Genomic DNA, 228,558 nt, shown 5'->3' with positions numbered 1-228,558 from the left:
GAGGGCGTGCCGGCCTGCGGCAGGATCAGCCGGACGATGTTGTGCGGGTCGGCGGATTCCAGATGGAGCAGCCCGTCGGGGCGGACCACCACGTCGTACGGCGGGGAGGTCACGGCGGAGAGGCTGCCGACGCGTTCCGGGTTGTAGCGCAGGCCCCGGAAGGGCGTCAGATCAAGGCCCATGTGCGCGGGTGCGTCCCCGGGACCTGCAGAGTTCATCCGAGCATCGTAAGTGCGCCGGTGAGGCTGTCAGTGCCGTGGGGGATGATCGGGGGAGGCGAGTGAACGAGGAGCGATGCGGAATGAGCCGGAGTGCGGTCAGGACGCGGCCCGAGGGCAGCGCACGGCCCCTGAGCGAGGCGTACGACACGGCGCTGCTCGACCTCGACGGGGTCGTGTACGCGGGCGGTGTCGCGATCGACCACGCGGTGGAGTCGCTCGGCACGGCCCGGGACGGGGGGATGCGGCTGGCGTACGTCACCAACAACGCGCTGCGGACCCCGGACGCGGTGGCCGCGCATCTGACGGAGCTGGGGATAGCGGCCGAGGCGTCCGACGTGGTGACCTCCGCGCAGGCGGTGGCCCGGCTCATCAGCGACCAGGTGCCGGCGGGTGCGCGGGTGCTGGTGATCGGCGGCGAGGGGCTGCGGGTGGCGCTGCGCGAGCGCGGGCTGACGCCGGTGGAGTCGGCGGACGACGAACCGGTGGCGGTGGTGCAGGGGTTCGGCGGCCCCGACCTGGCGTGGGGGCGGTTCGCGGAGGCGAGTTACGCGATCGCGCGGGGGGTGCCGTGGTTCGCGTCGAACACGGATCTGACGATTCCCAGTGCGCGGGGGATCGCGCCGGGGAACGGGGCGGCGGTGGAGGTCGTGCGGATCGCGACGGGGGCGACGCCGCAGGTGGCGGGGAAGCCGTTGCCGCCGATGCACCGGGAGACGATCCTGCGCACCGGGGCCGAGCGGCCGTTGGTGGTGGGGGACCGGCTGGACACGGACATCGAGGGGGCGTTCAACGGGGGCGTCGACTCGTTGCTGGTGCTCACGGGGGTGACGGACGGGGCGCAGTTGCTGGCGGCGCCGGCGCGGCATCGGCCGACGTATGTCGACGTCGATCTGCGGGGGTTGCTGACGGGGCAGCCGGAGGTGGCGGACGTGGGGGACGGCCGCTTCCGGTGCGGGGGGTGGACGGCTGCGGCGAGTGGGGGAGAGCTGCGGTTGGAGGGGGACGGGGAGCCGGTGGACGGGTTGCGGGCGTTGTGCGCGGTGGCGTGGACGGTGGCGGGGGACGGGGCCTGTGAGCTGGACGGGGGGAAGGGGTTGGCGCGGCTGGGGGTGTGACGGTGGGTGGGGTGACGGCGGGTTTTTTCGCCTCCGCCGCCCTTACCCTTTCCGCCTCTTCAAAGGGCTTCGCCCGTTGGCCCCCCGGTTCGCCCTTCGGGCGGGTGCGCTCGAGAGCTGGAGTGGGTGGGTTGTGTGGTGGGTGCGGGTGCGGGTGCGGGTGCGGGTGCGGGTGCGGGTGCGGGTGCGTCGTGGTTGCTCGCGCGGTTCCCCGCGCCCCTTACGGGGTCGCTCCCTGAGCCCCTCGCCGGGGCTCGCAGGAGAGGTTAGGTTAACCTAAGCTCTGTGTTGGTCGACAGTGTTCCTGAAACGCGTGCGGTGAGCGCTTCCGCGCCCCCGGGGCGGCGGGCGGCGGCGCGTGCCGTCGGGTTGCTCCTGTCCCTGGTGGTGCTGGCGGGGGTCGCGCTCGCGAGTATCGCGATCGGGGCCAAGGAGCTGCCCCTGGACCAGGTCTGGCACGGGCTGTTCCACGACACGGGCACGTACGCCGACGTGGTCGTCGACGAGCGGGTGTGGCGCACGCTGCTCGGGCTGCTCGCCGGGGCCGCGCTCGGGCTCGCCGGGGCCGTGCTGCAGGCGCTCACCCGGAACCCGCTCGCCGACCCCGGCATCCTCGGCATCAACGCGGGCGCCTCCGCGGCGGTCGTCACCGCCATCACCTATTTCGGCGTCACCTCGCTGAACGGCTACGTGTGGTTCGCCTTCTTCGGGGCCGCCGCGGTCGGCGCCCTGGTGTGGTTCCTCGGCGGCAGCCGGGGCGCCACCCCCGTACGGCTCGCGCTGGCCGGCACCGCGATCAGCGCGGCCCTCTACGGCTACCTCCAGGCCGTCATGATCATGGACGACGCGGCGCTGGGCAGGATGCGGTTCTGGACGGTCGGCTCGCTGGCCTCCGCGACGCATTCCACGATCGTCCAGGTCGCCCCGTTCATGGTGGTGGGCAGCCTGCTCGCGCTGGGGCTGGCCCGGCCGCTGAACGCGGTGGCCATGGGCGACGACACCGCCCGCGCGCTCGGCGCCCACCTCAACCGCACCCGCGCGCTGTCCATGCTCGCCGCCACCATGCTGTGCGGCGCGGCCACCGCCGCCTGCGGCCCCATCGTGTTCGTCGGGCTGATGGTCCCGCACCTCGTACGGTCCTTCACCGGCCCGGATCTGCGCTGGATCCTGCCGTACGCGACCGTGCTGTCCCCGGTGCTGCTCCTCGGCGCCGACGTGATCGGGCGGATGGTCGCCCGGCCCGCCGAACTGCAGGTCGGCATCGTCACCGCGATCCTCGGCGGTCCGGTGTTCATCTTCCTCGTCCGGCGCAGGAGGACGACACAACTGTGAAGGCCACACACATCCGGGCGGTGCGCACCCGCGGCGGGCTCTCCCTCAGGGTGGACGCCCGCGCGGTCACCGTCGTCGTCCTGCTGGTGCTCGTCGCGCTCGCCGCGAGCGTCGCGCTGATCGGCACCGGCGATTTCCCGGTCTCCGCCACCGACGTGGTCCGGACGCTGACCGGCCACGGGACGCGGATCCAGGAGTACATCGTCCGCGACCTGCGGCTGCCGCGCGTCCTCGTCGGCCTCCTCGTGGGGGCCGCGCTGGGGCTCGGCGGGGCGCTGTTCCAGTCGATCTCGCGCAATCCGCTCGGCAGTCCGGACGTGCTCGGGCTCGGGCAGGGCGCGACGGCCGGCGCGCTGGTGGTGATCGTGCTGTTCTCCGGCAGCGCCACCGCCGTCACGCTCGGCGCGCTGGCCGGCGGACTGGTCACCGGGTTCGCCCTCTACCTGCTCGCCTGGCGGCGGGGCGTGCACGGCTACCGGCTGGTCCTGGTCGGCATCGGCGTCTCCGCGATGGTCACCGCGGTCAACGGCTATCTGCTCACCAAGGCCGACATCGTCGACGCCGCCCGCGCGGTGGTGTGGATGACCGGGTCCCTCAACGGCCGCGACTGGACGCAGGTGTGGCCGTTGCTCGTGCTGTGTGCGGTCCTCGTGCCGCTCGTCCTCGTCAACGCGCGCGGACTGCTGATGACCGAGATGGGTGACGACCTGTCGTACGCGCTCGGGGTGCGCGTGGAGCGCGTACGGATGGTGCTGATGGTGTCCGCGGTGCTGCTCACCGCCGGTGCCACCGCCGCCGTCGGGCCGGTCGGGTTCGTCGCGCTGACCGCGCCGCAGCTCGCCCGGCGGCTGACCCGCTCGCCCGGGCCCAACCTGGTGCCCGCCATGTGCATGGGCGCCACCCTGCTGATCGTGGCCGACCTGGTCTCGCAGCGGGCCTTCGGCGCCGACCAGCTTCCCGTCGGCGTGGTCACCGGGGTGCTCGGCGGGGCGTATCTGCTGTGGCTGCTGGTCACCGAGCGCAGGGCGGGCCGGATATGAGCGGCCCGGCGAACGAGCACTCGCGGCCCGGCGAACCAGAACACCCGGCCCCGCGGCACCGGAACGTCCGAAGGAGCACCGTGAACCGCCTGTCCGCCGACAACGTCACCCTCGCCTACGACCAGCGCGTGATCGCCGAGCGGCTGTCGGTGGAGATACCCGACAACTCGTTCACCGTGATCGTCGGCCCCAACGCCTGCGGCAAGTCCACGCTGCTGCGCGCGCTGTCGCGGATGCTGCGGCCGAACGAGGGCCGGGTGCTGCTGGACGGGCAGGTCATCCAGTCGATGCCGGCGAAGAAGGTCGCCCGCACCCTCGGACTGCTGCCGCAGTCGTCGATCGCGCCGGACGGCATCACCGTCGGCGACCTGGTCGGTCGCGGCCGCTACCCGCACCAGGGACTGCTGCGGCAGTGGTCGGCCGAGGACGAGCGGGTGGTACGGGAGTCGATGGCGCGCACCGGGATCGGCGACCTCGCCGACCGCTACGTCGACGAACTGTCCGGCGGGCAGCGGCAGCGGGTGTGGATCGCCATGGCGCTCGCCCAGCAGACCCCGCTGCTGCTCCTCGACGAGCCGACCACCTACCTCGACATCCAGCACCAGATCGACGTCCTCGACCTCTGCGCCGACCTGCACGAGGAGCAGGGGCGCACGCTCGTCGCCGTCCTGCACGACCTCAACCACGCGGCCCGCTACGCCACCCATCTCGTGGCGCTGCGGGAGGGGCGGGTGGTGGCCGAGGGAGCGCCCAAGGAGATCGTCACGGCCGAGCTGGTCGAGGAGGTCTTCGGGCTGCGCTGCCAGGTCGTCGACGACCCGGAGACGGGGACCCCACTGGTGGTGCCGGCCGCCCGCAGGGCCCGCGCACGCGGGACGGCGGACAAGGCGGACAAGACGCCGGAGACGGCCGGTGCCGGGGCCCGCGGAGGGGCCGAGGTCTCCGAGTCGGCTACAGGAGCTTCCTGAGCCGGAACAGGTCCCGCAGCCCCGCCTCCAGCCGCACCCGGCCCGAGCCCCAGGCCCGGGCGAAGTGCAGCTCGCCGTCGACCAGGGACACCAGGTCCTCCCCGGTCATGGCCAGCCGTATCTCGGCCCTCTCGGGCGGCAGCCCGCGCACGGTGTCGCGCACCTCGACCCGGCCGCCCCGCAGCCGGCCGACGAAGGTGACGTCCAGGTCGGTGATGCGGCAGCTCAGCGAACGGTCCAGGGCGGCGGCCGCCGCCGCGTCCCCCTCGGCGCGCGCGAGGGTCTCGGAGAACCTGTCCAGTGCCCTGCGGCACTCCTCGATCGTCGCCATCGGCATCGACGGTACCCCAGGGCCACGCGGTAGCGTCGGGGCATGAACGACGCAGTACCTGAGCCGGAGGCCCCGGGCGAGCGCTTCCAGGCCGCGGAGGAAGACCGAGGCGCCGAAGGCGCTCAGGACGACGGCGAACCCGCGGCGCCCGCCCCGCTGCAGGTGCCCCGCACCCCCACCGGCAACCCCGGCGTCGACGCGCACCTCGACCGGCTGGCCGACGCCGACCACCTCGCCACCGACGGCCACCTCCAGGTGTACGAGGATGTACACCGAGGGCTGCGCGACGCGCTGACCGCGCTCGACTCCCGTCCGGGACCTCCGCCGCCCCCACCGACGCACGGACACGGGATCAGGAGCTGAGGGACACGTGGCAGGAGTGACACGCCGCCGACTGGACGCCGAACTGGTACGGCGGAAGCTGGCGCGCTCGCGGGAGCACGCGAGCCAGCTCATCGCGGCCGGGCGGGTCACGGTCGGCAAGGCCGTCGCGACCAAACCGGCCACCCAGGTCGAGGCCGCCGCGGCGATCCTCGTGGCCGAGGACGACGGCGACCCCGGCTACGTCTCCCGGGGCGGCCACAAGCTCGCCGGCGCGCTGGACGCGTTCGTCCCGCGCGGGCTCGTCGTACGGGGCCGGCGGGCGCTCGACGCCGGCGCCTCCACCGGCGGCTTCACCGACGTGCTGCTGCGCGCGGGCGCCGCGCACGTGGTCGCCGTGGACGTCGGATACGGACAACTCGCCTGGACTCTGCGGAGCGATGAACGCGTCACCGTCAAGGACCGTACGAACGTACGCGAGTTGACGCTCGAAGCGATCGATGGGGAGCCTGTGGATCTTGTGGTGGGGGACCTGTCCTTCATCCCGCTCGGACTGGTACTGCCCGCCCTGGCGCGGTGCGCGAAGCCGGACGCCGACCTGGTGATGATGGTCAAGCCCCAGTTCGAGGTGGGTAAGGAACGGCTCGGCAGCGGCGGAGTCGTGCGCAGCCCCGAGCTGCGCGCGGAGGCCGTGCGCCAGGTGGCCGGGCGGGCGTGGGACATCGGACTCGGGGTGAACGGGGTGACCGCCAGTCCGCTGCCCGGGCCCTCGGGAAACGTCGAATACTTCCTGTGGCTGCGTGCCGGGGCACCCGCACCGGACCCGGCCGACATCGACCGTGCAGTGGCGGAGGGGCCGCGTTGACACAGAACCAAGCTCGAACCGTATTCCTACTGGCACACACCGGGCGTCCGGCGGCCATCCGCAGCGCCGAGCTCGTGGTGGGCGGGCTGCTGCGCGCCGGGCTCGGGGTGCGCGTCCTGGAGGCCGAGGCCGCCGACCTGCCGCTGCCCGAGAGCGTGCAGCTCGTCAAGGAGGCCACCCCGCAGTGCCTGGACGGCTGCGAGCTGCTCATCGTCCTCGGCGGTGACGGCACGCTGCTGCGCGGCGCCGAGTTCGCCCGCGCCTCCGGCGTGCCGATGCTCGGCGTCAACCTGGGGCGCGTCGGTTTCCTCGCCGAGGCCGAGCGGGACGACCTCGACAAGGTCGTCGACCGGGTGGTCAGCCGGGCCTACGAGGTCGAGGAACGCATGACGGTCGACGTCGTCGTGCACCGCAACGGTGACATCGTGCACACCGACTGGGCGCTCAACGAGGCCGCCGTGCAGAAGGCCGGCGCCGAGAAGCTGCTCGAGGTCGTCCTGGAGATCGACGGGCGGCCGGTGACCGGGTTCGGCTGTGACGGCATCGTCTGCGCCACGCCGACCGGGTCCACGGCCTACGCGTTCTCGGCGGGCGGGCCCGTGGTGTGGCCGGAGGTGGAGGCGCTGCTCATGGTGCCGATCAGCGCCCACGCCCTGTTCGCCAAGCCGCTGGTCACCTCGCCGGACTCGGTGCTCGCGGTGGAGGTGCTGCCGCACATCCCGCCCGGCGTGCTGTGGTGCGACGGCCGGCGCACGGTGGAGCTGCCGCCGGGCGCCCGGGTCGAGGTGCGCCGGGGCGCGGTGCCGGTACGGCTCGCCCGGCTGCACCACGCGTCCTTCACCGACCGCCTGGTGGCGAAGTTCGCCCTGCCGGTTTCGGGGTGGCGGGGAGCCCCCAACTGAGGACCGGCCCCGTCCGTACGCGCGTACGGACGGGGCCGCGCAACGAGGGACCCCCGGGGAAGTCACGACCTGCGGCTTCCCCGGTCGGGTGGGGCGGCGTCGCACATCGTGGCCGAAACCTCGTATGGTCGACGTCGTGTTGGAGGAGATGCGGATACGGTCGCTCGGGGTCATCGACGACGCGGTGGTCGAGCTGTCACCCGGCTTCACCGCTGTCACCGGTGAGACCGGTGCCGGCAAGACGATGGTGGTCACCAGCCTGGGGTTGCTGCTCGGCGGGCGCGCGGACCCGGCTCTCGTACGGATCGGCGCGAAGAACGCCGTCGTCGAGGGCCGCATCAGTGTGCCCGCCGCCGCCCCGGCGGCCGTACGGGCCGAGGAGGCCGGCGCCGAGCTGGACGACGGGACACTGCTGATCAGCCGTACCGTCTCCGCCGAGGGCCGCTCGCGGGCGCACCTCGGCGGACGGTCCGTGCCGGTCGGCATGCTCGCCGAGCTCGCCGACGAGCTGGTCGCCGTGCACGGGCAGACCGACCAGCAGGGGCTGCTCAAGCTCAGCCGGCAGCGGCAGGCCCTCGACCGGTACGCCGGGGACACCGTCGCCGTGCCCCTGGCCAAGTACGCCGAGGCCTACCGGCGGCTGCGGGCCGTCGCCACCGAACTGGACGAGATCACCACGCGTGCCCGGGAGCGGGCGCAGGAGGCCGATCTGCTGCGCTACGGCCTCGACGAGATCGCGGCCGTCGAGCCGCGGCCCGGCGAGGACGTGGAGCTGGCCGCCGAGGCCGAGCGGCTCGGGCACGCGGAAGCCCTCGCCTCCGCCGCGACGGCCGCGCACGCCGCGCTCGCCGGCAATCCGGAGGATCCCGAGGGCATCGACGCGAACACGCTCGTCGCGGGCGCCCACCGCGCCCTGGAGGCCGTACGGTCGCACGACACCGCGCTGGCCGGGCTCGCCGAGCGGATCGGCGAGATCGGCATCCTCCTCGCCGACGTGGCCGGGGAACTCGCCGGATACGCCGACGACCTCGACGCCGACCCGCTGCGCCTGGCGGCGGTCGAGGAGCGGCGGGCCGCGCTCACCCAGCTCACCCGCAAGTACGGCGACGACATCGGTGGGGTCCTCGCCTGGGCCCAGCGGGGCGCCGTACGGCTGACCGAGCTCGACGGCGACGACGAGCGGATCGGGGAGCTGACCGCCGAGCGGGACGCGCTGCGGGCCGAGCTGGGCGGGCTCGCCCAGGAACTGTCCGACGCGCGCACCACCGCCGCCGAACGGTTCGCCGCCGCCGTCACCGCCGAGCTGGGCTCGCTCGCCATGCCGCACGCGCGCGTCACGTTCGACGTCCGGCAGACCGAGGACCCCGAGGGCGTCGAGGTCGGTGGGCGCACGGTCGCCTACGGCCCCTCCGGCGCCGACGAGGTCGAGCTGCTGCTCGCCCCGCACCCGGGGGCGCCGGCCCGGCCGATCGCCAAGGGCGCGTCCGGCGGTGAGCTGTCCCGGGTGATGCTCGCGGTGGAGGTCGTCTTCGCGGGGACCGACCCCGTGCCGACGTACCTCTTCGACGAGGTCGACGCCGGTGTCGGCGGCAAGGCGGCCGTCGAGATCGGCCGGCGGCTGGCGAAGCTGGCCAAGAACGCGCAGGTCGTGGTCGTCACGCACCTGCCGCAGGTGGCGGCGTTCGCCGACCGGCAGCTCCTGGTGGAGAAGACCGACGACGGTTCGGTGACGCGCTCGGGGGTGAAGGTCCTGGAGGGCGAGGAGCGGGTACGGGAGTTGTCCCGGATGCTCGCGGGCCAGGAGGACTCCGAGACGGCCCGGGCGCACGCGGAGGAACTGCTGGCGTCAGCGCGGAAGGACGCGTAGGCGCGTACGGACACGAAGCCGGGCGCGGGGTCGTCCAGCGCGCCCGGCGCCGTCGGTAGTCCGCTGCCGCCCGGCGCCTTCGGGAGTCCGGCGTCGCCCGGTGCGCCCGGTGTCGTGCCGCGGAACCGGTACGCTCCTTCGCCGTAGGCGCGTTCGGGCGCCGGAGCCGCCACGCCCGTGCGCCCTGGCATGCCCGACCCCACGCACGCCCCGGACGGCCCGCGGAGCCCGCACGCCACACTGTGTCGCGCGAGGTCCGCGCGAGCGTCCCGTACGTCTCCCCGCGACCGTCCGACGCCGAACCAGGAGCCCCGGCCACGTGACCCTCGTGAGCAGCCAGTCGCCGCACGCACCGTCGCCGCACGGGCAGTCGCCGCTGCACGCCGTGCAGGTGGTCGGCGGCGGCAGCGCGGGCAGCAGCGCGCATGTGCGGTCGCTCGCCGCCGGACTGGTCGCCAGGGGCGTGCGCGTGACCGTGTGCGCCCCCGTCGAGGCCGAACGCACCTACGACTTCACCGGGACCGGCGCCGCGCACGTCGCCGTGGACCGCAGCACCGATCCCTCCTCCGTCGCCGCGCTGCGCGCCGTCTGCGCCGACGCCGACCTGGTCCACGCCCACGGGCTGCACGCCGGGCTGCGGGCCTCCCTCGCGCTCGGCCGCAGGGTCCCGTTCGTCGTCACCTGGCACACCCGCGCGCACGCCGAGGGGCCCCGGGCGCACCTGCTGCGGCTGCTCGAACGGCGGGTCGCCAAGGCCGCGTCCGTGTTGCTCGGCACCTCCTCCGACCTGGTCGACCGGGCACGGTCGCGCGGCGCGAGGGACGCCCGGCTCGCCGCCGTCGCGCTCCCGTCGCCGGGCGGGGGCGCCGGTGGCGGCGACGGAGCGGGCCGCGAGGGCCGCGAGGGGCCGGACGGGCCCAAGGCGCGTGCCGAACTCGGCGCCACGGAACGGCCGTTGCTCCTCGCCGTCGGCGCACTCGAACGGCACCGCGGGCACGAGGTGCTGCTCGACGCCGTGCGGGTGTGGCAGGGCCACGATCCCGTGCCGTTGCTCGTGATCGCGGGGGAGGGGGCGCTGCGGCCGGAGTTGCAGCGGCGTATCGAGGCGGAGGAACTGCCGGTGCGGCTGCTGGGCAGCCGGGAGGACGTCCCGGAACTGCTCGCCGCGGCGGATCTGGCGTTACTGCCCAGCGGCTGGGAGTCGCGGTCGGTGTTCGCGCAGGAGGCGCTGCGGGCCGGGGTGCCGCTGGTGGCCACGGCGGTGGGCGGCACGCCGGAACTCGTCGGTGATGCCGCCGAGTTGGTGCCGTACGGGGACGCGGGGGCGCTCGGCGGCGCGGTGGTACGGCTGCTCGGTGACGCGGTGCGGCGGCAGTGGCTGGTCGAGCGGGGCGCGTGGCAGGCGGGGACCTGGCCGACGGAGGACGCGACGGTGGCGCACGTGCTGAGCGTGTACGACGAGCTGACGCAGCCGGTCCCGTTCGCCTGAGTGCCGTCCAGCCGGTCCCGTTCGCCCGAGTTCGCCCGAGCGCGGGGTCGCTCCGGAGGTCCGGCCGGGGATCGTGTGCCGTGGCCCGCCGCGCGCGGACGCCCCGCACCCCCCGAAGGCACGGGGCGCGGGGCGTGGCGTCGTCAGCCCCCGTACGCGCCCGACGCCGTCAGGCGCAGGGCAGTGTCGATGAGCGGTACGTGGCTGAAGGCCTGGGGGAAGTTGCCGACCTGGCGCTGCAGGCGCGGGTCCCACTCCTCGGCCAGCAGGCCGAGGTCGTTGCGCAGGGACAGCAGCTTCTCGAAGAGACGGCGGGCCTCGTCGACCCGGCCGATCATCGCCAGGTCGTCCGCCATCCAGAACGAGCAGGCCAGGAAGGCTCCCTCGTCGCCCGGCAGCCCGTCCACCCCCTCCTCGGAACCCGCGGTCGGGTACCGCAGGATGAAGCCGTCCGGCGTGGACAGCTCGCGCTGGATCGCCTCGATGGTGCCGATGACCCTCTTGTCGTCCGGCGGCAGGAAGCCCATCTGCGGAATCAGCAGCAGGGACGCGTCCAGCTCCTTGGAGCCGTAGGACTGCGTGAAGGTGTTGCGCTCCTTGTCGAAGCCCCGCTCGCACACGTCCCGGTGGATGTCGTCGCGCAGTTCCCGCCACCGCTCCAGCGGGCCGTCGGCGTCGCCGGACTCGATCAGCTTGATGGTGCGGTCGACCGCGACCCAGGCCATCACCTTGGAGTGCACGAAGTGGCGGCGCGGGCCGCGCACCTCCCAGATGCCCTCGTCGGGCTCGTCCCAGTGGTCCTCCAGGTAGCGGATCAGCCGGAGTTGGAGGACGGAGGCGTAGTCGTTGCGGGCCAGACCCGTCATGTGGCCCAGGTGCAGGGCCTCGGTGACCTCGCCGTAGACGTCGAGCTGGAGCTGGCTGGCGGCGCCGTTGCCGATGCGTACCGGCGCGGAGCGCTCGTAGCCCGGCAGCCAGTCCAGCTCCGCCTCGCCGAGCTCGCGCTCGCCGGCGATGCCGTACATGATCTGCAGGTTCTCCGGGTCGCCGGCGACCGCGCGCAGCAGCCACTCGCGCCAGGCGCGGGCCTCCTCGCGGTAGCCGGTGCGCAGCAGCGAGGAGAGCGTGATCGCGGCGTCGCGCAGCCAGGTGTAGCGGTAGTCCCAGTTGCGCACGCCGCCGAGGTGCTCGGGCAGCGAGGTGGTGGGCGCCGCGACGATGCCGCCGGTCGGGGCGTACGTCAGGGCCTTCAGCGTGATCAGGGAGCGGACCACGGCCTCGCGGTAGGGGCCGTGGTACGTACAGTGCCCGACCCACTCGCGCCAGAACTCCTCGGTGGCCTCCAGCGACTGCTCCGGCTCGGGCAGCGGCGGCGGCTCCTTGTGCGAGGGCTGCCAGGAGACGGTGAAGGCGATGCGGTCGCCGGGCGCGACGGTGAAGTCGTTGTACGTGGTCAGCGACTTGCCGTAGGTCTCGGCCTCGGTGTCGAACCACACCGAGTCGGGCCCGGCGACGGCGACGGTGCGGCCCTCGTGCTTGTGCACCCACGGGGTGATCCGCCCGTAGGAGAACCGCATGCGCAGTACCGACCGCATGGGGACGCGGCCGGTGACGCCCTCGACGATCCGCACGAGCTGCGGGGCGCCGTCGCGCGGGGGCATGAAATCGGTCACTCTGACCGTTCCGCGTGGCGTGTCCCACTCGGATTCCAGGACGAGTGACTCGCCGCGGTAGCTCCGGCGGGTCGCCGTCGGCGGTTCCGCCTCGGGGGCGTGGGCCGGCCCGAGGCGCCAGAAGCCGTGCTCCTCTGTGCCGAGCAGCCCCGCGAAGACGGCGTGGGAGTCGAAGCGGGGCAGGCACAGCCAGTCCACTGTGCCGTCCCGGCAGACCAGTGCGGCGGTCTGCATGTCTCCGATGAGTGCGTAGTCTTCGATACGCCCGGCCACGTGCAACTCCAGTCGAACGGCCACGTCGCCCCGCAGGGGGCGGTCGCTCTTTGCGGTCAAGGGGTCGGTGTGAGATGTCGTTGTGCACCGACCCGTTCGGGAAATATGCGGTAAATGTGCGGTCGATGTTCAACGGGCCGACGAGCGTGAGTGTTCCGGTGGCAGGCGGGGGTGTGCCGTTTTCCGGGCCGCTCGGCAGCGAGTGTCCGAGCAGGATACGACGCACCCGGGTGGTGCGCGTGCCGCTCCGGGCAACGCGGGTGACTCGAACGAGTGAGCATCGGGTGAGAAGCGTGGAGGGGTGGCGTGTCCGTGGTGACACGTGCGCGGAGCGTGGCCGAAAGCGCTCTCCGTAAATGTCCGAAGACGGTGCGGAACCGGACGCTCCGGGCGCCCCGAAGACGGTCCGAAGTCGGCCCGAAGTCGGTCCGAGGGCGGTCCGAAAACGACCAGAAGGCGGTCCGTCGGCTTTCCGGAGGGACCCGGGGAGCACCCCGCCCGCGCATCCCGCACACCTCGCCCGAGCGGACGCCGGGAGCGGCCGCTCCCGGTCGCTGTTACGCTGGTAGCCCGTGGACCGGTGGACTTAAGAACCCCCGAACCGCAGCGACGGCGCCCCCGGAAACCTCCGGGCCCTCCACGCCGCTCCGCACTCCAGACCGCGACCACGGGAGCCCCCTCTTGGCCATGCCGCCCGCCGCTTTCCGCAACAGCACAGCCACGACGACGAAGCACATCTTCGTCACCGGGGGTGTCGCCTCCTCGCTCGGCAAGGGGCTGACCGCCTCCAGCCTCGGCATGCTGCTCAAGGCCCGGGGCCTGCGGGTCGTGATGCAGAAGCTCGACCCCTACCTGAACGTCGACCCGGGCACGATGAACCCCTTCCAGCACGGTGAGGTGTTCGTCACCAACGACGGCGCCGAGACCGACCTGGACATCGGCCACTACGAGCGGTTCCTCGACCGCGACCTGGACGGCTCCGCCAACGTCACCACCGGCCAGGTGTACTCCACCGTCATCGCCAAGGAGCGGCGCGGCGAGTACCTGGGCGACACGGTGCAGGTCATCCCGCACATCACCAACGAGATCAAGCACCGCATCCGGCGCATGGCCACCGACGAGGTGGACGTCGTCATCACCGAGGTCGGCGGCACCGTCGGCGACATCGAGTCGCTGCCCTTCCTGGAGACCGTCCGCCAGGTCCGCCACGAGGTGGGCCGCGACAACGTCTTCGTCGTCCACATCTCCCTGCTGCCGTACATCGGCCCCTCCGGCGAGCTGAAGACCAAGCCGACCCAGCACTCGGTAGCCGCCCTGCGCAACATCGGCATCCAGCCGGACGCGATCGTGCTGCGCTGCGACCGCGAGGTGCCCACCGCCATCAAGCGGAAGATCTCGCTGATGTGCGACGTCGACGAGGCCGCCGTGGTCGCCTGCCCCGACGCCCGCTCGATCTACGACATCCCCAAGACCGTGCACGGCGAGGGCCTGGACGCCTATGTCGTCCGCAAGCTGGACCTGCCGTTCCGCGACGTGGACTGGAGGACGTGGGACGACCTGCTCGACCGCGTCCACAACCCCGACCACGAGATCACCCTCGCCCTGGTCGGCAAGTACATCGACCTGCCCGACGCCTACCTCTCGGTCACCGAGGCGCTGCGCGCCGGCGGCTTCGCCAACAAGGCCCGCGTGAAGATCAAGTGGGTCACCTCAGACGACTGCAAGACCCCGGCCGGCGCCGCCCGCGAGCTCGGCGACGTCGACGCGATCTGCATCCCGGGCGGCTTCGGTGAGCGTGGTGTGACCGGCAAGGTCGGCGCCATCCAGTACGCCCGCGAGCAGCGCATCCCGCTGCTCGGTCTCTGCCTCGGCCTGCAGTGCGTCGTGATCGAGGCCGCGCGCAACCTGGCCGGCGTGGAGGACGCCAACTCCACCGAGTTCGACCCGGCCACCACCCACCCGGTCATCTCCACCATGGCCGAGCAGCTCGACATCGTCGCCGGCGAGGGCGACATGGGCGGCACCATGCGGCTGGGCATGTACCCGGCCAAGCTCGCCGAGGGCTCGATCGTGCGCGAGGTGTACGACGGCAAGGAGTACGTGGAGGAGCGCCACCGCCACCGCTACGAGGTGAACAACACCTACCGCGCGGAGCTGGAGAAGAAGGCCGGCCTGCTGTTCTCCGGCACCTCCCCGGACGGCAAGCTCGTGGAGTACCTGGAATACCCGCGCGAGGTCCACCCGTACCTGGTGGCCACGCAGGCCCACCCGGAGCTGCGCTCCCGCCCGACCCGCCCGCACCCGCTCTTCGCCGGGCTGGTCAAGGCGGCGGTCGAGCGGAAGACGGCGAAGTAGGCGGAAGGCCGTCGCCGCGTACGACGGTTGTACGGTGGCCGGGGTGCCGGCCGGCGGATCCCCCGAGGTCCGGCGGACGCGCACCCCGGTTTCACGTACACGGGGCTCATGTGGCTCAGAGGGCGCGACAGGCCCACGTGGCCGGCGCGGTTCATGTGGCTCACTGGGGAAGGACAGGCATGACGATCAAGGACGCCGCCGCGGAGTGGGAGATCAGGGGCACCGAGACCCCCTTCCGCGGCAACAAGACCTCCGTCCGCACCGACGAGGTGGTCATGCCCGACGGGTCGGTCGCGCGCCGGGACTACCAGGTGCACCCGGGCTCGGTGGCCGTCCTGGCACTGGACGACGAGGACCGCGTCCTGGTGCTGCGCCAGTACCGCCACCCGGTGCGGCAGAAGCTGTGGGAGATCCCGGCCGGACTGCTCGACGTCCCCGGCGAGAACCCGCTGCACGCCGCCCAGCGCGAGCTGTACGAGGAGGCACACGTCAAGGCGGAGGACTGGCGGGTCCTCGCCGACGTGTACACCACCCCCGGCGGCTGCGACGAGGCCGTGCGGATCTTCCTCGCCCGTGACCTGTCCGAGGCGGAGGGGGAGCGCTTCGAGGTCGAGCACGAGGAGGCCGACATGGAGCTGGCCCGGGTGCCGGTGGCGGAGCTGGTGCGCGGGGTGCTCGCCGGTGAGCTGCACAACAACTGCCTCGTGGTGGGCGCGCTGTCGCTGGTGGCGGCGCGGAACGGGGACGGCCTGGACGCCCTGCGCCCGGCACTGGCCCCATGGCCGGCCCGCCCGTTCGAGGCCTGAGAGGCTTCAGGGGCCGGTGTGACCGGGGAGGCCTGACGGTATCTCACGTCCCGCCGGTCTCTCTCAAGTCCTACGATCGCCTGATCCGATCGGGCGACAGGTGTGGCCTGCCGTTCGGCTCCGCCGGGAACGTCACGATGCGTCAACTAGGCTTCGAGGACGACCCGTGCGGAGTGCGGCGGGTCCGCGCGCAGTGGGACGGGAGCGTGACCCGTGACGGATCAGGCGGTGGACACCGACGGCAGCGGACTGCCCGGATTGCCCGGCCCCGCGCCGGACACCGCACCCACCGGCCGTCGGCCTCCCGCCGGCCGGTCCGACGACAACAGGTCCGACGACAACAGGTCCGACGGCAGTCGGTCCTCCGGCAGTCGGTCCTCCGTCGCCCGGTCCGACGACAGCCGGCCCAGGGACAGCCGCTCCGACGACATCCGGTCCTCCGTCGCCCGGCTCCACGACCTTCCGGCCCCCGGCGGTGAGCCCTCCGGACACGAGCTCTCCGGCCGCGAACCCTCCGGCCACGAGGTTCCCGGCCACGAAGTCCCGGAAGGTGATTTCCTCGGCCGCGCACACGAGTTGCGCGAACTGCGCGCCGACATCGCCCGGGCCGGCCTCGACACCCTCTCCGGCCGCAAGGCCCCGCGCGCCCGGGTGCTGCTCATCGCCGGGCGCCCCGGGCAGGGCCGTACCGCACTCGCCGAGGAACTGCTGCGCCGGGTGGCGGACCGCTACGAGGACGGGGTGCTCCGCGCCCGCCTGAGCGAACCCGACGGCACCCCCGTCCCCACCGAGCGCACCGCCCGCCACCTGCTCTCCGCGCTCGGCCGGCCAGTGCCGCCCGGGGCCGACGAGGACGAACTCAGTCATCTGCTGCGCGAGGCCCTCTCCGAGCGGCGCGTACTGCTCCTGCTGGACGACGCGGCCGGCGCCGAACAGGTCGACGCGCTGTTGCCGGACAGCCCCGACTGCCTCGTCGTCGCCGTCTCCCGGGGACCGCTGACCGGCATCTCCGACGTCCGCCCCTGCACGGTCGGCGGCCTGGACACCGCGTCCGCGGTGGCGCTGCTCGCCCGCCGCACCGGCGCCGTCCGCGTCACCGTCGACCCGCGCGCCGCCGAGCAGCTCGCCGAGGCATGCGGCGGGCAGCCCGCCGCGCTGGTCCTCGCGGGGGGCTGGCTGGCCGCCCGCCCCAAGGCCGCCGTCGCCGACGTCACCCGGCACCTGAACGCCGACACCGAGGGCGGCGCACCGCTCGGCACCCCCTTCGGTACCCCGCTCGCCAAGGTGTTCCGGCTCGCGTACGCCGGACTGCCCGCCCCCGCCCGTCGCATGCTGCGGCTGCTCGCCCTCGTCCCCGCCGTCCCGGCCGACCCGCAGACCGCCGCCGCGCTGGCCGGCTGCTCGGTGGAGGCCGCCCGCGCCGTCCTCGACAGTTGCGTCGACGCCGGGTTCCTGCACCGCCTGCCCACGCCGCTGCCGCAGTACGAGGTCCCGGGCTGCCTCCAGCCCCTGCTGCGCGCCCGCGCCGAGGCCGAGGACCGCCCCGGCGAGCTGCGGCTGGCCCGCGCCCGGATGCTGGAGCGCACGCTGCGCCTGCTGCAGTCCTGCCGGGCGGTGACCGAGACCGACAGCCCCCGCGCGCGGGAGAAACTGCTGAACACCCCGCCCGCGCTGCGCTTCCCCGACCCGCGCGCCGCCGCCGACTGGCTGCGCGCCCGGCAGCCCGCGCTGCTGGCCGCCGCCCGGCTCGCTGTCGACGACGGCGAACTGGACACCCTGGCCCGGCGGCTGATGTCGCAGCTCGTGCGGGCCATGGTGGCGCACTTCGGCACCCGGGCCGCGGCACCCGAGCTGTACGGCATCCACCGGCTCGTCCTCGAGGTCGCCGAGCGCCGCGACCTGCCCCGGGAGCGGGCGGCGGCGCTGCTCAACCTCGCCGACCTGGACGTCCGGGCCGGCCGTACCCGTGATGCGCTGGCCCGCTACCGGGCCGCGCTGGACGCCGGGCGCGAGGCGGGCGACCCGTACGCCACCGGCCGCGCGACGGAATCCGTGGGCGCCGCCCACCTGGAACTGGGGGACCCCGACCGGGCCGCCGACTGGTTCGGGCGGGCACTCGCCGAGCGGCTCGCCCGGGACGAACGGGCGGACGCCGCGCGGCTGCACGGCCGGATCGGCGGGGCGCACGCCCGCGCGGGACGGTACGCGGAGGCGATGCGTTCCTGGCGGTCCGCGGTCACGGGGTACCGGCGGGCCGGCGACGTCGTCGCGCAGGCGCGGGCGCTGGGGGAACTGGCCGGGGCGCAGGAGGCCGCCGGGCACGCGGACGAGGCGCTGGAGACCTGCCGGCAGGCGGTCGAACTGGCCCGGCACGCGGAGGACGGGGAGTTGCAGGCCGACCTGCACACCCGGCTCGCCGAGACCCTGGAACGCACGGGGGATCCGGCGGGCGCCCGGCTGCACCGGGGCGCGGCCGCGCGGCTGCGCGGGGCCGTGCCGCCGACGGAGTCGAGCGCCACCGACGGGCGAGGATAAGGGAGTGCGCCGGAAACACCTGCGAAATCCGTAGTGCATCCGCAGAAGATTTGGCCTTTGGAAGGCTGGACAGAGGGAACACCTTCATTAGACTGATTTGGCCGCGCCACTCGCGCGGTCTGCCCCGGTGTGCTCGCATGCGTCCGGGTATGTAGTCATTGACGTTTCCTGCGAACCAAGGACCGTGATCGACGTGAAGGTCGGTATTCCCCGCGAGGTCAAGAACAACGAGTTCCGCGTGGCCATCACCCCGGCCGGTGTGCACGAGCTCGTTCGAGGGGGTCACCAGGTCGTGGTGGAGCGGGGCGCCGGCCTCGGCTCCTCCATCACGGACGACGAGTACACCGCCGCCGGCGCCCGCATCCTGGACACCCCCGACGAGGTGTGGGCCACGGCCGACCTGCTGCTGAAGGTCAAGGAGCCGGTCGCCGAGGAGTACCACCGCCTGCGCAAGGACCAGATCCTCTTCACCTATCTGCACCTGGCCGCGTCCAAGGAGTGCACCGACGCCCTGCTGGAGTCGGGCACCACCGCCATCGCCTACGAGACCGTCGAACTGCCCGGCCGCACGCTGCCGCTGCTCGCGCCCATGTCCGAGGTGGCCGGCCGGCTCGCCCCGCAGGTCGGCGCCTACCACCTGATGCGCGCGGGCGGCGGGCGCGGTGTGCTGCCCGGGGGCGTTCCCGGGGTGCCCGCAGGGCGGGCCGTCGTCATCGGCGGCGGCGTCTCCGGCTGGAACGCGGCCCAGATCGCGATCGGAATGGGCTTCCACGTGACCCTGCTCGACAAGGACATCCGCAAGCTCCGCGAGGCCGACAAGATCTTCGGCACGCGGATCCAGACGGTCGTCTCCAACGCCTTCGAGCTGGAGCGGGCGTGCCTGGAGGCCGACCTCGTCATCGGCGCGGTGCTCATCCCGGGCGCCAAGGCGCCGAAACTGGTCACCAACGAGCTGGTGTCCCGGATGAAGCCCGGCAGTGTCCTTGTCGACATCGCGATCGACCAGGGCGGCTGCTTCGAGGACTCCCGCCCCACCACGCACGCCGAACCGACCTTCCCGGTCCACGACTCGGTGTTCTACTGCGTCGCCAACATGCCCGGCGCCGTCCCCAACACCTCCACCTACGCGCTGACCAACGCCACCCTGCCGTACATCGTGGAACTGGCCGGCCGGGGCTGGGTGGAGGCGCTGCGCCGCGACCCCGCGCTCGCCATGGGGCTCAACGCCCATGACGGCAAGGTGGTTTACAGGGAGGTCGCCGAGGCGCACGGTCTGGAGCACGTGGAGCTGTCCACCCTGCTCGGCTGAGCCGCGGGGTGGGTCGCGGTGCCCGAAGGACGCGACCGTCCCGTACAAGTCGCCTGCGCCACAAGGCGACAGGTCAACATATGCGGTCAACGACGCGCACCCGGCCGGACCTTGTCGACAAGGTCCGGCCGGGTGTGTGTATGGTCACTTTGCGACGCTCGTTCAACTCGTCGCAAAAACAACCGTTCTACCGATTCGCGCACGGGACGAATCCGGCATTCGGCGGCTGTACGCCCTCTGTACGCCCTTGACAGCGGGGTGTTTCATTGCCGACACAACGGGCCGGGTCCGGCGGATTGTGTTGCTGCGGACGGCCGACACGCCATAGAGTCGCCAACCGTCGGCATGGTGCCACGCTGACCTGTCTGTAAGTTTCCTGGTCACCAAGGAGGTAAGACGACTTGTGAACGAGTCGACATTCACTCCCGGGGGTGGTCAACCAGGAATGCCTGCGCGGGACTCCGGCTCCGCCAGGCCCGAGGCTGTCGGCTCCGTCGCTGTCCGTACCTTCGCAGCCCACCAGAGCCACAACCCCCACATGGCTCCGACAGCACCCCAGAGCATGGATGGCCCACACGTGAACGCCATGGCCGGCGACAGCAGGGGCGAGGTGCACAATCACTTCGCCGACTACGACGAACTGCCCGACGGGCACTTCTACGACCCCGACGCGGAGTACGAGCCCGACCCCGAGTACGCGGCCACGCTCGCGCCCGACGCGGCCCGCCAGCGGCGCGAACGCATCGGCCCGACCGGGCGCCCGCTGCCGTACTTCCCCATCCCGGGCCCGCTCACCGACCACGGCCCCGCGAAGATCATCGCGATGTGCAACCAGAAGGGCGGCGTCGGCAAGACCACGTCGACCATCAACCTGGGTGCCGCGCTCGCGGAGTACGGACGCCGGGTGCTGCTCGTCGACTTCGACCCGCAGGGCGCGCTGTCCGTGGGGCTCGGGGTCAACCCGATGGAACTCGACCTCACGGTCTACAACCTGCTCATGGAGCGGGGCATGGCCGCGGACGAGGTGCTGCTGAAGACGGCGGTCCCCAACATGGACCTGCTGCCCAGCAACATCGACCTGTCGGCGGCCGAGGTGCAGCTCGTGTCGGAGGTGGCGCGCGAGTCGACGCTGCAGCGCGCGCTCAAGCCGCTGCTGGCCGACTACGACTACATCGTCATCGACTGCCAGCCCTCGCTCGGCCTGCTCACGGTCAACGCGCTCACCGCCGCGCACAAGGTGATCGTGCCGCTGGAGTGCGAGTTCTTCGCACTGCGCGGCGTCGCGCTGCTGACCGAGACGATCGAGAAGGTCCAGGAGCGGCTCAACCCCGAGCTGGAGCTCGACGGCATCCTCGCCACGATGTACGACTCGCGCACGGTGCACAGCCGCGAGGTGCTGGCCCGGGTGGTCGAGGCGTTCGACGACCACGTGTACCACACGGTCATCGGGCGTACGGTCCGCTTCCCGGAGACCACGGTCGCCGGTGAGCCGATCACCACGTACGCCTCCAACTCCGTCGGTGCCGCCGCCTATCGCCAGCTCGCCAGGGAGGTGCTCGCCCGGTGTCACGCCGAGTGAGTCTGCCGGGGGCCGACGAACTGTTCCGTACGACAGGGGGGATGGCGCTCCAGGCGTCCAGCCCCCGGCGCCAGACCAACGGCGAGGCCCGGGTGCCGGCCCCCGCGTCGGAGGGCGACGCGGCCGCGGCCGCCGCCGAGGACACCCCGGTCTCGGTGCCCGTGCGCGGGGGTGACGGGGAGGGTGACGAGCACGTCGCCGCGGACTCCGGTGCCGGGAACGGCGAGTCGCGCGGGGCGCGGTCACCGGGCGGGGCGGGCACGGGCGCCGAGGCGCCGCGACGGCCGGCCGGACCGGAGAGCGCGGGCGGGCCCGCCGCCGCCCAGCCGCGCCGGCGCGGACGGGGCGCGAACCGGCGGCCCAGCGGACGGGAACGGCACGACGAGAAGATCACGGTCTATGTCTCCGCCGAGGAACTGATGGACCTGGAGCACGCGCGCCTGGTGCTGCGCGGCGAACACGGGCTCGCCGTGGACCGCGGCCGCATCGTCCGCGAGGCCGTCGCCGTGGTCCTGGCCGACCTGGAACAGCGCGGGGACGCGAGCATCCTGGTACGGCGGCTGCGGGGCCGGTAGTCCCGGCTCGTGGGCGGCGGAAGGTAGCCTTCGACCGCTATGACCCCGTACGACACCCCTCGCGGCCGCCGCCGCGCCCTGGGCCAGGGCCCGCCGACGCCCGGCGGCCCCCCGTCGGCCGACCCCGAGACGCCGCCGGCCGAGACCCCGTCGCCCGAACCGGCCGCCGGTATAGCGCCCGCGGCGGACGTGATGGACGCGGTGGACGTGGCGCCCGCGGCGGACGCGCCACCGCCGCCGGAGGAGTTGCGCGCGGACCCGACGCCGGCTCCGGAGGCCCCGCGCCCCTCGCGGCCGGATCCGGCCGACGTCTCCGAGGCGTCGGCCCCGGCCCCGGCACAGCGCCGGTCACCGGACACCGCCGGGCGGCGGGACGGGAACCAGGGCGACCAGGAGAACCGGGCCGACCGCACCAACCGGGACGCACCGGAGGCGGGGCGGGAAGCCGCCGCGTCCGACGGTGTGTTCACCGTGCGGTTGGTGAACTTCGAGGGGCCCTTCGATCTGCTGCTGCAGCTCATCTCACGGCACAAGCTGGACGTCACCGAGGTCGCCCTGTCCAAGGTGACCGACGAGTTCATGGCCCACATCCGCGGCATGGGGACCGACTGGGACCTGGACCGGACGACCGAGTTCCTCGTCGTGGCAGCGACCCTGCTCGACCTGAAGGCGGCCCGGCTGCTGCCGACCGCCGAGGTCGAGGACGAGGCCGACCTCGCACTGCTGGAGGCGCGCGACCTGCTGTTCGCGCGGCTCCTCCAGTACCGCGCGTACAAGCAGATCGCCGGCATCCTCCACGGGCGGGCCGAGGCGGAGACCCGCCGCTACCCCCGTACCGTCGGCCTCGAACCGCACCACGCCGAGCTGCTCCCCGACGTCGTCATCAGCATCGGGCCCGAGGGGTTCGCCCGGCTCGCGGTCAAGGCGATGCAGCCCAAGCCCAGGCCGCAGGTCTACGTCGACCACATCCACGCCCCGCTGGTGAGCGTCCGCGAGCAGGCGGACGTCGTCGTGGCCCGGCTCCGGGAACTCGGCGAGGCGAGCTTCCGCGTCCTCGTCGAGGACATCGACGACACCCTGACCGTGGTGGCCCGCTTCCTGGCCCTCCTCGAGCTGTACCGCGAGAAGGCCGTCGTGCTGGAACAGGAGAGCGCCCTCGGCGAACTCCTGGTCCGCTGGACCGGTGGGGACGACGGCCGGCAGCCCGCCGTCACGGACGAGTTCGACCGCCCGCCCGAGCGGCGACCGGAGGAGGAGAACCCGGCTGGGAACCCGGCGGACAATGCGAAGAAGGAGGAGAAGACATGAGCGAGCGGACCACCGGGGGACCGGAGAGGGGCCTCGACCCGGACCTCGACCCCGTCGCCGGGCTGGACCTCAAGCCCGCCCTGGAAGCCGTCCTCATGGTCGTCGACGAGCCCGCCACCGAGGCGCACCTCGCCAAGATCCTCCAGCGGCCGCGCCGGCGGATCGCCGACGCCCTGCGCGAACTGGCCGACGAGTACACCGCCCAGGGCCGCGGCTTCGAACTGCGCTTCGTCGCGGGCGGCTGGCGCTTCTACACCCGCGCCGACTACGCCCCGGCCGTCGAACGCTTCGTCCTGGACGGGCAGCAGGCCCGGCTCACGCAGGCGGCGCTGGAGACCCTCGCGGTCGTCGCCTACCGTCAGCCGGTCAGCCGCAGCCGCGTCTCCGCCGTGCGCGGGGTCAACTGCGACGGCGTCATGCGGACCCTCCTCCAGCGCGGGCTGGTCGAGGAGGCGGGCACGGAACCCGAAACAGGTGCGATCCTGTACGTGACGACGAACTACTTCCTGGAGCGGATGGGCCTGCGCGGCCTGGACGAACTTCCGGAGCTCGCGCCCTTCCTCCCGGAGGCGGAGGCGATCGAGGCCGACACCCAGGAGGGCGTACCGTCGTTCGACCCGGACGCGCCGGACACGGACGACGACCGCGCCCCGGACCCCACGAACCACACGCACACGACGACGACGGAACTTTGATGCGAAGCAGCGGCAGCGGCAGCGGCAACGGCAAGAGCGGCGGACGCGGTAACCACCGCGGTGCCGGCAACAACAGGGACGACAAGCAGGGGCAGGGTCGCCCCCGCAGGCCCCGCCCCGAGGAGCGCCGTTACGACGTCGGTCCCGGCGCGACCAAGGACGGCCCGAAGGCCGGCCGCGGTGACTCCGCGCGGGGCGCGGGAGCGCGCGGCGGGGCCAAGGGCGGCCCCCGGCAGCCCCAGCAGGGGGGCGGCACCGGCCGGGGGCGCACGGCACCGGCCCGCTCCCGCGAGTACGACGCCCGCGCCGAGGAGCGCAACCGCGACCGGTACGCCGGCAAGCCGGACGTGAAGCCGCCGAAGACCTTCCCCGGCGCCGAGCAGGAGGGGGAGCGGCTGCAGAAGGTCCTCGCCCGCGCCGGATACGGCTCCCGCCGCGCCTGCGAGGAGCTGATCGAGGACGCCCGCGTCGAGGTCAACGGCGAGATCGTGCTGGAGCAGGGCAAGCGGGTCGACCCCGAGCGGGACGAGATCAAGGTCGACGGGCTCACCGTCGCCACGCAGTCGTACCAGTTCTTCTCCCTCAACAAGCCCGCCGGTGTGGTCTCCACGATGGAGGACCCCGACGGCCGGCAGTGCCTCGGGGACTACGTCACCAACCGCGAGACCCGGCTGTTCCACGTCGGCCGGCTCGACACCGAGACCGAGGGCGTCATCCTGCTCACCAACCACGGTGAGCTGGCCCACCGGCTGACCCACCCGCGCTACGGCGTGCGCAAGACCTACCTCGCGCACATCGTCGGCCCGATCCCGCGCGACCTCGGCAAGCGGCTCAAGGACGGCATCCAGCTGGAGGACGGGTACGCGCGCGCGGACCACTTCCGGGTGGTCGAGCAGACCGGCAAGAACTACCTCGTCGAGGTCACCCTGCACGAGGGCCGCAAGCACATCGTGCGGCGGATGCTGGCGGAGGCGGGCTTCCCGGTCGACAAGCTCGTCCGCACCGCCTTCGGCCCGATCACCCTGGGCGACCAGAAGTCCGGCTGGCTGCGCCGGCTGTCCAACACGGAGGTCGGCATGCTGATGCAGGAGGTCGAGCTGTAGGGCGCGCCCGAGCCCGGGGCGCCGCCCCCTCGTACCGTCTCGCCAGACGGGCGCCGGGACCCCGGCGCCCGCCCTGCTGGCTACGCTGGGCGTACAGCATCTGTACGCACGCCGTAGGCGACACCAGCGAGGAGCAGCACGTGGCGGTACGAGCGGTCCGGGGCGCCGTCCAGCTCGAGCGGGACGAGGCCGGGCACATGAGTGAGCAGGTCGGCGAGCTGCTCACCACGCTGATGGAGCGGAACGGTCTCACCGCCGAGGACCTGATCAGCATCTGGTTCACGGCCACGCCCGACCTGCACAGCGACTTCCCGGCGGTCGCCGCCCGCAAGCTCGGCGTCGTCGACGTGCCCTTGATCTGCGCACAGGAGCTCGACGTCGAGGGCGCCATGCCCCGGGTCGTGCGGATACTCGCGCACGTCGAGACCGACCGGCCCCGCGCCGGCCTCGCGCACGTCTACCTCGGCGCCGCGGCCGCCCTGCGCAAGGACATCGCCCAGTGAGAACCGCACTCGTCCTCGGCACCGGGCTGATCGGCACCTCGGCCGCGCTCGCGCTGGCGCAGCGCGGCGTCATCGTGCACCTCGCCGACCGCGACCCCGAGCAGGCCCGCACGGCCGCCGCGCTCGGCGCCGGCACCGACGAGGCCCCCGAGGGACCCGTGGACCTGGTGCTCGTGGCGGCCCCGCCCGCCCATGTCGCCACCGTGCTCGCCGACGCGATGCGGCGCGGTCTCGGTTACGGCTACCTCGACGTGGCCAGCGTCAAGGTCGGCCCGCGCCGCGAGCTGGAGGCACTCGGCCTCGGCGAGGAACCGCTCGCCCGCTACCTGGGCACCCACCCCATGTCCGGCCGCGAGAAGTCCGGGCCGCTGGCCGCCACCGGTGACCTCTTCGAGGGCCGCCCCTGGGTGCTCACCCCCACCCGGGACACCGACACCGAGGTGCTCAACCTCGCCCTCGAACTGGTCTCGCACTGCCGCGCCGTCCCCGTCGTCATGGACGCCGACGCCCACGACCGCGCCGTCGCCCTCGTCTCGCACATGCCCCACCTGGTGTCCAGCATGGTCGCCGCCCGGCTCCAGCACGCCGAGGAGAGCGCCGTACGGCTGTGCGGGCAGGGCATCCGCGACGTGACCCGCATCGCCGCCTCCGACCCCCGGATGTGGATCGACATCCTCTCCGCGAACCCGGGCCCCGTCGCCGACCTGCTCACCGACGTCGCCGCCGACCTCGACGAGACCGTACGGGCCCTGCGCGCCCTGCAGTCCTCCGACGACGACAAGCGCAGCGAGGGCGCCGGCGGCATCGAGACCATGCTGCGGCGCGGAAACGCCGGACAGATCCGGGTCCCCGGCAAGCACGGCAGCGCCCCGCGGGCCTACGAGGTCGTCGCCGTGCTCATCGACGACCAGCCGGGCCAGCTCGCCCGCATCTTCGCCGACGCGGGCGTGGCCGGCGTCAACATCGAGGACGTGCGCATCGAGCACGCCACGGGACAGCAGGCCGGTCACGTCCAGCTCATGGTGGAGCCGAGCCGCGCCCCGGTCCTCACCGCGGCGCTGCGCGAACGGGGCTGGGCCCTCCGGCAGTGAGCCGCCGGAGGGCTGTCGGAGGGGTGTCCGTGAGCCAGTAACCTTGTGCGGGGCGCCCTCGCGTCCCGCACCACCCTTCACCCACCACCCTTCACCTGGAAGGTGTCCCCACCGTGGAAAGCGTCCCGGCAGTGATTGTCGCCATCGACGGCCCCTCCGGCACGGGCAAGTCGAGCACGTCGAAGGCCGTGGCCGCACAGCTCGGCCTGAGCTACCTGGACACCGGAGCCCAGTACCGGGCGATCACCTGGTGGATGGTGACCAACGGCATCGACATAGACGACGCGTCGGCGATCGCCGACGCCGCCGGCAAGCCCGAGATCGTTTCCGGCACCGCCCCCGAGCGGCCGACGATCACGGTCGACGGCACCGACGTGTCCGGCCCGATCCGCACCCAGGAGGTCACCGCCAAGGTCAGCGCCGTCAGCGCGGTGCCCGAGGTGCGCGCCCGGATCACCGAGCTGCAGCGCTCCCTCGCCGCGGCCGCCGAGCGGGGCATCGTCGTCGAGGGCCGCGACATCGGCACGACCGTCCTGCCCGACGCCGACCTGAAGATCTTCCTCACCGCCTCCCCCGAGGCGCGTGCCGCCCGCCGCTCCGGCGAGCTCAAGGGCGCCGACGTCAATGCCACCCGCGAGGCCCTGATCAAGCGGGACGCCGCCGACTCCGGCCGCAAGACCTCCCCGCTGGCCAAGGCGGACGACGCGGTCGAGGTGGACACCACCGAGCTGACCCTGCAGCAGGTCGTCGAGTGCGTCGTCACCCTCGTCGAGGAGAAGCGGGCGGCCAAGTGAGCCGTCCGTCCGGGCCCGCGGCGGGCCTCCCCTCGGAGCGCGGCGCGGAAGTGGGCCGGCGTATCGGCGTGGGCCTGATGTACGGGCTGTGGCGGCCGCGGGTCCTGGGTGCCTGGCGGGTGCCCGCCAACGGCCCGCTGATCCTCGCCGTGAACCACACGCACAACGTCGACGGCCCCATGGTCATGGGCGTGGCCCCCCGGCCGACGCACTTCCTGATCAAGAAGGAGGCGTTCGCCGGCCCGCTGGACCCCTTCCTCACCGGCATCGGCCAGGTCAAGGTGGACCGGAACGGCGTCGACCGCACGGCGATCACCCGCGCCCTCGGCGTCCTGGAGCAGGGCGGTGTCCTCGGGATATTCCCCGAGGGCACCCGCGGCGAGGGCGACTTCGCCTCGCTGCGCGCCGGGCTCGCCTACTTCGCGGTGCGCGCCGGCGCCCCGGTCGTCCCGGTCGCGGTACTGGGAAGCTCCGAGCGGCGCGGACGGTTGATAAAGGGGCTGCCCCCGCTGCGCTCCCGCGTCGACGTCGTCTTCGGGGAGCCCTTCGACGCCGGTGACGGAAGCGGGCGGCGCACGCGAGCGGCGCTGGACGCGGCGACCGTACGCATCCAGAAGCAGCTCACCGCCCACCTGGAAAACGCCAGGCGCCTCACCGGGCGCTCGGACACACTCGAGTAGTGGATCCGCCCCCACCCGGGGCGGGCCACCGATCACCACGATGAACGACGAGGTACGCACTTCATGAACGACCACATCCCCTCCGGCGGCTCGGGCGAGGAGCACGAGCACGGAGCGCTTGGCGACGCCGAATACGCGGCGTTCATGGAGCTCGCCGCGGTAGAGGGCTTCGACGTCGAGGACGTCGAGGGCGCTCTGGAGGAGGCCGGACACGGCCCGCTCCCCGTGCTCGCCGTCGTCGGCCGCCCCAATGTCGGCAAGTCGACCCTGGTGAACCGGATCATCGGCCGCCGCGAGGCGGTCGTCGAGGACAAGCCCGGCGTCACCCGCGACCGGGTCACCTACGAGGCCGAGTGGGCCGGCCGCCGCTTCAAGGTCGTCGACACCGGCGGCTGGGAGCAGGACGTTCTCGGCATCGACGCCTCCGTGGCCGCGCAGGCCGAGTACGCGATCGAGGCCGCCGACGCGGTCGTGTTCGTCGTCGACGCCAAGGTCGGCGCCACCGACACCGACGAGGCCGTCGTCCGGCTGCTGCGCAAGGCCGGCAAGCCGGTGGTGCTGTGCGCCAACAAGGTCGACGGCCAGAGTGGCGAGGCCGACGCCAGCTACCTGTGGTCGCTCGGCCTCGGCGAGCCGCACCCGGTCTCGGCGCTCCACGGCCGCGGCACCGGCGACATGCTGGACAAGGTCCTGGAGGCGCTGCCCGAGGCGCCCCGCGAGAACTTCGGCGGGACCGGGCTCGGCGGGCCGCGCCGCATCGCGCTCATCGGCCGGCCCAACGTCGGCAAGTCCTCGCTGCTGAACAAGGTGGCGGGCGAGGAGCGCGTCGTCGTCAACGAACTGGCGGGCACCACCCGCGACCCGGTCGACGAGCTGATCGAACTCGGCGGCGTGACCTGGAAGTTCGTCGACACGGCGGGCATCCGTAAGCGGGTCCACCTCCAGCAGGGCGCCGACTACTACGCCTCGCTGCGCACCGCGGCCGCGGTGGAGAAGGCGGAGGTCGCGGTCATCCTGCTCGACGCCTCCGAGAACATCTCCGTCCAGGACCAGCGGATCGTCACCATGGCCGTCGAGGCGGGCCGCGCGGTCGTCCTGGCGTTCAACAAGTGGGACACGCTCGACGAGGAGCGCCGTTACTACCTGGAGCGGGAGATCGAGACGGAGCTCGGCCAGGTCGCCTGGGCGCCGCGGGTCAACGTCTCGGCGCGCACCGGGCGGCACATGGAGAGGCTGGTCCCCGCGATCGAGACCGCGCTGGCCGGTTGGGAGACCCGGGTGCCGACCGGGCGGCTCAACGCCTTCCTCGGCGAGCTGGTCGCCGCCCATCCGCACCCCGTCCGGGGCGGCAAGCAGCCGCGCATCCTCTTCGGCACGCAGGCCGGCACCAAGCCGCCGCGGTTCGTGCTGTTCGCCTCCGGGTTCATCGAGGCGGGCTACCGGCGGTTCATCGAGCGCCGGCTGCGGGAGGAGTTCGCCTTCGAGGGCACGCCGATCCACATCTCGGTGCGGGTGCGGGAGAAGCGCGGCGCGAAGAAGAAGTGACCTGTCGGGCGGGCGGCGGGCGGGACTTCCCGGCCGCCGCCCGCCTGCGTGTCAGGTCGCCCGGCGGGGGGCCGGGGGCAGGGCCGCGGGGACGTGGTGCATGCCGGTGCCGTGCCGATGGGCGCCGGGCTGCCAGACCGCGGTGCCGGAGTGCGTCTGCTGCGCGGTGGCCCGGCGTGCGCCGTGCGCGCCGGCGCTGAACGCGCCGTACGCCCCGTGGACGGGGGAGTGGTAGGTGCCCGTGCGGTGGTGGAAGGTGTCGCCGAAGCCGTTGAAGCGGAACTCCTCCTCGCCCGTGCGGTCACCGGGCAGGGTCCGGTACGACCTGACGTACTCGGCGTACAGCGCGTCGTAGATCGGCGTGGCCGACGGGCCGCCGGGAGCGTCCTGCCCACTCCGGGGGGCCGGAACGGGGTGGAGGGCGGGGCGGTGGGGGGAGTCATATGCGTGCACGTAACTGCCAACGACGTGACGTGTCCGGAGGATGCGCCGATTTACCCCACTCCCACCCCAAGAGGGCAAACAAGGGCGCCCCGTCGAGGGGAACGGGGCGCCCTTCACCGGGGAGCGGGGCAGGCCCCCGCGGGCGGGGCGGGTCAGGTGCCGGCGAGGGGCAGCGCCGCCGCCACCAGCTTGCCCTCGGCCGCCGCCCGGTCCAGTGCCTCCCGCAGCAGGTCCTCCCGCGGCTGACGGCCGATGGACCCCACCGGTGCCGCGAACAGCAGCACCTGCTGGTGCTTGTTCGCCGCCGTCCGCCAGCCCTCCGTCACCTGCAACGGCTGGTGCGCCTGCCACCACGCCACCGGCGATCCGCCGGAGGGCCCCGGTTGCAGCACCGCGTGCAGCCGGCCCACCGCGAGCAGTACGGACCATCCGTGCAGTACCGGCGGCACCGTCTCGATCGCCGTGAGCGGCATGAAGCCCTGCTCGATGAGGAGCGGCAGGAAGTCGTCGCCCACGCCGGTGGCCCCGGGCCGCGCGATCGGCGCGGTCGGCTCGACGACCAGCGCCGGATGCAGCTCCCCGGCGATCAGAATGAGCCCGCTGGTGACCCCGAGCACCGCCTGCTCGGGCGCCGCCGCCCCCGGCGCCCGCACGGACTGACCGGCGTGGCCGGTCTGACCGGGGTGGCCGGTCTGACCGGGGTGGCCGGTCTGACCGGAGTGGCCGGTTCCCGCGTCCGCGGTGATGGAGCGGACGGCGCCCTGGAGCTGCTCCTCGGTGACCTTGACGACCTGCGAGGGCAGGCAGCCGGCGTGGGCGAAGGCGAGGACGGCGGTCTCCTCGCCGATGAACAGGACGGTGCTCGTGCGCTCCTGCTCGGAGTCGCCCGGGGTGCGGCACGACGTGCAGTCGTAACCGCCGGGGGCGTTCTCTCCGGCGAGCAGCCGTTCGGCCTCTTCGTCGCCGATCTCGGCGCGTACGTCGTCGCTGACATCGAGCATGCGCGGCACGGGTGGCTCCCTCGGGATGCGTGCGTGACGATGCCGGGTGGCCCCCGGCCATGAGTCGGGGTCCCGGCTCATGAAGAGCACAACGGAGGACCTGTGGCCGGAGTCACGCTCGACGGCGAACGGAATCGAACCAACCGACGCGCACGGTGAGAGCGCCGCCGGAATCTGTCACTCAACGTCAACTCGTCGTGGCGTCAAGGTGGTTGGGGCTATGAAGTGGCTCACAGGCCTGGTGGTCACGTGGTCGACAAATCAGGAAATCAGGCAATGAAGTGGGTGTCCGGAAATGGCCGCTACCGAGGGTAACGGTCAAGTGGCCTGCCCGGACGGGCCGACCGTTGCCGCCGGGCCCCCGCCGTCCCTACATTCCTCCGCCGTGTGCACCGAGCACCGCCCGGGCACGTCCGCCGGCCGGACCGCGACAGTGGTCCGGGGCACCACACCGGCGGACGGGGTGGCGCGCGACGACCGCGTACGACACGCGGGGCGCCGCGCACCGCCTGGGGGACCCCGGGTATGCCGAAAGGTAAATACATGTCCGCATGTGCCGACAACTCCCGTCCCGAGAAGGCCCGTACGGCGCCGTCCGCGTCGAACGAGCCGCGCGCTCCGCGTGCGTCACGTACGGCCCGTGGGGCCGCCGTCCTCGCCGGGGCGCTGCTCGCCCCGGCCGGACTGCTCGCCGCGGCCGGCGGTGCCGCCGCGGCCGACGGAGGGGTGTGGGACCGCATCGCCCAGTGCGAGAGCGGCGGCAACTGGCACATCAACACCGGCAACGGCTACTACGGCGGGCTCCAGTTCTCCGCCGGAACCTGGCGCGCGTACGGCGGCACCGCGTACGCCGCCACCGCCGCCGGGGCCTCGCGGGAGGCCCAGATCGCGGTGGCCACCAGGGTGCAGCGGGCGCAGGGCTGGGGCGCCTGGCCCGTCTGCTCGGCCCGCGCGGGAGCTGCAGGAAGCGCCCCCGCCGCCTCGGGCGGATCCAGCGGATCCAGCGGCACGAACGGATCGGGCGGCGCGAACGGCGTCTCGAACGGGTCCCGGCACCGGGCCGCGCCCGAGTCCGCCCCGTCCCGGCAGCCGGCACGGGTCGAACAGCCGGCGGCGCGGCACGCCGACCGCGGTGCCTCGCGCGGCGGACACGGCGGACACGGTGACTACACCGTCCGTGCCGGCGACACCCTCAGCGGCATCGCGCAGCGGCACGGCACCACCTGGCAGCGGCTGTACACCGCCAACAGGGACGTCATCGGCGCCGATCCCGACCTGATCGTCCCCGGCCAGTCGCTCGACCTCTGACCGGGCGGCCCCAAGGCCTCCCGCATCCGGGTCGGTCGACCTGAGCGGTCCCCCTCGGGAGCTCTCCGGAGCTCCCCGTTCTCCCCTGAGTTCTCCCGGACATCCGCCCCCTGCGGCCCCTGACGTTTGCACAGGGCAAAAGGTTCCTCGAGTCGGTTACCGATAGCGCATCCGTTCGGGAACAAGATGGTCAGGCACCCCAACCTCTTGCCGGGACGGCGGGTCTAACCATGCAGTAGGCGGACGAGCCAGGGGAACTCAGGGGATACAGGGGATTCAGGGACGCATGCATATTTCTTTCCTGCTGCACAACGCGTACGGCATCGGGGGAACGATCCGTACGACGTACAACCTTGCGAACACGCTCGCCGAGCAGCACGACGTGGAGATCGTTTCCGTCTTCCGCCACCGTGAGGATCCCGTCTTCGACCACGGCCCGGGGGTTCGAATACGTCACCTCGTCGATCTGCGCCCGGGCTCCGCCGACGCCGGCGACCCCGAGCGCCGACGTCCCGCCGAGGTCTTTCCGCACGCGGAGGGCCGCTACCACCAGTACAGCGCCCTCACCGACCGGCGCATCGCCGAGCACCTCGCCTCCGTCGAGGCCGACGTGGTGGTGGGCACCCGCCCGGGTCTCAACGTGCACCTCGCCCGGCAGACCCGGCGCGGCCCGCTGCGCGTCGGCCAGGAGCACCTCACCCTGGACACCCACTCGCCCCAACTGCGGCTCATGCTGCGGAGCGTGTACCCGAGGCTGGACGCGCTCACCACCACCACGGAGGCCGACGCCCGCTCCTACCGGCGCAAGATGCGGCTGCCGGGCGTCAGGCTCCAGGCCGTGCCCAACCCGGTGCCCGCGCCCGGCGTCGACCCGTCCGACGGCTCCGGCAAGTGGGTCGTGGCGGCCGGCCGGCTCGCCCCGGTCAAGCGGTACGACCTGCTCATCAAGGCGTTCGCCGCGGTCGTCGCCGAACGCCCCGACTGGCGGCTGCGGATCTACGGCAACGGCAAGCAGAAGGACAAGCTGCGCGCCCTGATCGACCGGCTCGGCCTGTACAACCACGTGTACCTGATGGGTCCCGCCCATCCCATCGACCCCGAGTGGGCCAAGGGCTCCCTCGCCGCGGTCACCTCCAGCATGGAGTCCTTCGGCATGACCATCGTCGAAGCCATGCGCTGCGGGCTGCCGGTGGTCGCCACCGACTGCCCCCTCGGCCCCGGCGAGATCATCTCCGACGGCGTCGACGGCCGCCTGGTGAAGGTGGGCGACGTCAAGGCGATCGCCGGCGGGCTGCTGGGCCTCATCAACGACGACGAGCTGCGGCAGCAGATGTCGCACGCCGCGCTCAAGAACTCCGCACGCTTCGACCCCGCGCGGATCGCCGAACGCTACGAGTCGCTCTTCACCGACCTCGGGGCCCGCACCGGCACCTCGGCGGGCGGCCGGATGCGCGGCTCCCTGCACCGTACGCGCGCGGCCCTGCTCGGCAGCGCCTACGCCGTCCGCGACGCCGGACACTCCGCCCTGCGGAAGGGACGCACCTCATGACGCGGCCGCCGGCCGACCAGCCCCTCAGAACACCGCAGCCCAAGGAGGACACCATCCTGCCCCCGCGCGCCGACTGCCTCGCCGACTCCGCCGGCGGTCTGACCTTCGACGTCCTGGACGGCGGTGGGAGCGGTCCCGCGCACCTTCTGCTGCTGTGCCGGAACGCCGAGGACGACGCGGTGCGGCTGCCGCTGACGCCGGTCGGACAGGGACGGCTGCGGGCGGTGCTGCCCGACGGCGTCGAACTGGCGGAGGGACGGTGGGACACGTACCTGCGAACCGGCGAGGAGGAGCCGCGCCGATTGGCCCCCGGTACCAACGATCTGCGGGCACTCGTCGACCGGTCGCCGAGCCCGGACGCGGCACGGATCGCGGTACGGATCCCGTACGTGACCAAGAACGGCAACCTCAGCGTGCGCAGCTGGCTGCGGGCGCCGCACGCGGAGGCGGGCGATCTCACCGTCGAGGAGGCACGGCTGACGGTGCGCGGCCGGCTCTACGGCACCGCGCTCGGGGAGGCGGCCCACGCCGAACTGCGTGAGGGGGACGAGGGCCCGGTGCTGCGCGTGGAGGTGACCGCGGACCCGTCGGTGCCGGGGGGCTTCTCCTGCACGGTGGACCACCGGACGCTGGCGGAGGGGACCTGGAAGTTCCGGCTGCGGCCCGCGGGGGAGGACGGCCCCAGGGTCCGCCTGTCCCGTCTCCTGGACGACGTCCCCGACAAGCACGACATCTTCCATTACCCGGGGACCGACTACCCCGGGGACTCACCGGCGCTGCGCATCCGCCCCGTCTACACCCCGTCCAACGAACTGACCCTCACGGTCACCCCGGTGTCGGTGTCGGCGTCCGCCTCGGCGTCGTAGGAGCCGCGCCCCACGCCCTGCGCCCCGCGCCCTCGACTGGGGCGCGGGGACCGGCGTGGCCGTCGCCCGCCCCTCCGCCGTCGTGGCCCCGGGGGCACCCTCGGCTTGCGCGTCCCCCCTCGGTCCCGACAGGCGGCGTGCGGCGATGCTGTGCGCGATCCGTGCATATCCCGTGAGATGCCGGGTGCCGCGGGGGAGTACCGGAACAGGTGGAAAAGGTACGGCGGAGCCGGGCCACGCACCTAGCCGGGCCTCTCCCCGCACCTTCGTCCGGATATCCCGAAAGGCTTTTCGGGAGCCGGTCCGGGCCTCCTGGAAGGGGTGCGGAATTACGTTCGACGGGAGGCCCGGCCGCCGCGAAACCGCTCGTTCGGGTGAACTGATTACGCCGAAACGTGTGTCGTTGTCCTGTGACAGAAGCGTGACCGGCAGGGAACGTACGGACCGTCCGGGCCCTGTCGGGCCCCGCCCGGTTCCGTCCGGCCCGTGCGGACGCAGGGCCCCGGTCTCCGCTTCCGCGGGCCCGCCGCGGCGCCTACCGTGGCGGCATGGCATCTCTTCCCACCCCGCCCCAGGAGCCGGACGACACCCCGGAGGCATACGTCGGTCACGAGGCCGCGGAGGCCGAGCGGCTGGCCCGGGAACGAGGCTGGACCACCGTGCGGTCCCTGGCCCCGGGCACGGTCATCACCATGGAGTACCGCGTCGGACGCCTGAACTTCGAGGTGACGGACGGCCACGTGACGCGCTGCTGGAAGGGCTGAGCCCTCCGCCGGGAGCCCCCGCCGGCCGTCGCCCCGTCAGCCGCCGCCGAACGGGCGGGCGGAGCCCGCGGCGGCGCGCGGTGTGCGGTCCGGGTGCGGCGGGCGTCGGCTGCCGGCCGGAGTGACCGGCGTGCGCTCGGAGCGGGCGGTGTGCGGCCCGGGCGCCAGGTACACCGGCGAACGCGTCGCCCGCGGGCCGGCGGCCTCCCGTGCCGGGGAGTCCGCCTCCTCGGCAGAACGGGCCGCCCGCGGTGTCGACGCGGCCACCGGGGCGGGGGACGCGGCCGGGGCCGGAGAAGGGGCCGCGACGGGCGAGGGGGCGGGTGCGGGCGTCGTGAGCCGGTCGCGCACGCGGTCCCGCAGGTCCAGGATCGCCACCTCGGCGCGGGCGATCAGCGGCTCGCACCACGGCAGCCCCAGCAGGACGAGCAGCCCCGCCGTCCAGCCCAGCACCACGTCGCTCAGCCAGTGCGTACCGAGGTAGACCGTGGTCATGCCGACCCCGAGCGAGGTCACCGCCGACAGCGCCGACAGCCAGCGCCGGGTCCGCGGGGTGGAGGCCAGATAGGCGAGGATGCCCCAGGTCACCACGGCGTTGGCGGTGTGCCCGGAGGGAAATATGTCGCCGCCGCGCCACATCTCGTTGGAGCCGATCTGGGTCGCGTAGTGCGGTCCGAGGCGCCCCATGCCGTATTTGGCGGCCCCCACCGTGGCGTTCAGCAGCAGCAGCGCCGCGCCCAGCGTCAGCAGCGGGCGCAGGGTGTGCTGCCGCCAGGAGCGCCAGCCCAGCCAGGACGCCACCATCACCGCCGTGGGTCCGCGCTGGCCCAGTACCACGTAGTAGTCCAGGAACGCGTGGATCTCGGGCCACTGCTGGTACGGCCGGAAGAACATGACCTGCCAGTCGAGCCGCACCAGCCAGGAAGTGATGACCACGGCCCACACGATCGCGCCGTAGAAGGCGAGCGTCGCGGCGAGGAGGACCAGGCGGTGCCGGCTCATCCTGGGCACGTCGATGTGGGCCGGTCGTTCCGGCTCACGGTCGAGCCGCGCGAACAGCCCGTTCAGACGGGTCAGCATTGCTTCGGTACGCACTCAATCGACGTTACAGCGAGTGAGCTGTCGCCCTCGCACTATCACCGGGTTTGTGATGACGATGTGATGTGGGATTCCTCTCAGCGGAGGCTTATTTTCTGTGTAATTCCTGATCGGAAGGCCGATCCCCCCTGCATTTCCTTTGATCATCGGGCGTTCCGGTTATGCACCCGTATTCAATTCGTTCATCGCGTCATCGACCGGAATTCTCCCAGCGCTCATTGAGCCGTCCGGGCGGCGCTCAGGGCGGCCCGGATCCGTTCAGCCACACCGCGCCGTAGAGGGCGGACGCCACCGCGACGACCCCCACGAGTGCCGCCGCCCGGTACGGACGCCACCCGGCCAGGGCCCGCGCGAGCGGCAGCAGCAGCGGGAAGGCGGGCAGCAGCAGCCGGGGCTTGGAACCGAAGTAGCTCGACGCGCACAGCGCCAGCGCGCTCACCGCACCCGCGTAGACCAGCAGCGGCAGCGGCTGGCGCTGCCGTACGCACGTCACGTACAGCCACACCACCAGGCCCACCCCGGCGAGCAGGCCCACCCCGGCCAGGGCCGACGGGAACGACGAGAACTTCCCGCCGACGAAGCGCGCGAAGGCGTACCCGCCGTCGAAGCCGTTGCGCCAGCCCGCCTGGACGTCGAGGTAGCCGAACGGCCCGCCGCCCGTGCGGTGCCCGACCCACAGGACGTAACCGGCGGTCCCCAGCGGTGCGAGCACCACGCCGAGCAGCCGGGCCGCCCCCGCGCGGGCGCCTGCCCCGCCCGTACGCCGCTCCCGCACGAGCGCCCGGACCGCCGCCGCCCACACCGCGGCCACCACCGCCAGCCCCACCGGCCGGGTCAGCCCCGCGAGCAGGGCCAGGGCGCCCGCGCCGGCCCAGCGGCCGGTCAGCACGGCGTACAGCGACCAGGCGGCCAGCGCGGTGAACAGCGACTCGCTGTACGCCATCGACTGCACGATCCCCACCGGCAGCACCGCCCACAGCAGCACCGCGTACAGGGCCGCCCGGCCGCCGTACACCCGTGCCGTCACGGCGTGGATCCCGGCGGCCGCGGCGAGCGAGGCCGACGCGCTCACCAGCAGACCCGTGTCGGCGTACGACAGGGGGGTCAGGGCCGTGCCGAGCCGTTCCAGCCAGGGCAGCAGCGGGAAGAACGCGAGATTGGAGTGGACGTCGCCGTTCGGCAGCCGCACCTGGTAGCCGTAACCGAGCTCCGCCACCCGGGTGTACCAGAGCGAGTCCCAGCGCGCGGACAGCAGCGTGCGCGGGTCCGCGCCACGCGCGGCGCTCACCAGCGCGAGCGCCAGCAGCCCGAGGGCGCGCACGGCGGCGTACCCGAGCAGGGCGGGAAGCCGCCCGTCGGTGCGGGCGGGCGCCGTACGCAGAGCAAGATCGGTCACGCGCTCGATTATCGACGCCGACCGGAGTCCGCCGGTCCCCGCCGGTCCCCATCGGCCTCCGCAGGTCCGCGGGAGCGTGGTGCACACCACACCTGTCACCCGCGAACGTGAGGGGTCCGCCACTGGCCACCGGTCGGAACTCGCGTACTCTGGCGGCTCACTCGCATCGTTGCGTGGGCCCTGCGGAGCACCACTTCCGCGGGCCGCAGCCCCGCGGGGACGTCCCCACCCCGTGGATCCGCCGATGCGAGGAACCATCTGGGAGGTACGTACATGTCCGGGACGACCACGGCCGCCGCGCGATGCCGTCGGGAGCCCGGGGCAGGTGCCAACCGCTGGATCGTCCTCGTCGTCCTCTGCGTCAGCCTGCTGCTCGTCGCCGTCGACGCCACCGTGCTGCACGTCGCGGTACCGGCCGTCACCGAGGACCTTCAGCCCGGCGCGATCGAACTGCTCTGGATCGTCGACGTCTACCCGCTGGTCTGCGCCTCGCTGCTGATCCTCTTCGGCACGCTGGGCGACCGGATCGGCCGCAGACGCGTCCTGCTCCTCGGCTACGCCCTGTTCGGCCTCGCCTCGGCGATCGCGGCCTTCGCCGGCAACGCCCACGTCCTCATCGGCGCGCGCGCCCTGCTCGGTGTCGGCGGCGCCATGATCATGCCGGCCACGCTCTCCCTGCTCCGCCAGGTCTTCCCCGACCGGCGGGAACGAGCGCTGGCGATAGGCGTGTGGAGCGCGGTCGCGGCGGTCGGCGCGGCCGTCGGGCCGCTGCTCGGCGGCTTCCTGCTGGAGCACTTCTGGTGGGGCTCGGTCTTCCTGGTCAACATCCCGCTGATGCTGGTCAGCCTGCCGGTGGGCCGGGCGCTGCTGCCCGAGTCGCGCGGCGGGGGCGACGGGCCCTGGGACGTGGGCGGCGCGTGCATGGCCGCCGTCGGCCTGTTCGGCACCGTGTTCGGGGTGAAGCGGCTCGGCGGCGGGGAGGCCCCGCTGTCCCCGCTCACCCTGGTGCCGCTGCTGGCCGGTGCGCTGCTGCTGGTGCTGTTCGTACGACGGCAGCGGAGCCGGACGCATCCGCTGGTCGACCTCGGCATGTTCGCCCGTACGACGTTCAGCACGTCGGTGGGCTGTATCGTGCTGGCGATGCTCGCGCTGGTCGGCCTGGAGCTGATCGCGGCACAGTATCTCCAGCTCGTGCTGGGCCTCTCGCCGCTGCAGACCGGGCTGCGGCTGCTGCCGCTCACCTTCGCCGCGATGGCGGCGGGGCTGCTGGGCTCCCGGCTGCTGCACCGCTTCGGGCCCAGGCGCACGGTGGCCGCCGGCTTCCTCCTCACCGCCGGGGCGGTGCTCACCCTGACCGCGATGGGCGCCCACGACGAGCCCGGGCTGCTGCTCGGTGCCTTCCTGCTGCTCGGCTTCGGCCTGGAGACGACGCTGTTCGGGGCGTACGAGTCGATGCTGAGCGAGGCGCCGGCGAACCAGGCGGGGGGCGCGGCGGCGATCGGCGAGACGTCGTACCAGCTCGGTGCGGGCATCGGGATCGCGCTGCTGGGGAGCGTGATGAACGCGGCGTACGCGCCGGGGCTGGCGTCGGTGCCGGGGGTGCCGACGTGGGCGTCGGCGGCGGCAGGGCATTCGCTGGGGGAGGCGTATGCGGTGGCCGGGCGGCTCGGGGGCGAGCGGGGGGAGATGCTGCGGCAGGCCGCGCGTCACTCGTTCGTGGAGGGGCTGCATGTGACGTTGCTGGTGAGTGCGGGGCTGTTGCTGGCGGGGGCGGTGATGGCGCTGCGGTTGCCGAGGGTGATGCAGTGTGCGGATCCGGCGCCCGGGGTGGACCCGACGCCGGGGGCGGTGCCGGCGCCGCGGGAGGCGGAGGGGTCGAGGGTGTCGGCCTAGGGGGGGCGCTGCCCCTTTGACCCCGGATGTGCGGGCGGGTGGGTGGTCGCTCGCGCAGTTCCCCGCGCCCCTGAGGACGGAGCCGCGCCCCGATCAGGGGCGCGGGGCTGTGTCGACATGCGGCTCCGCCGCGCGGGCGCGATCTTCTCGGGGTCCGGGGGCGGAGCCCCCCGGAGAGAGGGGAAGGGCGGGGCGGCGGGGGCGAGGAAAACGCTCGCGCAGCCCTTGGTGTTAACGTGCCCTACCCGTTCCTAGCGCCGCTAGTTTTCGCCGCCGGAGGTGCCCCGTGTCCGCCAAGCCCCCCGCCTTCGACCCCGCCGACCCCCTCGGTCTCGACGACCTCCTCTCCGACGAGGACCTCGCCGTCCGCGCGACCGTCCGGGACTGGGCCGCCCGCCGCGTCACCCCGCACATCGCCGAGTGGTACGAGAACGGCGAGCTCCCCGGCATCCGGGACCTCGCCCGGGAACTCGGCGCCCTCGGCGCGCTCGGCATGTCGCTCACCGGCCACGGCTGCGCCGGCGCGAGCGCCGTCCAGTACGGCCTCGCCTGCCTGGAGCTGGAGGCCGCCGACTCCGGCATCCGCTCCCTCGTCTCCGTCCAGGGCTCCCTCGCCATGTACGCGATCCACCGCTTCGGCTCCGAGGAGCAGAAACAGCACTGGCTGCCCCGTATGGCCGCCGGCGAGGTCATCGGCTGCTTCGGGCTCACCGAGCCCGACCACGGTTCCGACCCCGCCGCCATGCGCACCCATGCCCGCGAGGACGGCACCGACTGGGTCCTGAACGGCCGCAAGATGTGGATCACCAACGGCTCGGTCGCCGGGGTCGCCGTCGTCTGGGCGCAGACGGAGGACGGCATCCGCGGCTTCCTCGTCCCGGCCGGCACCCCCGGCTTCTCGGCCCCCGAGATCAAGCACAAGTGGTCGCTGCGGGCCTCCGTCACCAGTGAACTCGTCCTGGACGACGTACGGCTGCCCGCCGACGCCGTACTGCCGGAGGCGACCGGGCTGCGCGGCCCCCTGAGCTGTCTGTCGCACGCTCGTTACGGGATCGTCTGGGGCGCGATGGGCGCGGCGCGCTCCTGTTTCGAGTCGGCCGTGGAGTACGCGAGGACGCGGGAGCAGTTCGGGCGGCCCATCGGGAGCTTCCAGCTCACCCAGGCCAAGCTCGCCGACATGGCGGTCGAACTGCACAAGGGGATTCTGCTCGCCCACCATCTGGGGCGGCGGCTGGACGCCGGCCGCCTGCGTCCCGAGCAGGTCAGTTTCGGCAAGCTCAACAACGTGCGCGAGGCCATCGAGATCTGCCGCACCGCCCGGACGATCCTGGGCGCCAACGGGATCTCCCTGGAGTACCCCGTGATGCGGCACGCCACCAACCTCGAATCGGTGCTCACCTACGAGGGCACCGTCGAGATGCACCAGCTCGTGCTGGGCAAGGCGCTCACCGGTCTCGACGCTTTCCGGTGACCTGAACACCGGAAGGGCGCGGGGCGCCGGTGAGCGGCCCTGCCTCAGCTCTGGTTGAAGAAGCCGTCGGACGGCCCTCTCATCGCCTCACCGCTGACGATCTCCGTGTCCGCCGGGGTCAGCAGGAAGACACGGGTGGAGACGCGGTCGATGGAGCCGCGCAGGCCGAAGATGAGCCCGGCCGCGAAGTCCACCACGCGCTTGGCGTCGGTGGGCTCCATGCCCGTGAGGTTCATGATGACCGGGACGCCGTCCCGGAACAGCTCGCCGATCGCCCGGGCGTCCCGGAAGCTGTCCGGGGTGACCGTGGCGATCCGGCGGCTCCTGCCCTCGGCTGCCTCGGAGGCCACCTTCACCCGGGGGTCGGTGACCCAGACATCGCCGGTCTCCTGACTCTCGGCGTAGTCGTCGTCGTAGTAACGCTCGTCATCGTTGTCGTCGACGAGGCCAAGCCAGGCACTCGCCTTGCGTACCGATCCCATGGACGCCTCCTTTCTCAGCGGTCCTGCCTGCCTTCCGCATCCCCATGGTCGTCCATGATGCGGAGGGAGCGCCAAGGGGATAGACGCCGCGCGGGGGTTTCGTGACGGTACTGGTGCAGAGCGCGTTCGTCGAGAGCCCACGTTTCCCAAGGGTCGCGACACAAACGGGTGCTGACTGGGAGTGAAATATGATTCTTCACGGCGAGCGGGTGACGGCTGATACGGACGAGTGAACCCGGAAGGGGTCCGTGAGAGGGCGCCGAACCGGTCCGCAGCGGGATCGCAAGAGGCTTTGAGTCGGTACGATGCCGCAGCTCAACGTCGTTTTTTCGGTATCCGCTCCACATCGTGCACACCACCGGGGGAAGTGTCGTGTTCGGAATCGTTCGCCCTTGTCGGCACCGGCTCAGCGAGGGGCTCAGAAATCAGTGGACGGCCCACTTGTGCGGGCTGTGCCTGGCGCTGCGCCAAGACCACGGACAATTCGCGAGGGTCGCGACAAATTATGACGGTCTCCTCATATCGGTGTTGACGGAAGCTCAGTCCGCGTCCGCCGACGGAGCCAGGCGCCTCGCGGGGCCCTGCCCGCTGCGCGGCATGCGGACCGCGTCCGTCGCCCGGGGCGAGGGCGCCCGGCTCGCCGCCGCGGTCTCGCTGGTGCTCGCCTCCGCCAAGGTGCGCGACCACATCGCCGACGGGGACGGGCTGCTGGCCCGTCGGCCGGTGGCCCTCGCCGCCCGCCGGGTCGCCGCGAGCTGGGGGCGCGCGGGCGCCCGCGGCGGACAGGACGTCGGGTTCGACACCGCGCTGCTCGTCGACGCGGTGGAGCGGCAGGCGGGCGTCGAGGCGCTCGCCGGGATCGGCACTTCCCTGCTCACCGTCACCGAACCCACCGAGACGGCCACCGCGGCCGCGTTCGCGCACACCGCGCTGCTCGCCGGGCGCCCGGCCAACGCCGCACCGCTCGCCGAGGCCGGACGGCTCTTCGGGCGGCTCGCGCATCTGCTGGACGCGGTCGAGGACCAGGTCGAGGACGCCGCCACCGGCGCGTGGAACCCGCTCACCGCGACCGGCACCCCGGCCGCCGAGGCGCGACGGCTCGCCGACGACGCGCTGCACGGGATCCGGCTGGCGCTGCACGAGGTGGAGTTCACCGATCCGGCGCTGGCGCACCTGCTGCTCGTGCACGAACTGCCGCGCTCGGTGGACCGGGCGTTCGGGACGGAGGCGTGCGGGCACGGTGGGCACGCCGGGCAGGGCGGGCACGCCGTGCAGGGCGGCCCGGCGCTGGGTGCCTTCGGTCCGCCGCGGTCGCCGCAGTCGCCCTTCGGTCCGCCGCAGTCGCCCTTCGGTCCGCCGCGGCCGCCGTTCGAGCCGCCGCGGCCGCCGGAGAAGCGGGGCTGGCTGGGCGGGTGTGCGGTCGCCACGGGGCTGTGCTGCACCTGCCAGGTGTGCTGTGCCGACGAGTACGAGGGGCCCTGGTCGCGGAAGAAGCGCGAGGGGTGCCTGAGCAACTGTGACTGCGACTGCGACTGGGGCTGCTGCGAGGCCTTCAGCTGTTGCGAGTGCTGTGAGTGCGGCTCCTGCTGCGACTGCTGAGGGTGCGGCCGTTCGAACTCCGGCTGTCGCGGTAGCCGGTGCCGCCGGATTCGACCCGGAAGACCGAAAATCCGGAAACCTGGAAAATGTGCGCTCTGTCAGGAAGGGGCGCATATGAAAGGGTTGGCCGCATGACGACGGACGCACCCGACGCGTGGAAGCAGTGGCAGGAAAGCCGTCTGGGGACGGTCTCGGCCCCCTACGGACACCTCGCCCTGACCGGCACCCACTGGATCGAGGACCTCCCGGACGGTCGAATTCCGGACACCCCCGGCCGGTGGGCGGCCGAGGAGGACGCGGTGGTCCTCGCCGCGCGCGAGGGGGACGGGCTCACGGTCGACGGGAAGCCCGCCACCGGCCGCATCCGCCTGGCCGCCGACCCCGGACCGGTGGGCGCGGCCAGGGTGGCCCACGGCGAGCGGCGCCTGGTCGTCCTGGTCCGCGAGGACGTCTGGGGCGTTCGCGTCTACGACCCGGCCGCCCCCGCCCGCCGGGAGTTCCGCGGCATCGAGGCCACGCCGTACGACCCGCGCTGGACGGTGCCGGGCCACTTCACCCCGTACGGCGCCCCCCGGACCGTGCGCGTGGAGAACGCCGACGGCCGCTACCGGGGGCTCGGGCTCGGCGGAGTGCTCGCCTTCACGCTCGACGGGCAGGATCTCACCCTGCAGGTGTCGGTCCGGGACGACGGCTCGCTGCGGGCCGTCTTCACCGACATCACCGGCGCGGACGGCGGCAGTTACCGCTTCCGTCTCCTGGACGCGCCGGCGCCCGACGAGCAGGGGAGCGCGACGGTGGACTTCAACCGCGCGTACCTCCCCCCGTGCGCCTTTTGCTCCCATTTCCTCTGTCCCCTCCCGCCGCCGGGCAATACGCTGGACGTCGCGGTCGCGGCGGGGGAGCGCGGCCTGCGCTGACCCGACGCATCGTCATCCCGCACACGTCCCACACGGGTTCGCGACAGAAGCCGCACGTCTTCCCGTCCGTATCCGCACATGTACCGACCGTTCGCATGCACGGCCGAAAGGCCCCCTTGCATCCATCGGCCGGGTGACCGAATACTGCCCCCACAGCGCTTGTCAGGGACACGGCGTGTTCGTAACCCGGACGCGACGGTCCCCGGCTGCGCCTCACCGGGCCCCGACCCCACGCGGGCCCCCGACTTCCCCCCATGGAGGAACGAAAAGTGAGGATCAAGCGCACCACCCCTCGCAGCGGCATGTCGAGACGGACCCGGCTGATCGCCATCGGTTCGACACTCGTGGCCGCCGCCGCGATCGCGGTCCCCAGCGCGAACGCGTCCGACACCGCCGCCACCTTCAGCACCGCCCAGCTCGACCGGGCCGGCAGTTCGGTGCTCGAAGCCGACGTCCCGGGCACCGCCTGGGCGGTCGACACGGCGAACCACCGCGTGGTCGTCACCGTCGACAGCACGGTCTCCCAGGCCGAGATAGCCAAGATCGAGCAAGCGGCCGGCAGCGAGTCCGGCGCGCTCACCATCAAGCACACCCCCGGCACGTTCAAGAAGCTGATCGGTGGCGGCGACGCCATCTACGCCAGCGGCTGGCGCTGCTCGCTGGGCTTCAACGTCCAGGACTCGAGCGGGAACTACTACTTCCTGACCGCCGGGCACTGCACCGACGGCGCGGGCACCTGGTGGTCGAACTCCTCCCACTCGACGACGCTCGGCACCACCGCCGGATCCAGCTTCCCCGGCAACGACTACGGCATCGTGCGCTACACCAACAGCTCGGTGAGCAAGTCGGGCACGGTGGGCAATGTGGACATCACCAGCGCCGCCACGCCGTCCGTCGGCACCACCGTCTACCGCCGCGGTTCCACCACCGGCGTCCACAGCGGCCGGGTCACCGCGCTCAACACGACGGTCAACTACGGCGGCGGCGACGTCGTCTCCGGTCTGATCCAGACCACGGTCTGCGCCGAACCCGGCGACTCCGGCGGTTCGCTGTACTCCAACAGCGGCGTCGCCTACGGTCTGACCTCCGGCGGCAGCGGCGACTGCAGCTCCGGCGGTACGACCTTCTTCCAGCCGGTGACCGAGGCGCTGAGCGCGTACGGCGTCCACGTGTACTGATCGGGTTCCGGCCCAGGTTCCGGCGCAGATCCCGGCTCGGGTCCCGGTTCCCTGCCGTGCCGGCCGTGTGAGAGCCCTCGTGCGCCGCGGTGTCCCGCCGCGGCGCACGAGGGCTCGCCCGTGCACGAGGGCTCGCCCGTGCACGGGGGCTCGCCCCGGTGTCCGCCCCGGGGCTACCGTGAAGGAAGGACCAGGTGCGGGCGGGCGGCCCCGACACGCCCCCGCGGCGCACTCTCGCTGCGGACCCGAGGGGGCCGACATGGTCGAGGAACTGGTGACGGCGGGTGTGGCGCTCGTCTGCGCCTCGGGTGTCTATCTGACGGCGGGGGCCCGGGTCGTCAAACAGTACGAGCGCGGTGTGGTCCTGCGGCTGGGCCGGCTGCGGTCCGACGTGCGCGGGCCCGGGTTCACGATGATCGTTCCGTTCGTGGACAAGCTCCGCAAGGTCAACATGCAGATCGTGACGATGCCGATCCCCGCACAGGAGGGGATCACGCGGGACAACGTCACGGTGCGGGTGGACGCGGTCGTGTACTTCCGCGTGACCTCGGCGGCCGACGCCGTCATCCGGGTCGAGGACTACCGGTTCGCGGTCTCGCAGATGGCGCAGACCTCACTGCGGTCGATCATCGGCAAGAGTGAGCTCGACGATCTGCTCTCCAACCGGGAGAAGCTCAACCAGGGCCTGGAGCTGATGATCGACAGCCCGGCGGTGGAATGGGGGGTCACGATCGACCGGGTGGAGATCAAGGACGTCTCGCTGCCGGAGACGATGAAACGGTCGATGGCGCGGCAGGCGGAAGCGGACCGGGACCGGCGCGCGCGGGTCATCAACGCGGACGGGGAGCTGCAGGCGTCGAAGAAGCTGGCGGAGGCGGCGGCGCAGATGGCGGACCAGCCGGCGGCGTTGCAGCTGCGGCTCCTGCAGACGGTGGTGGCGGTGGCGGCGGAGAAGAACTCCACGCTGGTGCTGCCGTTCCCGGTGGAGCTGTTGCGGTTCCTGGAGAAGGCGCAGCAGGGGGTGGGGCCGGGTCCTGCTCCGGCGCCTGCTCCTGCTCCGGCGCCTGCTCCTGCTCCGGCGCCTGCTTCGGCTCCGGCGTCGGCTCCTGTTTCGGCGTCGGCCGAGGTGGCTTCCTCGGGGCCGGCGTCGGGGCCGGGGCCGGGGCAATAGACCGGGGCCGGTGGCCGAAGGGGTTCTCGCCCCCGCCGCCCCTACCCTTCCCGTCCCTGCAAGGGCTCCGCCCCTTTCACCCCGGCGCCCTCCGGGCGGGGCACGGGAGAGTTCGGATGGGTTCATGGTTGCCCGCGCGGTCCCCCGCGCCCCTCAAAGGGGCGCCCCGTCGGGGGCGCGAGGAACGGCGTACTCAGGAGCCGGTGAGCGGGGCGAAGGAGCCAGGCCGGGCGAGGATGCCGCGGCCGACCGGCACGCCGGTGGTCAGGGGCGCTGGCGTGTGCGGAAGGTGCCGGGGGGCAGGCCGGTCTGTCGGGTGAAGAACTTGCCGAAGTTGGTGGGTTCGGTGAAGCCGAGCCGGCGGCCGATGGTGGCGACGGGCAGGTCGGTGTGGGCCAGGAGGCGGCCGGCTTCCAGGGCGACGCGGGCGTCGATGAGGGCTTTGGCGTTGCGGCCGGTGGCGGCTTGGCAGGCGCGGTTGAGGGTGGGCAGGGAGTAACCGACCCGGGCGGCGTAGGCGCCGGCGTTGCGGGTGGTGGCGAAGGATCGTTCGAGTTCGTGCTGGAAGCGCAGGAAGGCGTCGCCTGCGGTGGTGGCGGATCCGGGTGGGTCCCCGTGCGGGGTGGGGAGCCTGGCGATGCGCAGGACGAGTGCGGCGAGCAGATGGCGCAGGAGTTCCCCGGTGGCCGCGCTGCCCGGCTCCCGCACCGCGCTTCGGTACTCGGTGGCGAGTTCGCCCAGGGCGGCGGTCACTGGGGCGTTCTCGTGCGGTGCGAGGTGCCAGACGGCGGGGTCGAAGGGGGTGAGCAGGGTGCGGGCGGCCTCCAGGGGCGGCAGGAAGGCGGGGGTGAACAGCACGATGGCCGCTTGGACCGGGTCGTCCGGGTGGAGGGGGCGGGGCAGGCGCAGTACCCGTCCGGGCGCCACGTGCAGCAGAGTGCCCGGGGGCGAGGCGTGATCATGGAAATCGACCATGGTGACCGCTTCCCCGGCCTCGACCAGGATCAACTGATGGAAGTCGGTGCGGTGCACGCCGAGAAGCGACTGCGGGGAGAGCTTCCTGGCCAACTGCCTGATGCCGGTCACTTCGATGCCCAGTGAGGCGCGGTCGGCGTTGTGGAAACCGTACTCGGCGACGCCGGCCTCTCCGGTCGGATGTTCACTTTTGACCATGATGCTTTCGGATCCTACCTCGCGCGCGCGGCGGTGCCTGGCCGAAGGTGTGAGTGGGAGGGCGGGGACGGTTCCGCCTCCGCATCGAAAGGGACGTGTCATGGGCAACAAGGAACTGGTTCTGCAGGCCACCGATGAGCTGTTCGGCAAGAAGGACCCCTCGGCGGTGGACCGCCGGGTGGCGGCCGGCTACCGCCAGCACAGCAGTCTGGCCGCGGACGGCCCGGAGGCCTTGCGCGACCTGGTGGCCGGTCTGCCCGACGGTTTCCGCTACGAGGGTGCCCGGGTGATCGCGGACGGCGACCTGGTGGCGTTGCACGGCACCTACTACGGTTTCGGACCGGATCCGCTGGTGGCCTTCGACCTGTTCCGCGTCGACTCCGACGGCAAGCTGGCCGAGCACTGGGACGCTCTCACTCCGGTCGTGGCGAAGACCGCTTCCGGCCGCTCGCAGACCGACGGGCAGAGCGAGCCGCGTGACCTGGACAGGACCGAGACCAACCGGGCCCTGGTCCTGGAGTTCGCAACGAGAGTCCTCAAGGGTGCCGACTACTCGGTACTGACCGACTTCATCTCCACCGGGACCTATCTCCAGCACAACCCGGAGGCCGCCGACGGCCTGGCCGGCTTCGGCGCCGCCGCCGCGAAGTGGGGCGAGCAGGGCAAGAACCTCGTCTACAGGACGGTGCACAAGGTCGTCGCCGAGGGCGACCTGGTGCTGCTGCAGTCCGAGGGCGAGTTCGGGGTGCCGGTGGCGTACTGGGACCTGTTCCGCGTCGCCGACGGCAAGATCGTCGAGCACTGGGACGTGATCGCGCCGGTTCCGGCCGAACTGCCGCACTCCAACGGGCTGTTCTGACCGGCCGGAGGACATCGTGAGCGCTCCGGCCTGCGCCGGGAAGGCCTTCCGGTTCACAGTCGACAACGGCACGGTGTTCCACAACACCTACGGACCCGACGGCACCGAACTGCGCCACGAGACCGTCGCCGGCCCCGGAACGGGCACGGCCGAGGACGTGGGCCCGCACGCCGCGGAGGCCGCCACCGGAGTGTTCCCGGCCGGCTGGACGGAGAAGTCCGGGATGGGCGTCACCCACGCCGTGAACGCGGACAGCGACACGGTCCACGCCTTCCGGACCTACGGGACTCCCGACGGCCGGGTGGGCGAACTGGACACCGGCACCCTTGAGGAGCTCTGAGGAAGAGCGACGGCGAGCGGCCGGATCGCGCCCGCGGTCCGGCCGCTCGCCGCTTGGCACTCGAAGTCCCCGGCGCCGGTGCCCTCTTGCGTCCACCGCCTCCAGCGAGATCCCGCGGCCGCCGTCCGCGACCGGACTTCCTCCTCCGCGATCCGACTGCTGAGGAGTACCGGTGACCACCGAGCCCGCCGCCGTGCCCGCCGTCTCCGCCGGGCACGGCGGCGCTATGAACGCACCGGAGCCCAACGAGCGGACCTCGGGCCGGGAGGAGCTGTCCGGTCCGTGCCCCGTCCGCGCGCGATCCTGTCCGTCTCCGCCCACTGGTACGTGCCCGGCGTCCGCGTCACCGCGGCCGAACAGCCCCGCACCATCCGCGACTTCGGCGGCTTCCCACCCGCCCCGCACCAGGTGCGACACCCCGCGCCGGGCTCGGCGGAGCTGTGCCGCCGGGTGACCGAGCTGCTCGGCCCGCAACCGGTGGCCGCCGGCCGGCGGTGGGGTCGGGACCGCGGCACCTGGCCGCTCCCGGTCCCCATGTACCCCGAGGCCGATACCCCCGTCGTCCGGCTCTCCCTGGACGAGAACCTCACCCCGCGCGGACACTGCGAACCGGCCGGACGACTACGCCCGCTGCGCGAGGCGGGTGTGCTGGTCCTCGGCTCCGGCAACGTGGTGCACAACCCGCACACCTCCGCCCGGGGCCTGACCCACGACGAGGTGTCCGCCCGGGGCGTCCGCTTCGGCGAGCGGATCCGCGAAGCCGTCCCCGCCGGCCGCGTCGACGAGCTCGTCGACTACGAGCAGTGCGGCCAGGACGCCCTGCTGTCCGTGCCGGCCCCCGAGCACCACCCGCCCTTCCTGTACGTCATCGTCCGGTGCCGCCATGACGGAGGCGGCCAGGGGCCGGTCCCCTTCCCCGTCGACGGGTATGCGGTCCTCCGGAGCGCGGCTCCCGGCCGCCCCTCGCGGGGTGCCGCAGCCGCGCTCGAACGTATGCCTAAGGCACCCCCGCGACCCGCTTTCCCGCAGGTGAGCCCTCGGCCGCGGTTTTCGTACAGTCGTTCGAAGGTGAGGGTAAGGTGGGATAGGGAACTGATGTTCGAGCGGAGCGCGGGGCGCTCCGGGACGCGTGTGGGAGGTGTGGTGCCGTGTCGGCGTTCACGCATCTGCGCACCGCCTCCGGGTTCTCCCTGCGCTACGGCGCCTCGCACCCCGAGCGGCTGGCCGGGCGCGCCGGGGAGCGGGGGATGGACGCCCTCGCGCTCACCGACCGGGACACCCTCGCCGGTGCCGTCCGGTTCACCCGTGCGTGCGCGAAGGCCGGGGTCCGCCCGCTGTACGGCGTGGACCTGGCGGTCGCCCCGTACCGCCCCGACCGCCCGGGTGGGGACCGCCGCCGCACCCCCGTGCGCGGCGGCGCCTTCGTCGACGAGTCGGCCCCCCGTGTCACCTTCCTCGCCCGGGACGGAGCCACCGGCTGGGCCGATCTGTGCAGAATCGTTTCAGCGGCGCACGCCGGCCGCACCCCCGGCGACGGCCCTCCACTGCTGCCCTGGGACGCCAACCACGGCGACGGCCTCACCGTGCTGCTCGGCCCCGACTCCGACGTCGGCCGCGCCCTCGCCACCGGCCGCCCCGACCGCGCCGCACGGCTGCTCGCACCCTGGCGCGAGGCGTACGGCGCCGCCCTGCGCCTGGAGGCCGTCTGGCACGGCCGCACCGGCACCGGGCCCGGCTCCCTGCGGCTGGCCGCCCGTACCGTCGGCTTCGCCGCCGAGCAGGGCGTACGGCCCGTGCTCAGCAACGCCGTGCGCTACGCCGACCCCGGCCTCGGCCCGGTCGCCGACGTCCTGGACGCCGCCCGCCGGCTGGTCCCCGTCGACCCCACCAAGGAGCTGGACTCCGGTGAGGCCTGGCTGAAGGACACCGGCGCCATGGCCCACGCCGCCGAGCGGATCGTGGAGGCGGCCGGCTTCCGCCCCGGGACAGCCCGCCACCTGCTGGAGCAGACCCGGGCCACGGCCGCCGAGTGCGTGGTCGACCCCGAGGACGACCTCGGCATCGGCACCGTCCACTTCCCCGAGCCCCACCTCGTCGGCGCCGCCCGCCGCACCGCCCAGCGCACCCTCGCCTCCCGGGCGGCGGCCGGCATGGTCCGGCTCGGCCTCGACGGGCGGCGCGCGTACTGGGAGCGGATGCACCAGGAACTGGACATCATCGCCCACCACGACTTCGCCTCGTACTTCCTCACCGTCGCCCAGGTCGTGGACGACGTGCGCGGCATGGGCATCCGGGTCGCCGCGCGCGGCTCCGGCGCCGGCTCCCTGGTCAACCACCTCCTCGGCATCGCGCACGCCGACCCGGTCGAGCACGGGCTGCTGATGGAGCGCTTCCTGTCCAAGCGGCGCCCGGTGCTGCCCGACATCGACATCGACGTGGAGTCCGCGCGCCGCATCGAGGTCTACCGCGCGATCATCGGCCGGTTCGGCACCGAGCGGGTCGCCACCGTCTCGATGCCGGAGACGTACCGGGTCCGGCACGCCGTCCGCGACGTGGGCGCGGCGCTGTCCATGGACCCCGCCGAGATCGACCGGATCGCCAAGTCCTTCCCGCACATCCGTGCCCGCGACGCCCGCGCGGCCCTCGACGAACTGCCCGAACTGCGTGCGCTCGCGGGCGAGCGGGAGCGGTACGGCAGGCTCTGGGAGCTGGTCGAGGCCCTCGACGCGCTGCCGCGCGGGGTCGCCATGCACCCGTGCGGGGTGCTGCTCTCCGACGCTTCCCTGCGCGGCCGTACGCCGGTCGTGCCGACCAGCGGCGAGGGGCTGCCGATGTCCCAGTTCGACAAGGACGACGTGGAGGAGCTCGGGCTGCTCAAGCTGGACGTGCTCGGGGTGCGGATGCAGTCGGCGATGGCGCACGCGGTCACCGAGATCGAACGCACCAGCGGCGAACGGATCGACCTGGACGCGGTGCCGCCGGGCGATCCGGCGACGTACCGGCTGATCCGGTCCGCCGAGACGCTCGGCTGCTTCCAGATCGAGTCGCCCGGCCAGCGGGACCTGGTCGGCAGGCTCCAGCCGGCCACGTTCCACGACCTGGTGGTCGACATCTCGCTCTTCCGGCCCGGCCCGGTCGCCGCCGACATGGTGCGGCCGTTCATCGAGGCCCGGCACGGGCGGGCCCCGGTCCGCTACCCGCACCCCGACCTGGAGGAACCGCTGAAGGAGACGTACGGCGTCGTCGTCTTCCACGAGCAGATCATCCACCTCGTGCACATCCTGACCGGCTGCGGGCTCGACGAGGCCGACCGGGTGCGGCGCGGGCTGTCCGACCCCGACGCGCAGGGCCGCATCCGGTTCTGGTTCGCGCAGCAGGCGGCCGCGCGCGGGTACGACGCGGAGACGATCGCGCGCACCTGGGAGATCGTCGAGGCGTTCGGCAGTTACGGCTTCTGCAAGGCGCACGCGGTGGCCTTCGCCGTGCCCACGTACCAGTCGGCATGGCTGAAGACCCACCACCCCGCCGCCTTCTACGCCGGGCTGCTCACCCACGACCCCGGGATGTACCCCAAGCGGCTGCTGCTCGCGGACGCGCGGCGGCGGGGGGTGCCGGTGCTGCCGCTGGACGTGAACCGGTCCGGAGTCGCCCACCGTATCGAACTGGTGTCCGAAGGTGAGGGGCGTGCGGGCGCCTGGGGGCTGCGGCTCGCCCTCTCGGACGTGCACGGCATCAGCGAGGCCGAGGCCGAACGGATCGCCGTCGGGCAGCCGTACGCCTCCCTGCTCGACTTCTGGGAACGCGCCCGGCCCAGCAGACCGGTCGCCGGACGGCTCGCGCAGGTCGGCGCGCTGGACGCGTTCGGCGCCAACCGGCGCGACCTCCAACTGCACCTGACCGAACTGCACCGGGGCGCCCGGAGCGGGGGCGGCGGGCAGCTCCCGCTGGCCGGGGGCCGGCGCACCGCCTCCGCCGGGCTGCCCGACCTGTCGGACGAGGAACGGCTCAGCGCCGAACTGGGCGTGCTCTCCATGGACGCCTCGCGCCACCTGATGGACGATCACCGCGCCTTCCTCGACGAGCTGCGCGTGCTGTCCGCGCGACGGCTGCGCGAGGCCCGGCACGGTGAGACGGTGCTGGTCGCGGGTGCCAAGGCGGCCACCCAGACCCCGCCCATCCGCTCCGGCCGCCGGGTCGTCTTCACCACCCTCGACGACGGCACCGGACTGGTCGACCTGGCCTTCTTCGACGACTCCCACGACACCTGCGCCCACACCGTCTTCCACTCCTGGCTGCTGCTGGTGCGCGGCGTGGTCCAGCGGCGCGGTCCGCGCAGCCTGAGCGTGGTGGGCGCGGCGGCCTGGAACCTCGCGGAACTGCTGGAGATACGCCGGCGGGAGGGGCTCGAGGGAGTGGCGGCCCGGCTGGCGGCGACGGGGACGGTGACGGGGACCGGCGGCGGGGGCACCGGTGGGTCCGGTACCGGCGGCCGGGTCCGGACCGAGGCGGTCGCCGGGGCCGACGGACTGCCGCGCCCGACCGGCTCCGCCGCGCAGGACGCGATGGAACGCCGGAGGCGGGCGAAGGGACAGGAGGGACAGGAAGGCCAGGAGGGGCAGGAGGAGGCGGGAGAGGAGCAGGGCGGGGACGACGGCCGGGGGCGGCGCATCCGGATGTCCACGGGGTACGAGATGCACCCCTGGGCCGATCTGCGCCCCGCGGGCGAGGGGCCGCCGGGCGGAAGGAAACTGTGGCACCAGAGTCCGGGGAGTGCGGGATGACCATCCTCTGCGTACGTTTCCATCTGCCGCCGGCGGACGCGGCGGCCCTGCCGGGGCTGCTCGGGCTGCTGGAGGAGTTCACCCCTGTCGTCGAGGCGCTGCCGCCGGACACGGCGCTCGCCGATCTGCGCGGCGCCGAACGCTACTTCGGGCGGGACGCCGTCGAGCTGGCCAGGCTGATCCGGGTACGGTCGCTCGCGCATCACGGCGTCGACTGCGCGATCGGCGCCGGGCCCGGGCCGATGCTGGCCCGCATGGCGCTGCGGGAGGCGACACCGGGCGCCGTCGTCGCCGTACCGGACACGGCCCGCGCGGTGACGGAGTTCCTGGCCGGACGGCCGGTGCGGGCGCTGCCCGGTGTCGGCGGCGCCACCGCCCGCACACTGTGCGAGTACGGGCTCGACACCGTGGGCAGGGTCGCCGCCGCGCCGCCGGCCACGCTGCAGCGGCTCGTCGGCGCGAAGGCCGGGCGGGAGCTGTACGAGCGGGCGAACGGCCTCGACCGCGGCCGGGTCGTCCCCGACGCGGTCTCGCGCTCCCTCGCCACCGAACGCCCCTTCGACCTGGACGAGATCGACCCCGGCCGGCACCGCCGCGCCCTGCTCTCGGCCGCCGAGGAACTGGGCGTCCGGCTGCGCGCCGACGAACAGGTGTGCAGGACGCTGACCCTCACCGTCCGCTACGCCGACCGCTCCGCGACCGTCCGCAGCCGGGCCCTGACGGAGCCGACCGCGCATTCGGCGGCGCTCACCCGGACCGCGTACCGCCTGTACGAGGCGCTCGGCCTGCAACGCGCCCGGGTGCGGGGGCTCGCGCTGCGCGCGGAGGGGCTGACGCCCGCCGAGCGCGCCGCGCACCAGCTGACCTTCGACCCGGTGGACGAGAAGGTCCGCCGCGTCGAGGAGGTCGCGGACCGGGTCCGGGCGAAATTCGGCCCGGGAGCGATCGGACCGGGCTCGCTGGCGGCGTGAGGCCCCGGCTCAGTTGGCCCAGGGCGGGGTGAGCCGGGTGCCGTCGGCGAGCTCGGCCTCCAGGCCGATGGTGGTGGTGACCCAGGAGACGGCCGTGCGGTCGGTGGGGTTCTCGACGCCGAAGGCCGCACCCGGGGTGACGATCACGGTGTCGCCCGCGACGACCCGCTCGGTCCGTCCGTCCAGGGTGATGAGCAGTTCGCCGTCGAGCAGATGGAAGATCTCCTCCCGGTCGACGGTGTGCGTCGGTGCCTTCGTCCCGGCGGGGATCTCGCCCCGCCAGGCGCACAGCTCCTTGCTGCCGGTGCGCGGTGCGGCGTGGGAGACGAAGCGTGCGCCGTGGATCTCGTGGGTCACGGCCTCGGACTGACGGACGACGGGCATGAGGACCTCCGGTGAGTGAACAGAGGGAGCGGGCGGGAGCGGGGAGGGCGATCAGTTGGTCAAGCTGCTTGACCAACTGCCCTGCCCTTATGGTCAAGCAGCTTGACCGATTCGTCAAGGGTGTTCTAATGCCACCGTGGAGAACTCCGAGGCCCTGGCCCTGTCCGCCGCCCTGCTCGCCGCCGCCGGTGATCTCACCCAGCGCATCCACGCGGGTGTGCTCGCCCGGGGCTTCGAAGGACTGCGGCCCGCCCACGGGTTCGCGTTCAGCCGGATCGCCCCGGACGGGGCGACGGTCACCGACCTCGCCGCGCACCTCGGAGTCACCAAGCAGGCCGCCAGCCAGCTCGTCGACGAACTGGCGCGCAAGGGCTACGTCGAACGACGACCGCACCCGCAGGACGCGCGGGCGCGGCTCGTGGTGCTGACCGGAAGCGGCTGGGCCTGTGCGCGGGCCGCGGAGGAGGCGGCGGCGGAGGCGGTGCGGCCCTGGGCCGAACTACTGGGGGAGCAGGGCGCGCGCGCCCTGCGCACCGCGCTGCTGACGGTGGCGCCCGGCGGGCCGGTACGACCCACCTGGTGACGTACGGCGGTGGTCACGAGGCCGGTCGAAGGGACCGGCCGGCCCGGAACCGCGTCCGGAACCGCGCCCGAGATCTGTACGGGGTCCGCCCGGCCTGAGCCGCCGGGCGGACCCCGTGCTTTCGTGCCGCTCGTTCAGCGGCCGTGGCGGCCCGTGGGGGTCGCGCGGCGGCGGACCGAGGCGAAGAGGGCGGCCGCGCCGAGAGCGAGGGCGGCGGCGCCACCGATCGCGACGTACGCCGTGTGTCCGTCGGCGCCGGTCTCGGCGAGGTTCTCGGCGGTGCCGTCGGCCGCGGGCCGGTTGGCCGCGGTGTCCTCGGCGGCGGTGCCGCCCGCCGCGGTGCCGGTACCCGTGCCGGCCGTGGCGTCGGCGCGGCGGGGCTCCGCCGAGGTGCGGGCGTCGTTGTCGCCGTGGCCGTGGTGTTCGATCATCGACTTGTGGGCACCGGCCGCGATCTGCCGGTCGGTGGGCGCGGAGGCGGCCGGGGCGGGGGCCGATCCCTTCGACCCGCCGTTCCCGTCGCTGTTGTCGTTGCCGGCGCCGCGGTTGCCTCCGCCGAAGTCGACGTCGGAGCAGGAGTAGAACGCCTCCGGGCTGTCCGAGCGCTGCCAGATCGCGTAGAGCAACTGCTTCCCGGAACGCTGGGGAAGCGTGCCGGAGAAGGTGTAGAAGCCGTTGACGGGGGACGGGTCGGTGGAGGTCGCCACGGGGTGGTCGAGGTCCAGGTCCTCCCAGGCCAGGGGCTTGGCGGGGTCGTAACCGGCCTTGGTGACGTAGACCTTGAAGGTGCCCTTGTGGGGCGCGGTGACGCGGTACTTGAAGGTGTACGCGCCGCTCTTCACGGAGGTGGCGGGCCAGTCGGTGCGGGCCAGGTCCAGGCCCTTGAACTCCTCGTTGTCGGCGCTGCACAGCTTGCCGTCGGGGATGAGGGTCCGGTGCTGTCCGGCGGCGTCGCCGATGCGGATGCCGTTCCAGTCGTAGAGCGCCTGGGTGCCCCCGGCGGCGACGACCGCCTTGCAGGCGGCGGACTTCGGGGACTCCGGGCCCTCGGCGTAGCACTGGGCCACCCGGCTGACCGGGTCGCCCATCGTGCCGTGCGCGGCGGCCGGGGTGGCGGCGAGGGCGGTCAGAGCGAGGGGGGCGCCGCCGACGAGGGCGAGTACGGCGGCATGGCGACGGCGGCGTGCGGGCATGGGGGGCTCCTCGGAGGTCCTGGGCGCGGCGGGTGCGGTCAGCAAATTAGCCGCGCGGGACGGGGCGGATCCCCTGTTCGGGGGCGGGGAGAGGATCCTTATGCTCGCGTTAAGGGAGTGCTCAGGCTGGGCTCAGGTAGGGGCTCCGCCCCGTGGATCCGGAGCGGAGGCAGGGGCGGACCGGGCCGGCTCAGCCGTCCGGCCACCAGGTGCGGTGGATGTCCTTGCGGACCTCGGGGCGCTCGGCGGGGCGCTCGTCGGCCTCCTCCCGCACACGGCGGGAGTCCGACTTCCTCAGCGGCTTGTGCACGGTCGTCCGGCGCATGGCTGCCTCCTAGCGAGATCACCAGGTCCCGCGTTACCACGGGTCTGGACCTCTACCCGGAGCCTGACCCATCCCACCCTCGATGTCAGTAACGCTTGTCACGATCGTGATGTCAGTGCCGACTGCCATGCTGACCCCATGCACACCCACGGTGAGGGAGAAGCGTCCTTCGGTGACGACTGGGAGGCGCTGGCCGCCGTCTTCGACGACGAGCCGGACCACGGGCTGGGCGATCCGCGGGTCCGCGCCGCCTGGGCCGCAAGGATGCGGTGCTGGCTGCCCGGCAGCCCCGGTGACCTGCTCGATCTCGGCTGCGGCACGGGCAGCCTGTCGCTGCTCGCCGCCGAGGCGGGGCACCGGATCACCGGTGTCGACGCGTCCCCGGCCATGCTCGACCGGGCCCGCGCCAAGCTCGCCGGGCGGGACGCGGAGTTCCTGCTCGGGGACGCGGCGGCGCCGCCCGTGGGCGGGCGGCGGTTCGACACGGTGCTCGTCCGCCATGTGCTGTGGACCCTGCCCGACCCGGCGGCCGCCCTGCGGCACTGGCACGGCCTGCTCCGGCCCGGCGGCCGGATGGTGCTGGTCGAAGGCGTGTGGGGCACGGTGAGCCCGGTCGGCATCGCTGCGGACCGGGTCACCGGGCTGCTGGCACCCCTCACCGGGGAAACGGTGGTGGAGCGGCTGTCGGACGACCCCCGGCTGTGGGGGAGGGAGGTGGCGGACGAGCGGTACGCGGTGGTGGCGATCAGGTGAGGAGCGGCGGTCGAATGCGGGCGGACGGGAGGCGGTCGGGCGAGGAGTGGTGGTCGGGCGAGAGGCGGTGGTCAGGTCAGGAGTGCCTGGAACGCGGGTTCCAGGGCCAGCGCTTCCAGGGAGTCCAGCGCGCCGAGCGCCGCCCGGGCCGCCTCGGGGTCGGTCCGGGCGAGACCGCTCCGCGCGAATTCGTCCTCGTCCAGCCGGAGGACCGTCGCGCCGTCGGCCGAGCGCCACAGATCCAGGTCCAGATCCTCCGAGAGGAGCTCGGTGCCGGTCAGGACGGCGGGGCGGGTGATGTCGCAGTACCAGCCCTTCAGCGTGCCGGTGCCGTCGCGGACCTCCTTCACCGCGTACCAGCGGTCCCGCTAGTAGTGCTCGGTGAAGACGTCGCCCGGTGCGAAGCGGACGAAGCCGAAGTCGCGTACGCCGGCGCCCGACCAGGGGGCCCGTACGGTGATCCGGCGGCCGTCGTCGGCGAGCAGCTCCGCGCCGTAGCGGATCTTCGTGCGGCCCGCCTTCCGCAGGACCACCTCGACGACCGGTCCGGCCGTCCGCGCGGCCCCGTCAGCCGAGGGTGCGGACATGGCGTACCTCCGTGGCGCAGATCTCGTACCCGAACCACTTGTTGACGGCCAGCATCGGCTCGTTGCCGTGGTCGTTGCCCGTCAGGGCCTCGGTGAGTCCGGCGGCACGGGCGCGGTGCAGGGAGTCGTTCTTGGCGAGTTTGGCCAGGCCCCGGCCCCGGTACGCGCGGGCGGTGCCCGTCATGACCGTGCCGTAGCGGGTGCCGCCGTTCGTGCGGGCCATGGTGAACGCCGCCGGGCGGCCGTCGACGAGCACCACCGACGTGAGCTCCTGGCTGGTCAGCGGGTGGTTCCACGTCCCCCGCAGCCAGTTCTCGTAGTCCGTCATCTCGTAGTCGACGTCGCTGGGCTCGTCCGCCAGCGTCTCCGCGTCGAGTGCGAACAGCGGACGCGGGTCGGCGGCGAAGTCCGTGCCGGGGAGCACCTCCACGCCGGGCGGCGGGGACTGCAGCGGCGGCAGGGAGCCGTCCGTCAGGTCGAGCCGGAGGAAGTGCGCCGAGCGGCTCGACCGGTAGCCGCGCCGCTCGGCGAACGCGCGGTCCGCGGGCGTGTCCAGCACCCAGGAGAACACCTCCGTGACCCCCAGGCCCCGCAGCCGTTCTTCGGCGGTCCGCACCAAGGCGGTGCCCGCGCCACGGCCCTCGTGGTCCGGGCGCACGTACACGTTGAGGTACGCCTGGCCGGGCTTCGGACTGTCGTGCACCACGCCGACCTGGGCCGAGCCCACCGCCTCTCCGTCCACGCTCGCCAGCAGCGGCTGATAGTGGGCGTCGGGATGCGCGTGGCGCAGGTCGTACGCGAGGGATTCGCCGGTCAGCAGGATGAAGGGGAGCGCCTCCTCGCGGATGCGGGCGAAGGCCTCGCAGTCCTCGGCGGCGTCGGGGCGCAGGTCGTACACGGTCACGGCGGGGTTGGGAGTCATGTCGCGGCACGGTACGGGGGGCCGAGGCGCGGGCGCCTCCGAATTTTCCGTCGGCGGGGGGCCGTTCGCTGTCCCCGGGGCGCGCGCCGGGCGACAATCGGTGCGTGAGCCTGAAGATCGACATCATCGACAGTACGGAGGGCGGCGCGCCCTACGAGCAGGTGCGCGCCCGGATCGCCGAGCAGGCACGGTCGGGGGTGCTGCCGGTGGGCTACCGGCTGCCGACCGTGCGCGGGCTCGCCGAGACCCTCGGCCTCGCCGCGAACACCGTCGCCAAGGCCTACCGGGCGCTGGAGGCCGACGGCGTGATCGAGACGCGGGGGCGCAACGGCACGTATGTCGCCGCCGCCGGCTCCGCCGCGGAGCGGACCGCCGCGACGGCCGCGCAGGAGTACGCCGAGCGGGTGCGGCGGCTGGGGCTGGGGGAGGACGACGCGCTGGCCGCCGTACGGGACGCCCTGCGGGCGGCGTACGGGGAGTGAGCGGACAGGGCGGCAAGAGGCGGGCGCGGGAGGACAGGGGCACGGCCCGTCCCCGGTTCAGCGTGGGGGCCGGGGGCGCAGTGGAGGCAGGTGGTGGGGGGTGCGGGTCACTGTCCGGCCCGCCGCCCGCGCCGTCCGGGCGAACAGCATCGCGTCCAGGACGGCCGCGCCCCGCGGGTCGTTGTTGAAGTAGGCGTACACGTCCGCCTCGTCGGGCCACGCCTCGCCGATCCGGTGCACCCAGCTCGACAGGGACTGCCGGCCGTAGTGCGGCCGGCGGCGGGCGCGGCCGGAGTGGAAGCGGACGTACCCCCAGTCGGCGGTGCGCCACAGCGGGGTGACCGGGCGGGAGAGGACGTCCGCCCAGCACAGGGCGGCGGCGTGCGCGGTGAGGACCTCGCGGACGGCCGGGGTCCACCAGGACTCGTGGCGCGGTTCGACGGCGACGCGGGTGCCGGCGGGGAAGTGGGCCAGGCAGTCGTCGAGGAGGACGGGGTCGGCGCGGAGGGTGGGCGGCAGTTGGAGCAGGATCGGGCCCAGGCGGTCACCCAGGCCGTCGGCGTGGGTCATCAGGCGGCGTACGGGTTCCTCGGGGTCGCGGAGGCGCTTGATGTGGGTGAGGAAGCGGCTCGCCTTCACGGCGACGACGAAGTCGGGCGGGGTGCGGGTGCGCCAGCGTTCGAAGGTCTCGCGGGTGGGGAGGCGGTAGAAGGCGTTGTTGATCTCCACGGTGCTGAAGTGGGTGGCGTACTCCTCCAGCCAGCGGCCGGTGGGGAGCGCCGGGGGGTAGAGGACGTCGCGCCAGTCCTTGTACTGCCAGCCGGAGGTGCCGACGAAGAGGGGCATAAGGGTATGTAAGCACCGGGGGTGTGTGCGGGGCGGGTTTCGCCCCCGCCGCCCCCGCCCTTCCGGACCTTGGCCCGGAGGACCGCCCCAGGCCCCCGGAGGGGGAGGGGCGCGGGAGAGCTCGGGCGGGTGGGTTCGTCGGCGGGTGCGGGTGCGTCGTGGCTGATCGCGCAGTTCCCCGCGCCTCCGTGGAGTGTCCCCCGGCGGGGGCTCTACAGGTACAGGCCCGACTCCCTGTCGCGTTGGTCCGGGACCGAGGTCGGGGTCGTGCCGCGGCGGAGGGCGTAGAGCTCTGCCAGGGTGGCGCCGTCGCGGGCGACGGTCCGGTCGCGGTCGGGGAACTCCGGGCCCAGCCAGCCGAGTGCCTCGGGGCGGGTCAGGGGGCCCACCTCGATCCGGGCCAGACAGCGGCCGGGGCGGACCACGGCCGGGTGGAGGCGCTCCAGGTCCTCGTTGGTCGTGACGCCGACCAGTACGTTGCGGCCCTGGCCCAGCAGCCCGTCCGTGAGGTTCAGCAGCCGGGACAGCGCCTGGCCCGCCACATGCCGGGCCTCGCCGCGGATCAGCTCGTCGCAGTCCTCCAGGAGCAGCAGCCGCCACCGCCCCTTGCCACCCGCGTCCTCCTCGCCGATCGCGATGTCCATCAGGTATCCGACGTCGCTGAACAGCCGCTCGGGGTCCAGCACGCAGTCCACCTGGCACCAGTCCCGCCACGACCGGGCCAGCGTGCGCAGCGCGGAGGTCTTGCCCGTCCCCGGCGGGCCGTGCAGCAGGAGCAGCCGGCCCGCGATGTCCTCCGGGGTCGTCTTCATCAGCCGGTCCATCGCCTCGGCCACCGGCGCGGTGTAGTTGCCCCGCACCTCCTCCCACGTACCCGCGGAGATGCGGCGCGTGGTGCGGTGCGGGCCGCGCCGCGGGGAGACGTACCAGAACCCCATCGTCACGTTCTCCGGCTGCGGCTCCGGTTCGTCGGCCGCGCCGTCCGTCGCCTGGGCCAGCACCTTCTCCGCCAGGTCGGCGGTGGTCGCGGTCACCGTGACGTCGGCGCCCCGGTTCCAGCGGGAGATCAGCATCGTCCAGCCGTCGCCCTCGGCGAGGGTCGCGCTGCGGTCGTCGTCCCGGGCCGTGCGCAGGACGCGGGCGCCCGGCGGGAGCAGGGTGGCGCCCGAGCGCACCCGGTCGATGTTGGCCGCGTGGGAGCAGGGCTGCTCGCCCGTCGCGAAGCGGCCGAGGAACAGCGCGTCGACGACGTCGGACGGGGAGTCGGAGTCGTCGACGTTGAGCCGGATCGGCAGGGCGTCGTACGGGTTGCCGTACGGCTGCGCCGGGTGCTCCTGCGGTTGCGGTCGCGGCTGAGGCTGCGGCTTTTCGGGCGGGTTCGCGGGCATGTCGCCATGATCCGTCAGGAAGGCCGCCCGTGCACCGGATTTCCCGTGCTCGCCCCGTCGGCTTCCCGCGCCCGACCCGCCGGCGTTCCGCGCACGTGTCAACTTCGGGCCCGGGGGCGGTTCACCGGTACAGGTGAACCGCTCCACCGGCCCGTCACGGACGCCTTCGCGCAGGTGGCCGGTGACCGTACCGCTGTTGAACAGTCGTCAACAATTTTGGCATGAGCACTTCCAGTCAACACGCGTAGCTGCTACCACGGTTGTGGCAGAGATCCTGCTAAAGGGAGGTTCCATGAGACGTTCCCGAATCGCGGCATACGTGACCTCGCTCCTCCTTGCCGTCGGCCTCACCCTCACCGGGGTGGCCACGGCGCAGGCCTCCTCGGTCGCGGCCGGCACCGACTACGTGGCCCTCGGCGACTCCTACTCCTCCGGCGTCGGCTCGGGCAGCTACCTGAGTTCCGGCGGCGACTGCAAGCGCAGCACCAAGGCCTACCCGTACCTCTGGCAGGCCGCCCACTCGGTCTCCTCGTTCAGCTTCCTGGCCTGCTCCGGCGCCACTACCGGCGACGTCATGTCCGGCCAGCTCGCCACTCTCACCTCGGCCACCGACCTCGTCTCGATCAGCATCGGCGGCAACGACGCGGGCTTCTCCGACGTCATGACGACCTGTGTGCTCCAGTCCGACTCCACCTGCCAGTCCCGGATCGACACCGCCGAGGCGTACGTCGACTCCACGCTCCCGGGCCGCCTCGACACCGTCTACTCGGCGATCCGCGCCAAGGCCCCCGCCGCCCGGGTGGTGGTCCTCGGCTACCCGCGCTTCTACCAGCTCGGCACCACCTGCCTCGGCCTCTCACAGACCAAGCGCGCCGCGATCAACGGCGCGGCCGACCACCTGGACGCCGCCCTCGCCAAGCGCGCGGCCGACCACGGCTTCGCCTTCGGCGACGTCCGCACCACCTTCACCGGCCACGAACTGTGCTCCGGCTCGGCGTGGCTGCACAGCCTCGAGCTGTTCGACATCGGCGAGTCGTACCACCCGACGGCCGCCGGTCAGTCCGGCGGCTACCTCCCCCTCCTCGACAACCTGGCCTGACCCGCCCGTTCCGCCACCGCCGGGGCCCGTCCGCGATCCACGCGGGCGGGCCCTCAGCCGTAGGAGGAGGAGGGCGAGGAGGCGGGCGACGAGGAGAGCGGCGGGGAGGGCGAGTCGCCGGTCCTGGTGGGAGAGGCGTGGTCGACACACTTCACGGAGAGGGGGAGGGAGTTGGAGGTGGTACGCGCGGGGGAGCGGACCTCGACCCAGATGCTGCCGTCGCCGTCGCCGTCGCCGTCGCCGTCCTTGCCGCGGACGCTGACGGACTCCTTCCACAGCACGCCCTTCCCGCCGGCCTCGGTACCGGCGTCCGCGGCGAACGACTTCGTGTGCCAGCCCGACACCGGGCCGTCCCAGGTGTTCCAGCGGTACTCCACCTTCGCGGGCGTCCGCCGCACCGTGACGTCCAGCTCGATGTCGAGGGTATGACGGCCCGCCGCGCACTTCCCGGAGTACGGATCGGCGCCGGAGATCGTCACCTCCACCGACTGCGCCGGCGCGGACGACGTACGAGTGCTGTGGGCCGGAGCGTCCTTGTTCCGGCCCACGCTCGCGCTCTTTCGCGGGGTGCCGTTGTCGCCGCCCCCCTTCGTGTCCGGGGCATCGGCGCCCCTGTCGATCAGGGCGTACGTCAGTCCCGCGAGTGCCAGGGCCAGCGCGAGCACGCCGGCGACGAGGACGACGACCGTACGGCGGTCGCGGTGCGGGGGCGGTGAGGTCGGTGAGTTCCATGTGTTCGGCGTGGCCGTCGTCGTCGGGTCCGGGGTGCCGTGCCCCGCGGTGGGGTCCGGCGGGCCGAAGCCCGGGAGGGCGGCGATCGTGGGCGAGTACGCCGGCCCGCGCGCGGCCGGGGTGCCGCCCGCGCCGATCGCCCTCAGGTCCTCCTCGGCCCGCTCGGCGGGAGGCCGCCCGGCAGGGTCCTTGCACAGCAGCCCCTCGATCACCGGCGTCAGCGGACCCGCCCGGCGCGGCGGCGGCAGCGCCTCGTCGACGACCGCCCGCAGCGTGCTCAGCGGGGTGTCCTGCCGGAACGGCGTCGCGCCCTCCACCGCCGCGTACAGCAGGACGCCGAGGGACCACAGGTCCGACTCCGGCCCGGGATCGCGGCCGAGCGCGCGCTCGGGGGCCAGGAACTCGGGGGAGCCGATCACCTCGCCGGTCATGGTCAGCGCGGAGCTGCCCTCGACCCGGGCGATGCCGAAGTCCGTGAGGACCACCCGGCCGTCGTTCCCCATCAGCACGTTGCCCGGCTTGACGTCCCGGTGCAGCACCCCCGCGGCGTGCGCGGCCCGCAGCGCAGACAGCACCTCCGCGCCGACCGCCGCCGCCCGGCTCGGCGGCAGCGGGCCCTCGGCGTCCAGCAGATCGGCGAGGGTGAGGCCGCGGACCAGTTCCATCACGATCCAGGGCCGGCCGTCCTCCACGGCCACGTCGTACACCGTCACCACGTTGGGATGCGCGACCCGGGCCGCCGCCCACGCCTCCCGCTCCAGCCGCGCGTACATCCGCTCCCGCTCGGGCGCCGCCAGCCAGTCGGGGGCGCGCACCTCCTTGACCGCGACCTCCCGTCGCAACACCTCGTCACGGGCCCGCCACACCGTCCCCATGCCGCCCTCGCCGAGCGGGGACAGCAGCCGGTAGCGTCCCGCGACCACACGCTCACGATCCGGTCGTGCGTCGGACACGGGCGTCCCCCCGTCGCGTCGAGTGCCGCCTGCCACTCCCTCTCAAAGTAGCTCAGCCGAGGGCGGTTGCCGCCCCCCTGAGCACCAGTCCGGCACCGAGCAGCAGGACGACGCACGCGGAGCCCAGCGGCGCCGTCCGGCGCACCAGCGCCGCCGCGCCCCCGGACCGGCGCGGGTGGCGGTCCAGCAGCCGGTTCAGCCCGCCGCCGAGCCGGACGACGGCGAAGCCGGCCGCGGTCAGCGTCAGGGCGAGCCCGACGCCGTACGCCACGACGAGCAGCAGTCCGAACCAGGCCTGCCCCAGCGCGGCGGCACCGACCAGTACGACGACGGCCGACGGCGAGGGCACGAGCCCGCCCGCGAAGCCGAGGAGCAGCGTGCCGCGGAGGGTGGGCGCGGTGGGGTGGGTGTGGGGGCGCCCGTAGCCGTGCGTGTGCGTGTGCGTGTGGGGGTGGTCGTGGTCGTGGTCGTGGTCGTGAGTGTGCTCGGGCTCGGGTTCGTGCGCGTGGGGGTGCTCGTGCCCCTCGGCGCGCTCGGGCCCGTGTGGGTGGAGGTGTCCGTGTCCGTGCTCCTTCTCATGGGCGGCGCGGTGCCGCCAGGCCCGGCGCAGGAGGGTGATGCCCGCCGCGGTGACGACCGCGCCGCTCGCCAGGCCCAGCCAGGTGATCACCGAGGGCGCGGCCGCCGAACCGGCCGTGACCAGCAGGCCGAGGGCGACCACGCCGAGGGTGTGGGTGACGGTCACCGACGCGGCGAGCGGCAGCACGTCACGCGGCCGTGCCCGGCCCCCGCGTGCCGCGGCCGTCGCGGCCATCAGGGTCTTGCCGTGGCCGGGCGCGAGCGCGTGCATCGCGCCCAGGCCGACCGCGAGCAGCACGGCGAGCGTGGCGAAACCGAGCGTGAGGTCCTGCCGGGCCACCAGGCCGTCCAGGGCACGTGTCCAGCGGTCGGCGCCGCGCGGCAGCACCGAGGAGGCCGGGGCGTCGTCCTGCCGCTCCCGGTCCAGCGCCGGGCCGCCCGGGCGGACCTCGAACGACGCGCGCGCGGTGTGCGCCGGGGAGGACAGCAACTCCTTCGGATAGGCGGTCAGTTCGTGGGACACGGACTTCGCGGGCACGTCGGTGCCGGCCAGCGTCGTACGGTCGCCGCGCGCGGTGATCTCCCGCCAGCCGGGTCCGAAGGCCGTGCCGCCCGCGCTGCGGAACCGCACCCGGACGGTGTCGGTATCGGGCAGCGGGGCGGTCAGCCGGCACTCCACCCGCAGGGTGTCCAGACCCGCCTGCCCGGGACGCCGGTGCGCGCTGCTCGTGGCGACGGTGAGCCGGGCGGCCCGGCCCGCGACGCTCACCGCACTGCCGTGCGCGGCCTCGGCGCACCGCTGCCCGGCCCAGGCGGTGAGGCCGCCCGCGCGTTCGATGTCCGGCCCGGCCTGGGTCGCCGGGATCTCCGCGAGGTCCTCCACGTGGTCGACCCGCAGGTGACCCGGGGCGGCGACCAGGCCGTCGTACCGGTTGACGGTGAAGTTGCCGAGCGGGTGCGCGGCCGCCTGCCCGGCGGGCAGCAGGACGAGCGCGGCCGCGGCGGTGAGCAGTCCCGCGCCGGTGGCGAACCGGCGGTGGCGGGCCCTCACCCGGCACCGCCCAGGGACTTCCAGGCCGTTCGCGCCGTGCGGGCGCCGAGCGGTGCGAAGCCCGGGTTGAGGTCGAGGGCCGCCTTCAGCGAGGCGCGGGCCGCCGCCGGGTGGCCGGTGGCCCGCTCGATCATGCCGCGGTGGTAGCGGAAGGCGGCGTTGCGGTAGCCCGTGGCGGTGGCCCGCCGCGTGTACGGGAGGGCTTCCGCGTCCCGGCCGTTGACGTGCAGCGCCCAGGCGAGCGCGTCGGCGGTGTGCACGGTGTGGCGGCGCTTCCACTCGGCGCGCGCCGCCTTCAGCGCGGCCCCGCGGTCGCCGTGGTCGGCGGCGGCGAGCGCGGTGTCGAGGTCGGCGTCCACCCCGTTGGCGCGGGCGAGCGAGATCCAGGCGTGGACCAGGGCGTACTGGTCCCGGGCCCTGGCCGCGTCGCCGTCGGCGCCCCGCTCCTCGTACAACTCGCCCAGCTCGACGAGGGGTTGGGGGAGCGGGTAGCGGGAGACGACCTGCTCCATGCCGCGGATCGCCGTCGCGCGGTCGCCGAGCGCGGCCTGGGCGCGGGCCCGGCCGTCGAGTGCCGGCAGATAGGTGTCGTCGGCGGCGAGCGCACGGGCGTAGTGGCTCAGCGCGGTCTTGTACCGGCCCTGATTCCAGTCGAGTTGGCCGAGTGCGGTGGCCACGTAGGCGACGTCGCCGCGGGTGGCGGCGGTGTCGAGCGCGCGGGTGAGCACCCGGCGGGCGGTGGCGGTGTCGCCGCGCAGTTCGTGGACGTAGGCGTAGCGGGTGAAGACGGGCACGCCGGGACGCCGGGAGTCGGCCAGGTCGGCGGCCTTCTCGGCGTCGTCGTAGCGGCCCAGTTCGACGAGGGCGTCGATGCGGGAGCACAGCGCCCGCTCGCTGTACGGGTTCTCGGCGAGGGCCTCGTCCGCGTACTTCAGGGCGCCGTGGAAGTCGTGCCGGGCGGCGGCGAGGGCGGCGCGGGCGGCGAGGGAGGGGTCGTGGTGAGGGTCGAGCTTCAGGGCACGGGTGAGGGCCTTGCCGGCCTGCGGGTAGCGGGAGGGGTCGCCCTCGGTGCGGGCCTGTTCGACGTAGGCGAGCGCGAGGGTGGACCAGGCGTCGACGTCGCGGGGCTGGGCGCGCAGATGGGTCTGGAGGCCGCGGACGCCTGCGGCGAGGTCGTCGCCGGTCAGGAGCCGCGGGGAGGTGACGGGGAGGGCCGATGGGGTGGAGGCGGGGGCGGGGTGCCGGGCCGCGCCCGTGGCCAGTGCGCCGGTGGTGAGGGCGATGGCCAGGGCGGTGGCGGAGAGGACGAGGTGGAGGCGGGTGGGGGTGCGCCGCGGGGTGGGGGTGCGCGGGGGCGTGCGGGTGGGGGTGTGCGTGGGGGGTTCCGCCCCCGCCGCCCCTTCCCGTTCCCGACCTCCGGGGGCTTCGCCCCCGGAGCCCCCGGAGCCCCCGGAGCCCCCGGAGCCCCCGGAGCCCCCGGGAGTAGTGCCGGGTGCGGGTGCGTCCGGGCCGGTCGCGCGGTTCCCCGCGTCCCGGGAGGCCCTGCGGGCCTCTTCGGGGCGCTCGGGGGGTGGAGTGGGAGGCATGGGGTGTCTGTCTCCTTCGGTCAGTAGTACGTGCGGCGGGTGCGGCGGCGCCACCACACCAGGGCCGTGGCGATCAGGAGGAAGCCGGCGGCACCGGCGGCCGCGGAGGTCACGATGAGCGTCGTGTCCGAACCGCCGCCCACGCCGTTCGTGGTGAGCGCGTCGCCGAGCTGGTTGCGCACGCTGTTGCCGTCCGTCTTCGCCGTCGCGCCGCGCGAACCGGCCGTCGGCTCCGCGAGGTACGGGAACGAGTCACCGAACTTCTGGTCGTTGGCGTCGACCGCGTCGCCGAGGTCGTTCTTGGCGCCGACCAGCTCGCCCTCCATCACCTGCAGCGCCTCGTCGACCACGTCGTCGGTCAGCCGGCGGCCGTTGGGGAAGCCCGCGTTGTCGCCGTCGAGCACACCGAGCCGCTTGGGGTCGGCGGTCGGTTCGATGGACGTGTTGAGCCGCAGCTCCTCCGCCGGACGCACGGACGGCGGCTGGTTGAGACCCTTGACGCCCTTCAGGAAGACGTCGACGAGGTCGTCACGCGGCTCGTCCGGCGCGTCGATCTTGTAGATGCCCTCGATCAGCTTGGGCAGTTCGGGGTTGGTGACGTTCTTCAGGAATTGCGCGTCGTCCCAGGGTGCGGAGGCGTTGAACCTGTCCTTGTCCTTCTGCGGGTTGACGACCTCGTTGACCAGCGGGTTGCCCAGCCGCGAGACCTGTGTCCAGTGGCCGCGCGCGTCCTTGCGCTGCGTCGTCGACCAGATGCCGACGACCGGCTGGTCCTTGGACTCGGTGAGCATGTCGGTCGGCACCTGGAGGGCCACGGAGTTGACGTTGTAGCCCGCGAGCGTGTCCCGGCCCACCTCGGAGAGGTCCCCGCCGTACAGCAGGTCGAAGACGCGCAGGTCCAGGAAGAACGGGTCGTCGGCCTGGCCCGCGAACGTCGTGGAGCCGCTGGACAGTTTGTACACGGCCTGGTCGCGCAGCTTGCCGTAGTCCGGCATGGACGCCTTGCCGACGTTGGAGGGCGCCACCGGCACGTCGTCCGCGATCTTCGTCTTCGCCACCAGGTGCTGCTTGCGCAGCTTGATGAGGTCGATGTCGTACGTCTGCGTGATGTTCAGGTCCGGGTCGTCCAGGCTGTCGACGGGGCCCGTGTTGTAGAGGAAGGTGTCCTTGTTCTTCGTGTGCGTGCGGAACGTGTAGCGGAAGATCAACTCGCTCTGCGCGTCACCGTTGTTGTCGACGTGGAGGTCGTACTGCGCGTCCTCCGCGAACGTGTAGAAGTTGGGTCCGCCGGCCGGTTCCTGGAACGGGATCCAGTTGGCCACGAGCGTGGTCGTGTCCGGCTTGTCCGGGCTCACGAACGCGTACACGTCGGTGTTGTCGTACTGCGGCTGCCCCGAGATCAGCGGGGCCTCCCGGTGGCTGGAGGCGGAGGCCGCCCCCGGCTCCAGTACGACCACACCGGCGGCGGCGAGTCCCCCGGCGGCCAGCGCGCCGCACAGGAGGGTGGCGAGGCTCCTGCGCCCCACGCCGCTGCCGGAGGGCGGGGACACGCGGCCGGTCCGCCCGTTCAAGGGGTCGACCGTGCGTTCGTGCGTACGTGCGTCCATCCGTCCGTTCATCCGTCCATCCGTCCGTTCACCGGGCTGTGCGTCCCGGGTGTCCTGTGCGCTCCGTGCATCCCTTGCGTCCGTGCGGTCGCGGTGCCGGTTCGCCTCACTGACCGGGCATTCGGAGAGGCCGGCGGGGCGGATTGGTCGGAGCCGAAAAAAACTCACGGGCCGTCAGGGCGGCGGGCGCCGGGGGAAGGGGAAGTCGTCGAGGAACCGCCGTATTGGTCGCCGCCCGACCCGCGTTTTCGGCCCGCCGATCCGTAATCCCGTCCGAGGACGTGATCGCTACGAACGACCAGTGAGGCCGCGCGCCGCGTGCCGCGACCGGAGAGGGGGGTACGAGTGGAGGCGGAGGAACTCCTGGCACTCGTCGCCGGAGGCGATCAGAAGGCCTTCGAGGAGTTGTACGGCATGGTGTCCGGGCCGGTGTTCGGCCTGGTGCGCCGCGTCGTGCGGGACCCGGCGCAGTCGGAGGAGGTGGCGCAGGAGGTGCTCCTCGAACTGTGGCGCTCCGCACCCCGGTTCGACCCGGGCCGCGGCAGCGCGCTGTCGTGGATCCTGACCGTCGCCCACCGCCGCGCCGTCGACCGGGTGCGCAGCGCCCGCGCGTCCGGCGAACGCGAGGAGCGGGAGGCCCGCCGAGCCCACCACCCCGCCTTCGACCAGGTCGCGGAGGAGGTGGAGGCCGGCCTCGAACGGGAATGGGTGCGCCGCTGCCTGGACCGGCTCACCGCGCTGCAACGGCAGTCCGTCACCCTCGCCTACTACGACGGCTACACCTACCGTGAGGTGGCCGAGCGGCTGTCCCTGCCGCTCGGTACGGTCAAGACCCGGATGCGCGACGGCCTCACCCGGCTGCGCCACTGCCTGGGAGGTGCGGCATGAGCCCTGTCGACAGGCTGTTCGATCAGCTCTTCGGCCGTGACGATCCGCACTCGCTCGCCGCGCCCTACGCCCTCGACGCCCTCGAACCCGACGAACGCCGCCGATTCGAGAAGCATCTGCGCCGCTGCGACAGCTGTGCCGGCGAGGTGCGCGCGCTGTCCGAGGACGCCGTGCGGCTCGCCTGGTCCACCAGCGCCCCGGCCCCGCCCGCGATGCGCGACCGGGTCCTCGCGGCCGTCCGCGCCACCCCGCAGGAGCCCGCCCCCGGCCGGGACGCGTCCGCTGTCCGCCCACCGCATCTGCCGCCGCACGTCTGGGGCACGGCCCCGCCGCCCGCCCGGGCCCGCGCGCCCCGGCTGCGCCCGCTGTTCGCGCCGCTGGCCACCGCGACCGCCGCCGCGGCGCTGGTCGTCGCCGCCCTCATCGCGGTGCAGGCCTCGCGGACCCAGGACACGCTGGACGCCGAGCGTGCGCAGGCACGTGAGATCGCCCACGTTCTCGCCGCGCCCGACGCCAGGGCCGCCGCCGACCGCGATGCCCGGGGGCGGGGACTGTCCGTGATCGCTTCCGCGTCGGAGGGGCGCGCGGTGGTCACGCTGAGCGGCGCGGGCGCGCTGCCGGACACGCGGGTGCATCAACTGTGGCTCATGCGCCCCGGCGCGCAACCGCGCTCCCTCGGCCTGTTCGACGGCGACACGCCCCTGGTCGCCGAAGGCCTGGCCAAGTCGGCGACATCACTCGCCGTGACCCTGGAACCCGATGGGGGGTCAGTCCGTCCGACAAGTGCGCCGGTTGTCCAACTCGCCCTGGATTCGGTCGGATTCGGAGAGTAGTCGAATAACTGTCAACACCCTTACGGGGAAGGTGAATCGCGTGACCGTGATACGTGAGTGCCCCGGGGGAGCGATAGGGTTACCCTGCCCGGGCCGGGTGCACAAGACGGGTGGGGAGTGACATGGAACAGATAACGATGCGCAGCAGGGCGAGGGTCCCTGCGATCACCTGCGGGAGCAGCGCGAGCAGTACGCGCCTCGACCGCCACCTCGCGGTACTCGGCGGCCCCGCGCTGCCGCAGCGCGAGACGGCGGAGGCGACGTCGCTGATGCGGGAGATAACGGCACGTGACGTCAAGCACGGCCGCAGTGACAGGGGGGCACGGGTCCGCAGGGTCTCGCTGTTCGCACCGCTGCGCCGGCTGCGCCGGTCGCTGTTCGGAGGACGGTGAGGGGAGAGCACTGGCGTGCGGGTGCCGTCGGTGTGATCTGACGGTGCCGTCCCTGGCGTACGCGGCCCACCCGGACCGTACGCCGGACCCGGCCCTGCTCCTTCCGCCCCACCCGGGGGTTCCGCCCCCGGCCCTTCCCGGACTCCGGCCCCGCACTCGGCCCCCGCCGGACCGCCGGACCCGTCCCCCGCGTCGGCGCGTCCTTCGTCGCACCGCCCTCGGCTCCCGCCCTTTCCGCCCTCGTCCCCGCCTCTGGTTCTGCCCCTGCCTCGTTCCTGCCGATCGAGCGTCGCGCGCGGCCCGATCCGGTTCCGCCGTCACACGTCACAGCAGGGTGAACTGCCCCTCCGGTCCCTCTTCCTGATGGTCAAGGACGGAGGCGGGGCGGCGGCGGGCGGCCGGCACCGGCAGGACACCGGCGTCCCGCAGCGCGGACGCGGTCGGCGCCCCCTCGGTGGACGACGCCAACTCCGCACGCGCCGGACCCAGTTCCGCCAGCAGCGTCAGCACGGTGATCAGCTCCAGCAGCTCGGACGTCCGGCTCTGCGGCCAGTCGGCCGGGCGGATCGCGGCCAGGGTGCCGGGTTCCGGCTCCGCCGTACGGGCCGCGAACCAGGACTCGACGACCCGCGCCCCCGCCACCTCGAACTCCCACGCGGCGGCCGGCACCGGCGAGATACGTCCGCCGTCGAGGTCGAGGACCTCCGCGTCGCGGTCGTGCGCCAGGTGGACCGGCCGCGCCGGCAGCGGCGCGCGGACGTACGGCCGCCGCCCGCCGGGCAGCCGGGGACGCTCCCCGACGCGCCGCATCAGCCACAGCATTCGACGGCCCAACTCCACCCCGTGTTCCCACCGTTCGGGATCGGCGGTCAGCGGGACGGTGTGACCGCGCGGCCCGTGGCGCACGGCCGCCATGATCCAGGCCAGGATCTCCGGCGGTTCCGGCGTACGCCCCAGCCGGGCGCCCAGATGCGCCGCGAGACCGGGCGCCAGATTGGGCTCCACGCCACCGGGACGCCGGTACAGCGGCCGGACGCGGCCGGTGCGTGGCGCGGGGAAGGGCAGGAGGGAGGTGGCGAGCAACGGCAGCGACAGCGGAGGCGGGAGCGGCGGCCGCCCGGACCCGCCCCGGGACTCGGCGCCCCCGGCGGCGGTTGCGGTCGTGCTCGCGGTCGTGGGCGGCAACTCCAGTGCGAACACCTGGTGTTCGTCGGCCACGCGCCACAGCTCGGGGCGGGCGGCGTCGATCAGGCGGTGGTCGGGGATCAGCCACTGCTCGTCGAACGGCGCACGCAGGACACGGACCGGTTCGGGGCACGGGCCGGTGGTGCGGTCGAGGCGTTCCGTGCCGGTGGGATGCCCGGGGAGCTGGGCGACCGCGGAGTGGAGGGTACGGGCGCGGGTCGGCTCGAACAGGGCGTCCCGGTCGGGGCCTTGGGCCTTGAGGAGGGCGTCCCAGCGGGTTCTGAGCGATGGGGCGTCCGGGGCGAGGGGCCAGGCGCGGCCGGGACGGGGAGGCGGGACGGACCACGGCATGAGGTCCGCCAGCAGCGGAGCGTCGTCGTTCGTCACGGGTGGCATCGTACGACGGGGTGCGGCGGCGGGGGCGTACGCCGGTTCTCTCCGCCCCCGCAGCCCCTTCGGGGACGGTAGGGGTAGGGGTAGAGGTAGGGGCGGAGGGGGCGAGAAAACCCTCCCCGGGGACCCCCTACGTCGCCTCCAGCGTCACCGTGAACGAGAAGCGGTCCCCCCGGTAGTGGATGACCGCGACGTCCAGCACCCGCCCGTCCGTCCCGTACGTGACGCCGGTGTAGTGCAGGATCGGGCTGAGCAGCGGCACGTTCAGCAGGCGGGCCGTCTCCGGGTCGGCCAGCCGCGCCTGCACGGTGTCGGTGATCCGGGCGATCTCCACACCCACCACGTCCCGCAGCACCTTCGTCATCGGCCACCGCTCCAGATCCCCCGGATCGACCCCTGCCGCCGCCTCCGCCCGTACGTAGTTGCGCGCGTGGTTCGTCGGCTCGCCGGTCTGCTCGTCGCTGCGCAGCCGGTGGTACGCCATCACCTCGCTCTCCCCCGCGAAGTGCTCGGCGAACTCCGCCGGCACCGGCACCGGGCCGTGTGCGAGCAGCTCCGCCGCCATCCCCGACTGCTGGGCCACGATCGCGTCCACCGACCCCAGCAGCCGCACCGGAGCGCCCCGCCGGGCGTCCGGCTCGATGAAGGTGCCGCGCCGTCGGTGCCTGCTGATCAGCCCCTCGTCCTCCAGCTCCTTGAGCGCCTGCCGCATGGTCAGCACGCTCACCCCGTAGTGGACCGCGAGCCGCTCCTCGGTGGGCAGGCGCAGCGGCGCGTCCGCCGGGCGGCCGAGGATGGAGGCGCGCAGCGACTGCGAGACCTGGTACCACAGCGGCAGCTTGCGGTTCAGGACGATCGAATCCGGGGCGAAGGAGGTCACGGGCCATCCGTACCGGCAGGGAAACCGTCAGGGCAAGGGGCGGAAGTGCCGTTCCAGGCCCTGCCAGACGTCGTCGTAACGCTGTTGCAGGTGCTCCGCGCGGGCCGCGTGCGAGGTCAGCGTCACCGGCCACCGGGTCTCGAACATGAACGCCAGCCCGTCGTCGATCTTCTGCGGCTTCAGCTCGGCCGTGCTCGCCCGGTCGAACGTCGCGCGGTCCGGTCCGTGCGCCGACATCATGTTGTGCAGCGAGCCGCCGCCCGGCACGAACCCGCCCTTTCCGGCCGACTTCGCGTCGTACGCGCCCTCGACGAGCCCCATGTACTCGCTCATCACGTTCCGGTGGAAGTACGGCGGCCGGAAGGTGTCCTCGCCCACCAGCCAGCGCGGCGCGAACACCACGAAGTCCACGCCGGCCAGCCCCGGGGTGTCGGACGGGGAGGTCAGCACCGTGAAGATCGACGGGTCCGGGTGGTCGTAGGAGACGCTGCCGATCACGTTGAAGCGGCGCAGGTCGTAGACGTACGGCACGTGATTGCCGTGCCAGGCGACGACGTCGAGCGGCGAGTGGTCGTACTCGGCGGCCCAGAGGTTGCCGCAGAACTTGTTCACCACCTCCACCGGCCCCTCCACGTCCTCGTACGCCGCCGCCGGCGCCCGGAAGTCCCGTGCGTTGGCGAGGCCGTTGGCGCCGATGGGGCCGAGGTCGGGCAGGCGGAAGGGGGCGCCGTAGTTCTCGCAGACGTAGCCGCGGGCACCGTCGTCCAGCAGCTCCGCCCGGAAGCGCACCCCGCGCGGGACCAGCGCCACATGGCCGGGCTCCGCGAGCAGTGCGCCGAACTCGGTGTGCAGCAGCAGCCCGCCGTGCTCGGGGACGATGAGCAGCTCGCCGTCCGCATCGCTGAACACCCGCTCCATGGAGGCGTTGGCGTGGTAAAGGTGCACGGCCATGCCGGTGCGCTGAGCCGCGTCGCCGTTGCCGCCGAGCGTCCACAGGCCCGCGAGGAAGTCCGTGCCCGGTGCCGGCTCGGGCATCGGGTCCCAGCGCAGCCGGTTGGGGTCCGGCACGGTCTCGGTGAACGGGGCGGAGCGCAGCGCCCCGTTGTCGGTCCGCCGGAAGGCGGGGTGCGCCGCCGACGGGCGGATCCGGTACAGCCAGGAGCGGCGGTTGTGCGCCCTCGGCTCGGTGAACGCCGTGCCGCTGAGCTGCTCGGCGTACAGCCCGAGCGGGGCCCGCTGCGGCGCGTTGCGGCCCTCGGGCAGGGCGCCGGACACCGCTTCGGAGCTGTGCTCGTTGCCGAAACCGTGCAGGTAGGTCAGTCCTTCGGCACGCTTCCTCGCGTCCCTGCTCATGCGTACTCCCTCGGTTCCCGGTCCGGTCCCGTACGGGGTCCTGTTCTGGGCCGCCGCGGATCCCGATTCCTATGCTTCACCGTAGGAATGACGTCCGGCGTACGCAAGAGGGAGGACCCGGGCGTGTGCCCTGAGACGCATGCGGTGGCCGGGAACCAGCCCTGAGGACGATCCGGCGCGTCGCAGAAATGTTCTACGCTCGGCGACATGTCGTGGACGCGCGGACTGCTCGCGGCGCTCGCGGTGTGCACCCTGCTCGGCGGTTCGGCCGGCTGTGGCGCCGATGACGGGCACGGGCAGAGCAACGGGATCAACGGGGACTCCTCCTCACCGGTGGGCAAGGTGCTGGAGCACACCGACGAGAGGGGGAGGCACTACCGTGAAATGGACAAGAAGGATGCCCCCGAGGTGGGCATCGAGGTCGAGCCGGACTCCGGCGACACCTGGGACGTCCGGCTGATCCTGCGCCGCTTCCGCCTCTCGCCCGCCGGCGCCCGACCGGTGGCCGTCGCCGGCCGGGGCATCGTCCGGCTCTATCTGGACGGCCGGCTCCTGGCCAGGCTGCACACCACCGAGTACCGGCTCGACGCCGACCTCGCGCGCGGCACGCACCACCTCACCGCACGGCTCTACGCGGACGACGGCACCCTCTGGGCGGTCGACGGCGAACCCGTGGAGCGCACGGCGGACCTCACGGCCTCCGGAACGGGCACGGAATCGCCGTCGTCGCATTCACCTACCTCGGCATCGCCGTCCTCGGCATCGCCGTCCTCGAAATCGCCGTCCTCGGATTCCTCGTCGCCCACGGCGAGCGGGGCGACGGGCGCGCCCCCGGCGGCCGGCGGGCGCGACGTCACGGCACGCGGCGCGCACCCGCCCGTTCCCTTGAGTGGACGGCGTTCCGCCGTGCGTACAGACGGGGGAGGTATCCCGGCCCCCGTCGGAAAGGCATGCTGATGCCCGCGCCCCACCCCACCTCGCTGCGCCGCGCGCCGGTCCAACGACGCAGCGCCGAACGGCTCACCCGCATCCTGGACGCCTGTGCCGACCTGCTCGACGAGGTGGGCTACGACGAACTGAGCACCCGGGCGGTGGCCGTGCGGGCGGGTGTCCCGATCGGCTCCGTGTACCGCTTCTTCGGCAACAAGCGTGCGATGGCCGACGCCCTGGGCGAACGCAACCTGGAGAGGTACACCGAGCGCGTCGCACGCCGGCTGGAGGAGACGGCGGGCGAGGGCGGCTGGCGTGCGGCGATGGACGCGGTGCTGGACGAGTACCTCGACATGAAGCGCACCGCCCCCGGCTTCTCCCTCGTCGACTTCGGCAACCAGATACCCATCGGCACCCGGCACACCGAGCCGAACCACCGGGTCGCCGACCGGCTGGCCGAACTGCTCGCCGGCCACCTCGGCCGGGGCCCGGACGAGGAGTTGCGGCGCACGGTCCTGGTCGCCGTCGAGACCGCCGACACGCTCGTCCACCTCGCCTTCCGAGTCTCCCCCGAGGGCGACGAGCGGATCATCGAGGAGGCGCGGCAGTTGCTGCGGGCGTATCTGTCGCTTTCGCTGGACTGAGGCCTGCGCGGGGTCGTCCCGTCCCCCGTCCCCCGTCGCCCCTTCCCGTCCCGACCCCGGGGCTCCGCCCCCCGGACCCCCTGGAAGATCGCGCCCACGCGGCGGAGCCGCATATCGACACGGCCCCGCGCCCCTTGTACAGGCGCGTTGACCCGCTCGGGTGGACTCCGTGCCGCGTCCCGCGCGGCATGCCGCGCGCGGGTCCCTCCCGTGAAAGAGAGTCAGGTGAAAGAGCGATTTGTATGAAAATCGTCTGACTCGGAGGAATGCGCATGCCCACCTCGACACCCCCACGCACCCCTCGCCTCCCGCGTCGGCGCCACCGCCGCCGTCGCGGCACTCACCGCCACCGGCGCGGTCTGGCTCGCCGCGCCCGCCGCGGCCGTCGGGGAAGGCGGTGACATCAGGGTCCACCGGGAGGGCGTGCCCTACACGGTCTCCAAGGAGGACCCGGTGGTGTGCAGGTTCTACCTGGATGCCACCAACTTCGACTCGGCGACGACCGTCGCCTACACCATCACACCGCAGCCCCCGCTGCCCACCAGCGCCGTCGTCAGCGGCAGCATCACCCTGGCCGCGGGCGCCGGCCACACCGACGTACTGGGCCTGGCCGACGGCCAGTACAAGATCACCTGGGTGCCGAACGTCCCCGCCGTGCCGCCGGTCCCGCCGCCCGGCACCAAGGAGAAGGTCTTCCGCGTCAACTGCCACGACGACAAGCACGACGCGAAGAAGGGGGGCTACGAGAGGGCCGAGGGCCAGGGCCACGGGGCGGCGACCATCGGCGACGACAACGGTGAGGGCCCCAAGGGCGGCGTCCACGCGGGTGGCGGCGGCCTCGCCCGCGCCACCGAGGCGTTCTCACCCACCACCGCGACCGCGGCCGTGGGCCTCGTCGTGCTCAGCGGGTTCGCCTATGTCCGCCTCATCCGCCGGCGTGCCGCGTAGGCGCCGACGCAAGCCGTGGCGCCGGACCCGCGCCTACCGCCTCGCCAGGACAGCCGTCCTCGCGGTCGTCCTGACGACGCTGGTCCTGCGGTGCGGGGAGGGGCACCACGAGCGGTACCCCGAGGCGCACGTCCCGGCCGCCGGGACGACGCGGGCCGCCTCCGGCGCGCACGGCGGCGGCCCGGCGGCCGGCCCCTCCCGAAGCGCCGACCCCACGCCCCCGCCCCGACCGTTGCCCCGGTCGCCGGCGACCGCCGTGCGCATCCCCGACCTCGGGGTCGACGCGCCGATCGTCCCGGTCCGGCTCGACGCCCACCGGCAGCTCGGCACCCCGCCCGTGGACCGGCCCAAGCTGATCGGCTGGTACGCGGACGGCCCCACCCCGGGCGAGGCGGGCACCGCCGTCGCGGTCGGCCACCGCGACACCCGGACCGGGCCCGCCGTCTTCGCCGCGCTCGGCCAGCTCGACCCCGGTGACCATGTCGAGGCCCGCCGCGCCGACGGCCGGACCGCCGTCTACACCGTCGACCGGGTGCGCACCTTCGACAAGAACCACTTCCCCGACAAGGAGGTGTACGGCACCGGCGACCGCCCCGAACTGCGCGTCCTCACCTGCGGCGGGCTCTACCGCAGCCGGACGGGGTACACCGGCAACATCGTCGTCTTCGCCCACCTCACCGCCATCCGCGGCGGGTGAGGCGCCGGATGCCGTCCCGGTGGCCCTCCGCCGCCCCGGCAGCCGTCCGCCGTCCCGGACACCCCTGGCGCCAAAAAACTAACGCCGCTAGTTTGGGGTTCGGGAGCCGACGCCGTACCGCCCGGGAGGAAGACGATGAAGGCACGCGACGGACACGACGCCATCTATGTGGACGGTGCCTGGCGCCCCGCCGCCGGGCCGGACACGATCGAGGTCGTGAACCCGGCCGACGAGCAGGTCATCGCCCACGTTCCGGCCGGTACCGCCGAGGACGTCGACAGAGCCGTACGCGCCGCCCGGGCCGCGCTGCCCGGCTGGGCGGCGACCGAACCCGCCGAGCGGGCCGCCCGGCTGGCCGCCCTGCGTGACCGGCTGGAGGACCGCGCGGAGGAGATCGCCGAGACCGTGACGGCCGAACTGGGCGCCCCGCTCAAGCTCGCGCGGACGGTGCACGTCGGCATGCCCGTGGCGGTCGCCGGGTCCTACGCCGAACTGGCCGCCACGTACGCCTTCGAGGAGCGGCTCGGCAACTCGACCGTGCTGCACGAGCCGGTCGGCGTGGTCGGCGCCATCACCCCCTGGAACTACCCGTTGCACCAGATCGTCGCCAAGGTCGCCCCGGCGCTCGCGGCGGGCTGCACGGTGGTGCTCAAGCCCGCCGAGGACACCCCGCTCACCGCCCAGCGCTTCGCCGAGGCGGTCGACGAGGCGGGCGTCCCGGCCGGGGTGTTCAACCTCGTCACGGGCCTCGGCCCGGTCGCCGGGCAGGCACTGGCCGAGCACCCGGGCGTCGACATGGTCTCCTTCACCGGCTCCACCGCCGTCGGCCGTCGCATCGGCGCGACCGCGGGGGCGGCCGTCAAGCGCGTCGCCCTCGAACTGGGCGGCAAGTCCGCCAACGTCGTCCTGCCGGGCGCCGACCTCGCCCGCGCGGTCAACGTCGGCGTCGCCAACGTGATGTCCAACTCCGGCCAGACGTGCAGCGCGTGGACCCGGATGCTGATTCACCGCGACGACTACGACGAGGCGGTGGAACTCGCCGCCGCCGCTGCCGCCAAGTACGGCGACCGCATCGGCCCGGTGGCCAGTGCCAGGCAGCGGGACAGGGTGCGCGGGTACATCGAGAAGGGCGTCGCCGAGGGCGCCCGTCCGGTGGCCGGCGGCCCCGACGCCCCGCGCGAACGCGGCTACTACGTCCGCCCCACCGTCTTCGCCGACGTGCGCCCGGAGATGACGATCGCCCAGGAGGAGATCTTCGGCCCGGTCCTGTGCGTCCTGCGCTACGAGGACGCCGAGGACGCGCTGCGGATCGCCAACGGCACCGAGTACGGGCTGGCCGGGGCCGTCTGGGCGGCCGACGAGGCGGAGGCGGTGGCCTTCGCGCGGGGGCTGGAGACCGGCCAGGTCGACATCAACGGCGGCCGGTTCAACCCGCTGGCCCCCTTCGGCGGGTACAAGCGGTCCGGGGTGGGACGGGAGTTGGGTCCGCACGGACTGGCGGAATACCTGCAGACGAAGTCCTTCCAGTTCTGACCGAGCTTGCCTGACCGGGTCTTTCCGACTCTGCCTTTCCGACCCCGACGCTTCGACTTCGAGGGAGCCGAACGACCATGGCCGTACGCGCCGCCGTCCTGCCCGCCCTCGGTGCTCCGCTGGAGATCGCCGAGATCGACCTGCCCGACCCCGGCCCCGGCCGGGTCCGTATCCGGCTCGCCGCCGTCGGGGTCTGCCACTCCGACCTGTCCCTGTCCGACGGGACGATGCGGGTGCCGCTCCCCGCCGTGCTCGGGCACGAGGGGGCGGGCACGGTGGTCGCCGTGGGGGAGGGCGTCACGCATGTCGCACCGGGCGTCGGGGCGGTGCTGAACTGGGCGCCCGCCTGCGGCAGTTGCCACGCCTGCGAACTGGGCGAGGGGTGGCTGTGCGCCAACGCGCTGAACGGCGCGGCGGAGGTGTACGCCCGCACGACGGACGGCACCGAGCTGCACCCCGGACTGAACGTCGCGGCGTTCGCGGAGGAGACGGTGGTCCCGGCGGGGTGCGTGCTGCCCGCGCCGGACGGGGTGCCGCTGGCGGACGCGGCGCTGCTGGGGTGCGCGGTGCTCACCGGATACGGGGCCGTGCACCATGCGGCGCGGGTTCGGCCGGGGGAGACGGTCGCGGTGTTCGGGGCCGGCGGGGTGGGGCTGGCGGCGCTCCAGGCGGCGCGGATCGCCGGGGCCGGGCGCGTCGTGGCGGTCGACGTCTCGCCGGAGAAGGAGTCGCTGGCGCGGCGGGCGGGTGCCACGGACTACGTGGTGGCCTCATCCACCACCGCGCGGGAGATCCGCGGGCTGACGGGGCGGCAGGGCGTCGATGTCGCGGTGGAGTGCGTGGGGCGGGCGGTGACCATCCGTACGGCGTGGGAGTCCACGCGGCGGGGCGGACGGACGGTGGTGGTCGGCATCGGCGGCAAGGAGGAGGTCGTCACGTTCAACGCGCTGGAACTCTTCCACTGGGGGCGGTCGCTGGCGGGCTGCGTCTACGGCAACTGCGACCCGGCCCGCGACCTGCCGGTGCTCGCGGACCACGTCCGCGCGGGGCGCCTGGACCTGGGGCTCCTGGTGACGGAACGGATCGCCCTGGACGGCATCCCGGACGCGTTCGAGAACATGCGCGCGGGCAAGGGGGCGCGAGCGCTGGTCACGTTCTGAGGGGGCGGACGGGGCGGGGACCCGAGCGTCGGCGACTGCGGGCCCGTCGTGGCTGGTCGCGCAGTGCCCCGCGCCCCTGAGAAGCAGGGGCCGCGCCCCCGTCAGGGGCGCGGGGCACCGCGCGAGCAACCACCCGCCCACCCGCACTCCCCGCCCCCCGAGCTCACCCGGGGTGAAAGGGGCGGAGCCCCTTGAAGGGACGGGAAGGGCAGGGGCGGCGGGGGCGGAGACCCTCCCTAACCCCCCACCCGCCGCACCTCCTCGTACCGCACCTCCAGCCCGTCCAGCAACGCCCGCAACCCCACCTCGAACGCCCGCTCGTCGATCAGCTCCTGGCGCCCCGCCAACCGATGCGCCTCCCCCAGATGGGGATAGTCCGCGGGGTCGTACGCCGCGACATCGTCCACGAACCCCCCGGCGAACGACCCCAGCGCGGACCCCATCACGAAGTACCGCATCAGCGGCCCCCACCGACGTCGCCTGCGCCGCCGGCCACCCCGCGTCCACCATCGCCCCGTACACCGCGTCCGCCAGCCGCAGCGCCGCCGGCCGTCGCCCCGGCCCGTGCGCCAGCACCGGCACCACGTTCGGATGCGCCCGCAGCGCCGCCCGGTAGGACACCGCCCAGTCGTGCAGCGCGCTCCGCCAGTTCCGCGCGTCCCACCCCTCCGCGAACATCGACAGATCGACCTGCGCGCTCACCGAGTCGGCGACCGCCTCCAGGATCTCGTCCTTGGTGCGGAAGTGGTTGTAGAGCGACGGCCCGCTCACCCCCAGCTCGGCCGCGAGCCGGCGCGTGGAGACGGCCGCGAGGCCCTCCGCGTCCACCAGCGCACGTGCCGTCTCGACGATGCGGTCGGTGCTCAGCAGGGGCTTGCGCGGTCGGGCCATGGCGCACATAGTAGGTCTGCACACATAAACTAGCAGTGCTAATTAAGCCGCGAGGTGACCCGACGTGAACCTGGAGCTCAGCGAGGAACAGGCCGCCGTCCGCCGGCTGGCCCGGGACTTCGTCGAGGGCGAGATAGCGCCCCACGTCGTGGCCTGGGACCGCGCGGAGGAGGTCGACCGGGGCATCGTCAAGAAGCTCGGCGAGGTCGGATTCCTCGGCCTGACCCTCGAGGAGGAGTACGGCGGCTCCGGCGGCGACCACCTCGCGTACTGCCTGGTCACCGAGGAGCTCGGCCGGGGCGACTCCTCCGTGCGCGGCATCGTCTCCGTCTCCCTCGGCCTCGTCGCCAAGACGATCGCCGCCTGGGGGAACGAGGAGCAGAAGCGGCGCTGGCTGCCCGGGCTCGCCGCCGGCGAGTACGTCGGCTCCTTCGGCCTCACCGAACCGGGCACCGGCTCCGACGCGGGCAACCTCACCACCCGCGCGGTCCGCGAAGGCGACGACTACGTCCTCGACGGTACGAAGACGTTCATCACCAACGGGACATGGGCCGACGTCGTCCTGCTCTTCGCCCGCTCCACCGACGCCCCCGGGCACAAGGGTGTCACCGCCTTCCTCGTCCCCGCCGACAGTCCCGGTCTGACCCGCCGCACGATCCACGGCAAGCTCGGGCTGCGCGGCCAGGCCACCGCCGAACTGGTGCTCCAGGGCGTGCGGGTGCCCGCCTCCGCGATGCTGGGCCCGGAGGGCAAGGGCTTCTCCGTCGCCATGTCCGCGCTCGCCAAGGGGCGGATGTCGGTCGCGGCCGGCTGTGCCGGCATCGCCCAGGCCGCCCTGGACGCGGCCGTGCGGTACACGGGCGAGCGCGAACAGTTCGGAAAGCCCATCGCCCGCCACCAGTTGGTGCAGGAGCTGATCAGTGACATCGCCGTCGACGTGGACGCCGCCCGGCTGCTGACCTGGCGGGTCGCCGACCTGATCGACCGCGGCAGGCCCTTCGCCACGGAGGCCTCCAAGGCCAAGCTCTTTGCCTCCGAGGCCGCCGTCCGCGCCGCCAACAATGCCCTCCAGGTCTTCGGCGGTTACGGCTACATCGACGAGTACCCGGTGGGCAAACTGCTGCGCGACGCCCGCGTGATGACCCTCTACGAGGGCACCAGCCAGATTCAGAAGCTCCTTATCGGCCGCGCGCTGACCGGTGTCTCGGCGTTCTGAGCGAGGCCGTCTCTGAGTACCCGGGGCCACGGACCCTGAGTACGACGGCGGATGTGGCGCGGGCCACGCCCGCCGATCCTGTTCGCATGAGCGACACACCGGTCAAGCAGCAGAACACCGCCGCCTTCTACGGGCAGGCCACGGCCTCCTTCGCCATCGCGCTGATCGCCACGGCCGTCGGCATCTACCACCTCCAGGCCGACGCCTGGGTCCGCGCCTTCCTCGCCATCGCCGTGCTGTACCTGGTGACCTCCGCCTTCACCCTCGCCAAGGTCATCCGCGACCGGCAGGAGGCCGGGCAGATCGTCAGCCGCGTCGACCAGGCGAGACTGGAGAAACTGCTCGCCGAGCACGACCCGTTCGAGAAGCTCTGACCGCCCGTTCCCGGACCGTGCCGCGCGGCCGTCGCACGCGCCCGCTCAACCCACCGCCACGCCCTGGCCGAGCAGCAGTTCCGCACCGCACCAGTTCTGCCGGCCGAGGTGGTCGAGCATGGCCGCCTCCGCCGCACCCGGGTTGCGCCGTACGCCGACGAGGACGGGCTCGGTCAGGGAGGGCAGCAGCGGGCGGGCCAGTTCCTCGAAACCCTCGGGGATGGCCGAGGCCGGGACGACGGTGACGCCCAGGCCGTGCGCCACGAGCCGGACCGCGGTGGAGATCTGCGACGCCCGGGCCACGGTGGGCGGGCTCAGGCGCGCGTCGGTGAGCAGACGGGCGAGGTAGTCGTCGAGCAGGCTGGCGCGCCGGTACCGGATCCACCCCTCCGACTCCAGGTCCTCCAGGCGCAGGGCGCCGCCGTCCTCGAGGAGCGGGTGCCCCTTCGGCAGGACGGCGACGTATGCCTCCTGGCCCAGGGGGTGGGCCTCGAAAGTGCACCAGGCGGGGATGTGGTGCACGAGGATCATGTCGAGGGTGCCCTCGCGGACCAGGCGTTCCATGTCCGCCGGATCGGGCTCCTCGAACAGGGTCACCTGCAACTTCGGGTAACGGCTGCGCAGTTGACCCAGCACCTCCGGCAACTGACGTGCTCCCAGGCCCATGTAGACGGCCATGACGAGTTCGCCGGCCAGTTCCCCGTCGGCGGCGCGGGCGGCGGTGACGGCGCGCCGGGACGCGGTCGTCGCGATCTTCGCCTCCGCGAGGAAGGCCCGCCCCGCCACCGTCACCGTCACCCCGCTCGGGGTACGGGTGAACAGCCGCACCCCGAGGTTCTTCTCCAGGGCGGCGATCTGCTGCGACAACGAGGGCTGAGTGACCCGCAGGCGGTCCGCCGCGGCTGTCATGGAGCCCTCGTCGGCGACGGCCAGGGCGTATTCGTATTGGCGCAGATTCATCTTCCGGTCCGCCTTCGGCGCAGGTGGGGACGGGTATAGGCATTGTCGATATGAAGTATACGTTGCCACTATTTGCTTCTATGGAAGCGCGCTCCTAGCTTGGTCGATGTCCGGCGCGGACACCGGGGCCGGGAAGATCCCGACCGCTCGGTACGCGCATCAGACTGGCTGTTCCGAGGGGCACACAATGAGTTTTGAGGGCAAGAAGGTTCTCGTCACCGGTGCGGGTGCGCGCGGAGGCATCGGCGCCGCGACGGCGCACGCCTTCGCACGTGAGGGGGCGTCCGTGGTGATCAGTGGCCGCAACGCCGAGCGCGGGGCCGAGGTGGTGCAGGACATCATCGACGACCACGGGAAGGCCCGGTTCGTCCTGGCTGATCTGAGTGATCTCGCCGACGTCGAGCGGCTCGCCGAGGAGGCCGGTGATATCGATGTCCTGGTCAACAACGCGGCGAGCTACCGGGCGAGCATCAAGCCGTCCCTCGACCAGGACGTCGAGGTGAACGCGGAGACGTGGGACACCAATGTGCGTGCCACCTTCGCCCTCAGCACGCGGCTCGTGCGGGGCATGATCGAGCGGGGCGGCGGCAACATCATCAACATCAGCAGCATCGCCGCCTCGATCGCCATGCCGCACATGTCCACGTACGGGGCGCAGAAGGCGGCCGTCGAGTCCTTCGCCCGCAGTTGGGCCGCGGAGTGGGGTCAGTACGGCATACGCGTCAACGCGGTGGCTCCCGGCAACGTGACGAGCGACAACGTCGTGGACTTCATCGGCGCCGACCAGTTCCAGGACTGGTCCCAGGTCAACCCGGCCAGGCGCAACGCCACGCCCAGGGAGCTCGCCGACGTCATCACGTTCGTGGCGAGCGACCGTGCGAGCTTCGTCACCGGCCAGGTGATCGTGGCCGACGGCGGGCGCCTCGCCGTCTGAGGCGATGCCGCGGCGGAACCCGGAGGGAAGGAGCGCGTCGAGGTCCCGTGAGAAGCGGATCCCCGGGCCGGACCACCCCGTCGAGCTGGTCGAGAACCCCGGTCCGATCCGGGTGCCGCTCCACCCCACGACGGGGCCGCTCCATCCGGTCCAGGAACGGCACGACCCGGGCTGCCGATATCCGCCGACCGGCTGAACGCCGCCCTTCGCGCCGGTCGAGGCGGCGGACGCCCTGCCCGGGGGCGGCGGACTCACCCGTGAGCCGGGCGGCCGGTGGGACCTGAGTTCCGCGCCGGCCCGCCCGCTCGGCGCGTGCGTCGAGACGACGGCCGCGTATCCCGCCGTACCGCGCACGGCGGTCGGGCAGGCCGGTCCGGTGCTCGTCGGCCGGGGCCTCGCCTCCTTCCGCGCGCCGCCTCGCGTGCTCGACCACCCCCGCTACCGGGCCGTGGAGGGCTTCGTCGACCGCGAGGGCCCCTGGGACCGCGACATGACGCGCCGCACCGCCTCCGTACGGACCGACTCCGCCGAGCGCCGGCGGAGCGCGGCCGTTCCCTCGCCCATGACCGTCCGGACGCGCTCCGGCGCAACCGGTTCCGCTCCTGAGGACCGGCGCCGAACGGGCACGCTAAGCGCCCGCTCAGTATCGGCGGTATGGTGGTGCACCTGTCGGTGGAGAGGGGCACGAGCGATGAGTACGGCGCAGGAGACGGTCGGCGGCGAGAGTGAACCGTGGGTGGAGGTCACCCCGGACGCGGCCCGGCGACTGCTGGTGGCAGCCGTGGACGCGTTCGCCGAGCGTGGCTACCACGCCACGACCACCCGTGACATCGCGAGCCGCGCCGGCATGAGCCCGGCCGCGCTCTACATCCACTACAGGACCAAGGAAGAACTGCTCCAGCGCATCAGCCGGATCGGCCACGAGAAGGTCCTGGAGATCCTGCGCACGGCGGCCCGGGGCGAGGGCGGCGCCACCGAGCGGCTCGCCGACGCCGTCAGTTCCTTCGTACGGTGGCACGCCGGCCGGCGCACCACCGCGCGGGTCGTGCAGTACGAGCTGGACGCGCTCGGCCCCGAGGCGCGCGCCGAGATCGTCGCGCTGCGTCGCCAGGTGGACGCCGAGGTGCGCGGGATCATCGAGGACGGGGCGGCGTCCGGCGAGTTCGACGTGCTCGACGTGCGCGGCACCACGCTCGCGGTCCTCTCGCTGTGCGTCGACGTCGCCCGCTGGTTCAACGTCGAGGGGTCCCGCACACCCGAGGAGATCGGCGCGCTCTACGCCGATCTCGTACTGCGGATGGTGGGCGCGAAGTAGCGCCGGGCCTGCCGGACGCGGGGCGCGCCGTCGAGACCGGTCAGAGGTAGTACCGGGACACCGACTCCGCGACGCACACCGGCTTCTCGCCGCCCTCGCGCTCCACGGTGAACGCGACGGTGACCTGGACGCCGCCGGGCACGTCCTCGGCGCCGGTGATCCTCGCGGTCGCCCGCAGCCGGGAGCCGACGGGTACGGGGGAGGGGAAACGCACCTTGTTCGTCCCGTAGTTGACGCCCATCCGGACGCCCTCGACGGCGAGCAGTTGCGGCCCGAAGAGCGGCAGCAGCGACAGGGTCAGGTACCCGTGCGCGATGGTGGTGCCGAAGGGGCCCGCGGCCGCCTTCTCCGGATCGACGTGGATCCACTGGTGGTCGCCGGTCGCCTCGGCGAACAGGTCGATCCGCTTCTGGCCGACCTCCACCCAGTCGCTGTACCCCAACTGCTCCCCGACGGCCGCCTTCAGCTCCTCGACGCCGGCGAACACCCTGGGCTCTGCCATGACCCGACCTCCACATCACACCACACGGACTAAGCGACTGCTTAGCATGGTCGGCCCACGGTCCGATGTCAACGAGCTCATGCACCAGCGCGCCGTCGGACGCGTCCCTTCAAGGGGCGCGGGGCTGTGCGGGATCCGCGGCTCCGCCACGTGGGCGCGACAAGCCGCGACCCACCCGCACCCGCCCGACAGCGAAGAACCCCCCGGGCCGGAGGGCGCCCAAGGGGTCCAAGGGGCCCAGCCCCTTGCCCGGGGGCGCGCCCACGAGCAGGGCGCACCCCCACCGTTCACGCGGACAGCAGCAACCGCCGCTCCCGGCGGGCCTCCCGCACCGCCTCCTCGGTCAGCACCGGCCGCGGCACCACGATGCCGCAGCCCCCGCACACCGGCCCCGACGACGGCTCGTGCGCCAGGTCCCACCGCCACACCAGCCGCTCCCCGCCGCACACCGGGCAGCACGCCCCCGGTTCCCGCTCCAGCGCGGCGATCAGCCGGCGCAGCACCTCGGCCATCGGGCCACGGGGGTGGACCCGAGGATCGTCGCACCACGCCACTCCGAAGCCGCCCCAGGTCAGCCGGTGCCAGTCGTCCACACTGCCCGGCCTGCGCAGCCCGTCGTGCTTCTCCTTCCTGCGGCGCTCGGCGAACTCCACCTCGTAGGCGAGCCACACGGAGCGGGCCTCCTCCAGTTCCTCCAGTGCGGCCACGAGCCGCGCCGGGTCGGGGGAGCGGTCCTCGGGGCCGAAGCCGGCGCGGGAGCACAGGTGGTCCCAGGTCGCCCGGTGCCCGTACGGGGCGAACCGCTCAAGGCACTTGCGCAGCGAGTAGCGCCGCAGCGCCAGATCGCACCTCGGATCCCTCACCTGTCTCGCCAGACTCCGGAAACCCGCCATCGTCCTGCACCTCCGTCACACCTGCACCTGTACTTCGGTCACTTCGGCGTCGTCGTACGGACGTCGTCGAATAGACGTATCGACACGCGATTCGGCTCCGTCCGGCTCCCTCCTCTTTCCGACTTCTTTTCCGACGACCTCCACGAGCCCGCCCCCAACGGCTTCAAAAGTGACGCCTGTTCATGTTCAATCGCGGGTGTACCGGCGGTAACATCCGGCCCCACCTCAGCTCCGGAGGACCTGCCATGACGGCCACGACACGGCGCACCCCCCGTACCTTCCTGGACAGACTGAGAACTCCCCGCGGAATCCCCGGGTTCCTGAAGACCGCATCCGTATGCGTGCTCATTGCCGGACTTTTGTCCCCGCTTTCCACGGCCGTGGCCGCGGACGGGGCTCCGGCGGGCGCGCGGACCTCGGCGGCGAGCGCCGGCGACCGATGCGGCGGCCAGTGCTCCGACATCCTCCCGCCGGGCGAGAACGGCAACGCCACCCTCGCCCAAGTCCTGCTCAACCAGGTGTTCGGCACCCAGCCCGACCACGCGGAGGACCAGCTCGGCCCCTACGCCGACCTGGCCACCGGCTACTCCGCGCTCACCGACGCGAAGATCAACACCTTCTTCAACGACGCGTCGTTCGGCGTTCCTTCGGACCAGGTGGCCTCCACCACCAAACCGGGCGGCCGCACGGATGTGACCATCGTCCGGGACAAGAAGACGGGCGTGCCGCACATCACCGGCACCACGCGCTACGGCACCGAGTACGGCGCCGGCTATGCCGCCGCCCAGGACCGGCTGTGGCTGATGGACGTCTTCCGGCACGTCGGCCGGGGCCAGTTGACCGGCTTCGCCGGCGGCGCCCCGTCCAACCAGGGCCTGGAGCAGGAGTTCTGGCGCAACGCCCCGTACACCGAGGCGGACCTCCAGGCGCAGATCGACAGCGCGGTCGCCTCCGCCGGGGACCGGGGCAAGCAGGCTCTCGACGACGTGAACGCCTACCTCGCGGGCATCAACGCCTACATCGACGCCTCCGACAGCGGCCGTTACTTCCCCGGCGAGTACGTCCTCACCGGCCACAAGGACTCGATCACCAACGCCGGCACCATCGACCACTTCAAGGTGACCGACATGGTCGCGCTCGCCTCCGTCGTCGGCACGCTGTTCGGCTCGGGCGGCGGCGGCGAGGTCAACAACGCGCTCTCCCTCCTCGCCGCGCAGTCCCGGTACGGCGTGGCCGAGGGCACCAAGGTGTGGGAATCCTTCCGGGAGCGCAACGACCCCGAGGCGGTCCTCAGCGTCCACGACGGCGAGTCCTTCCCCTACGCCGGCAAGCCCGGCGACCCGCTGGGCGAGGCGCTGCCCGACGCCGGAACAGTCGCCCAGGAACCCCTGGTGTACGACCGCACCGGCAGCGCCGCCACGGCGAGCGCGAAGCGCACCTCGGGCACGGCGTCCGGCACCGCGCTCAGTTCGGCGAGGCGCGGCATGTCCAACGCCCTCGTCGTCAGCGGCAGGCACACCGCGAGCGGCCACCCCGTCGCCGTCTTCGGCCCGCAGACCGGCTACTTCGCCCCCCAGCTCCTCATGCTCCAGGAGATCCAGGGCCCCGGCATCAGCGCGCGCGGCGCCTCGTTCGCGGGCCTGAGCATGTACGTCGAACTCGGGCGCGGCCAGGACTACTCGTGGAGTGCGACGACGTCCGGCCAGGACATCATCGACACCTACGCGGTCGAACTGTGCCAGGACGACCACCACTACCTGTTCCACGGCACCTGCACGGCCATGGACGAGGTCGAGCAGGCCAACGCCTGGAAGCCGACCGTGGCCGACTCGACGGCCGCCGGTTCCTACACGATGCGGGTGTGGCGCACGAAGTACGGTCCCGTCGAGTACCGGGCGACCGTCGGCGGCAAGAAGGTCGCGTACACCACGCTGCGCTCCTCCTACCTCCACGAGGCCGACTCGATCATCGGCTTCCAGATGCTCAACGACCCCGACTACGTCAAGGGCCCCGCGGACTTCCAGAAGGCCGCACAGCACATCAACTTCACCTTCAACTGGTTCTACGCCGACTCCGCGCACACCGCGTACTACAACAGCGGCGACAACCCGGTCCGGGCGAGCGGCGTCGACGCCGAGTTCCCGGTCTGGGCGCGGCAGCCGTACGAGTGGAGCGGCTGGAACCCCGCGACCAACACGGCGTCGTACACCCCCGCTTCGGCCCACCCGAACTCCGTCGACCAGGACTACTACATCTCCTGGAACAACAAGCAGGCGAAGGACTACGCCGCCGCGCCCTGGGGCGAGGGCTCGGTGCACCGGGGCAACCTGCTGGAGGACCGGGTGAAGAAGCTCGTCGCCGCCGGCGGGGTGACCCGCTCGGCGCTGGTCAAGGCGATGGCGGACGCGTCCCTGACCGACCTGCGCGCCGAGGACGTCCTGCCGAAGCTGCTGCGGGTCGTCAACAGCTCGACGGTGACGGACTCCACGACGGCGGCAGCGGTGGGCAAACTGTCGGCGTGGGTCTCGGCGGGCGCCAAGCGCACACAGACGTCGGCCGGTTCGAAGGCGTACGCGAACGCCGACGCGATCCGCATCCTGGACGCCTGGTGGCCGCTCCTGGTGAAGGCGGAGTTCGCGCCGGGGCTCGGCGACGGCCTGTACACCGCCATGACCGCCAACCTCCCGATCGACGAGTCCCCGTCGGCCGCCCACGGCCCGACCGGCGCACACGCCGGCAGCTCCTACCAGTACGGCTGGTGGAGCTACGTGGACAAGGACATGCGGGCGGTGCTGGGGGAGCAGGTCCAGGGCCCGCTGGCACACACGTACTGCGGCGACGGCGGCCTGACCGCCTGCCGCACCGCACTGCTCGACACCCTCAAGCAGGCGGCGGGCATGTCGGCGTCCCAGGTCTACCCGGGCGACGACCTCTGCTCGGCCGGCGACCAGTGGTGCGCCGACTCGATCTTCCAGCGCCCGCTGGGCGGCATCAAGCACGGCAACATCAGCTGGCAGAACCGCCCCACCTACCAGCAGGTGGTGGAGTACACGTCCCACCGCTGACGGACCGGCCCCGCACCGGCCGCTTCCGGTGCGGGGCCCCGCAGGGCCAGGCGCGCGGCCCGCTCGATGCCCGCAGCGGTGCCGAGCGGTCGGTCGGCCCGCGTTTCAGCCGGTGGCCGGAATCGTGGACCGCTCGATCAGTCCGTGGACCGCCTGGTCTCCATGCTCGTCCATGGGTGCCTGGTAGTCGCCGACGGCCCAGAAGGCGCCTGATCCGTCGTCGACCGGTGCCAGATCGTAGAAGCTGTAGGACGGCCAACGGGTCTCGCCGTCGGAGGCCGTCGTTCCGTCTTCCCTGGTCCAGGTCGTGCCGTCGAAATGCCAGAAGACGGGATCGGAGAAGGCGGGAGCGGCCTTGTCGGTGCCAGTGGCCCACAGCCCGCCCCGGCCGTCAGGAACGATCGCGTCGAGGTAGAGGTCGGCGAGTGCCCCGGTGACGTCCTTCCAACTGCTGCCGTTCCAGTGGACGACGCTCGGTACCGGCGGGTCGACGTCAGGCTGTGCCCATCCGGCCACGTAGACACTGTCCGGGGACTCGACGGCGATCTCGGCGGTGTCCGTGCCAGCGGGTACAGGGGCTTCGTCCAGCAGCGTCCAGGTGGTGCCGTCCCAGTGGTAGGTCACTGGGTGGCCGCCGTCCACCGGGTACTGCATACCGGTGGCGTAGGCATCGTCCGCGGAGAGGGCCTCGATGTCCCGGATGTGGGTCATGGCGGGCAGCGCGAAGGTCGCCCACTCACCGTCGGAGTAGGTGTAGAGCGCCTTACCACCCTTGAAGAGTCGGCCGGGAACGGCCGCCACGGGCACCTCGGGCCAGGAGTCGTCGGTGGGGCCCGTGGTCGGCACGCTGGTCCAGCGTCGGCCGTCGTAGTGCACGAGCGCCTGATCGCGCTCCACGGTCCCGTAGGCCCAGACGTCGTCGGCGGACACCGCGCTGACCGACGACCACTCCCAGACGTCGGGGAGACCCGGAGCGGTGTCCTCGCTCCACGTCTCACCGTCCCAGCGCATGATGACGCCGTGACCCGCCGTTCTTCCGGCCGCCCAGGCGAGATCGGCGTTCACGGTGGAGACGGACATGAGGGACTCGGCCGGGCTCTGCCCGGACAGCGAGATCTCCCAGCCGTTCATCGTGCCGTTGGCGTTTGCTCCTCCGGCCGTGAGCAGGGTGGAGGCGAAGGCCAGAGTTGCGGCCGCGGTACGCAGTAAACGCAGGGCAGGCATCAGCGGGCGTTCCTTCGCGGTAGGAAAACTCTTCCCGGGCGGCGTGCGCGCCCCCGGGGCCATTGGGCCACACGGCCAGACTCGTGTGGACGGCGGAGGGTTGTAGCGGTCACCTCACGTGGCCGCTGTCGTTCGCGTGACGGCGGGAGCATGTGCCCGAAGAGTGAAGGCACCCCCGCACCCCCCTTTCCCGCCACATACCGACCGGTTAGTCTGCGAGGTGAAGCCGAAGTCGGGCTGCTCGTCGTCTCGTCGTGTCGAAGGAGAGCGATGGTGGAAGCCGTGCAGGATGCGGGAGTGGTCGTCACCGGAGCCGGGGGCGGGATCGGGGCCGCGCTGGCCCGGCGGTTCGCCGCCGAGGGGGCCCGGGTCGTGGTCAACGACCTGGACGCCGGCCGGGCGCGCGCCGTCGCCGAGGAGATCGGTGGGATCGCCGTTCCCGGTGACGCCTCCGCGGTCGTGGCGGACGCGCGCGACGCCCTCGGCGGCACCGTCGACATCTACTGCGCCAACGCCGGCCTCGGCAGCGGCGGCACCGAGGCCGCTCCCGAGGAGGTGTGGGCGAGCGCCTGGGACGTCAACGTCATGGCGCACGTCCGCGCCGCCCACGCGCTGATCCCCGGCTGGCTGGAGCGCGGCAGCGGGCGTTTCGTGTCGACCGTCTCGGCGGCCGGGCTCCTCACCATGATCGGCGCCGCCCCCTACAGCGTCACCAAGCACGGCGCGTACGCCTTCGCCGAGTGGCTGTCGCTCACCTACCGCCACCGCGGGATCAAGGTGCACGCCATCTGCCCGCAGGGCGTCCGCACCGACATGCTCACCGCGGCCGGCAGCGCCGGCGAACTCGTGCTCGCGCCCACCGCCATCGAACCGGAGGCCGTCGCCGACGCGCTGTTCGCGGGCATCGCCGAGGACCGCTTCCTGATCCTGCCGCACCCCGAGGTCGCCGCCTACTACCAGGCGCGGGCCGCCGACCCCGACCGATGGATGACAAACATGAACCACCTCCAGCAGAAGTGGGAGGCCGACGCGTGACCGCCCCCGCCTCCCGCTACGCCGCCAAGCCCTGGCTCGCCCTGCTCACCGAGGCCCAGCGGGCCCCGCTCAGCCCGCCGGACACGCTGCCGCACGCCCTGCGGGAGACGGTCGCCGCCCACCCGGACCGCACCGCAATCGCCTACTTCGACGGGCGGGTCACCTACCGCGAACTCGCCGAGCTGAGCGACTCCGTCGCCGGGCACCTCGCCGCCCGCGGCCTGAAGCGCGGCGACCGCGTGGCGATCCTGCTGCAGAACTCCCCGCACTTCGTCATCGCCCTGCTGGGCGCGTGGAAGGCAGGTGCGACCGTCGTCCCCGTCAACCCGATGTACAAGTCGGGCGAGGTCACCCACGTCCTGCACGACGCCGAGGTCACCGCCCTGGTCTGTGCCGACCGCGCCTGGGAGCAGTACCTGCGGGGGACGGCGGCCGGCACCTCCGTACGGATCGTGCTCACCGCCTGCGAGCGGGACTTCCAGACGCGGAACGACCCCCGCGTGCTCACCTTCGAGCGGCTTCCGCAGGCGTCCGACGCCGACGACCTCACCGCCGTCGCCCGGCAGGGGAACAAGGCCCCCGAGGGCCGCACCCTCGGCGCCGCCGACATCGCCCTCATCAGCTACACCTCCGGCACCAGCGGCACCCCCAAGGGCGCCACCAACACGCACGGCAACATCATGTTCAACGCCGAGCGGCAGCGCACCGGACTCGAACTGCCCGACGCCCCCGTCTACTTCGCGATGGCGCCGCTGTTCCACATCACCGGCATGGTCTGCCAGCTCGTCGCCTGCCTCGACAGCGCTGGCACCCTCGTGCTCGCCTACCGCTTCGAGGCCGGCGTCGTCCTCGACGCGTTCGCCGAGCACCGGCCCCTCTACACCGTCGGCCCCTCCACCGCGTTCATGGCGCTCGCCGCCCACCCCGCCGTCACCCGCGACCACTTCTCCTCCTTCCGCACGATCTCCTCCGGCGGCGCCCCGCTGCCGCCCGCCCTGGTGGAGAAGTTCCGCGCCGGTTTCGGGCCGTACATCCACAACGGCTACGGGCTCACCGAGTGCACCGCTCCCTGCGCCTCCGTGCCCCCGCAGCGCGAGGCCCCCGTCGACCCCGCCTCCGGGACCCTCGCGGTGGGCGTGCCCGGCCCGGACACCGTCGTGCGCATCGTGGACGACGCGGGCGAGGAGGTGCCCTTCGGCGCACAGGGCGAGATCGTCGTACGCGGCCCGCAGGTCGTCCCCGGCTACTGGCGCCGCCCCGACGCCACCGCCGAGACCTTCCCCGGCGGCGAACTGCGCACCGGCGACATCGGTTTCATGGACGAGGCCGGCTGGCTCTACGTCGTCGACCGCAAGAAGGACATGATCAACGCCTCCGGCTTCAAGGTCTGGCCGCGCGAGGTCGAGGACGTCCTCTACACGCACCCGGCGGTGCGCGAGGCCGCTGTCGTCGGGGTGCCGGACGGCTACCGGGGGGAGACCGTGCGGGCGTACATCAGCCTGCGCCCGGGAGCGGAGACCGCCCCCGAGGAACTGGCCGCGTACTGCAAGGAGAGGCTGGCGGCCTACAAGTACCCGCGGCAGGTGGAGATCCTGCCCGAGCTGCCCAAGACGGCGAGTGGGAAGATTCTGCGCCGGGAACTGCGTTCCCGAACCGGCGCGGGAACCGTTGAGCCCTCGCAGACGTGATCGTAGGCAGCAACGAGGAAAGGCAGGTGGCGGCAGTGCCCAGAACCACGGACGGAGACGGCACCCCCGTCCCGCAGCGGCTGCTCGCCGCCGCCACCCGGCTCTTCGCCGAGCAGGGCTACGACCGCACGTCCGTGCAGGAGATCGTCGAGGCGGCGGGCGTCACCAAGGGCGCGCTCTACCACTACTTCGGCTCCAAGGACGATCTCCTGCACGAGGTGTACGCGCGGGTGCTGCGCGTCCAGCAGGAACGCCTGGACGCGTTCGCGGACGCCGACGAGCCGGTGGAGAAGCGGCTGCGGGGCGCGGCGGCGGACGTCGTCGTCACGACGATCGAGAACCTCGACGACGCGTCGATCTTCTTCCGCTCGATGCACCACCTCAGCCCGGAGAAGAACAAGCAGGTACGGGCGGAGCGCCGCCGCTACCACGAGCGCTTCCGGGCGCTGATCGAGGAGGGACAGCGGACGGGCGTCTTCTCCACGGCGACACCGGCGGACCTGGTCGTGGACTACCACTTCGGCTCCGTCCACCACCTGTCGACGTGGTACCGGCCCGGGGGCCCGCTGGGCCCCCAGGAAGTCGCCGACCACCTGGCCGACCTGCTCCTGCGCGCACTGCGGCCCTAGGACGACGCGCAGTTCGGGGATACGCGCCGGTCGGGCGGCCGTGATCAGCCACGACGTGCCCGCACGTTCGGGGTCCAGGGGGCAGCGCTCCTTGAAGGGACAGCAAGGGCAAGGGCGGCGGGGGCGGGAAAACCCCCGCCGCACCATCCGGCGCACCCCTGCCCCCACCCCGGGCACCCTTCACGGCAGCGAGCCGCCGGCTACACGTACCGCTTCAACTCCCGCCGCGCCAGCGACCGTTGGTGCACCTCGTCGGGCCCGTCCGCGAGCATCAACGTGCGGGCGGACGCGTACAGCTCCGCCAGCGGGAAGTCCTGGCTGACACCCCCCGCCCCGTGGAGCTGGATCGCCCGGTCGAGGATGTCGACGACCGTCCGCGGCGTCGCGATCTTGATGGCCTGGATCTCCGTGTGCGCTCCCCGGTTCCCCACCGTGTCCATCAGCCACGCGGTCTTCAGCACCAGCAGCCGCGACTGCTCCACCGCCACCCGCGCGTCCGCGATCCAGTTCTGCACCACGCCCTGCTGCGCCAGCGCCTTGCCGAACGCCGTCCGGGACACCGCCCGCCGGCACATCAGCTCGATCGCCCGCTCGGCCATGCCGATCAGCCGCATGCAGTGGTGGATCCGCCCCGGCCCCAGCCGCGCCTGCGCGATGGCGAACCCGCCGCCCTCCTCGCCGACCAGGCTCGACACCGGCACCCGCACGTGGTCGAAGAGGACCTCCGCGTGCCCGCCGTGGGAGTGGTCCTCGTAGCCGAAGACCCGCATCGCACGCTTCACCGTCACCCCGGGGGTGTCCCGCGGCACGAGCACCATGGACTGCTGCCGGCGCACGTCGGCGCCGTCCGGATCGGTCTTGCCCATCACGATGAAGATCTTGCAGTCGGGGTTCATCGCCCCGGAGATGTACCACTTGCGCCCGGTGATGACGTACTGGTCGCCCTCGCGGTCGATCCGGGTCTCGACGTTCGTGGCGTCCGACGACGCCACCTCCGGCTCGGTCATCGCGAACGCCGAGCGGATCTCACCGGCCAGCAGTGGCTCCAGCCACTGCTTCCTCTGCCGCTCGTCGCCGAACTGGGCCAGCACCTCCATGTTGCCGGTGTCCGGCGCCGCGCAGTTCAGCGCGGTCGGCGCGAGGTGCGGGGAGCGGCCGGTGATCTCGGCGAGGGGCGCGTACTGGAGGTTGGTGAGGCCGGCGCCGTACTCGGCGTCGGGCAGGAAGAGGTTCCACAGGCCCTGCCGGCGGGCCTCCGCCTTGAGCTCCTCGACCACCGCCGGGGTGTCCCACGGCGAGGCGAGCCGGGCCCGCTGCTCCTCGGCCACCGCCTCGGCCGGGTACACGTGCTCGTCCATGAAGGTCAGGAGCCTGGCGCGCAGCTCCTCGGTCGTTGCGTCGAACGCGAAGTCCATGACGGTTCAGTCCTCCTCGGGACCGTGCTTCAGGGCGGTCAGGCCGTGCTCGATGAAGACCGGGACGAGGTCGCCGATCCGGTCGAAGCCGGCGCCGACCGTCTGGCCGAGTGTGTACCGGTAGTGGATGCCCTCCAGGATCACGGCGAGCTTGAACCAGGCGAAGGCCGTGTACCAGGAGACGGCCGCGACGTCGCGCCCCGAGCGCGCGGCGTACCGCTCGACCAGCTCGGCCGGGGACGGGTGCCCGGGGGCCGTGGCCGTGGTGGAGACGGGGGAGTCGGGCAGCTCGAGCGGCACGCTGTACATGGCCAGCAGACCAAGGTCGGTGAGCGGGTCGCCCAGCGTGGACATCTCCCAGTCCAGGATGGCGGTGATCCGGTCGTCGTCGCCGAGCAGGACGTTGTCCAGCCGGTAGTCGCCGTGCACGACGGCGGGCGCGGGGGAGTGCGGCAGTCGGCGGCCGAGCGCGGCGTGCAGTTCGTCGATGCCGGGCAGGTCGCGGTTGCGGGAGGCGTCGAGCTGCTTGCCCCAGCGCCGTAGCTGCCGGTCGAGGAAGCCCTCGGGCCGGCCGAAGTCCGCGAGCCCGACCGCCGCCGGGTCCACGGCGTGCAGCTCGACCAGCGTGTCGACCAGCCCCAGCAGCGCCGCCCGGGTCCGCTCCGGGCCGAGCGGGACGAGCTGGTCGGCGGTCCGGTACGGGGTGCCCTCGACGAACTCCATGACGTAGAACGGCGCTCCGGGCGCCGCCTCGTTCCCGGGGTCCTCGCACAGCAGGACGGGGCGCGGAACGGGTACGGCCGTCGGGTGCAGCGCGCTGATCACCCGGTGCTCGCGCCGCATGTCGTGCGCGGTGGCCAGGACATGGCCCAGCGGGGGCCGCCGTACGACCCACTTCGTGGTGTCGTCGAAGACCGCGTACGTCAGGTTGGACCGTCCGCCCTCGATCAGCCGGCCGGTCAGGGGACCGTGCACGAGTCCGGGCCGCTCGCGGTCGAGCAGCTCGCGCAGCCGGTCGGGATCGAGGCCTGGCGGATGGTCTGGACTCATCATTGCTCCTACGCCGGAAACCGGGAAACGGTGACCCGCTCATGATGCCGACCGGTCGGTATGTCGTCCAGTGGGCGACGCCGGGGTGACGGTCGACGTGACGGGAACCACGGTCGCACGCGGGTGCCCGCGAAGTCCCAGAGCACCGGTCCGGACCTGCCCGTGTTCCGCACGGGGGAAGGTCCTGTCATCCGGTGCGGGACCGCGCTGCCGCGCACCGGGGCCTCCGCCGTCGCGTGCGGGATCCCGTCGGCGGCTCACACCACCAGGACGGCCGCGCACGCCGCGAGGGCCACCGTACCGAGCGCGGCGAGCGCGGCGAGCCGGGCGGGCAGCGGCCGAGGACCGGAGACGGGCGCCGAGGCCAGGGCACGGATGCGCAGCTGCGCCAGGGCGAGGAAGGCCAGGCACGGGACACAGGCGAGCAGGCCGACGGCGTAGCCGGTCACGGAACCGCGGTGCAGCGCGGTCCTGACGGCCAGCGCGGCAGCGACGGTGCACGACAGCGTGGTGCGCCGCCACGCCAGCCGGGTGCGCTCGGGCTGCAACCCGGGGTCGCGCCCCGGCCGCACCGCGGGGCCCCGCCCCGCCGGGCTTCCCTCTGCCGGGCTTCCCTCCGTCGGACTCGGCTCCGTCGGGTTCGGCTGCTCCGGGTTCGGTTCCGCAGGGTTTCGCCCCACCGGCCCGGTCATCCTTCCCGGCCGAGCAGCACGACGACGACCATGACCACGGCGACCGCGGCGATCAGGACGCCGAGCAGCGCGGGGAACCGCGACACCGGCAGGTCCTCGCCCCGCCGCATCGCCCGCTCGCACCGCACCCAGTGGTCGACGGCCCGCAGCGCGCACAGCACACCGGCGGCGAGCAGGGCGAGCGCCAGCCCGACCCGCCAGGCCCGGCCCAGGTCCGGCAGGAACTGGTCCACGGCGAACCCTCCGCCGATCAGGGCGAGAGCGGTCCGCAGCCAGGCGAGGAAGGTTCGCTCATTGGCCAGCGAGAAACGGTAGTCGGGCGTACTCCCCTCCCCGCGCACCTCCTCCGGCACGAACCACGACCGGACGTTCCGCACCAGATCACTCACGTACGGGACCCTATCCGCCGGTCGTCACCCCGTGCCGTCCGACCGCCCCGGCAGCCGCCGGCCCTCACCCCGTCCCGCCCCGCCGGCTCCGCAGCCGCCGCCACGCCGCCAGTCCGTCCGGCACCCACTCCCCTTCGGCGAGACGGACGGCCAGTTCCTCGTCGGTGAGGAAGTCGTGCCACGCGACCTCCTCCACCTGCGGTCGCACCGGCAGCACGCACCGCACCTCGTACACCGCCGACCACCAGCTCCGCCCCGTCGCCGGGTCCTCGTACAGGAACCGGAACAGCGGCTCGGGGCGCGGCAGTCCGGACACCCCCAGCTCCTCCTCCGCCTCCCGCAGCGCCGCGTCGTCGTAGGACTCGCCGGCGCCGACCACACCGCCGACGAACATGTCGTAGAAGGAGGGGAAGACGAGCTTCGTCGGTGTCCTGCGGTGCACGAAGATCCGGCCCGCCGCGTCGCGGGCCAGGACGAAGACACAGCGGTGCCGCAGGCCCCGCGCGTACGCCTCGCCGCGGCGCGCCTGCCCGACGACACGGTCGTCGACGTCGACGACGTCGAGGATCTCGTCGGCGGGATCGGGGATGTGGGGTTCGTCCGAGGGGCTCATGAGGTCCATCCAACACCGGTTTCCCCGTGCCCTTCAGGGGTGCGGGGAACCGCGCCCGGCAAGCCGGTACGTCAGTACGCCTGCAGGTCCCGGTCATGGCCGGGCTCCGTCTCACGGCCCGGCACAACCGCTCCGCACGGCATCGCCGGATGCGCACCCAGCAGCACGATGCCGACGACGATCGCCGCAAGACCCGCCGCCTCCCAGGCCAGCGCGCCGACATCTGTGCGCAGGCGGTCGCCGAGGAAGCCGACCCCGCAGGTGATCCCGGCCAGCGGCTCCGCCGCCGTCAGCGCCGGGAGCGACATCCGCAGCGACGCCGTCTCGAACGCGCTCTGCACCAGCAGCAGCCCCGTCACCCCGCACACCACGACGGCGTACGGCTGCCAGCCGGTGAACAGTTCGGTCGGGCCGCCATGGCCGAACCGCTGCCCGCTCACTCGGGTCAGCGCGTCCTGCATGCCGTACAGCAGCCCCGCGGCGAGTGCGAGCAGCACCGGCGCCGCGCTCATCCGGGAGCGTTTCGCCGCCGTCGTCAGCAGCAGCGCCAGTCCGGCCATCGAACCGACGATGGCCCAGTGCCGCACGGGATCGGCGACGGCCTGCCCGCCGCTCGGCCGGCCCGCGACGATGAACGCGGTGACACCCCCCGCCAGCAGCGCGAGCCCCGACCAGCCCTGCCGGCCCAGCGGTCGGCGGGCCTGCGCGGTACGCGGCCAGTGCCGGGACATGACCAGCGCGAACAGCAGGTTCGTGGCGAGCAGCGGCTCGACCAGGGACACCTCGCCCCGGGACAGCGCGACCGCGCCCAGCACCATGCCGACGATCATGCATCCGATGCCGCCCAGCCAGCGCGGCACCCGCATCAGGTCGAGCAGCAGCCGCGGGGAGAGGAAGTCGCTCAACGGTGCCTGCCGGGCGGCGTTCTGCTGGAGCACGAACCCGACGCCCAGACAGACGGCGGCGCTCACCGAGAGAACCAGGACCAGTACCGACACGCTGTGTACCTCGATAACTCAGCGGGGTCACGGAAGGCGTATCCCGCCGACTGTAGCGGCCCCCGCCGCGCCCCGCCCCCGAGTGCGGCGGGTGTGACGCGCTCGTCGGTCAGGCCTGCGGACGGTTGACGTGGTCACGCGCGTACCCAAGGATCTGACCAGTCGGTAACAAAGGCCGGCGGTGCGGTACGACGACGGGTACGAGAGGACGCGCGCATGGCCTACGACGCTGATGTCATCGTGATCGGGGCGGGCCTCGCCGGTCTCGCGGCGACGGCGGAACTGGTGGACGCCGGCCGAAAGGTCCTTCTCCTCGACCAGGAGCCCGAGCAGTCGATGGGCGGCCAGGCGTTCTGGTCCTTCGGCGGCCTGTTCCTCGTCGACTCGCCCGAGCAGCGCCGCCTGCGGATCCGGGACAGCCACGCGCTCGCCCTCCAGGACTGGATGGGCACGGCCGCGTTCGACCGCCCGGAGGACCACTGGCCGCGCCGCTGGGCCGAGGCGTACGTCGACTTCGCGGCCGGGGAGAAGCGGGCCTGGCTGCGCCGGCAGGGCGTACGGTTCTTCCCCCTCGTGAACTGGGCCGAGCGCGGCGGTTACGGCGCCATCGGGCACGGCAACTCGGTACCGCGCTTCCACATCACGTGGGGGACCGGGCCCGGGGTGGTCGAACCGTTCGAGCGCCGGGTGCGGGAGGGCGTCGCCCGCGGCCTCGTGCGGCTCGCGTTCCGCCACCGGGTCACCGGGCTGTCCCGCTCCGGCGGCGCCCTCGACACGGTCACCGGGGAGGTGCTGGAACCCTCGGACGTGCCGCGCGGACAAGGCAGCAGCCGCACCGTCACCGGCGCCTTCGAGTTCCGGGCCCAGGCGGTGATCGTCACCTCCGGCGGGATCGGCGGCAACTTCGACCTGGTCCGCGCCCACTGGCCCGAACGGCTCGGCACCCCGCCCGCGCACATGATCTCCGGCGTCCCCGCGCACGTCGACGGCAAGATGCTCGGCATCGCCGAGGCGGCCGGTGCCCGCGTGATCAACCGCGACCGGATGTGGCACTACACCGAGGGCATCCAGAACTGGAACCCCGTCTGGGACAAGCACGGCATCCGCATCCTGCCCGGCCCCTCCTCGCTCTGGCTCGACGCGCGCGGCCGGCGGCTCCCGGTGCCGCTCTTCCCCGGCTTCGACACCCTCGGCACGCTCGAACACATCATGCGCACCGGGTACGACCACACGTGGTTCGTCCTCGACCAGAAGATCATCGGCAAGGAGTTCGCCCTCTCCGGCTCCGAGCAGAACCCCGACCTGACGGGGAAGTCGGTGCGCGAGCTGCTCGGGCGTGTGCGGCAGGACGTGCCGGGACCGGTGCGGGCGTTCATGGACCACGGTGCCGACTTCGTCGTCGAGAAGGACCTCGGCGCACTGGTGCGCCGCATGAACGCGCTCACCGAGGAGCCGCTCATCGACGAGGTGGAGCTGCGCCGCGAGATCGTCGCGCGCGACCGCGAGGTCACCAACCCGTACACCAAGGACCTCCAGGTGACCGCGGTCCGCGGGGCGCGCAGATTCGTCGGCGACCGGCTGATCCGCACCGCTCCGTTGCACCGCATCCTCGACCCCGCCGCGGGCCCGCTGATCGCCGTCAAGCTGCACATCCTCACCCGCAAGACGCTCGGCGGCCTGGAGACCGACCTCTCCTCGCGGGTCCTGGCCGACGGCGGCGAACCGGTCCCGGGCCTCTACGCCGCCGGAGAGGCCGCCGGCTTCGGCGGCGGCGGCGTCCACGGCTACCGCGCCCTGGAGGGCACGTTCCTGGGCGGCTGCCTCTTCTCCGGCCGCACGGCGGGCCGCGCGGCGGCGCGCACGGTGGGGTGAGCGGCGGCCCGCACAGGGGGCCGCGCGGCGGGGTGGGCGGCGGCCCGCCCCCACCAACTCCCGCCCCGCACACCACCGTTGACGCGTGTAACGCGGGACCCACTCTTGACGCCGGCCGTTGCCGCCCGCTTGGCTGTCAGTGATCAGATACTGACAGTCCGCGCCCGTACCCGCACCCGTGAGGAACCCCCGCGGTGTCCCCACCCCCGCCGCCCCCTTTGGGACGCACCCGCAAACGCGCCCACCATCACGCGTTCGACCCCGCACTCGACGACACCGAACTCGTCGCCGCCCGCACCGCCCTCGCCCAGGGGCGGTGGACCGCCGTGCGTGCGCTGCTCGCCACCACCGGCGACGACTGGGACCGCAGGGCCCATCGCGTCACCGTCCTCGCCCAGGCTCCCGCCGCCCTGCCCTGGGCCCGGGAATGGCAGGTCGCCGAGCCCGAGTCGGCCGCCGCCGCGCTGCTGCTCGCCCTCGCCCTCGTGCACCGCGCGCTCGTCGGCAAGGAGCGCCCCGAGCGGGCGCGCGAGGCCTGCCGCGCCGTCGCCGCCGCCCATCCCGAGGACCCCACCTCCTGGTTCGGTCTGCTCCTGCTGGAACGCACCCTGGGCACCGAGGAGGACGTCGTCCGGCTCTTCGACGAGATCCGGCTGCGCCACCGCGACCACCACCATGCCCACCACCTGATGGTCGCCCGGCTCGCCGAACGCCGTGCCGAGGCCGGCCAGGACCCGCTGCACGAGGTGTACGACTTCGCCAACTGGGCCGCCGAACAGGCCCCCGCCGACTCGCCGTTGGCGATCCTCCCGGTCGTCGCGCACGCCGAGCGGTACCGCGTGCTGGCCGCCGCCGGTCAGGAACCCGCGGACCCGGTCGCCTCCGGGCACTGGGTCGGCCGCCGGGCCCGGCAGGTGATGAAGGCCGCGTTCGACTGGTGGCTGGAGTGGGAGCACGACGAGCACCCCCGCCGCCTCGTCGACCTCAACTTCCTCGCCCACGCCAAGTTCTGCGAGGGGCGCGGCGCCGAGGCCGCCGCCCTCTTCCACCGCATCGGCGAGCACGCCACACCGGCCCCGTGGTCCTACCCCGACCGCGACCCGCACCAGGCCTTCCGCGCCGCCCGCGACAGCGCGCTCGGCGGGGGATGACCGCAGCACCACACGCACCGCAGCACCACACGCACCGCGGCACCCTGCGCAACGCACCGCACGCACGGCACGTACGCACCGCACGCACCACGGAACCGAGCCGAGGAGACGATCCCGCGATGACGACGGGCAGTTCGAGCACGAGCGAGAGCGCGAGCGGAAGCAGAGCGGGCGCCGGATCCCGCCGGCCGGGCCGCGGCGGCGGCATCAGCACCTTCAAGGGCCAGGAACGGGCCCTACGGGCCGACCGCCTGGGCACCATGGGCCTGCTGCTGTCGGTCCTCGCCGCCACCGCACCCCTGATGGTCGTCGCCGGCGTCATGCCCACCACGTTCGGGGTCATGGGCATCGAGGGCCAGCCGCTCCTCTTCGTCGCCCTCGGCCTCGTCCTGGCCCTGTTCTCCCTCGGCTACGCCGAGATGAGCCGCCACGTCCACAACGCCGGCGCCTTCTACGCGTACATCTCCCGCGGTCTCGGCGGCACCGCGGGCGCCGCCGCGGCACTGGTCGCCCTCGTCGCGTACAGCGCGCTGCAGGTCGGGATCTACGGCATCTTCGGCTTCGAGGTCTCCGGGCTCTTCTCCACCTACCTCGACACCGACCTCGTCTGGTGGATGCCCTCGCTGGCCGCCGTCCTCCTGGTCGGCGCGCTCGGCTGGCTCAAGATCGACCTCAACGCGCGCGTGATCGGCGTCCTGCTGGTCATCGAGGTCGCCCTCGTCGTCATCTTCGACGTGGCCGCCATCGGCGACCCCGCCAAGGAGGGCCTGTCCCTGCACGCCTTCAACCCCGACACCCTCACCGGCGCCGGTGTCGGCACCGCGCTGTGCTTCTGCGTCGCGGCCTTCCTCGGCTTCGAACAGGCACCCGTCTACGCCGAGGAGACCAGTCGCCCGCACATTCTTGTGCCACGCGTGATGTTCCTCGCCGTCGGCTTCGTCGCCGTCTTCTTCGCGCTCAGCTGCTGGGCGCTCACCGTCGCCGCCGGGCCCTCCGCGATCGTTCCCACGGCACAGAAACAGAGCGCGGGGCTGCTGTTCTTCCTCACCGAGGACGTCCTCGGCTCCACCTTCACCGACGTCCTGCACGTCCTGTTCGTCACCGGCATGTTCGCGGCGATGCTCAGCTTCCACAACGTCGTCGCCCGCTATGCCTTCGCGATGGGCCGCGAAAGGCTGCTGCCCGCCGCGTTCGGCCGCACCACCGGCGCCGGCGGCGCCCCCGGCACCGGCTCGCTGCTCCAGACCGGGGTGTCGCTGCTGGTCGTGGTGGGCTTCGCGGTGGCGGACGACCACCCGCACGGCGACCCCACCGCGCCCGTGCTGCACCTGTTCACCTGGGGCGGCAGCGTCGGCGCCCTCGGCGTCACGGTGCTGATGGTCGCCGCCTCCCTCTCGGTGATCGTCTTCTTCGCCCGCCGCGGAGCCGCCCGCGCCCAGGCCTGGCGCCTGGCGACCTCCGCGCTCTCCGGCGCCGCGCTGCTGGTGATCGTCGGCTACACGGTCAAGGACTTCGACGTCCTGGTCGGCTCCGGACCCGGCTCCGCGCTGAGCTGGGCGCTGCCCTCGATCATCGCCGTCGCCGCGCTGGCCGGTGTCGTCCAGGGCCTGATCGTCCGCACCCGCAGCCCCGAGGCGCACGCCCGCATCGGCCTCGGCAACGAGGCGTTCCAACTGGAGAAGGCGGCCGGGCGGACGGACGACGAGTAGGCGGCGCGGGGCGCGCGCCTGCCCGAACCGGTGACCAATTTCTTACGGGACCGGTCATCCACTGGCCCCGAAGGGGTGAGCAGTGCTCGAATCAAGGGGTGAGTCCTCTACGTCCCGAACCCTCCGACCGGCGGGAGACCCCGGCATCCGAGGAGGGCGGCGGCACCCCCGTCGGGCGGCGCGTGCTGCTCGCCACCCTCGGCCTGGGCGCCCTCGGCGTCGCCGCCGCGCCCCCGCTCCAACGCGGCCTCGAAGCCTTCCTCGGCGGGGTCTCCGGCAAGGACCCCACGGGTCTGACCGGTCTGCTCCCCAACGGCGGCGGCTTCCGTTACTACTCGGTGACCTCCTCCGTCCCGCACAAGGACGCCGGCAACTACCGCCTCACCGTGGGCGGCCTGGTCGACCACCCGACGTCGTACACGCTGCCCGCACTGCGCGCCCTGCCGCAGACCCGGCTCGTGCGGGACGTGCAGTGCGTCACCGGCTGGCGGGTGCCGCACACGCCGTTCGAGGGCGTCCGGCTCTCCGACCTGCTCGACGCCGCGGGCGTCCACTCCTCCGCCAAGGCCGTCCGTTTCACCTGCTTCGACGGCGCCTACACCGAAAGCCTCACCCTCGACCAGGCCCGCCGCGCCGACGTCCTCGTCGCCCACCGCATGAAGGACGAGCCGATCGGCCACAACCACGGCGGCCCCGTCCGCCTCTACGTCGCCCCCATGTACTTCTACAAGTCCGCCAAGTGGCTCTCCGGAATCGAGGTCACCGACCGGGTGCACCCCGGCTACTGGGAGGAACGGGGCTACGACGTGGACGGCTGGGTCGGCCGCTCGAACGGACGTGACGATGCCCCCACCACCTGACACCACCGCACGGCCGCAACCGTCGCCGCCCTCCACCCGGGTCCGCCGCTTCACCCGCGCCGAACGCTGGGTGCACCGGGCGACGGCCGCGCTGATGGGCGTCTGCGTCGCCACGGCCGCCTGCCTCTACCTGCCCGAACTCGCCGAACTCGTCGGCAGGCGCGAACTGGTCGTCCGGATCCACGAATGGGCGGGACTCCTGCTGCCCGTCCCGCTGCTGGCGGGCCTCGCCTCCCGCGCCCTGCGCGCCGACCTCGGCCGCCTCAACCGCTTCGGCCCGCACGACAGGACGTGGCTGCGCGAGGCGCTGCGCCGGCGCAAGGGCCCGGCGGGCAAGTTCAACGCCGGTCAGAAGATCTACGCGTCCTGGCTGGCCGGAGCGACCCTGGTGATGCTCGGCACGGGCCTGCTGATGTGGTTCACCCACCTCACCCCCCTGATGTGGCGCACGTCCGCGACCTTCGTCCACGACTGGCTCGCCCTGACACTCGGCGTGGTCCTGGCCGGCCACATCGGCATGGCCCTCAACGACCCGGAATCCAGAACCGGCCTCCGCACCGGCACGGTCGACCCCGAATGGGCCGCCCGACAACACGACCTCTGGCGCCCCTAGCGATACGGGCCCCCGCCGCCGGGACGCGGGGGCCCCAAGGGGTGAACCCACGTGCGAGGGGGGGTGAGGGGGCGCAGCCCCCCGGGACGGGAAGGGCAGGGGCGGCGGGGGCGAGAAAAACCTCGCGCGACACCCCCGCACAGGCCCGCCCCCACCACCCTCCTCCCCCTGCACACACCCTCGCTAAATCACAAGCGACAGCAACAACACCAACCCGCCCGCGACGACGGAGATGATCGTCTCCATCACGGACCACGTCTTGAGCGTCTGGCCGACGCTCAACCCGAAGTACTCCTTCACCAGCCAGAACCCCGCGTCGTTCACATGGCTGAAGAACAGTGACCCCGCCCCGATCGCCAGCACCAGCAACGCCGCGTGCGTCGTCGACATGTCCGCCGCCAACGGCGCCACAAGCCCCGCCGCCGAAACAGTCGCCACCGTCGCCGACCCCGTCGCCAGCCGGATCGCCACCGCGATCAGCCATGCCAGCAGCAGCGCCGGGATGGACCAGTCCTTGGAGATCTCCAGGATCATCTGCCCGACACCGCAGTCGATCAGCGTCTGCTTGAAGCCACCACCCGCACCGACGATCAGCAGGATGCCCGCGATCGGCATCAACCCCTTCTCGACGGTCTCGGATATCCGACCCCGCGTGAACCCGGCCGGCCGCCCCAGCGTGAAGATCCCGACGATCACCGCCGCGAGCAGCGCGATCAGCGGCGACCCGACGACGTCGAAGACCCGCTGCACCGTCTGGTCGGTGTCGTCGATGACGATGTCCACCAGCGCCTTGGCCAGCATCAGCACCACCGGCAGCAGCACCGTGAACATGGTCGCGCCGAACCCGGGACGCTTCTCCAGCTCCTCCGAGGCACGCGGCGGCAGCATCCGGTCCGGCACCGGCACGTCCGCCCAGCGGACCGCGAACTTCGAGAACACCGGACCCGCGATGATCACCGTCGGGATGGCGACGAGAACGCCGAGCGCGAGCGTGACACCCAGGTTGGCCTTGACCGCGTCGATCGCGATCAGCGGCCCGGGGTGCGGCGGCACCAGACCGTGCATGACGGACAGGCCGGCCAGCGCCGGAATGCCGATCCGCATCAGCTTGTAATTGCCGCGCCGGGCGACCATCAGCACCACCGGGATCAGCAGCACGATGCCGACCTCGAAGAAGAGCGGCAGGCCGACCACGGAGGCGATCAGCACCATCGCCCACGGCATGGCACGCCCGCTCGCCCTGGCCAGGATCGTGTCCACGACCTGGTCGGCACCGCCGGAGTCCGCGAGCAGCTTGCCGAGGATCGCACCCAGCGCGATCAGCACGCCGACACCCGCGACGGTGGAACCCAGACCGCTGGTGAAGCTGGTGATGACCTTGTCGAGCGGGGCACCGGCGAACGCGCCGAGCGCGAGCGAACCGATGGTCAGGGACAGAAAGGCGTGCAGTTTGAACTTGGTGATCAGCAGAACAATGACGGCGATGCCCGCCAGGACGGCGATGCCGAGTTGAGCGTGGCCCGCCGACGTGATCGGTTCGACGGTGTCCGCTGCCAGCATCTCGACTCTGAGACCGGTCACGGTGATCCCTTGCGTTGGGGAGTGGGGAAACAGGGGTGGACCCGAAGGGGAGTGGGTCCGAAGGGGGAGTGGAACCAGGGGAGAGAGAAGCGGTGGCGCCGGGGTGGTGCTCCAGGAATGGAAGGGATCCGCCCTCCTGGTGGAGCCGGAACCCTCACCCGACCCGGCGAGAAGGGCCTCGACGGCAACAAGGGCCTCAACGTCAACAAGGGCCTCGACGGCCCCGAGGGCCTCAGTGCGAGGGCGCCTCGACCTCGGCCAGCGCGGCCGACGCCCGCTCCGTGATCTCCTCCGGGGACCCGGTCACGCTGACCGTGACCCCCGCCTCGTCCGCCCCCAGCGGCTGCAGGGTGGCGAACTGGGAGTCCAGCAGCGTGGTCGGCATGAAGTGCCCCTCACGGTGGGACATCCGGTCCTCGATGAGCGCCCGGTCGCCCGACAGGTGCACGAACACGACATCGGGCGCGGCGTCCCGCAGACGGTCGCGGTAGGACCGTTTCAACGCCGAACAGCTCACCACCCCGCCGAGTCCGGCCCGGTCGTGGGCCCAGGCGCCGATGGCGTCCAGCCACGGCCACCGGTCCGCGTCCCCCAGGGGGACACCCGCCGACATCTTGGCGATGTTGGCCTGGGGATGGAAGTCGTCGCCCTCGGCGTACGGAACGCCGAGCCGGGCCGCGAGCAGGGGACCGATCGTGGTCTTTCCCGTGCCCGAGACGCCCATCACCACGACGACGTGGGGGGTGTGCATCGCTGCCTCGCTGTCTTCGTCGACACCTGATGTCGACGACACTGAAACCTATTAGGTACGACTTTTTCAAGACCCTGTGATGAATAAGTCTGACTTTTGTGTGCTGCGAACGCCCCCGTACGCTGTGACCATGACCATTGGGGGCCGAGGACTGCACGGACATGTACTGGACACTCTCGGACCGTCCATCACCGCCGGCGAGTATCCGCCGGGCAGCGTGCTGCGTACCGACGAACTGGCCCAGCGCTTCGAGGTGTCCCGTTCGGTGATGCGCGAGGCCGTCCGCGTGCTGGAGTCGATGCACCTCGTCGAGTCCCGCCGCCGGGTCGGCGTCACCGTCCGCCCCAAGGACGACTGGAACGTCTACGACCCCCAGGTCATCCGCTGGCGGCTGGCCGGCGCCGACCGACCTCGGCAGCTCCGCTCGCTCACGGTGCTGCGCTCCGCGATCGAACCTGTCGCCGCGGGCCTCGCCGCCCGGCACGCCACCGCCGGGCAGTGCGCCGCGCTCACCGACTCCGCGCTGGGCATGGTCGCCACCTCGCGCGGCCACCAGCTGGAGGGCTACCTCCTGCACGACGTGGCCTTCCACCGCGTCATCCTCACCGCGTCGGGGAACGAGATGTTCGCCCGCCTCGGCGACGTCGTCGCGGAGGTGCTCTCCGGCCGGACCCACCACGACGTGATGTTCGAGGACCCCGACCCGGCCGCGGTCACCCTGCACGTCCGCCTCGCCGAGGCGGTTCGCGCGCGTGACGCCCGGGCGGCCGAGGACCTCACCCGGGAGATCACCGTCGGCGCACTCCACGAACTGGACATCCTGGCACCGTAGGTGCGCGGGACCCCGCCGAGGAAGTCCCCGTCGGCCGCGGATGCCCTTCACCGGCCGAGGGAAGTCCCCCGTCAGCCGAGGAAGTCCCCGTCGACGTACGCCCAGGCCCCGCCGACCCGCTCGAACCGGCTCCGTTCGTGCAGCGACCCGCCCCGGTAGGAGGCGCGGAACGTCACGGTCCCGGTGGTGTGGAAGGCCGAGCCGCCCGTCACCCCCAGCACCTCCAGGCCGGTCCACCGGGTCCGCGGGTCGGGCTCGACGCGCGGCGGCCGGGTCCGCGGGTGCCAGGTACGCAGCAGATGCGCCTCGTCGCACACCACGAAGGCGCTGTAGCGGGAACGCATCAGCGCCTCGGCGGTCGGTGCCGCGACCGCCCCGGAGACGTACCGCTCACAGCACTCCGCGTACGTCCCGCCGCTCCCGCAGGGGCACGGGTCCACGCCGGACCGGTCGGTCATCGAGGAAACCTCCTGGAAACGAAGAGGACCCCCGGCGGCCGAAGGCCGACCAGGGGTCCGCAAGGTGTCCGAGGGGGGACTTGAACCCCCACGCCCGATAAAGGGCACTAGCACCTCAAGCTAGCGCGTCTGCCATTCCGCCACCCGGACAAGGTGTCTGTCGCGCCGGGTTTCCCCCGCGGCGACAGAGGAAACATTACCAAACTTTCCGAGGCCCCCGATCACCCCCCGACCAGCCCCGGATCATCCCCGATCGCCCCCGATCACCTTCCACCCGCACCCTCCGATCACGCCCCACCCCGCCCCGCGGTCGCCCCCGCGTCCGCGCCCACTCCCGCTCCCGCTCCCACCGTCGCCGTCTCCCCGTCGCTCCCGGTGAACGGCGTGTGACGGGCCGGGCGCGGCCTTGGGGCCCGGCCCGGGTCGGGGGCAGGATGGCAGGGACCAGCACCAGGCACCCGACGGCTGCGACCCAGCGGCGGGGACGATGGGAGGAAGCAGCGTGAGCGACACGGGCACGGCCGGGACCGTCAGGGGCGAGGACGAGGTCGTCGACCTCTGCCGGGATCTGATCCGGATCGACACCAGCAACTACGGCGACCACTCCGGCCCCGGCGAGCGGAAGGCGGCCGAGTACGTCGCCGAGAAGCTCGCCGAGGTCGGGCTCGAACCGCGGATCATCGAGTCGCACAAGGGCCGGGCCTCCACCGTGGCCCGCATCCAGGGCGAGGACCCCTCCCGCCCCGCGCTGCTGATCCACGGCCACACCGACGTCGTACCGGCCAACGCGGCGGACTGGACCCACGACCCGTTCTCCGGCGAGATCGCCGACGGATGCGTGTGGGGCAGAGGCGCGGTGGACATGAAGGACATGGACGCCATGACCCTCGCGGTCGTCCGCGACCGGCTGCGCAGCGGACGCCGGCCGCCGCGCGACATCGTGCTGGCCTTCCTCGCCGACGAGGAGGCCGGCGGCACCTGGGGCGCCCGGCACCTCGTCGACAACCACCCGGACCTCTTCGAGGGCGTCACCGAGGCGATCGGCGAGGTCGGCGGCTTCTCCTTCTCGGTCAACGAGCAGCTCCGGCTCTACCTGGTGGAGACCGCCGAGAAGGGCATGCACTGGATGAAGCTGACGGTGGACGGCACCGCCGGCCACGGCTCGATGATCCACAAGGACAACGCCATCACCGAGCTGTCCGAGGCGATCGCCCGGCTCGGCCGGCACGAGTTCCCGGTCCGCGTCACCAAGACCACCCGGCACTTCCTCGACGAACTCGGCGACGCCCTCGGCCTCGAACTCGACCCCGAGGACATGGAGACGACGATCAACCGGCTCGGCGGCATCGCCAAGCTGATCGGCGCGACCCTGCGCAACACCGCCAACCCCACCCAGCTCGGCGCCGGTTACAAGGTCAACGTCATCCCCGGCCAGGCCACCGCGTACGTCGACGGACGGTTCCTGCCGGGCCATGAGGAGGAGTTCCTCGCCGATGTCGACCGTCTCCTCGGCCCGCGCGTGCGGCGCGAGGACGTGCACGCCGACAAGGCCGTGGAGACCACCTTCGACGGCGCGCTGGTCGAGGCGATGCAGACCGCGCTCGTCGCCGAGGACCCGATCGCCCGCGCGGTGCCGTACATGCTCTCCGGCGGCACCGACGCCAAGTCCTTCGACGATCTCGGCATCCGCTGCTTCGGGTTCGCCCCGCTCAAGCTGCCGCCGGAGCTGGACTTCGCCGGCATGTTCCACGGCGTCGACGAGCGGGTGCCGGTGGACGCGCTGCAGTTCGGCGTACGTGTGCTCGACCGCTTCCTGGACGCCTCCTGAACTCCCCCTTTCGCGGCGTCTCCAGGTCCTGAGTCAAGCCTTGAATCGAGTGCGCGTACGGAGATCACCGGGACGGGTGAATGCGACCATAAGCTCGTAGCCTCATTGGGCCCTCCTCGTTACAGGTACCGCGACCCGAGGTCTGGATCGCTTTTGCCAACGGGTTTGTGAACGAGGAGGAACTAATGATCAAGAAGGTTGTCGCCGCTGCCGCCGCCACGAGCGGCCTGGTTCTCGCGGGTGCCGGTCTGGCCGTCGCCGACTCCGGGGCGCAGGGTGCCGCCGTGCACTCCCCGGGTGTCGTCTCCGGCAACGTCATCCAGGTGCCCGTGCACGTTCCGGTGAACGTCTGCGGCAACACCGTCTCCGTCATCGGGCTGCTCAACCCGGCTTTCGGGAACACCTGCGTCAACGAGTGACGTCGCGGCCCCGTTCCACGAGGGTCTGAGCCCGTCGGCCCCGGGGCGCGCGCCGCGCACCCCGGGGCCGACCGGTTCCTCCCACCAACCAGGACCAGGACAAGGTCGAAAGCAGGAATCAGCAATGCGACAGGTCACCCGCAAGGGCCTGATGACCGTGGCCGCCGCGACCGGCGTACTCGCCGTCACCGGTGGCTACGCCCACGCCGACTCGGCGGCCAACGGCACCGCGTCGAACTCTCCCGGCGTGCTGTCGGGCAACTCGGTGCAGGCGCCGGTGAACGTGCCGGTGAACGTCTGCGGCAACACCGTGAACGTGATCGGACTGCTCAACCCGGCGGCCGGCAACGCCTGCGTCAACCAGGGCGGCGGCAGCCACACCGGCGCCCGCCACGGCGGACACCACGGAGGCGACCACGGCGGCTACGGAGACGCCGGCGGCCACGGACGTCACCGCGGCGCCTCGGGCGACGACGACCGCTCAGGCGGTGGCGACGGCGGCTACGGCGCGGGCGGTGGCTCCGGCGCCCACGGGCACACCGGCGGCTCGCCCGGCGTCGGCTCCGGCAACCACATCCAGGTGCCCGTCGACGTCCCCGTGAACGTCTGCGGCAACAACGTCACCGTCGGCGGCCTCGGCAACCCGGTCACCGGCAACGACTGCGTCAACACCCCCGGCCACGACACCCCGGCCCCGCCGGACCGTCACACCCCGCCCGGCTACGGCCACCTCACGACGCCCGGTGGCGGCGACGCCGCCCTCACGCCCCCCGCCCCGGCCCGGCCGGGCGGCGGCAGCGCGGTGCAGGCCCACCACCCGGGCTCCCGGTCCACTCTCACACAGCCCGTGGCCGACGCGCAGCTCGCCCACACCGGCAGTGAGTCGCTCGGTCTGCTGGTCCCGGCCGGCGCCGCCGCACTGCTGGGCGGCACCCTGCTCTACCGCCGGTCCCGCGCGGGCGCGCGCTGACACCGCGCGGCACGGACACCGGAGCGGGCCCCGCGACAGCGGTGCTCGCTCCGATCACTCCGACCGCCCCGGCCGCTCCGTCCCCTCCGCGTTCCGCCCGTTCTCCGTCCTGGCGCCGTCCGTCCCGAGGCCGCTCGTCCCCGCTCACCACGTGGCCCGTACCTGGCGGATGATCCGCCGGCGCAACCGCACCCTGCGGCTGCCGTCCCGCATGAGGCTCAGACGGTGCAACTCCCAGTGTCCGTACTCGGCATGGTCCGTCAGCAGACGCGTCGCCTCCTTGCGGGAGACCCCGCGCGGCACGTACACGTCGACAAATTCGTATTCCGGCATCGCATCTATTGTGCGGGCACGGGCCCGGTACGGATAGCGTCTGCACTATGTCTGATGCAGTGCAGCCCACCGCTGCCGAGGTACGCGCCGCCGCCGAGGCGGTCAAGACCGCGCTCGACCGCCATCTGGCCGCGGTCGAACGCAGGTCGGGTGAGGACGACCCGGCCGTCTACGAAGCGTTCAACGAACTGGCCGCCGCGGCCGAGCAGTACGACGAACTCCTCTACGACCGCTACGACGAGGTCACGCCCTTCGAGATCCCCGGCACCGAGGACATGCCGCCGTACGCGGGCCCGGAGGAGCCCAACGCCCTCAGCGTGCTGATCCGCCGCGACTACGTCGTGGCCGAACCACGGCGGCTGCTCGCGCAGGCGCAACGGATCGAGGCCGCCGAGGAGCCCGTCGACGAGGTGTCGGGCACGGTGCACGGCGCGCTCGGTGTCCTCTTCGGCGAGTACGAACCCGACGAGATCGCCTCCCGGCACAAGGAGTTCGGCCTGGAGGAGGGCGACTCCACCCTGTGGGTCACCGCCACCGACGACCCGCCCGAGCCCGGCGAATGGCTCGATTCGCCCTTCGACCAGGCCGATGCCGCCCATGTCGTCTGCCGCTTCGACATCAGCGCGGTCTTCGACGACGACCCGGACGACGACCCCGCCCCGGCCCCCCTCCCCTGACCCCCGCCCGCCCCGGCGTCCCCGTAGGGGGCCCGGGGCGGACGTCGGGGCCGGGCTGTGCCGATACGCGGCTCCGCCGCGCGCGACGACAGCGCCCCTTGCAGGGGGCGGCGGGCGCGCCCCCTGCGGCGTCCTCAGCGCTCGGCGCCCGTCCCCAGCAACACCCCCAGCCTCGTCGTCCGCGGCTTGGCCGGGACCTCCGCCACCGCCCGCGGCAACGCCTGCTCCACCCCGTGCACCACGGACAGATGCCGCTCCGCCCGCCCGAAGGCCGTGTACACCCACGGCCGCGACAACGCCGGCACCGCGTCCCCGGGCAGCACCGCGACCACCGCCGGCCACCGTTCCCCGACCGCCTGGTGCGCGGTCAGCGCCCACCCGTGCCGTACCACCTGCTCCACCCGCTCCCGGTCCACCGCCACCGGCAGCCCCGCGCACTCCAGCCGCAGCCCGTCCGTGTCCGCGCCGACGACACGGCCCGGCACCGCCCGTCCCGGCCCCGCCGTGTAGACCACCCGGTCCCCGGGGTCGAACCCGTCGAACCGACCCGGCCCGGGGTTGAGCCGCTCCTTCAGCGCGGCGTTCAGCACCCGCGTCCCCACCGCGCCGCCGTGCCCCGGCGTCACGACCACCGTCTCCTCGGGCGGTACGCCGATGGCGCGCGGCACGGAGTCCGCGACCAGTTGCACGGTCCGGTGCACCGCCTCTCCCGCGTCCCGCACCGGCACGATCACCACTTCCTTGCCGGGCGCCGCCACCTGGTTGAGCTCCCCGATGCCGATTCCCGAGACCAGCTCGCCGAGCGGACCGGGGTCCGGGGTGCGCGAGGCGACCTGCGGACAGATCCGCGCCGCCAGCAGGTCCGCGAAGACCCGCCCGGGCCCGGCCGACCACAGCACCCCCGGGTCACCGGAGAGGACCAGCCGCGCCCCGTCCGGCATCGACTCCACCAGCAGCGCCGCCGTCTCCACGTCGAGCTGCGGCGCGTCCAGCACCACGAGCAGGTCGAGGGCGAACGTCCCCTCGGCGTCCCGGCCCGGCCCGCCCGGCGCCCCGGACAGCAGATCCGCCACCGTGACCACACCACTTCGCGTGTCACCCGCGGAACCGCCGACCGGTTCGCCCATGACGGCGGAACGGGAAGGACCGGCAGAGTCGGCGGGACTGGCGGAACCGACCGCGCCGCCCCCGGCCACCTGCGCGCCGAGGCGCTCACGGCCGCCCGCACCGTGCGTCGCCCCCCACGCCCGCAGTCCCAGCTCCGACGCCGCCCGCAGCAGCGCCGCCGTCTCCTGCCGCGAGGCCTCCCCGCCGGTGTGCAGCACCAGCCCGTGCCCGGCGACGGCCCGGATCAGCTCCGCCGCGGACCGCCCCGCGGCCTCGGCCGCCCGCTCCCAGCCCTCGGCCGGCCCGTCCTGCTTCGGCACGGAGTTCACGATCCGGCCGAGACCGTCGGCCAGGCTCTCCTCGGCCAGCGCGTACCGTTCGAGTCCGACCAGGACACGTACCGGACGTTCCCGCCCCTCCTCGGTCTCCTCGCCCTCCCCGCCGTCTTCCCCCCGGACGGCCTCGCCCTCCGCGGGCTTCGGCGCGGCCCCGCTGGGCTGGTCGAGGGCGTCCTGGAACACCAGCGCCTCGCCCTCCGCGAGGGCCTCCCGCACCGCGGCGTCCGGATCCGGCACCGCGTACCGCCCGAGTGCGGTGAGCAGCGCGGGCAGCTCCAGCGCCGTGTGCCCGGCGAGCGCCGCCTGTTCCAGCAGCCACCCGGTGACCGCGCGGCCCCGCCGCTCGTCGCCCGGCCCCGCCTCCGCGCCCAGCAGAGCGCGGGCGAACCCGTCGGCCTGCTCCGGCCGCACGCCCGGCATGCGCAGCAGTTGCCAGGGGTCTTCGCGCAGCAGTCCTTCGGCGCCCGCCCCGAGCGCGGCGGCGGCACCCGGCGCCAGCGCGGCCGGGGCGCCCCCCTCGGCGAGCACCGCCCGGACCGCCGCGACGGCCTCCCCGTCCGGCACCGGTACCGCCGCCGGGGCGGCCGTCGGCGCCACGGGCTGCCGGGGCTCCCGTACGGCCTCGGGCGCGGCCCTGCGCGGGGCCGGCGGCGGCTCGCTGAACGCACTGGCCACCGGCTTGGCCCCGCTCTCCACCGCCCGCACGGCGGCCAGCAGGTCCGCGGCCGTGCCGCTGAGCTTGGCCCCGCTCTCCACCGGGCCCCGCTTGGCGGCCTTCCGCTTCTCGATCCGCTCCCGCTCCAGCCGCTGCGCCTCCAGCTCGGCCTCGGTTTCGGACAACCGCGCGGCCGAGCCCTCGGCGCCCTCCGCGCCCCCGGACGCGCCGACCGGCTCGGCGGACTCGCCCGACTCACCCATGTCGCCCGACTCGACCGACCCGGCCGGCGTGGCCGAGTCCGCCGGCTCCGCCGTATCCGCGGCCGTCTCCGTGGTCTCGGGGTCCGTGCTCACAGCGTGCTCCAGTCGTGATCGGGATAACGGTGCACCGGGGCCGACACATCGTCCAGCGCCCGGCAGATCTCGTCCGGAAGACTAAGCGTCTCCACTGACAACGCCGCCGTGAGCTGCTGCGCCGTGCGCGCGCCGACGATCGGGGCGACCACTCCGGGGCGGTCCCGGACCCAGGCGAGCGCCACCTGGAGCGGCGTCGCCGACAGGCCGTCCGCCGCCGTGCGCACCGCGTCGACGATGCGGCTCGCGGCGTCGTCCAGATACGGCGCGACGAACGGGGCCAGACGCTCCGAGGAAGCCCGCGAACCGGGGGGGTTGCCGTCCCGGTACTTGCCGGTCAGGACGCCCCGGCCGAGCGGCGAGGAGGGCAGCAGCCCCACCCCGAGGTCCAGCGCGGCCGGCAGCACCTCACGCTCGACGCCGCGCTGGAGCAGCGAGTACTCCATCTGCGTACTGCCGATCCGGGTCCGCACCCCCGGCGCGGCGAGCTGCCAGGTCGCCGCCTTGGCCAGTTGCCAGCCGCAGAAGTCGGACACGCCCGCGTACCGCGCCCGCCCGCTGCTGACCCGCCAGGTCGAGTGCCCCGAGCGTCTCCTCCAGCGGCGTGTACGGGTCGAAGGCGTGCACGTGCCACACGTCGACGTAGTCCGTGCCCAGCCGGGCGAGCGAGGCGTCCAGGGCGGGCAGCAGATGACCGCGGGAGCCGTCGGACCGCCGTTCGGGATCCGCGACGCTGCCGGCCTTCGTGGAGATGACCAGGTCGCGCCGGGGAACGAGCCCTTCCGTGAGCCGGCCGAGCAGGTATTCGGCCTCGCCGTCGCCGTAGACGTCGGCGGTGTCCACCAGGGTGCCGCCCGCCTCCCAGAACACCTTCAACAGATCCGCCGCGTCGTGCTCGTCGGTGCCGCGGCCCCACGTCAGGGTGCCGAGCCCGATACGGGACACACGCAGACCGGTGCGGCCGAGATGCCTCTGCTCCATGAACGCCGACATTACTGGCCGGGACGTGCACGTGGGGGGCCTGTGGACAACCGGGATCCGCACTCGGCACCGCGGCGCGACCACCGCCTCGTGACGTGACCGGCTGCCGCCGGGGACGGGTGCGCGCTACTGTTCCCGCAAGGGACGTTACTGATCAGTAAGGGGAACCGTATGCGGCTCGGCATCAACCTCGGTTACTGGGGCGGCGGAATGGACGCCGACAACCTCGCCGTCGCCCAGGAGGCCGACCGGCTCGGCTACGCGGTCTGCTGGGCCGCCGAGGCGTACGGCTCCGACGCGGCCACCGTGCTCACCTGGGTCGCCGCCCGAACCGAACGCATCGACGTCGGCTCGGCCATCTTCCAGATCCCGGCCCGCCAGCCGGCGATGACGGCCATGACCGCCGCCACCCTCGACTCCCTCTCCGGCGGCCGCTTCCGGCTGGGCCTCGGCGTCTCCGGCCCGCAGGTCTCCGAGGGCTGGTACGGCGTCAGGTTCGACAAGCCGCTGGCCCGGACCCGCGAGTACGTCGAGATCGTCCGCAGGGCCATGACCCGAGAGCGGCTGACGTTCGAGGGCGAGCACTGGACGCTGCCGCTGCCCGACGGTCCCGGCAAGCCGATCAAGCTCACCGTGCACCCGCAGCGCACCCACATTCCGCTCTACATCGCCGCCATCGGCCCGAAGAACCTCGAACAGACCGGCGAGATCGCCGACGGCGCGCTGCTCATCTTCCCCTCCGCCGAGCACCTGGAGGACACCGCGATCCGCCACCTGCGGGCCGGCCGGGAGAAGGCCGGCAAGACCCTCGACGGCTTCGACGTCTGCCCGACCGTGCCGCTGGCCCTCGGCGAGGACAAGGACGTCACCGCGCTCGCCGACACCTTCCGCCCCTACACCGCGCTGTACGTCGGCGGCATGGGCAGCCGCAAGCAGAACTTCTACAACCGGCTCGCCGGCCGCATGGGCTACGAGCGGGAGGCCGCCGAGATCCAGGACAAGTACCTGTCCGGCGACAAGCAGGGCGCCGCGGCCGCCGTACCGCACGAGCTGATCGACCGCACCACCCTGCTCGGCTCCGTCGACCGCATCGCCGACCGGATGAAGGAGTACGCGGCCGCCGGCGTCACCACCCTCACCCTGGCCCCCGCCGGCTTCACCCTCGACGAGCGCCTGGCCGCCCTCCGCGCCGGCACAGAGGCACTGGAGCGCGCCGGGCTCGCACAGTAGCGGGGCGGGGAACCGCGCAACCCGCAGGGGTCCGGGGTGGAGCCCCCGGGGACGATGCGGGCCCCTGCTCACAAGGGTTCCCCTGCATCACGGCCGTGGTGGGGGCTCGGGGGCCTCCCCGCCACGGCCGTCGCGAGTGACAACGCGCCGGGCACCCACCGGTTACGCGCGATGGCCCCAAGGCCCTCCTCCGTTGGGCGGAGTCGGCCGACACGTCTGTTGCCCGCGCCGCGCTGTCCGCCTTGACTCGGTTCCGGCGGCTCGCCGTGACCAGAGAGGTGTGCAGACGTGCTTTCGACCAAGAGTCTCTTCCGAGAGATCGTCGACAACGACGAATCGTTCCGGCTCCTCTGCTCGATCGCGGCCGGCGGCGAGGCCCAGGGCGGCTGGGAGAACGCCCGTATCGCCGCGCTCGTCCCGCCGGGGGAGCGGGCGCTCGCCCCGAAGATCGCCCGGCACGGCGCAGACGAGGACAAACACGGGCGGATCTTCCACGCCCTGCTCAACAAGCGCGGCCTCGCCCCCGTCGAGGTCCCCGCCGAGACGGACTACACGATGCTCCTGGAACGGCGCGGCATCGGTCTGTCCCACGAGAGGCTGAGGACCGAGCAGCCGCTCACCGTGCGGGACATCGTCACCTACCTGGCGCACAGCCGCGTCACCGAGCAGCGCGCCTCCGAGCAGATGGAGCTGCTGCGCAGGCATTTCGCCGACCACCCCGACCTCGGCCGGGCGGTCCGCATGATCTCCCAGGACGAGGACAACCACCTCGCCTACTGCCACGAGGAACTGCTGCGGCTCGCCCGCGCGGGCCACGAGCGCGCGATCCGGCGCACGCTCCACACGTACGCCCGCGCGGAGATCCGCGTCCACCGGGACGTCAGCCTCGCCGTCATGCGTCACATGGGCCGCATCCTCGGCTGGTCCCGGGCCAGGGGGGCGGTGCTGGGCGCCGGGATCCACGTGACGTACGCGTACGAACTGCTGATCGGCCGACGGCGCATGGTCGCCCTGCGGATGCCCGCACGCCGTGACGCACTGGGCGGGCCTACAACCATCCCCGCCGCTTGAACTGCCGGTACAGCAGCAGTTCCAGGACCACCATCAGCGCGATCACCGCCGGGTACGCCCAGATCCAGTGCAGCTCGGGCATGTGTTCGAAGTTCATGCCGTAGATCCCCGCGATCATCGTGGGGACCGCGGCCATCGCCGCCCAGGCGGAGATCTTGCGCATGTCGTCGTTCTGCCGGACGCTCATCTGCGCCAGATGCGCCGAGAGGATGTCCGAGACCAGCCGGTCCAGGCCCTCCACCGACTCGTTGACGCGCGTGAGGTGGTCGCTGACGTCACGGAAGAAGGGCCGTGCGGAGTCGTCCACGTACGGCAGCGCGTCGCCGAACGAACCGATGTTCGCCAGCCGGTTGAGCGGCAGCGCCAGCGGGTTGGTGGCCCGGCGGAACTCCAGGATCTGCCGCTTGAAGTTGTAGATCCGCGAGGCCGTGTTCCGTGAGCCCCCGCCGTCCGGCGAGAAGACCTCCGCCTCCAGCTCCTCCAGGTCGGTCCCCAGCTCCGTCGCCACGTCCAGGTAGTGGTCGACCGAGGCGTCCGCCAGGGCGTACAGCACCGCCGTCGGTCCCTTGCCGAGCATCTCCGGCTGCTGCTCCAGCCGCTTGCGCACGACACCGAGGGGCGCGCCCTCGCCGTGCCGGACCGTCACCACGAACCCGTCACCGAGGAAGATCATCACCTCGCCACTGGAGACGGAGTCGCTCTCGGGCTCGTACACCACCGGCTTGAGCACCATGAACAGCGAGTCGTCGTACACCTCCAGTTTCGGCCGCTGGTGCGCCTTGAGCGCGTCCTCCACGGCCAGTGGGTGCAGTCCGAACTCCTCGGCGACCTTCGAGAACTCCTGTTCCGTCGGCTCGTGCAGCCCGATCCACACGAAGCCGCCCGCGGCCCGCGCGTTCGCGAGCGCGTCCGAGAGGTCCTCCGGCCCCTCGGAACGGCGTCCGTCGCGGTAGATGGCACAGTCGACGATCACTGAAGGTGTTCCCCTCTCGGAACGGATACGGAACCGGCGGAAGCGGATGAAAGCGGATGGAAGCGGACGGGGGTGAGCGGGTGCGGACGCGGAAGACGGGCGGGGAGCGGACCGGGGAGACGGGCGGGCGGCGGACGGGGGAGCGGCAGGACCTAGGCTGGACGCCATGCCCACGTTGATCCTCGTACGGCACGGACGCTCCACCGCCAACGCCTCGGGACTGCTCGCCGGGTGGACCCCCGGCGTCGCCCTCGACGAGCGCGGCGCCGCCCAAGCGGCCGCCCTGCCCGGCCGGCTGGACGGCATCCCCATCGCCGAGATCGTCACCAGCCCGCTGCAGCGCTGCCAGGAGACCATGCGGCCGCTCCTGGAGGCCCGCGGCCTGAGCGCGCACAGCGACGACCGGATCGGCGAGTGCCGCTACGGCGACTGGTCCGGCCGCAAGCTCGCCGAACTGGCCGACGAACCCCTGATGGAGGTCGTCCAGTCGCACCCCTCCGCGGCCGCGTTCCCCGGGGGCGAGTCCATGCGGGCCATGCAGACCCGCGCCGCGGAGGCCGTGCGCGAGTGGAACGCCCGGGTGGAGCGCGACCACGGCGCCGACGCCGTCTACCTGATGTGCTCGCACGGCGACATCATCAAGTCGCTCGTCGCCGACGCGCTCGGACTTCATCTCGACCTCTTCCAGCGGATCTCTGTTGAACCTTGTTCCATCACCGCGATCCGTTACACCCGGCTGAGGCCATTTCTCGTGCGGCTCGGCGACACCGGGGACCTCGCGTCTCTGGTGCCGCCGGAACGCGCGCCGGCCGGAGACGGCGGCACGGGTGGGGGCGCGGGCGAGGACACGGGCGGGAGCGACGCCACCGTCGGGGGCGGTGCTGGCGCACCGTGATCGTCGGCCGCAGTAGGGTGAAGCGGTCGAAACAGCGCAGTAGTTGTCAAGCAATGGAGACAGGACGTGTCCCGTCAGGTGTTCCTCTACGACCCACCGGACCGCTTCGTGGCCGGTACGGTCGGGTTGCCCGGGCGCCGTACCTTCTTCCTGCAGGCCATCGCCGGGACCCGGGTGACCAGCGTGGCCCTGGAGAAGACCCAGGTCGCCGCGCTCGCCGAACGCATGGACGAACTCCTCGACGAGGTCGTGCGACGCAGTGGGGGCAACGCGGCGGTGCCCGCCGTGACCCCCTCCGAGGTCACCGACACCGAGCCGCTCGAGACGCCGGTGGAGGAGGAGTTCCGGGTCGGCACCATGGCGCTGGCCTGGGACGGCGACGAGGAGCGCATGATCGTCGAGGCACAGGCGCTGGTGGAACTGGACGCCGAGTCCGAGGAGGACCTGGCGGAGGCCGAGGAGCGGCTGCTCCAGGACGAGGAGAACGGCCCGCCGATGCTCCGCGTCCGGCTCACCGGGGCGCAGGCCAGGGCGTTCGCCAAGCGTGCCCTGGAGGTCGTCAACGCCGGGCGGCCGCCGTGCCCGCTGTGCAGCCTCCCGCTCGACCCGGAAGGACATGTATGTCCGCGCCAGAACGGATACCGCCGCGGAGCGTGACGACGTGACCACCAGCGACGAGGCCGGCCTCGGAACGACGGCCGCGGGCGCCCCTGCGGACGATCGCGCGACCCCGGCGACCGGCCCCGCAACGGCCGCCGACGCCGTACGGCTGCTGACCGAGGGCGAGCTGACCGTGCGCGGCCGGATCCGCGACGCCTCCAACGCGGCGCTGTACTGCACGGTCGCGCTCGACGGGCAGGAGGCCGCCTGCGTCTACAAGCCCGTGGCGGGGGAGCGGCCGCTGTGGGACTTCCCCGACGGCACCCTGGCCGAGCGCGAGGTCGCCGCCTACGAGGTCTCCCAGGCGACCGGCTGGTCCCTCGTGCCGCCCACGGTGCTGCGCGAGGGGCCCTACGGCGAGGGCATGTGCCAGCTCTGGATAGAGGTCCTGCCGGAGTCCGACCTGCTCGCCCTGGTGGACGCCGAGGAACCGGAGCCCGGCTGGAAGGCGATCGGCTTCGCCGAGGTCGAGGAGGGCCGCACCGCGCTCCTCGTGCACGCCGACGACGTACGCCTGCGGCGGCTCGCCGTCCTCGACGCCGTGATCAACAACGCCGACCGCAAGGGCGGCCACCTGCTGCCCGCCGACGGGGAGTGCCTGTACGGCATCGACCACGGCGTCACCTTCAACGTCGAGAACAAGCTGCGCACCCTGCTGTGGGGCTGGGCCGGCGAGACCCTGACCGACGAGGCCCTGGACGTCCTGCGGGGCCTGCGGGAGGGGCTCGGAGAGGGCGGAGCGCTGGCCCGTCGGCTGGGCGAGCTGCTCACCCCGGCGGAGGTCGGGGCCACCCGCGCCCGGGTCGAGGCACTCCTGGCGTCGGGGCGGCACCCGGAGCCGGGCGGGGAGTGGCCGGCGATCCCGTGGCCGCCGGTGTGAGGATGCCGGTGCGAGGATGTCCGGTCCGGGCGCACCGGGGCGAACCGGGCGGCCGGTCACCTCTGCACATCGGGGGCGCACCGCGCAAGAACGGCTTCCCGGTCAACTCACCGTCCTCTCGCCCGATCCGGTTCGTGCAGGGAACATCCATCCGGTTAGGCTCATGACATGCATGCCTGGCCCGCTTCCGAGGTCCCCGCCCTGCCTGGTCAGGGCCGCGACCTGAGGATCCACGACACCGCCACCGGCGGTCCGGTCGCCCTCCAGCCCGGTCCCGTCGCCCGTCTCTACGTGTGCGGCATCACGCCGTACGACGCCACCCACATGGGGCACGCGGCGACCTACAACGCGTTCGACCTCGTACAGCGTGTGTGGCTCGACACCAAGCGCCAGGTTCACTACGTCCAGAACGTGACGGACGTCGACGACCCCCTGCTGGAGCGCGCCGAGCGCGACGGCGTCGACTGGACCGCACTCGCCGAGAAGGAGACCGCGCTCTTCCGCGAGGACATGACCGCGCTGCGGATGCTGCCGCCGCGGCACTACATCGGCGCGGTGGAGGCGATACCCGGGATCGTCCCGCTCGTCGAGCGGCTCCGGGAACTGGGCGCCGCCTACGACCTCGAGGGCGACGTCTACTTCTCCGTCGAGTCCGACCCCCACTTCGGCCAGGTCTCGAACCTGGACGCCGCGGCGATGCGGCTGCTCTCCGCCGAGCGGGGCGGCGACCCCGAGCGCCCCGGGAAGAAGAACCCCCTCGACCCCATGCTCTGGATGACGGCGCGGGAGGGGGAGCCGAGCTGGGACGGCGGCTCGCTCGGGCGGGGCCGGCCCGGCTGGCACATCGAGTGCGTGGCCATCGCCCTGGACCACCTCGGGATGGGCTTCGACGTGCAGGGCGGCGGGTCCGACCTCGCGTTCCCGCACCACGAGATGGGCGCCTCGCACGCCCAGGTGCTCACCGGCGAGTTCCCCATGGCCAAGGCGTACGTGCACGCCGGGATGGTGGCCCTCGACGGGGAGAAGATGTCGAAGTCCAAGGGCAACCTGGTCTTCGTCTCCCGGCTGCGGCGCGAGGGCGTCGACCCCGCCGCGATCCGGCTCGCGCTGCACGCGCACCACTACCGCTCCGACTGGGAGTGGACGGACCAGGTGCTGCGGGACGCGGTCGCACGGCTGGAGCGGTGGCGGGCGGCCGTGTCGCGGCCGGACGGGCCGGCGGCGGAGGAGCTGGTGGACGAGATACGCGAGGCGCTCGCGGACGATCTGAACGCGCCGGAGGCGCTGGCTGCGGTCGACCGGTGGGCCGCCCGTCAGGAGGAGACCGGGGGCACGGACGAGTCCGCCCCAGGGGTCGTCTCCCGCGCGGTGGACGCGCTGCTGGGCGTGGCCCTGTAGGACGGAGGGGCGTGCGAGGGTTTTTCGCCCCCGGACCCCGAAAAGCTCGCGCGGTTCCCCGCGCCCCTGACAGGGGCGCGGGGAACCGCGCGAGCAACCACCCACTCACCCGCACGTCCGGGGTGAAAGGGGCAGGGTCCCTTGAAGGGACGGGAAGGGCAGGGGCGGCGGGGGCGAGGAAGAGAGACCCGGCCCCCGGCCGTCACTCCTCCGGGGAGTCCTCGTCGCCGTCCTCCGCGCGCGGAGGTCTGGGGGCCCGCCCGCGGCCCCCTCCGGCCGGGCCGCCGAACGGTCCGGCCGTCGGCCCACCCGCCGTCCCCCCGTCCCGCCGCCGCAGATACCGCTCGAACTCCCGCGCGATCGCCTCTCCCGACGCCTCCGGCAGCTCCGCCGTGTCCCGCGCCTCCTCCAGCGTCTGCACGTACTCCGCGACCTCGCTGTCCTCCGCCGCGAGCTGGTCCACCCCCGTCTGCCACGCCCGCGCGTCCTCCGGCAGCTCACCCTGCGGGATGCGGACGTCGATGAGGTCCTCCAGCCGGTTGAGCAGCGCCAGCGCCGCCTTCGGGTTCGGCGGCTGCGACACGTAGTGCGGCACCGCCGCCCACAGCGACACCGCCGGCACACCCGCGTGCGTGCACGCCTCCTGGAGGATGCCGACGATGCCCGTCGGACCCTCGTACTTGGTCTCCTCCAGGTCCAGCCGCTGAGCGAGTTCCGCGTCCGACGTCACTCCGCTGACCGGAACCGGCCGCGTGTGCGGGGTGTCGCCGAGCAGCGCGCCCAGGATGACGACCATCTCCACGCCGAGCTCGTGCGCGAAGGCGAGCAGTTCGTTGCAGAACGAGCGCCATCGCATCGACGGCTCGATCCCGCGCACCAGCACCAGGTCACGCGGTCTGTCCCCGCCGATGCGGACCACCGAGAGCCGGGTCGTGGGCCATGTGACCTTACGGACCCCGTCCTCCAGGAACACCGTGGGGCGGTTGACCTGGAAGTCGTAGTAGTCCTCGGCGTCCAGCGCCGCGAACACCTCGCCCTTCCATTCCCTGTCCAGATGCGCGACCGCGGTGGAGGCGGCGTCGCCGGCATCGTTCCAGCCCTCGAACGCGGCCACCATGACCGGGTCGATCAGCTCGGGAACCCCCTCGAGCTCGATCACCCAGCGCCTCCTTCCGACGTGCCTGACGTACGCCCCAACCTTACGGCCCCGTGCCGCCGTCACCGCAGCCCCGTGCACCGCTGAGTGAACGGATGACTGCCCCGTTCGACGGGCTCGAACACCTTGATCGTCGCCCCGTACCCGCGCCCCCGGCCGCCATGCCCGAGGGGCGGCCCCCGCCGGGAGCCGCCCCTCGCCGCCCGGCAGCGGGCCGGAGACTTTGGTCACTTGCCGTCGAGCAGCTCCCGCACCCGGGACCGGATCTCGTCCGTGGCCAGCCCGCGGATCGTCAGGGTGGTCCGGCGGCGCAGCACGTCGTCCTCGGTCTCGGCCCACTCGTGGTCCCGGGCCCACACGACCTGCGCCCAGATCTCGGGCGCGTCCGGGTGGATCCGCTCGGCCAGCGCCGGGTCCTCGTTGGCCAGCCGGGCGATGTCGAAGGCCAGCGAGCCGTAGTGGGTGGCCAGGTGCCGGGCGGTCTCGGGGGCCATCCGGGAGGCGGGCTCCGGCCGGTCCACGAGCAGCCGGTGGGCGACCGCGCGCGGGTTGGCTATGCCGGGCAGCGGCAGTTTCTTCGGCAGCGAGGCGATCGGCTCGAAGTCCTCGCCCAGCGGGCGGCCGGGCAGGGCCTCCAGCTTCTTCATCACCGTGCGGCCGATGTGCCGGAACGTCGTCCACTTGCCGCCCGCGACGGACAGCATGCCGCCCCGGCCCTCGGTGACCACCGTCTCCCGCTTGGCCTTCGCGGTGTCGCCGGGGCCGCCCGGCAGCACCCGCAGACCGGCGAAGGAGTAGGTGATGAGGTCACGGTCGAGCTGCTGGTCGCGGACGGAGAACGCGGCCTCGTCCAGGATCTGCGCGATGTCCTTCTCGTTGACGGCGACCTCGCCCGGATCGCCCTCGTAACTCTCGTCGGTGGTGCCGAGCAGCAGCATGTCCTCCCAGGGGAGGGCGAAGGTGATGCGGTACTTGTCGATGGGGGTGGCGAGCGCGGCCTTCCACGGGGCGGTGCGCTTGAGCACCAGGTGCGCGCCCTTGGACAGCCGGATGGACGGCGCCGCACCGGCGTCCTCCATCCGCCGCAGGTGGTCCACCCAGGGGCCGGTGGCATTGAGCACCAGCCGCGCGTCGGTGCCGAACTCGTGGCCGGAGAGCCGGTCCTTCAGCTCGGCACCGGTGACCCGGCCCCGGGTGAAGCGCAGTCCGGTCACCTCGGCGTGGTTGAGGACGACGGCGCCGGCGTCGACGGCCGCGCGGACCGTCATCAGCGCCATCCGCGCGTCGTTCATCTGGTCGTCCCCGTAGACGGCGACGGCCTTGAGGTTCTCCGTGCGCAGCTCGGGCACGTCCTGCGCGGCCTTGGCCGGGCTGAGCAGGTGGCCCACGCCGTCGCCGAACGCGGAGAGCGCGGAGTAGGCGAAGACGCCCGCCCCGAGCTTGGCCGCGCCGTGCGGCCCGCCCTTGTACACGGGGAGGTAGAACGTGAGCGGGTTGGCCAGGTGGGGGGCCACCTGGCGGGAGACGGCGCGGCGCTCGAAGTGGTTCTCCGCCACCAGCTTCACCGCGCCGGTCTGCAGATAGCGCAGACCGCCGTGGAGAAGCTTGGAGGAGGCGGAGGAGGTGGCACCGGCGAAGTCGCCGGCGTCGACCAGTGCCACCCTGAGCCCGGACTGCGCGGCGTGCCAGGCGGTGGAGATGCCCAGGATGCCGCCGCCGATCACGAGAAGGTCGTACGTCGCCTTGGAGAGCTGCTCCCGGGTCTCCGCCCGGCTCGGACCCGTGCCGGTGGCCGGGTGCGTACCGAGGGCAGGCACGGACTGCAGGGTGGACTGACTGGTCATGGCTGCTACTTACTCCTCGTCCTCGAGCCAGCCCATGGTCCGCTCGACGGCCTTGAGCCAGTTCTTGTACTCACGGTCGCGGGTGTCCGCGTCCATGTTCGGGGTCCACTCGGCGGCCCGGCGCCAGTTGGCGCGCAGGTCGTCGGTGCTGTTCCAGAAGCCGACGGCCAGGCCGGCGGCGTAGGCGGCGCCGAGGCAGGTGGTCTCGGCGACCATCGGGCGCACCACGGGCGCGTCCAGCACGTCGGCGAGGTACTGCATCAGCAGGTTGTTGGAGGTCATGCCGCCGTCGACCTTGAGCGCGGTGAGCTCCACGCCCGAGTCCTTGGTCATGGCGTCGGCGATCTCCCGCGTCTGCCAGGCGGTGGCCTCCAGGACGGCGCGCGCGAGGTGCGCCTTGGTGACGTACCGGGTCAGGCCGGCGATCACACCGCGGGCGTCGGAGCGCCAGTACGGGGCGAACAGGCCGGAGAAGGCCGGTACGAAGTAGGCGCCGCCGTTGTCCTCGACGGTCAGCGCGAGGGTCTCGATCTCGGCGGCGGTGGAGATCAGGCCCATCTGGTCGCGCATCCACTGCACCAGGGAGCCTGTGACGGCGATCGAACCCTCCAGGGCGTACACCGTCTTCTGGTCGCCGATCTTGTAACCGACGGTGGTCAGCAGGCCGCTGTAGGAGTTGATCAGCTTGTCGCCGGTGTTCATCACCATGAAGGTGCCGGTGCCGTAGGTGGACTTCGTCTCGCCCTCGGCGAAACAGGTCTGTCCGAACAGGGCCGCCTGCTGGTCGCCGAGCGCGGAGGCGACGGGGATGCCGCCGAGCAGATCACCGAGCCTGCCGCCCTTGATCTCGCCGTAGACCTCGGCGGAGGAGCGGATCTCGGGCAGCATCGCCGTCGGAACGCCGATGGACTCGGCGATCTTCTCGTCCCACGCCATGGTGTGCAGGTTCATCAGCAGAGTGCGGGAGGCGTTGGTGACGTCCGTGACGTGCCGGCCGCCGTCGGCACCGCCGGTCAGGTTCCAGATGACCCAGGAATCCATCGTACCGAAGAGGATGTCTCCGCGTTCTGCGCGCTCCTTGAGGCCGTCGACGTGGTCGAGCAGCCAGCGGGCCTTGGGGCCGGCGAAGTAGGACGCCAGCGGGAGACCGGTCTCGCGGCGGAAGCGGTCCTGACCGACGTTGCGGCCGAGCTCCCGGCACAGCGCGTCGGTGCGGGTGTCCTGCCAGACGATCGCGTTGTGGACCGGCTCACCGGTGTTCCGGTCCCACAGCACGGTGGTCTCGCGCTGGTTGGTGATGCCGATGGCCTTGATGTCGTCCCGGGTGATGCCCGCCTTCTCGACGGCTCCGGCGACGACCTCCTGGACGTTGGTCCAGATCTCCGTGGCGTCGTGTTCGACCCAGCCCGGCTTGGGGAAGATCTGCTCGTGCTCCTTCTGGTCGACGGAGACGATGCGGCCGTCCCGGTCGAAGACGATGCAGCGCGAGGAGGTCGTGCCCTGGTCGATGGCGGCGATGAACGGCCCGGTGGTGTGTGCGTCGGTCACTGTGTGCTCCTGGAGTTGCGTGGGTTCCGTGAGATGCGCTTTTCCGGGTGTCCTCTAAGCAAAGGCGACGTTGTAGACGCCCGCAGCGATCGCGCCGCCGATCAGCGGACCGACCACCGGGATCCAGGCGTAGCTCCAGTCGGAGCCGCCCTTGTTGGGGAGGGGGAGCAGGGCGTGGACGATGCGGGGACCGAGGTCGCGGGCCGGGTTGATCGCGTACCCCGTGGGGCCGCCGAGAGACAGGCCGATGGAGACCACCACCAGGGCCGTGATCAGCGCGCCCAGGGTGCCCAGTCCCTTGCCGTCGCCGTTCAGTCCCTGGGTGAGGACGGCGAGGCAGAGCACGAAGGTGCCGATGACCTCGGTGGCGACGTTCAGCGCCGCGTTGCGGATCTCGGGACCGGTGGAGAAGACGCCGAGGACCGGGCCGGCCTGCGTCTCCTGCGCCTCGACGGCCTTGGCCCGCGTGTCCTGCGCCCCCGGGCCGCCGACGATCTCGCGGTCGGTGAGGTGCGCGTGGAACTGGCCGTAGTAGGCGACCCAGGCGAGGGCGGCGCCGATCATGGCGCCGAGGAGCTGTCCGCCCCAGTAGACCGGGAGGTCGCTGAAGTCGTGGTCCTTGATCGCGATGGCGAGGGTGACTGCCGGGTTGAGGTGGGCGCCGGAGAGCGGAGCGGAGATGTAGACGGCGGTCAGTACCGCGAAGCCCCATCCGAACGAGATGGCGAGCCAGCCGGCGTTGCGGGCCTTGGAGGCCTTGAGGGTGACGGCGGCACAGACGCCGGCACCGAGCAGGATGAGTATGGCGGTACCGATGGTCTCGCCGATGAAGATGTCGGAGCTGGACACCCGCGACTCCTTTGTCCTTCGTCCAGGGGAAGGCGAACCCCGGGTCCCTCCGGTGGTCCGCGCCCTCGGGGTGAGGGCGGTGCCGGCCCATGGCATTGTCACACTGTAACGCGTAATGCCGGTATGTGTTCGACAATGCCGACCGGTGGACGCGAGTCTTGTCCCGGGTGCGCGGCACGTCAAGAGTCCGGTTGTCGAAAGCGCGATCGTTATCGCGGCAGGGGAGGGAGCGGGGCGAGAAGGGGCGCGGGGAACACTGCGCACAGAGGGACGCGGGGCTGTGCCGATACGCGGCTCCGCTGCGTGGGCGCGATCTTTCGGGAGGCCGGCGACCCGCGATCTTTTCGGGGGTCCGGGGCTCCCGGGGACGGTCCGGGACGGGAAGGGGCGGCGGAGGCGGAAGAAGAGCCGTCAGAACCGCTCAGGAGTCGCCGGCCGTCAGAACCGACTGGCCCCCAGGTCACGAGAGACCGCCCGCGCACAGTCCCGCACCGCCGCGATCAACTCCCCCCGCACCTCACCCTCGGAGCACAGCCGTTCCACCGCCCCGGTGATCCCCACGGCGCCGACCGGCATCCGCCGCCGGTCATGAATGGGCGCGGCGATCGACGCGACACCCTCCCAGGTCTCCTCGACGTCCGCCGCGTACCCCCGCGCCCGCGTGAGGTCCAGGACCTCCTCGAACCGCTCGAGGTCGCTGATCGTCCGGTCCGTGAACGCCTTGCGGTCCGCCTCCAGCGCCTCGCTGTGCGCCACGGGGTCGTAGGCGGAGAGCACCTTGCCCAGGGCCGTGGAGTGCAGGGGCTGCATGGCGCCGATCTCCAGCACCTGCCGGCTGTCGTCGGGCCGGAACACGTGGTGCACGATCAGCACACCCTGCTGGTGCAGCACGCCCAGGTAGACGCTCTCCCCGCTGGAGCGGGCCAGGTCGTCGGTCCAGACCAGGGCCCGGGCCCGCAGTTCGTGCACGTCGAGGTAGGTCGTGCCCAGGCGCAGCAGTTCGGCGCCGAGCTGATAGCGCCCCGAGGCGTCGTCCTGTTCGACGAAGCCCTCCTGCTGGAGCGTGCGCAGTATGCCGTGGGCCGTGCCCTTGGCCAGGCCCAGGGAGGAGGCGATGTCCGACAGACCGAGCCGTCGCTCGCCGCCCGCGAGCAGCCGCAGCATCGCGGCCGCCCGCTCGAGCGACTGGATGTTCCGTGCCATCGCCGTCCTGCCCTCCGTCCTCTTCGACCACCGGACTGCCGGCCGCGTCGAGGCTCGACCCCCGCGTTCGGCATTGTCGAACACTACCGGTCCTTGTCGACCTCCCGCCAATGGGCGGGCACGGCGATTTCCGGCCGTGAACCGCCCGAATGCCGCACCCGACACCCCCGGGGCACCCCGTCCGCCTCGTGGACGCCCCTGACCGTACGGCGTGCCGAGGGCTACCCTGACCGGGTGCGCCTTCCGCGGGAAGACGCAAAGCCGACAGCCGTCGCACTCCAGGGAGCATCTTCCATGGCCTCGTCGCCGAACCCCTCCGCTTCGCCCGCCCCTTCCGAGGGCCGTGGGGACACCCCCGCCGCCACCGGCACCCGGGCCCGCACCGACGCCCTCCGCGAGGCGCTCGCCACCCGGGTCGTGGTGGCCGACGGCGCGATGGGCACGATGCTCCAGGCCCAGGATCCGACGCTGGAGGACTTCCAGGGCCTGGAGGGCTGCAACGAGGTCCTCAGCGTCACCCGCCCGGACATCGTCCGCTCCGTCCACGACGCCTACTTCTCCGTCGGCGTCGACTGCGTCGAGACCAACACCTTCGGCGCCAACCACACCGCGGCCTCCGAGTACGAGATCGCCGACCGGGTGCACGAGCTCTCCGAGGCCGGCGCCCGCATCGCCCGCGAGGTCGCCGACGAGTACGGCGCCCGCGACGGACGCCAGCGCTGGGTGCTCGGCTCGATGGGTCCCGGCACCAAGCTGCCCACCCTCGGCCACGTCGGCTACACCACCATCCGCGACGGCTACCAGGCCAACGCCGAGGGCCTGCTGGCCGGCGGCGCCGACGCCCTGATCGTCGAGACCACCCAGGACCTGCTGCAGACCAAGGCCTCCGTCCTCGGCGCCCGCCGCGCCATGGCGGCCACCGGCACCGAGGTGCCGCTGCTGGTCTCCATGGCGTTCGAGACCACCGGCACCATGCTGCTCGGCTCCGAGATCGGCGCCGCGCTCACCGCGCTGGAGCCGCTCGGCATCGACATGATCGGCTTGAACTGCTCGACCGGCCCGGCCGAGATGAGCGAGCACCTGCGCTACCTCACCCGGCACTCTCGCATCCCGCTGCTGTGCATGCCGAACGCGGGTCTGCCGGTGCTCACCAAGGACGGCGCGCACTTCCCGCTCGACGCCGAGGGCCTCGCCGACGCGCAGGAGACCTTCGTCCACGACTACGGTCTGTCCCTGGTCGGCGGCTGCTGCGGCACCACCCCCGAGCACCTGCGCAAGGTCGTCGAGCGGGTCCGGGAGACCACCCCGGCCGAGCGCAGCCCGCAGCCGGAGCCCGGTGCCGCCTCCCTCTACCAGACCGTCCCGTTCCGCCAGGACACCGCCTACCTCGCCATCGGCGAGCGCACCAACGCCAACGGCTCGAAGAAGTTCCGCGAGGCCATGCTGGAGGCCCGCTGGGACGACTGCGTGGAGATGGCCCGCGACCAGATCCGCGAGGGCGCCCACATGCTCGACCTCTGCGTCGACTACGTGGGCCGCGACGGCGTCGCCGACATGCGGGAGCTGGCCGGACGCTTCGCCACCGCCTCCACGCTGCCGATCGTCCTGGACTCCACCGAGGTCGACGTCCTGCGGGCCGGCCTGGAGAAGCTCGGCGGCCGCGCGGTCATCAACTCCGTCAACTACGAGGACGGCGCCGGCCCCGACTCCCGCTTCGCCAAGGTCACGGCCCTCGCCAAGGAGCACGGGGCCGCGCTGATCGCCCTGACCATCGACGAGGTGGGCCAGGCCCGCACCGCCGAGAAGAAGGTCGAGATCGCCGAACGCCTGATCGAGGACCTGACGGGCAACTGGGGCATCCACGAGGAGGACATCCTCGTCGACTGTCTGACCTTCACCATCTGCACCGGCCAGGAGGAGTCCCGCAAGGACGGCCTGGCCACCATCGAGGGCATCCGGCAGCTCAAGGCGCGCCACCCCGACGTGCAGACCACCCTCGGTCTGTCCAACATCTCCTTCGGCCTCAACCCGGCCGCCCGCATGCTGCTGAACTCCGTCTTCCTCGACGAGTGCGTCAAGGCCGGCCTGGACTCCGCGATCGTCCACGCCTCCAAGATCCTCCCCATCGCCCGCTTCACCGAGGAAGAGATCACCACCGCCCTCGACCTCATCTACGACCGCCGCCGCGAGGGATACGACCCGCTGCAGAAGCTCATGCAGCTCTTCGAGGGCGCCACCGCCAAGTCCCTCAAAGCCGGCAAGGCCGAGGAGCTGGCCGCCCTCCCGCTGGACGAGCGCCTCAAGCGCCGCATCATCGACGGCGAGAAGAACGGCCTGGAGGCCGATCTCGACGAGGCCCTCACCAGCCGGCCCGCCCTGGAGATCGTCAACGAGACCCTGCTCGACGGCATGAAGGTCGTCGGCGAACTGTTCGGCTCCGGCCAGATGCAGCTGCCGTTCGTGCTCCAGTCCGCCGAGGTCATGAAGACCGCGGTGGCCCACCTGGAGCCGCACATGGAGAAGACCGACGACGACGGCAAGGGCACCATCGTGCTGGCCACCGTCCGCGGCGACGTCCACGACATCGGCAAGAACCTCGTCGACATCATCCTGTCCAACAACGGCTACACCGTCGTCAACCTCGGCATCAAGCAGCCCGTCTCCGCGATCCTGGAGGCCGCCGACGAGCACAAGGCCGACGTCATCGGCATGTCCGGACTGCTCGTCAAGTCCACGGTGATCATGAAGGAGAACCTGGAGGAGCTCAACCAGCGCGGACTGGCCGCCGACTACCCGGTCATCCTCGGCGGCGCCGCGCTGACCCGGGCCTATGTCGAACAGGACCTGCACGAGATCTACCAGGGCGAGGTCCGATACGCCCGCGACGCCTTCGAGGGACTGCGCCTGATGGACGCCCTCATCGGCATCAAGCGCGGCGTGCCCGGGGCGCAGCTCCCCGAACTGAGGCAGCGCCGGGTGCGCGCGGCCGCCGTCGAGATCGAGGACCGCCCCGAGGAGGGCGCCGTCCGCTCCGACGTCGCCACCGACAACCCCGTGCCCGAACCGCCCTTCCGCGGCACTCGCGTCATCAAGGGCATCCAGCTCAAGGAGTACGCGGGCTGGCTCGACGAGGGCGCCCTCTTCAAGGGCCAGTGGGGGCTCAAGCAGGCCCGCGGCGGCGATGGGCCGACGTACGAGGAGCTCGTGGAGCGCGAGGGCCGGCCCCGGCTGCGCGGCCTCCTCGACCGGCTCCAGACCGACAACCTGCTCGAAGCGGCCGTCGTCTACGGCTATTTCCCCTGCGTGTCCAAGGACGACGACCTCATCGTCCTGGACGACGACGGCAACGAGCGGACCCGCTTCACCTTCCCGCGCCAGCGCCGCGGCCGCCGGCTCTGCCTCGCCGACTTCTTCCGGCCCGAGGAGTCCGGGGAGACCGACGTCGTCGGCTTCCAGGTCGTCACCATCGGCTCCCGGATCGGCCAGGAGACCGCGAAGCTGTTCGAGGCCAACGCCTACCGCGACTACCTCGAACTGCACGGACTGTCCGTCCAGCTCGCCGAGGCCCTCGCCGAGTACTGGCACGCACGCGTCCGCTTCGAACTCGGCTACGCCGGAGAGGATCCCGCGGCCATGGAGGACATGTTCGCCCTGAAGTACCGGGGCGCACGCTTCTCGCTCGGCTACGGCGCCTGCCCGGACCTGGAGGACCGCGCCAAGATCGCCGAGCTGCTGCGCCCGGAGCGGATCGGCGTCCACCTCTCGGAGGAGTTCCAGCTCCACCCCGAGCAGTCCACCGATGCCATCGTCATCCACCACCCGGAGGCCAAGTACTTCAACGCCCGGTGACGCACCGCGCACCGTCGTCACACGCTCCAAGACGCACTCCGGACGGCCACGACGTACACTGGTCGGTCCACCGCAGGCCGGTTCCCCCTTGGGGGACCGGCCTGCTCGTCCCCTCAAGGAGGTGCGCCGGATGACGACAACCGTCCCCGCGCTCGGAACCCACTCGGCGGAGGGCTCGACCCTGCAGGCGGTGCTCCTCGACATGGACGGCACCCTGGTGGACACCGAAGGCTTCTGGTGGGACGTCGAGAGAGACGTCTTCGCCGGCCTGGGCCACACCTTGAAGGACTCCTGGCGCGAGGTCGTGGTCGGCGGCCCCATGACCCGCAGCGCGGGTTTCCTCATCGAGGCCACCGGCGCCGACATCACCCTCGCCGAACTCACCGTGCTGCTCAACGACGGCTTCGAGGACCGCATCGACCACGCCCTGCCGATGATGCCCGGCGCCGCTCGGCTGCTCGCCGAACTGGCCGCGCACGACATCCCCACGGCCCTGGTCTCCGCCTCCCACCGGCGCATCATCGACCGCGTCCTGGCCGCCGTCGGACCGCAGTACTTCGCCCTGACCGTGGCCGGCGACGAGGTCGAGCGCACCAAGCCGTTCCCCGACCCCTATCTGCTGGCCACCTCCAAGCTCGGCGTCCGGCCCGAGCGGTGTGCCGTCGTCGAGGACACCGCGACCGGTGTGGCGGCAGCCGAGGCGGCCGGCTGCCGGGTCGTCGCCGTCCCCTCCGTCGCGCCCATCACACCCGCGCCGGGGCGCACCGTCGTCTCCTCCCTGGAGAAGGTCGATCTGCCGTTCCTGCGGGGCCTGATGAGGACCGGATGACCGGATTCCGGTCCCTGCCCGCACGACCCGGGATGTGACGTTCGCCACGCGTGCGGGGGTCGACAGCGAACCCCGCGTGTGCTGCCGACCCCATTTCGGTGCGTCGGGGCGCGCCCTTGTGTCCCGTTTGATGGAACGCTGTGCGAATCCTCCCCCTGTCGGGTTTTCGGTGTGTCCACACCCGGTTTCGCTCCGTGATGGGGTCTCGGCTCCGGTGGCTGCGGGCCCTTCTCGCGGCGCCTACTAATCTCATCGCGGTAAACACCGTCACTACCCCCGTGATCCGCCGCGACACCCCTGCATGCCGGGTACACGGACTCGACCGCTCTGGAGAATCTCGAGCATGAACCGCAAGACTTTGGTGCTGCCGGCCGTCGTCGGCCTGCTCGCTCCTGTGCTCGCCGCCTGCGGTGGTTCCGACAGTGGGAGCAGCAGCGGTGACGCGATCGTCGTCGGCACCACGGACACGTTCACCGAGGACGCGAAGACGCGCCCGGCACCCCTGGACCCGGCGTACGCGTACGACGTGGGCACGTGGAACGTCCTGCGGCAGACCGTGCAGACCCTGATGGCCTACCCCAAGGGCGACGGCGCTCCGCAGCCCGACGCCGCCCAGAGCTGCGGTTTCACCGACTCCGGGAACGAGCGGTACGCCTGCACGCTGCGCAAGGACCTCAAGTTCTCCGACGGCACCCCGATCACCGCCGACGACGTCAAGTTCTCCATGGAGCGAGCGCTGACGATCAAGGACCCCGAGGGCGTCTTCGCGCTGCTGTCCACGATCGACACCATCGAGACCAAGGGCGACCGTCAGGTGATCTTCCACCTCAAGACGGCCGACGCCACCTTCCCCTTCAAGCTGTCCACTCCGGTCGCGGGCATCCTCAACCCCAAGCACTACGAGAAGGACAAGCTGCGCGAGGGCTTCTCGATCGACGCCTCCGGCCCGTACACGCTGAAGGCCGAGGTCAAGAACAACTCGATGGTCAACGCCGTCTTCACCAGGAACCCCAACTATGAGGGGCTGCTCAAGGTGAAGAACGACAAGGTCGAACTCAGGTCCTTCGCCTCCGCGGACACCATGGGCGACGCGCTGTCCAAGGGTGACATCGACGTCATGACCCGTGCCATGACGCCGCAGCAGATCGACAAGCTGTCCGCCAAGACCAACGGCGACATCGACCTCGTCGAGATGCCCGGTCTCGAGGTGCGCTACCTCGGCTTCAACACCGAGGCCGACTCGGTCAAGAACAAGGCCGTGCGGGAGGCGATGGCACAGATCATCAACCGCGGCCAGCTCGTCTCCGAGGTCTACGGCAGCCAGGCCGAGCCGCTGTACTCGATGGTCGCGGCCACCGTCACCGGCCACAACAACGCGTTCCTCAACAAGTACGGCGACCCCAGCGTCAGCAAGGCCAAGACGCTGATGAGCAAGGCCGGCATCACCACCCCGGTCAAGCTGACGATGCACTACACGACCGACCACTACGGTGCGGCGACCAAGAAGGAATTCGAGGTCCTGCAGAAGCAGCTCAACGCCAGTGGCCTGTTCGACGTGTCCATCGAGGGCCAGTCGTGGGACAAGGACTACAAGAAGGACGAGCAGGCCGGCAAGTTCGACGTGTACGGCATGGGCTGGTTCCCCGACTTCCCGGACGCGGACAACTACCTGTCGCCGTTCCTGGACAAGGACAACACCCTCAACTCGCCCTACGTGAACAACGAGATCCGCAACCAGCTGCTCCCGCAGTCGCGGCGTGAGGCCGACCGGCTCAGTGCGGCCAAGAACCTCACCGCGATCCAGGACCGTATCGCCGAGGACGTGCCGCTGCTGCCGCTGTGGCAGGGCAAGCAGTACATCGCCGCCCGCGACGACATCACGGGCTCCGAATGGGCCATCAACTCCTCCTCGACGCTCCAGCTCTGGGAGCTGGGCCGAGGCGTGAGCGAATGACCTGACCGGCCCCGCCGGACACGCGTGAAAGGGCGCCCCTCCACTCGGGAGGGGCGCCCTTCGCGTGTGCCGCGGCCCTTGGGTCCCTGTGGGGAGGCGGCGCCGTTACTGCGCGCCCGGCCGCACCAGGCCGCTCTCGTACGCGTACACCGCGGCCTGCACCCGGTCGCGCAGCCCCAGCTTGGTCAGCACGTGCCCGACGTGCGTCTTGACCGTCGTCTCGCTGACGAACAGGTCCGCGGCGATCTCCGCGTTCGACAGCCCGCGCGCCACCAGCTTCAGCACCTCGACCTCACGGTCCGTCAGCGTGTGCAGGGTGTCCGGCACCGGCTCGTCCCCCGACGGCAGGTGCGTGGCGTACTTGTCCAGCAGCCGGCGGGTGATGCTCGGCGCCAGCATCGCCTCCCCGGCCGCGACCACCCGGATCGCCTGCACCAGTTCGTTGGCCGGGGCGTCCTTGAGCAGGAAGCCGCTGGCTCCGGCGCGCAGCGCCTCCACCACGTACTCGTCGAGGTCGAAGGTGGTCAGTACCAGCACCTTGGCCGGTCCGTCCCGGCCGGGCCCGGTGATCTGACGGGTCGCCTCCACCCCGTCCATCCGCGGCATGCGAATGTCCATCAGCACCACGTCGGGCTGGAGCGCCCGCACCTGGTCGAGCGCCTGGAGGCCGTCCCCGGCCTCACCGACGACCGCGATGTCCTGCTCGGCTTCCAGAATCATCCGGAACCCGGTGCGCAACAGCGGCTGGTCGTCGACCAGTAGGACACGGACGGCCACGTGGAACTCCCTCGATAGGCTATTGCGGCCCCATTCTGCCCTGCGCGCCGTCGTCGGAACCGGGCGCCCCGAAGGGCAGCGCGAGGGGCAGCGGGTAAGGCGGGGGAGTGCCGCCGAACTCGGGACAGAACTCCTGGTGGTCGCACCAGCCGCAGAGCTTGGTCGGCCGCGGCCGCCAGTCGCCCGTCTCCGTGGCGGTCCTGATCGCCTCCCACAGCGCCAGCAGTTTCCGCTCCACCTGCTTCAGGTCCTCGACCACCGGGTCGTACGTCACCACGTCCCCGCTGCCCAGGTAGACGAGCTGGAGCCGGCGCGGGACGACCTTCTTCAGCCGCCAGATCACCAGGGCGTAGAACTTCATCTGGAACAGGGCGCCCTCGGCGTACTCCGGCCGGGGAGCCTTGCCGGTCTTGTAGTCGACGATGCGGACCTCGCCGGTCGGGGCCACGTCCACCCGGTCGATGATGCCGCGCAGGGTGAGCCCCGACTCCAGCTTGGTCTCGACGAACATCTCCCGCTCGACGGGCTCCAGCCGCGTGGGGTCCTCCAGGGCGAACCAGCGCTCGACGAGCTGCTCGGCCTCCGCCAGCCAGCCCGCCAGCCGGGTGCCGTCCGCGTCGTCGGCGAACAGCTCGGCGAGTTCCGGGCGGTTCTTCCGCAGCCGGTCCCACTGGCCGGGGACGAGGGAGCGGGCGCGCGGGGCGGTGCGCTCGGCGGCCGGGGCGTCGAACAGCCGCTCGAGCACGGCGTGCACCAGGGTGCCGCGGGTCGCCGCGGGACTCGGCTTCTCCGGCAGTCGGTCGATCACCCGGAAGCGGTACAGCAGTGGGCACTGCATGAAGTCACCGGCCCGGGACGGCGACAGCGACGCGGGCCGCGCGGGCGCCCGCCGCCGGGCGGCCGGAGCGGGGGCCTGCGCCGGTATGGCGACAGCCGTCGTGGGGGCGGGTGCGGTCGTGCCGGCCGCCGGCCGGGCGGACTCCTCCACCTCGGCCACCTCGGCCGTCGTCGTCGCGGGTTCCGTGTCGGTCGGCGTCGCCGCGCCGCCCTCCGTGCTGGTCTCCATGCCCACAGACCATACGGCCCACCACTGACAAGCTGAGGGGGTGCCGGGGCGGAACACCGCGTGACGTCCGCATACCATCGACTCCGGACCCTTCCGCCCGGTCGCCACCGGGGCCGGGAGACGCTTCGAGCAGTTCGATCAAGGGGACACCGTGGACGAGAGCGGCGGGAGCGGGCAGCCGCGCTCCGGCAACGACCGGGCGACCGATCGCCACGAGGGGCAGCCACCCCGCACCGACCCGTCCCACACCGACCCGTCGCACAGCGATCCGTCCCGCCCTGACGGGCCCCGTACCGATCCGTCCCGTACCGGGACGACCCCGGACGCCGGCGGTTCCGGACCGGCCCCCGGGAATCGGACCCCCGACGAGGACGCGCACACCCCGGCCACCACGGGCGCGGGCACAGGTACAGGCACAGAACCGGGTGCGGGTGCGGGTGCCGGGGGGCCGCGGCGGACCCGTCGGCCCAAGGACCCCGGGGGCGGAATCCTCATGGGCCGCCCCTTCGGCGTACCCGTCTACGTCGCCCCGAGCTGGTTCCTCGTCGCCGCCCTGATCACCTGGGTCTTCGGCGGGCAGCTCGACCGCGTCCTGCCCGAACTCGGCGCCGCCCGTTACCTGGTCTCCCTCTTCTTCGCGGTCGCCTTCTACGCCTCCGTCCTCGTCCACGAACTCGCGCACACCGTGGCCGCGCTGCGCTTCAAGCTCCCGGTCCGCCGCATCCAGCTCCAGTTCTTCGGTGGCGTCTCCGAGATCGAGAAGGAGGCCGAGACACCCGGCCGGGAGTTCGTCCTCGCCTTCGTCGGCCCCCTGCTCTCCCTGGTCCTGGCCGGCGCCTTCTACCTCGCCATGGGCCCCGTCGAACCCGGCACGGTCCCCGGCGTCCTGCTCGCCGGGCTGATGATCTCCAACCTGATCGTCGCCGCCTTCAACCTGCTGCCCGGCCTCCCGCTCGACGGCGGCCGCATGCTCCGCGCCGTCGTCTGGAAGATCACCGGCACCCCCATGAGCGGCACCGTCGCCGCCGCCTGGGTCGGCCGCGCGCTGGCCATCGCCGTCCTGATCGGGCTGCCGCTGCTCACCCAGACCGGCGCTCTGGGCGGCGACCCCGAGGACATCAGCGGCATGGACACGGTCACCGACGCGCTGCTCGCGGCCATCCTCGCCGCCATCATCTGGACCGGCGCCGGCAACAGCCTGCGCATGGCCCGGCTGCGCGAACACCTGCCCGAACTGCGCGCCCGTGCCCTCACCCGGCGTGCCGTCCCCGTCGAGACCGGGACCCCCCTCTCCGAGGCGCTGCGCCGCGCCAACGAGGTCGGCGCCCGCGCCCTGGTCGTCGTCGACCCCCAGGGCGAGCCGCTCTCCCTGGTCCGCGAGGCCGCCATCGTCGGCGTGCCCGAGCACCGCCGCCCCTGGGTCGCGGTCGGCGGGCTCGCCCAGGACCTCACCGAGGGCATGCGGGTCTCCGCGGAGCTCTCCGGCGAGCAACTCCTCGACGTCCTGCGCGCCACCCCCGCCACGGAATACCTCGTCGTGGAGGACACCGGCGAGATCTACGGTGTCCTGTCGGCGGCCGACGTGGAACGCGCCTTCGTCAGGGCGATGGCCCGCCCCGCCTGACCACGCCCCCGTCCGACGGCGGCGGCCGACCCGACCGCATCCCCCGTCCGACGACCGCCCCGTCACGGGCGGCCCCCGACAGAGGCTAGGCTGGGCACATGTCCGAACCGACCGGTGCCGCCCGCCGTCGCGGGCCCTTCAAAGTCGGGGACCAGGTACAGCTGACCGACCCCAAGGGTCGCCACTACACGTTCACGCTCGAAGCCGGGAAGAATTTCCACACCCACAAGGGTTCCTTCCCGCACGACGAACTGATCGGCGCCCCCGAGGGGAGCGTCGTCCGTACCACCGGGAACGTCGCCTACCTCGCGCTGCGCCCCCTGCTCCCCGACTACGTCCTGTCCATGCCCCGCGGGGCCGCCGTCGTCTACCCGAAGGACGCGGGGCAGATCCTGGCCTTCGCCGACATCTTCCCCGGCGCCCGTGTGGTGGAGGCCGGTGTCGGCTCCGGCTCGCTCAGCAGCTTCCTGCTGCGCGCCATCGGCGACCAGGGCATGCTGCACAGCTACGAGCGCCGCGCGGACTTCGCCGAGATCGCCCAGGGCAACGTGGAGCGCTACTTCGGCGGCCCGCACCCCGCCTGGCAGCTCACCGTCGGCGACCTCCAGGACAATCTGTCCGACACCGAGGTCGACCGTGTCATCCTCGACATGCTCGCCCCCTGGGAGTGCCTGGAGGCCGTCTCCAAGGCGCTCGTGCCCGGCGGCATCCTGTGCGCCTACGTCGCCACCACCACCCAGCTCGCCCGGACCGTGGAGTCCATCCGCGAGATCGGCTGCTTCAACGAGCCGACCGCCTGGGAGACGATGATCCGCAACTGGCACATCGAGGGCCTCGCCGTCCGTCCGGACCACCGCATGATCGGCCACACCGGGTTCCTGCTCACCGCCCGCCGCCTCGCCGACGGCGTGGAGCCGCCCATGCGCCGGCGCCGCCCCGCGAAGGGCGCCTACGGCGAGGACTACGCCGGTCCCAACGCCGACGGAGGCACCGCCGGCCGCTGACCCCGCCCGCCGGGCAGCCCCGGCGGCCCGGCGCCGCGTACAACGCACAAGGGCCGTGGCCGAGTTCCCCGACACACCGGGGAACTCGGCCACGGCCCTTCACCGTTGGCGGCCCCCGCCCGACCGCCGCTGGGGAAATCCGGACCCCGCCGTTCCCCGGGACTGTGACGTGTGGCACGATGCCGAGCACCCCCGCCGGCACACCCCTCACAGGAGACGCCGTCCTCGTGCAGCAATCCGCCGTCCCGGAACTGGCCCACGCCACCCCACGCCCGATCCACTGGGTCGCCACGGCCGCGGCCCTGGCCGGCGTGATCGCCCTCTCCAGCGCACTGCAGCCCGGCCACGCGTCGGCCGCCCAGCCCACCCACACGGCCGCGAAGGCCGCCCCCGTCACCACCGCGGCGCCCGACCCGGCCGAGGCGGCCTTCCCCCTCGACTGCGGCCGCAACAAACTCGTCGTCCACAAGAAGGCCGCCGGAGACCTCGACGGCGACGGCCGCCCCGAGACAGCTGCCGTCGTCCGCTGCGAGTCGGGCATGGGCACCCCGCCCGACGGCGTCTACGTCCTCACCCAGGGCGCCGGCGACAAGAAGCCGCGCGTGGTCGCCACCCTCGTCGACCCCAAGGACCGCGACACCGTCACCGACTTCACGGTCGCCGACGGTGCCGTCACCGCGACCATGCTCGGCTACTCCTCGGCCGACGTGCCCAGTTGCTGCCCCGACGTCACCGAGCACGCCAAGTGGCAGTGGAAGAACGGCGTGTTCGAGCGTTCCACTCCGGCGCCGGCCGAGCGGGTCTGAGGCGCCGGCCGTCTCCGGGCGCGCCCACGGGCCCGCGCAGGAGCGACCAATGTGAGAAAACAGACAGAAGTGACGTACTGCGACCTTCAGGTCACCCGGCGTCCGCGGTCTCCACGGCGTCCGGTCCGTGGACCTCCACCCTGTCCGAAACGCGCCGCACATGGATGCACTCGCCCGGGCACTCCCTGGCCGAGTCCACCACGTCCGTCAGCAACGGCAGCGGCACGGGCGTGGTCGCGCCCTTGGCCTGCAGCAGTTCGTCGTCACCGTTCTTCACGTAGGCCAGGCCGTCGATGTCCAGCTCGAAGATCTCCGGGGCGTACTGGGCGCAGATCCCGTCGCCGGTGCACAGATCCTGGTCGATCCACACCTCGAGCGCCTCGCCCCCGCCGGGCGCCTCCTGCTGCACGGTCATCTTCCCTGTCCTTTCTGCGCCGGGCCGGACGGGAATCCGGCCAGCTCCGGCGGGTGTTGAACACTTCGACCCTACCCGTGGCAGCTTTCCAACCGCGTTCGGTGGGTATTCCCCTGGCGTGAGGGAGAGCGCAAGGGTGAAGATCGGACACACCCCGACCGTCTTTGTGATCTAGGGGTTTCAATCGACACCCACCCAGGTAGGGTCTGGAAGCGTCCAGCTCCCCTTGGAGGAGGTGAGGACCGTGGCAGCCCACGACGACGACATGAACCGCGGCATCCGCCCGGGACGCGGGTCCGACGACCCGGCCGGGCAGATCGCCTATCTTGAGCAGGAGATCGCCGTCCTGCGACGCAAGCTCGCCGACTCTCCGCGACACACGAGGATTCTCGAAGAGCGGATCGTCGAGCTGCAGACAAACCTGGCCGGCGTGTCCGCCCAGAACGAACGACTGGCCAACACTCTCCGCGAGGCCCGCGACCAGATCGTGGCCCTCAAGGAGGAGGTCGACCGGCTCGCCCAGCCGCCGGCCGGTTTCGGAGTCTTCCTGCAGGCCAACGAGGACGGCACGGCCGACATCTTCACCGGTGGCCGCAAACTCCGCGTCAACGTCAGCCCCTCCGTGGAGCTCGACGCACTCAGGCGCGGCCAGGAAGTGATGCTCAACGAGGCTCTCAACGTGGTCGACGCCATGGAGTTCGAGAGCGTCGGCGACATCGTCACCCTCAAGGAGATCCTGGAGGACGGCGAGCGGGCCCTGGTGGTCGGGCACACCGACGAGGAGCGGGTGGTGCGGCTCGCCGAGCCGCTCCTCGACATCACCATCCGCCCCGGCGACGCCCTGCTGATGGAGCCCCGTTCCGGCTACGTCTACGAGGTCGTCCCCAAGAGCGAGGTCGAGGAACTCGTCCTCGAAGAGGTCCCCGACATCGGCTACGAGCAGATCGGCGGTCTCGGCGGCCAGATCGAGGCCATCCGGGACGCGGTCGAACTGCCCTACCTCTACCCCGACCTGTTCAAGGAGCACGAACTGCGGCCGCCCAAGGGTGTGCTGCTCTACGGGCCCCCCGGATGCGGCAAGACGCTCATCGCCAAGGCGGTCGCCAACTCGCTCGCCAAGAAGGTCGCCGAGGTCACCGGCCAGGCCGCCGGCAAGAGCTTCTTCCTCAACATCAAGGGTCCCGAGCTCCTCAACAAGTACGTCGGCGAGACCGAGCGGCAGATCCGCCTGGTCTTCCAGCGGGCCCGTGAGAAGGCCAGCGAGGGCACGCCCGTCATCGTCTTCTTCGACGAGATGGAGTCCCTCTTCCGCACCCGCGGCTCGGGTGTCAGCTCGGACGTGGAGAACACCATCGTCCCGCAGCTCCTCGCCGAGATCGACGGTGTGGAGGGCCTGCAGAACGTGGTGGTGATCGGTGCCTCCAACCGCGAGGACATGATCGACCCCGCCATCCTGCGGCCCGGCCGGCTCGATGTGAAGATCAAGATCGAACGTCCGGACGCCGAGGCGGCCAAGGACATCTTCGGCAAGTACCTCACCGAGCGCCTTCCGCTGCACGCCGACGACCTCACCGAACACAGTGGCGACAAGTCCTCCACGGTCCAGGGAATGATCCAGACCGCGGTCGAGCACATGTACGCCGAATCCGAGGAAAACCGCTTCCTGGAAGTCACCTACGCCAATGGGGACAAGGAAGTCCTCTACTTCAAGGACTTCAACTCCGGCGCCATGATCGAGAACATCGTCGGGCGCGCCAAGAAAATGGCGATCAAGGACTTCTTGGAGAAGAACCAGAAGGGTCTCCGCGTCTCCCACCTGCTCCAGGCATGCGTGGACGAGTTCAAGGAGAACGAGGACCTGCCCAACACCACGAACCCGGACGACTGGGCCCGCATCTCCGGAAAGAAGGGCGAGCGGATCGTCTACATCCGTACGCTCATCACCGGAAAGCAGGGCTCGGACACCGGGCGCTCCATCGACACCGTGGCCAACACCGGGCAGTACCTGTAGGACAAGGAAGGCTGCGGGTGCCCACGACGGGTACCCGCAGCCGTCTGCTTTACCGGCCACAGTCGGACCACCAATGACGCAAATGATCTCCCCACCAGCGCAGAGGCGTTCTAGGCTCTTTCGTACCGCCGCGTCGCGCCGTGCGGGGACGGGCACCGCACGCGCATCGGAGCACCAGCGGTACTTGAGCGCCGCCCCCGACCGAGGGCGCCGCCGGGCAAGGAGGGCCGCATGACCGTACGGCGAGTAATGGGCATCGAGACGGAGTACGGGATCTCCGTCCCCGGCCACCCCAACGCCAATGCCATGCTCACCTCGTCCCAGATCGTCAACGCCTACGCGGCGGCGATGCACCGGGCCCGCCGGGCCCGCTGGGACTTCGAGGAGGAGAATCCGCTGCGGGACGCGCGGGGCTTCGACCTCGCCCGTGAGGCCGCCGACTCCACTCAGCTCACCGACGAGGACATCGGCCTCGCCAATGTGATCCTCACCAACGGGGCACGCCTCTACGTCGACCACGCCCACCCCGAGTACAGCGCCCCCGAGGTCACCAACCCGCGGGACGCCGTGCTGTGGGACAAGGCCGGTGAACGGATCATGGCCGAGGCCGCCGAGCGGGCCGCCCAGCTCCCCGGTGCCCAGCCGATCCACCTGTACAAGAACAACACCGACAACAAGGGCGCCTCCTACGGCACGCACGAGAACTACCTGATGAAGCGGGAGACGCCCTTCTCGGACATCGTGCGCCACCTGACGCCCTTCTTCGTCTCCCGCCAGGTCGTCACCGGCGCCGGTCGCGTCGGCATCGGCCAGGACGGCCACGAGCACGGCTTCCAGCTCAGCCAGCGCGCGGACTACTTCGAGGTGGAGGTGGGCCTGGAGACGACGCTCAAGCGCCCCCTCATCAACACCCGTGACGAGCCCCACGCCGACGCCGAGAAATACCGCCGGCTGCACGTGATCATCGGCGACGCGAACCTGTCCGAGATCTCGACGTATCTGAAGGTGGGCACCACGGCCCTGGTGCTCTCCATGATCGAGGACGGCTTCATCGCCGTCGACCTCGCCGTCGACCAGCCCGTACGCACCCTGCACCAGGTCTCCCACGATCCCACCCTGCGGCAGCTCGTCACCCTGCGCAGCGGGCGCACGCTCACCGCGGTGCAACTGCAGATGGAGTACTACGAGCTGGCCCGCAAGTACGTCGAGGAGCGCTACGGCGCCGACGCGGACGAGCAGACCAAGGACGTCCTCACCCGGTGGGAGGACACCCTCAACCGGCTGGAGAACGACCCCATGAGCCTGGCCGGCGAGCTGGACTGGGTCGCCAAGCGGGAGCTCATGGAGGGCTACCGGCGCCGCGACGGCCTGGACTGGGACGCCGCCCGGCTGCATCTCGTGGACCTGCAGTACGCGGACGTGCGCGCCGAGAAGGGCCTGTACAACCGTCTGGCGGCCCGCGGGCGGATCAAACGGCTGCTGGACGAGGGCGAGGTCGAGCGGGCCCGCACGCAGCCGCCGGAGGACACCCGCGCCTATTTCCGCGGCCGGTGTCTGGAGCAGTACGCCGACGACGTGGCCGCCGCCTCCTGGGACTCGGTGATCTTCGATCTGCCGGGTCGGGACTCCTTGCAGCGGGTACCCACGCTGGAACCGCTTCGCGGAACGCGTAATCACGTCAAGGAACTGCTCGACCGCTGCCGCACCGCCGAGGACCTGGTCAGGGTGTTGTCGGGCGGATGAGCGGCCCGCCCGGCCGATCCCGCCGGGCGGGGTGGAAACCGCGGTGCGAGGGAATGATCCGATCACGGAGCCGATGTCGGACCCGGCGAGTAGGGTCTGATCATCACCGATCGGCAGGAATGCCGACCATGTCGGGCGAACCGAACTGAGCGGGGTGAGGGTAATGGCGACCAAGGACACCGGCGGCGGCCAGCAGAAGGCGACGCGCTCCACGGAGGAGGTCGAGGAGCAGGCGCAGGACGCGCAGGGCTCGGAGGACCTCAAGGAGCGCCAGGAGAAGCTCAACGACGACGTGGACGACGTCCTGGACGAGATCGACGACGTCCTCGAGTCCAACGCCGAGGACTTCGTCCGGTCCTTCGTGCAAAAGGGCGGCGAGTAGCACCCGGCGCACCGCCCGGTGCCGGCCCCGGCGAGTACGCCGGCACCGGGCCGACACCGGGGCGGATGACCGGCCCCGGTGCGGGTAGGGTCCGTGCACGGATTTGATGATCGGCTCGGCTGATCCAGGCGGGGCCGCAGTCTCACGTGGAAGGAAACGCGTGGAAGCCAACACTCGTAGCACCGGGCGTCTGCCGGCTGCCTTCCTGACGCCCGGGTCCTCGTCCTTCATGGACTTCCTCTCCGAGCACCAGCCGGAGATGCTGCCCGGCAGGCGGCAGCTGCCCCCCACCCAGGGAGTGATCGAGGCCCCGCACGGCACGACGATCGTGGCCGTCACCTTCCCTGGCGGCGTGGTGCTCGCCGGGGACCGGCGGGCGACCATGGGCAATGTCATCGCGCAGCGGGACATCGAAAAGGTGTTCCCCGCGGACGAGTACTCCGCGGTGGGCATCGCCGGCACGGCGGGTCTGGCCGTGGAGATGGTGAAGCTGTTCCAGCTGGAGCTGGAGCACTTCGAGAAGGTGGAGGGTGCCCAGCTCTCCCTGGAGGGCAAGGCCAACCGCCTGTCCACGATGATCCGTTCCAACCTCGGCATGGCCATGCAGGGCCTGGCCGTGGTCCCGCTCTTCGCGGGCTACGACGTGGACCGCGACCGGGGGCGGATCTTCTCCTACGACGTCACCGGCGGCCGCTCCGAGGAGACCAACTTCGCGGCCACGGGCTCCGGCTCGGTCTTCGCCCGCGGCGCCATGAAGAAGCTCTACCGCGAGGACCTGACCGAGGAGCAGGCCACGACGCTCGTGGTCCAGGCCCTGTACGACGCGGCGGACGACGACTCGGCGACCGGCGGTCCCGATGTCGCACGCCGGATCTATCCGATCGTCACCGTGATCACCGAGGACGGCTTCCGCCGGCTGACGGAGGAGGAGTCCTCCGGGATCGCCCGCTCGATCCTCCAGCGGCGCCTGGAACAGCCCGACGGCCCGCGGGCCTCGCTGCTCTGACGGCGCCCGGTCTTGTTCGAGGTGATTCGAGTGACTTCCACAGAAAGGGACGGATAACCGGTGTCGACGCCGTTCTATGTTTCCCCTCAGCAGGCGATGGCGGACCGGGCGGAGTACGCCCGCAAGGGCATCGCCCGCGGCCGCAGCCTGGTGGTGCTGCAGTACGCCGACGGCATCGTCTTCGTCGGTGAGAACCCGTCCCGCGCGCTGCACAAGTTCAGCGAGATCTACGACCGGATCGGCTTCGCCGCGGCCGGCAAGTACAACGAGTACGAGAACCTCAGGATCGGCGGCGTGCGCTACGCCGACCTGCGGGGCTACACCTACGACCGGACCGACGTGACCGCCCGGGGCCTGGCGAACGTGTACGCGCAGACGCTGGGCACGATCTTCTCCAGCGCGGCCGAGAAGCCCTACGAGGTGGAACTGGTCGTCGCCGAGGTGGGGGAGACCCCCGAGGGCGACCAGATCTACCGGCTGCCGCACGACGGTTCGATCGTGGACGAGCACGGCTCGGTCGCGGTCGGCGGCAACGCGGAGCAGATCAGTACCTTCCTCGACCAGCGGCACCGCGACGGCATGACGCTCGCGGAGGCGCTGAAGCTGGCCGTGCAGGCGCTGTCGCGGGACACCAACGGCAGCGAGCGGGAGATCCCCGCGGAGCGCCTGGAGGTGGCCGTCCTGGACCGTACGCGGCCGCAGAAGCGCAAGTTCAGGCGGATCGTCGGCGACCGGCTCTCGCGGCTGCTGGCGGGCGACGCCGGCCCGGCGGGCGGCGCCGACGGGGACGGCGATGCGGACGGCGGCGCGGCCGGCATCGAGAAGACGGACCCCGAGGCGGACTGACCGCACACCGCCTCACCCCGGGTGCCCCGGTCCGCGTCCGCGCGGCCGGGGCACCGGTGTGTCAGACGGCCGCCGGCGGCCGCGCCGTGGAGCCGCGTACGACCAGCTCCACCGGGATGTCGCCCACCTCCGCCGGGCGGCCCTCCAGCACGGCCAGGAGGGCGTGCATGCCGCGCTCGCCGAATCGCTCGGCGTCCAGGCGCACGGTCGTGAGCTCGGGTTCGAGGGCCGAGGCGAGCCCGAGGTCGTCCACCCCGGTGACGGAGAGGTCGTCGGGGACGCGCAGGCCGAGCCGACGGGCGGCCTTGTAGGCGCCCGCGGCGAGCAGGTCGTCGTCGCACACCAGCGCGGTCGGCCGGGGGCCGGGCGCGGTCAGGGCGGCCCGGGCGGCGGCCACCGCGGCCCCGATCGAGATGGGGGCGCACGCGGTGCGCAGCACGGCGTCCGGAACCGCGTGCAGACACGCGGCCAGCTCCCGCGCGCGTACCTGGAAGGTCCAGGAGGGCACGTCGGCCGCCAGGTGCAGGAAGCGCCGGTGGCCGAGACCGAGCAGATGACCGGCGACCGCGCGCATGCCGGCGGCGATGTCCAGGTTGACCGTGGCGGCCCCCGGGCTGCCGTCCGGGTCGCTGTCCAGCATCACGAGCGGCAGCTCGTCGCCGCGCAGCGCGGTGAGGGCGTCGGCGGCCATGGAGGAGGCGATGACGCCGTCCAGGGCGGACCGGGCGGAGGGGAACGGGTCGCGGGCGGGCCCGACGCCCTCGGGGGAGGGGTAGAGCACCAGGCCGAAGCCGTGGTCGGCGGCGACGCGGGCGGCGCCGGTGTACACGCCGCCGAAGAACTCGGTGGTCAGCGCGGGCACCACGAGCAGCACGGTGCGGGTGCGGCCGAGGCGGAGGTTGCGGGCGGCCAGGTTGGGCCGGTAGCCGAGCCGGTGGGCGGCGGCGCGGACCCGTTCGGCGGTGGTCTCCGAGACCCGTCCGCGCCACTTGTCGCCGAACACCAGGGAGACCGCCGCCTGCGACACCCCCGCGGCCCGGGCGACATCCCGGCTGGTCGGGCGCGTGCTGTGGGGTGCCACCGCGGGGCCGCTCCTTCGTCTGGACCAGTGAACAGCGCACATGGTACGTATGCGGGGACACGTTATACGTAACACCGGGAAGCGCCGAGAGGGGTGCGGCATGGCCGCGGGATACCTGGAGATCCTCCGCACGAAGCACGCCGCGCGCCTGCTGGCCGGCACCCTGACCGGGCGGCTGCCCAACGCCACCGCCTCGATCGCGCTGGTGCTGTTCGTCCGCGGCCAGGGCGGCAGCTACAGCCTCGCCGGCGTCCTGGCCGCGGTGTACGGCGTCGCCAATGCCGTGGGGCAGCCGCTGCTGGGCCGCCTCGTCGACCTGCGGGGACAGCCGCGCGTGCAGCTCCCCGCCGCGCTCGTCTCCGCCCTCGCCATGGCCGTCCTCGCCCTCTCCGGCACCGACCCGCTGCCGCTCGCCTACGCCGCCGTCGCGGTCGCCGGGCTGTTCGCCCCGCCGCTGGAGGGCGGCCTGCGCGCCCTGTGGCCCAGCGTGCTGCGCCGCGAGGAACAGGTGCCCACGGCGTACGCGATGGACGCCGTCGCCCAGGAGGTCATGTTCACCGCCGGACCGCTCCTGGTGACCCTGTGCGTGTCGCTGTGGTCGGAGCGGGCCGCGCTGCTCGTGCTCAACGTCCTGGGCGTGCTGGGCGCCCTCTGGGTGGTTTCCTCGCCGCCCTCGCGCGCGTGGCGCTCGGCACCGCGGGAGGCGCACTGGCTCGGCGCCCTGCGCTCGCCCGGCCTGCTCGCCCTGCTCGGCGCCTTCCTCTTCGTCGGCGTCGCCCTCGGCTCCATCACCGTGGCCGCGGTGTCCTACGCCGACGACCACGGCGGCGACGCCGTCTACGGGTGGCTGATGGCCGCCCTCGGCCTCGGCGCCCTCGTCGGCGGCGCGGTGTACGGGGCGCGGCGATGGAAGAGCACGCCGGAGCGGCGACTGCGCGTCCTGGTCGCCCTGCTGGCGGTCTGTTACCTGCCGCTCACACTGATGCCGGACGTGCCGGGCATGGTGGCGCTGGCGGCGGTCTCCGGCGTGTTCCTGGCCCCGGGAATCGCCTGCGCGTTCCTCCTCGTCGACCGGCACGCCCCGGCCGGCACGGTCACCGAGGCGTTCTCCTGGCTCGTGACGACGTTCACCGTGGGCTCCTCCCTCGGCACCGGCCTCACGGGACCCGTGGTCCAGGCGGGCGGCGCGGTGGCCGGTTTCGCGGTGCCGGCGGCGGCGGGAGCCGTCTCCCTGCTGGTGCTGCTCGCCACCGCGCGGGTCCTCGCGGCTCCCGCGCCGGGCGCGGTCGTCCGGGTTTCACCGGAAAATGATCCAGACCGTACTGCCCAACCCCGTTTCAGTTCGGGTGATCGGGCGTAATGTTCAGTCATGGACCGCCGCATTTTCGGGCTCGAGAACGAGTACGGCGTCACGTGCACGTTCAGGGGACAGCGTCGTCTGTCGCCTGACGAGGTGGCGCGGTACCTCTTCCGCCGTGTCGTGTCATGGGGCCGCAGCAGCAATGTGTTTCTGCGAAACGGAGCCCGTCTGTATCTGGACGTCGGCTCCCACCCCGAATACGCGACACCCGAATGTGACAACGTGACCGAACTGGTCACTCACGACAAGGCCGGCGAGCGCATTCTCGAAGGGTTGCTTGTCGACGCCGAACGCCGCCTGCACGAGGAGGGAATCGCGGGCGACGTCTACCTCTTCAAGAACAACACCGACTCCGCCGGAAACTCCTACGGCTGCCACGAGAACTACCTGGTGGCCCGGCACGGGGAGTTCTCGCGGCTCGCGGACATCCTCATTCCGTTCCTCGTCACGCGGCAGCTGCTGTGCGGTGCCGGCAAGGTGCTGCAGACCCCGCGGGGCGCGGTGTACTGCGTCAGCCAGCGTGCCGAGCACATCTGGGAGGGCGTCTCCTCGGCGACGACGCGGTCCCGGCCCATCATCAACACGCGTGACGAGCCGCACGCGGACGCCGAGCGCTACCGCCGACTGCACGTCATCGTGGGCGACTCGAACATGTCCGAGACGACGATGCTGCTCAAGGTCGGCGCCACCGACCTCGTCCTGCGCATGATCGAGGCCGGCACGGTGATGCGCGACCTGACCCTGGAGAACCCGATCCGGGCGATCCGCGAGGTCAGTCACGACATCACCGGCCGCCGCAAGGTGCGCCTGGCCAGCGGTCGTGAGGCCTCCGCCCTGGAGGTGCAGCGCGAGTACTACGAGAAGGCGCTCGACTTCTGCGAGCGCCGCGGCATCCGCACCGGCACCGTCGAGCAGGTGCTGGAACTGTGGGGCCGCACCCTGGACGCCATCGAGGCCGAGGACCTGGACAGGATCGGTACCGAGATCGACTGGGTCATGAAGTACAAGCTCATCGAGCGGTACCGGGCCAAGCACAACATGACGATGTCGCACCCGCGGGTCGCCCAGATAGACCTCGCGTACCACGACATCCACCGGCGGCGCGGGCTGTACTACCTGCTGGAGAGGAAGGGCCAGGCCACCCGGATCTGCAACGACCTGAAGATCTTCGAGGGCAAGTCGGTTCCCCCGCAGACCACTCGGGCACGCCTGCGCGGCGACTTCATCCGGCGGGCCCAGGAACAGCGCCGGGACTTCACCGTCGACTGGGTGCACCTCAAGCTCAACGACCAGGCGCAGCGCACCGTGTTGTGCAAGGACCCGTTCCGCTCGGTGGACGACCGGGTGGAGAAGCTGATCGCCGGCATGTGAGATCCGGCGGGTGATACCCGTCGGGTGATACCCGGCGGGTGGGAAAAGGCGTCTGGGGCCCGGTCCCGGAACGCCACACGGGCGCCGCACGTTAACCGTGCGGCGCCCTTCTCACGTCGTAGAGTTGCGCGCACTTCCGTCCGTGGCACCCGGCCCGCCGCCGGTGAGGCCGTCGCAAGACCGATCGATTGAGGCACCCAAGTGCGCCGACGCTCCCTCCTTCTCGCCGCCTTGCCCGCGGGGCTGGTCACGCTCGCCGGCTGCGGCGACGACTCTTCCGGCAGCAAGACCGGCGACAGCCCCTCGCCCTCCGCGTCGGCCACGTCCGCCGCGCCGCCGCCGAAGATCGTGGACGGACCGCTGCCGGCCATCACCGCGGGGAAGAAGTTCGGTGAGAAGCCGACCGTGGCCAAGGGCAGCGGGGACCCCTCGAAGGACATCGCGGTCCGTACGGTCATCGCCGGCGGCGGCCGCACGGTCGCCGAGAACGACTTCGTGCAGGCCCACTACCTGGGCCAGATCTGGAACACCGGGAAGGTCTTCGACAACTCCTACGACCGCGGGACGCCGCTGCTCATCCAGCTCGCCCAGGGCGGTGTCATCGACGGCTGGCGCTACGCCCTGGAGGGGAAGAAGACAGGCAGCCGCATCGAGACGGCCGTCCCGCCGACCTGGGGCTACGGCAAGGACGGCAACAGCCAGGCGGGCATCAAGGGTACCGACACGCTGGTCTTCGTCATCGACATCCAGGAGACGTTCAACGCCACGAGCTCCGCCAAGGGCGAGAAGGTTGGGCGAAGCGACGCCGCCCTGCCCACGGTGGGCACGAACACGGACGGCACGGAGCCGTCCGTGAAGGTTCCGGGGGGTGCCCCGCCGAAGAAGCTGGTCTCCGCGTACGTGCTCGAGGGCGACGGCCCGGCCGTCAAGAAGGACCAGACCGTGCTGGTGCAGATGGTCGGCGTGGTCTGGAAGGGCGGTAAGAAGTTCGAGTCCACGTACGCGCGCAAGTCGCTGAACCAGTTCTCGCTGGCGCAGATGGAACAGGTCCTCAAGGGCGTGACCCAGGGGCTGACCGGAAAGAAGGTCGGCAGCCGCGTGCTCCTCGTGGTCCCGCCGGACCTGGGGTACGGCGACACCCCGCCGGCCGGCGACGCCATCAAGAAGGACTCCACGCTGGTCTTCTCCGTGGACATCCTCGCGGCCATGTGACACGGCGGGAGATGCGAGACTGTCCACGTTGTCTGTTGGATGTCCGTTGTACTGCCCTAACGACATGCGGGAGCTGGAGAAGTGAGCATCGACAAGCCCGAGATCGACTTCCCGGGCGGCGAGCCGCCGGCCGACCTCGAGATCAAGGACCTGTGGGAGGGCGACGGCCCCGAGGCCAAGGCGGGTGACTTCGTCCAGGTCCACTACGTGGGCGTGGCGTTCTCGACCGGCGAGGAGTTCGACGCCTCCTACAACCGCGGCACCCCGCTGGAGTTCCAGCTCGGTGTCGGCCAGGTCATCCAGGGCTGGGACAAGGGCGTGCAGGGCATGAAGGTCGGCGGCCGCCGCCAGCTGATCATCCCCGCGGACCTGGCGTACGGCGACCGCGGCGCCGGCCGCGCGATCCAGCCGGGCGAGACGCTGATCTTCGTCTGCGACCTGGTGGCCGTGAAGTCGCGCTGACGCCGTGAGGCCGTGAGCGGGTTACGCGCTGAACCGGTGCTCGGTGCTCGGTGCTCGGTGCCCGGTGCCCGGTGGCGTCGGGACGGCTTCGCCGCCGCCCGTGCCGCGGTGGTCGTGACCGACCTGTTCCGGCCGGTCGCTGCACGAACGAGACCGGAACCGGGACCGTACGCGATCACTCGGGGCCCATGCCCGTCCGGGCGCGGGCCCTCGGCTTTTGCCGCGCGACGATGGAGCGGTACGGTCGTCGCTCAGAAGCACATAGGGGAAGGGCGTAGGGCGTCGATGGCCATTGCCAAGGCCGAGCGGCTGATGAACCTGGCGCTGTGTCTGCTCGGGACGCGGCGGCCGCTCAGCAAGCGCGAGCTGCGCGAATCCATCGAGGCCTATGTCGAGGCGTTCGGGCCGGGCAACGGCGTGGCCGCCGGGTCCGGCGGGACGACCACGGCGGACGACTCGTTCAATCGCATGTTCGAGCGGGACAAGGACGACCTGCGCGAGCTGGGCCTGGTCATCGAGACCGTGGAGAATATCGACGGCGAGGTCGGCTATCTGGCCCGCCGCGACAGCAACCGGCTGCCGGCCATCACCCTCGACGCCGAGGAGGCCGCCGCGCTCGGCCTGGCCGCCAAGGTGTGGCAGCAGGCCCGCCTCGCGGGCGCGGCCAGCGGGGCCCTGCAGAAACTGCGCGCGGCCGGCATCCCCGAGGACGTGGACCCCTACGGGGCGCACGGCGCGCTGGAACCGCGCATCCCCGTGCACGAGGCCGCGTTCGAACCGCTGATGCTGGCCTGCCGCGACCGCAGGCTCGTGGTGTTCGACTACCGCAAGGCCTCCGCCGCCCGCCCCGAGCCCCGCCAGGTCGAGCCCTGGGCGCTGGAGTGCTGGCGCGGCCACTGGTACCTGGCAGGCTTCGACCGCGACCGGGGCGCCGAGCGGGTCTTCCGGCTCTCCCGGATCACCGGCCGGGTGCGCAGCCGGGCGGGCCGGTTCACCGCGCCCGTCCCCGACGTGGTGACCGTGCGCGAGACCGTCGCGGGCTGGGCCGGGGAGATCACCGACCGGTCGGCGCGGATCCGGCTGCGGTCCGGCGCCGGTTACCCCCTTCGGGCGAAGGCCACCGTGGTCCGGGAACTCGGGAACGGCTGGGACGAGTTGGAGATTCCGTACGGGCACGGGCTGGATGCCTGGCTGGTCGAGTTCGGGCCCGACGTGGTGGTCGTGGAGCCTGCCGAACTGCGGGCCGACGTGGTGGACCGGCTGCGTGCCGTGGCCGGGGTCCGAGGGGGGCGTTGAGGACAGTGGCAGGCAAGCCGGCCCGGCCGGTGAACGCGATCGACCAGACCCGGCGGATGCTGTCCCTGGTGACGTATCTGCGCGAGCGGCCGGGCGCCCGGATCGAGGACGTCGCCCGCGCGTTCGGGATCACCGAGGAGGAGCTCGTCTCCGACCTCGACGTGCTGCCCATGTGCGGCACCAGCTTCCGCGGCGGTGACCTGCTCGACATCGACACCGACGGTGACCGCATCTGGTGGCACAACCCGGCGGCGCTGGGCGCCGAGGCCGCCGAACCGCTGCGGCTCGCCGCCGACGAGGCGACGGCGCTGCTGGTCGCCGCCCGCGCCGTCGCGACGCTCCCCGGGCTGCGCGAGAGCGACCGGCTGGCGCTGGTGCGCGCCACCGCCAAGGTGGAGACGGCCGCGGGCGAGGCCGCCGGCGCCAGCTCCCGGCTGTCGGTGACGTTCGAGTCCGAGGGCGGCGTCTTCGCCGACGTCGACCGGGCGATCTCCGAACGGCGGCGGCTGTGGATCCGCTACTACTCGCCCGCCCGCGACGAGGTCACCGAACGTGAGATCGACCCGATCCGTCTGGTCAGCGTCGGCCACACGTACGTGGAGGCGTGGTGCCGCCGCTCCGAGGCACGCCGCACCTTCCGGCTCGACCGGGTCGCGGAGATCCGGATCCTGGACGAGCCCTCCGCGCCGCCGGAGGTGGAGCTGAGGGACCTGTCCGAGGGGCTGGTCCAGCCCGCGGCCGAGGACCCCGAGGTCGTGATCGAGGTCGGTCCGGGCGGGCGCTGGGTCGCCGAGTACTACCCGCACGACAGCGCCGATGAGCTCGACGACGGCGGACTGCGTATCACTCTGCGCACCCCCGACCCGGCCTCGCTGCGGCGCCTCGCGCTGCGACTGGGGCGGGACGGGCGGATCGTCGCGCCGGCGGACCTCGCGGACAGCGCGCGGGAAGCGGCGCGGGCGGCACTCGCGGCGTACGACGACGCGGGCGAGAACGGCTCCGGAGCGCGGGGCGCGGCACCGCAGGACGGCGCACCGCACGGCGCGGTGTCGGCGGCGCACGGGGTCGGTGACGGGTTGTACGACAGGCAGGAGCAGGGGCTGTGAGCGTGTCGGCGGGGTCGGGTACGTCAGCCTGGGAGCCGGAAGCGGGACGTGCAGCCGCAGCCACGGGGTACGGGCCGGCCGCGGAGACACCCGAGGTGTCCGTGCGGACGGCGTTCGCCGGGATGCGCAGAGTGGCCGACGTGGTGTTCCGGGCCGGCTGCCCGGACTGCCGGTCCCGGTTCGAGCTGGGCGCGGGCGCGCTGCGGCTGGCGATCGGGGCGAGTGACCGGACGACGTTCTACTCCTTCACCTGCCCCGAGTGCGGGGCGGCGGTGCGCAAGCCGGCGGGGGAGCGGATCGTGGAACTGCTCGTCGGGGGCGGGGTGCGGACGCTGCGCCTGCACTCCACGGCCTCGGCCGGCCGGGTCTAGGGGGGCGGACGGACATGGTCTGGGCGATGGTCGCGGTGGCCCTGGGGTTCGCGGGGCTCGTGGTGCTCGCGGTGTTCGCCGTGCGGGTGTTCGTCGAGGCGGGGCGGCTGGGACGTGAGGTGGCCGTCGCGGCGCAGCGGATCGGGCGGGCGGCGGACGATCTGGAGAAGGCGGCGGCCCGGGTGGCCGAGCGGCTGTGAGGAGATGCCCGCGCCCGCACGGCGGATCCGCGGACCGGTACAGCCCTACGCCGTTCACGGGGGCGGGGGCCAGCCCTGTCACCCCCGTGGCATTGGCAGGTAGTCTGGCCTGCGGCCCGAGATTCGAGGCGCGGGCCGCATCGGGAGTACGCACAGGGATTGCCTCACGTTTACCCCTGGGCGTTACGATCGCTGCGGACGACAGTCGGACATCTGTCCGAACGGTCGGACCACAGTACGTCCCCCAGCCCGCCTCGGTGAGAAGGTAGAGACTTATGTTCGGAAGGCTCGGCGCTCCCGAGATCATTCTCATCCTCGTCGTCATCATCCTGCTGTTCGGCGCCAAGAAGCTTCCGGACATGGCGCGTTCCCTCGGCAAGTCCGCGCGCATCCTCAAGAGCGAGGCCAAGGCGATGAAGGACGACGGCAAGACGCCCGCCGCCCCGGCCGGCCCGCCGACCCCCGAGGAGGCCGCCGCGCAGCGCACCATCCAGGCCGCCCCCGGTGACGTGACCAGCTCCCGCCCGGTCACCGAGCCGTCGGACACGACCAAGCGCTGACGCACGGCCGGACGCCTCCGGCCTGCCGCACGAGATGAGGACGTGGGTTGCCCAAGCCTGCCCGCAAGAAGGAGAAGGATCCCGAGGGGCGGATGCCCCTCGCGGATCACCTGCGCGAGCTCCGCAACCGGCTCGCGAAGGCACTGCTGGCCATCGTCGTCGTGACGATCGTCGCCGCCTTCTTCTACAACGACATCATCAACTTCCTGACCGACCCGGTCCTCAATTCGGTCGGCTGCAAGCAGAGCTTCGAGGAGCTGGCGAAGTCCACCGACTCCAGCCCGTGCGCGCGCATCACGATCAACGGGCTCCTCGCCCCGTTCACCCTCGCGCTCCAGGTCTCCCTGACGGCCGGTGTGGTCTTCGCGTCGCCGGTCTGGCTCTACCAGCTCTGGGCGTTCGTCGCGCCGGGACTGCACCGGCACGAGCGCAAGTACGCCTACGCCTTCGTCTTCACCGGCGCCCCGCTGTTCTTCGGCGGCGCCTTCTTCGCGTACAAGGTGCTGCCCACCACGGCGAAGGTGCTGCTCCAGTTCACGCCGAGCAAGGAGGTCAACAACTTCCTGCCGCTGGACGACCTGCTGCAGCTCGTGACGCGCATGGTGGTCGTCTTCGGGCTCTCCTTCGAGCTGCCCCTGCTGCTGGTCATGCTCAATCTCACCGGCGTGATCACCGGTAGCCGGATGCTCGGCTGGTGGCGGGGCATGATCATGGGCATCACTGTCTTCGCCGCAGTGGCCACCCCCAGCACCGACCCGCTGAGCATGCTCGCCCTCGCCGGACCGATCTGGGTCCTGTACTTCGGCGCGGTCGCCTTCTCGCTGGTCAACGACCGGCGCAAGCGCCGCCGCGCACTGTCCGGCCCCGCCGACGACGAGGCGTCCGAGCTGGATCTGACGCCCGAGTCCATCGACGAGGTCGAGCCGGTCACCGCCGGCCGCGTGCTGCCGGAACAGACCACCGCGGAACGGGTCAACGGCTACGACGACGTGACGTGAGCCTCGGACCACCGAGGGCGGACAGGGCTGTGGGCCCCACCGGGACGACGGTGGGGCCCACAGTCGTATCCGCAGGTCGGAGCGGGGATCCCGATAAAGATCGTCCCGTTGTCGGTGGGGCCCGGTACGCTCGAAAGTACGATGACAGAGGATCTCTCTCCGGCCGAGCGGTATGCGGCAGCCCGTAAGCGGGCCGCCGAGCAGGCCACCGCACTCGCGTCCTTCCGCGAGATGTACGACTTCGGCCTCGACCCCTTCCAGATCGAGGCCTGTCGGGCACTCGAGGGCGGCAAGGGTGTGCTCGTGGCCGCGCCCACCGGTTCGGGCAAGACGATCGTCGGCGAGTTCGCCGTCCACCTCGCCCTGGAACAGGGCCGCAAGTGCTTCTACACGACGCCCATCAAGGCGCTGTCGAACCAGAAGTACGCCGACCTGTGCCGCCGCTACGGCAGCGGCAAGGTCGGCCTGCTCACGGGCGACAACAGCGTCAACTCCGACGCCCCGGTGGTCGTGATGACCACCGAGGTGCTGCGGAACATGCTGTACGCGGGCTCGCAGACGCTGACGGGGCTCGGGTACGTGGTCATGGACGAGGTGCACTACCTCTCCGACCGCTTCCGCGGCGCCGTCTGGGAAGAGGTGATCATCCACCTGCCCGAGTCGGTGACGCTGGTCTCCCTGTCGGCGACGGTCTCCAACGCCGAGGAGTTCGGCGACTGGCTGGACACCGTGCGCGGCGACACCGAGGTCATCGTCTCCGAGCACCGGCCCGTGCCGCTGTTCCAGCACGTGCTCGCCGGGCGCCGGATGTACGACCTGTTCGAGGAGGGCGAGGGGCAGAAGAAGGCCGTCAACCCGGACCTGACGCGACTGGCCCGCACGGAGGCCGCCCGCCCGCTCTACCGCGACCGCAGACGGGGCCGCGCGATGCGCGAGGCCGACCGCGAGCGGGACCGCCGCAGCCGCACCCGGGTGTGGACCCCGGGCCGCCCCGAGGTGATCGAACGGCTCGACGCCGCGGGGCTGCTGCCCGCCATCACCTTCATCTCTTCAGCCGGGCCGGCTGCGAGTCCGCCGTCCAGCAGTGCCTGTACGCCGGACTGCGGCTCAACGACGACGACGCGCGCGAGGAGGTGCGCGCCCTGGTGGAGGAGCGCACCGCCTCCATCCCGCGCGAGGACCTGCACGTCCTCGGCTACTACGAGTGGCTGGAGGGCCTGGAGCGCGGCATCGCCGCCCACCACGCGGGCATGCTGCCGACCTTCAAGGAGGTCGTCGAGGAACTCTTCGTCCGAGGACTGGTCAAGGCCGTCTTCGCCACCGAGACCCTCGCGCTCGGCATCAACATGCCCGCGCGCTCGGTGGTCCTGGAGAAGCTCGTCAAGTGGAACGGCGAGCAGCACGCCGACATCACCCCGGGCGAGTACACCCAGCTCACCGGCCGGGCCGGCCGCCGCGGCATCGACGTCGAGGGTCACGCGGTCGTGCTCTGGCAGCGCGGCATGAGCCCGGACCACCTCGCCGGCCTCGCCGGGACGCGGACGTATCCGCTGCGTTCCAGCTTCCGGCCGTCGTACAACATGGCGGTCAACCTGGTCGAACAGTTCGGCCGGCACCGCTCGCGCGAGCTGCTGGAGACCTCGTTCGCGCAGTTCCAGGCGGACAAGTCGGTCGTCGGCATCTCCCGCCAGGTGCAGCGCAACGAGGAGGGTCTCGACGGCTACAAGGAGTCGATGACCTGCCACCTGGGCGACTTCGAGGAGTACGCGCGGCTGCGCCGGGAGTTGAAGGACCGCGAGACGGAGCTGGCCCGGCAGGGCGCGGCCCAGCGGCGCGCCGAGGCCGCCGTCGCCCTGGAGAAGCTCCGCCCCGGTGATGTGATCCACGTGCCCACCGGCAAGTACGCGGGCCTCGCCCTCGTGCTCGATCCCGGGCTGCCGGCCGGGCGCGTGGGCGGCCACCGCGGCATGGAGTACCACGACGGCCCCCGCCCGCTGGTCCTCACCGCCGAACGGCAGGTCAAGCGGCTCGCCTCGATCGACTTCCCGGTCCCGGTCGAGCCGCTGGAGCGGATGCGCATTCCCAAGTCGTTCAACTCGCGCTCGCCTCAGTCCCGCCGGGACCTGGCCTCCGCGCTGCGCACCAAGGCCGGGCACATCCCCGCCGAACGGCACCGCAAGCAGCGCTCCCAGGCGGCCGACGACCGGGAGATCGCCCGGCTGCGCACCGCACTGCGCGCCCACCCCTGCCACGGCTGCAACGACCGCGAGGACCACGCCCGCTGGGCCGAGCGCTACTACCGGCTGCTGCGCGACACCTCGCAGCTGGAACGCCGTATCGAGGGCCGCACCAACACCATCGCGCGGACCTTCGACCGGATCGTGGCGCTGCTGACCGAGCTGGACTACCTGCGCGGCAGCGAGGTCACCGAGCACGGTCGGCGCCTCGCCCGGCTCTACGGCGAGCTGGACCTGCTGGCCAGCGAGTGCCTGCGGGCCGGCGTGTGGGAGGGGCTCGGCCCCGCCGAACTCGCCGCCTGCGTCTCGGCGCTGGTGTACGAGTCCCGGTCCGGGGACGACGCGATGGCACCGAAGGTGCCGTCGGGCGGTGCCAAGGCGGCGCTCGGCGAGATGGTGCGCATCTGGGGCCGGCTCGACGCGCTGGAGGAGGAGTTCCGGATCAGCCAGACCGAGGGCGTCGGCCAGCGCGAGCCGGACCTCGGCTTCGCCTGGGCCGCTCACATGTGGGCCTCCGGCAAGGGCCTGGACGAGGTGCTGCGCGAGGTGGAGATGCCGGCCGGCGACTTCGTCCGCTGGTGCAAGCAGGTCATCGACGTCCTCGGCCAGATCCAGGCCGCCGCGGTGCCCGAGGGATCCACGGTGCCGAAGAACGCCCGCAAGGCGGTCGAGGGGCTGCTGCGGGGCGTCGTGGCGTACTCGTCGGTGGGCTGAGTCCCACGAGCACACGGCCGCGTCCTTCCACAGGGACGCGGCCGCGTCCTCCCGCCGCAACGGCTCGGTTGCGTCACTGAACCGCCGCGCTCCCCGGTGAACCACCGGGAGCGCGGCGGTTTTCGTATGCCTGTACGCCGTTACGAAACGTGTGCGAACGGGTGCGCACCGTGTAAATCAGCAGAGCGTACTCCTGTGAAAGGGGGTATTTCAGGTGGTCGCTGAATATGACACGGCGATGATCCGGTCGGACTAAGCTCGCCCGCGGCGCACCGAGTTGAGGTATTCGTGCGCTTGTTCCCGCAACATGCCCAAAACATACCGTTGGTCCAGAGAGTTACCCACGTACGCAGGCATCACACCCGTACGTCGGCATCACACCCCTGACACCCAGTCGATCTCGTCTCAGAGGGCTTACATGGTGAGTGTTCAATCGCCCCACGGTGGCCGTGAACTTCCCTACGCACGCGTGCTGTTGCTGCCGGCCATAGTGATGGCCGCGGTGACCGGGGCCGCCGTCGCCGTGGTGACGGAGCCGGCCCGGGCCGCCGTCGGCTGGTGCGGCGGCATCGCGACGCTCCTGGTCGTCCTCGCCGCGGCCGAGGCGCTGCGGCGCGGCCGCGACACCGGCGCGCTCCGTGCCGAACTGGCCCGGCGGAGCGCCCGACTGGACGAGTGCGTCGCCTCCCAGGACGCCCAGTTCCGCCGGCTCGGCCAGGAGATCGTGCCCGAGACCCTCGACCGCATGCGGGCCGGGTACTCACCCGATGAGGTGATTCGCGAAATCATCGACACCCATCCCGAGTGGCGCGAACTCCCCGACTCCCAGCGCCTGCTGGTCCGCCAGGTGCTCAGGGTGATCGACCGTGAGGACACGCTGCGCGACTCCTTGCAGCGCTCCTTCGTCAACATCGCCCGACGCGTCCAGGCGATCATCCACCAACAGGCCAACGAGGTCCGGGAGATGGAGGAGGACCACGGCCGCAACCCCGAGGTCTTCGACGACCTGCTCCGCATCGACCACGGCAACGCCCTGATCAGCCGGCTCGCCGACTCCATCGCCGTCCTCGGCGGCAGCCGCCCCGGCCGGCAGTGGCCCGTACCGGTGCCGCTCTACAGCGTGTTGCGCGGCGCGCTCTCCCGCATCCTGGAGTACCGCCGCATCGAGCTGCACTCCGTCGCCAAGGTCAACATCCGCGGCATCTCCGTCGAGCCGATCCTGCACGCCGCCGCCGAACTCCTCGACAACGCCACCCGCTACTCGCCCCCGCACACCAAGGTGCACGTCACCGCGCACGAGGTGCAGTCCGGCATCGCCGTCGAGATCGAGGACTCCGGCACCGGGCTCAACGCCGAGGGGCGCGCCCGGATCGAGCGGATCATCGAGGAGGCCAAGCGCGCCGAGGACCTCCAGGGCCTCGCCGACAGCCCCCAGCTCGGCCTCGCCGTCGTCGGCCGACTGTGCACCGCGTACAACATGCAGGTCTCGCTGCGGCAGTCCGCCTACGGCGGCGTCCGCGCCGTCCTCGTCCTGCCGCACGTCATGGTCACCGACGAGCCCGCCTTCGGCGTCGCCCACGGCGTCGGCGTGCAGTCCCGCTCCACCCTGGACAACGACGGCGTCGACGTCGGCTCGGCCAACAAGAAGAACCGCAGGCCCACCACCGGCCCCCGCATCCCGGGCGAGGACGACTACGACGAGGACGTCCCCGTCGTCACCGAGTGGACGCCCAACGGCCTCCCGCAGCGCCGCAGCCGCATCAGCATTCCCCTGGACGAGCACATCCTCAACACCTACGCCGCGGCCGAACGGGCCGAGAAGGAACGCGCGGAGAAGGAGGCGCGGGCCGCGGCCGCCCGGGCCGCCGCGGCCGCGCCGGAGAAGGAGGAGCCGCTGCCCGGCATGTGGGTCGAGGCCTTCATGGAGGGCCTCAAGAGCGACCCGGACCCGAACGCGTTCACCAGGAAAGACGAACCGGCCGACGCCGAGGCCGGCAACGAGGGGGACCTCAAGTGATCTCGCAGCGTGCCAACTTCGACTGGATGCTGAAGGACCTCGCCGACGGCGTGCCCGGCGTCCAGCAGATCGTGGTCCTCTCCGCCGACGGTCTGCGCATCGCCCGCCACGGCGGCGACCCCGACACCGCCGACCGCGTCGCCGCCGCCTGCGCCGGACTGCAGAGCCTGGCCGGCGCCGTGGCCGGGGAGATCCACGTCAGCGACGGCCGGATGCGCATGGTCATCATCGAGGTCGACGGCGGCTACTTCTACCTCATGGCGGCCGGCGCCAACGCCTATCTCGCCGTCCTCTCCGACATGCGGACCGAGCCGGGGATGATGAGCACCCGGATGCGCGACCTCGTGCTCCGGATCGGCTCCCATCTGACCAGTCCGCCCCGGCGTGACGGGCAGACCGTATGACTCCTCCCCAACGCCGAAGGCGCACGCCCCTGGAGCCGTCCACCCCCGAGCCCGCCCCGGCCGCCCCGGCGGCGGGGACCGAGGGGGAACCGGCGGTTCCCAACCCCGAGCGGCTGTACTCCCTCACGGGCACGGCCGCCGGGGCCGAGCGGGCCTCGATCGACCTCGTCACCCTCGTCGTGGCCGCCGAGGACCCGCCTCCGACCCTCACACCGGAGCAGGTGTCCCTGCTCCGGCTGTGCGCGGCCCCCCTGTCCGTGGCCGAGATCTCGGCCTACCTGAGTCTGCCGTTCAGCGTCGTGACCATCCTGCTCACCGAGCTGATGGCGGCGGACCTGGTCCAGGCACGCGCGCCGATCGTCCGGCAGATCGTGCCCGACCGATCCCTCCTCGAAGCGGTGATGCATGGACTTCAAAAACTCTGACACCGTCCCCGGCCCACGGGTCGAGGACCACCTGCCGCAGACCACCCAGGCCGCCGTGAAGATCGTGATCGTCGGCGGCTTCGGGGTCGGCAAGACGACCATGGTCGGCTCCGTCAGCGAGATCAAACCGCTGACCACCGAGGAGACCATGACCCAGGCGGGTATCGGGGTCGACGACAACTTCGGCTCCGACAGCAAGACAGCCACCACCGTCGCCATGGACTTCGGCCGCATCGGCATCACGGAGCAGCTCGTGCTGTACCTGTTCGGCACCCCCGGTCAGGAACGGTTCTGGTTCCTGTGGAACGGCCTGTTCGAGGGTGCGCTCGGCGCGGTCGTCCTCATCGACACCCGCCGCCTGGAGGTCAGCTTCGACGTGATGGGGCGGCTCGAGGAGCGCGGCGTGCCCTTCGTGGTCGCCGTCAACTCCTTCCCCGACGCGCCCCGTTACCCGGCACCGGAGCTCCGCGCGGCCCTCGACCTGGCCGAGTGGGTGCCCATCATCGAGTGCGACGTACGGCGCCGGGCCTCCAGCCGGGACGTGCTGATGACCCTCATGCACTTCCTGCACACCCTCGCCACCAGGCGCACCCCGGTCTGACCGGCGTGCCCCGTCCGGCCGCCGCACCCCCGGACCGCCTCCTTCCCAGCCCTTCCTCTCAGATTTTCAGCTTCGGAGCGATCACCGTGACGCCTGAATCCCCTTCCACGTTCGGCACGGACACGGCGGGCCCCCCGCCGGGCTGCCCCGCCCACGCCCTGGGCCCGGACGGGCTGCGCCGGCTCTACGGCCCCGGCGCGGAGAACCTTTCGGACCTGTACGAGGAACTCCGCGAGGAACACGGTGCCGTGGCCCCCGCCCTGCTGCACGACGACGTACCCGTGTGGGTGGTCCTCGGCCACGGCGAGAACCTGCACATGGTGCGCTCGCCCTCCCAGTTCACCCGGGACAGCCGTGTCTGGAAGCCCCTCCTCGACGGCGAGGTCCACCCCGCCAACCCGCTGATGCCGCACATCGCCTGGCAGCCCATCTGCTCCCACGCCGAGGGCGACGAACACCTGCGGCTGCGCGGCGCCGTCAACGGCGCGCTGAGCATCATCGACCACCGGGCGCTGCGCCGCCACATCAACCGCGCCACCCAGCGCCTGGTCAACCGCTTCTGCGAGGACGGCCGAGCCGACCTGGTGGGCGAGTTCGCCGAGCACCTCCCCATGGCCGTGATGTGCCAGGTCCTCGGCATGCCCGAGGAGTACGACGACCGCATGGTGCACGCGGCCCGCGACATGCTCAAGGGCACCGACACCGCCATCGCCAGCAACCAGTACATCGTCGACGCCCTGGAGCGGCTCACCCGGCGCCGCCGCGCGCGCTCAGAGGACGACATCGCCAGCCACCTCATCAACCACCCGGCCGGACTCACCGACGACGAGATCCGCGAGCACCTGCGGCTCGTGCTGATCGCCGCCTACGAGGCCACCGTCAACCTCATCTCCAACGTGCTCCGGGTGATCCTCACCGACCCCCGGTTCCGCGCCCAGCTCAGCGGCGGCCAGATGACCGTCCCCGAGGCGGTGGAGCAGTCCCTGTGGGACGAGCCGCCGTTCAGTACGGTGCTCGGCTACTTCGCCAAGCAGGACACCGAACTGGGCGGCAAGCGCATCCGCAAGGGCGACGGGCTGCTGTTCGGCATCGCGCCCGGCAACGTCGACCCCCGGGTGCGTCCCGATCTCGCCGCCAACATGCAGGGCAACCGCTCCCACCTCGCCTTCGGCGGCGGGCCGCACGAGTGCCCCGGCCAGGAGATCGGGCGTGCCATCGCCGACGCCGGGATCGACGCCCTGCTGATGCGGCTGCCGGACGTACGGCTCGCCTGCGCCGAGGACCAGCTCCGGTGGACGGAGTCCATCGCCTCGCGTCACCTGGCGGAACTGCCGGTGCGGTTCGGGCCCCGGCCCCCGCAGGATGTCGAGCGGCGCCCCGCGTTCCGGCAGCTTCCGGCACCGGAGACCTCGTCCGCCGCGCGGCGGGAGGCGGCCGCGGCCCCGCCGGAGACCAGGCCGACCGCGCCCGCGCCCGCGGCCGTGACGGCGCCGGTACCGGAGGCCACCTTGCGGCTCGGCGTGTGGCAGCGGTTCCTGCGCTGGTGGCGGGGGGCCTAGGAGGCCTGGGGGCCGGGATCCGGGGGCGCCGGCTCGCGGGTGCTGCGGAAGGCGTGGTGCCGTCCCGTCACCGGGTCGGTGAACTCCAGGGCGCGGGCCAGCAGCCGCAGCGGCCGGGAGAAGTCACCGGGCGCCGCGGGCGGCTCCACCACCGGGTAGAGCGGGTCCCCGAGGATCGGCAGGCCCAGCGCGCACATGTGCACGCGGAGCTGGTGGGTCTGCCCGGTGCGGGGGAGCAGCCGGTACCGCCCGACGGTGCCCTCGTGGTCCGACAGCTCCACGCGGCTCACCGCGTTGGGCTCGCCCGGCACCTCCCGCGCCGTCAGGCTGCCGCGCTCCTTCACGATGCGGCTGCGCACGGTGCGGGGGAGGGCGACGTCGGGGTCGTACGCGGCGAGGGCCTCGTACTCCTTGTGCACCCGGCGGTCGCGGAACAGGGTCTGGTACGCGCCCCGCTCCTCGGGCCGCACGGTGAACAGCACCAGCCCGGCGGTGAGCCGGTCGAGCCGGTGCGCGGCGGTGAGCGTGGGGATGTCCAGCTCGCGGCGGAGCCGGGCCAGCGCGGTCTCGGCGACGTGGCTGCCGCGCGGGGTGGTGGCCAGGAAGTGCGGCTTGTCCGCGACGACGACGTGTGCGTCGCGGTACACCACCTCGACGTCGAACGGCACCCGCTCCTCGGCGGGCAGATCGCGGTGGAACCACACGTACATGCCGGGCACGTGGGCGGTGTCCGGGGCGAGCGGGCGTCCGTCGGCGCCGACGAACGCGCCCGCGTCGAACATGGCGTCGACGACGCCGTCCCCGGCCGCGAGCCGTGCCACCAGATGGTCCCGCACGGATCCGCGGGCGCCGCCCCGCGGATCGACCCGCGGCAGCCGCACCCGCACCGGGTCGACGCCCTCGCGCTGCGGCAGCGGGGCGGGCGGAACAGGTCGGCGGCGTCTCACGCGCCCCAGCGTACGGCCGGCGCTCAGGCGGTCGCGGTCTCCTGCTCCGCCTCCACCTGAGCGTTCCACTCGCGCTTGGAGGCCTGCCAGCCGTCCTCGTTGTGGCCGAGCCGCCAGTAGCCGGAGATCGACAGGTCCTCGCGGGGGGCACCGACAGCTCCACCCGCAGCAGTCGGCGCAGCTCCTTCACGAAGCCGGCCTCGCCGTGCACGAAGGCGTGCATCCGTCCCGCGGGGAACTCCAGCGCCCGCACTGCCTCCACCAGCGCCTCGCCGACCGGGCGGTCGCCGCGGTGCAGCCAGGTGACCTGCGCGTCGGAGTCGAACTTCTGCTCCTCCTCGGGCCCGGACACCTCGAGGAAGGCGTGCGCCGCGGCGCCGTCGGGCAGTGACTCCAGGGCGGCCGCGACGGCGGGCAGGGCGCTCTCGTCCCCGGCGAGCAGATGCCAGTCGGCGTCCGGGTCGGGGGCGTAGGCGCCGCCGGGGCCGCCGAACCGGAGCAGGTCACCGGGCCGGGCGTGGGCGGCCCACGGACCGGCCAGCCCCTCGTCGCCGTGGATCACGAAGTCCAGCGTCAGCTCGCGGGTCTCCGGGTCCCAGGCGCGCACGGTGTACGTACGGCTCACCGGCCACTGCTCGCGCGGGTACTCCTCGCGGATGCGCTGGAGGTCGAACGGCTCGGGGTAGCTGACGCCCTCGACCGGGAACTGCAGCTTCACATAGTGGTCGGTGCAGCCGCCGGTGCCGAACTCGGCGAGACCCTCGCCGCCCACCACCACCCGCTGCATGTGCGGAGTGAGCCGCTCGGTGCGGATCACCTGCCCGGTGTGGAGTTTGCGGGGCTTGCGTGCGGGGCGTTCAGCCATGACGGCCTCCCTGTCTCATCGCTAAGGCTTACCTAAGTTAACACTCGCCCAGCGCGCGTTCACGATCTGAGCGTCGTCAACAGCCGTTGCAGGGAGCCGCCGAGGCCCCAGCGGGCGGCCAGCGCGTCCACCATCTCGGGGTCGCGCGGCGCGTGCGGCAGCGCGGTCGGCACCTGTGGCAGGGGGACGTCGTCGGCGACCTTCACCACCTTGGGCGCCACCTCCAGATACGGCAGGGCCTCGGTGAGCCGGCGGCGCTGGGCCGGCGTGAGCCTCGCCCTCGGGTCGTCCACGGCGGCGAGGACGCCGGCCAGGTCACCGAACTCGGCGAGCAGCTTCGCGGCCGTCTTCTCCCCGACGCCGGGCACGCCGGGCAGGCCGTCACTGGGGTCGCCGCGCAGCGTGGCGAGGTCCGCGTAGCCGCGCCCGTCCACGCCGTACTTCTCGCGCAGCACGGCCTCGTCGGTGAGCAGCAGGGTGCCGACGCCCTTGACCGGGTACAGCACGCGCACGCCCCGGGCGTCGTCGACGAGCTGGTACAGGTCGCGGTCGCCGGTGACGATGTCGACGGGGCCGGTGGCACGGGCGGTGAACGTGCCGATCACGTCGTCCGCCTCGTAACCGGCGACGCCGACGCGGGCGATGCCGAGGGCGTCGAGGACGGCCTCGATGATCGGGACCTGGGGGGAGAGGGTGTCGGGCACCTCCTCGGCGTCCGGGCCGGACGGCCGCTCCTCGGCGACGCGGTGCGCCTTGTAGGAGGGGATCAGCTCGACGCGCCAGGCGGGCCGCCAGTCCGCGTCCATGCAGGCCACGAGGTCGTCGGGGCGGTGGTCCTTGACGAGACGGTCGATGAAGTCGAGCAGCCCCCGCACGGCGTTGACGGGCGTGCCGTCCGGGGCCTTCAGGGACTCCGGGACGCCGAAGTAGGCGCGGAAGTAGAGGGAGGCGGTGTCGAGAAGCATGAGACGTCGGGTCACGCCCCGCAGAGTACGGGGCGGGACGCGCCCCGGGTGGGGCGTGGGCGCGAACGGGCCCCGGGAGGGTGGCGGGCGCGAGGGCCCAGCCGGTCACCGGGCGCCCTCTCGGACCCGCGTCGGAAGGGGGTGTGTCGGGCGTCACGTCCGCGTTTGAAGGGGGGTGATCAGGGCAGGCGCCGCCTCATTGCGCTCGGTCGGTTGACTCTTCAACCGGTCCGCGACGAGCAAGAAAGCCGCAATGACGAGAGGCTCATGTGTCATCAAGACTGCAGGCCGAGCGCCTGTACAAGGTGTTCGGCAGACGACCCGACGACGCCATGGAACGCATCCACAAAGGCGCCGACCGCGAGGAACTGCGTGAGGACGGCGTCACCGCCGCCGTGATCGACGCTTCCTTCGTCGTCGCCCCCGGCGAGATCTTCGTCGTCATGGGCCTGTCCGGATCGGGCAAGTCCACGCTGCTGCGGATGCTTAACGGACTGCTCGAACCCACCTCGGGCCGCGTCCTGTTCGACGGCCGTGACCTCACCGCACTCGACGACCGCGAACTGCGCGAGGTCCGCGCGAGGAAGATCAGCATGGTCTTCCAGCACTTCGCGCTCTTCCCGCACCGCAGCGTCCGCGAGAACGCCGCCTACGGTCTGGAAGTGCAGGGCGTGCCCCGCGCCGAGCGCGAACGCCGCGCCGACGAGGCGCTCGCCCTGTGCGGCCTGGCCGGCTGGGAGTCGTCCTGGCCCGACGAGCTGTCCGGCGGCATGCAGCAGCGCGTCGGCCTCGCCCGCGCCCTCGCCACCGACGCCGACCTGCTGCTCATGGACGAGTCCTTCAGCGCCCTCGACCCGCTGATCCGCCGTGACATGCAGGACCAGCTGCTCGAACTGCAGAAGACCCTGAAGAAGACCATCGTGTTCATCACCCACGACCTGAACGAGGCCATGCGCCTGGGCGACCGCATCGCCGTCATGCGCGACGGCCGCATCGTCCAGACCGGCACCGCCGAGGACATCCTGCTGCGCCCCGCCGACGACTACGTCGCCTCCTTCACCAAGGACGTCGACCGCTCCCGCGTGCTGACCGCCGAGTCCGTGATGGACCGCGGGGTGCGGGGCGACGAGGCCGACTGCGGCTGCGAGACCGCCGACCCGACCACGCCCTTCACCGAGCTGTGCGCGCTCAGCGCCCGGCTCAGCCACCCGGTGGCCGTCGTCGCCGGTGGCGACGGCTCCGACGGCGGGCGACGGCTCGTGGGCGTCGTACCCCGGCAGCGACTCGTCGGCTTCCTCGGCGGCCGCTCCGACGCCGACGGAGGTGAGCCCGTGCCGTGCGACCGGCCGGGCGACACGCACGGGAAGAAGGTGGCCGACCATGCCTAGGATCCATCTCGGCGACTGGGTCGACGACGGCGTGAGCTGGCTCGTCGACCACATGTCCTGGCTCTTCGACGCCGTCAAGACGATCGTCGAGGGCATGTACGACGGCGTCGACGCCGTGCTCGGCGCCCCCTCGCCCCTGCTGATGGCCGGCATCCTCGCCGTCCTCGCCTGGTGGCTGCGCGGCCTCGCCGCCGGCGTGCTCGCCTTCGTGGGCTTCGCGCTCATCGACTCGCTCGACCTGTGGGACCGGTCCATGTCGACCCTGTCCCTGGTGCTCGTCGCCACCGTGATCGCCTTGCTGATCGGCGTCCCCGTGGGCATCTGGGCGGCCCGCTCCAAGAGGGTCTCCTCCGTCGTGCGGCCCGTCCTCGACCTGCTCCAGACGATGCCGTCGATGGTGCTGCTGATCCCGGCGATCCTGTTCTTCGGCCTGGGCGTGCCCGCCGGAGTCGTCGCCACCCTGATCTTCGCGGTCGCCCCCGGCGTCCGCATGACCGAGCTCGGCATCCGCCAGGTCGACGCCGAACTCGTCGAGGCGGCCGAGGCGTTCGGCACAACCCCGCGCAACACCCTGCTGCGCGTGCAGTTGCCGCTCGCCCTGCCGACCATCATGGCCGGCGTCAACCAGGTGATCATGCTCGGCCTGTCGATGGTGGTCATCGCCGGCATGGTCGGCACCGGCGGCCTGGGCGGCGCGGTCAACGAGTCCATCGGCCAGCTCGACATCGGGCTCGGCTTCGAGTCCGGCCTCGGCATCGTCATCCTCGCCATCTACCTCGACCGGGTGACCGGCGCCCTGGGCACCCGGCTCTCCCCGCTGGGCCGCCGCGCCGCCGCCCGCACCCGCGCGGTGGGCGGGGCCAAGGTGTGGGAGTACCGCCCGCGCCCGGCCGTCGCCGTCATCGGCGTGGTCGTCCTCGCCCTGGCCGCCGGCGGTATGGGCATCTTCGGCCAGTCGTCCTCGTCGAGCACCGTCCAGGCCTCCGACGGCAACGTCGGCCGGGGCAAGAAGATCAGCATCGGCTACATCCCCTGGGACGAGGGCATCGCGACCACGTTCCTGTGGAAGGAGATCCTCCAGGAGCGCGGCTTCGAGGTCACCACCACCCAGTACACCGCCGGTCCGCTCTACACCGGCCTGGCCACCGGCCAGCTCGACTTCGAGACCGACTCCTGGCTGCCGACCACCCACGCCGAGTACTGGAGGAAGTACGGCAAGCAGCTCGACGACCTCGGCTCCTGGTACGGCCCCACCAGCCTGGAGCTGACCGTCCCCGCCTACGTCAAGGGCGTCGACTCGCTCGCCGATCTCAAGGACCACGCCGACGAGTTCGACGGCCGGATCACCGGCATCGAGCCCAGCGCCGGCGAGATGGGCCTGCTCAAGAGCAAGATCCTCAAGGCGTACGGCCTGGACGGCACGTACAAGGTCGTGGACGGCTCCACGCCCGCGATGCTCGCCGAGCTCAAGCGGGCCTACGCCAGGAAGGAACCGATCGTCGTCCCGCTCTGGTCGCCGCACTGGGCGTACAACGACTACGACCTGAAGAAGCTCAAGGACCCCAAGGGGGCCTGGGGCAAGGGCGACGGTGTCCACACCCTCGCCCGTAAGGGCTTCACCGAGGAAAACCCCGAGGTCGGCAACTGGCTGAAGAACTTCTCGATGACCGAGAAGCAGCTCACCAGCCTGGAGGCGGAGATCCAGAAGGTCGACAAGGGCAAGGAGCGGGACGCCGTCCGCGCCTGGCTGAAGAAGCACCCCGGTCAGCTCGACAAGTGGGCCCCGACCGGCGGAGCGAAGACGGAGTAGCACGCGGTCGTGGGGCCGTCGTGAGGCGGTCGTGAGGCGGTCGTGAGGCCGTCGTGACGGGAGGGGGGCGGGGCGACCCGCCCCCCTCCCGTTTCCGCGAAGCGGGGAACGCCGGCAACGGCCGGCAACGGGCGACGCGCGTGACGGGGCCATTCGGGGTACCCGCCCCTGCGCGTACGCGTGCGCCCCTGCCCGTCGACCACCCGGGAGGCGTCGTGATCCTCACGCCCCGCCTCGTGCTGTACGCGGCACTCGCCGCCCTGGTCGCCTTCCTCCCCGACGCCGGCCCGGTGCTCGCCCAGCCCTCCGCCGCCGCCCGCTTCACGCGACTGGCCGGTGACGTCCGGGAGGCCGACGGCCACCTCTACGACGCCCGGGACGACACCGGCCGCACCATGGACGCCGCACAGATCGTGCAGCCGCCGTCCGGCCCCTACCTCGCCGTCTACCACACCACGCTCGGCGACGGCCGTTTCCACGCGGCCATCGCCATCTCCACCGACCTGCGCACCTGGCACCGCAGGCACGACTTCGGCCCCGGCACCAGCCAGCCGTCCCTCGCCGCCGAGGACAGCGGCCCCGAGGACAGCGGCGGGGACGATAGCGGCGACTGGGTTCTCGCCTACGAAAAAGATCCGGACAATCACCTGGAGCTACGGTCCTACCCCGGGCTCGCCGACCTCCTGGCCGGACGTCGCGAACGCGCCTTCGACGCCCCCCGCACCCTCTCCCGCTGCGCCGAGGGCACCCCCGACATCACCTCCGCCCACGGCACCACCGTCGAACTGACCGGCCACTACCGCGCCCGCTGCGACACCGACCGCCAGCTCACCGCCGTCCTGCACGGCTTCCGCGCCTGGCGCACCCGCCCCGACCAGCGGCTCGACCACGCCGTACGGGCCTGCGGGCCGCGCGGCAACATCGGTGACCGCACCTTCCTGCGGCTGGCCGGCCAGGACCTCGTCCTCATCGAGGGGCAGCTGCGGCCGGACGACTTCGGGAGCTGGCGGTTGTACGGTTATGACCCTCGGCTCGGCCGTGCCGAACCGGTCGCCGTGCGCACCCACCGCGGCAGCCACGCCTTCGCCAACCCCTCCGCCACCACGATCACCGCCCCGGACGGCCGTCGCGCCCTTCTGGTCAGCGTGTTCGTTCCGCGCGAGGGGGCGGCGCCGGGCGAGGCCGGCGAGCTGCTCTACTGGCGCGATCTGTGAGCTTCGCGCCGCCCCGCGGTCTCGGGGTTGTGCAGGGCGCGTGAAACGGTTCGCCGAACGTGCGTAGGGTGCAGACAGGCGTGGAGTGCACAAGGCTCCGCACGACGACGAGCGACCGAGGCACGACCGACGAGTGAGGGAGGAGGCCGAGGCGATGGGCGATCACAAGGAACAGCCCCTGCGGGTGGGCGCGGCCGTCCGGCGGCGGCGTCGGGCCCTGGAACTCACGCTCGCCGTCGTGGCCGAGCGCAGTGGGCTGTCGGTGCCCTTCCTCAGCCAGGTCGAGAACGAGAGGGCGCGGCCCAGCCGGCACTCCCTGGAGAAGGTCGCCGTCGCCCTCGGCACGACCGCCGCGACGCTGCTCGCCGCGGCCGACCCGGCGGGCGGCGTGGACGTGGTCCGCGCCGACGACGGGGAGCCGTCGCCGGCCCGGGTGCGGTCACTGGTGCGCGGGCACCATCAGCTGCACGCCCTGGAGTTCATCGGCGACCACGACGCGGGGCGCGAGTTCCAGCACCGCAACGACGAGCTGATGTACGTCGTCGAGGGCGGTATCGAGGTCGAGGCAGAGGGCCGCGCCCAACGCCTGGGCCGCGGCGACACCCTGTATCTGACCGGCGGCATACGGCACCGGTGGCGGGCGACGGTACCGGAGACCCGGGTCGTGGTGGTCGCCGTGGGTGACCACCTCGACCCCGGGGCCTGAGGGCCCAACGGCTCGCGTGCGGCTGGGGCTGCGTCGTGGCTGGTCGCGCGGTTCCCCGCGCCCCTGGAAGACGGGGCCGCGCCGCGTCCTCGGGGGCGCGGGGCTGTGTCGGTCTGCGGCTCGCGCGCGAGCGCGAGCCAATCACCCTCCCATGAGGGGCGCGGGGAACCGCGTGAGAAGCCCCCAGCCACCGCACCCCCCGATGCACCCCCTGAGCTCTCCCGCGGCCCAAGGGGCGGAGTCCCTTGGCGGGACGGGAAGAGTAGGGGCGGGGGCGAAACCTCCCCCTCAGGACGCCGCCGCCTCCACCAGCGCCCGCATCACCCGCATGTCGTCCCCCATCTCCGGATGCCACTGCACCCCCAGCACCCACCCCCGTCCCGCCACCGAAGGCATCTCCACCGCCTCGACCACCGCGTCCTTCGCGTACGCCGACACCACCAGCCCCTCGCCCAGCCGCTCCACGGCCTGATGGTGATACGCCGGCACCTCGCACACCTCCGGCACGATCCCCGCGTACCGCGACCCCGGCACCGCCTCCACGGCATGCGTCCCGAACACCCCCACCTGCTCGGCATGCCCGTCCAGGTGCTGCACCAGCGTGCCGCCGAGCGCCACATTGAGGAGCTGCATGCCCCGGCAGATCCCCAGCAGGGGCGTGCGCGCCCGGAGCGCCGCGCCGATCAGCGCCAGCTCCCACGCGTCGCGCTCCGGCGCCGCCGGTCCCGTACGCGGTGAGCGCCGCGCGCCGTAGCGGGCCGGGTCGACGTCCGGGCCGCCCGCGATCACCAGGCCGTCGAGCCGCGCGACGGTCTCCGCCGCCCGGTCGGGATCGTCCGGCGGCAGCATCGCCGCGAGCCCCCCGGCCCGCTGCACCAGCCGCGGATACCCGGCCGGCAGCAGTGCCGCCTCCAGCTCCCAGACGCCCCAGCGCGCCTCGGCCTCCAGATACGTACTGACGCCGATCAACGGCCGTCCGCCCACACCACTCACCCGCGCACTCGCTCTCTCAATGGCCTGTCACCGTACCTTTACCGCACACCCCACGAAGGGCCCCGCCCGGCCTCAGGTCAAGAACCCCCGCAGCAGCGCCGCCGTCCCCGCGCAGTGCTCCCGCATCCCCTCCCGCGCCGCCTCCGCGTCCCGGTCCAGCACCGCCTCGACCAGCGCGGTGTGCTGCCGCTGGGAGTGTTCGAGGTTGCGCACGAGCAGCGGAATGCAGTCCAGCAGGTCGTTGAGCGTGGCCCGCACCGCCGCGTACCGGACCGCGAGCGTCGGGGAGCCGGACAGCTCGGCGAGGGTGAGGTGCAGCAGGGTGTCGCGGTGCCGGTAGCCGCCGGGCGGCGTGTCCCGCGTCCCGGCCAGCGCCGCGCGCAGCCGCTCCGACCCCGCGCCGTCCAGCCCGTGCGCCGCGCAGAGGCCGGCCGCGCCGACCTCCAGCACCTCGCGGAAACGCAGCACGTCCTCCAGGTCCACGGCGGCGATCCGGCGCCGCAGCTCGGCCGCGCCGCCCGTGCCGCTCGCACTCGCGCCGCCCGCCTCCGCGCGCGGCAGCACGAACGTGCCGCCGTACCGGCCGCGCCGTGACTCGACCAGGCCCTCCTCGTGCAGCACCCGCAGCACCTCGCGCAGTGTCACCCGGCTGACGCCCAGCCGCTCGGCCAGCTCCCGCTCGGCGGGCAGCCGCTCCCCGGCGGGCACCAGCCCGAGCCGCAGCACCTGGAGGACCTGCTCCAGCGCCTCCTCGAAACCGTTCCCCGCCCGCACCGGCCGCAGCACCGCCGCCAGCCGGTCCCGCGCACCGCCGGCCGCGTCCCTCGCCCCGTGTCCGCCCGCCGCGTCACCACTCACCCCGTCACCACTCACCCCGTCCGGCGACATGCGCGGCACCCCCTTCCCAGGCAATGGTCTCGGGCCATACCTTAGGGCTCCCGGCTGACCCAGGAGGCTTTCCGTGGCAGACCGCACACCCCCGCTCGCCGTCGAGGAACTGCACGCCCTCGTCGCGGGCGGCGAGCTCGACACCGTCGTCCTGGCCTTCCCCGACATGCAGGGCCGCCTCCAGGGCAAGCGGTTCGCCGCGCGCTTCTTCTGCGACGAGGTCCTGGAGCACGGCACGGAGGGCTGCAACTACCTCCTCGCCGTCGACGCCGACATGAACACCGTCGACGGCTACGCGATGTCGTCCTGGGAGCGCGGCTACGGCGACTTCGTGCTGCGCCCCGACCTCGCCACCCTGCGCCGCGTCCCCTGGCACCCGGGCACCGCGCTCGCCCTCGCCGACCTCACCTGGCACGACGGCTCGCCCGTCGTCCCCGCGCCCCGCCAGATCCTGCGCCGCGGCCTGGAACGCCTCGCCGAGCACGGCTGGAGCGCGCAGATCGGCACCGAGCTGGAGTTCATCGTCTTCAAGGACACCTACGAGCAGGCCTGGGACGCCGGTTACCGCGGCCTCACCCCGGCCAACCAGTACAACGTCGACTACTCCGTCCTCGGCACCGGCCGCGTCGAACCCCTGCTGCGCCGCATCCGCAACGAGATGGCGGGCGCCGGGCTCACCGTCGAGTCCGCCAAGGGCGAGTGCAACCCCGGCCAGCACGAGATCGCCTTCCGTTACGACGAGGCCCTCGTCACCTGCGACCAGCACGCCCTCTACAAGACCGGCGCCAAGGAGATCGCCGCCCAGGAGGGCGTCTCGCTCACCTTCATGGCCAAATTCAACGAGCGCGAGGGCAACTCCTGCCACATCCACCTCTCCCTCACCGACGCCGACGGCGCCAACGTGATGGACGGCGACGGGCCCGAGGGCATGTCGGAGACCATGCGGCACTTCCTCGCCGGACAGCTCGCCGCGCTCCGCGACTTCACCCTGCTCTACGCGCCCCACATCAACAGCTACAAACGGTTCCAGCCGGGCTCCTTCGCGCCCACCGCCGTCGCCTGGGGCCACGACAACCGCACCTGCGCGCTGCGGGTCGTCGGCCACGGCCGCTCCCGCAGGTTCGAGAACCGGGTGCCGGGCGGCGACGTCAACCCCTATCTCGCCGTGGCCGGAATGGTCGCGGCCGGGCTGTACGGCATCGAGCACCGCCTCGAACTCCCCGAGCCCTGCGCGGGCAACGCCTACGCCGCCGACCACGCGCACGTACCCACCACCCTGCGCGAGGCGGCCGAGCTGTGGGAGCACAGCCCGATCGCCCGGGCCGCCTTCGGGGACGAGGTCGTCGACCACTACCGCAACATGGCGCGCGTCGAACTCGCCGCGTTCGACGCCGCGGTGACCGACTGGGAGCTGCGCCGCTCCTTCGAACGCATGTGAGAGGCGGACCAGCAGTGGACGACGTGAACGACATGGACGACGCGAACGACGGCCGGGAGCCCGCCCCCGCCGAGCTGAAGGTGCTCGACCCCGCCACCGAGGAGTTCCTCGCCACCGTCCCGGCCGCGAGCCCGGCCGACGTGGACGCGGCGGTCGTACGCGCCCGGCGGGCCCAGGAACGCTGGGCGGCCCTCGCCCCCGGCGACCGCGCCCGGCTGCTGCGCCGGTTCGCCGCGACCGTCGACGCGCACCTGGACGAACTGGCGGAACTGGAGGTGCGCGAGGCCGGGCACACCATCGGCAACGCCCGCTGGGAGGCGGGCAACGTCCGCGACCTGCTCGACTACGCGGCCGGGGGAGTGGAACGGCTCACCGGCCGCCAGATCCCGGTCCCCGGCGGCCTGGACGTCACGATCCTCGAACCGCTCGGCGTCGTCGGCGTCATCGCGCCCTGGAACTTCCCGATGCCCATCGCCGCCTGGGGCACCGCCCCCGCCCTCGCGGCGGGCAACGCGGTCCTCCTCAAGCCCGCCGAGACCACCCCGCTCACCGCGCTCCGGCTGGCCGAACTCGCCCTGGAGGCAGGTCTGCCGGACCACCTGTTCCAGGTGCTGCCCGGCCACGGACCCGTCGCGGGCGCCGCCCTCGTCGACCACCCGGACGTGGCGAAGATCGTCTTCACCGGGTCGACCGCCGTGGGCAGACAGGTGTGGGCCAGGAGCGGGGCGCACCTCAAGCGCGTCACCCTCGAACTCGGCGGCAAGAGCCCCAACCTCGTCTTCGCCGACGCCGACCTCGAAGCGGCCGCGGCCGCCGCGCCGATGTCCTTCCTCGACAACTGCGGCCAGGACTGCTGCGCCCGCACCCGCATCCTCGTCCAGCGCTCCGTCCACGACCGCTTCCTCGACCTGCTCGCCCCCGCCGTCGAAGCCGTCCGCGTCGGCGACCCGGCCGACGCCGGCACCGACATGGGCCCGCTGATCTCCGCCGCCCAGCTCGCCCGCGTCCGCTCCTACGTCGACCCCGGCGCCCCCGGCATCCGCGGCACGGCACCCGAGGGCCCCGGCTTCTGGTTCCCGCCCACCGTCCTCACCGGCGTCGACGCCACCGCTCGCGTGGCCGTCGAGGAGGTCTTCGGTCCCGTCGCCGTCGTCCTCCCCTTCGACGACGAGGCCGACGCGATCCGGCTCGCCAACGCCACCCCCTACGGCCTGTCCGGCTCCATCTGGACCCGTGACGTCGGCCGCGCGCTGCGCGTCTCGGGCGCCGTCCGGGCCGGCAACCTGTCCGTCAACTCCCACTCCAGCGTCCGCTACTGGACCCCGTTCGGCGGCTACAAGCAGTCCGGCATCGGCCGTGAGCTGGGCCCGGACGCCCTGACCGCGTTCACCGAGACCAAGAACGTCTTCATCTCCACGGAGGATCCCGCACAATGACCGCACAGCCGTCGGAGCAGTCGTCCTCGCAGCAGCCGTCGCAACTGTCCTCGCAGCAGTCGTCGCAGAGGCCGTCGGAACAGCGGTCGGACATCGTCTGCCGCCGTCTCGTCGGCCGCACCGCCGTCGTCACCGGAGCCGGCAGCGGCATCGGCCTCGCCGCCGCCCGCAGACTCGCCTCGGAAGGCGCCCACGTCGTCTGCGGCGACGTCGACAAGGAGCGCGGCCGGGCCGCCGCCGAGGAGACCGGCGGCCTCTTCGTCCCCGTCGACGTCACCGACCCCGACCAGGTCGAGGCGCTGTTCCGGGTCGCGTACGACACCTACGGCTCGGTCGACGTCGCCTTCAACAACGCGGGCATCTCCCCGCCCGACGACGACTCCATCCTGGAGACCGGCCTGGACGCCTGGAAGCGGGTCCAGGAGGTCAACCTCACCTCCGTCTACCTGTGCTGCAAGGCCGCCCTCCCCTACATGCGGCGCCAGGGCAGGGGCTCCATCATCAACACCGCGTCCTTCGTGGCCCGGATGGGCGCGGCCACCTCGCAGATCTCGTACACCGCCTCCAAGGGCGGCGTCCTGGCCATGTCCCGCGAACTGGGCGTGCAGTTCGCCCGTGAGGGCATCCGCGTCAACGCGCTGTGCCCGGGGCCCGTCAACACCCCGCTGCTGCGGGAGCTGTTCGCCAAGGACCCCGAGCGTGCCGCGCGCCGCCTGGTGCACATCCCGCTCGGCCGGTTCGCGGAGGCCGAGGAGATCGCCGCCGCCGTCGCCTTCCTCGCCAGCGACGACTCCTCCTTCGTCAACGCCACCGACTTCCTGGTGGACGGCGGAATCTCGGGGGCCTATGTCACGCCTCTGTAGCCACGGTGGCCGGCGGGTGTAGCGTCCCGGTCCCATGCGACTCCGACGAGCGATCACCCCCACGATCATCCGGACGACAGCGACCTTCGCCGCGGTCGCCGCTCTGGCGGCCGCACCGTCGGCCGCGGCGGCCACCGCACCGGCGGACAACATCCACGCCACCGCCACCGCCACCGCCACCGCCACCGCTCACCGAAACTGCCCCGAGCTGACCACCGACTGGTACGGCGCCAACCGCGAGCGGCTCCAGCAGGTCATCGACGCCTACGGCACCTGTTACGGCGGGCGGCACCACGGCCACCGGCCGGTCGCCGCGTTCGACTGGGACAACACGGTCACCAAGAACGACGTCACCGACGCCACCCTCGCCTGGTCCCTGAAGCACGACAAGATCCTGCGCCCCGCGCGCTGGAAGGACACCAGCGCCTGGCTCACCGACGCGGCCGACCGGGCGCTCACCGAGGCGTGCGGCACCGACGTGCCCGTCGGCGCGCCCCTGCCCACTTCCACCGACACCGACTGCACCGACGAGATCTTCGAGATCCGCGAGAACGCCACCACCATGAGCGGCGCCGCCGCCTTCACCGGCACCTGGAACCACCGGCGCACCGTCCCCCAGTACGCCTGGGTGCCGCAGCTGTTCGCCGGTCACACCGTCGCCGAGCTCTCCTCCTACGCGCGCCGGGCCCGCACCGAGGCCCTCGCCGCACCCGTCGGCACCGCACAGACGCTGGGCACCCACACCGTCCCCGGCTACGTCCGCTACTACGACCAGCAGCGCGACCTGATCCGCACGCTGAAGAAGGCGGGCTTCGACGTCTGGATCGTCTCGGCCGGCTCCGAACCCGTCACCGAGGTCTGGGCGCCGGGCATCGGCGTCGACGCCGCGCACACCGTCGCGATCCGGTCGGTCCTGGACCGCCGGGGCCGGATCACCCCGTACAACACCGGCTGCGGCGGCGTACCGGTGAACAAGGGCGCCGCCATCCCGTACATCGACGGCAAGCGCTGCTGGATCAACCAGGAGATCTACGGCGTCCACGGCGCCGCCGCCTGGCAGAAGCAGGACCGGGCCCACCGCATCGTGATCGGCGGCGGCGACGCCGACACGGATGTCACCTTCGTCGGCGACGCGGTCGGCGCGCACCTCGTCCTCAACCGGAACAAGGCCGAACTCATGTGCCGGGCCTACGACGACGCCGACGGCCGCTGGGTGATCAACCCCATGTTCATCGAGCCGCTGCCGCGCAGGGCCGGCCCGTACCCCTGCTCGACGACCGCGTACAACGAGCCCGACGGGAGCCGGGGGCCGGTCCGCCGGGAGGACGGCTCGGTGGTGCCCGACAAGAAGGACACGGTGTACGGGCCGCAGGCCGCGACGCGTTCCTGAGGACCGCTCCGGGGACCGGCCGGGCACGGCCTAGAGTGGGCGGGATGAGCAGTCCCCCGCCGCCCGGCTGGTACCGGGACCCGTCGTACCCGCTGGTCGAGCGCTGGTGGGACGGGAGCGCCTGGACCGACCACCGACGCACACCGGAACCGGGATCGGAACCTGTCACGCGCCCGCAACCGGGGCCGGGGGCGCCGCCTGCGGGCGCGCCCGGTCCCGGTCCCGGCCGACGCAGGGTTGTCGCGCTCGTCGCGGCCGGGACCGTGCTGGCCGGGTGCCTGGTGACCGGTGTCGTCGTCCTCGGCCGGGACGGCGGTGACGACGGCGGCGGCCGGGCCGGTTCCACGGCCACGGCCTCGGAGGACCCCGGGCCTGCCACAGCGTCAAAGAAGTCCACCGGCCAGGGGTCGCCGTCGCCGTCCGCGACCGCCGATCCGTCGGTCGTCGTCGACGACCTGAACGGCCTCACCTTCCCCCTCCTCGACGGCTGGGCCCGGCCCGAGGACGTCGCCGAGGACGACGTCGTGCTGACCACCCCCGGTACCTACACGTGCCCGGGCGACTCCGTCGGGGTGTGCCGGCACGGCCGCGTGCTGTCCCGCACGGCACAGCCCGGCGAGGACTCGACCCCGGAGGAGCTCGCCAAGGGCGACATCCAGGATGCGGCGGACGCCGAGTACGACCGCGACGGTGCCGGCGACCGCCCCTACGGCGGTGTCACCTCGCACCGGCCGGTGGGACAGGGCCAGGTCGCGGTGGCGGGCCGCGCCGGGTACTTCGTGCGCTGGCACGTCACCACCGCGAAGGGCCCCGGCGGCTACGTCGAGTCCCTCGCGTTCCCCTCCAGCGTGGGCTCCCAGGCGCCGGTCCTCGTCCGTTTCGCCTTCGACGCGGGCGCCGACGGGCCGCCGCTCGCGGACATGGACCGGATCACCCAGGGCATCCGCCCGGTCGGCGACGCGGCCGCGGACGGGGGAGTGGGCAGCAGCATCGGCCCGGGGCGGTGAGACCCGCCGGCCGCCCGCCGGTCCGGGCGGCCGCTCAGAGGAAGGTGTGCCCCTCGCCCCGGTACGTCGGCACGGTCGCCGTGACCGTCTCGCCCTCGACCAGGTGCAGCGCGTCGAACCGCTCGCACAGCTCGCCCGCCTTGGCGTGCCGGAACCACACCCTGTCGCCGATCAGCAGATCGTCGGCGGGGGAGCCGAGGAGCGGGGTCTGCACCTCGCCGGCACCCTCCTGGGGGTCGTACCGCAGTCCCTCGGGCAGATACGGCACCGGCAGCCGGTCCCGGCCGGCCGCGCCCGACGCCGGGTAGCCGCCGCCGAGCACGGTCACCACGCCGACGCCCGGCCGGCGGACGACGGGCAGGGCGAACAGGGCGGCCGGACGCCCGCGGAACGAGGTGTAGTTGTCGAACAGCCGCGGCACGTACAGACCGGAGCCGGCCGCGATCTCGGTGACCGCGTCCTCGGCGGCCGTGTACTGCACGCTGCCTGTGCCGCCGCCGTTGACGAACTCCAGGTCCGGCGCGACCGCCCGCACCGCGCGGACGGCCTCCGCGCGCCGCGCGGCCAGTTCGCGGCGGGCCGCCGACTGCATCAGCCGTACCGCCCGCGACCGCAGCGGCTGCCCGGCCACCGCGTCGCCCACACCGGCGATGTGCCCCTCGTACGCCATGATCCCCACCAGCCGGAAGCCGGGCGTACGGGAGATCGTGCGGGCCAGTTCGGCGAGTCGGGCGGGGGAGTGCAGCGAGGAACGGCGGGCGCCGATCCGCACCCGGCCGCCGAGGAGCCGCAGCGAGGTGTCCAACTCCACGCAGACGCGCACCACTTCGGTGCCGCCGGCGCGGGCGTCGTTGATCAGCCGGAGCTGGGCGGGATCGTCGACCATGACGGTGACGGCGGCGGCCAGCTTCGGGTCGGCCGTCAGCTCGGCATAGGCGGCACGGTCGGCGGAGGGATAGGCGAGGAGCACGTCGTCGAAGCCGGAGCGGGCGAGCCACAGGGACTCGGCGAGCGTGAACGACATCACCCCCGCGAATCCCTCGCGCGCCAGGACCCGTTCGAGCAGGGCACGGCAGCGCACGGACTTGCTGGCGACCCGCACCGGTTTGCCCGCGGCCCGCCGCACGATGTCGTCTGCGTTGGCGTCGAAGGCGGCCAGGTCGACGAGCGCGAGAGGGGCGTCGAGAGCGGCGGTGGCCCGGTCGTACCGGGCGCGGTCTGCGGTACGGGCGGTCATGTCCGAAGCCTGCCAGAAGTGATTACCGCAGGGTAGGGGATGTTCCGGACCAAAGCCCCTGGCATCCCGGACTGGTTCCCGTGCGGGCGGGTTCAGCCCGTAGAGTGACGCGCGGTGAGGGGCAGCAACGACCACAGGCACCGGGGGAGGGGACCCATGAGCACGGAAGCACACCACGCCCCGCCTCCCCCCAACAACCACCCCACCACCAACCCCTCCTCGAACACCCGGGGTCCGCGACCGCGCACGTCCTCGGGGACGGAGGGGGCGGAGCCCCACACTCGGCGGGGTGCCGGGGCGCAGCCCCGCGGGGGCCCCGGGGGCACGGCCCCCGGCGGGGTCGAAGGGGCGGAGCCCCAGGGGGACGGGAAGGGCAGGGGCGGCGGGGGCGAGAATCCTCCGGGTCACCTCCACGGCCCCGCTCACCCGCCCCACGGCCCGGCCCGCCCGTACGTGCCCGGTCCCGGCCCGGGCGACTTTGGCCCCGGCCGCCACCCGCACCGGCACGCACCGGGCACTCCGGGTACCTCCGGCGCCCCAGGTACATCCGGCTCCGGTACCCCCGGTACCGCGACGCCCGCCGCCCCGGATGCCCCGCGCCCCGGCACGCAACCCCGGCGTGTGGCCGGCGACACGCCCCCGCCACCCGCCGCCTCGTCCCGCTTCCCGGACGCCCCGCCACTCCCGTCGACTCCGCCGCACCCGCCGAGGGCGGGCGCCGCGCGCCCCGACGGCGGCATCGTCGAGACCACCGGCCCGCTGCCGCCGCCCCCGCCGCGCCCCGCACCCGCCCGACCCCACGTCACCTTCGGCGAGCCCGACACCCGCGACACTTACGACACCCGCGGCACCTTCGGCACCTTCGACGACCGCACGCGCCGCCCCCACCCCTTCGGCGACCGCATACGCACCCGGGCCGCCGCCGCGGCGGCCTGCCTCGTGCTCGGCGTGGGCCTCCTCGGCGGTGCCGTCACCGGCAGCTGGCTCACCGGCGGCGGCTCGGACGACGACGGCGCCCGTACCGCGTACGCCACCGCCGGCGACCTCTGGCACAGTCTTCCCGTCGACCGCCTCTTCCCGCCCACCGTCGACGGCGACGGCGCCGGCCCCGGCGGCTCCGACCGCGCCTGGACCCGGATAGCCGTCGCCCCGGACACCACCTGCCGGAACGCGTTCGACCCGCTGCTGCGCAAGGCCCTCGCCCCCGTCGGCTGCCTCCGGCTCCTGCGTGCCACCTACACCGACGCCACCCGCAGCCATGTCACCACCGTCGGCCTGCTGTTCACCCGCGCCGACGCCACCGCCATGACCGCGCTGAAGACCCGCTTCGCCGAACAGGGCCTCGACCGCCGTCCCGACCTGATGCCCCGCCCGTACGCCGCGAAGGACACCGTCGCGGCGGACTTCGGCGATGCTCAGCGGGCCTCCTGGACCCTCTCCGTGCTCACCGACGCCCCCGTCGTCGTCTACGCGGTCTCCGGCTTCGCCGACGGCCGGACGGTCACGGACCCCCAGCCCGCCGCCAAGGCCATGGCCTCCGGCGCCACCGCCGCCCCCGCCCAGGCCGGCCTCGGCCACGAGGCGAAGGGCCTCGCCGACCGCGTCGAACGCCGTCTGCGCACGGCGGTCGCCTCCGCCACGGAGAAGCCGTCATGACCAGCCACACCCCCGGCCCCGCCGCCCCCCGCCGCACCCGCGCCCGTAGGACCGCCCGGCTCCTCGCCCCCCTGCTCGCCGCCGCCTTCGTGGCCCTCACCCCCGCCGGCACCGCCCACGCCGACGGCATCCGCGCCCAGCAGTGGGCCCTGGACGCCATGCACACCAGCGAGGCCTGGGCGACCACCAAGGGCAAGGGCGCCACCGTCGCCGTCCTCGACACCGGTGTGGACGACCAGCACCCCGACCTGGCCGGCAACGTCCTGACCGGCAAGGACATGATCGGTTTCGGCGCCGGCCGCGGCGACCGCCCCTGGGCCCGGCACGGCACCGCGATGGCGGGCATCATCGCCGGTCACGGACACGGCGCCGGTGAAGCCGACGGCGTCCTCGGTATCGCACCGGAGGCGAAGATCCTGCCCGTCCGGGTCATCCTGGAGGAGGGCGACCCGGCCCGCGCCAAGGCCCGCGACACCCGCGGCAACGCCCTGGCCGAGGGCATCCGCTGGGCCGCCGACCACGGCGCCGACGTCATCAACCTCTCCCTCGGCGACGACTCCGACTCCGCCCACCCCGAACCCGCCGAGGACGAGGCCGTCCAGTACGCGCTGAAACGGGGCGCCGTCGTCGTCGCCTCCGCGGGCAACGGCGGCGAGAAGGGCGACCACATCTCCTACCCGGCCGCCTACCCGGGTGTGATCGCGGCCACGGCCGTCGACCGCTACGGCACCCGCGCCGCCTTCTCCACCCGCCACTGGTACGCCACCGTCGCCGCCCCCGGCGTCGACGTCGTCATCGCCGATCCCGACCGCCAGTACTACGAGGGCTGGGGCACCAGCGCCGCCTCCGCGTTCGTCTCCGGCACGGCCGCCCTGATCAAGGCCGTCCACCCGCACCTGGCCCCGGCACAGGTCGAACAGCTCCTGGAGGACACCGCCCGCAACGCCCCCGCTGGCGGCCGCGACGACAACCGCGGCTTCGGCCTCGTCGACCCGGCCGCGGCCCTCAAGGCGGCCGCCCGGCTGGAACCCCGGCAGCTCCACGCCGCCGCCTACCCCGAGAAGTACTTCGGCCCCGGCCCCGACAGCCCGGACGACGACGGCGGCTCCGTCGGCTGGGCGGGCCCCCTCGCGGGCGGCCTCGGCGCGGTCCTGCTGGTGGCGGCCGTGGTCCTGTGGCGCACCCGGCACCCGTCGGACGGCCGGCTCCCCTGACGGTCGCCGGTCCTACCGGACACCGGCGAGCACCCCGGCCACGCCCCGGGCCGCCGCCTCCACCACCGTGATCCCCTCCGCCAGCGTGGAGTGCCCGTCGGACAGCACGGCGATCAGACAGTGCCGGCCGCCGGCGGTCGTGACCCGCCCGACGCTGTTGACGACCCACAGCCCCGTGGTGCTCCGCGGCAGCCACCCGTTCTTCAGCGCGTACGCCGAAGCCGAAGCGGAAGCCGAAGAAGCTGCTGCCGACGACGCCGGACCGGCCGCCGCCGACACCCCCCAGCTCTGCTCCGCCACGACGTTCCCCATCAGCTCCCGGAGATACGCCTGCGAGGCCGCGTCGAGCAGCGGTGCACCGGTCGCGCCGCCCTCCCCGAACACCTGCCGCAGCAGGAGCAGTTGATCGGCCGCGGTGGTCCGCGTCAGCCCCCACAGCGGCCCGTCCCCGCCCCGCGTGGATGTCAGCCCGAACCGCTCGTTCGCCGAGTCCAGCCCCTGCGCCCGGCCGATCGCGTCCCACAGCGCGGAGGCGGAGTCGTTGTCGCTGCGCTCGATCATCGCGGCGGCGTACGCCCGCTCCCGCGCGGTCGGCGTCCGCCGGGCGTCCCGCGCCCGCAGGAGCAACGCCGCGAGGATGCCGACCTTGACGATGCTCGCCGTGTCGAACGCCGCGTCGCCGTGCTCCGCGTGCGCGCCGGAGTCCACGTCGAGCCCGGCCACCGAGACCCGCACCCCCTCCGGGAGCGTGGCCGCCCCCATCACCGCGGCCAGTGCCCCACCGCGATCGACAGACGGATCCGTCACAGACCCCACGGACGCCTCCCCACTCCCCGACATCGGAACCGACACAAGACGTACCGCACGCCGCCCTCGCCGATGCCGGCAGGACGCACGCCCACCACGACGGGGCGTGTCACCGCCGCGTGGCCGCCCTCCGGGACCCGGGCCCGTACCAGCCGGTCCGTGTCCCCCCGATAGGGTCGGTGACCGTGGCGAACAAGAACATTCCCGACTCCGCCTTCTCCGACGACGACGGCACCGCCGACCCCGCGCTGAGTGCCGCGCTCGCCGCCTGGGCCGAGGACCGCTCCGCGCACGGGCCGGTCCTCACCGCGCTCAAGGGCGCCCGGCTGCTCGTCCCGGTCGTCGCCGTGCTGGGGGAGGTCGAGGAGGACGAGAACGGGCTGCGCCGCGAGAAGACCAGCGACATGGCCGTGCCCACGCTCAAGGCGGGCGACCGCACCGCGCTGCCCGCGTTCACCTCCACCGAGTCGCTGGCCCGCTGGGACCCCTCCGCGCGCCCCGTCGCCGTCCCGCTGCACCAGGCACTGCGGGCCGCGGCGCACGAGAAGGCGGACACGATCGTGCTCGACATGTCCGGTCCGGTGCCGTACGAGCTGACCGGACCGGCGCTGCGCGCGCTCGCCGAGGGGCGCACGACGACGGACCCGCTGGCCGATCCCGCCGTACGGGAGGCCGTGCGCGCCGCCGTCGCCGCGGAGCCCGCGGTGCTCGCCGCGTATCTGGGCCCCGGGCGTGCGGACGGCACGCTCGCGCTCGTCCTGGATCCGGTGGACCCGGGGGGAGACCCCGCCGACGCCGCCCGCGCGGTGGCCGGCCGCCTCGCCGCCGACGAGACGCTGCGCGCCCGCCTGGTGCGCGGACTGGACCTGGCCCTGCTCCCGGCGGGCTCGAACCCGCCGGGCGAGGCGCTGTACGTCAAGCGGTGAGCGGTAGGCAGTAAGGGGGACGGGGCCGAAGAGGGAGGCGCTCAGCCGAAGACCGGGCCCGTGTACTTCTCGCCCGGGCCCTGGCCCGGCTCGTCCGGCACGAGCGACGCCTCGCGGAACGCGAGCTGCAGCGACTTCAGGCCGTCCCGCAGCGGGGCGGCGTGGAAGGAGCTGATCTCGGTCGCACCCGCGTCCAGCAGGCCGGCCAGGGCGGTCACCAGCTTGCGGGCCTCGTCGAGGTCCTTGTACTTGTCGCCCTCCTCGGTCAGCCCGAGCTTCACAGCGGCGGCACTCATCAGATTGACCGCGACGGTCACGATCACCTCGACCGCCGGGACCTCGGCGATGTCGCGGGTCATGTCGTCGAAGCCGGGCGTGCCGGGGGCCTCGGCGCCCTGCGCGGAGGAGTCGGGGTGGTCCGAGGGGGAGGTGTCACTCATGGAGGACACGATAGGGCCCGCCGGCCTCCGCCCCGACACCGGAGGCGGCGGTACCCGACGGCACCCGCCCGCATCCGGCGGGTACGGTGGTCCGGGCACAGGATTGGCGCACGCCTCCGTCGGCTGTTAACCTTGTGTGACGACCGGCCGAACACTTACGTGTCCGGCCCACAAGTGGAGGCTCCGATCTCCCACCTGAACGTCCTCCGGGACGGCGGGTCACCGGTCAGACGGCAGTCATCGGTCCGTACGTCCCCGTACGGGCGGTGCAGTCGTCCGAAAGCGCGCCCCGCGGTCGACCGCGGCGGTGCTCCGGCAGTTCGGAGTCCCGCCTGTGTCCCGTCCGGGGCATTTTTGATGCGCCGCGATGGTTGGTCCCCATGTCACCCAGACAAAACACGGCTGTCCGCCAGACCGCCGTGTGGTGCTAACCGAGGAGGATCCATCAGCGCCGAGCCCCGCATCAACGACCGGATTCGCGTTCCCGAGGTGCGACTTGTCGGTCCCAGCGGCGAGCAGGTCGGGATTGTCCCGCTTGCCAAGGCCCTGGAGCTTGCACAGGAGTACGACCTGGACCTGGTCGAGGTCGCGGCGACCGCCCGTCCGCCCGTGTGCAAGCTCATGGACTACGGGAAGTTCAAGTACGAGTCGGCCATGAAGGCCCGTGAGGCGCGCAAGAACCAGGCGCACACGGTCATCAAGGAGATGAAGCTCCGGCCGAAGATCGACCCGCACGACTACGACACCAAGAAGGGTCACGTCGTCCGGTTCCTCAAGCAGGGCGACAAGGTCAAGATCACGATCATGTTCCGTGGTCGCGAGCAGTCCCGGCCCGAGCTGGGCTACCGGCTGCTGCAGCGGCTCGCGGAGGACGTCCAGGACCTCGGTTTCGTCGAGTCGAACCCGAAGCAGGACGGCCGGAACATGATCATGGTTCTCGGTCCGCACAAGAAGAAGACCGAGGCGATGGCCGAGGCCCGCCAGGCGCAGGAAGCCCGCAAGGCGGAGGCGAAGGCCCACCCGGGCCGTTCCCAGAACGCCGCGGATGCCGACGACACCGACAGCGTCGACGAGGTCGACGGCGCCGACAGTGCCGAGGTACCCGCCGAGGCTTCGGCCGAGGCGTGATCCCGAGGGCGCGAGCCCCCAGGACGTAACCGATACAAGAGCGACGTTCCACCGTGCCCGGTTCCCCGAACCGGGCACCGGAACGCCACCGACGAGGAGAGAACGGCGCTATGCCGAAGAACAAGTCGCACAGCGGTGCCAGCAAGCGCTTCAAGGTCACCGGCTCCGGCAAGGTGCTCCGTGAGCGCGCCGGCAAGCGCCACCTGCTCGAGCACAAGTCGTCCCGTCTGACGCGTCGCCTCACCGGCAACGCCGAGATGGCCCCGGGCGACGCCAAGAAGATCAAGAAGCTTCTCGGCAAGTGACGTACGGGCGCCACTGAGCGCCGTACGTCAGGACCGGGACCCAGTCGTTTCCGGGCCGCGTGAGGACAACCGCGGCCCCGCTACAAGGAGTTAATCAAGTGGCACGCGTCAAGCGGGCAGTCAACGCCCACAAGAAGCGCCGGGCGATCCTCGAGCAGGCCTCCGGCTACCGCGGTCAGCGCTCGCGCCTGTACCGCAAGGCCAAGGAGCAGGTCACCCACTCGCTGGTCTACAACTACAACGACCGCAAGAAGCGCAAGGGCGACTTCCGTCAGCTGTGGATCCAGCGCATCAACGCCGCTGCCCGCGCCAACGGCATCACCTACAACCGCTTCATCCAGGGTCTGAAGGCCGCGAACGTCGAGGTCGACCGGAAGATCCTGGCGGAGCTGGCGGTCAACGACGCGAACGCGTTCGCGGCGCTGGTCGAGGTCGCGCAGAAGGCGCTGCCGTCGGACGTGAACGCGCCGAAGGCCGCGTGACGTCGCGTCGGCGCTGAGGCGCCGTGGGGTCGGACCCGCAGGCCGTTGGCGGTCTGCGGGTCCGACTGCGTCGGGGGCGGGGTGGCCGTCGCCGGCTGTTTTTTCCGCCCCCGCCGCCCTTGCCCTTCCCCTCCCCGAAGGGGCTCCGCCCCTCGGACCGCCGGGGCGCGTCGTCGGCCGACCGCCTGTGGGGGTACGCCGCGCAGTTCCCCGCGCCTCTTACAGGGCACAGCCCCGCGCCCCTTGCGGGGCATGCCCCTGATGTACGCAGATCGAGACTGAAGGTCGTCCATGCTCATCTCGCCCCGTTCTCCTCGTGTCGGTGCTGCCCGGCGGTTGGGGCGGCGGAACTTCCGGGGGAAGGAGCGGCTGTTCCTCGCGGAGGGGCCGCAGACCGTGCGGGAGGCCGCCGGGCACCGGGGCGCGGGCGGTGAGGCCACGCTCGTCGAGCTGTTCGCGACGCCCGACGCCGTCGAGCGGTACCCCGACATCGTCGGTGCGGCGCGCGAGGCCGGTGCCCGTGTGCATCTCGCCGGTGAGGAGGTGATCGCCGACATCTCCACGACCGTCACCCCGCAGGGCCTCGTCGGGGTGTGCCGGTTCCTGGACACACCGTTCGCCGAGATCCTCGCCGCCCGGCCCCGGCTCGTGGCCGTCCTCGCCCACGTCCGTGACCCCGGCAACGCCGGCACGGTACTGCGCTGCGCGGACGCCGCCGGCGCGGACGCGGTCGTCCTCACCGACGCCTCCGTCGACCTGTACAACCCCAAGGCCGTGCGCGCCTCCGTCGGCTCGCTGTTCCATCTGCCGGTCGCCGTCGGCGTCGGCGTCGAGCGGGCCGTCGGGGGGCTCCGGGACGCCGGGGTGCGCATCCTCGCCGCCGACGGCGCCGGGGACGACGACCTCGACGACGAGCTCGACAAGGGCACCATGGGCACCCCCACCGCCTGGGTGTTCGGCAACGAGGCCTGGGGGCTGCCGGAGGAGACCCGGGCCCTCGCCGACGCCGTCGTCCGCGTCCCGATCCACGGAAGGGCCGAAAGTCTGAACCTGGCGACCGCCGCGGCCGTATGTCTCTACGCGTCCGCGCGCGCACAGCGCGCCGCCGGAGGGTGCCGGTCCGTCACCGACGGCCAGTAGGGTGACCAGGGTTCGGAGCCCACGCCGGAAGAGAGGTGGGGTGCGGGGATGAGTGTCGGCACGAGCAGGGAACCGGGGTCCGGAGACACGGGGGCCGAGGGGGCCGGGGACCTGCCGGACGGTCACACAGGTGATCCCGCCGCCGGTCCGGCCCCGGATTCCACCGGTCAGCCCGGCATCGGTCCCGACGACCTCCCCGACGGGCTCGTCGTCGCCGACGCCCGCGGCCGTGTCGTCCGTTTCAACGCCGCCGCCGAACGCATCACCGCCCGCCGCGCCGCCGACGTCCTCGGCCGCGGCCTCACCGAGGCCCTGCCGCTGGAGGATCTCGAGGGCCGTCGCTGGTGGCAGCTCACCGACCCTTACGGCGGCCTCGCCATCCGCACCCGCCAGCCGGAGCGCAACCTGCTGCTGCCCGGCGGCCGCGAGGTCCTCGTCTCCGCGCGCTACGTGCGTGAGCGTCCCACCGGCCCCGTCCGCCACGTCGTCGTCTGCCTGCGCGACACAGAGGCACGCCGCCGCACCGAGCGCAGCCACGCCGAGCTGATCGCCACCGTCGCCCACGAACTGCGCTCCCCGCTCACCAGCGTCAAGGGGTTCACCGCGACCCTGCTCGCCAAGTGGGAGCGGTTCACCGACGACCAGAAACGGCTGATGCTGGAGACCGTCGACGCCGACGCCGACCGGGTCACCCGGCTCATCGCCGAACTCCTCGACATCTCCCGCATAGACTCCGGGCGCCTGGAGGTGCGCCGCCAGCCCGTCGACATCGGCGCCGCCGTCGGCCGGCACATCCAGGCCTACGTCGCCGCGGGACAGCCCGCCGACCGGTTCCTGCTCCGCCTGGAACACCCGCTGCCCGCGCTGTGGGCCGACCCCGACAAGATCGACCAGGTGCTCAGCAACCTGCTGGAAAATGCCGTGCGCCACGGCGAGGGAACCGTCACCATCGAGATCACGCCCTCGGCGTCCCCCCGCGAAGGGGAGGAGGCCGGCACGTCGGTCACGGTGAGCGACGAGGGCCCCGGCATCCCGGAGGAGTCCATGAACCGCGTCTTCACCCGCTTCTGGCGGGGCAGCAAGCGCGGCGGCACAGGCCTCGGGCTGTACATCGTCAAGGGCATCGTCGAAGCGCACGGCGGCGTCATCACGGTCGGCCGCGCCCCCGGCGGCGGCGCCCTGTTCCGATTTACGCTGCCCGTGGCACTCCCGGCCTACCTCGTCTGAGGACGGCCCCGGACCCCACGGGCGCGAGCGCACACCTCACCCCCGTTAGACTCGGCCTTTGGCACCTTTGCGTCCCGAAGTCGGTGACGATCCCAGCTCGGATCGGTGACGGGGACCATCAGCCAGCCAACCGGAAGCACGGGAAGAGATGTCGGCACCCAATAAGTCGTACGACCCTGTCGAGGTCGAGGCGTTGAAACCGGAACAGATCGAGCGCATGCGGGACGAGGCGCTCGCCGCCTTCGCCGCCGCGGACTCCCTCGACGCGCTCCACGAGGCCAAGGTCGCCCACACCGGCCCGGCCTCGCCGCTGGCGCTGGCCAACCGCGAGATCGGCGCCCTGCCCCCGCACGCCAAGGCGGACGCCGGCAAGCGCGTCGGCATGGCCCGCGGCGCGGTGAACAAGGCCCTCGCCGCCCGCCAGACCGAACTGGAGGCCGAGCGGGACGCCCGCGTCCTCGTCGAGGAGGCCGTCGACGTCACCCTGCCGTACGACCGCCTCCCGGCCGGCGCCCGGCATCCGCTGACCACGATGATGGAGCGCGTCGCCGACGTCTTCGTCTCCATGGGCTACGAGATCGCCGAGGGCCCCGAGGTCGAGGCCGAGTGGTTCAACTTCGACGCCCTCAACATCGCGCCGAACCACCCCGCCCGCACCATGCAGGACACCTTCTTCGTCGAGGGCGGCAAGGGCGAGGACAGCGGCGTCGTGCTGCGCACCCACACCTCACCGGTGCAGGCCCGCAGCATGCTCGACCGCGAGCCGCCGCTCTACGTGGTCTGCCCCGGCCGGGTCTACCGCACCGACGAGCTGGACGCCACGCACACCCCGGTCTTCCACCAGATCGAGCTGCTCGCCATCGACGAGGGCCTCACCATGGCCGACCTCAAGGGCACCCTCGACCACATGGTCCAGTCGCTGTTCGGCGCGGAGATGAAGACCCGGCTGCGCCCGAACTACTTCCCCTTCACCGAGCCGAGCGCCGAGATGGACATGCTCTGCTACGTGTGCAAGGGCGCCTCCGTCGGCGACCCCGACCGGCCCTGCCGCACCTGCTCCTCCGAGGGCTGGATCGAGCTCGGCGGCTGCGGCATGGTCAATCCCCGGGTGCTCACCTCCTGCGGCGTCGACCCCGGGAAGTACAGCGGCTTCGCCTTCGGGTTCGGCATCGAGCGGATGCTGATGTTCCGCCACAACGTCGAAGACATGCGAGACATGGTCGAGGGTGACGTCCGGTTCACCCGGCCGTTCGGGATGGAGATCTGATGCGGGTCCCGCTTTCCTGGCTGCGGGAGTACGTCGACCTGCCGGCCACCGAGACCGGCCGCGACGTGCAGGCCAAGCTCATCTCGGCGGGCCTCGAGGTCGAGAGCGTCGAGCAGCTCGGCGACGGCCTCAAGGGCCCGCTCGTCGTCGGGCAGGTGCGCACCATCGAGGAGCTGGAGGGCTTCAAGAAGCCGATCCGCTTCTGCACCGTCGACGTCGGACAGGCCAACGGCACCGGCGAGCCGCAGGAGATCGTCTGCGGCGCCCGCAACTTCTCCGTCGGCGACAAGGTCGTCGTCGTGCTGCCCGGCGCCGTGCTCCCCGGCGGCTTCTCGATCGCCGCGCGCAAGACCTACGGCAAGGTCTCGCACGGCATGATCTGCTCCACCGACGAGCTCGGCATGGGCGACGACGGCACGCACGGCATCATCGTGCTGCCGCCCGAGCACGAGGTCGGCGCCGACGCCATCGAGCTGCTCCAGCTCGTCGACGAGGTCCTCGACATCGCCGTCACCCCCGACCGCGGCTACTGCCTGTCGATGCGTGGCGTCGCCCGCGAGACCGCCATCGCCTACGGCCTCCCGCTGCTCGACCCGGCGCTGCTCGACGTGCCCGCGCCCAACGCCTTCGGCCACCCGGTCAAGGTCGCCGACCCCTTCGGCTGCGACCGCTTCACCGCGCGCACGGTGACCGGTCTCGACCCCGAGGCCCAGTCCCCGATCTGGCTGCGCCGCCGGCTGCAGAAGGCGGGCATGCGTCCCGTCTCCCTCGCCGTCGACATCACCAACTACGTGATGCTGGAGCTCGGCCAGCCGCTGCACGCCTACGACCGCTCCCGCGTCCGGGGCACCATCGGTGTGCGCCGGGCCGAGGCGGGCGAGGAGCTCACCACCCTCGACGGCGTCACCCGCAAGCTGTCCACCGACGACCTGGTCATCACCGACGACCGCGGTCCGATCGGCCTGGCCGGCGTCATGGGCGGCGCGAACACCGAGATCGACGACACCGAGGGCACCACCACCGAGGTCGTCATCGAGGCCGCCCACTTCGACTCCGTGTCTGTGGCGCGCACCGCCCGCCGGCACAAGCTGTCCTCCGAGGCCTCCCGCCGCTTCGAGCGGGGCGTCGACCCGGAGGCCGCCTCCGCCGCCGCCCAGCGCACCGTCGACCTGCTGGTGCTGCTCGCCGGGGGCACCGCGGAAGCCGGCGTCACCGAGATCATCGCGCCCTCCGCGCCGCACACGATCACCATCCCGGCCGACCACCCGGACAAGGTCGCGGGCGTGACGTACGGCCGCGAGACCGTCGTACGGCGGCTGCAGCAGGTCGGGTGCGACGTGTACGGGCAGGACGAACTGCTCGTCACCGTGCCGTCCTGGCGGCCCGACCTCACCGACCCCAACGATCTGGCGGAGGAGGTCATCCGCCTGGAGGGCTACGAGAACCTGCCCTCCACGCTGCCCCGGCCGCTGCCCGGCCACGGGCTGACCGAGCGGCAGCGACTGCACCGCAGGGTCGGCCGCGCGCTCGCCGGCGCCGGCTACGTCGAGGCGCTGAACTACCCGTTCCTCGGCGAGGCCGCCCTCGACCAGCTCGGCCTGGACGCGGACGACCCGCGCCGGACCCTCGTCACCCTCGTCAACCCGTTGTCCGACGAGGAGCCCGCCCTCCGTACGACGCTGCTGCCGGGCCTGCTCGGCGCGCTGCGCCGCAACGACGGGCGCGGCAGCCACGACCTGGCGCTGTTCGAGACCGGCCTGGTCTTCCGGCCCACCGGCGAGGAGCGCGTCCCGGCCCGGCTGCCCGTCGACCGCAGGCCCTCCGCGGCCGACCTGGCCGCGCTCGACGCCGCGCTGCCGCGCCAGCCGCGCCGGGCCGCCGTCGTCCTGGCCGGTGCGCGCGAGCAGGCCGGCTGGTGGGGCAGGGGCCGCCCGTCCGACTGGGCCGACGCGGTCCAGGCGGCCCGGGTCGTCGCCGGCGAGTACGGCGTGGAGCTGACGGTGCGTGCCGAGCAGCACGCGCCCTGGCACCCCGGGCGGTGCGCGGCGCTCTACGCGGCGGTGGACGGCGCGGAGACGCTCGTCGGCCACGCCGGTGAGCTGCACCCGAGGGTCGTCAAGGCGATGCACCTGCCGGAGCGGACGTGCGCGGCGGAGGTCGAGCTCGACGTGCTGGAGCGGGCGCGCGAGGGTGCGCTCGGGGCGCCCCGGATCTCGACGTTCCCCGTCGCGACCCAGGACGTCGCGCTCGTCGTCGACCAGGCGGTGCCCGCCGCCGACGTCGAGGCCGCGCTGCGCGAGGGGGCGGGTGAACTCCTGGAGTCCGTCCGGCTGTTCGACGTGTACGAGAACGCGGAGCAGTTGGGGGAGGGGCGCAAGTCGCTGGCGTACGCGTTGCGTTTCCGTGCGGGGGACCGGACGCTCACGGTGGACGAGGCGTCCGCGGCGCGCGACAGGGCGGTCGCCCTGGCGGGCAGCCGTACGGGGGCGGTGTTGCGGGGCTGAGGCCCAGCGGCCCCCGAAGGGGGCCCCACACCCCCGGCGTTTCCCGAGTACCCCGGTGCATCACGGAGGTCGGCCGCAGGCCCCCGGCGTATCGGTGGGAACCGATACGCCGGGGGCGGGCCGCCGTCGGGTACGAGGGGGAGCCGGCGGCCCGGCCGCCTCTTGCGAGGTGTCCCAGTCAACCCACCGGCCACGCCCCGCGACAGCGGGCGCACGCCCCGGACGCGCGTACTCCGTTCACACCCCGTGTGAACCGGGACGCACTACCCTGTGCGCACCGAGGGACCGGGGGCACTCATGCAGCCCAACACTCTGCTCGACGCGATCCTCGACGAGGCGGGCGTCTCGCACGCCGGTCTCGCCGCGCACGTCAACCAGGCCGGCCGCGCCCGCGGCCTGGCCCTGCGGTACGAACACACCGCCGTCGCCCGGTGGTTGAAGGGGCAGCGCCCGCGCGGCCAGGTCCCCGACCTGATCTGCGAGGTGCTCGCCGCCCGGCTGCAGCGCCCGGTGACGCTCGACGACATCGGGCTCGGCCTGCCCGGCGTGCCCGGCGACCGGGCCGCCCCGCACGCCGGCGGCCACTCCACCCTCTCCGGCTTCGTCGAGCGGGCCACCGCGCTGTGGCGCTCCGACGAGCAGCAGCGCGCGCATGTCCTCGGTGCCCCCGCGGTCACCGGGACGCCCGCCGTGATGCCGGTGTGGGAGTGGGAGAACCCGCCCGAGGACACGGACGTCTCGCGCGGCGGCCGGCATCATGTGAGCCTCGCCGACATCGAGTTGCTGCGCACCGCCCGGGGCCACTACGAGCAGATGTACCGCAAGGCGGGCGGCGTCGCGACCCGCGCCCGCGTCGTCGGCTTCCTCAACACCGAGGCGGCCCCGCTGCTGCGTGGTGGCTACACCGACGCCACCGGCCGCCAACTGCACCGCGCCACCGGCGGGTTGGTGGCCATCGCCGGGATCTGCGCGTACGACTCCGACGCCCACGGGCTGGCCCAGCGCTACTTCCACCAGGCCCTGCGGCTGGCCAAGGCGAGCGGGGACCGGGGACTGGGCGCGTACGTGATCGCACTGCTCGTCAACCAGTCGCTGTATCTGCGGGAGTACCGGCAGGCCGTCGCCTTCGCCGAGGCCGCGCTGCGCGCCGCCGGCAAGCAGATCACCCCCGCGCTCGCCTCCGACCTGTACGCGATGCAGGCCAAGGCGTACGCGCACCTCGGCGACGGCAGCGGCGCGCTGTCCTGCATCCGGCGGGCCGAGTCCGCCGCCGAGCACATCCGGCGCGGCCGGGAACCGGACGAGACCGGCTACGTCCAGCCCGGTCTGGTCAACGTCCAGGTGGCGGAAGCCCTGCTGAGCCTCGGCGACCTCACGGCGGCCGGCCGGCACGCGGCCGCGGCCGTCGGCACCCCGGCGCACGACCGGGGCCGGGTGCACCGGCTCGCCATGCTGAGCCACATCGAACTGCGCCGCGGCAACGCCGACAAGGCGGCCGCGACGGCGGTGGAGATGACGGAGGCCGCGCGCGGCATGGAGTCCCAGCGGCTGCGCGACCGGCTCCGCGCGGTCCGCGAGCACCTGGTCTCCAGCGGCTGCGCGGGCACCGCCGAGGCCGCCGCCCTCATCGACGGCGCCCTGCGCGTGCCGCTGTAGGTTCCGCCCAGCCGGAGGAGCCGCTGGGATATTGCCACCTGATCGAACGAAAGGTGGCAGAACCGTGCAGTGGACGAAAGAGAACGAACAGCATGTGTACGAGAACCGCTGGTTCCGCGTCAATCTGGCGGACGTCGTCCTGCCGGACGGCCGGCACCTGGACCACTTCCTCATCCGGCTGCGGCCCGTGGCCGTGGCCACCGTCGTCAACGAGGCGAACGAGGTGCTGCTGCTGTGGCGGCACCGCTTCATCACCGACAGCTGGGGCTGGGAACTCGCGGCGGGCGTGGTCGAGGACGGCGAGGACATCGCCGCGGCCGCCGCCCGGGAGCTGGAGGAGGAGACCGGCTGGCGGCCGGGACCGCTGCGGCACCTGATGAGCGCCGAGCCCTCCAACGGGCTCACGGACGCGCGGCACCACGTCTACTGGACCGACGAGGGCGCCTACACGGGACACCCCGTGGACGACTTCGAGTCCGACCGCAGGGAGTGGGTCCCGCTCAAACTTGTCCCCGACATGGTCGCCCGCGGCGAGGTCCCGGCCGCCACCATGGCGGCCGCGTTACTGCTCCTGCATCACCTCCGGCTCGGTGGGGACACACCACGGCCCTGAGTCCCTGGTTCCCAGGGGCCCTGCGCCGTCGGTCAGTGGCCCAGCGCCTGCCAGACCGCGACGACGAGCGCGCCGAGGGCGGTGAGGACGGCGAGGGAGGGCAGGGGCCAGCGCGCGTGTTCCAGCGCGGCGAGCCGCGCGCTCAGCTCGTCGACGTCCTTGGCGGTCTGCTCGGTGCGGTGCGTGAGCAGGGCCAGTCCGCCCTCGACACGGGCGTGCGCCACGTCCAGCCGGCGGCGCAGTTCCGCCACGTCTGGATGGATGACCGGATGATCGGGGTCGGCGGTCACGGATACCGCTCCTTTCCTGGTCGACCCGTTCGTTGCATGTGCATGAGGAGTGAACTCCTCCGCGCGAGTGCGGGGGAGAGTGTGCGAATGGCATATGCGGACCCGCCCCGCACACTCCGTGCGAATGCCGCGGGCCCGGCGCTCCCCGAGGGGAGTGCCGGGCCCGTGAAGCGGCGAAGCCCGGGTGATCAGGCGTAGGTGTAGAAGCCCGAGCCGGTCTTGCGGCCGAGCCTGCCCGCGTCGACCATCCGCTGCAGCAGCGGGGGAGCGGCGTACAGCGGCTCCTTGTACTCCTGGTACATGCTGTCCGCCACCGAGGCGACCGTGTCCAGGCCGATCAGGTCGGACAGCTTCAGCGGCCCCATCGGGTGGGCGCAGCCCATCTCCATGCCGTTGTCGATGTCCTCGCGGCTGGCGATGCCCGACTCGAACATCCGGATCGCGGACAGCAGATACGGGATCAGCAGCGCGTTCACCACGAACCCGGAGCGGTCCTGCGCCCGGATCGCGTGCTTGCCGAGGACCTTCTCGGCGAAGAGCTGGGCCCGCCCCAGCGTGCCCTCGGAGGTGGTGAGCGCGGGGATCAGCTCGACGAGCCGCTGCACCGGGGCCGGGTTGAAGAAGTGGATGCCGACGACCTGGTCCGGGCGCGCGGTGGCGACCGCCAGCTTCACCAGCGGGATCGAGGAGGTGTTGGAGGCGAGGATCGCGTCCGGGCGGGTCACCACCTGGTCGAGCACCTGGAAGATCTCCGTCTTCACCTGCTCGTTCTCGACGACCGCCTCGATCACCAGATCGCGGTCGGAGAACTCGCCCAGATCGGTGGTGAAGCTCAGCCGGGCCTGCGTCGCCGCCAGCTCCTCCTCGCTGATCTTGCCGCGCTCGGCCGCCTTGGCCAGCGAGTTGAACAGCCGCGTACGGCCGATCTCCAGGGCCTCGCCGGTGGTCTCGGCGACCTTCACCTCCAGGCCGGCCCGGGCGCACACCTCCGCGATGCCCGCACCCATCTGGCCGCAGCCCACCACTCCGACGCGCTCGATGTCGGTCACATCGTCCCTTTCGTATCGCTCCGGTCCACTTCGTTCCGCCGCGGTTCGCGAGTCGGCGGTGCGGTTCGCGAGCCCCCGGTGCGGCGTCCGTGGCCCGGCGTCTGCTCCGATCGTGCACGTTACCCCCAAGTACCGGTGATCGATCTCCCGGGTCGGGCATGCTGGTGCGCCGGACGACCCGCGACCGGGCGGGTCCGCGGAGTGTGGGGTGTGCGATGGGACGGTTGTCACGGCGGGCGTTCGCGATGGCCGCGCTGACATCACTGGTGGCCGCGGGCGACGCGGCGGCCGTCGACAGGGGCGGCGCGGGCCGCCGCCGGCGCGGCGGGAGCAACCGGATGCGCGGCATGTGGCTGGCGACCGTCTCCCACCGCGACTGGCCCACCCGGCCCGGTCTGACCGCGTCCCAGCAGCGGGCCGAACTCCGCGCCCACCTGGACGTCGCCGTCGAACGGAAACTCAACGCCGTCTTCTTCCAGGTCCGGCCCACCGCCGACGCGCTGTGGCCCTCGCCGTACGAACCCTGGTCGGAGTACCTGACCGGCACGCAGGGCCAGGACCCCGGCTGGGACCCGCTGGGCACGGCGGTCGAGGAGGCCCACGCCCGCGGGCTCGAACTGCACGCCTGGTGCAACCCGTACCGCATCGCCAACCACACCGACCCCGGCCGGCTGGTGGCCACCCACCCCGCACGACGCCACCCCGACTGGGTGGTGCCGTACGGCGGGAAGCTCTACTACAACCCCGGGCTGCCCGAGGTCCGGGCCTTCGTCCAGGACGCCATGCTCGACGCGGTGCGCCGCTACCGGGTCGACGGCGTCCACTTCGACGACTACTTCTACCCGTACCCGGTGGCCGGCCAGACCTTCGACGACGACGCGGCGTACGCGGCGCACGGCGACGGCTTCCCCGACCGGGCGGCCTGGCGCCGCGACAACATCGACAGGCTGATCCTGGAGACGGCCGCCCGCATCCGCGAGGTGCGGCCCGCCGCGCGCTTCGGTATCAGCCCGTTCGGCGTCTGGCGCAACGCCGAGACCGACCCACGAGGCTCGGACACGCGGGCGGGCGTGCAGACGTACGACGACCTGTACGCGGACACCCGGAAATGGGTGCGGGAGGGGTGGATCGACTACCTCTGCCCGCAGGTCTACTGGAACATCGGCTTCCCGGCGGCGGACTACGCGGAGCTGGTGCCGTGGTGGTCGGCGGTGGCCAAGGGCACGGGGGTGGACCTGTACATCGGGGAGGCGCTGTACAAGGCGGGCGACCCCGCCCAGCCGGAGGCCTGGCAGGACACGGCGGAACTCTCCCGCCACCTCACGTTCGCGGCGGAATACCCGCAGGTGACGGGGCACGTCTTCTTCTCCGCGAAGGAGGTGGGCGCGGACCCGATCGGCGCGATGACGGAAGTGGTCGAGGACCACTACGACCGGGTGACGCGCCCGGGGCGGCGCCCGGTGCGCTGAGGCCGCGCGGTGCCGGCGGCAGCCCTCCGGTCGCGGAGGACTGCCAGGGGCGGCCCCTCCCGGCGGCTCAGGCGCCGGCGGGCACCTTGTCGAGGAAACCGCGGACGTCGCGGATGCGGCCCTCGCCGTCCAGGACCAGGACGTCGAAGCCGATCACCATCGGCTCGGCACCCTCGGGCCCGAGGCCCCAGCGGAACCGCAGTTGGCCGTGGTGGGCGTCGGGCTCGCCGACGGGCGTGAACACGCAGCCGGGGAACTGCCCGTGTACTCCGTCGATCAGGGCGGCGAGTCCGGCATGGCCGGTGATCTCCGCCAGCGGGTCGGTGTAAGCCACGTCGGGCGCCCAGTGCTCGGCGAGGAGCTTCGCGCGCTGCTCACCCTCGGAGTTCCACGTGGCCAGGTACGCCTCGACGACGCTCTTCGTGTCCATGGTCCGTCCTCCGTCGTTCGGATCGTTCGCTGCTCTGACGGGATCCAGAGTGGACGGGCGCCGCACGACGGACCATGACCCCCGAGGTCATGGCGAGCACGCCCACAGACCTTAGGCTGCCGGCATGACCACGGCCACGGACACCGGAGAAGTGGGCCCGCTGTTGCGCGGCTGGCGGGAACGCCGCCGCTTCAGCCAGCAGGAGTTGTCGAACCGTTCCTCCGTCTCCACCCGGCACCTCAGCCGCGTGGAGACCGGCAGGGCGCGGCCCACGCCGGAGATGATCCTGCACCTGGCGGACCACCTCGACGTCCCGCTGCGCGAGCGGAACCGGCTGCTGCTGGCCGGCGGGTACGCGCCCCGGTACCGGGACCGCGGCCTGGACGACGCCTCGGTCGCCCTGGTCATGGAGGGCCTGCGGGGGCTGCTCGACGCGCACCTGCCCTACCCGGCGCTGCTGCTCGACGACTACTGGGACGTCGTCGACTCCAACGCCGGCGTCGACGTGCTCCTGGCCGGCTGTGCTCCGGAACTGCTCGAACCCCCGGTCAACGTCATCCGGTTGTGCCTGCACCCCGGCGGTCTGGCGCCGCGGATCGGCAACTTCACCGAGTGGGCCTCGCACCTGTACCACCAGCTCGTCCACCGGGCCGAGCGCTCCCACGACCCGCGCCACCTCGCCCTGGCCGAGGAGGCCGGCAGCCATCTCGCCGGTACCTGCCGGACCGCGCCCGTCGGCAGTCCGGTGCTCACCCTGGAACTCGCCACGGACGGGGGTGACCTCCTGCGCTTCTTCAGCACCTCGGCGCGGCTCAGCACGCCCACCGACGCCGCCCTGGAGGGCCTGCACATGGAGACGTTCCTGCCCGCCGACGCGTCGACCCGGCGGCGCTTCGCCCGACCACCACACGGGGCGGGGGAGACAGGTCTCACGTCCGCGCCCGTTGCGTGACCGCGATGCACACCAGCACCGCGAGGGCCGTCACCGGCGCCGCCCACGTCAGACGTTCACCCAGCAGCAGCACCGACCACACCAGCGTCAGAAGGGGCTGCGCCAACTGCAGTTGACTCGCCCGGGGTATCCCGACCGCCGCCATGCCCCGGTACCAGACCACCAGCCCCAGGAACTGCGACCCCACCGCCAGCCACAGCAGACCGACCACCCCGTGCCATCCCGGCACCACCGGCTCGTACGTCAACGCCAGCCAGGCCCCCGGCAGTGACACCGGCAGACACAGCACCAGCGCCCACCCGATCACCTGCCACCCCGGCATCACCCGCGCCAGCCGGCCGCCCTCGGTGTACCCGGCCGCGCACACCACCAGTGCCCCGAACAGATACGCGTCGGCCCCTGTCAGCGCGCCGCCGCTCTGCCCCACCGTGAACGCGATCACGGCCGCCGCCCCGGCGCACGCCGCGACCCAGAAGGAGCGGGACGGCCGGGACCCCACCCGCAGCGCCGAGAACAACGCGGTGGTCAGCGGCAGCAGCCCGACCACCACGGCCGCGTGCGCGGTCGTCGAGGTTTGCAGCGCGAGCGTGGTGAGCAGCGGGAACCCGACCACGACTCCGCAGGCCACCACCGCGAGCCCGCCCCAGTGCCGGCGCGACGGCACCGGTATGCGCAGGACCAGCAGGCACCCGCCCGCGAGCACCGCCGCCAGCACGCCCCGCACCGCCACCAGCGACCAGGGCCCGAACCCCTCCAGCCCCCAGGCGGTGGCGGGGAAGGTGAGGGAGAAGGCGACGACCCCGAGCCCGGCCTGCGCCGCACCCCCGAGTGAGCGGCGCTCCGCCGACCGCCCCGGATCAACCTCCCGGCCACCCTGCGGATCGTGCTCGACCGCTACCGAGGTCCCGTTGATAGCGCTACTCTCTGCTCTCATGCACGAGCGTAACAGCGTCGCTGAGCTGGTGGAAACCCTCCGGGCGGACCTGAAGTGCTACTCACCGGGAGAAAAGCTGCCGTCAAGCAGGGCCCTCGTGGAGCGGTTCCGGGCCGGTCCGGTGACCGTCTCCCGCGCGCTGGCGCAACTCGCCGCCGAGGGCCTGGTGGTCACCCGCCCCGGCTCCGGTGCCTTCCGCGCGGACCCGCGCCCGGACCCGGCCCCCTCCGGAGACACCGCCTGGCAGGAGGTGGCGCTCAGCGCCGACCCGGCCACCGAGCACGTGCCCCGCACCGTGGACGCCTCCGGCGTGCTCGTCTCGCTCGCCGCCCCGCCCGCCGGAGTGATCGAGCTCAACGGCGGCTATCTGCACCCCTCGCTCCAGCCGGAGCGGGCGATGGGCGCCGCCCTGGCCCGCGCCGGCCGCCGCCCGGGCGCCTGGGGCCGGCCGCCCATGGAAGGACTGCCCGAGCTGCGCGAGTGGTTCGCGCGCGGCATCGGCGGCGCCGTGACCGCCGCCGACGTGCTGGTCTCCGCGGGCGGCCAGTCCGCGCTCACCACCGCGCTGCGCGCGCTGGCCCCACCCGGTGCCCCGGTCCTGGTGGAGTCGCCCACCTACCCCGGCATGCTGGCCATCGCCCGCGCCGCCGGACTGCGCCCGGTGCCCGTGCCGGTCGACGCCGACGGCATCAAGCCCGCCCTGCTTGCCGACGCCTTCCGCGCGAGCGGCGCCCGGGTCGTCGTCTGCCAGCCGCTGTTCCAGAACCCCACCGGCGCGGTACTGGCCCCGGAGCGCCGGGCCGAGGTGCTGCGGATCGCGCGCGCGGCCGGGGCGTTCGTCGTCGAGGACGACTTCGTGCGGCGGCTGGTGCACGAGGACGCGGGTCCGCTGCCGCCGCCGCTCGCCGCAGAGGACCCGGACGGGGTGGTGGTGCACGTCGGCTCGCTCACCAAGGTGACCTCGCCGAGCTTCCGGGTGAGCGCACTGGCCGCCCGCGGGCCGGTGTTCGAACGACTGCGGGCCATCCAGGTCGTCGACACCTTCTTCGTGCCGCGCCCGTTGCAGGAGGCCGCCCTGGAACTGGTCGGAGCGCCCGCCTGGCCGCGCCATCTGCGGGCGGTCTCCGCCGAACTGCGCGCCCGCCGGGACACGATGACCACCGCGCTCCGCCGCGAACTGCCCGCCCTCGCCCTGCCCCATGTGCCGTCCGGCGGCTATCACCTCTGGGTACGGCTGCCCGACGGCACCGACGAGTCCGCGCTGGCCGCGGCCGCCCTGCGGGCCGGCGTCGCGCTCACCCCGGGCCGCCCGTACTTCAGCGCCGAACCCCCGGCCGCCCACCTGCGGCTGAGCTTCGCGGCGGTCGCGGGCGCCGCCGAGATCGCCGAGGGGGTACGGCGGCTGCGGGTGGCCTGTGCCGACGTCTTCTCGACCTCCGTTTTCGGGTGAAGAGGCGTATACCCTCGGTAACTGGCCCGTAACGGCCCTTGACCTGCGTACTTGCGCGGCCCACCATCACCGCATGCACGTTCGGGTCACGTTCGTCGCCGCGGCACGCAACACCTCGCTGCCGGCCGAGCGTTTCGAGGACGACCGACCGCTGGACCAGGCGGCCTGGGACCAAGTGCTGCGCGTGGCCCAGCAGTTGCTGCCGCTGGCGGCGTCCGAGCTGCGCTACTGCTCGCCGACCCCGCGCAGCCGCGCCACCGGTGACGCCCTCGGCTACGCCCCACTCGTGCAACTCGCCCTGCGCGACTGTGACATGGGACGCTGGCGCGGATTCACCCTCGGCGAGGCGATGGCCCGGGAGCCGCAGGCGGTGGACGCGTGGCTCGCCGACCCGCGCGCCGCACCGCACGGCGGCGAGTCCCTGCTCACGTTCATCTCGCGGGTCGGCGGCTGGCTGGACACCCGGCCCGCCGAGGAGGGCTGCCGCATCGTGGCCGTAGCCGAGCCCTCGGTCATCCGCGCGGTCCTCGTCTACGCCCTGAAGGCGCCCCCCGCGACCTACTGGAACCTCGACGTCCACCCCTTGTCGACGACCACCCTGACCGGCCGCGCCGGCTACTGGAACCTCCGCTTCGACGGCGTCGCGCCCCTGCCCACCAGGGCGTGAGCGAGGCCACCCAGGAGACCGGCCTCGCCCGCGCCCCGGGGCTCGGCCTCACTCCGCCCCGGGGATCGGCCTCTCCGCCGTCCGGGGACGGCCTCACTCCGCCCGTGCGTAGTCGGTGGTCAGCACCAGGTCCTTCGCCGGGCCGCCCACCCGCCACACCGTCCGCCAGTGGTCCCGGTCCCGCACGGTGAACTCGCCCCGGTAGAAGTCGGCCGCGCAGGGGTGGTCGGCGACATAGCGCCCGGTGGCGAGGTCCAGTTCGTGGAATGGGCGCCCGTCCGCGAACCGCACGTCCGCCGTGCCCGCCCCGCCGCTCCCCGGCAGATACCGCAGCGTCCGCGTGGCCGGCCGTGCCACGCCCTGCCAGACGAACGTCCCGGACTCCTCGTGGAGCAGCCCGCCACCGTCCAGCGGGCCGAACCCGGTGGTCCCGGTGAAACGGCCCTCGTCACCGCCGGACAGGTCCCGCACCGACCGCTCGACCCGCCAGTTCCCGGCCAGATACGCCATTACGTCCGCTACCGGCCAGAGCTCGCCCATCCCGTCCCGCCCTCCGTGCGTCGTCCCGTGCCGCCCGCCCGATCGGCGGGCCCCCTGCCCATTGTGAGCGGTCGCGGCGGTGACCGTCGTCGGGGGTGTCGAACCGTCTCCGCTCCCGACCGGCCCGTGAATTAACCTTTCCGCCATTTGCGCGACGCATTGAGTTTCCCTTGTCGAGGAATTCCGTTCGGTGAACTTCCATTGTGTTCCCGATGCCCGCGTATCCATCGCGAAAATCCCACTGCCGAGTACAACCATGAGGAAAGGAGAGCCGTCTTAACGGGCGAATCGACAAAGGGGAGTCCGCCGGAAATGAATGGGTCAATACTGCCGCGCGACGGGCGGGCCGCCGCGCTGCTCGCCGCGGTGCTCACCGCTACCGGGCTCTGCGGCGGTGACATCCTTGCCCGCGGCTTCCCCTTCGGCTCCCGCACCCGTGCCGTCAACGACCTGGGCAACCAGTACGTGCCCTTCCACGCGCACCTGTGGGACCTCCTGCACGGCCGCGCCGACGGCGGACTGTTCGTCAACTGGCAGTCCGGGTACGGCTCCAGCTTCCTGCCCGACCTCGGCACCTACCTCAGCAGCCCGTTCGCCCCGCTGGTGGCGCTGTTCCCGCGCGACGAGATCGACCTCGCGGTGTATGTGATCACCCTCCTGAAGGCCGCGTGCGCGGCGGCCGCCATGGCCTGGCTGCTGCCGCGGCTGCGCCCCGGCGGCCCCTGGTGGGCGGCGGGCCTGCTGGGGACCTCGTACGCCCTGTGCGGCTGGACCCTGTCCTACGCCTCGTACAACCCGATGTGGCTCGACGGCCTCCTCGCCCTGCCGCTGCTCTGCCTGGTCGGCGAGTGGGCGCGGGAGGAGCGGCACCGGGTGGCGGGCGTGCTGATCGTGGCGCTCGCCTGGATCGCCAACTTCTACACCGCCTACATGGCCACCCTGGGCGCCGGCCTCGTCCTGCTGCTGCGGCTGTGGCTCGGCGGGACACCCCGCCGGACGGCGGCGGCAGCGGCGGGCCGGGCCGCGCTCACCACCGCGCTCGGCGTGGGCCTGGCCGCACCGCTCGTCGTCACCGTCTACATCGGCACCCGCCACGCCTACCCGGGCCGTACCACCACCTTCGAACCGGTGGGGGGCGAGGACCTGCTGGCCCGCCTGCTGCCGACGACGTACTCCTACTCCAGCCCCGGCCTCTACGTCGGCGTCACCGTGCTGGTGCTCGTCCTCGCCCTCCCCTTCCACCGGGCGGTACCGGTGCGGGAGCGCGCCGGCTGGACGGCACTGGTCGTCGCCGTCGCCCTGTCGTTGCAGTGGACGCCGACCCATCTGGCCTGGCACGCCTTCACCACCCCCAACGGCAGCCCGTACCGGCAGGCCTTCGTGCTCTGCGGCCTGATGGTGTTCGCCGCCTGGCACGCGCTCGCCTACGGGCCGCCGGGCCGGCGTGCGCTCGGCGCCGGTGGCGTGCTGTTCGCGGTGATCGCCGCCGTGGCGAGCCGCAGCGGTCTGGAGGCCCCCTCGTACGCCCTGCCGGTGCTGCTCCTCGCCGCCGCGGGCTCGCTCGGCGGCCTCGGGCTGCTCGCCCTGCTCGCCCGGGAACGGAACGCGGAACCCGCGGACGGCATCGCCGGTGGCGGGACGCGTAACGGCACCGGCACCGCTACCGGCATCGGCGCCGGACTCGGCCGGGGCCGCCGCCGCACCGTGCTCGCCGGGCTCGCCGTGGTGCTGCTGACCGGCACGCAGCTCGGCGAGGCAGCGGCGACCGACGCCGTGGCCACCCGGCTGCGGCTCAATCAGATGGACGACTACGCGCCCTGGGGCACGCGCCAGGAGCAGCAGGCCGAGGCGATCGACAAGGCCGACGGCTGGCCCCGGTACCGCACCGAACCCGGCCGGGAGCAGACGGTCGCCAACGACCCGCTGACGGTCGGCGGTCAGGGCGCGCAGTACTACAGCAGCCTCACCGCCGATGTGCTCAGCCGGACGCTCGCCGCGGTCGGCGGCGGGTCGACGTCGCTCGGCCGCAGCCTGCAGAGCCTGGACAACCCCGTCACCGACGCCGTCTTCTCCGTCGGCGCCCGGGTGCACAACCCGCCGGACCAGCACCAGCGCTGGAACCCGCGCGACCGCGGCCCGGTGACCGTCTCCCGGCAGCAGGTGCCGCCCCTGGTCACCGTGCGGCCGGACACGGGCGCCGCGTCCGGGTTCGGGGCCTCGCCCTACCGGAACCAGGAACTGCTGCTCGGCAGCCGCGTCTACACCGTGCCCCGTCTCACCGTCCGCACCGGTGCCGAGGGCCCGGCCGCCGTCACCGCGCGCTGCCGGGCGGGCGACGAGGCCTTCCTGTGGGCCCCGCACTTCTCCGGCACCGCGCGCCTCACCGGTACGAGCACCGGCAAGGGCGCCGGTACGAGCGCCGGAACGAGCACCGACAAGGACACCGGCACCCGCGCCGTCGCCTTCCGGTCCGACACCACCGGCAGCCGGATCGCCGCCATGCAACCCCTCGGCACCGTCCCGGACTCGGGCCGGCTGGAGATCGCGCTGTCCCCGGACCACGCCGGCACCACCGTCCCGGACGGCGCCGTCGGCTGCCTGGACACCGCCCGGCTGCGCGGCGCCGTCGACCGGCTCACGGACACCGGCGCGACCGAGGTCACCGTCTCCGGCGCCACCGTCCACGCCGAACTCCCGGCCGGCAGCACCGGCACCGCCGTCCTCGCCGCACCCCGTATCGCCGGCTGGCGGTGCGCCGCCGGCGACGGAGCCGAACGGCCCGCCCGCACGTACCACGGACTCGTCGCCGTCCCCCTGGGAGGCTCCGCCACCACGTTGACCTGCACCTTCCATACGCCCGGCCTGAAGCTGGGCTCCGCGATCGGGGGTGTCGCGCTGGCCGCCTCGGTGGCGCTCGCCGTCCTCGCCGCCGTCCGCCGCCGACGCACACCGGGCCCCTCGGCCCTGCCGACGGCCGCCGCCCCATCGCGCGAGCGCGTCACCCACGCTCGCTGACCGTGTCACGGGAGAACCAAGCCATGCTGATCTCGATCGTCGCCCCCTGCCACAACGAGGAAGACGTCATCGAACGCTTCCACGAGGAGGTCGCCAAGGCCGCCGACGACCTGCTGCCGCTCGGCCACGACACCGAGTTCGTGTACGTCGACGACGGCAGCCGCGACCGCACCCTCCCCCTGCTGCGCTCCCTCGCGGACCGGGACCGGCGGGTACGGTACGTCTCGTTGAGCCGGAACTTCGGCAAGGAGGCCGCCCTGCTCGCCGGACTGCGAAACGCCACGGGGGACTGTGTCATCGTCATGGACTCCGACCTGCAGCACCCGCCGCGGCTGATCCGCCGCATGGTGGAGCTGCACGAAGAGGGCTACGACCAGGTGATGGCCCGCCGCGACCGGAGCGGCGACCGCTTCACCCGGACCCTCACCGCCCGCCTGTACTACCGGATCGTCAACCGGCTCGTCGACGTCCGGCTCGTCGACGGCGTCGGGGACTTCCGGCTGCTGTCCCGGCGCGTGGTGGACGCGGTGCTGTCCATGAGCGAGTACAACCGCTTCTCCAAGGGCCTGTTCGCCTGGGTGGGCTTTCCCGGCACGACGCTCGCCTACGAGAACGAGGTGCGCACCCACGGGCGCAGCTCCTGGACGCTGAAGTCCCTGCTCAACTACGGCCTCGACGGGCTGCTGTCGTTCAACAACCGGCCCCTGCGCGCCGCCCTCCACCTCGGCCTGGGCCTGCTGACGTGCGCCGCGCTCTACACCGCGTGGATCGTGGGCGCGGCCGCCGTCAACGGCGTCCGCACCCCCGGTTACGTCACGACGATCACCGTCGTCACCGCGCTGGCCGGCGTACAGATGGTGATGCTGGGCGTCGTGGGGGAGTACACCGGCCGCATCTACTACGAGGTCAAGCGGCGCCCGCACTTCCTGGTGCAGGCGAGCAACGTCGAGGGCGCGGCGAACGCGGCAGACATGTCGAAGACGGCTCACACGGCTCACACGGCTCACACGCAGAGTCAGGTCGACACGACGGACGCCGTGAACACGGCGAACACGCCGAGCACTGCGACCTCGGCACACACGGCGAACGCTACGGACACGGCACACACGGGAAGCGGGGCGGACATGGGGAACGGGAACGGCGCGGGAACCACACGGAAGAACCTCATCCCCTGATGTCCCTCACCGGCACGACGACGACCACTTCGACCCGGACCCCCCGGCCGATGGCGCGGCAGATCCTTGTCTTCTCCGCCGTCGGCGTGGTGAACACCGGCACGTACTACGGGTGCTATCTCCTGCTGCTGACCCGGCTGCCCTATCTCGCCGCGCATGTGCTGGGTTTTTTGATCAGCATGATCGGTTCTTTTTTCCTCAACGCGTGGTTCACCTACCGGATCCGGCCGACCTGGCGAAAATTTCTGCTCTTTCCGCTGACCAACGTCACGAATTTCCTCATCACCACCGCCGGCCTCTATGTGATCGTCGACGTGCTGCATTCCGGCAGCAGGTTCGCCCCGCTCCTGGCCTCCGCCGCGGCGATTCCGGTCACGTTCGTGGTCTCCCGCATGATCATGCAGCCGAAGGGGGAGGTCCCGGCGGTGCGGCCGGAGGCCTGAGCCCGTGATTGCATAACTCTGCATCGCTACGTATAGTCATGCCATCACGGATGGAGGGTTCATGGCTGTACGTGCGGCAGTGGCCGGAGCGAGTGGGTACGCGGGCGGGGAAGTCCTGCGTCTGCTCCTCGCGCACCCCGAGGTCGAGATCGGCGCACTCACCGGGAACTCCAACGCGGGACAGCGCCTGGGCGCGCTCCAGCCCCATCTGCTCCCGCTCGCCGGCCGCGTGCTGGAGGAGACCACCCCCGAGGTCCTCGCCGGACACGACGTGGTCTTCCTCGCGCTGCCCCACGGGCAGTCCGCCGCCGTCGCCGAGCGGCTCGGCCCGGACGTCCTCGTCGTCGACATGGGCGCCGACTTCCGGCTGAAGGACCCGGCCGACTGGGAGCGCTTCTACGGCTCCGCGCACGCCGGCACCTGGCCCTACGGCCTCCCCGAACTGCCGGGCGGCCGCGCTGCGCTGGAGGGGTCCAAGCGCATCGCGGTGCCCGGCTGCTACCCCACGGCCGTCTCGCTCGCGCTCTTCCCGGCCTACGCCGCCCAGCTCGCCGAGCCCGAGGCCGTGGTCGTCGCCGCCTCCGGCAGCTCCGGCGCGGGCAAGGCGCCCAAGCCGCACCTGCTCGGCTCCGAGGTCATGGGCTCCATGTCCCCCTACGGTGTCGGCGGCGGCCACCGGCACACCCCCGAGATGATCCAGAACCTCGGCGCGGTGGCCGGCGAGCCGGTCACCGTCTCCTTCACGCCGACCCTCGCGCCGATGCCCCGCGGCATCCTCGCCACATGCAGCGCGAAGGCGCGTCCGGGCGTCACCGCCGAGTCCGTGCGCGCCGCGTACGAGAAGGCCTACGCCGACGAACCCTTCGTCCACCTGCTCCCCGAGGGGCAGTGGCCCGCCACGGCCTCCGTGTACGGCTCCAACGCCGTGCAGGTGCAGGTCGCGTACGACCCCGCCGCGCACCGCGTCCTCGCGATCAGCGCCATCGACAACCTGACCAAGGGCACCGCGGGCGGTGCCGTCCAGAGCATGAACATCGCCCTCGGTCTCGACGAGACCACCGGGCTTTCCACGATCGGAGTCGCACCGTGAGCGTCACGGCCGCCAAGGGTTTCACCGCCTCCGGCATCGCAGCGGGCATCAAGGAGAACGGCAACCCCGACCTGGCCCTCGTGGTCAACACCGGGCCCCGCCTCGCCGCCGCCGGCGTCTTCACCTCCAACCGGGTCAAGGCCGCGCCGGTGCTCTGGTCCGAGCAGGTCCTCAAGGGCGGCCGGGTCTCCGCCGTGATCCTCAACTCCGGTGGCGCCAACGCCTGTACGGGGCCCAAGGGCTTCCAGGACACGCACGCCACCGCCGAGAAGGTCGCCGACACCCTGCACCTCAACGCCGCCGAGGTCGCCGTCTGCTCCACCGGGCTCATCGGCGTCCTGCTCCCCATGGACAAGCTGCTGCCGGGCGTCGAGACGGCGGCCGCCCAACTCTCCGCACACGGCGGCGAGAAGGCCGCCCTCGCGATCAAGACCACCGACACCGTCCACAAGACCTCCGTCGTCACCAAGGACGGCTGGAACGTCGGCGGCATGGCCAAGGGCGCCGGCATGCTCGCCCCCGGCCTCGCCACCATGCTCGTCGTCCTCACCACCGACGCCGACCTCGACAGCGAGACCCTGGACCGCGCCCTGCGCGCGGCCACGAAGGTCACCTTCGACCGCGTCGACTCCGACGGCTGCATGTCCACCAACGACACCGTGCTGCTCCTCGCCTCCGGCGCCTCCGGCATCGCCCCGCAGTACGCCGAGTTCGCCGAGGCCGTCCGCACCGTCTGCGACGACCTCGGACAGCAGCTCATCCGCGATGCCGAGGGCGCCGGCAAGGACATCAGGGTCGAGGTGGTCAACGCCGCCAGCGAGGACGACGCCGTGGAGGTCGGCCGCTCCATCGCCCGCAACAACCTCCTCAAGTGCGCGATCCACGGCGAGGACCCCAACTGGGGGCGCGTCCTCTCCGCGATCGGCACCACGAAGGCCGTCTTCGAGCCGGACGCGCTCAACGTCGCCATCAACGGCGTCTGGGTGTGCAAGAACGGCGGCGTCGGCGAGGACCGCGACAAGGTCGACATGCGCTACCGCGAGGTCCACATCGTGGCCGACCTCGCCGCCGGCGAGGAGACCGCGACCATCTGGACCAACGACCTCACCGCCGACTACGTCCACGAGAACAGCGCCTACTCCTCATGAGCAACCAGACGCGGAAACACACCGCGCTCCCCAAGGCCCGCATCCTCATCGAGGCGCTGCCCTGGCTCACCCGGCACCACGGCAGGACCGTCGTCATCAAGTTCGGCGGCAACGCCATGGTGGACGAGGACCTGAAGGCCGCGTTCGCCCAGGACGTCGTCTTCCTGCGGCACGCCGGCCTCAAGCCGGTCGTCGTGCACGGCGGCGGACCGCAGATCAGCGCCGCCCTCGACCGGCACGGCATCGTCAGCGAGTTCAAGGCCGGCCTGCGCGTCACCACCGAGGACGCCATGGACGTCGTACGGATGGTGCTGGCCGGGCAGGTGCAGCGCGAGCTGGTCGGGCTGCTCAACCGGCACGGCCCGCTCGCCGTCGGCCTCACCGGCGAGGACGCGCACACCCTGACCGCGACCAAGCACACCCCCGAGATCGACGGCGAGTTCATCGACATCGGACGCGTCGGCGAGATCACCGCGATCGACACCGGCGCCATCGAGGCCCTGCTCGCCGACGGCCGCATCCCGGTCGTCTCCTCGATCGCGCGCAGCCAGGACGATCACCACGTCTACAACGTCAATGCCGACACGGCGGCCGCGGCACTCGCTGCCGCGCTGGGCGCCGAGACCCTGATGGTCCTCACCGACGTCGAGGGCCTCTACGAGGACTGGCCGAACAGCGACGAGGTGATCAGCCGCCTCACCGCGAGCCAGCTCGAGAAACTGCTGCCGGAGCTCTCCTCGGGCATGGTGCCCAAGATGGAGGGCTGTCTGCACGCCGTGCGGGGCGGGGTCACCACCGCCCGCGTCATCGACGGCCGGGTCCCGCACTCGATCCTGCTGGAGATCTTCACCGACGAGGGCATCGGCACGATGGTCGTGGCGGACGAGAACGACGCGCTGGACGAAGAGAACGCGCAGGACCGACAGAACGCGCAGGACCGACGGAACACGCAGCACGAGCAGGGGGAGTCGTGAGCAACGAGGAACTGACCGCCCGCTGGCAGGGCGCGCTGATGAACAACTACGGCACCCCCCGGCTGCCGCTGGTGCGCGGCGCGGGCACGAGGGTGTGGGACGCCGACGGCACCGAGTACCTCGACTTCGTCGGCGGAATCGCGGTCAACGCGCTCGGCCACGCCCACCCGGCCGTCGTCGAGGCCGTCAGCCGGCAGATCGCCTCCCTCGGCCATGTCTCCAACCTGTACGTCGCCGAGCCGCCGGTCGCGCTCGCCGAACGGCTGCTCCAGCGCTTCGGCCGGGACGGCAGGGTCTACTTCTGCAACTCCGGCGCCGAGGCCAACGAGGGCGCCTTCAAGATCGGCCGACTGACCGGGCGGCCGCACATGGTGGCCACCGAGGGCGGGTTCCACGGCCGGACCATGGGCGCCCTGGCACTGACCGGCCAGCCCGGCAAGCGCGACCCGTTCCTGCCGCTGCCCGGCGACGTCACCCACGTCCCGTACGGCGACGCGCAGGCGCTGGCCGCCGCGGTGACCGAGGAGACCGCCCTCGTCGTCATCGAGCCGATCCAGGGCGAGAACGGCGTCGTCGTCCCGCCCCCCGGCTACCTCAAGGCGGCCCGGGCGATCACCGCCGCGAGCGGTTCGCTGCTGGTCCTGGACGAGGTGCAGACCGGCGTCGGCCGCACCGGCCACTGGTTCGAGTACCAGGCCCACGAGGGCGTCCTGCCCGACGTCGTCACTCTCGCCAAGGGGCTCGGCGGCGGACTGCCGCTCGGCGCCACCGTCGCCTTCGGCCGGGCCGCCGAACTGCTGCGGCCCGGCCACCACGGCTCCACCTTCGGCGGCAACCCGGTCGCCTGCGCCGCCGGACTCGCCGTCCTCGACACGATCGCCGACGAGGGACTGCTCGACAACGTCAAGCGGCAGAGCGAGAAGCTGCGCCAGGGCATCGAGGGGCTCGGCCACCCGCTGATCGACCATGTCCGGGGCGCCGGACTGCTGCTGGGTATCGTGCTCACCGAGCCGCTCGCCGCGAAGGCGCAACAGGCGGCTCAGGACGCCGGCCTCCTGGTGAACGCGCCCGCCCCCGATGTCGTACGGCTGATGCCGCCGCTGAACCTCGGCGACGACGAGGTGGCGGCGTTCCTCCGGGCGCTCCCCGGTGTCCTGGAGCAGACCCACGGGGACGAATGATCCGGAGATCCGGAGTGAGACGACGGTGAGACGACGATGAGTCAGGCGCAGCACCAGGACCGGGCCCAGGACCGGGGTCAGGACGAGGACCGCGGCCGGGACCGCGAGCAGGACCCGGACCAGGCGGGCGGGCCCGCCGTGCCGCAGACGCGCACCGCGCGCCACCGCCGGATCGTCGACATCCTCAACCGGCAGCCGGTGCGCTCGCAGAGCCAGCTCGCCAAGCTGCTGGCCGACGACGGGCTGAGCGTCACCCAGGCGACGCTCTCCCGGGACCTCGACGAGCTCAACGCGGTGAAGATCCGCAACAACGACGGCGACCTGATCTACGCGGTGCCGAGCGAGGGGGGTTTCCGCACGCCGCGGGCCCCACTGGGGGAGTCGGCGAAGGAGGAGCGGATGCGGCGGCTCTCCGCGGAGCTGCTGATCTCCGCGGAGGCGTCGGCGAACCTGGTGGTGCTGCGGACGCCTCCGGGGGCGGCGCAGTTCCTGGCGTCGGCGATCGATCAGGCGGAGCTGCAGGACATCCTGGGGACGATCGCCGGTGACGACACGTTGCTGCTCATCAGCAGGGATCCCTCCGGGGGGCAGAACCTGGCGGATCATCTGCTGCGGCTGGCTCAGAACGGGCATTGAGGGGTGGGGCGTGGGGTTCGCCCCGAGGGGTTCTCGCCCCCCGCCACCCCTTCCCTTCCCGTCCCCGGGGGCTGCGCCCCCGGACCCCCTGAAAGACGCGCAGTTCCCCGCGCCCCTCGACAGGGCTCAGCCAAGTCGAGAAGCCAGGCCGCTCGTCGCCCGTACCTCGTTGCCCGCTGTGATGAGCAGGGCCTCTGTCTCCGGCAGGTCCTCCAGCCAGGCCAGGGCCTGTCGTGAGCCCATGGCGAATGCCGCCGTGGCCCAGGCGTCGGCCCAGGTGAGGCCGGGGGAGACGACCGTGACCGCCACCAGGTCGGTCACCGCGGAACGGGTCGTGCGGGGGTCCACGATGTGGTCGCCGCGCTCCGCCGTACCGGATGTGGCGACCGCCAGCCGGTCCGTGCCCGCCGCCGAGACCACCGCCGCCAGGGCGCCCGGCCGCAACGGGTCCGAGATGCCGACCCGCCAGGGCCGCTGCTGCCCGGGCACGCCGAACACCTGGACGTCTCCGCCGCCGTTGACACTGACGCCGGTCGTCCCGGCCGCCGCCAGCGCGCGGGCGGCCCGTTCGCAGGCCCAGCCCTTGACGATGCCGGTGGGGTCGAGCCGGCCCTCGTAGCGGACGCTGAACCAGCCCTCGCTGCGGCGCTCTGCCTCGGCGCCCAGCGCCAGGACCTCGGCGACCTCCGGATCGCACTCCTCGACTGCCAGTTCGCCCCGGGCGAGCCGGGAGATCTGGCTGTGCTCGCGGTAGGTGCTGAACACCTCGTCCACACGGTGGAGTTCGGCGACCGCCTCGGCCAGCGTCCGCCGGACGGCGTCCGGGTCACCGCCGCGCACGTCGAAGGAGAAGACGGTGCCCATCACCTCCTCCGCGTGACGCAGCGCGGGCGGCGCCTCGGCGGCCCCGGTGGCGCCGTCGGCCGTGGGGCGTCCGGCCACCCGGTCGTCGCTCACCTGGTCAGCCACCGGCCTTGTCGATCGCGGACTGGAGCGATTTCAGGTAGCCGCCGCTGGTGTACGTCGCCCCCGACACCGCGTCGATGTCGGCGCTCTGCGCGCTGACGGCCTCCTGGTTCAGCTTGGGCACCGCGTCGTCGGTGACCTCGGTGCTGTGGCCGCCGCTCGGCGCCCGCACCGCCTCCGCCTTGGTGATCTTCCCGTCGGCGAGGGTGAGACGGACCTGGACGGTGCCGTACTGGGTCTGCGTGGCGTCGCCGGTGACGGTCGTCGCGCCCGCCTTCTGCCCGGTGCCGCCCTGCGGCGACTCCTGGGCCGCGGCCGTCGCCGGTGGTGCCGCGCCGTCGGCGACCGCGCCGGCCGGGCCGGACGACGGCTTCAGCGACAGCAGCAGCACGATCCCGGACACGGTGGCGGCGGAGGCCAGCACGACCCGGCGTATGGGGTGACTCTTCTTCATCGCTTGCTTCGCTCCGTAACTCGGACTCGCGTGCGTCCCGTCGTCACATCTCGAACGACTCGTGGTGGATGCGGCGGGCGGGGACGCCGGCGCCGCGCAGTGCTTCGTAGACCTGCTGCGCGAAGCCGGGCGGCCCGCACATGAAGACGTCGTGCCGGTCGATGTCCGGCAACTTGCGGCGCAGGGTGTCGGCGGAGATGTCCGGCCGCTCGCCCTCGGGGCTGTTGACCGCGTACATCAGCCGGGCGCCGCGCTCCTGGGCGATCTGCGCCAGCTCGTCCCACAGCGCCAGGTCCTGCGTGGTGTTGGCCCGGTACAGCAGCGTCAGGTCGCCGGCCGCGCCGGGCAGCGTCTCGAACAGCGCCCGCATCGGCGTGATGCCGACCCCGCCCGCCACCAGCAGCACCTTGCCCCGGCTGCGCCGCTGGGCGGTCAACGCCCCGTACGGGCCCTCGGCCCACACCCGGGTGCCGGGGCGCAGCCCGCGCAGCGCGGAGCTGTGGTCGCCGATCGCCTTGACGGTGATGCGCAGCATGTTCGGGCGGGGCGCCGCCGACAGCGAGTACGGGTGCGAGCTGAACCGCATCCCCGGCGCCAGGAAACGCCAGCGGAAGAACTGTCCGGGCTCGGCGCCGATCCGGTGCAGCCGGCGCCCGGTGATGAGCACCGACACCACTCCGGGCGTCTCCTCGATCACCGCCTCGACCCGCATCCGGTGCCGCAGGTTGAGCCGCAGCGGGGTGAGGACGCGATACCACAGGACCAGCGCGGTCACCGAGCCGTACAGCGCGTACCAGAACGTCTTCGCGGTGGGTTCCACGACGAAGTCGTTGCCGGTGGACAGTTGGTGCCAGAAGGTCAGGAAGACCACGGCGTAGGTGAGCAGATGGACGTGGTACCAGGCGTCGTACGGGATCCGGCGGCGGACCGGGCCCATGGACAGCAGCGCGATCAGCACCAGCAGCCCCGTGCCGACGGCGGCCTTGCCCAGGTCGGGCAGTTGGCCGACGGAGTCGACCGTCTGTCCGACGATGTCGCCGAACCCCTTGCCGGCCTGCAGCGCGTAGCCGTACATCGTCAGCACCACATGGGCGACGACGAGGCTGATGGTGTACCGGCCGCTCATCGCGTGCCAGCGGGCCACCCGGTCCGAGCCCACCCGGCGCTCCAGCGCGGGCACCCGGGCCATCTGGAGCACCACGAGCGCCATCAGATAGCCGGCGAGGAGGCCGGTGATCCGACCCGCGTTGAGGATCTTGGCGTTGTTGTCGGCCAGGGACGGCGTGTTCATCCACCACAGCCACAGCACCCCGGCCGCGCCCGCCCAGACGGCGATCAGCAGCGGGACGGCGGGGGAGCGTCGTGGGCGGATGCGGCGCATCGTCTGGCGCCGCGCGGCGCGGCCACCGGCGATCGTGGACACGGTCTCCTCCGGGGTCCTGCGTGATCGGGCCGGGGCCCGCTTGGCCTGGAGTACGGGCGCCACGTGCCCGGTGTTCAACGGCGGCCGCGGTTCACAGGGTCGCTCCCGCCGGTGCGGGGCGCGCGGACGGTGTTCACAGCCCCGCGGAGTCCAGCGCGGACTGGAGCGACTGCTGGTAGCCGTCGCTGGTGTAGGTGGCCCCGGAGACCGTGTCGATGTCCGCGCTCTGCACGGCCAGCGCCTCCGTGCGCAGCCGGGGCAGGGCGTAGGAGTTGATCTGCTGGTCGCGCGGGTTCTCTGTCGGGTACTCGACGGCGGTGACCTCGGTGACCTTGCCGCCGGCGACCGTCACCTCGACCTGGACGGGGCCCCAGCGGGTCTGCACCTCGCCGCCGGTGACGGTCCGGGCGCCGGTGCCCGGGGAGGCGCTCGCACCGGTGCCGCCCGCCGACGGGGCCGACGGGGCCGACGAGACCGACGGGGCCGGCGCTGTCGCACCCGCCACGCTCTGTGCCCCCTGGGGCTTCAGCGCGAGGAGCAGCACCATCCCGGAGACGGTGGCGGCGCTCGCCAGCACGATCCGGCGCAGCGGCCGGTCCTTCCTCAACGCGTGCACGTGGACGACCTCACAGTTCGAACGACTCGTGGTGGATGCGGCGGTCCGGGACCCCGGCCGCCCGCAGGGACACGTACAGGTCCTCGGCGAAACTCCGGGGACCGCACAGGTACACGTCCCGCTCGGCCAGGTCGGGCACCGCGCGGCGCAGTGACCCGGTGCCCAGGCTCGGCCGCTCGCCGTGCGGTCCGTCGAGCGCGTACAGCACCCGCGCCTCGGGCCCCCGCCACCGCGCGAGGGCCTCCAGCTCGCCGCCGAGCGCCAGATCCTCGGCGGTGCGGGCCCGGTAGACGAGGGTGACGTCACCGGGCAGCGTCTCGAACAGCGCCCGCAGCGGCGTGATGCCGACGCCGCCCGCGAGCAGCAGCGCCTTGCGGCCCTCGCCGCGGTCGGCGGTCAGCGCCCCGTACGGGCCCTCGGCCCACACCCGGGTGCCCGGCCGCAGCAGTGCCACCGCCGCGCTGTGGCCGCCGAGCGCCTTGACCGTGATGCGCATCCGGTCCTGGCGCGGAGCCGCCGACAGGGAGTACGGCGAGGAGGTCCAGCGCAGCCCGGGGGCCAGGAACCGCCAGCGGAAGAACTGCCCCGGCCGCGCCCCCAGCCGCCCGAGCCCCCGGCCCCGGACGACGACCGAGTACACGCCCGGCGCCTCCCGGTGCACGGACTCCACCCGCAGCCGGTGCCGCAGGTTGAGCCGGACCGGCACCAGGACCCGGAACCACAGCACCAGCGCCGCCACGCCCAGGTAGAGCGCGTACCAGGCGGCGCGGGCGGCGGCGTTGCCGACGAAGTCGGCGCCGAGCGCGAGCTGGTGCCAGAAGGTGAGGAAGACCGCCGCGTACGTCCCCAGGTGGACGTAGTACCAGAACTCGTGGGACACCCTGCGGCGCACCGCGCGGGCCGAGACGATCCCGACCGCCAACAGGACGGCCGTACCCAGGCTCGCCTTGAGCATCTCGGGGTAGTCCAGCACCACCGAGAGCGCCTCGTCCACGAGGGAGGCGTGGAACTGGGCGGCGTACCCGGCCACGATCAGCACGACGTGCGCGAGCAGCAGACAGACCGTGTACCGGCCCGCCCGCGCGTGCCAGCGCGCCACCCGGTCCGAGCCGACCCGTTCCTCCAGGAGCGGGACGCGGGCCATCAGCGCGACCAGCACCGCGCAGGAGTACCCGCACAGCAGCCCCGCGATGCGACCGGCCCCGGTCAGCCGCCCGGCCGTGCCCGCCACCGAGCCGGTGCCGAACCACCACAGGGCGAGCACCGCGGCGGCCCCGGCCCACAGCAGGGCCAGGACGGCGCCCGCGGGGGAGCGCCGGGGAGCGGGCGGCAGGGCGGTGGCCGCCCGCGGCTCGGAGATCGTCGTCATGTCCGTGTCCTTTCCGTCGTCGGCCGGCGCCCAGCCTCACCCGGCAACCTCTGGGCCGGCTCTGAGCCGGGCCCCGCGGGCGGCGGGAAACCCGCAGGCCGGAAGGGGCGTCGCGGGAAGACCGGGCGGGGAGGGGTGCCGCGTTCACTCAGAGAAAACTCAGAGGCGATCCGTGGACGCCCCGCACCGGGCAGGCCGCATCCTGGAGGGGAGATGAACACGCCCCGCTCCCGCGGCACCGGCCGCCCCGCGTTCGCCCGTCCCGACGGCACCCCGCTCAGAGTGCTCGTCGTGGACGACGACCCCGACCTCGCCGAGGTGCTCTCCGGCGCCCTGCGCTACGAGGGCTGGCAGGTGCGCGCCGCGGGCGACGGCGCCGAGGCGCTCGCCGCCGCCCGCGCACTGCTGCCGGACGCCGTCGTCCTGGACGTGATGCTCCCGGACACCGACGGCTTCGCCGTCCTGCGCTCCCTGCGCACCGTGCGGCCGGACGTGTGCGTACTCTTCCTGACCGCCCGGGACACGGTCGAGGACCGCATCGCGGGCATCACGGCGGGCGGCGACGACTACGTGACGAAACCGTTCAGCCTGGAGGAGGTCGTCGCCCGGCTGCGCGGACTGCTGCGCCGCGCGGGCATGGCCCGGCAGGTCGCGGACGGCCCCCGGCTCACCGTCGGCGACCTGGTGATGGACGAGGAGGCCCGCGAGGTCACCCGGGGCGGCACGCTCGTCGAACTGTCGCCGACCGAGTTCGAACTGCTCCGCTTCCTGATGCGCAACCCGCGCCGGGTGCTCAGCAAGGCGCAGATCCTGGACCGGGTGTGGTCCTACGACTTCGGCGGCCGGGCGCACGTCGTCGAGCTGTACATCTCCTACCTGCGCAAGAAGGTCGACGCGGGCCGTGCTCCGATGATCCACACGGTGCGGGGGTCCGGCTACGTCCTCAAGCCGGCGGTGACGGCGCCGGCGGGCCCTCGATGACGGGACGGCGCCGGGTGCTGCCCCGGTTCCGCACCCTGCGGGCGCGGCTGACGGCCGGCCTCGTGGTGCTGCTCGCCGTGAGCTGCGCGGCGGTCGGCGTGGCCGCGGTCGTCGGGGTGGACGGGTTCCTCACCGGGCGGCTCGACGAGCAGTTGCGGGAGGCGGGCGTGCGGTTCCCGGCCAGCCTGGAACACGGCGGGGCGTCGGCCCGGGCGGACCGGGTCGTCGACGACCACGACGGGGACGAGCACGGCGACACCCGCCGCCAGCCGGCCGGGACCTTCGGCGCCCGGCTGGTCGGCGGGGACGTCACCCAGGCCGCCGTCGTCCGCTCCGGCAGCGGCCCCGGCGACCTGTCCGTCGCGCTCACCGCCCGCGACGAACGGACCCTCGCCGCCGTGCCCACCGACGGCCGGGGCCACACCGTCGAGCTGTCCGTGCTGGACCACTACCGGGTGACGGCGGCCGCGGGCGAGGACGGCGACGTACTGGTCGTCGGGCTGCCGCTGGAGCCCGTCGAGGCCACCGTGCACCGACTGCTCCTGGTCGCCGGGCTCGTCTTCGGCGCCGCCCTCGCGCTGACCGGAGTCGCGGGCGCGCTGTGGGTGCGCTGGTCGCTGCGGCCGCTCGACCGGGTCGCCGCCACCGCCACCCGGGTCAGCGAACTCCCGCTCGCCGGCGGCGAGGTCGTGCTGCCGCCGCGCACCCCCGGGACCGACACGCACAGCGAGGTGGGCCGGGTCGCCACCGCCTTCGACCGGATGCTCGGCCACGTCGAGGACGCGCTGACCAAACGGCACGCGAGCGAGGAACGGCTGCGCCGGTTCGCCGCCGACGCCAGCCACGAGCTGCGCACCCCGGTCGCCTCGGTCCGCGGCCACGCCGAACTGGCGCTGCTGCACCCGGACCCGGTGCCGGAGAAGGTGACCCGGGCCCTGGAGCGGATCGCCGCCGAGTCGGCCCGGATGGGCGAGATGGTGGACGAGATGCTGCTGCTGGCCCAACTGGACGCGGGCCGCGGCCTGGAGCGGACACCGGTCGACCTGACCCGGCTCGTCCTGGACTCGGTCACCGACGCGCGGGCCGCGGGCCCCGGCCACCGCTGGACGATGGAACTGCCCGAGGAACCGGTGACGGTGACCGGCGACGGCCACCGGCTGCACCAGGTGGTGGCCAACCTGCTGGCCAACGCGCGGGTGCACACCCCCGCGGGCACGGAGGTCACGGTGTCGCTGGAGGCCGTCGGCGGGACGGCCGCCGACGCCGGGACGGCCGTCCTGGCGGTCCACGACAACGGGCCCGGCGTGCCCGAGGACGTGATGCCGGGCGTCTTCGAACGCTTCACCCGTGCCGACCGCCGGCGCACGGACGCCACGGGCGGCGGCGCGGGGCTCGGCCTGTCCATCGTGACGGCGGTGGTGGAGGCGCACGGCGGCGGGGTGACGCTGGAGAGCCGGCCGGGGTCGACGACGTTCACCGTCCGACTGCCGGTGTCCTGACGGCAGGTGGCGTGACGGCAGGTGTCCTGACGGCAGGTGGCGTGACGGCAGGTGTCCTGACGGCAGGTGGCGTGACGGCCAGGGGGCTGACGGCGGGTGCCCCGAACGGTGCCCTCCGGCGTGCGGTGCCCGGCGTCAGTACCGGGTCACGGCCGTCCGGCCGCCCGCCGTCCCGATGGCGAGGTGCGGTTCCCGGGCCGGGTCGGCCCACGCCAGGATCCGGCGCATCGCCCCCTGCGGCACGGACACGCATCCGGCCGTCGCCCCGCGCCCGTCGACGTGCACGAAGATGCCGGCCCCGCGGCCCCGCATCGGACGGCGATAGTTGAAGCCCACGACGAGGGCGTACGCGTACTGCGGGTCGTACGCGGCCAGGTGCTCCGCCCGCCCGGCCCGGCAGTCGGCGGGGCGGGGCTCGGCCCAGCGGTTGTAGGCCGTCGAGGCGGTGTCCTCGCACCACCAGGAGTTCCGGCGGACCCTGCGGTACGGCAGCGTGGTGCCGCGCGGCGCGGCCCGGATCCCGAAGGCGTACGGCAGGTCGTAGAGCCCCGTCGGCGTCGTGTCGGTGCCCTGCCGACGCGCGGCGCCCGCGACGAGGCCGCGGGCGCCGAACCGGGCTCGGGCCGAACCGGTCCTCGTCCAGCGGCCGTCGTTCCGGTCCCACCAGGTGAGGGTGCCGGTGGTGGCACCCGCGGCGGGTGCCACGGCGGTGAGGAGCTGGGTGCCGCCGCCGGTGTCCGCCATCCGCGCGGGCAGCGGGTCCGGCCGCCGGCCGGGGCCGGACGCGGCACCGAGGAGCAGCAGACAGGCAGTGGCGGACAGGGCGGCGACGACACCGGGGCGCATGCCTTCAGACGCTACGGGGAGGCAGCGGCAACGGCAGCCCGGGAAGTCCGTCCAGGCTGGTCGCCACGTGCTCCTTCTTGGCGAAGTACGCGCTCAGCGAGGCGTCGTCCTCGCGCGCGAACCGCTTGCCGTGCAGCTCGCGGTCCTCCTCGTACGCCATGAAGGGCACCGCGTAACCGCAGGTGTCCCGGATCAGCTCGGCCGTCACCACGACGATCGCGCGCACCCCGTGCGTGGTGGCGTCGATGTCCGGGAAGTGCGCGAGGAGGTCCCCGAAGCGCGGGTCGTCACGGAACACGGGCTCGCCGCGGCCGTGCACCCGCACGATGTTCGGCGGGCCCTGGAACGCGCACCACATCAGCGTGATACGGCCGTTCTCCCGCAGATGGGCGATGGTCTCGGCGTTGCTGCCGGCGAAGTCGAGGTAGGCCACGGTGAGTTCGTCCAGCACGGCGAAGGATCCCTGGAGACCCTTGGGGGAGACGTTGACCGTGCCGTCGGCGGAAAGGGGAGCCGTTCCCGTGAAGAAGATCGGCTGCGCCTCGATGAACGTGCGCAGCCTGCCGTCTATACGCGCGTATGTCTTTCCCATACACGCAAGTATCCGGCGCCCGAGGGGCGCGGGGAACAACGCGACCCGTCATGAAGCGCCCGTACCCGTACCCGCGTTCCTCGACCGGCCCCGGCCGATTCACCGGGGTCCGGAGACCGCGAGGGAGAATTGACTATTCATGCAGTGAACTGCATACTCATGCATGCCGGTCCGCGGCCCACCGCGAAAGGGCGGCGCCCCATCGACACCCTCCGAGGAGCACGCAAGTGAGCAGCAACAGCGGTGACGTAAGGCTCTGGGGCGGACGGTTCGCCGACGGACCCGCCGAGGCCCTGGCCAAGCTGTCCGCGTCCGTCCACTTCGACTGGCGGCTCGCCCCCTACGACATCGCCGGCTCCCGCGCCCACGCCCGCGTGCTGCACAAGGCGGGACTGCTCACCGAGGACGAGCTGACCCGCATGATCGCCGGGCTCGACGAGCTGGAGGCGGCCGTCGCCGACGGCTCCTTCACCGGCACCGTCGCCGACGAGGACGTGCACACCGCCCTGGAGCGCGGCCTGCTGGAGCGGCTCGGCCCCGACCTCGGCGGCAAGCTCCGCGCCGGCCGTTCCCGCAACGACCAGGTCGCCACCCTCTTCCGGATGTACCTGCGCGACCACGCCCGCGTCGTCGGCGGGCTGATCGCCGACCTCCAGGACGCGCTGATCGGCCTCGCCGAGGCCCACCCGGACGTGGCGATGCCCGGCCGCACCCACCTCCAGCACGCCCAGCCCGTGCTCTTCGCCCACCACGTCCTCGCCCACGTCCAGGCACTGACCCGGGACGCCGAACGGCTGCGCCAGTGGGACGCCCGCACCGCCGTCTCCCCGTACGGCTCGGGCGCGCTCGCCGGTTCCTCCCTCGGCCTGGACCCGGAGGCGGTCGCCGAGGACCTCGGCTTCGAGCACGGCAGCGCCGCCAACTCCATCGACGGCACCGCCTCCCGGGACTTCGCCGCCGAGTTCGCGTTCATCACCGCGATGATCGGCGTGAACGTCTCCCGGATCGCCGAGGAGATCATCCTGTGGAACACGAAGGAGTTCTCCTT

Annotated in this window: 199 protein-coding genes, 1 tRNA gene and 9 pseudogenes (2 of these 209 only partly in view); 137 read left to right on the top strand and 72 right to left on the bottom strand. The window is 72.7% G+C overall.

What is annotated here, in order from left to right:
• On the bottom strand, positions 1–218 hold the 5' end (the start) of the coding sequence (locus QFZ64_RS08380) for a DUF1015 domain-containing protein (protein WP_307063927.1). It extends 1,069 nt beyond the left edge of the window; 218 of the gene's 1,287 nt are visible here — the first part of the coding sequence; it begins with the start codon at positions 216–218; its stop codon lies off the left edge, out of view.
• Between the two features lie 83 nt (positions 219–301).
• Between QFZ64_RS08380 and QFZ64_RS08375 the strand changes: the two genes are divergently transcribed.
• The 4 genes from QFZ64_RS08375 (at position 302) to QFZ64_RS08360 (ending at position 4,676) form a co-directional block, all read left to right on the top strand.
• Positions 302–1,336, top strand: a complete 1,035-nt coding sequence (locus QFZ64_RS08375; protein ID WP_307063926.1) for an HAD hydrolase-like protein — start codon at positions 302–304, stop codon at positions 1,334–1,336.
• Positions 1,337–1,621: 285 nt separating this feature from the next.
• Positions 1,622–2,668 carry an iron ABC transporter permease gene (locus tag QFZ64_RS08370; protein WP_307063925.1) on the top strand — a complete coding sequence of 349 codons (1,047 nt, stop codon included), beginning with the start codon at positions 1,622–1,624 and terminating at the stop codon, positions 2,666–2,668.
• A complete protein-coding gene (locus QFZ64_RS08365; protein WP_307063923.1) occupies positions 2,665–3,708 on the top strand; it encodes an iron chelate uptake ABC transporter family permease subunit in 1,044 nt (347 codons plus the stop codon). The genes QFZ64_RS08370 and QFZ64_RS08365 overlap by 4 nt, the downstream gene beginning before the upstream one ends.
• Entirely contained in the window at positions 3,705–4,676 is a 972-nt protein-coding gene (locus QFZ64_RS08360) for an ABC transporter ATP-binding protein (protein ID WP_307063920.1), read from the top strand. The genes QFZ64_RS08365 and QFZ64_RS08360 overlap by 4 nt, the downstream gene beginning before the upstream one ends.
• Here QFZ64_RS08360 and QFZ64_RS08355 read toward each other — a convergent pair.
• Positions 4,660–5,007 carry a sterol-binding protein gene (locus tag QFZ64_RS08355; RefSeq protein WP_307063918.1) on the bottom strand — a complete coding sequence of 116 codons (348 nt, stop codon included), beginning with the start codon at positions 5,005–5,007 and terminating at the stop codon, positions 4,660–4,662. The two genes, QFZ64_RS08360 and QFZ64_RS08355, sit on opposite strands and share 17 nt — an antisense overlap.
• Positions 5,008–5,049: 42 nt before the next feature.
• On the opposite strand from QFZ64_RS08355, the gene QFZ64_RS08350 reads away from it, so the two are divergent.
• The 5 genes from QFZ64_RS08350 (at position 5,050) to QFZ64_RS08330 (ending at position 10,451) form a co-directional block, all read left to right on the top strand.
• Complete coding sequence (locus tag QFZ64_RS08350) at positions 5,050–5,370, top strand: hypothetical protein (RefSeq protein WP_307063916.1); 321 nt, start codon at positions 5,050–5,052, stop codon at positions 5,368–5,370.
• 7 nt (positions 5,371–5,377) lie between these two features.
• Positions 5,378–6,193 carry a TlyA family RNA methyltransferase gene (locus QFZ64_RS08345; RefSeq protein WP_307063914.1) on the top strand — a complete coding sequence of 272 codons (816 nt, stop codon included), beginning with the start codon at positions 5,378–5,380 and terminating at the stop codon, positions 6,191–6,193.
• Positions 6,190–7,095: an NAD kinase gene (locus QFZ64_RS08340; protein ID WP_307063912.1), complete on the top strand. Its 906-nt coding sequence runs from the start codon at positions 6,190–6,192 to the stop codon at positions 7,093–7,095. Before QFZ64_RS08345 ends, QFZ64_RS08340 begins: the two co-directional genes overlap by 4 nt.
• Before the next feature lie 124 nt (positions 7,096–7,219).
• Positions 7,220–8,962, top strand: a complete 1,743-nt coding sequence (gene recN / locus QFZ64_RS08335; protein ID WP_307063910.1) for a DNA repair protein RecN — start codon at positions 7,220–7,222, stop codon at positions 8,960–8,962.
• A gap of 319 nt (positions 8,963–9,281) precedes the next feature.
• Positions 9,282–10,451, top strand: a complete 1,170-nt coding sequence (locus QFZ64_RS08330; RefSeq protein WP_307063907.1) for a glycosyltransferase family 4 protein — start codon at positions 9,282–9,284, stop codon at positions 10,449–10,451.
• Between the two features lie 143 nt (positions 10,452–10,594).
• Here QFZ64_RS08330 and QFZ64_RS08325 read toward each other — a convergent pair whose 3' ends face one another.
• Positions 10,595–12,397 carry a glycoside hydrolase family 15 protein gene (locus QFZ64_RS08325; RefSeq protein WP_307071617.1) on the bottom strand — a complete coding sequence of 601 codons (1,803 nt, stop codon included), beginning with the start codon at positions 12,395–12,397 and terminating at the stop codon, positions 10,595–10,597.
• A 687-nt stretch (positions 12,398–13,084) separates the two neighbouring features.
• Between QFZ64_RS08325 and QFZ64_RS08320 the strand changes: the two genes are divergently transcribed.
• The 14 genes from QFZ64_RS08320 (at position 13,085) to der (ending at position 29,275) form a co-directional block, all read left to right on the top strand.
• On the top strand, positions 13,085–14,752 hold the full coding sequence (locus QFZ64_RS08320; RefSeq protein WP_307063905.1) for a CTP synthase: 1,668 nt from the start codon (positions 13,085–13,087) through the stop codon (positions 14,750–14,752).
• A 179-nt stretch (positions 14,753–14,931) separates the two neighbouring features.
• Positions 14,932–15,558, top strand: a complete 627-nt coding sequence (locus tag QFZ64_RS08315; RefSeq protein ID WP_307063902.1) for an NUDIX hydrolase — start codon at positions 14,932–14,934, stop codon at positions 15,556–15,558.
• 213 nt (positions 15,559–15,771) lie between these two features.
• The gene (locus tag QFZ64_RS08310; protein WP_307063900.1) at positions 15,772–18,093 is read left to right on the top strand and encodes a tetratricopeptide repeat protein; all 2,322 of its coding nucleotides are present in this window, start codon (positions 15,772–15,774) and stop codon (positions 18,091–18,093) included.
• 184 nt (positions 18,094–18,277) lie between these two features.
• Positions 18,278–19,402, top strand: coding sequence for an alanine dehydrogenase (gene ald, locus QFZ64_RS08305; RefSeq protein WP_307063898.1), 1,125 nt, complete (start codon positions 18,278–18,280; stop codon positions 19,400–19,402).
• Positions 19,403–19,847: 445 nt separating this feature from the next.
• Positions 19,848–20,981 carry a ParA family protein gene (locus tag QFZ64_RS08300; protein ID WP_307063896.1) on the top strand — a complete coding sequence of 378 codons (1,134 nt, stop codon included), beginning with the start codon at positions 19,848–19,850 and terminating at the stop codon, positions 20,979–20,981.
• Positions 20,966–21,556 (top strand): hypothetical protein, encoded by a 591-nt coding sequence (locus QFZ64_RS08295; RefSeq protein ID WP_307063894.1) that lies wholly within the window; start codon positions 20,966–20,968, stop codon positions 21,554–21,556. Before QFZ64_RS08300 ends, QFZ64_RS08295 begins: the two co-directional genes overlap by 16 nt.
• Positions 21,557–21,595: 39 nt before the next feature.
• Entirely contained in the window at positions 21,596–22,864 is a 1,269-nt protein-coding gene (locus tag QFZ64_RS08290) for a ScpA family protein (protein WP_307063892.1), read from the top strand.
• The gene (gene scpB / locus QFZ64_RS08285; protein ID WP_307063889.1) at positions 22,861–23,559 is read left to right on the top strand and encodes an SMC-Scp complex subunit ScpB; all 699 of its coding nucleotides are present in this window, start codon (positions 22,861–22,863) and stop codon (positions 23,557–23,559) included. Before QFZ64_RS08290 ends, scpB begins: the two co-directional genes overlap by 4 nt.
• Positions 23,559–24,662, top strand: coding sequence for a pseudouridine synthase (locus QFZ64_RS08280; protein ID WP_307063887.1), 1,104 nt, complete (start codon positions 23,559–23,561; stop codon positions 24,660–24,662). The genes scpB and QFZ64_RS08280 overlap by 1 nt, the downstream gene beginning before the upstream one ends.
• A 140-nt stretch (positions 24,663–24,802) precedes the next feature.
• Entirely contained in the window at positions 24,803–25,165 is a 363-nt protein-coding gene (gene aroH, locus QFZ64_RS08275) for a chorismate mutase (RefSeq protein WP_307063885.1), read from the top strand.
• The gene (locus tag QFZ64_RS08270) at positions 25,162–26,256 is read left to right on the top strand and encodes a prephenate dehydrogenase (protein WP_307063883.1); all 1,095 of its coding nucleotides are present in this window, start codon (positions 25,162–25,164) and stop codon (positions 26,254–26,256) included. The genes aroH and QFZ64_RS08270 overlap by 4 nt, the downstream gene beginning before the upstream one ends.
• 113 nt (positions 26,257–26,369) lie before the next feature.
• Positions 26,370–27,050 (top strand): (d)CMP kinase, encoded by a 681-nt coding sequence (gene cmk, locus QFZ64_RS08265; RefSeq protein ID WP_307063880.1) that lies wholly within the window; start codon positions 26,370–26,372, stop codon positions 27,048–27,050.
• Positions 27,008–27,730: a 1-acyl-sn-glycerol-3-phosphate acyltransferase gene (locus QFZ64_RS08260; RefSeq protein ID WP_307063878.1), complete on the top strand. Its 723-nt coding sequence runs from the start codon at positions 27,008–27,010 to the stop codon at positions 27,728–27,730. The genes cmk and QFZ64_RS08260 overlap by 43 nt, the downstream gene beginning before the upstream one ends.
• A gap of 63 nt (positions 27,731–27,793) precedes the next feature.
• A complete protein-coding gene (gene der / locus QFZ64_RS08255; RefSeq protein WP_307063876.1) occupies positions 27,794–29,275 on the top strand; it encodes a ribosome biogenesis GTPase Der in 1,482 nt (493 codons plus the stop codon).
• A 51-nt stretch (positions 29,276–29,326) separates the two neighbouring features.
• On the opposite strand, the gene QFZ64_RS08250 is transcribed toward der, so the two are convergent.
• The gene (locus QFZ64_RS08250; RefSeq protein WP_307063874.1) at positions 29,327–29,728 is read right to left on the bottom strand and encodes a hypothetical protein; all 402 of its coding nucleotides are present in this window, start codon (positions 29,726–29,728) and stop codon (positions 29,327–29,329) included.
• A gap of 143 nt (positions 29,729–29,871) precedes the next feature.
• Complete coding sequence (locus tag QFZ64_RS08245; RefSeq protein WP_307063871.1) at positions 29,872–30,729, bottom strand: hypothetical protein; 858 nt, start codon at positions 30,727–30,729, stop codon at positions 29,872–29,874.
• 534 nt (positions 30,730–31,263) lie between these two features.
• Between QFZ64_RS08245 and QFZ64_RS08240 the strand changes: the two genes are divergently transcribed.
• The 4 genes from QFZ64_RS08240 to QFZ64_RS08225 all read left to right on the top strand — a co-directional run bounded on the left by QFZ64_RS08240 (position 31,264) and on the right by QFZ64_RS08225 (position 35,207).
• Positions 31,264–32,028 (top strand): transglycosylase family protein, encoded by a 765-nt coding sequence (locus QFZ64_RS08240; RefSeq protein ID WP_307063869.1) that lies wholly within the window; start codon positions 31,264–31,266, stop codon positions 32,026–32,028.
• Between the two features lie 286 nt (positions 32,029–32,314).
• Positions 32,315–33,577: a glycosyltransferase family 4 protein gene (locus QFZ64_RS08235; RefSeq protein WP_307063867.1), complete on the top strand. Its 1,263-nt coding sequence runs from the start codon at positions 32,315–32,317 to the stop codon at positions 33,575–33,577.
• Entirely contained in the window at positions 33,574–34,443 is an 870-nt protein-coding gene (locus tag QFZ64_RS08230) for a hypothetical protein (protein WP_307063865.1), read from the top strand. Before QFZ64_RS08235 ends, QFZ64_RS08230 begins: the two co-directional genes overlap by 4 nt.
• A 548-nt stretch (positions 34,444–34,991) precedes the next feature.
• The gene (locus QFZ64_RS08225; RefSeq protein ID WP_307063862.1) at positions 34,992–35,207 is read left to right on the top strand and encodes an I78 family peptidase inhibitor; all 216 of its coding nucleotides are present in this window, start codon (positions 34,992–34,994) and stop codon (positions 35,205–35,207) included.
• Between the two features lie 36 nt (positions 35,208–35,243).
• Here QFZ64_RS08225 and QFZ64_RS08220 read toward each other — a convergent pair whose 3' ends face one another.
• Positions 35,244–36,302, bottom strand: coding sequence for a phosphatase PAP2 family protein (locus QFZ64_RS08220; RefSeq protein ID WP_307063860.1), 1,059 nt, complete (start codon positions 36,300–36,302; stop codon positions 35,244–35,246).
• Between the two features lie 241 nt (positions 36,303–36,543).
• Positions 36,544–37,701 carry a hypothetical protein gene (locus QFZ64_RS08215; RefSeq protein WP_307063858.1) on the bottom strand — a complete coding sequence of 386 codons (1,158 nt, stop codon included), beginning with the start codon at positions 37,699–37,701 and terminating at the stop codon, positions 36,544–36,546.
• Positions 37,702–37,974: 273 nt separating this feature from the next.
• Here QFZ64_RS08215 and QFZ64_RS08210 point away from each other — a divergent pair, with 273 nt between their 5' ends.
• Together QFZ64_RS08210 and QFZ64_RS08205 are read left to right on the top strand one after the other, a co-directional pair.
• The gene (locus tag QFZ64_RS08210) at positions 37,975–39,594 is read left to right on the top strand and encodes an MFS transporter (protein ID WP_307063856.1); all 1,620 of its coding nucleotides are present in this window, start codon (positions 37,975–37,977) and stop codon (positions 39,592–39,594) included.
• 286 nt (positions 39,595–39,880) lie between these two features.
• Positions 39,881–41,065 (top strand): acyl-CoA dehydrogenase family protein, encoded by a 1,185-nt coding sequence (locus QFZ64_RS08205; protein WP_307063854.1) that lies wholly within the window; start codon positions 39,881–39,883, stop codon positions 41,063–41,065.
• Positions 41,066–41,109: 44 nt separating this feature from the next.
• Here the strand turns inward: QFZ64_RS08205 and QFZ64_RS08200 are convergent, their stop codons facing one another.
• On the bottom strand, positions 41,110–41,547 hold the full coding sequence (locus QFZ64_RS08200) for a cell division protein SepF (protein ID WP_307063852.1): 438 nt from the start codon (positions 41,545–41,547) through the stop codon (positions 41,110–41,112).
• 372 nt (positions 41,548–41,919) lie between these two features.
• On the opposite strand from QFZ64_RS08200, the gene QFZ64_RS08195 reads away from it, so the two are divergent.
• The 4 genes from QFZ64_RS08195 to QFZ64_RS08180 all read left to right on the top strand — a co-directional run bounded on the left by QFZ64_RS08195 (position 41,920) and on the right by QFZ64_RS08180 (position 46,412).
• Positions 41,920–43,146: a DUF5685 family protein gene (locus tag QFZ64_RS08195; protein WP_307063850.1), complete on the top strand. Its 1,227-nt coding sequence runs from the start codon at positions 41,920–41,922 to the stop codon at positions 43,144–43,146.
• A 131-nt stretch (positions 43,147–43,277) separates the two neighbouring features.
• Positions 43,278–44,063, top strand: a complete 786-nt coding sequence (locus tag QFZ64_RS08190; RefSeq protein ID WP_307063848.1) for a DUF1684 domain-containing protein — start codon at positions 43,278–43,280, stop codon at positions 44,061–44,063.
• A 269-nt stretch (positions 44,064–44,332) separates the two neighbouring features.
• Complete coding sequence (locus tag QFZ64_RS08185) at positions 44,333–45,241, top strand: S1 family peptidase (RefSeq protein ID WP_307063847.1); 909 nt, start codon at positions 44,333–44,335, stop codon at positions 45,239–45,241.
• 259 nt (positions 45,242–45,500) lie between these two features.
• Entirely contained in the window at positions 45,501–46,412 is a 912-nt protein-coding gene (locus QFZ64_RS08180) for a slipin family protein (protein ID WP_307063845.1), read from the top strand.
• A gap of 264 nt (positions 46,413–46,676) precedes the next feature.
• Here QFZ64_RS08180 and QFZ64_RS08175 read toward each other — a convergent pair whose 3' ends face one another.
• Positions 46,677–47,585, bottom strand: a complete 909-nt coding sequence (locus QFZ64_RS08175) for a helix-turn-helix domain-containing protein (protein ID WP_307063843.1) — start codon at positions 47,583–47,585, stop codon at positions 46,677–46,679.
• Positions 47,586–47,685: 100 nt separating this feature from the next.
• Here QFZ64_RS08175 and QFZ64_RS08170 point away from each other — a divergent pair, with 100 nt between their 5' ends.
• Both QFZ64_RS08170 and QFZ64_RS08165 read left to right on the top strand, forming a co-directional pair.
• On the top strand, positions 47,686–48,444 hold the full coding sequence (locus QFZ64_RS08170) for a nuclear transport factor 2 family protein (protein ID WP_307063842.1): 759 nt from the start codon (positions 47,686–47,688) through the stop codon (positions 48,442–48,444).
• A gap of 16 nt (positions 48,445–48,460) precedes the next feature.
• The gene (locus QFZ64_RS08165; RefSeq protein ID WP_307063840.1) at positions 48,461–48,784 is read left to right on the top strand and encodes a hypothetical protein; all 324 of its coding nucleotides are present in this window, start codon (positions 48,461–48,463) and stop codon (positions 48,782–48,784) included.
• Positions 48,785–49,405: 621 nt separating this feature from the next.
• Here QFZ64_RS08165 and QFZ64_RS08160 read toward each other — a convergent pair.
• Positions 49,406–49,633, bottom strand: a complete 228-nt coding sequence (locus QFZ64_RS08160) for a hypothetical protein (RefSeq protein ID WP_307063838.1) — start codon at positions 49,631–49,633, stop codon at positions 49,406–49,408.
• A gap of 299 nt (positions 49,634–49,932) precedes the next feature.
• Between QFZ64_RS08160 and QFZ64_RS08155 the strand changes: the two genes are divergently transcribed.
• Together QFZ64_RS08155 and QFZ64_RS08150 are read left to right on the top strand one after the other, a co-directional pair.
• Positions 49,933–53,565 (top strand): DNA polymerase III subunit alpha, encoded by a 3,633-nt coding sequence (locus QFZ64_RS08155; RefSeq protein WP_307063836.1) that lies wholly within the window; start codon positions 49,933–49,935, stop codon positions 53,563–53,565.
• Positions 53,562–54,536 carry a hypothetical protein gene (locus tag QFZ64_RS08150; RefSeq protein WP_307063834.1) on the top strand — a complete coding sequence of 325 codons (975 nt, stop codon included), beginning with the start codon at positions 53,562–53,564 and terminating at the stop codon, positions 54,534–54,536. Before QFZ64_RS08155 ends, QFZ64_RS08150 begins: the two co-directional genes overlap by 4 nt.
• 9 nt (positions 54,537–54,545) lie before the next feature.
• Here the strand turns inward: QFZ64_RS08150 and QFZ64_RS08145 are convergent, their stop codons facing one another.
• A complete protein-coding gene (locus tag QFZ64_RS08145; RefSeq protein ID WP_307063832.1) occupies positions 54,546–54,920 on the bottom strand; it encodes a cupin domain-containing protein in 375 nt (124 codons plus the stop codon).
• A 136-nt stretch (positions 54,921–55,056) separates the two neighbouring features.
• Between QFZ64_RS08145 and QFZ64_RS08140 the strand changes: the two genes are divergently transcribed.
• Positions 55,057–55,503, top strand: coding sequence for a MarR family winged helix-turn-helix transcriptional regulator (locus QFZ64_RS08140; RefSeq protein WP_307063830.1), 447 nt, complete (start codon positions 55,057–55,059; stop codon positions 55,501–55,503).
• 134 nt (positions 55,504–55,637) lie between these two features.
• Here the strand turns inward: QFZ64_RS08140 and QFZ64_RS08135 are convergent, their stop codons facing one another.
• Positions 55,638–56,696: a lytic polysaccharide monooxygenase gene (locus QFZ64_RS08135; protein WP_307063828.1), complete on the bottom strand. Its 1,059-nt coding sequence runs from the start codon at positions 56,694–56,696 to the stop codon at positions 55,638–55,640.
• Positions 56,697–56,886: 190 nt separating this feature from the next.
• The gene (locus tag QFZ64_RS08130) at positions 56,887–57,021 is read right to left on the bottom strand and encodes a hypothetical protein (RefSeq protein ID WP_307063826.1); all 135 of its coding nucleotides are present in this window, start codon (positions 57,019–57,021) and stop codon (positions 56,887–56,889) included.
• Between the two features lie 138 nt (positions 57,022–57,159).
• Here QFZ64_RS08130 and QFZ64_RS08125 point away from each other — a divergent pair, with 138 nt between their 5' ends.
• Positions 57,160–57,774: a bifunctional 2-polyprenyl-6-hydroxyphenol methylase/3-demethylubiquinol 3-O-methyltransferase UbiG gene (locus tag QFZ64_RS08125; protein ID WP_307063824.1), complete on the top strand. Its 615-nt coding sequence runs from the start codon at positions 57,160–57,162 to the stop codon at positions 57,772–57,774.
• A 71-nt stretch (positions 57,775–57,845) separates the two neighbouring features.
• Here QFZ64_RS08125 and QFZ64_RS08120 read toward each other — a convergent pair.
• Positions 57,846–58,361, bottom strand: a pseudogene (locus QFZ64_RS08120) (DUF402 domain-containing protein).
• On the bottom strand, positions 58,342–59,283 hold the full coding sequence (locus QFZ64_RS08115; RefSeq protein ID WP_307063822.1) for a GNAT family N-acetyltransferase: 942 nt from the start codon (positions 59,281–59,283) through the stop codon (positions 58,342–58,344). The pseudogene QFZ64_RS08120 and the gene QFZ64_RS08115 overlap by 20 nt, the downstream one beginning before the upstream one ends.
• Positions 59,284–59,387: 104 nt before the next feature.
• Here QFZ64_RS08115 and QFZ64_RS08110 point away from each other — a divergent pair, with 104 nt between their 5' ends.
• Positions 59,388–59,765 carry a GntR family transcriptional regulator gene (locus QFZ64_RS08110; protein WP_307063820.1) on the top strand — a complete coding sequence of 126 codons (378 nt, stop codon included), beginning with the start codon at positions 59,388–59,390 and terminating at the stop codon, positions 59,763–59,765.
• A 57-nt stretch (positions 59,766–59,822) separates the two neighbouring features.
• On the opposite strand, the gene QFZ64_RS08105 is transcribed toward QFZ64_RS08110, so the two are convergent.
• Both QFZ64_RS08105 and QFZ64_RS08100 read right to left on the bottom strand, forming a co-directional pair.
• On the bottom strand, positions 59,823–60,611 hold the full coding sequence (locus tag QFZ64_RS08105; protein WP_307063818.1) for a DUF72 domain-containing protein: 789 nt from the start codon (positions 60,609–60,611) through the stop codon (positions 59,823–59,825).
• A gap of 212 nt (positions 60,612–60,823) precedes the next feature.
• Positions 60,824–61,999: a DUF5925 domain-containing protein gene (locus tag QFZ64_RS08100; RefSeq protein WP_307063816.1), complete on the bottom strand. Its 1,176-nt coding sequence runs from the start codon at positions 61,997–61,999 to the stop codon at positions 60,824–60,826.
• 292 nt (positions 62,000–62,291) lie between these two features.
• Between QFZ64_RS08100 and QFZ64_RS08095 the strand changes: the two genes are divergently transcribed.
• Positions 62,292–63,098, top strand: coding sequence for an SGNH/GDSL hydrolase family protein (locus tag QFZ64_RS08095; RefSeq protein ID WP_307063814.1), 807 nt, complete (start codon positions 62,292–62,294; stop codon positions 63,096–63,098).
• A gap of 53 nt (positions 63,099–63,151) precedes the next feature.
• Here QFZ64_RS08095 and QFZ64_RS08090 read toward each other — a convergent pair whose 3' ends face one another.
• The 4 genes from QFZ64_RS08090 to QFZ64_RS08075 form a co-directional block, all read right to left on the bottom strand.
• Positions 63,152–64,753, bottom strand: coding sequence for a serine/threonine-protein kinase (locus QFZ64_RS08090; protein WP_373430569.1), 1,602 nt, complete (start codon positions 64,751–64,753; stop codon positions 63,152–63,154).
• Between the two features lie 82 nt (positions 64,754–64,835).
• Complete coding sequence (locus tag QFZ64_RS08085) at positions 64,836–66,413, bottom strand: sulfite exporter TauE/SafE family protein (RefSeq protein ID WP_307063812.1); 1,578 nt, start codon at positions 66,411–66,413, stop codon at positions 64,836–64,838.
• On the bottom strand, positions 66,410–67,999 hold the full coding sequence (locus QFZ64_RS08080) for a lipopolysaccharide assembly protein LapB (RefSeq protein ID WP_307063809.1): 1,590 nt from the start codon (positions 67,997–67,999) through the stop codon (positions 66,410–66,412). The genes QFZ64_RS08085 and QFZ64_RS08080 overlap by 4 nt, the downstream gene beginning before the upstream one ends.
• A gap of 20 nt (positions 68,000–68,019) precedes the next feature.
• Complete coding sequence (locus QFZ64_RS08075; protein ID WP_373430568.1) at positions 68,020–69,606, bottom strand: DUF4331 domain-containing protein; 1,587 nt, start codon at positions 69,604–69,606, stop codon at positions 68,020–68,022.
• A 345-nt stretch (positions 69,607–69,951) separates the two neighbouring features.
• Between QFZ64_RS08075 and QFZ64_RS08070 the strand changes: the two genes are divergently transcribed.
• The 3 genes from QFZ64_RS08070 to QFZ64_RS08060 all read left to right on the top strand — a co-directional run bounded on the left by QFZ64_RS08070 (position 69,952) and on the right by QFZ64_RS08060 (position 71,719).
• The gene (locus QFZ64_RS08070; protein ID WP_307063807.1) at positions 69,952–70,494 is read left to right on the top strand and encodes a sigma-70 family RNA polymerase sigma factor; all 543 of its coding nucleotides are present in this window, start codon (positions 69,952–69,954) and stop codon (positions 70,492–70,494) included.
• Positions 70,491–71,327: an anti-sigma factor gene (locus tag QFZ64_RS08065; RefSeq protein ID WP_307063804.1), complete on the top strand. Its 837-nt coding sequence runs from the start codon at positions 70,491–70,493 to the stop codon at positions 71,325–71,327. Before QFZ64_RS08070 ends, QFZ64_RS08065 begins: the two co-directional genes overlap by 4 nt.
• Positions 71,328–71,449: 122 nt before the next feature.
• On the top strand, positions 71,450–71,719 hold the full coding sequence (locus tag QFZ64_RS08060; protein ID WP_307063802.1) for a hypothetical protein: 270 nt from the start codon (positions 71,450–71,452) through the stop codon (positions 71,717–71,719).
• A 324-nt stretch (positions 71,720–72,043) separates the two neighbouring features.
• Here the strand turns inward: QFZ64_RS08060 and QFZ64_RS08055 are convergent, their stop codons facing one another.
• The 3 genes from QFZ64_RS08055 to hmgA form a co-directional block, all read right to left on the bottom strand.
• Positions 72,044–73,300, bottom strand: a complete 1,257-nt coding sequence (locus tag QFZ64_RS08055; RefSeq protein WP_307063801.1) for a type ISP restriction/modification enzyme — start codon at positions 73,298–73,300, stop codon at positions 72,044–72,046.
• Between the two features lie 127 nt (positions 73,301–73,427).
• A complete protein-coding gene (locus QFZ64_RS08050; RefSeq protein ID WP_307063799.1) occupies positions 73,428–74,177 on the bottom strand; it encodes a GntR family transcriptional regulator in 750 nt (249 codons plus the stop codon).
• Between the two features lie 27 nt (positions 74,178–74,204).
• The gene (gene hmgA, locus QFZ64_RS08045) at positions 74,205–75,530 is read right to left on the bottom strand and encodes a homogentisate 1,2-dioxygenase (RefSeq protein WP_307063797.1); all 1,326 of its coding nucleotides are present in this window, start codon (positions 75,528–75,530) and stop codon (positions 74,205–74,207) included.
• Between the two features lie 207 nt (positions 75,531–75,737).
• On the opposite strand from hmgA, the gene QFZ64_RS08040 reads away from it, so the two are divergent.
• From QFZ64_RS08040 to QFZ64_RS08015, 6 genes and pseudogenes are all read left to right on the top strand, one after another.
• On the top strand, positions 75,738–76,487 hold the full coding sequence (locus tag QFZ64_RS08040; RefSeq protein WP_307063795.1) for a nuclear transport factor 2 family protein: 750 nt from the start codon (positions 75,738–75,740) through the stop codon (positions 76,485–76,487).
• Positions 76,481–77,104: a TetR/AcrR family transcriptional regulator gene (locus QFZ64_RS08035; protein WP_307063794.1), complete on the top strand. Its 624-nt coding sequence runs from the start codon at positions 76,481–76,483 to the stop codon at positions 77,102–77,104. Before QFZ64_RS08040 ends, QFZ64_RS08035 begins: the two co-directional genes overlap by 7 nt.
• Positions 77,105–77,376: 272 nt before the next feature.
• Positions 77,377–78,052: pseudogene (locus QFZ64_RS08030) on the top strand (hypothetical protein).
• A complete protein-coding gene (locus QFZ64_RS08025) occupies positions 78,021–78,749 on the top strand; it encodes a class F sortase (protein ID WP_307063792.1) in 729 nt (242 codons plus the stop codon). The pseudogene QFZ64_RS08030 and the gene QFZ64_RS08025 overlap by 32 nt, the downstream one beginning before the upstream one ends.
• Before the next feature lie 135 nt (positions 78,750–78,884).
• Positions 78,885–80,282 (top strand): aldehyde dehydrogenase family protein, encoded by a 1,398-nt coding sequence (locus tag QFZ64_RS08020; protein ID WP_307063789.1) that lies wholly within the window; start codon positions 78,885–78,887, stop codon positions 80,280–80,282.
• Positions 80,283–80,359: 77 nt separating this feature from the next.
• The gene (locus QFZ64_RS08015; protein ID WP_307063788.1) at positions 80,360–81,442 is read left to right on the top strand and encodes a Zn-dependent alcohol dehydrogenase; all 1,083 of its coding nucleotides are present in this window, start codon (positions 80,360–80,362) and stop codon (positions 81,440–81,442) included.
• Between the two features lie 236 nt (positions 81,443–81,678).
• Here the strand turns inward: QFZ64_RS08015 and QFZ64_RS08010 are convergent.
• Positions 81,679–82,333: pseudogene (locus QFZ64_RS08010) on the bottom strand (TetR/AcrR family transcriptional regulator).
• Positions 82,334–82,397: 64 nt separating this feature from the next.
• Here QFZ64_RS08010 and QFZ64_RS08005 point away from each other — a divergent pair.
• Complete coding sequence (locus QFZ64_RS08005) at positions 82,398–83,549, top strand: acyl-CoA dehydrogenase family protein (protein WP_307063786.1); 1,152 nt, start codon at positions 82,398–82,400, stop codon at positions 83,547–83,549.
• Positions 83,550–83,635: 86 nt separating this feature from the next.
• Complete coding sequence (locus QFZ64_RS08000) at positions 83,636–83,923, top strand: YiaA/YiaB family inner membrane protein (RefSeq protein ID WP_307063783.1); 288 nt, start codon at positions 83,636–83,638, stop codon at positions 83,921–83,923.
• A gap of 45 nt (positions 83,924–83,968) precedes the next feature.
• Here the strand turns inward: QFZ64_RS08000 and QFZ64_RS07995 are convergent, their stop codons facing one another.
• A complete protein-coding gene (locus QFZ64_RS07995) occupies positions 83,969–84,883 on the bottom strand; it encodes a LysR family transcriptional regulator (RefSeq protein WP_307063781.1) in 915 nt (304 codons plus the stop codon).
• 187 nt (positions 84,884–85,070) lie between these two features.
• Here QFZ64_RS07995 and QFZ64_RS07990 point away from each other — a divergent pair, with 187 nt between their 5' ends.
• Both QFZ64_RS07990 and QFZ64_RS07985 read left to right on the top strand, forming a co-directional pair.
• Complete coding sequence (locus QFZ64_RS07990; protein ID WP_307063779.1) at positions 85,071–85,817, top strand: SDR family NAD(P)-dependent oxidoreductase; 747 nt, start codon at positions 85,071–85,073, stop codon at positions 85,815–85,817.
• 691 nt (positions 85,818–86,508) lie between these two features.
• Positions 86,509–87,132 (top strand): TetR/AcrR family transcriptional regulator, encoded by a 624-nt coding sequence (locus QFZ64_RS07985; protein ID WP_307063777.1) that lies wholly within the window; start codon positions 86,509–86,511, stop codon positions 87,130–87,132.
• Between the two features lie 40 nt (positions 87,133–87,172).
• Here QFZ64_RS07985 and QFZ64_RS07980 read toward each other — a convergent pair whose 3' ends face one another.
• Together QFZ64_RS07980 and QFZ64_RS07975 are read right to left on the bottom strand one after the other, a co-directional pair.
• Positions 87,173–87,634, bottom strand: a complete 462-nt coding sequence (locus QFZ64_RS07980; protein WP_307063774.1) for a MaoC family dehydratase — start codon at positions 87,632–87,634, stop codon at positions 87,173–87,175.
• 287 nt (positions 87,635–87,921) lie between these two features.
• Entirely contained in the window at positions 87,922–88,527 is a 606-nt protein-coding gene (locus QFZ64_RS07975) for a hypothetical protein (RefSeq protein ID WP_307063772.1), read from the bottom strand.
• Positions 88,528–88,772: 245 nt separating this feature from the next.
• Between QFZ64_RS07975 and QFZ64_RS07970 the strand changes: the two genes are divergently transcribed.
• Complete coding sequence (locus tag QFZ64_RS07970) at positions 88,773–91,592, top strand: penicillin acylase family protein (protein WP_307063769.1); 2,820 nt, start codon at positions 88,773–88,775, stop codon at positions 91,590–91,592.
• Positions 91,593–91,697: 105 nt separating this feature from the next.
• Here the strand turns inward: QFZ64_RS07970 and QFZ64_RS07965 are convergent, their stop codons facing one another.
• Complete coding sequence (locus QFZ64_RS07965; RefSeq protein WP_307063768.1) at positions 91,698–92,816, bottom strand: hypothetical protein; 1,119 nt, start codon at positions 92,814–92,816, stop codon at positions 91,698–91,700.
• A 270-nt stretch (positions 92,817–93,086) separates the two neighbouring features.
• On the opposite strand from QFZ64_RS07965, the gene QFZ64_RS07960 reads away from it, so the two are divergent.
• The 3 genes from QFZ64_RS07960 to QFZ64_RS07950 are packed head-to-tail and all read left to right on the top strand — an operon-like array spanning position 93,087 to position 96,168.
• Entirely contained in the window at positions 93,087–93,851 is a 765-nt protein-coding gene (locus QFZ64_RS07960) for an SDR family oxidoreductase (protein WP_307063766.1), read from the top strand.
• Positions 93,848–95,539 carry a class I adenylate-forming enzyme family protein gene (locus QFZ64_RS07955; RefSeq protein ID WP_307063764.1) on the top strand — a complete coding sequence of 564 codons (1,692 nt, stop codon included), beginning with the start codon at positions 93,848–93,850 and terminating at the stop codon, positions 95,537–95,539. The genes QFZ64_RS07960 and QFZ64_RS07955 overlap by 4 nt, the downstream gene beginning before the upstream one ends.
• A 35-nt stretch (positions 95,540–95,574) precedes the next feature.
• Positions 95,575–96,168, top strand: a complete 594-nt coding sequence (locus QFZ64_RS07950; RefSeq protein WP_307063762.1) for a TetR/AcrR family transcriptional regulator — start codon at positions 95,575–95,577, stop codon at positions 96,166–96,168.
• Between the two features lie 200 nt (positions 96,169–96,368).
• Here the strand turns inward: QFZ64_RS07950 and QFZ64_RS07945 are convergent, their stop codons facing one another.
• The 6 genes from QFZ64_RS07945 to QFZ64_RS07920 form a co-directional block, all read right to left on the bottom strand.
• Positions 96,369–97,583: an acyl-CoA dehydrogenase family protein gene (locus QFZ64_RS07945; RefSeq protein ID WP_307063760.1), complete on the bottom strand. Its 1,215-nt coding sequence runs from the start codon at positions 97,581–97,583 to the stop codon at positions 96,369–96,371.
• A gap of 6 nt (positions 97,584–97,589) precedes the next feature.
• Positions 97,590–98,633: a phosphotransferase family protein gene (locus QFZ64_RS07940; RefSeq protein ID WP_307063759.1), complete on the bottom strand. Its 1,044-nt coding sequence runs from the start codon at positions 98,631–98,633 to the stop codon at positions 97,590–97,592.
• A gap of 257 nt (positions 98,634–98,890) precedes the next feature.
• Complete coding sequence (locus QFZ64_RS07935) at positions 98,891–99,205, bottom strand: DUF202 domain-containing protein (RefSeq protein ID WP_307063756.1); 315 nt, start codon at positions 99,203–99,205, stop codon at positions 98,891–98,893.
• A gap of 116 nt (positions 99,206–99,321) precedes the next feature.
• Positions 99,322–99,714, bottom strand: coding sequence for a YidH family protein (locus QFZ64_RS07930; protein ID WP_307063755.1), 393 nt, complete (start codon positions 99,712–99,714; stop codon positions 99,322–99,324).
• 64 nt (positions 99,715–99,778) lie between these two features.
• Positions 99,779–100,327: an NUDIX hydrolase gene (locus QFZ64_RS07925; RefSeq protein ID WP_307063753.1), complete on the bottom strand. Its 549-nt coding sequence runs from the start codon at positions 100,325–100,327 to the stop codon at positions 99,779–99,781.
• Positions 100,328–100,398: 71 nt separating this feature from the next.
• Positions 100,399–101,325, bottom strand: coding sequence for a DMT family transporter (locus tag QFZ64_RS07920; RefSeq protein ID WP_307063750.1), 927 nt, complete (start codon positions 101,323–101,325; stop codon positions 100,399–100,401).
• A gap of 216 nt (positions 101,326–101,541) precedes the next feature.
• On the opposite strand from QFZ64_RS07920, the gene QFZ64_RS07915 reads away from it, so the two are divergent.
• The 5 genes from QFZ64_RS07915 to QFZ64_RS07895 all read left to right on the top strand — a co-directional run bounded on the left by QFZ64_RS07915 (position 101,542) and on the right by QFZ64_RS07895 (position 107,530).
• The gene (locus QFZ64_RS07915) at positions 101,542–103,197 is read left to right on the top strand and encodes an FAD-binding dehydrogenase (protein WP_307063748.1); all 1,656 of its coding nucleotides are present in this window, start codon (positions 101,542–101,544) and stop codon (positions 103,195–103,197) included.
• A gap of 194 nt (positions 103,198–103,391) precedes the next feature.
• Complete coding sequence (locus tag QFZ64_RS07910) at positions 103,392–104,348, top strand: hypothetical protein (protein WP_307063746.1); 957 nt, start codon at positions 103,392–103,394, stop codon at positions 104,346–104,348.
• 119 nt (positions 104,349–104,467) lie between these two features.
• The gene (locus QFZ64_RS07905; protein ID WP_307063744.1) at positions 104,468–106,057 is read left to right on the top strand and encodes an APC family permease; all 1,590 of its coding nucleotides are present in this window, start codon (positions 104,468–104,470) and stop codon (positions 106,055–106,057) included.
• 98 nt (positions 106,058–106,155) lie between these two features.
• Entirely contained in the window at positions 106,156–106,917 is a 762-nt protein-coding gene (locus tag QFZ64_RS07900; RefSeq protein ID WP_307063742.1) for a molybdopterin-dependent oxidoreductase, read from the top strand.
• Positions 106,901–107,530, top strand: coding sequence for a cytochrome b/b6 domain-containing protein (locus tag QFZ64_RS07895; RefSeq protein ID WP_307063740.1), 630 nt, complete (start codon positions 106,901–106,903; stop codon positions 107,528–107,530). The genes QFZ64_RS07900 and QFZ64_RS07895 overlap by 17 nt, the downstream gene beginning before the upstream one ends.
• A gap of 183 nt (positions 107,531–107,713) precedes the next feature.
• Here the strand turns inward: QFZ64_RS07895 and QFZ64_RS07890 are convergent, their stop codons facing one another.
• Positions 107,714–109,111, bottom strand: coding sequence for a GntP family permease (locus QFZ64_RS07890; RefSeq protein WP_307063738.1), 1,398 nt, complete (start codon positions 109,109–109,111; stop codon positions 107,714–107,716).
• Positions 109,112–109,343: 232 nt separating this feature from the next.
• On the bottom strand, positions 109,344–109,862 hold the full coding sequence (locus QFZ64_RS07885) for a gluconokinase (protein WP_307063736.1): 519 nt from the start codon (positions 109,860–109,862) through the stop codon (positions 109,344–109,346).
• A gap of 130 nt (positions 109,863–109,992) precedes the next feature.
• Here QFZ64_RS07885 and QFZ64_RS07880 point away from each other — a divergent pair, with 130 nt between their 5' ends.
• Positions 109,993–110,694, top strand: a complete 702-nt coding sequence (locus tag QFZ64_RS07880; RefSeq protein ID WP_307063734.1) for a FadR/GntR family transcriptional regulator — start codon at positions 109,993–109,995, stop codon at positions 110,692–110,694.
• A gap of 71 nt (positions 110,695–110,765) precedes the next feature.
• On the opposite strand, the gene QFZ64_RS07875 is transcribed toward QFZ64_RS07880, so the two are convergent.
• Together QFZ64_RS07875 and QFZ64_RS07870 are read right to left on the bottom strand one after the other, a co-directional pair.
• A complete protein-coding gene (locus tag QFZ64_RS07875; protein ID WP_307063732.1) occupies positions 110,766–111,152 on the bottom strand; it encodes a YchJ family protein in 387 nt (128 codons plus the stop codon).
• Between the two features lie 65 nt (positions 111,153–111,217).
• Positions 111,218–111,302: transfer RNA gene (locus QFZ64_RS07870), tRNA-Leu, on the bottom strand.
• 337 nt (positions 111,303–111,639) lie between these two features.
• On the opposite strand from QFZ64_RS07870, the gene QFZ64_RS07865 reads away from it, so the two are divergent.
• The 3 genes from QFZ64_RS07865 (at position 111,640) to QFZ64_RS07855 (ending at position 114,369) form a co-directional block, all read left to right on the top strand.
• Positions 111,640–112,980: a M20/M25/M40 family metallo-hydrolase gene (locus QFZ64_RS07865; RefSeq protein WP_307063730.1), complete on the top strand. Its 1,341-nt coding sequence runs from the start codon at positions 111,640–111,642 to the stop codon at positions 112,978–112,980.
• Positions 112,981–113,165: 185 nt separating this feature from the next.
• The gene (gene chpH / locus QFZ64_RS07860) at positions 113,166–113,399 is read left to right on the top strand and encodes a chaplin ChpH (RefSeq protein WP_307063727.1); all 234 of its coding nucleotides are present in this window, start codon (positions 113,166–113,168) and stop codon (positions 113,397–113,399) included.
• 124 nt (positions 113,400–113,523) lie between these two features.
• Entirely contained in the window at positions 113,524–114,369 is an 846-nt protein-coding gene (locus tag QFZ64_RS07855; protein WP_307063726.1) for a chaplin, read from the top strand.
• Positions 114,370–114,513: 144 nt separating this feature from the next.
• On the opposite strand, the gene QFZ64_RS07850 is transcribed toward QFZ64_RS07855, so the two are convergent.
• Positions 114,514–114,702, bottom strand: a complete 189-nt coding sequence (locus QFZ64_RS07850) for a DUF5703 family protein (RefSeq protein ID WP_040896034.1) — start codon at positions 114,700–114,702, stop codon at positions 114,514–114,516.
• A gap of 47 nt (positions 114,703–114,749) precedes the next feature.
• On the opposite strand from QFZ64_RS07850, the gene QFZ64_RS07845 reads away from it, so the two are divergent.
• Positions 114,750–115,379 (top strand): hypothetical protein, encoded by a 630-nt coding sequence (locus tag QFZ64_RS07845; protein WP_307063724.1) that lies wholly within the window; start codon positions 114,750–114,752, stop codon positions 115,377–115,379.
• A gap of 134 nt (positions 115,380–115,513) precedes the next feature.
• On the opposite strand, the gene QFZ64_RS07840 is transcribed toward QFZ64_RS07845, so the two are convergent.
• Together QFZ64_RS07840 and QFZ64_RS07835 are read right to left on the bottom strand one after the other, a co-directional pair.
• Positions 115,514–117,835, bottom strand: a complete 2,322-nt coding sequence (locus tag QFZ64_RS07840) for a helix-hairpin-helix domain-containing protein (protein ID WP_307063722.1) — start codon at positions 117,833–117,835, stop codon at positions 115,514–115,516.
• Positions 117,832–118,816 (bottom strand): annotated as a pseudogene (locus tag QFZ64_RS07835) (aldo/keto reductase). The gene QFZ64_RS07840 and the pseudogene QFZ64_RS07835 overlap by 4 nt, the downstream one beginning before the upstream one ends.
• 171 nt (positions 118,817–118,987) lie before the next feature.
• Here QFZ64_RS07835 and QFZ64_RS07830 point away from each other — a divergent pair.
• Both QFZ64_RS07830 and QFZ64_RS07825 read left to right on the top strand, forming a co-directional pair.
• Positions 118,988–120,046 carry an LLM class F420-dependent oxidoreductase gene (locus QFZ64_RS07830; protein WP_307063720.1) on the top strand — a complete coding sequence of 353 codons (1,059 nt, stop codon included), beginning with the start codon at positions 118,988–118,990 and terminating at the stop codon, positions 120,044–120,046.
• 288 nt (positions 120,047–120,334) lie between these two features.
• The gene (locus tag QFZ64_RS07825) at positions 120,335–121,117 is read left to right on the top strand and encodes a ferritin-like domain-containing protein (protein WP_307063718.1); all 783 of its coding nucleotides are present in this window, start codon (positions 120,335–120,337) and stop codon (positions 121,115–121,117) included.
• Here the strand turns inward: QFZ64_RS07825 and corA are convergent.
• Positions 121,095–122,090, bottom strand: coding sequence for a magnesium/cobalt transporter CorA (gene corA, locus QFZ64_RS07820; protein WP_307063716.1), 996 nt, complete (start codon positions 122,088–122,090; stop codon positions 121,095–121,097). The two genes, QFZ64_RS07825 and corA, sit on opposite strands and share 23 nt — an antisense overlap.
• A gap of 166 nt (positions 122,091–122,256) precedes the next feature.
• On the opposite strand from corA, the gene QFZ64_RS07815 reads away from it, so the two are divergent.
• The 4 genes from QFZ64_RS07815 to mshC all read left to right on the top strand — a co-directional run bounded on the left by QFZ64_RS07815 (position 122,257) and on the right by mshC (position 125,923).
• A complete protein-coding gene (locus QFZ64_RS07815) occupies positions 122,257–122,985 on the top strand; it encodes a histidine phosphatase family protein (protein WP_307063714.1) in 729 nt (242 codons plus the stop codon).
• 66 nt (positions 122,986–123,051) lie between these two features.
• Positions 123,052–123,642, top strand: a complete 591-nt coding sequence (locus QFZ64_RS07810; protein ID WP_006141765.1) for a DUF3090 domain-containing protein — start codon at positions 123,052–123,054, stop codon at positions 123,640–123,642.
• Between the two features lie 4 nt (positions 123,643–123,646).
• Positions 123,647–124,525 carry an SCO1664 family protein gene (locus QFZ64_RS07805; RefSeq protein ID WP_373430567.1) on the top strand — a complete coding sequence of 293 codons (879 nt, stop codon included), beginning with the start codon at positions 123,647–123,649 and terminating at the stop codon, positions 124,523–124,525.
• Between the two features lie 168 nt (positions 124,526–124,693).
• A complete protein-coding gene (gene mshC, locus QFZ64_RS07800) occupies positions 124,694–125,923 on the top strand; it encodes a cysteine--1-D-myo-inosityl 2-amino-2-deoxy-alpha-D-glucopyranoside ligase (RefSeq protein ID WP_307063711.1) in 1,230 nt (409 codons plus the stop codon).
• A gap of 202 nt (positions 125,924–126,125) precedes the next feature.
• Here the strand turns inward: mshC and QFZ64_RS07795 are convergent, their stop codons facing one another.
• From QFZ64_RS07795 to QFZ64_RS07775, 5 genes are all read right to left on the bottom strand, one after another.
• Positions 126,126–127,082 (bottom strand): PAC2 family protein, encoded by a 957-nt coding sequence (locus QFZ64_RS07795; protein ID WP_307063709.1) that lies wholly within the window; start codon positions 127,080–127,082, stop codon positions 126,126–126,128.
• A 224-nt stretch (positions 127,083–127,306) separates the two neighbouring features.
• Complete coding sequence (locus tag QFZ64_RS07790; protein ID WP_307063707.1) at positions 127,307–128,923, bottom strand: glycerol-3-phosphate dehydrogenase/oxidase; 1,617 nt, start codon at positions 128,921–128,923, stop codon at positions 127,307–127,309.
• A gap of 9 nt (positions 128,924–128,932) precedes the next feature.
• Positions 128,933–130,471, bottom strand: coding sequence for a glycerol kinase GlpK (gene glpK / locus QFZ64_RS07785; protein ID WP_307063705.1), 1,539 nt, complete (start codon positions 130,469–130,471; stop codon positions 128,933–128,935).
• Between the two features lie 54 nt (positions 130,472–130,525).
• Entirely contained in the window at positions 130,526–131,320 is a 795-nt protein-coding gene (locus QFZ64_RS07780) for an MIP/aquaporin family protein (protein WP_307063703.1), read from the bottom strand.
• A gap of 438 nt (positions 131,321–131,758) precedes the next feature.
• Positions 131,759–132,523: an IclR family transcriptional regulator gene (locus tag QFZ64_RS07775; protein WP_307063702.1), complete on the bottom strand. Its 765-nt coding sequence runs from the start codon at positions 132,521–132,523 to the stop codon at positions 131,759–131,761.
• Between the two features lie 294 nt (positions 132,524–132,817).
• On the opposite strand from QFZ64_RS07775, the gene metH reads away from it, so the two are divergent.
• The 3 genes from metH to QFZ64_RS07760 all read left to right on the top strand — a co-directional run bounded on the left by metH (position 132,818) and on the right by QFZ64_RS07760 (position 139,155).
• The gene (metH, locus tag QFZ64_RS07770; RefSeq protein WP_307063700.1) at positions 132,818–136,372 is read left to right on the top strand and encodes a methionine synthase; all 3,555 of its coding nucleotides are present in this window, start codon (positions 132,818–132,820) and stop codon (positions 136,370–136,372) included.
• Between the two features lie 130 nt (positions 136,373–136,502).
• Positions 136,503–137,201 carry an HAD family phosphatase gene (locus QFZ64_RS07765; RefSeq protein WP_307063698.1) on the top strand — a complete coding sequence of 233 codons (699 nt, stop codon included), beginning with the start codon at positions 136,503–136,505 and terminating at the stop codon, positions 137,199–137,201.
• A 343-nt stretch (positions 137,202–137,544) separates the two neighbouring features.
• Positions 137,545–139,155, top strand: coding sequence for an ABC transporter substrate-binding protein (locus QFZ64_RS07760; RefSeq protein ID WP_307063696.1), 1,611 nt, complete (start codon positions 137,545–137,547; stop codon positions 139,153–139,155).
• 105 nt (positions 139,156–139,260) lie between these two features.
• Here the strand turns inward: QFZ64_RS07760 and QFZ64_RS07755 are convergent, their stop codons facing one another.
• On the bottom strand, positions 139,261–139,932 hold the full coding sequence (locus QFZ64_RS07755; protein WP_030381534.1) for a response regulator transcription factor: 672 nt from the start codon (positions 139,930–139,932) through the stop codon (positions 139,261–139,263).
• 19 nt (positions 139,933–139,951) lie between these two features.
• Positions 139,952–140,998 carry a RecB family exonuclease gene (locus QFZ64_RS07750; RefSeq protein ID WP_307063692.1) on the bottom strand — a complete coding sequence of 349 codons (1,047 nt, stop codon included), beginning with the start codon at positions 140,996–140,998 and terminating at the stop codon, positions 139,952–139,954.
• 151 nt (positions 140,999–141,149) lie between these two features.
• On the opposite strand from QFZ64_RS07750, the gene QFZ64_RS07745 reads away from it, so the two are divergent.
• The 3 genes from QFZ64_RS07745 to QFZ64_RS07735 all read left to right on the top strand — a co-directional run bounded on the left by QFZ64_RS07745 (position 141,150) and on the right by QFZ64_RS07735 (position 144,432).
• The gene (locus QFZ64_RS07745) at positions 141,150–142,622 is read left to right on the top strand and encodes a site-2 protease family protein (protein WP_307063690.1); all 1,473 of its coding nucleotides are present in this window, start codon (positions 141,150–141,152) and stop codon (positions 142,620–142,622) included.
• 98 nt (positions 142,623–142,720) lie between these two features.
• Positions 142,721–143,626: a tRNA (adenine-N1)-methyltransferase gene (locus QFZ64_RS07740; RefSeq protein ID WP_307063688.1), complete on the top strand. Its 906-nt coding sequence runs from the start codon at positions 142,721–142,723 to the stop codon at positions 143,624–143,626.
• Between the two features lie 227 nt (positions 143,627–143,853).
• Positions 143,854–144,432 carry a hypothetical protein gene (locus QFZ64_RS07735; RefSeq protein ID WP_307063686.1) on the top strand — a complete coding sequence of 193 codons (579 nt, stop codon included), beginning with the start codon at positions 143,854–143,856 and terminating at the stop codon, positions 144,430–144,432.
• Positions 144,433–144,523: 91 nt separating this feature from the next.
• Here QFZ64_RS07735 and QFZ64_RS07730 read toward each other — a convergent pair whose 3' ends face one another.
• On the bottom strand, positions 144,524–144,847 hold the full coding sequence (locus QFZ64_RS07730; protein ID WP_307063685.1) for a ferredoxin: 324 nt from the start codon (positions 144,845–144,847) through the stop codon (positions 144,524–144,526).
• Between the two features lie 244 nt (positions 144,848–145,091).
• On the opposite strand from QFZ64_RS07730, the gene arc reads away from it, so the two are divergent.
• The 5 genes from arc (at position 145,092) to prcA (ending at position 150,835) form a co-directional block, all read left to right on the top strand.
• The gene (gene arc, locus QFZ64_RS07725; RefSeq protein ID WP_307063683.1) at positions 145,092–146,858 is read left to right on the top strand and encodes a proteasome ATPase; all 1,767 of its coding nucleotides are present in this window, start codon (positions 145,092–145,094) and stop codon (positions 146,856–146,858) included.
• A gap of 231 nt (positions 146,859–147,089) precedes the next feature.
• A complete protein-coding gene (gene dop, locus QFZ64_RS07720) occupies positions 147,090–148,601 on the top strand; it encodes a depupylase/deamidase Dop (protein WP_307063681.1) in 1,512 nt (503 codons plus the stop codon).
• A gap of 163 nt (positions 148,602–148,764) precedes the next feature.
• On the top strand, positions 148,765–148,983 hold the full coding sequence (locus QFZ64_RS07715) for a ubiquitin-like protein Pup (RefSeq protein WP_307063679.1): 219 nt from the start codon (positions 148,765–148,767) through the stop codon (positions 148,981–148,983).
• Between the two features lie 160 nt (positions 148,984–149,143).
• On the top strand, positions 149,144–149,989 hold the full coding sequence (gene prcB, locus QFZ64_RS07710; protein ID WP_307063677.1) for a proteasome subunit beta: 846 nt from the start codon (positions 149,144–149,146) through the stop codon (positions 149,987–149,989).
• A 60-nt stretch (positions 149,990–150,049) separates the two neighbouring features.
• Entirely contained in the window at positions 150,050–150,835 is a 786-nt protein-coding gene (prcA, locus tag QFZ64_RS07705; protein ID WP_307063675.1) for a proteasome subunit alpha, read from the top strand.
• A 61-nt stretch (positions 150,836–150,896) separates the two neighbouring features.
• Here prcA and QFZ64_RS07700 read toward each other — a convergent pair whose 3' ends face one another.
• Complete coding sequence (locus QFZ64_RS07700) at positions 150,897–151,916, bottom strand: LacI family DNA-binding transcriptional regulator (RefSeq protein ID WP_307063673.1); 1,020 nt, start codon at positions 151,914–151,916, stop codon at positions 150,897–150,899.
• Between the two features lie 100 nt (positions 151,917–152,016).
• On the opposite strand from QFZ64_RS07700, the gene QFZ64_RS07695 reads away from it, so the two are divergent.
• From QFZ64_RS07695 to QFZ64_RS07620, 16 genes and pseudogenes are all read left to right on the top strand, one after another.
• Positions 152,017–153,276, top strand: coding sequence for an MFS transporter (locus tag QFZ64_RS07695; RefSeq protein ID WP_307063671.1), 1,260 nt, complete (start codon positions 152,017–152,019; stop codon positions 153,274–153,276).
• A 9-nt stretch (positions 153,277–153,285) separates the two neighbouring features.
• A complete protein-coding gene (gene pafA, locus QFZ64_RS07690) occupies positions 153,286–154,647 on the top strand; it encodes a Pup--protein ligase (RefSeq protein WP_307063669.1) in 1,362 nt (453 codons plus the stop codon).
• A 201-nt stretch (positions 154,648–154,848) separates the two neighbouring features.
• Complete coding sequence (locus QFZ64_RS07685; protein WP_307063666.1) at positions 154,849–155,859, top strand: FKBP-type peptidyl-prolyl cis-trans isomerase; 1,011 nt, start codon at positions 154,849–154,851, stop codon at positions 155,857–155,859.
• 81 nt (positions 155,860–155,940) lie between these two features.
• Positions 155,941–156,321, top strand: coding sequence for an FKBP-type peptidyl-prolyl cis-trans isomerase (locus QFZ64_RS07680; RefSeq protein WP_307063663.1), 381 nt, complete (start codon positions 155,941–155,943; stop codon positions 156,319–156,321).
• A gap of 285 nt (positions 156,322–156,606) precedes the next feature.
• On the top strand, positions 156,607–157,617 hold the full coding sequence (locus tag QFZ64_RS07675) for a YafY family protein (protein WP_307063661.1): 1,011 nt from the start codon (positions 156,607–156,609) through the stop codon (positions 157,615–157,617).
• Between the two features lie 5 nt (positions 157,618–157,622).
• Entirely contained in the window at positions 157,623–158,723 is a 1,101-nt protein-coding gene (locus QFZ64_RS07670) for a YafY family protein (RefSeq protein WP_307063659.1), read from the top strand.
• A 95-nt stretch (positions 158,724–158,818) separates the two neighbouring features.
• On the top strand, positions 158,819–159,094 hold the full coding sequence (locus QFZ64_RS07665; RefSeq protein WP_307063657.1) for a hypothetical protein: 276 nt from the start codon (positions 158,819–158,821) through the stop codon (positions 159,092–159,094).
• A gap of 14 nt (positions 159,095–159,108) precedes the next feature.
• Positions 159,109–159,294, top strand: a complete 186-nt coding sequence (locus QFZ64_RS07660; RefSeq protein ID WP_307063655.1) for a hypothetical protein — start codon at positions 159,109–159,111, stop codon at positions 159,292–159,294.
• 275 nt (positions 159,295–159,569) lie between these two features.
• Positions 159,570–159,854 (top strand): Sec-independent protein translocase subunit TatA, encoded by a 285-nt coding sequence (gene tatA / locus QFZ64_RS07655; RefSeq protein WP_307063653.1) that lies wholly within the window; start codon positions 159,570–159,572, stop codon positions 159,852–159,854.
• A 47-nt stretch (positions 159,855–159,901) separates the two neighbouring features.
• Positions 159,902–160,852 carry a twin-arginine translocase subunit TatC gene (gene tatC / locus QFZ64_RS07650; RefSeq protein WP_307063651.1) on the top strand — a complete coding sequence of 317 codons (951 nt, stop codon included), beginning with the start codon at positions 159,902–159,904 and terminating at the stop codon, positions 160,850–160,852.
• 141 nt (positions 160,853–160,993) lie between these two features.
• Positions 160,994–163,803, top strand: a pseudogene (locus QFZ64_RS07645) (DEAD/DEAH box helicase).
• A gap of 418 nt (positions 163,804–164,221) precedes the next feature.
• The gene (locus tag QFZ64_RS07640; protein ID WP_307063648.1) at positions 164,222–165,820 is read left to right on the top strand and encodes a sensor histidine kinase KdpD; all 1,599 of its coding nucleotides are present in this window, start codon (positions 164,222–164,224) and stop codon (positions 165,818–165,820) included.
• Positions 165,817–166,224, top strand: a complete 408-nt coding sequence (locus tag QFZ64_RS07635) for a roadblock/LC7 domain-containing protein (RefSeq protein WP_006141728.1) — start codon at positions 165,817–165,819, stop codon at positions 166,222–166,224. The genes QFZ64_RS07640 and QFZ64_RS07635 overlap by 4 nt, the downstream gene beginning before the upstream one ends.
• Complete coding sequence (locus QFZ64_RS07630; RefSeq protein WP_307063644.1) at positions 166,221–166,649, top strand: DUF742 domain-containing protein; 429 nt, start codon at positions 166,221–166,223, stop codon at positions 166,647–166,649. The genes QFZ64_RS07635 and QFZ64_RS07630 overlap by 4 nt, the downstream gene beginning before the upstream one ends.
• The gene (locus tag QFZ64_RS07625; RefSeq protein WP_307063642.1) at positions 166,630–167,250 is read left to right on the top strand and encodes an ATP/GTP-binding protein; all 621 of its coding nucleotides are present in this window, start codon (positions 166,630–166,632) and stop codon (positions 167,248–167,250) included. Before QFZ64_RS07630 ends, QFZ64_RS07625 begins: the two co-directional genes overlap by 20 nt.
• Before the next feature lie 86 nt (positions 167,251–167,336).
• The gene (locus tag QFZ64_RS07620; RefSeq protein WP_307063640.1) at positions 167,337–168,809 is read left to right on the top strand and encodes a cytochrome P450; all 1,473 of its coding nucleotides are present in this window, start codon (positions 167,337–167,339) and stop codon (positions 168,807–168,809) included.
• Here the strand turns inward: QFZ64_RS07620 and QFZ64_RS07615 are convergent.
• The 3 genes and pseudogenes from QFZ64_RS07615 to QFZ64_RS07605 form a co-directional block, all read right to left on the bottom strand.
• Positions 168,806–169,756, bottom strand: a complete 951-nt coding sequence (locus QFZ64_RS07615; RefSeq protein WP_307063636.1) for an RluA family pseudouridine synthase — start codon at positions 169,754–169,756, stop codon at positions 168,806–168,808. The genes QFZ64_RS07620 and QFZ64_RS07615 overlap by 4 nt on opposite strands.
• A gap of 23 nt (positions 169,757–169,779) precedes the next feature.
• A pseudogene (locus QFZ64_RS07610) lies at positions 169,780–170,621 on the bottom strand (siderophore-interacting protein).
• Between the two features lie 59 nt (positions 170,622–170,680).
• On the bottom strand, positions 170,681–171,586 hold the full coding sequence (locus tag QFZ64_RS07605; RefSeq protein WP_307071613.1) for a 5'-3' exonuclease: 906 nt from the start codon (positions 171,584–171,586) through the stop codon (positions 170,681–170,683).
• A 269-nt stretch (positions 171,587–171,855) separates the two neighbouring features.
• Here QFZ64_RS07605 and QFZ64_RS07600 point away from each other — a divergent pair, with 269 nt between their 5' ends.
• The 4 genes from QFZ64_RS07600 (at position 171,856) to QFZ64_RS07585 (ending at position 176,704) form a co-directional block, all read left to right on the top strand.
• Entirely contained in the window at positions 171,856–172,974 is a 1,119-nt protein-coding gene (locus QFZ64_RS07600) for a glycine betaine/L-proline ABC transporter ATP-binding protein (RefSeq protein ID WP_307063635.1), read from the top strand.
• Positions 172,967–174,784, top strand: a complete 1,818-nt coding sequence (locus QFZ64_RS07595) for an ABC transporter permease/substrate binding protein (RefSeq protein ID WP_307063632.1) — start codon at positions 172,967–172,969, stop codon at positions 174,782–174,784. Before QFZ64_RS07600 ends, QFZ64_RS07595 begins: the two co-directional genes overlap by 8 nt.
• A gap of 215 nt (positions 174,785–174,999) precedes the next feature.
• Positions 175,000–175,998, top strand: coding sequence for a hypothetical protein (locus QFZ64_RS07590; RefSeq protein ID WP_307063630.1), 999 nt, complete (start codon positions 175,000–175,002; stop codon positions 175,996–175,998).
• Positions 175,999–176,152: 154 nt separating this feature from the next.
• A complete protein-coding gene (locus QFZ64_RS07585; RefSeq protein WP_307063628.1) occupies positions 176,153–176,704 on the top strand; it encodes a helix-turn-helix domain-containing protein in 552 nt (183 codons plus the stop codon).
• Between the two features lie 288 nt (positions 176,705–176,992).
• On the opposite strand, the gene QFZ64_RS07580 is transcribed toward QFZ64_RS07585, so the two are convergent.
• A complete protein-coding gene (locus tag QFZ64_RS07580; protein WP_373430566.1) occupies positions 176,993–177,673 on the bottom strand; it encodes a gamma-glutamyl-gamma-aminobutyrate hydrolase family protein in 681 nt (226 codons plus the stop codon).
• Between the two features lie 96 nt (positions 177,674–177,769).
• The gene (locus QFZ64_RS07575; protein ID WP_373430565.1) at positions 177,770–178,585 is read right to left on the bottom strand and encodes a FadR/GntR family transcriptional regulator; all 816 of its coding nucleotides are present in this window, start codon (positions 178,583–178,585) and stop codon (positions 177,770–177,772) included.
• Between the two features lie 73 nt (positions 178,586–178,658).
• Here QFZ64_RS07575 and QFZ64_RS07570 point away from each other — a divergent pair, with 73 nt between their 5' ends.
• Genes QFZ64_RS07570 through QFZ64_RS07550 form a run of 5 tightly spaced genes read left to right on the top strand, consistent with a single transcriptional unit; the run spans position 178,659 to position 184,719 of the window.
• A complete protein-coding gene (locus QFZ64_RS07570) occupies positions 178,659–180,023 on the top strand; it encodes a glutamine synthetase family protein (protein ID WP_307063626.1) in 1,365 nt (454 codons plus the stop codon).
• Between the two features lie 32 nt (positions 180,024–180,055).
• Positions 180,056–181,459: an aldehyde dehydrogenase gene (locus QFZ64_RS07565; RefSeq protein ID WP_307071610.1), complete on the top strand. Its 1,404-nt coding sequence runs from the start codon at positions 180,056–180,058 to the stop codon at positions 181,457–181,459.
• Entirely contained in the window at positions 181,456–182,322 is an 867-nt protein-coding gene (locus tag QFZ64_RS07560; RefSeq protein ID WP_307063625.1) for a 3-oxoacyl-ACP reductase, read from the top strand. Before QFZ64_RS07565 ends, QFZ64_RS07560 begins: the two co-directional genes overlap by 4 nt.
• A 34-nt stretch (positions 182,323–182,356) precedes the next feature.
• Positions 182,357–183,712: a haloacid dehalogenase-like hydrolase gene (locus QFZ64_RS07555; RefSeq protein ID WP_307063623.1), complete on the top strand. Its 1,356-nt coding sequence runs from the start codon at positions 182,357–182,359 to the stop codon at positions 183,710–183,712.
• Positions 183,713–183,756: 44 nt separating this feature from the next.
• Positions 183,757–184,719 (top strand): DUF2510 domain-containing protein, encoded by a 963-nt coding sequence (locus QFZ64_RS07550; RefSeq protein WP_307063621.1) that lies wholly within the window; start codon positions 183,757–183,759, stop codon positions 184,717–184,719.
• 34 nt (positions 184,720–184,753) lie between these two features.
• Here QFZ64_RS07550 and QFZ64_RS07545 read toward each other — a convergent pair whose 3' ends face one another.
• On the bottom strand, positions 184,754–185,956 hold the full coding sequence (locus QFZ64_RS07545; RefSeq protein WP_307063620.1) for an amino acid deaminase/aldolase: 1,203 nt from the start codon (positions 185,954–185,956) through the stop codon (positions 184,754–184,756).
• 621 nt (positions 185,957–186,577) lie between these two features.
• Here QFZ64_RS07545 and QFZ64_RS07540 point away from each other — a divergent pair.
• Both QFZ64_RS07540 and mycP read left to right on the top strand, forming a co-directional pair.
• Positions 186,578–187,612 carry a hypothetical protein gene (locus tag QFZ64_RS07540; protein WP_307063618.1) on the top strand — a complete coding sequence of 345 codons (1,035 nt, stop codon included), beginning with the start codon at positions 186,578–186,580 and terminating at the stop codon, positions 187,610–187,612.
• The gene (mycP, locus tag QFZ64_RS07535) at positions 187,609–188,826 is read left to right on the top strand and encodes a type VII secretion-associated serine protease mycosin (RefSeq protein ID WP_307063617.1); all 1,218 of its coding nucleotides are present in this window, start codon (positions 187,609–187,611) and stop codon (positions 188,824–188,826) included. Before QFZ64_RS07540 ends, mycP begins: the two co-directional genes overlap by 4 nt.
• A 12-nt stretch (positions 188,827–188,838) precedes the next feature.
• Here the strand turns inward: mycP and QFZ64_RS07530 are convergent, their stop codons facing one another.
• On the bottom strand, positions 188,839–189,633 hold the full coding sequence (locus tag QFZ64_RS07530) for a hypothetical protein (protein ID WP_373430564.1): 795 nt from the start codon (positions 189,631–189,633) through the stop codon (positions 188,839–188,841).
• Between the two features lie 185 nt (positions 189,634–189,818).
• Between QFZ64_RS07530 and QFZ64_RS07525 the strand changes: the two genes are divergently transcribed.
• Complete coding sequence (locus QFZ64_RS07525; protein WP_307063614.1) at positions 189,819–190,559, top strand: SseB family protein; 741 nt, start codon at positions 189,819–189,821, stop codon at positions 190,557–190,559.
• Positions 190,560–190,600: 41 nt separating this feature from the next.
• Here the strand turns inward: QFZ64_RS07525 and QFZ64_RS07520 are convergent, their stop codons facing one another.
• The gene (locus tag QFZ64_RS07520; RefSeq protein WP_307063612.1) at positions 190,601–190,999 is read right to left on the bottom strand and encodes a DUF1844 domain-containing protein; all 399 of its coding nucleotides are present in this window, start codon (positions 190,997–190,999) and stop codon (positions 190,601–190,603) included.
• Positions 191,000–191,418: 419 nt separating this feature from the next.
• Between QFZ64_RS07520 and infC the strand changes: the two are divergent.
• The 9 genes and pseudogenes from infC (at position 191,419) to QFZ64_RS07475 (ending at position 201,321) form a co-directional block, all read left to right on the top strand.
• Positions 191,419–192,127: pseudogene (gene infC / locus QFZ64_RS07515) on the top strand (translation initiation factor IF-3).
• A gap of 110 nt (positions 192,128–192,237) precedes the next feature.
• A complete protein-coding gene (rpmI, locus tag QFZ64_RS07510) occupies positions 192,238–192,432 on the top strand; it encodes a 50S ribosomal protein L35 (protein ID WP_007829094.1) in 195 nt (64 codons plus the stop codon).
• A gap of 98 nt (positions 192,433–192,530) precedes the next feature.
• Positions 192,531–192,914 (top strand): 50S ribosomal protein L20, encoded by a 384-nt coding sequence (gene rplT, locus QFZ64_RS07505; protein WP_006141703.1) that lies wholly within the window; start codon positions 192,531–192,533, stop codon positions 192,912–192,914.
• Between the two features lie 291 nt (positions 192,915–193,205).
• Positions 193,206–194,054, top strand: coding sequence for an RNA methyltransferase (locus QFZ64_RS07500; RefSeq protein WP_307063593.1), 849 nt, complete (start codon positions 193,206–193,208; stop codon positions 194,052–194,054).
• A 48-nt stretch (positions 194,055–194,102) separates the two neighbouring features.
• Complete coding sequence (locus QFZ64_RS07495) at positions 194,103–195,281, top strand: ATP-binding protein (RefSeq protein ID WP_307063591.1); 1,179 nt, start codon at positions 194,103–194,105, stop codon at positions 195,279–195,281.
• A gap of 148 nt (positions 195,282–195,429) precedes the next feature.
• Positions 195,430–196,548: a phenylalanine--tRNA ligase subunit alpha gene (pheS, locus tag QFZ64_RS07490; RefSeq protein ID WP_307063588.1), complete on the top strand. Its 1,119-nt coding sequence runs from the start codon at positions 195,430–195,432 to the stop codon at positions 196,546–196,548.
• Positions 196,548–199,052, top strand: coding sequence for a phenylalanine--tRNA ligase subunit beta (gene pheT, locus QFZ64_RS07485; RefSeq protein ID WP_307063587.1), 2,505 nt, complete (start codon positions 196,548–196,550; stop codon positions 199,050–199,052). Before pheS ends, pheT begins: the two co-directional genes overlap by 1 nt.
• A gap of 297 nt (positions 199,053–199,349) precedes the next feature.
• Complete coding sequence (locus QFZ64_RS07480; protein WP_307063584.1) at positions 199,350–200,708, top strand: transcriptional regulator; 1,359 nt, start codon at positions 199,350–199,352, stop codon at positions 200,706–200,708.
• A gap of 64 nt (positions 200,709–200,772) precedes the next feature.
• The gene (locus tag QFZ64_RS07475; RefSeq protein ID WP_307063582.1) at positions 200,773–201,321 is read left to right on the top strand and encodes an NUDIX domain-containing protein; all 549 of its coding nucleotides are present in this window, start codon (positions 200,773–200,775) and stop codon (positions 201,319–201,321) included.
• Between the two features lie 32 nt (positions 201,322–201,353).
• On the opposite strand, the gene QFZ64_RS07470 is transcribed toward QFZ64_RS07475, so the two are convergent.
• Entirely contained in the window at positions 201,354–201,611 is a 258-nt protein-coding gene (locus QFZ64_RS07470) for a hypothetical protein (protein ID WP_307063580.1), read from the bottom strand.
• A 188-nt stretch (positions 201,612–201,799) separates the two neighbouring features.
• Positions 201,800–202,660 carry a 3-hydroxybutyryl-CoA dehydrogenase gene (locus QFZ64_RS07465; RefSeq protein ID WP_307063577.1) on the bottom strand — a complete coding sequence of 287 codons (861 nt, stop codon included), beginning with the start codon at positions 202,658–202,660 and terminating at the stop codon, positions 201,800–201,802.
• 215 nt (positions 202,661–202,875) lie between these two features.
• Here QFZ64_RS07465 and QFZ64_RS07460 point away from each other — a divergent pair, with 215 nt between their 5' ends.
• Positions 202,876–204,129, top strand: a complete 1,254-nt coding sequence (locus QFZ64_RS07460) for a glycoside hydrolase family 10 protein (protein WP_307063575.1) — start codon at positions 202,876–202,878, stop codon at positions 204,127–204,129.
• A 67-nt stretch (positions 204,130–204,196) separates the two neighbouring features.
• On the opposite strand, the gene QFZ64_RS07455 is transcribed toward QFZ64_RS07460, so the two are convergent.
• Positions 204,197–204,559, bottom strand: a complete 363-nt coding sequence (locus tag QFZ64_RS07455; protein ID WP_307063573.1) for a nuclear transport factor 2 family protein — start codon at positions 204,557–204,559, stop codon at positions 204,197–204,199.
• 124 nt (positions 204,560–204,683) lie between these two features.
• On the opposite strand from QFZ64_RS07455, the gene QFZ64_RS07450 reads away from it, so the two are divergent.
• A complete protein-coding gene (locus QFZ64_RS07450) occupies positions 204,684–205,511 on the top strand; it encodes a helix-turn-helix domain-containing protein (RefSeq protein WP_307063571.1) in 828 nt (275 codons plus the stop codon).
• On the opposite strand, the gene QFZ64_RS07445 is transcribed toward QFZ64_RS07450, so the two are convergent.
• The gene (locus QFZ64_RS07445) at positions 205,489–206,445 is read right to left on the bottom strand and encodes a DMT family transporter (protein ID WP_307063569.1); all 957 of its coding nucleotides are present in this window, start codon (positions 206,443–206,445) and stop codon (positions 205,489–205,491) included. The genes QFZ64_RS07450 and QFZ64_RS07445 overlap by 23 nt on opposite strands.
• Between QFZ64_RS07445 and QFZ64_RS07440 the strand changes: the two genes are divergently transcribed.
• Positions 206,444–207,895 (top strand): PLP-dependent aminotransferase family protein, encoded by a 1,452-nt coding sequence (locus QFZ64_RS07440; protein WP_307063567.1) that lies wholly within the window; start codon positions 206,444–206,446, stop codon positions 207,893–207,895. The two genes, QFZ64_RS07445 and QFZ64_RS07440, sit on opposite strands and share 2 nt — an antisense overlap.
• A 73-nt stretch (positions 207,896–207,968) precedes the next feature.
• Positions 207,969–208,562, top strand: coding sequence for a histidine phosphatase family protein (locus QFZ64_RS07435; protein WP_307063565.1), 594 nt, complete (start codon positions 207,969–207,971; stop codon positions 208,560–208,562).
• Positions 208,563–208,655: 93 nt separating this feature from the next.
• Here QFZ64_RS07435 and QFZ64_RS07430 read toward each other — a convergent pair whose 3' ends face one another.
• Positions 208,656–209,102 carry a DUF6314 family protein gene (locus QFZ64_RS07430; RefSeq protein ID WP_307063563.1) on the bottom strand — a complete coding sequence of 149 codons (447 nt, stop codon included), beginning with the start codon at positions 209,100–209,102 and terminating at the stop codon, positions 208,656–208,658.
• 312 nt (positions 209,103–209,414) lie between these two features.
• Between QFZ64_RS07430 and QFZ64_RS07425 the strand changes: the two genes are divergently transcribed.
• From QFZ64_RS07425 to QFZ64_RS07390, 8 genes and pseudogenes are all read left to right on the top strand, one after another.
• Complete coding sequence (locus QFZ64_RS07425) at positions 209,415–212,117, top strand: YfhO family protein (RefSeq protein ID WP_307063562.1); 2,703 nt, start codon at positions 209,415–209,417, stop codon at positions 212,115–212,117.
• Between the two features lie 23 nt (positions 212,118–212,140).
• Positions 212,141–213,067: pseudogene (locus QFZ64_RS07420) on the top strand (glycosyltransferase family 2 protein); the annotation flags it as partial.
• A 224-nt stretch (positions 213,068–213,291) separates the two neighbouring features.
• Entirely contained in the window at positions 213,292–213,735 is a 444-nt protein-coding gene (locus QFZ64_RS07415) for a GtrA family protein (RefSeq protein WP_307063560.1), read from the top strand.
• Positions 213,736–213,796: 61 nt separating this feature from the next.
• Complete coding sequence (argC, locus tag QFZ64_RS07410; protein WP_307063558.1) at positions 213,797–214,825, top strand: N-acetyl-gamma-glutamyl-phosphate reductase; 1,029 nt, start codon at positions 213,797–213,799, stop codon at positions 214,823–214,825.
• Positions 214,822–215,973 carry a bifunctional glutamate N-acetyltransferase/amino-acid acetyltransferase ArgJ gene (gene argJ / locus QFZ64_RS07405; protein ID WP_307063556.1) on the top strand — a complete coding sequence of 384 codons (1,152 nt, stop codon included), beginning with the start codon at positions 214,822–214,824 and terminating at the stop codon, positions 215,971–215,973. Before argC ends, argJ begins: the two co-directional genes overlap by 4 nt.
• Positions 215,970–216,947, top strand: coding sequence for an acetylglutamate kinase (gene argB / locus QFZ64_RS07400; RefSeq protein WP_307063554.1), 978 nt, complete (start codon positions 215,970–215,972; stop codon positions 216,945–216,947). The genes argJ and argB overlap by 4 nt, the downstream gene beginning before the upstream one ends.
• Positions 216,944–218,128, top strand: a complete 1,185-nt coding sequence (locus QFZ64_RS07395; RefSeq protein ID WP_307063552.1) for an acetylornithine transaminase — start codon at positions 216,944–216,946, stop codon at positions 218,126–218,128. Before argB ends, QFZ64_RS07395 begins: the two co-directional genes overlap by 4 nt.
• A 36-nt stretch (positions 218,129–218,164) precedes the next feature.
• Entirely contained in the window at positions 218,165–218,764 is a 600-nt protein-coding gene (locus QFZ64_RS07390) for an arginine repressor (protein ID WP_307063550.1), read from the top strand.
• A gap of 126 nt (positions 218,765–218,890) precedes the next feature.
• Here the strand turns inward: QFZ64_RS07390 and QFZ64_RS07385 are convergent, their stop codons facing one another.
• The 5 genes and pseudogenes from QFZ64_RS07385 to QFZ64_RS07365 all read right to left on the bottom strand — a co-directional run bounded on the left by QFZ64_RS07385 (position 218,891) and on the right by QFZ64_RS07365 (position 223,592).
• Complete coding sequence (locus QFZ64_RS07385; protein ID WP_307071608.1) at positions 218,891–219,628, bottom strand: FAD:protein FMN transferase; 738 nt, start codon at positions 219,626–219,628, stop codon at positions 218,891–218,893.
• 106 nt (positions 219,629–219,734) lie between these two features.
• Positions 219,735–220,184: pseudogene (locus QFZ64_RS07380) on the bottom strand (FMN-binding protein); the annotation flags it as partial.
• A 43-nt stretch (positions 220,185–220,227) separates the two neighbouring features.
• Entirely contained in the window at positions 220,228–221,565 is a 1,338-nt protein-coding gene (locus tag QFZ64_RS07375; RefSeq protein ID WP_307071607.1) for a ferredoxin reductase family protein, read from the bottom strand.
• 175 nt (positions 221,566–221,740) lie between these two features.
• The gene (locus tag QFZ64_RS07370) at positions 221,741–222,223 is read right to left on the bottom strand and encodes an FMN-binding protein (RefSeq protein ID WP_307063548.1); all 483 of its coding nucleotides are present in this window, start codon (positions 222,221–222,223) and stop codon (positions 221,741–221,743) included.
• A gap of 10 nt (positions 222,224–222,233) precedes the next feature.
• Positions 222,234–223,592, bottom strand: coding sequence for a ferredoxin reductase family protein (locus QFZ64_RS07365; RefSeq protein WP_307063546.1), 1,359 nt, complete (start codon positions 223,590–223,592; stop codon positions 222,234–222,236).
• A gap of 213 nt (positions 223,593–223,805) precedes the next feature.
• On the opposite strand from QFZ64_RS07365, the gene QFZ64_RS07360 reads away from it, so the two are divergent.
• Positions 223,806–224,573 (top strand): response regulator transcription factor, encoded by a 768-nt coding sequence (locus QFZ64_RS07360; RefSeq protein WP_307063544.1) that lies wholly within the window; start codon positions 223,806–223,808, stop codon positions 224,571–224,573.
• Positions 224,570–226,072: a cell wall metabolism sensor histidine kinase WalK gene (locus QFZ64_RS07355; RefSeq protein ID WP_307063542.1), complete on the top strand. Its 1,503-nt coding sequence runs from the start codon at positions 224,570–224,572 to the stop codon at positions 226,070–226,072. Before QFZ64_RS07360 ends, QFZ64_RS07355 begins: the two co-directional genes overlap by 4 nt.
• 135 nt (positions 226,073–226,207) lie before the next feature.
• On the opposite strand, the gene QFZ64_RS07350 is transcribed toward QFZ64_RS07355, so the two are convergent.
• Both QFZ64_RS07350 and QFZ64_RS07345 read right to left on the bottom strand, forming a co-directional pair.
• The gene (locus tag QFZ64_RS07350; protein ID WP_307063540.1) at positions 226,208–226,918 is read right to left on the bottom strand and encodes a L,D-transpeptidase; all 711 of its coding nucleotides are present in this window, start codon (positions 226,916–226,918) and stop codon (positions 226,208–226,210) included.
• Positions 226,919–226,922: 4 nt separating this feature from the next.
• The gene (locus QFZ64_RS07345) at positions 226,923–227,510 is read right to left on the bottom strand and encodes a pyridoxamine 5'-phosphate oxidase family protein (protein WP_307063538.1); all 588 of its coding nucleotides are present in this window, start codon (positions 227,508–227,510) and stop codon (positions 226,923–226,925) included.
• 227 nt (positions 227,511–227,737) lie between these two features.
• Here QFZ64_RS07345 and argH point away from each other — a divergent pair, with 227 nt between their 5' ends.
• Positions 227,738–228,558, top strand: the 5' portion of a protein-coding gene (gene argH / locus QFZ64_RS07340; RefSeq protein WP_307063537.1) for an argininosuccinate lyase. It continues 616 nt past the right edge of the window; the window shows 821 of its 1,437 coding nt (coding positions 1–821); the start codon lies at positions 227,738–227,740; its stop codon lies off the right edge, out of view.

This window comes from Streptomyces sp. B3I8 (assembly GCF_030816915.1).
Classification (GTDB): Bacteria; Actinomycetota; Actinomycetes; order Streptomycetales; family Streptomycetaceae; genus Streptomyces.
The sequence above is the reverse complement of the archived record's forward strand: the minus strand, read 5'-3'. Positions and strand labels throughout refer to the sequence as shown.

What these genes read in the sequence shown, in the direction of transcription:
- QFZ64_RS08375 (WP_307063926.1), top strand. Translation starts at nt 302, where the DNA reads ATGAGCCGGAGTGCGGTCAGGACGCGGCCCGAGGGCAGCGCACGGCCC.
- QFZ64_RS08360 (WP_307063920.1), top strand. Translation starts at nt 3,705, where the DNA reads ATGAGCGGCCCGGCGAACGAGCACTCGCGGCCCGGCGAACCAGAACAC.
- QFZ64_RS08355 (WP_307063918.1), bottom strand. Translation starts at nt 5,007, where the DNA reads ATGGCGACGATCGAGGAGTGCCGCAGGGCACTGGACAGGTTCTCCGAG.
- QFZ64_RS08350 (WP_307063916.1), top strand. Translation starts at nt 5,050, where the DNA reads ATGAACGACGCAGTACCTGAGCCGGAGGCCCCGGGCGAGCGCTTCCAG.
- recN (WP_307063910.1), top strand. Translation starts at nt 7,220, where the DNA reads ATGGTCGACGTCGTGTTGGAGGAGATGCGGATACGGTCGCTCGGGGTC.
- QFZ64_RS08320 (WP_307063905.1), top strand. Translation starts at nt 13,085, where the DNA reads ATGCCGCCCGCCGCTTTCCGCAACAGCACAGCCACGACGACGAAGCAC.
- QFZ64_RS08315 (WP_307063902.1), top strand. Translation starts at nt 14,932, where the DNA reads ATGACGATCAAGGACGCCGCCGCGGAGTGGGAGATCAGGGGCACCGAG.
- QFZ64_RS08300 (WP_307063896.1), top strand. Translation starts at nt 19,848, where the DNA reads ATGCCTGCGCGGGACTCCGGCTCCGCCAGGCCCGAGGCTGTCGGCTCC.
- QFZ64_RS08290 (WP_307063892.1), top strand. Translation starts at nt 21,596, where the DNA reads ATGACCCCGTACGACACCCCTCGCGGCCGCCGCCGCGCCCTGGGCCAG.
- scpB (WP_307063889.1), top strand. Translation starts at nt 22,861, where the DNA reads ATGAGCGAGCGGACCACCGGGGGACCGGAGAGGGGCCTCGACCCGGAC.
- QFZ64_RS08280 (WP_307063887.1), top strand. Translation starts at nt 23,559, where the DNA reads ATGCGAAGCAGCGGCAGCGGCAGCGGCAACGGCAAGAGCGGCGGACGC.
- der (WP_307063876.1), top strand. Translation starts at nt 27,794, where the DNA reads ATGAACGACCACATCCCCTCCGGCGGCTCGGGCGAGGAGCACGAGCAC.
- QFZ64_RS08240 (WP_307063869.1), top strand. Translation starts at nt 31,264, where the DNA reads ATGTCCGCATGTGCCGACAACTCCCGTCCCGAGAAGGCCCGTACGGCG.
- QFZ64_RS08235 (WP_307063867.1), top strand. Translation starts at nt 32,315, where the DNA reads ATGCATATTTCTTTCCTGCTGCACAACGCGTACGGCATCGGGGGAACG.
- QFZ64_RS08230 (WP_307063865.1), top strand. Translation starts at nt 33,574, where the DNA reads ATGACGCGGCCGCCGGCCGACCAGCCCCTCAGAACACCGCAGCCCAAG.
- QFZ64_RS08225 (WP_307063862.1), top strand. Translation starts at nt 34,992, where the DNA reads ATGGCATCTCTTCCCACCCCGCCCCAGGAGCCGGACGACACCCCGGAG.
- QFZ64_RS08210 (WP_307063856.1), top strand. Translation starts at nt 37,975, where the DNA reads ATGTCCGGGACGACCACGGCCGCCGCGCGATGCCGTCGGGAGCCCGGG.
- QFZ64_RS08200 (WP_307063852.1), bottom strand. Translation starts at nt 41,547, where the DNA reads ATGGGATCGGTACGCAAGGCGAGTGCCTGGCTTGGCCTCGTCGACGAC.
- QFZ64_RS08190 (WP_307063848.1), top strand. Translation starts at nt 43,278, where the DNA reads ATGACGACGGACGCACCCGACGCGTGGAAGCAGTGGCAGGAAAGCCGT.
- QFZ64_RS08180 (WP_307063845.1), top strand. Translation starts at nt 45,501, where the DNA reads ATGGTCGAGGAACTGGTGACGGCGGGTGTGGCGCTCGTCTGCGCCTCG.
- QFZ64_RS08175 (WP_307063843.1), bottom strand. Translation starts at nt 47,585, where the DNA reads ATGGTCAAAAGTGAACATCCGACCGGAGAGGCCGGCGTCGCCGAGTAC.
- QFZ64_RS08170 (WP_307063842.1), top strand. Translation starts at nt 47,686, where the DNA reads ATGGGCAACAAGGAACTGGTTCTGCAGGCCACCGATGAGCTGTTCGGC.
- QFZ64_RS08150 (WP_307063834.1), top strand. Translation starts at nt 53,562, where the DNA reads ATGACCATCCTCTGCGTACGTTTCCATCTGCCGCCGGCGGACGCGGCG.
- QFZ64_RS08145 (WP_307063832.1), bottom strand. Translation starts at nt 54,920, where the DNA reads ATGCCCGTCGTCCGTCAGTCCGAGGCCGTGACCCACGAGATCCACGGC.
- QFZ64_RS08135 (WP_307063828.1), bottom strand. Translation starts at nt 56,696, where the DNA reads ATGCCCGCACGCCGCCGTCGCCATGCCGCCGTACTCGCCCTCGTCGGC.
- QFZ64_RS08130 (WP_307063826.1), bottom strand. Translation starts at nt 57,021, where the DNA reads ATGCGCCGGACGACCGTGCACAAGCCGCTGAGGAAGTCGGACTCCCGC.
- QFZ64_RS08125 (WP_307063824.1), top strand. Translation starts at nt 57,160, where the DNA reads ATGCACACCCACGGTGAGGGAGAAGCGTCCTTCGGTGACGACTGGGAG.
- QFZ64_RS08115 (WP_307063822.1), bottom strand. Translation starts at nt 59,283, where the DNA reads ATGACTCCCAACCCCGCCGTGACCGTGTACGACCTGCGCCCCGACGCC.
- QFZ64_RS08105 (WP_307063818.1), bottom strand. Translation starts at nt 60,611, where the DNA reads ATGCCCCTCTTCGTCGGCACCTCCGGCTGGCAGTACAAGGACTGGCGC.
- QFZ64_RS08100 (WP_307063816.1), bottom strand. Translation starts at nt 61,999, where the DNA reads ATGCCCGCGAACCCGCCCGAAAAGCCGCAGCCTCAGCCGCGACCGCAA.
- QFZ64_RS08095 (WP_307063814.1), top strand. Translation starts at nt 62,292, where the DNA reads ATGAGACGTTCCCGAATCGCGGCATACGTGACCTCGCTCCTCCTTGCC.
- QFZ64_RS08080 (WP_307063809.1), bottom strand. Translation starts at nt 67,999, where the DNA reads ATGCCTCCCACTCCACCCCCCGAGCGCCCCGAAGAGGCCCGCAGGGCC.
- QFZ64_RS08075 (WP_373430568.1), bottom strand. Translation starts at nt 69,606, where the DNA reads ATGGACGCACGTACGCACGAACGCACGGTCGACCCCTTGAACGGGCGG.
- QFZ64_RS08065 (WP_307063804.1), top strand. Translation starts at nt 70,491, where the DNA reads ATGAGCCCTGTCGACAGGCTGTTCGATCAGCTCTTCGGCCGTGACGAT.
- QFZ64_RS08060 (WP_307063802.1), top strand. Translation starts at nt 71,450, where the DNA reads ATGGAACAGATAACGATGCGCAGCAGGGCGAGGGTCCCTGCGATCACC.
- QFZ64_RS08055 (WP_307063801.1), bottom strand. Translation starts at nt 73,300, where the DNA reads ATGCCACCCGTGACGAACGACGACGCTCCGCTGCTGGCGGACCTCATG.
- hmgA (WP_307063797.1), bottom strand. Translation starts at nt 75,530, where the DNA reads ATGAGCAGGGACGCGAGGAAGCGTGCCGAAGGACTGACCTACCTGCAC.
- QFZ64_RS08040 (WP_307063795.1), top strand. Translation starts at nt 75,738, where the DNA reads ATGTCGTGGACGCGCGGACTGCTCGCGGCGCTCGCGGTGTGCACCCTG.
- QFZ64_RS08035 (WP_307063794.1), top strand. Translation starts at nt 76,481, where the DNA reads ATGCTGATGCCCGCGCCCCACCCCACCTCGCTGCGCCGCGCGCCGGTC.
- QFZ64_RS08025 (WP_307063792.1), top strand. Translation starts at nt 78,021, where the DNA reads ATGTCCGCCTCATCCGCCGGCGTGCCGCGTAGGCGCCGACGCAAGCCG.
- QFZ64_RS08020 (WP_307063789.1), top strand. Translation starts at nt 78,885, where the DNA reads ATGAAGGCACGCGACGGACACGACGCCATCTATGTGGACGGTGCCTGG.
- QFZ64_RS08015 (WP_307063788.1), top strand. Translation starts at nt 80,360, where the DNA reads ATGGCCGTACGCGCCGCCGTCCTGCCCGCCCTCGGTGCTCCGCTGGAG.
- QFZ64_RS08000 (WP_307063783.1), top strand. Translation starts at nt 83,636, where the DNA reads ATGAGCGACACACCGGTCAAGCAGCAGAACACCGCCGCCTTCTACGGG.
- QFZ64_RS07995 (WP_307063781.1), bottom strand. Translation starts at nt 84,883, where the DNA reads ATGAATCTGCGCCAATACGAATACGCCCTGGCCGTCGCCGACGAGGGC.
- QFZ64_RS07990 (WP_307063779.1), top strand. Translation starts at nt 85,071, where the DNA reads ATGAGTTTTGAGGGCAAGAAGGTTCTCGTCACCGGTGCGGGTGCGCGC.
- QFZ64_RS07985 (WP_307063777.1), top strand. Translation starts at nt 86,509, where the DNA reads ATGAGTACGGCGCAGGAGACGGTCGGCGGCGAGAGTGAACCGTGGGTG.
- QFZ64_RS07980 (WP_307063774.1), bottom strand. Translation starts at nt 87,634, where the DNA reads ATGGCAGAGCCCAGGGTGTTCGCCGGCGTCGAGGAGCTGAAGGCGGCC.
- QFZ64_RS07975 (WP_307063772.1), bottom strand. Translation starts at nt 88,527, where the DNA reads ATGGCGGGTTTCCGGAGTCTGGCGAGACAGGTGAGGGATCCGAGGTGC.
- QFZ64_RS07970 (WP_307063769.1), top strand. Translation starts at nt 88,773, where the DNA reads ATGACGGCCACGACACGGCGCACCCCCCGTACCTTCCTGGACAGACTG.
- QFZ64_RS07965 (WP_307063768.1), bottom strand. Translation starts at nt 92,816, where the DNA reads ATGCCTGCCCTGCGTTTACTGCGTACCGCGGCCGCAACTCTGGCCTTC.
- QFZ64_RS07960 (WP_307063766.1), top strand. Translation starts at nt 93,087, where the DNA reads ATGGTGGAAGCCGTGCAGGATGCGGGAGTGGTCGTCACCGGAGCCGGG.
- QFZ64_RS07945 (WP_307063760.1), bottom strand. Translation starts at nt 97,583, where the DNA reads ATGGACTTCGCGTTCGACGCAACGACCGAGGAGCTGCGCGCCAGGCTC.
- QFZ64_RS07940 (WP_307063759.1), bottom strand. Translation starts at nt 98,633, where the DNA reads ATGAGTCCAGACCATCCGCCAGGCCTCGATCCCGACCGGCTGCGCGAG.
- QFZ64_RS07925 (WP_307063753.1), bottom strand. Translation starts at nt 100,327, where the DNA reads ATGAGCCCCTCGGACGAACCCCACATCCCCGATCCCGCCGACGAGATC.
- QFZ64_RS07915 (WP_307063748.1), top strand. Translation starts at nt 101,542, where the DNA reads ATGGCCTACGACGCTGATGTCATCGTGATCGGGGCGGGCCTCGCCGGT.
- QFZ64_RS07905 (WP_307063744.1), top strand. Translation starts at nt 104,468, where the DNA reads ATGACGACGGGCAGTTCGAGCACGAGCGAGAGCGCGAGCGGAAGCAGA.
- QFZ64_RS07895 (WP_307063740.1), top strand. Translation starts at nt 106,901, where the DNA reads ATGCCCCCACCACCTGACACCACCGCACGGCCGCAACCGTCGCCGCCC.
- QFZ64_RS07885 (WP_307063736.1), bottom strand. Translation starts at nt 109,862, where the DNA reads ATGCACACCCCCCACGTCGTCGTGGTGATGGGCGTCTCGGGCACGGGA.
- QFZ64_RS07880 (WP_307063734.1), top strand. Translation starts at nt 109,993, where the DNA reads ATGACCATTGGGGGCCGAGGACTGCACGGACATGTACTGGACACTCTC.
- QFZ64_RS07875 (WP_307063732.1), bottom strand. Translation starts at nt 111,152, where the DNA reads ATGACCGACCGGTCCGGCGTGGACCCGTGCCCCTGCGGGAGCGGCGGG.
- QFZ64_RS07865 (WP_307063730.1), top strand. Translation starts at nt 111,640, where the DNA reads ATGGGAGGAAGCAGCGTGAGCGACACGGGCACGGCCGGGACCGTCAGG.
- chpH (WP_307063727.1), top strand. Translation starts at nt 113,166, where the DNA reads ATGATCAAGAAGGTTGTCGCCGCTGCCGCCGCCACGAGCGGCCTGGTT.
- QFZ64_RS07855 (WP_307063726.1), top strand. Translation starts at nt 113,524, where the DNA reads ATGCGACAGGTCACCCGCAAGGGCCTGATGACCGTGGCCGCCGCGACC.
- QFZ64_RS07850 (WP_040896034.1), bottom strand. Translation starts at nt 114,702, where the DNA reads ATGCCGGAATACGAATTTGTCGACGTGTACGTGCCGCGCGGGGTCTCC.
- QFZ64_RS07845 (WP_307063724.1), top strand. Translation starts at nt 114,750, where the DNA reads ATGTCTGATGCAGTGCAGCCCACCGCTGCCGAGGTACGCGCCGCCGCC.
- QFZ64_RS07830 (WP_307063720.1), top strand. Translation starts at nt 118,988, where the DNA reads ATGCGGCTCGGCATCAACCTCGGTTACTGGGGCGGCGGAATGGACGCC.
- QFZ64_RS07815 (WP_307063714.1), top strand. Translation starts at nt 122,257, where the DNA reads ATGCCCACGTTGATCCTCGTACGGCACGGACGCTCCACCGCCAACGCC.
- mshC (WP_307063711.1), top strand. Translation starts at nt 124,694, where the DNA reads ATGCATGCCTGGCCCGCTTCCGAGGTCCCCGCCCTGCCTGGTCAGGGC.
- QFZ64_RS07790 (WP_307063707.1), bottom strand. Translation starts at nt 128,923, where the DNA reads ATGACCAGTCAGTCCACCCTGCAGTCCGTGCCTGCCCTCGGTACGCAC.
- QFZ64_RS07775 (WP_307063702.1), bottom strand. Translation starts at nt 132,523, where the DNA reads ATGGCACGGAACATCCAGTCGCTCGAGCGGGCGGCCGCGATGCTGCGG.
- metH (WP_307063700.1), top strand. Translation starts at nt 132,818, where the DNA reads ATGGCCTCGTCGCCGAACCCCTCCGCTTCGCCCGCCCCTTCCGAGGGC.
- QFZ64_RS07765 (WP_307063698.1), top strand. Translation starts at nt 136,503, where the DNA reads ATGACGACAACCGTCCCCGCGCTCGGAACCCACTCGGCGGAGGGCTCG.
- QFZ64_RS07760 (WP_307063696.1), top strand. Translation starts at nt 137,545, where the DNA reads ATGAACCGCAAGACTTTGGTGCTGCCGGCCGTCGTCGGCCTGCTCGCT.
- QFZ64_RS07750 (WP_307063692.1), bottom strand. Translation starts at nt 140,998, where the DNA reads ATGGAGACCAGCACGGAGGGCGGCGCGGCGACGCCGACCGACACGGAA.
- QFZ64_RS07740 (WP_307063688.1), top strand. Translation starts at nt 142,721, where the DNA reads ATGTCCGAACCGACCGGTGCCGCCCGCCGTCGCGGGCCCTTCAAAGTC.
- QFZ64_RS07730 (WP_307063685.1), bottom strand. Translation starts at nt 144,847, where the DNA reads ATGACCGTGCAGCAGGAGGCGCCCGGCGGGGGCGAGGCGCTCGAGGTG.
- dop (WP_307063681.1), top strand. Translation starts at nt 147,090, where the DNA reads ATGACCGTACGGCGAGTAATGGGCATCGAGACGGAGTACGGGATCTCC.
- QFZ64_RS07715 (WP_307063679.1), top strand. Translation starts at nt 148,765, where the DNA reads ATGGCGACCAAGGACACCGGCGGCGGCCAGCAGAAGGCGACGCGCTCC.
- QFZ64_RS07695 (WP_307063671.1), top strand. Translation starts at nt 152,017, where the DNA reads ATGGCCGCGGGATACCTGGAGATCCTCCGCACGAAGCACGCCGCGCGC.
- pafA (WP_307063669.1), top strand. Translation starts at nt 153,286, where the DNA reads ATGGACCGCCGCATTTTCGGGCTCGAGAACGAGTACGGCGTCACGTGC.
- QFZ64_RS07675 (WP_307063661.1), top strand. Translation starts at nt 156,607, where the DNA reads ATGGCCATTGCCAAGGCCGAGCGGCTGATGAACCTGGCGCTGTGTCTG.
- QFZ64_RS07660 (WP_307063655.1), top strand. Translation starts at nt 159,109, where the DNA reads ATGGTCTGGGCGATGGTCGCGGTGGCCCTGGGGTTCGCGGGGCTCGTG.
- tatA (WP_307063653.1), top strand. Translation starts at nt 159,570, where the DNA reads ATGTTCGGAAGGCTCGGCGCTCCCGAGATCATTCTCATCCTCGTCGTC.
- QFZ64_RS07640 (WP_307063648.1), top strand. Translation starts at nt 164,222, where the DNA reads ATGGTGAGTGTTCAATCGCCCCACGGTGGCCGTGAACTTCCCTACGCA.
- QFZ64_RS07630 (WP_307063644.1), top strand. Translation starts at nt 166,221, where the DNA reads ATGACTCCTCCCCAACGCCGAAGGCGCACGCCCCTGGAGCCGTCCACC.
- QFZ64_RS07625 (WP_307063642.1), top strand. Translation starts at nt 166,630, where the DNA reads ATGGACTTCAAAAACTCTGACACCGTCCCCGGCCCACGGGTCGAGGAC.
- QFZ64_RS07605 (WP_307071613.1), bottom strand. Translation starts at nt 171,586, where the DNA reads ATGCTTCTCGACACCGCCTCCCTCTACTTCCGCGCCTACTTCGGCGTC.
- QFZ64_RS07595 (WP_307063632.1), top strand. Translation starts at nt 172,967, where the DNA reads ATGCCTAGGATCCATCTCGGCGACTGGGTCGACGACGGCGTGAGCTGG.
- QFZ64_RS07585 (WP_307063628.1), top strand. Translation starts at nt 176,153, where the DNA reads ATGGGCGATCACAAGGAACAGCCCCTGCGGGTGGGCGCGGCCGTCCGG.
- QFZ64_RS07575 (WP_373430565.1), bottom strand. Translation starts at nt 178,585, where the DNA reads ATGTCGCCGGACGGGGTGAGTGGTGACGGGGTGAGTGGTGACGCGGCG.
- QFZ64_RS07565 (WP_307071610.1), top strand. Translation starts at nt 180,056, where the DNA reads ATGGACGACGCGAACGACGGCCGGGAGCCCGCCCCCGCCGAGCTGAAG.
- QFZ64_RS07560 (WP_307063625.1), top strand. Translation starts at nt 181,456, where the DNA reads ATGACCGCACAGCCGTCGGAGCAGTCGTCCTCGCAGCAGCCGTCGCAA.
- QFZ64_RS07555 (WP_307063623.1), top strand. Translation starts at nt 182,357, where the DNA reads ATGCGACTCCGACGAGCGATCACCCCCACGATCATCCGGACGACAGCG.
- QFZ64_RS07550 (WP_307063621.1), top strand. Translation starts at nt 183,757, where the DNA reads ATGAGCAGTCCCCCGCCGCCCGGCTGGTACCGGGACCCGTCGTACCCG.
- QFZ64_RS07545 (WP_307063620.1), bottom strand. Translation starts at nt 185,956, where the DNA reads ATGACCGCCCGTACCGCAGACCGCGCCCGGTACGACCGGGCCACCGCC.
- mycP (WP_307063617.1), top strand. Translation starts at nt 187,609, where the DNA reads ATGACCAGCCACACCCCCGGCCCCGCCGCCCCCCGCCGCACCCGCGCC.
- QFZ64_RS07520 (WP_307063612.1), bottom strand. Translation starts at nt 190,999, where the DNA reads ATGAGTGACACCTCCCCCTCGGACCACCCCGACTCCTCCGCGCAGGGC.
- rpmI (WP_007829094.1), top strand. Translation starts at nt 192,238, where the DNA reads ATGCCGAAGAACAAGTCGCACAGCGGTGCCAGCAAGCGCTTCAAGGTC.
- QFZ64_RS07500 (WP_307063593.1), top strand. Translation starts at nt 193,206, where the DNA reads ATGCTCATCTCGCCCCGTTCTCCTCGTGTCGGTGCTGCCCGGCGGTTG.
- QFZ64_RS07495 (WP_307063591.1), top strand. Translation starts at nt 194,103, where the DNA reads ATGAGTGTCGGCACGAGCAGGGAACCGGGGTCCGGAGACACGGGGGCC.
- pheS (WP_307063588.1), top strand. Translation starts at nt 195,430, where the DNA reads ATGTCGGCACCCAATAAGTCGTACGACCCTGTCGAGGTCGAGGCGTTG.
- pheT (WP_307063587.1), top strand. Translation starts at nt 196,548, where the DNA reads ATGCGGGTCCCGCTTTCCTGGCTGCGGGAGTACGTCGACCTGCCGGCC.
- QFZ64_RS07480 (WP_307063584.1), top strand. Translation starts at nt 199,350, where the DNA reads ATGCAGCCCAACACTCTGCTCGACGCGATCCTCGACGAGGCGGGCGTC.
- QFZ64_RS07460 (WP_307063575.1), top strand. Translation starts at nt 202,876, where the DNA reads ATGGGACGGTTGTCACGGCGGGCGTTCGCGATGGCCGCGCTGACATCA.
- QFZ64_RS07455 (WP_307063573.1), bottom strand. Translation starts at nt 204,559, where the DNA reads ATGGACACGAAGAGCGTCGTCGAGGCGTACCTGGCCACGTGGAACTCC.
- QFZ64_RS07450 (WP_307063571.1), top strand. Translation starts at nt 204,684, where the DNA reads ATGACCACGGCCACGGACACCGGAGAAGTGGGCCCGCTGTTGCGCGGC.
- QFZ64_RS07440 (WP_307063567.1), top strand. Translation starts at nt 206,444, where the DNA reads ATGCACGAGCGTAACAGCGTCGCTGAGCTGGTGGAAACCCTCCGGGCG.
- QFZ64_RS07445 (WP_307063569.1), bottom strand. Translation starts at nt 206,445, where the DNA reads ATGAGAGCAGAGAGTAGCGCTATCAACGGGACCTCGGTAGCGGTCGAG.
- QFZ64_RS07435 (WP_307063565.1), top strand. Translation starts at nt 207,969, where the DNA reads ATGCACGTTCGGGTCACGTTCGTCGCCGCGGCACGCAACACCTCGCTG.
- QFZ64_RS07430 (WP_307063563.1), bottom strand. Translation starts at nt 209,102, where the DNA reads ATGGGCGAGCTCTGGCCGGTAGCGGACGTAATGGCGTATCTGGCCGGG.
- QFZ64_RS07425 (WP_307063562.1), top strand. Translation starts at nt 209,415, where the DNA reads ATGAATGGGTCAATACTGCCGCGCGACGGGCGGGCCGCCGCGCTGCTC.
- QFZ64_RS07415 (WP_307063560.1), top strand. Translation starts at nt 213,292, where the DNA reads ATGTCCCTCACCGGCACGACGACGACCACTTCGACCCGGACCCCCCGG.
- argC (WP_307063558.1), top strand. Translation starts at nt 213,797, where the DNA reads ATGGCTGTACGTGCGGCAGTGGCCGGAGCGAGTGGGTACGCGGGCGGG.
- argB (WP_307063554.1), top strand. Translation starts at nt 215,970, where the DNA reads ATGAGCAACCAGACGCGGAAACACACCGCGCTCCCCAAGGCCCGCATC.
- QFZ64_RS07390 (WP_307063550.1), top strand. Translation starts at nt 218,165, where the DNA reads ATGAGTCAGGCGCAGCACCAGGACCGGGCCCAGGACCGGGGTCAGGAC.
- QFZ64_RS07385 (WP_307071608.1), bottom strand. Translation starts at nt 219,628, where the DNA reads ATGGGCACCGTCTTCTCCTTCGACGTGCGCGGCGGTGACCCGGACGCC.
- QFZ64_RS07375 (WP_307071607.1), bottom strand. Translation starts at nt 221,565, where the DNA reads ATGCGCCGCATCCGCCCACGACGCTCCCCCGCCGTCCCGCTGCTGATC.
- QFZ64_RS07365 (WP_307063546.1), bottom strand. Translation starts at nt 223,592, where the DNA reads ATGACGACGATCTCCGAGCCGCGGGCGGCCACCGCCCTGCCGCCCGCT.
- QFZ64_RS07360 (WP_307063544.1), top strand. Translation starts at nt 223,806, where the DNA reads ATGAACACGCCCCGCTCCCGCGGCACCGGCCGCCCCGCGTTCGCCCGT.
- QFZ64_RS07355 (WP_307063542.1), top strand. Translation starts at nt 224,570, where the DNA reads ATGACGGGACGGCGCCGGGTGCTGCCCCGGTTCCGCACCCTGCGGGCG.
- QFZ64_RS07350 (WP_307063540.1), bottom strand. Translation starts at nt 226,918, where the DNA reads ATGCGCCCCGGTGTCGTCGCCGCCCTGTCCGCCACTGCCTGTCTGCTG.
- QFZ64_RS07345 (WP_307063538.1), bottom strand. Translation starts at nt 227,510, where the DNA reads ATGGGAAAGACATACGCGCGTATAGACGGCAGGCTGCGCACGTTCATC.